This is a genomic window from Streptomyces xylophagus (genome assembly GCF_000716435.1).
Classification (GTDB): Bacteria; Actinomycetota; Actinomycetes; order Streptomycetales; family Streptomycetaceae; genus Streptomyces; species Streptomyces xylophagus.
Map to the genome: position 1 here is coordinate 1 of NZ_JNWO01000013.1, position 226503 is coordinate 226503.

The following is a 226503-nucleotide window of genomic DNA, read 5'->3' on the forward strand; positions in this document are numbered from 1 at the left end:
GGACAACGTGGCGTTGCCGGATGTGCTGTTTCCGGCGGTGCGGCGGATTGAGGTGGGGGAGGGGGCGGGGTTGGGGGTGGCGGTGGACGGTGCTTCGGGGGCGGAGTCGGGGGCGTGGTGGCCGGGGGGTGCGTCGGGGGTGTCGGCCGTACTGCCTGCGTTCAGTCCGTATCAGACGCGGCCGCAGCAGTTCGTCGAGATGTTCAACCGGGGGCGTACGGCGTTCGAGTATCGGATCGAGACGTCGGTGCCGTGGTTGGTGGTGGACCGGCCGCGGGGGCGGGTCGAGCGGCAGGTGCGGGTGGAGGTGGGGGTGAACTGGGCGCGGGTGCCGGGGGGTTCTGGGGCGCGGGGGTCGTTGACGGTGCACGGTGCGGGGGAGTCGGTCACCGTCTCGTGCGTGGCTGAGTCGCCGTCGGGGCGGGGGTTGCGGGGGTTCGTGGAGGCGGGCGGTTACGTGGCGATCGACGCGGAGCACTACGACCGGGCGGTCGGCGGGTGGCGTCGTATCGACGGCATCGGGCGTACCGGCGCGGGGGTGACGCCGTGGCCGGTGACGCTGCCCAGGCAGACGCCGGGTGGGGCGGGTTCGCCGCGACTGGAGTACGAGGTGAGTCTGTTGGCGCCGGTTCCCGGGGGTGAGGTGACGGTGTGGGCGTACCTGTCCCCTCGTAACCCTGCGTTGCCGACGGGCGGGCTGCGCTACGGCGTCTCGCTCGACGCCGGGCCGATCGAGACCGTCGACATCAACGCCGGTGCTGATGACGGGCTGTTGAACGGGGTGTGGGCGCGCCACACCTCCGACAACGTCAACGCGACGGCGACGAAACACTCCGTGACGAAGGCCGGGGTCCATCGGTTGAAGTTCTGGATGGTGGACCCGACGGTGGTGCTGCAGCGGCTCGTGATCGACACGGGGGGTCTGCCGGCGCTGTACCTGGGGCCGTTGGAGAGCCGGCGGGTGTAGCGAGGGGACTTCAGTGGGCGTGCCGAGTGTGTCGAGCGTGCTGGGCGTATCGGGTGTGCTGGGCGTATCGGGTGTGCCGAGCGAGTTGGGCGTTTCGGCACCGAGCTCGGCACCGGGGAAGCTGGCGTCCTCGCCGGCGGAGAAACGGGCAGCGGCGAGGGCGATCGAGGAGCACATCCGGCCCGACACGCTCGTGGCGGGGCGCTGGGCCGACGAGGAAATGGGCGCCGCCGTACGGGAGTTCGCGGCGAAGGACGGGGACGGGTGGCTCACCTCGGCCGCTCTCAAGAAGGCGCACGGGGCGTGGGCGGACCAGGTGAAGAACCTGATGGACCGGCTCGGCGCGGAGACAGATGCGCTGCGGAGCGGGAACGCGGTGCTGACCAGTACGGATCTGGCGGTGGGGTCGACGTTGCGACAGCAGTCCTCGCTGGACACGTACTGAGGTCAGCTGGATACGTGTTGGGTCATCGGGACTATTGGGGCGACTGGGCGCATGCCGACGTATCACGAGATCATGACCACCGACCTGGCCAGGCTGAACATGGCGGCCGAGCGCTGGGACGGGATGGCGGGCGAGTTCGAGAAGCAGGAGACGGCGTACCGGCGGGATGTGCACGGCATCTCCATGAGCACGTCGTGGACCGGCCTCAGCGCCGACGCGGCGAACGCCCGCTTCGACACCACGCTCAAGGAGTTCCAGTACGCGCAGAAGGAGGCCAAGGCCGTCGCGGCGCTGTTGCGGGACGCGCACGACCGGTTCGTGGAGCTGCGGGGCGGGGTGGTGGCGGCACGGTGGGACGCGGTCCGGGCGGGCATGACCGTCTCGGAGCAGGGGGTGGTGAGCCCGGGCCCGGACCAGCCGGACACCCCCGGCGATTCCAAGGTCGTCCAGTCGTGGCAGGACCACATCGCCAAGGCGGTACGCGATGTGACGGACGCGGACACGGGCGTCCGGATCGCCCTGGCGGGAGTCGTCGTCGACTCGGAACTGCTGGCCGGCGGCCGGGGCTTCAACGGCAGGGCGATGGGCGACGTCGAACAGTACGAGGCGGAGAAGGCGGACGGGTACCTGGAGAAACTGGCGAAGGGCGACCATCTGACGGAAGCCCAACTGGCCGAACTGGAACGGTCCTTCCGCGACAACAGCGGCGACGAGGCGTTCTCGCAGCTGCTCCTGGACGACCTGGGCCCCACCGGCACGATCAAGCTCACGAACGAACTGAACGACCGCATCCACGTCCAGGGCGGCGCCGGGTCGGGCACCTACTCGACGATCGAGACAGGCCTGGCGAACACCCTCGCTACGGCGACGAGACACCCGAAGTCCGACTGGTACCGGAAGTGGCGCACCGGCATGCGGCACGCGGGCATCGCGCACTACGCCACCGACGCCCAGGGCCTCCACCTGGACAAGGCCGTCGGCTACCAGTCGCTCGTCTCCCTGATGCAGAAAGGCCACGGGTACGCCCCCGGGATGGTCGAGGACCTCACCGGCGACATGATCGCCGCGGAGAAGAAGAACCCCGGGATCTGGCGAGTTAAGGGCGGCTACAGCGGCTCACGTGACGGCTGGTTCGCCAACGACCCGGTCGACGGCATGCTCGGCATCATGAGCCGCGACCCCGCCGAGGCCGCGCGTTACCTCCACTCCGAGGCCCACATGAAATACCTCATGAAAGACCGCGACTGGAATGTCTCCCTCAATGACGACGGGGTTTCGAAGGGCGGCCACTACGTGCCCGGGCTGGACGGGGACGATCGGGCAGGGTTCGGGGCGGCGCTGCAGGCGGGGGCCACGGGGATCGATCCTGCGGATCGGTATGGGCATCAGGTGGGGGATCGGGGGACGAACGATGCGGTGTTCAAGTCGGCGTTGAAGTATTTGTCCGAGAGCGGTGACGATTTCCCGCCGTCGTTGCGAAAGCCGATGGCGAATGTGCTTGTCAATCATGGGGATTCGGTGCATGCGGCTATGAGCGAGGTTGATGTTCGCAAGTCGCCCTTGGATCAGCATCAGCTTTTTGAGGTTGCGAAGCAGGTGTCCAAGGACGAGGGGGCGTACGGCACGCTGAACGGCGGGATGAACCAAGCATTGGTTTCGGATATCCATCACGATCACTCGAGCTCGGGCGCTTCCCTGACCAGGGCTGGCCGGACCGTCGGGTTCCTGGAGGAGGCTCGAGTGCAGGCTGCGGGGGACCCGAAGGTCGCGGAGTTCGAGACCAAGCCGCTCTTCGACAAGGCGATCAGTTATATCCCGGTGGTTAGTGGCGATGTGCAGACGGGGTTTGACTACGTGACGGATCAGTGGCTGGCTGATGAGCAGCGGCGGCTGGATGAAAAGCAGGCGAACGACAATGTCCGGACGTACACCAAGAGAAACGGCCAACTGATGGCACTCGCAGAAGAGTGGGAGAAGGCTCATCATACGGACGGCGATTCGTACTTCGACCCCAAGGTTGAGGCCAATAAATCTGCCAGAGAGGGGATTGCGCAGGCAACCGGGATGTCCGGAGAGCAACCTAGGTGAACGTCCGCCAGATTCTGACCGCGGTGACGTTGTCTCTTCTCGCGGTATCCTGCGACTCCTCCGCTGATCGCGAGCTCCCGAGGGCTATTTGCGGTACGCCCATCGATCCCACTGTCACTCGTCCGCTGATGACGTCCACGGACGACCTGCACGAGTTCACTCGAGTCGATCGTTCCGAGGAAATCACCGCACCCTGCGTGCTGCTCTCCGGGCGTGATCCTGTTCTTGAATTCAGCTTCTCCTGGGATAACACGGCAAGGGATCTCATGTACCTGGCGACGGATACCGGTTCGACGTCGGGAATCAGACAACCGCGCGGGATCGACTTCACCTACAAGACAATCGTCGGCACCGACGGAGCCATCTCGATCGCCCCCTGCAAGACCAAGCGAGGCAACTACTTCACCCTCACCCTCCAAGCCCCCCAAATGCCCCTCACGGACCAAACCCACCGCAAGGACATCGAGAGGTTCATGCGGGCCTACTTCCCGGCGACCCTCAAGACCTTGGGGTGCAGGTGAGAGGTGGTGCCGGATATCGCATCCGGCACCACCCACCTGTGTGCACGACTTACGAAGCCACGAGGTAGCTGATGCTCTCGCCGGGTTGTGTCTTGAACTCCAGGCGGAAGCGGGTGTTGTCCCGCACGTTGGTGGACAACGTTGCCCATCCCGGATACGGCAGCAGTTTCCAACGGCTACAGCTGATCGTCGCACCGTTGGCCCGCTCCAGGCAGGAGCGGGCGTCCGTCTGGTATCGGACGTACGTGAGCCGCACGTTGATGTCCATGCAGCGGTTGGTCGTGTAGTAGGGCCCCACCGCGTTGAAGCCGTACGGCAGCCTGATGGTCGCCGACCGTGCGCCGCCGTAGCAGCTCGTTGCGGCGGAACTGACTCCTGCGCTCGGTCCCGACATACCCCCCAAGGCCATGGCTGCCACAAGAGCGATCTTCGCCCACTTGCGCATACACACCTCCATCGACAGACCGGATTATTCGGTCGATGAGCAGATTAACTGCTCCATTACATATTTTTGGAGGTGATGATAATTAATGACACCAAAAGGCCATTCGGGGTGATGCCTTGGGTGTTGGTGTTCGGCGCGGTAAGTCTTGTTGTCCAGTACTCCGGGTTCAGTGGCCGGCCCCGAGGAGATTCATCGCTCGGTCGAACGCCGAGTCCTGCCCCTTGTCGAACTCCTCCTTCGTGAACACCGGCACCGTCACCTGTGGCGGAATCCCCGTGCCGTCGAAGGTCCGGCCCGAGTCGGTCAGGTACTCCTCGTTCGGGAGCCAGGCGGTCATTCCGTTGGGGAGTTCGCGTTCCATGACGTCGGAGAAGACACCCTGGGTGGGCTGGCCGATGCGGATCGTGCGGCCGGGGCGGTCGATCAGGGCCTGGGTGAAGGTCTCGCCCGCGCTCACCGTCGAGCCGCCGGTCAGGACAGCGATGGGGCCCGTATAGCGGGGTGCCGAGGCCGGGATCACCGGGATCGGCTCGGGGCGGGTGTGGCGGCTCGGGTCCGTCGGGTCGTTGCGGGCGCGCTTGGCGTAGGCGACGTAGGGGGTGCCGGTCAGGCGTTCCGCGATGTGGATGCCGAGGGCGTCGGAGCCGCCGCCGTTGATGCGCAGGTCGATGATCAGGCCGTGCAGGTGACGTGCCCGTTCCGGCGTGAGGACGGTGTTCAACGCCCGGTCCAGCTCGGCCAGTTGGGCCGCGTACGACGCCTCCTCGTCGGGCAGGTAGCCGTCGAAGCCGGAGATACGGAGGTAGCCGAGACGCCCGCCGCCCGCCAGGTCCGCGTACGTGATCCGGCCGTTGGCGAAGTCCCGGCGGTATGGAGCGTTCGCCAGATCCCGCGTCTTGATGAACTTCTTGACCTTCGCGTCCAGTTCCTCGCTTGGCACCTCGGTGCCAGGGCGGCCCTCGGCGAACACGCGGTCGCCGTCCTGGACCGCGACGTGGGCGTCGTAGAGCGGACGCACCATCCTGCTGAAGATGTCGAACAGTGCCGCCCTGGTCGTGTCCTTGTGCACCTGCGGGCGGTACTCGTCCCGTACCGCGTGCCAGTCGATGCCCTTGGCCGCGAAGAACGGGTAGTTCTCCTCGTAGGACTGCCAGAAGACGTCGAAGGAGGTCAGCGGGTCTTTCGGGGTCGGGTGGGTGCAGGCGGCGGGCAGGGTCGAGATGCGGACCAGCTTGCGGTGACCCACCGCGCTGGCTGCGCCGAGTGTGGCGTGGTCGCCGTCCCGGCCCAGCCGTACGGTCAGAACGTCGCCGCCCACCGTGTACGTCCCCGGTCCCGTCCGCCGTGCGGTGTCGCCCTTGAGGCAGCTCACGGCGGTGGTCTGGTACTCCTGGTACGTCCTGTGACCGAGGGCGAGGACCGTGCCGTAGCCGTCCATCCGCCAGAGGCCGTTGACGGTGTGATTGGTACCGGAGGCGGACGCGGCCGGCGCGGCGATGCCTGCGGCGAGGGTCAGGGCGATGACGGTGGCGGTGGCGGTACGCACGTGGTGTTCTCCCAGTGGTGCGGTGGTCCGAGCTGTATGGCACGCATGACCTGTATGTCCCATAACCCTGACCGACCGGCCGCCGCCCGGGCCATCCGGCACACCCGAACATCGAAGTGAGGGAAACCCCCGGGACCCCGGCCGCGCATCAGGAAGTTTTTTGACCTGCGCGCTCCTCGTCGATCTCCGCCGCCTGTTCTGCCAGATACGCCCGTGCCGCCGCCTCCTGGTTCACGCGTTCGTCGAGGGAGAGGCGCTCGTACCCGCGGAAGCCCTGAACCATGCGATCGCCCAGTGCCTCCGCGTACGAGGGGACCCGGGCGGCCTCGCGCAGGCCCGTCCGGCCGCTGAGGACCTCGCGGGCCATCTCGCGCAGCGGATCGTCGGGGGCACGGTCGTCGGCGAGTTTCTGAAGGGCCTTGCGAAGTGACCGGGCGCGGGCCTGGTCACCGCCGGTGAGGTTCATCAAGTCCGCGTCGCCGATGCGTAGTTCGTCGGGCATGCGCGTCCTCCTTGTGGCGTGAGGGAGGTCCGTCGGGTGCTGGATGCCGTATCAGATCGACGGGCTCGGGTGGTCGTACTCGCCGATCTTCGTGAACTCGGAGATCGTTCCGTAGAGGGTCGCGCCGATGGTCTCCACCGCACCGACGGTGCCGTTCACGATGCCCTGGACGTTGCCGATGGCCTCGGTTGCCTGGCCCCAGAGGCGGAGCATGTTGGCGATCTCCAGTGCCGCGAGGCCGTAGCCCAGCGCCGCGCCGGCGCCGGTCCACGACAGTGCGGTTCCGGCCGCAAGCTCGACGGCTGTGATTAACAGGCTGTCGATGATGCCGCTCAGACAGCCGTTGATGGCCTCGGCCGTGGAATAGGCCGAGTGGGCCAGGTGGTCGTACTCGGTCCTCAGCTTGCCGAACTCGTCCCTGATCTCTTCGAGTTTCGCCGCACAGGTGTGGAAATAGGTGTATGCCGCATCGGCGGCACGCCCGTTCCACGTGGAGTCGAGGGTCTTGTTGCCGGACCTGACGTTGCCGGAGACCGCTTCGACGGCTCTGCCCAACTGGTCCCAGATATCACCGCACTTGGCGAACGACTCCCAGTCGCCGGCGAACCACTGGATCACTTCGTCCAGCGGATTGAAGCCGAAGACCGTGTTGCACGCCTCCATCACCCAGTACGTCGGGCTCGCCAGGTCGCCACAGTTGTTGAAGACGTCGAGGATCGATCCCTGGGAGTAGTCGCTCGGTGCGGCCGGAGCCCTGAGCAGACTCGTTGGTTCGGTAACGTCGATGAAGTCGGACACGGAGTTACTCGACCGGGCGCTTCACGAGGGGATAGGTCGCGTCGACGCGCGCTGCTACAGCCAGGTCTGTGTGCGTGTAGTACTTCTTGTTGCGCTCCAGTTCCGAGCTCGCCGCTCTCAGGACCTCTTGCAGTCTGTCCATTGCCCCGTTGACCGTCTCGACCGTCGACGTGTGCGTGGACAGGAAGAGGCTCAGCACGCCCTGGTCCGAGACGCCGATACCGGTGTACCGGGTGCAGTGGCTCTTGAAGTCCGCCGCGTCGTGCGCCGCGCGGCTGATCTGCCTCGCATATCCGCTGAGGTCCCAGGGATTGACTCGGAGATTCACTTCGTGCCTTCCGTGCTCATGGCCGGTTTGCCTGCACTGCCAACTCCCGCGTGGGTGCATACGTTTCGCGATTCGCCGGAAGTAATGAGCGAACAGGGCTGTCAATCCCGGTAGGGTGCACGCCGTGATGAACCGCGAGAACGGGGCAAACCCCGACGAAGGAGTCCACCTCGGCGACGGCACAGATGCGCTGGCCGCGGTCGACGACCGAGTTCGGAGTCTGTTCACCGGCCTCACCTGCATCTTCGTGACACTGCTCGCCGTAGGCCTGCTGGCGGTGCTCCGCCGGTCCGCGACAGGCCAGGGGGAGGCGCCCGGCGGTCTTCAGGTGATCGCGGCCGTCATGGGGCTCGCGGTGGTTGCGGTCGCGGTGTGGTTGGTCGTCCGGGCCCGGCGCGCCCAGAGGTGGCTGCCGCTGCTGATCGCATGCGGGGGCTGTGTCGGCTGGATGGCCGTCATGGCCCTCGTGGGGCGGATCTAGCCAGGAGGTTCCTGCGCCGGCGGGGGCCGATCAAGAGCACCGGTTGGGTTTCCCGGGTTACGGGACCGCTCCGTATGGATTCAATGGATTCATACGGGTCCTCTTCCACGCCACCTCAAGACTCCGTGCTGCCGGGAGGTGGGGTGGGGTGGGGCTTGGTGGTGGTTTTCACCGTCGTGGTTCTTGGGAAAGAGCGCCCCTCGCACCGGAGCACGAGGACCCGTGCTCCGGTTCCGGTACGAGGTCCAGTTCCACCCAGATCGTCTTGCGCGGGCGCGGTCCCGGGCGACGCCCCAGCAGTCGGCGAGCGCCTCGACGAGGAGGAGCCCCCGGCCGGATTCGGCTTCCGCAGACGGGTGTTGGGGGCGGGTTAGGCGGTCGCCGCAGGGGTCGGTGACCTCGATGCGCAGGGTGCCGCCGACGACGTAGAGCGTGAGTCTGAAGTCCCGGCCCGGGACGCGGCTGCGTGTGGCTGCGTTGGCCGTTGGCTCGGCCACGACATGCTGCGCGGGGTGCGGACGGCAGGAGTGCGCTGAAGTTGCGGGCGGTGTTGGGGAGTTGGGCCTCGGACTCGGCGGTTTCTTGATTCATGTCACTCAGCGTGGCCGACCGTGCTTGCCTTGACGTGCGATGACGCCTGTACGTATCCGCCCTGTCCCGTCGTTGTCTCGCGTTGTCTCGGCTGTCTCCGACGACGTACGGGTACGGGTACGGGTGCCCGTTGGAGGTGGGTGGCCATGAGTGACGAAAGCGTGAGCAACGAGAACGAGAACGAGAAGGAGAACGAGAACGAGGGCGTGGACGAGGCTGGCTGGGACCTCGAACCCGGCGACGAGAGCGCGCCGTTGGTGGAGGCAGTGGGGCGACTCGTCAGGTTCTGCCGGGAGCAGGCCGGGATGCGGGTGGCCGACTTCGCCCAAGTCCATGGGGTACGGCGAGGACATGATCCGCAAGATCGAGCACGGGGTGCGGATTCCCAGGGTGGAGTTCCTGGACCGGGCCGACGACGTCCTGAACGCGGGTGGGCATCTGCGGGCGTTCAGGGAGGACGTGGAGAAGGCCCGGTACCCGAAGAAGGCGCGCGAACTGAAGGAGTTGGAGGACCGGGCGGTTGAGGTCCTGCTGTACAGCAATCACAACATCCAGGGGTTGCTTCAGACGCCGGAGTACGCGCGGGCACTCTTCCAGGTGGCACAGCCCGCGTACTCGCCGGACGAGGTGGAGCGGGGGATCGCCGCGCGCACGGCACGGAAGTCGATCTTCGAGCGGAGCCTGCCCCGACGCTCAGTTTCATCCAGGAGCAGGTGACCCTTGAGCGTCCCCTCGGTGGGAAGATGGTGCTGCGCAGGCAGCTCGAAACGGCCCCGGGCGCAGGCTCTCCCGCCGAGGGAGTCACGGGTCTTCATCGAGCGAGCGCTGGGAGCACTATGAACACCCCCCAACTCCACTGGTTCAAGAGCAGTTACAGCGACAGCAGCAACGGCAATGACTGCGTAGAGGTTGCCCTCGACTGGTTCAAGAGCAGCTACAGCGACAGCAGCGATATCAACGACTGCGTCGAGATAGCCACCACCCCCCACACCATCCACATCCGCGACTCCAAGAACACCCAGGGCCCCCGCCTCGCCCTCGCCCCCACCGCCTGGACCGACTTCGTCGCGTACGCCGCCGAGTAGCGCCAAGTCGGCCGGTCCAGGCAGTCAGTCGGAGGGGGCCGTCCCTTACGGGCTCACCACCTTGCCGCCGAACGTCACCGCGAGGGTGCCGCCCGAGGTGAAGGACCAGCCCAGGCTCCCGGAATAGGACGCGCACCGCGCCCCGTTCGCCCCGGTCCAGAACTGGTTCGAACCGTCCGCGTCGCCCACCGTCTTGTCGTTCGAGCCGCTGACCGCGAACCGGCACGACGTGTTCGTACGGAACACCGACGTGCCCGTGTCGAAGGAGAAGTTGCGTTCCGCGTTGTCGATGCCGACGTTGTTCGAGATCGTCATCGTGCCCGGGTTGCTGTTGTAGGTGAACCCGTGATGGCCGTTGCCGTAGGCGATGTCGTGCCGGACGACGTGGTTGACGGCGATGTCGTCGCCGCCGAGCTTGTAGCCGTTGCGGTCGCCGTCGCCGCTCTGGCTGCCGTCGGTGAGGGTCCCGTTGCCGTAGGAGAGGCTGTACTCGATGGTCACCGGGCCGATCGCGCCCGTGTCGGTCTTGGTGTACAGGTCCCAGCCGTCGTCGATGTTGTTGTGGGAGACGTCGTAGCGGAAGACGTTCCCGGTACCGGTCGTCAGCTTCGCCGCGAAGCCGTCCGCGTCCTCGCCGTCCGAGTCCGCGTTGTCGTGCGACTCCGAGCTCACGATCAGGTTGTTCGAGGGCCAGGACGAGCTCGGTGTGCTGGAGGAGATGCGGCCCAGTTGGAGGCCCGTGTCGCGGTTGTACGACGTCACCGTGCGCTCGATGACGTTGTTGCTGCCTCCGACGTAGATCCCGTTGTCGCCCGCGTGCGACACGGTGAGGCCGTACAGATGCCAGTAGTTGGCGTACAGCTGCAGCCCGCGGTTCGACGAACTCTCGCTCTGGGAGGAGAAGTTGAGGACCGGGGTCTCGCCGTTGTAGGCGGAGAGCGTGGTGCGGGCGGCCGACGTGCCGTCCGCGCCCGCCGGGATCGTGATCGTCGAGGCGTATGCGTACGTCCCGCCGCGCAAGTAGATCGTGCCGCCCGACGCGATACGGCTGATCGCCGTGGCGAGGGTGGTGGGGGCGGCCAGGGTGCCCGCCGCGCTCGTGGTGCCGGTCGGTGACACGTACTGGGTGGCGCTCGCGGCCTGTGCCGGGGTGCCGGAGAGTGCTACGAGCGTGCCGGCCACCAGGCCGACACACGCCATGACTGGTCTCACTTGCATCGTTCTGCCTCCAGGGTCGTCCCATGACCAGGAATCCAGGGTTCCGTGCAGGTGCTCCTTGCGGGAGAAAGCGCTTTCCCGTGTCTCGTCAGGGAACGTAAGCGCTTGCTATGGGCGCGTCAAGGTGCGCGTACTTGATTCTCGTTCACAGGGGTGAATGCGATCCGGAGGCTCGTCGCGCGCGTGTGTTTGACCTGCGTCACTCCGGGGGTAATCTCTACGCCCCGATTGGCCAGCCCCCTGCCCCATATGGCAGACTGTCGGAGTTGCTCGGTCGAGTGTTGATGCTGCGCGTCTCCCGTCGGGAGAACCGGAAGCGAGTCCCACAGTACTCGTCGCCCCAACTGCCTTACGGCAGCGCTGAGGCGGACGTACGGGAATCTTTCGGGAAGTGTCAGTGCAGCGCCGGCCAGGCACCCGGTGGGCTTCTTCGCCCTCGGCTTGCGGTTCCGGAAGGGCCGTGCTTTCCCAGTAGGGAAGTTCCGAACCTTGGGACTTCTGTGTCGGTGAGAGCGCGACACACCCGACCGCGTGGGTCGGAGGAATCGAAGCGAGCAGAAGGGCTCAACCGGGGTGCAGAGCGTTACTAGAGACAGGACTACTGAGTAGCCATGGCGGGACAGAAGATCCGCATCCGGCTCAAGGCCTACGACCACGAGGTCATCGACAGCTCGGCGAAGAAGATCGTCGAGACGGTGACCCGCACTGGTGCGTCGGTCGCGGGCCCGGTGCCGCTGCCCACTGAGAAGAACGTGTACTGCGTCATCAAGTCGCCGCACAAGTACAAGGACTCTCGCGAGCACTTCGAGATGCGCACGCACAAGCGCCTGATCGACATCCTCGACCCCACCCCCAAGACCGTTGACTCTCTGATGCGACTCGACCTGCCGGCCGGTGTCGACATCGAGATCAAGCTCTAGGGGTCGGTGAGCTGAAGATGGCAAAGCAGATCAAGGGCATCCTGGGCGAGAAGCTCGGCATGACGCAGGTGTGGGACGAGAACAACCGTGTTGTTCCGGTCACCGTCGTCAAGGCCAGCCCCAACGTCGTGACCCAGGTCCGTACGAACGACAGTGACGGCTACGAGTCGGTCCAGATCGCCTTCGGCGAGATCGACCCGCGCAAGGTGAACAAGCCCCTCAAGGGTCACTTCGCCAAGGCCGATGTCACGCCGCGTCGCCACCTCGTCGAGATCCGCACCGCGGACGCCTCCGAGTACACGCTCGGCCAGGAGATCACCGCTGAGGTGTTCGAGGCCGGCGTCAAGGTCGACGTGACCGGCAAGAGCAAGGGCAAGGGCTTCGCCGGTGTCATGAAGCGCCACAACTTCCGTGGCCTCGGCGCCGGTCACGGTGTCCAGCGCAAGCACCGCTCTCCCGGCTCCATCGGTGGCTGTGCCACCCCGGGCCGTGTGTTCAAGGGCGTCCGCATGGCGGGCCGCATGGGCAACGAGCGGGTCACCACCCAGAACCTGACCGTTCACGCCGTTGACGCGGAGAAGGGACTGCTCCTCATCAAGGGAGCCATCCCGGGTCCGAACGGCGGCCTCGTCCTGGTCCGCACCGCGGCCAAGGGGGCCTGAGGACACTATGAGCACCATTGACATTCTGTCGCCCTCCGGCGACACCGCCGGGACCGTAGAGCTCCCGGCCGAGATCTTCGACGTAGAGAAGATCAGCATTCCGCTGCTTCACCAGGTCGTCGTCGCACAGCTGGCCGCCGCCCGTCAGGGCACGCACAAGGTCAAGCGTCGTGGCGAGGTCCGCGGTGGCGGTAAGAAGCCGTACCGCCAGAAGGGCACCGGCCGCGCCCGTCAGGGTTCGACCCGCGCCCCGCAGTTCGCCGGCGGTGGCGTCGTCCACGGCCCCACGCCGCGCGACTACTCGCAGCGGACCCCGAAGAAGATGAAGGCCGCGGCCCTGCGCCACGCCCTCACCGACCGGGCCCGCAACGCTCGCATCCACGTCATCACCGGCGTGATCGAGGGCGAGACCCCCTCCACCAAGGCCGCCAAGAGCTTCCTCGGCAAGGTCAGCGAGCGCAAGAACGTGCTCCTGGTCATCGAGCGCTCGGACGAGGCCGCGCTGCTTTCCGCGCGCAACCTGCCCCAGGTCCACATCCTGGAGCCGGGCCAGCTGAACACGTACGACGTTCTCGTCTCGGACGACGTGGTCTTCACCCAGGCCGCTTTCGAGTCCTTCGTGTCTGGCCCCCAGGCCGCTGACACCGAAGGGAGCGAAGCCTGATGGCTACGCGTCACCCGAGCATCGCCTCGAAGGCCGCCAAGGCCAAGAAGGTCGCGCGCATCGCCAAGGCGAAGCGCCACGAGACCGAGGGCAAGAACACCGTCGAGACGCCGATCAGCAAGTCGTTCACGGACCACCGTGACGTGCTGCTGAAGCCGGTCGTCTCCGAGAAGAGCTACGCCCTTCTCGACGGCGGCAAGTACACGTTCATCGTCGCCCCGGGCGCCAACAAGACCCAGATCAAGCAGGCCGTCCAGGCGGTCTTCTCGGTCAAGGTCACCGGGGTCAACACGATCAACCGCCAGGGCAAGCGCAAGCGCACGAAGACCGGCTTCGGTCAGCGTGCCAGCACCAAGCGCGCGATCGTGACCCTCGCTGAGGGCGACCGTATCGACATCTTCGGCGGTCCGACCGCGTAAGCGGGTCGGATCGTCCGATATCGGACGAGGACTGAGAAATGGGAATCCGCAAGTACAAGCCGACTACGCCGGGCCGTCGTGGCTCCAGCGTCGCCGACTTCGTCGAGGTCACGCGGTCCACGCCGGAGAAGTCGCTGGTTCGCCCCCTGCACAGCAAGGGCGGCCGTAACAATTCCGGTCGTGTGACCGTTCGCCACCAGGGTGGCGGACACAAGCGCGCCTACCGCGTCATCGACTTCCGTCGCCATGACAAGGACGGCGTGCCGGCGAAGGTCGCGCACATCGAGTACGACCCCAACCGCACCGCGCGCATCGCGCTGCTGCACTACGCGGACGGCGAGAAGCGTTACATCCTCGCCCCCCGCAACCTGTCGCAGGGCGACCGCGTCGAGAACGGTCCCGGGGCCGACATCAAGCCGGGCAACAACCTGGCGCTCCGCAACATCCCGGTCGGTACCACGATCCACGCGATCGAGCTCCGTCCGGGTGGCGGCGCCAAGTTCGCCCGCTCCGCCGGCGCCTCGGTGCAGCTGCTCGCGAAGGAGGGCACCATGGCCCACCTCCGCATGCCCTCCGGTGAGATCCGCCTGGTCGACCAGCGCTGCCGCGCCACGGTCGGCGAGGTCGGCAACGCCGAGCAGAGCAACATCAACTGGGGCAAGGCCGGTCGTAAGCGCTGGCTGGGCGTTCGCCCGTCCGTCCGCGGTGTTGCGATGAACCCGGTCGACCACCCGCACGGTGGTGGTGAGGGAAAGACCTCCGGTGGTCGCCACCCGGTCTCCCCGTGGGGTCAGAAGGAGGGTCGTACTCGCTCGCCGAAGAAGGCTTCGAGCAAGTACATCGTCCGCCGCCGCAAGTCGAACAAGAAGCGCTAGGAGCGGGTTTAGATGCCGCGCAGTCTCAAGAAGGGGCCCTTCGTCGACGGACACCTCATCAAGAAGGTGGACGTACAGAACGAGGCCGGCTCCAAGAACGTCATCAAGACCTGGTCCCGCCGCTCGATGATCGTCCCGGCCATGCTCGGCCACACGATCGCGGTGCACAACGGCAAGACCCACATCCCGGTGTTTGTCACCGAGTCGATGGTCGGCCACAAGCTCGGCGAGTTCTCGCCGACGCGCACCTTCCGGGGTCACGTCAAGGACGACCGGAAGTCGAAGCGCCGCTAGCGCGGGGCGACCGACCATGACAAACACTGAAGGGACAACCATGGAAGCCAGGGCCCAGGCGCGGTACATCCGCGTCACGCCCATGAAGGCCCGCCGCGTGGTGGACCTCATCCGTGGCATGGACGCCACGGAGGCTCAGGCGGTCCTGCGTTTCGCCCCGCAGGCCGCGAGCGTGCCGGTCGGCAAGGTGCTTGACAGCGCCATTGCCAACGCCGCACACAACTACGACCACACCGACGCCGGCAGCCTCGTCATTTCCGAGGCGTACGTCGACGAGGGTCCGACCCTGAAGCGGTTCCGGCCGCGTGCCCAGGGCCGCGCCTACCGGATCCGCAAGCGGACCAGCCACATCACCGTGGTCGTCAGCAGCAAGGAAGGAACCCGGTAATGGGCCAGAAGGTTAACCCGCACGGGTTCCGGCTCGGCATCACCACGGACTTCAAGTCCCGGTGGTACGCCGACAAGCTGTACAAGGACTACGTCAAGGAAGACGTCGCCATCCGTCGGATGATGACGTCCGGCATGGAGCGCGCCGGCATCTCGAAGGTGGAGATCGAGCGCACCCGTGACCGCGTGCGTGTGGACATCCACACCGCTCGTCCGGGCATCGTCATCGGCCGCCGTGGCGCCGAGGCCGACCGCATCCGCGGTGACCTCGAGAAGCTCACGGGCAAGCAGGTCCAGCTGAACATCCTCGAGGTCAAGAACCCCGAGACGGATGCCCAGCTGGTCGCGCAGGCCGTCGCCGAGCAGCTCTCCTCCCGCGTCTCCTTCCGCCGCGCCATGCGTAAGAGCATGCAGTCGGCGATGAAGGCCGGCGCCAAGGGCATCAAGATCCAGTGCGGCGGTCGCCTCGGCGGCGCCGAGATGTCCCGCTCGGAGTTCTACCGCGAGGGCCGCGTGCCCCTGCACACGCTCCGCGCGAACGTGGACTACGGCTTCTTCGAGGCCAAGACGACCTTCGGCCGCATCGGTGTGAAGGTCTGGATCTACAAGGGCGACGTCAAGAACATCGCCGAGGTCCGCGCCGAGAACGCCGCTGCCCGTGCGGGTAACCGCCCGGCTCGCGGTGGCGGCCCGGGCGGCGACCGCCCGGCCCGTGGCGGTGGCCGCGGTGGCGAGCGTGGCGGCCGCGGCCGCAAGCCGCAGCAGCAGTCCGCGCCGGCTGCCGAGGCCCCCAAGGCCGAGGCTCCCGCCGCCGCTGCCGCTCCGGCTGAGAGCACCGGAACGGAGGCCTGACCGACATGCTGATCCCCCGTAGGGTCAAGCACCGCAAGCAGCACCACCCCAAGCGCCGTGGTCAGGCCAAGGGCGGTACGCAGGTTTCGTTCGGCGAGTACGGCATTCAGGCCCTCACGCCGGCGTACGTGACGAACCGCCAGATCGAGGCCGCTCGTATCGCGATGACCCGCCACATCAAGCGTGGCGGCAAGGTCTGGATCAACATCTACCCGGACCGCCCGCTCACGAAGAAGCCTGCCGAGACCCGCATGGGTTCCGGTAAGGGTTCTCCCGAGTGGTGGATCGCGAACGTGCACCCGGGACGGGTCATGTTCGAACTGTCCTACCCCAACGAGAAGATCGCCCGTGAGGCCCTCACTCGCGCAGCCCACAAGCTGCCGATGAAGTGCCGGATCGTCAAGCGCGAGGCAGGTGAAGCGTGATGTCGGCCGGTACCAAGGCGTCCGAGCTGCGCGAACTGGGTGACGAGGAGCTTCTCGCGAAGCTCGTCGAAGCCAAGGAAGAGCTGTTCAACCTCCGCTTCCAGGCGGCGACCGGTCAGCTCGAGAACCACGGTCGGCTCAAGGCCGTCCGGAAGGACATCGCGCGGATCTACACCCTGATGCGTGAGCGCGAGCTGGGCATCGAGACGGTGGAGAGCGCCTGATGAGTGAGAGCAACGTGACCGAGACCGCTGAAGCTCGCGGCTTCCGCAAGACCCGTGAGGGTCTCGTCGTCAGCGACAAGATGGACAAGACCGTCGTCGTCGCCGTCGAGGACCGCGTGAAGCACGCGCTGTACGGCAAGGTCATCCGCCGTACGAACAAGCTCAAGGCCCACGACGAGCAGAACGCTGCGGGCGTCGGCGACCGTGTCCTCCTCATGGAGACGCGTCCGCTGTCCTCGACGAAGCGCTGGCGCATCGTCGAGATCCTCGAGAAGGCCAAGTAATTCATTCCTGCGGGCAACCTCGCAGGACAGTTCCGCCAGGCTCCAAGGGCCGTTCACTGAACGGCCCTTGGGGAACCGGCAGACGATCAGGAGATAGACGTGATCCAGCAGGAGTCGCGACTGCGCGTCGCCGACAACACTGGTGCGAAGGAAATCCTTTGCATCCGTGTGCTCGGTGGCTCCGGTCGCCGCTACGCGGGCATCGGTGACGTCATCGTCGCCACCGTCAAGGACGCGATCCCCGGTGGCAACGTGAAGAAGGGTGACGTCGTCAAGGCCGTCATCGTTCGCACCGTCAAGGAGCGCCGCCGTCCGGACGGCTCGTACATCCGCTTCGACGAGAACGCCGCCGTCATTCTGAAGAACGACGGCGACCCTCGCGGCACCCGCATCTTCGGCCCGGTCGGGCGCGAGCTGCGCGAGAAGAAGTTCATGAAGATCATCTCGCTGGCTCCGGAGGTGCTGTAAGCATGAAGATCAAGAAGGGTGACACGGTTCAGGTCATCACCGGCAAGGACAAGGGCAAGCAGGGCAAGGTCATTGCCGCTTACCCGCGCGACGAGCGCGTCCTGGTCGAGGGTGTCAACCGGGTCAAGAAGCACACCAAGGCCGGCCCCACCGCCAAGGGCTCGCAGGCCGGTGGCATCGTCACGACCGAGGCGCCGATCCACGTCTCCAACGTCCAGCTGGTCGTTGAGAAGGACGGCAACAAGGTCGTCACGCGTGTCGGCTACCGCTTCGACGACGAGGGCAACAAGGTTCGCGTTGCCAAGCGGACGGGTGAGGACATCTGATGACTACCACCACCACTCCGCGTCTCAAGACGAAGTACCGCGAGGAGATCGCGGGCAAGCTGCGTGAGGAGTTCTCCTACGAGAACGTCATGCAGATCCCCGGCCTCGTCAAGATCGTGGTGAACATGGGTGTCGGCGACGCCGCCCGTGACTCCAAGCTCATGGACGGTGCCGTCCGTGACCTGACCACGATCACCGGTCAGAAGCCGGCCATCACCAAGGCCCGCAAGTCCATCGCGCAGTTCAAGCTGCGCGAGGGTCAGCCGATCGGTGCCCACGTCACGCTCCGTGGCGACCGCATGTGGGAGTTCCTGGACCGCACCCTGTCGCTCGCGCTTCCGCGCATCCGCGACTTCCGTGGTCTGTCTCCCAAGCAGTTCGACGGTCGTGGCAACTACACCTTCGGTCTCACCGAGCAGGTCATGTTCCACGAGATCGACCAGGACAAGATCGACCGCGTCCGGGGTATGGACATCACCGTGGTGACCACGGCGACCAACGACGCCGAAGGCCGTGCCCTTCTCCGTCACCTCGGCTTCCCCTTCAAGGAGGCGTAAGCGAGATGGCGAAGAAGGCTCTGATTGCCAAGGCTGCTCGTAAGCCCAAGTTCGGTGTGCGCGGCTACACCCGCTGCCAGCGCTGCGGCCGCCCGCACTCCGTGTACCGCAAGTTCGGCCTCTGCCGCGTGTGCCTTCGTGAGATGGCTCACCGTGGCGAGCTGCCGGGCGTGACCAAGAGCTCCTGGTAATCCCTGTAATCAGGGGTTCCGAAGCTCTCGGTAAGTAAAGGGTCCGGTCAGGTGCCCACCTCTCCATGGCTTAGGCTAGGAGGGTTGGGCGCCTGACGCCCAAACGACTTACTACGCCGTAGGTCCACCGCACCGCACCCGCCTCGTCTCGGATCGAGGAGAGGGATGGGCACCTGGAAACCCCGGCGAGAGAGGCCGAAGGCCAATTCATGACCATGACTGATCCGATCGCAGACATGCTTACGCGTCTGCGGAACGCGAACTCGGCATACCACGACTCAGTGACGATGCCGGCATCGAAGATCAAGTCGCACATCGCGGAGATCCTCCAGCAGGAGGGCTTCATCACGGGCTGGAAGGTCGAGGACGCCGAGGTCGGCAAGAACCTCGTTCTCGAGCTGAAGTTCGGCCCGAACCGTGAGCGCTCCATCGCGGGCATCAAGCGGATCTCCAAGCCCGGTCTCCGGGTTTACGCGAAGTCCACCTCCCTGCCCAAGGTGCTCGGTGGCCTCGGCGTGGCGATCATCTCCACGTCGCACGGTCTCCTCACCGACAAGCAGGCCGGCAAGAAGGGCGTAGGCGGAGAAGTTCTCGCCTACGTCTGGTAGCGGAAAGGAATCGGAAGAAGCTATGTCGCGTATTGGCAAGCTCCCCATCACGGTTCCCGCCGGCGTGGACGTCACCATCGACGGCCGTACGGTCTCGGTCAAGGGCCCCAAGGGCTCGCTGACCCACACCGTTGCATCGCCGATCGACATCGCCAAGGGTGAGGACGGCGTTCTCAACGTCACCCGCCCCAACGACGAGCGTCAGAACAAGGCCCTGCACGGCCTGTCCCGCACGCTGGTGGCGAACATGATCACCGGCGTGACCGAGGGTTACGTGAAGAAGCTCGAGATCAGCGGTGTCGGTTACCGCGTTGCGGCCAAGGGATCGAACCTCGAGTTCGCGCTCGGCTACAGCCACTCGATCACCGTCGAGGCGCCCGAGGGCATCTCGTTCAAGGTCGAGAACCCGACGCACTTCTCGGTCGAGGGCATCGACAAGCAGAAGGTCGGCGAGGTTGCGGCCAACATCCGCAAGCTGCGCAAGCCCGACCCGTACAAGGCCAAGGGCGTCAAGTACGAGGGCGAAGTCATCCGGCGCAAGGTCGGAAAGGCGGGTAAGTAAGCCATGGCATACGGTACGAAGATCGCTAAGGGCGACGCTTACAAGCGTGCTGCCATCAAGCGTCGTCACATCCGCATCCGGAAGCACATTTCCGGTACGGCTGAGCGTCCGCGCCTGGTCGTGACCCGCTCCAACCGCCACATCGTGGCCCAGGTCATCGACGACATCAAGGGTCACACCCTGGCGTCGGCGTCGACCCTGGACACCTCGATCCGCGGCGGCGAGAGCGACAAGTCCGCGCAGGCCAAGTCGGTCGGCGCCCTGGTCGCCGAGCGCGCCAAGGCCGCCGGTGTCGAGGCTGTCGTATTCGACCGCGGTGGCAATCAGTACGCGGGGCGCATCGCCGCCCTGGCGGACGCCGCCCGCGAAGCCGGACTGAAGTTCTAGTCGCTTCCGTAGCTAGCGGAAAGAGAGAGGTAATCCAATGGCTGGACCCCAGCGCCGTGGAAGCGGTGCCGGTGGCGGCGAGCGGCGGGACCGGAAGGGCCGTGACGGCGGCGCTGCTGCCGCCGAGAAGACCGCGTACGTTGAGCGCGTAGTCGCGATCAACCGCGTCGCCAAGGTTGTCAAGGGTGGTCGTCGCTTCAGCTTCACCGCGCTCGTCGTGGTGGGCGATGGTGACGGCACCGTCGGTGTCGGTTACGGCAAGGCCAAGGAGGTGCCGGCCGCGATCGCCAAGGGTGTTGAAGAGGCCAAGAAGCACTTCTTCAAGGTCCCCCGTATCCAGGGCACCATCCCGCACCCGATCACGGGCGAGAAGGCCGCGGGCGTCGTCCTGCTCAAGCCTGCTTCCCCCGGTACCGGCGTTATCGCCGGTGGCCCGGTGCGAGCTGTCCTGGAGTGCGCCGGCGTTCACGACATCCTGTCGAAGTCGCTCGGCTCGTCCAACGCGATCAACATCGTGCACGCGACCGTGGCGGCCCTCAAGGGCCTGCAGCGTCCCGAGGAGATCGCGGCCCGCCGCGGTCTGCCCCTCGAGGACGTCGCCCCCGCGGCTCTCCTTCGTGCACGTGCCGGGGCGGGTGCGTAATGGCTCGCCTCAAGGTCACGCAGACGAAGTCGTACATCGGCAGCAAGCAGAACCACCGTGACACGCTGCGGTCGCTTGGTCTCAAGGGGATCAACACCGTGGTCGTCAAGGAGGACCGCCCCGAGTTCCGCGGAATGGTGCACACCGTCCGCCACCTCGTGACGGTTGAGGAGGTCGACTGATCATGGCGGAGAACAACCCGCTCAAGATCCACAACCTCCGTCCCGCCCCGGGCGCCAAGACCGCCAAGACCCGTGTGGGTCGTGGTGAGGCGTCGAAGGGTAAGACGGCCGGTCGTGGAACCAAGGGTACGAAGGCCCGTTACCAGGTTCCGGAGCGCTTCGAGGGTGGCCAGATGCCCCTCCACATGCGTCTTCCGAAGCTCAAGGGCTTCCGCAACCCGTTCAAGACCGAGTACCAGGTCGTGAACCTCGACAAGCTGGCGTCCCTGTACCCGGAAGGTGGCGAGGTCACCGTAGAGGGTCTCGTCGCCAACGGTGCGGTGCGCAAGAACAGCCTCGTCAAGGTCCTCGGCCAGGGCGAGATCTCCGTGGCGCTGCAGGTGACGGTGGACGCCGTCTCCGGTTCCGCCAAGGAGAAGATCACCGCCGCGGGCGGTACCGTCACCGAGCTCGTCTGAGCCCGATGACATAAGCGATCCCGACCGGGGATACCCCATAACGGGGTATCCCCGGTTGGTCGTTCCACGGGGGCAGAGTCGCCGGTAAGGTGGCCTGCACTGTTCAGTTTTATCCGTCGAACCTCAAGACCGTCACCCTTGACGCACGCGCGCGGGGGTCGCAGGAGGCACCGTGCTCACCGCGTTCGCCCGGGCGTTCAGGACGCCCGACCTGCGCAAGAAGCTGCTCTTCACGCTCGGCATCATCGTGGTCTACCGGGTCGGTACCCACGTTCCGATCCCCGGCGTCAACTACACGGCCGTACAGCAGTGTGTGACCGAGGCCTCCGGCAACCAGGGCCTCTTCGGTCTCGTCAACATGTTCTCCGGCGGTGCGCTGCTGCAGATCACGGTCTTTGCGCTCGGCATCATGCCGTACATCACGGCAAGCATCATTCTGCAGCTGCTGACCGTGGTGATCCCGCGTCTGGAAGCCCTCAAGAAGGAGGGCCAGGCCGGTACGGCGAAGATCACGCAGTACACGCGCTATCTGACCGTGGCGCTCGCCATCCTGCAGGGCACCGGCCTGGTGGCCACCGCCCGCAGCGGCGCCCTCTTCTCCGGCTGCACGGTCGCGACGAGCATCGTCCCCGACCGTGCCATCTTCACGACGATCACCATGGTCGTCACCATGACCGCCGGCACCGGCGTCGTGATGTGGCTCGGCGAGCTCATCACCGACCGCGGCATCGGCAACGGCATGTCGATCCTGATGTTCATCTCGATCGCGGCCACCTTCCCGTCCGCGCTGTGGACCATCAAGAAGCAGGGCACGCTGGCCGGCGGCTGGATCGAGTTCGGCACCGTCATCCTCGTCGGCCTGGTCATGGTCGGCCTGGTGGTCTTCGTCGAACAGGCCCAGCGCCGCATTCCCGTGCAGTACGCGAAGCGCATGATCGGCCGCCGTTCCTACGGCGGTACGTCGACCTACATCCCGCTGAAGGTCAATCAGGCGGGTGTGATTCCCGTCATCTTCGCGTCGTCGCTGCTCTACATCCCGGCTCTGGTCGCGCAGTTCTCCAGCGGCGACGCCGCCTGGAAGACCTGGGTGACACAGAACCTGACCAAGGGTGACCACCCGATCTACATCGCTTCGTACTTCCTCCTGATCGTTTTCTTCGCGTTCTTCTACGTGGCGATCTCGTTCAACCCCGAGGAAGTCGCGGACAACATGAAGAAGTATGGTGGCTTCATCCCGGGCATCCGGGCTGGCCGACCGACCGCTGAGTACCTGAGTTACGTACTCAACCGGATCACCTGGCCGGGTTCGCTGTATCTGGGTCTGATCGCTCTCGTCCCGACGATGGCGTTGGTTGGCTTCGGGGCAAGCCAGAACTTCCCGTTCGGTGGCACCAGCATCCTGATCATCGTGGGTGTCGGTCTGGAGACGGTGAAGCAGATCGAGAGCCAGCTCCAGCAGCGCAATTACGAAGGGTTCCTCCGCTGATGCGAATCGTCCTCGTCGGGCCGCCGGGTGCCGGTAAGGGAACGCAGGCTGTGCGACTGGCCAAGACGCTGCACATCCCGCACATCTCCACCGGCGATCTCTTCCGTGCCAACATCAGTCAGGCCACGGAACTCGGCAAACTGGCGAAGTCCTACATGGACGCGGGCAACCTGGTCCCGGACGAGGTCACCATCGCGATGGCCAAGGACCGCATGGAGCAGCCGGACGCTGTCAACGGCTTTCTCCTGGACGGGTTTCCGCGCAATGTGTCGCAGGCCGAGGCGCTGGACGAGCTGCTGAAGACCGAGGGCATCAAGCTGGACGCGGTGCTGGACCTGGAGGTCTCCGAGGAAGAGGTGGTCAAGCGCATCGCCGGCCGCCGCATCTGCCGGAAGGACTCCAGCCACGTCTTCCACGTGACGTACAGCCCGCCGAAGCAGGACGGTGTCTGTGACACCTGCGGCGGCGAGCTGTACCAGCGGGACGACGACTCCGAGGACACGGTCCGCACCCGCCTGGAGGTCTACCACACGCAGACCGAGCCGATCATCGACTACTACAAGCTCCAGGGCCTGGTGGTCACGATCTCGTCGCTCGGTCCCGTGGAGGAGATCACGCAGCGGGCGCTGGACGCGCTGAAGCGCGAGGACGAGGGCGACAGCAAGTAGTCGTCAGGCAGATCCGGCCGCGGTGCCCGCAGGGGTGCCGCGGCCGTACTGTTGTGTACAGCCATTTCCTATGTCAGCCATTCCTTGTGTCACGCGGAAGACGGAGAGCGCAGGCCCCCATGGTGCAGATCAAGACCCCCGAGCAGATCGCCAAGATGCGCGAGGCGGGACTGGTCGTCGCCGCCATCCACGCGGCGACCCGTGAGGCAGCCGTGCCCGGCGCCAGCACGAAGGATCTGGACGAGGTCGCCCGCAAGGTCCTCGCGGACCACAACGCGAAGCCGAACTTCCTCGGCTACGGCGGTTTCCCCGCGACGATCTGCACCTCGGTGAACGAGGTCGTCGTCCACGGCATCCCCTCCGACGAGGTCGTCCTCAAGGACGGCGACATCATCTCCATCGACTGCGGCGCGATCATCGACGGCTGGCACGGCGACGCGGCGTACACCGCGTTCGTCGGCTCCGGCCACGCCCCGGAACTCATCGAACTCTCCCGGGTGACCGAGGAGTCGATGTGGGCCGGCATCGCGGCGATGAAGGTGGGCAACCGCCTCGTCGACATCTCCCGTGCCATCGAGACGTACATCCGCCGCCAGCCGAAGCCGGGCGGTGGCAAGTACGGGATCATCGAGGACTACGGCGGTCACGGCATCGGTACCGAGATGCACATGGATCCGCATCTGCTGAACTACGTGGAGAAGCGGCGGGGGAAGGGGCCGAAGCTGGTCCCTGGTTTCTGCCTGGCCATCGAGCCGATGGTGTCTCTTGGGACCCCGAAGACCGAGGTGCTCTCCGACGACTGGACGGTCATCACGACCGACGGGACGTGGTCTTCGCACTGGGAGCACTCGATCGCTTTGACCGAGGAGGGGCCCCTTGTGCTGACGGCTCCTGACGGCGGCAAGGCGAAGCTCGCGGAGCACGGGATCACGGCTGCGCCGGATCCCCTTGCTTAACGATCATGCAGATGGGGCATCCTTCCTCGATTCGTCTTTCCGAGGGCCCTGACGTAGACTGACTCGTCGGCTCTCGTGCACCCGCATGTCCGCATGCACCCCGCAAGGGGAACGCACCGAGTCGATCAAGGTAGTCGATTCGAAGGGCGAAGCGTGGCCAAGAAGCAAGGTGCCATCGAGATCGAGGGCACTGTCGTCGAGTCTCTTCCGAACGCCATGTTCAAGGTCGAGCTCCAGAACGGCCACCAGGTCCTGGCACACATCAGCGGCAAGATGCGTATGCACTACATCCGTATCCTCCCTGACGACCGGGTCGTGGTGGAGTTGTCTCCGTACGACCTCACGCGTGGCCGGATCGTCTACCGCTACAAGTAGATCTTGCCCAGGTTCCGCGCAAGCGGCGCCGAAGGCAACTGACCCGGAGAACCTCACCAATGAAGGTCAAGCCGAGCGTCAAGAAGATCTGCGACAAGTGCAGGGTGATCCGCCGTCACGGTCGGGTCATGGTCATTTGCGAGAACCCGCGCCACAAGCAGCGCCAGGGCTGACGCAGGACCTTCCCTCTGCATCGATTCGCAGAGATTCGCGCGACGCGAGCAATACATGTTCATACGCAGGACCCGGGCGTAGTAGGCGTCCGACACCCCCGGCTCGGAGGCTGGGGACCCACGCCGTACCAAATCTTCGACAGAAGAGGCCGGCGGCTGGGATCCGGTTCTGCGGAAGACCTCCGAAGATCAACTGGAGCCATTGAATGGCACGCGTTTCCGGTGTCGACATCCCGCGCGAAAAGCGCGTGGAGGTCGCCCTCACCTACGTGTTCGGCATTGGTCGGACCCTTTCCCAGCTGACGCTGGCCGAGACCGGCATCGACCCCAACACCCGCGTTCGCGACCTCTCGGAAGAGCAGCTCGTCGCGATTCGTGAGTACGTCGACGCCAACATCAAGACCGAGGGTGACCTCCGTCGCGAGATCCAGGCCGACATCCGCCGCAAGGTGGAGATCGGTTGCTACCAGGGTCTCCGTCACCGTCGTGGTCTGCCCGTACGCGGTCAGCGCACCAGCACGAACGCTCGTACCCGCAAGGGTCCGCGTCGCGCCATCGCCGGCAAGAAGAAGCCGGGCAAGAAGTAGTCCGCAGCGGACAACGCTTCACCAGCGGTCTTCGCTGTAGGACCGACCACCTCCCCGTAGGAGTAATAGATGCCCCCCAAGGGTCGTCAGGGCGCTGCCAAGAAGGTGCGCCGCAAGGAAAAGAAGAACGTCGCTCACGGCCACGCGCACATCAAGAGCACGTTCAACAACACCATCGTCTCGATCACGGACCCCTCGGGCAACGTGATCTCCTGGGCCTCCGCCGGCCACGTCGGCTTCAAGGGCTCGCGCAAGTCCACCCCCTTCGCCGCGCAGATGGCCGCCGAGTCGGCCGCCCGTCGCGCGCAGGAGCACGGCATGCGCAAGGTTGACGTCTTCGTGAAGGGCCCGGGCTCCGGTCGCGAGACCGCGATCCGCTCCCTCCAGGCCACTGGCCTCGAGGTCGGCTCCATCCAGGACGTCACCCCCACCCCGCACAACGGCTGCCGTCCGCCGAAGCGCCGCCGCGTCTGACGCACGGCCGGTAGTTCCGGGCTTCGGGCGATACGACTCTTCGGAGACGTATCGCCCGTACCCTTGCAGTAACAGCAGGACATCAAATAGTGGGTGTCCATGACTGAAGGAATCGCAGCATGCTGATTGCTCAGCGCCCGTCTCTGACCGAAGAGGTCGTTGACGAATTCCGCTCCCGGTTCGTGATCGAGCCGCTGGAGCCGGGCTTCGGCTACACCCTCGGCAACTCCCTCCGTCGTACGCTCCTCTCCTCGATCCCCGGCGCTGCTGTCACCAGCATCCGGATCGACGGCGTTCTGCACGAGTTCACCACCGTGCCGGGCGTCAAGGAGGACGTCACCGACCTGATCCTCAACATCAAGCAGCTGGTCGTCTCCTCGGAGCACGACGAGCCCGTCGTGATGTACCTGCGCAAGCAGGGTCCGGGTCTGGTCACCGCCGCCGACATCGCGCCCCCGGCCGGTGTCGAGGTGCACAACCCCGACCTCGTCCTCGCCACGCTGAACGGCAAGGGCAAGCTGGAGATGGAGCTCACGGTCGAGCGTGGCCGTGGTTATGTCTCGGCTGTTCAGAACAAGCAGGTGGGTCAGGAGATCGGGCGTATCCCGGTCGACTCGATCTACTCGCCGGTGCTGAAGGTCACGTACAAGGTCGAGGCCACGCGTGTCGAGCAGCGGACCGACTTCGACAAGCTGATCGTCGACGTCGAGACGAAGCAGGCCATGCGGCCGCGTGACGCCATGGCGTCGGCCGGTAAGACCCTGGTCGAGCTGTTCGGTCTCGCTCGCGAGCTGAACATCGACGCCGAGGGCATCGACATGGGCCCGTCCCCGACGGACGCCGCCCTTGCCGCCGACCTGGCGTTGCCGATCGAGGAGCTGGAGCTCACGGTCCGCTCCTACAACTGCCTCAAGCGCGAGGGCATCCACTCCGTGGGTGAGCTCGTGGCTCGTTCCGAGGCCGACCTCCTGGACATCCGCAACTTCGGTGCGAAGTCCATCGACGAGGTCAAGGCGAAGCTGGCCGGCATGGGCCTGGCCCTGAAGGACAGCCCGCCCGGATTCGACCCGACCGCTGCCGCCGACGCCTTTGGCGCCGACGACGACGTGGACGCGGGTTTCGTGGAGACCGAGCAGTACTGATCGGTTGTTGCCGGTGAGCATCCGCTCGCCGGGTCCTGACCCCGGTACCTGATACGGCCGGGGCAGATACCAAGGAGAAAGAAATGCCGAAGCCCTCCAAGGGTGCCCGTCTGGGCGGCAGTGCCGCGCACGAGAAGCTGCTTCTCGCGAACCTCGCGAAGTCGCTCTTCGAGCACGGCCGTATCACCACCACCGAGGCGAAGGCCCGCAAGCTGCGGCCGTACGCCGAGCGTCTGATCACCAAGGGCAAGAAGGGCGACCTTCACAACCGCCGTCAGGTGCTTCAGGTGATCACGGACAAGAGCGTCGTCCACACGCTCTTCACCGAGATCGGCCCGCGCTACGAGAACCGTCCCGGTGGCTACACCCGTATCACCAAGATCGGTAACCGTCGTGGCGACAACGCGCCCATGGCTGTCATCGAGCTCGTTGAGGCGCTCACCGTTGCGCAGGCTGCTACGGGTGAGGCCGAGGCCGCGACCAAGCGTGCCGCGAAGGACGCCGAGGCTGTTGTCGAGGCTCCGGTTGAGGTCGTTGAGGACGCGAAGCCGGCTGAGGTTGAGGCCGACGAAGAGTCCAAGGACGCGTAACACCGTTTTTGGCTGACCCGCCGTCGTGGCTGGTCGCGCAGTTCCCCGCGCCCCTAAAGACGGGCGTGTTGGCGGGTCCGTTCCTTTCCAGGGACGGGCCCGCTTTTGTGTTCCTGAGAGGATCTCGGTGTGAGTGACGAAGTAGAGGCCGGGTTTGTTCGTGTCCGTCTCGATCTCTCCTACGACGGGACCGCGTTCTCCGGGTGGGCCAAGCAGGCCGGGGGGCGGCGGACCGTGCAGGGGGAGATCGAGGACGCGTTGCGGACGGTGACTCGGTCGGGGGAGGCGATGTACGAGTTGACCGTTGCCGGGCGGACCGATGCCGGGGTGCATGCGCGGGGGCAGGTGGCGCATGTCGATCTGCCCGTGTCCATCTGGGCCGAGCACCAGGAGAAGTTGCTGAAGCGGCTTGCCGGGCGGTTGCCGAAGGATGTGCGGGTGTGGCGCGTCGCGGAGGCTCCCGAGGGGTTCAACGCGCGGTTCGCGGCGCTCTGGCGGCGCTACGTCTATCGGGTCGGCGACCGGCCCGGGGGAGTGGACCCGCTGCTGCGGAATCATGTGCTGTGGCACGACTGGGAGTTGGACGTCGACGTGATGGATGCCGCCGCCAAGTCCCTTGTGGGGGAGCATGACTTCGCCGCCTACGCCAAGAAGCGTGAGGGGGCGACGACGATCCGGGAGATTCTCGACTTCGGGGTGCGGCGGCGGGGCGATGGTGTCGTCGAGATCGAGGTCCGTGCCGATGCCTTCTGTCACAACCAAGTGCGGTCCATGGTCGGCGCGTTGGTGTTCGTCGGCGACGGACACCGAGGCGCGGAGTGGCCGCGGAAGGTGCTGGACGCGGGGGTGCGGGACAGCGCCGTGCATGTCGTACGGCCGCACGGGCTGACGTTGGAAGAGGTCGCGTACCCGGCGGACGAGTTGCTGGGCGCGCGGAGCAAGGAGGCGCGGAATCGCCGGTCTCTGCCATCCGGGGGCGGGTCCTGAACCGGCTGCCGGCGGAGGACCGGAAGCCCCGCCCTGGGCCGCTGGCCGAGGGCGGGGCTGTTTGTCAGCCGGTCGTGGTCGTGCTCACTGCCTGACGGTGAAGTACTGCCAGGCGCCCCAGGTGCTGAGGCTGGTGGTGTCCCTGCTGCTGTGGACGTACTCCGCGGCGATGCGGAATTTGCTTCCCACGGAGTTGGTCAGGGACATCTTGTGGCGGCCGGTGCTGGTGGAACTCAGGGCCGCGCAGGGAGTGGTGGTCTGTGTGTGCCAGGCGCCGCTGTAGTAGCGCTGCACACGGAAGAGGATGCACTGGCCGGCCTTGTTGGGTGTGACGGTGACGTCCAGTTGCTCCTTGGCGGTGTGGTGGTACACCCGGTAGAGAGTGCTGCCGTAGTGCGTGCTCGTGTAGTAGCCGGACAGCGTCTCCGAGATCCGCACATAGGAGTGCACACTTCGGGCGACGGTCTTCGGGGCGTACCGGTAGTCGCCGGCGAACACCGCGCTGAAGGTGGTGTTGCGGGCGAGCTTGTAGGACCCCGTCAGATTGCCGTGGGAGTCCACCGTGCCCGATTTCACCAGGACCGATGTGCCGCCGTACGGCTTGGCGTAGATCGCCACCGTGCGCTTGTTGTAGGTCGTGCCGAGGTGCGCGGTGATCTTCGCGGACTGGCCGTAGTTGTACGTCGCGTGGTCGGTGGTGATGGTCAGCGAGGTCGCCGCCCGGGACACCTGGACGGTCGCGCTGCGGTTGGCCGGCTTGTGCGAGGTGTCGCCGCCGTAGGTCACCTTGTAGGTGTTGGCGCCGCCGATCTGCGGGGTGTCCGAGAACGTGAACGAGCCGTTCGCGGCGACCTTCGCGTCGGCGAGTGCGACGCCGGACGGGTGTGAGAGGTCGGTCTTCGTCACCTTGACGACCCCACCGGTGGCGAAGGGCGAGCCGGAGAGCGTGCCGGACACGGTCAGCTTGTGTGTGCGGGTGGCCGTGGCCGGGGTCGTCAGCGTGACCGTGGTGGCCAGCTTGGACACCTGGACGAGGCTTGTCGTGCTCGTCGCCTCGTGTGTCGCGTCCCCCGCATAGCTCGCGGCGTAGGTGTAGGTGCCCTCTGCCGGCGGGGTGTCGCTGAAGGTGAAGGAGCCGTCCGCCGCCGTCGTCGCGTCGGGCAGTGCTGTCCCGTTCCGCGTGATGTGCGCGACCTGACCTGAGGGAAGCGCCGCGGACGAGGTCAACGTGCCGGTGACGGTCACCTTCCGACCCGGCACACCCGTGCTCGGGGCGGTGAGATGGAGCGAGGTCGCCGCCTTCGGCTCCGTCGCCGGGGGCGCCGCCTCGCTGACGACCGGGCCGCTGACCGTCTGCACGTCGGAGCTGTCGCCGGTGGCACCGGAGAAGGCGAGGAGCGCGGTGGACGTCAGCGTCGGTGTCGCGTCCATCACCTGCGTCCCGTCGATCCAGACGTACAGATGGCCGGTGGCCACCTGGATGTCGACCTGGTGCGTGCCCTGGCGCAGGGAGGTACTGAGGGGGACCGACGACTGGTAGTCGATCGCCGACGAGCCGGCCGAACTGCGGCCGACGCCCACGAAGTTCTGCGCCTTGAGTGTGTCGTTCCAGCCGGTGCCGAGCGCGATCACCGTGCCCGGCCGCCCCGCGATGCCGAGGCTGTCACCGGTCCCGCCCAGTGCCGAGGCGGAGTTCTGGTCCGGGTCGAGCAGGGTGAGCGTCATGCCCTTCCCGCCGGTGCCGGGGCCGAACTTCGCGGTGAAGGTGGCCCGCAGGCCCTCAGTGCGCAGCGGCTCGGTGTACACCGCCGTGCCCGCCTGGTTGCTGGTGGCCGGGGTCAGCTGGACTCCGCCGCCGTCGGCCGGCACCGCCGAGCCGTTGGTCTGCCACTTCCCGTCGGCGGCCGAGGTGGTCGTGACGGTGCCGGTGCCGGTGCCCTTGATCGGCACGTACATGGCGCCCTGGCTGGTGCCGCTCTCGTCGGTCCCGGTGCCGGTGACCTCGTAGAAGGCGCTCAGATCCGCAGCCGAGCGCGGAGTGAACGTCACGCTCTGCACCGCGGTCTGTTCAGGACCGATGATCAGGCCCTCCGACAGCTGCACCGGGCTGTTGAAGTCACCCGTCGGCGCCTTGGCCTTGGTCACCGTCACCGGGATGTTGCCCGTGTTGGTGATGGTGAACGACAGCGACTTGGAGCTGCCGATCGGGACCTGGCCGAAGTCCAGGGAGCTCGTGGAGAACTCCAGGTGCCCCTGCCCCGTGATGGCCGTCGCGCTGACCGGCACGCTCAGCGTGTGCGTGGCGCCGCCGCCGCTGCTGCTGACCACGAACGCGTCGCTGTCGGCCTGGTCGGCGGTCGGTGTGTAGGTGACCGAGAGCACGAACGAGCCACCGGCCGGTACGACCGTCCCCGCGCTCGGCAGCCCCGAGGCGGAGAAGACGCCGCCGGGCGAGTCGACCGAGTCGATGGTCTCCGGTTCGGTACCGGTGTTGGTGACCTGGAGGTTCAGCGTCGAGGTGCTGCCGGTGGGCACTTCCCCGAAGTCCAGGGCGGCGGGTGCCGCCCCTAGGCCGGGCCTGGTGCCGACGCCGTGGAGGGCGAAGACCAGCTTCTGGCCGTCCGACAGGTTCGCGGTCAGTGTGCCGTTGATGCCCCCGGTGGTGGTGGGGGCGAAGCTGATCGGTACGTCCAGGGTGGCATCCGCCGCCAGCGCCGTGGCCTGCTCGGCGGCGGGTACGGCGGACGGGTCGACCGAGAACGCGCCGGAGGCCTTGAGCCCGGTGATGCTGACGTCCTGCGTGGCGGTCAGCTTCATGTCCGCCGAACCGCTGCTGCCCACGCCGACCTGGCCGAAGTCCAGCGAGGCCGCGGTCAGCGCCGTCCTGGCCGGGCTGCCGAAGCCGTAGAGCACACCGTCCCGGGTGCCGACGTAGACCTTGCCGCCCTGGGCGGTCGGCGTGCTGAACTTCGTCGCGGTGCCGATCGGCGCGGACCACAGCAGCTGGAGCAGGCCGTTGCCGTCGGGAGTGGGGCTGTAGGCGCGCAGGGTGCCGTCGGCCCCGGAGGCGTTGCTCGCGGAGGTCATCCACACCAGGGCACTGGACTCGTCCGTGCCGTCGGACGTGACCAGGGGAGAGCCGCTGGTGTAGCCGAAGGTGTCCTGGCTCTGGCCGGTGAGGGTGAGCGCGGGCGTACCGCCGTTGCGCACGCCGTACTTGAGGGCGCGCAGCGGACCCTGGTTGCCGACGATGTAGACATAGCCTCCGTCGCCGCCCCAGAACGCGGGGTGCCCCCACATGCCCTGGTAGGGGCCGGACACGCTCACCGCGGCGTCGCCGCCCTGGGCCCCCTGGCCCATGCCGCCGAGGTTGTCGCGGTCGAGCAGGAACACCCGCCCGTCCTTGCCCTGCTCGACCAGCAGGTGGGGGTGCTCGCTCGTACCGAAGCCGTCCGGCAGCGCCATCGGGGCGCCCGAGGAGATGTCCTGGTCGTTGAGGTCCAGGGTGGAGGCGTCGCTCGGACTGAAGAAGTCGGCCGTACTGAGGCTGTTGTCCGCGCCGACCTGGAGGCGTACGACGGACTCGGCCAGGGTTCCCTGCACGGTCTTGCCCGGCCCGGGCGCCGGGCTGATGCCGTTCCCGGTGCTGAAGAAGATCCGGCCGGACCCGTCCGAGACCAGTCCGCCGCCCGACTGCCAGATGCCGGAGCCGCCGGTGCCGGTACCGGTCACCGCCGCCCACATCGAGGTGATGCTGTGCCCGGTGGTGCTCACCCCGACCACATAGCCGCGGTACGGCCATGCGTCGCAGTGGGCGCCGAAGCCCGCGTAGACGACGCCGTTCATCAGCAGCAGGCCGGGGCGCTGCTGTTCGTAGTAGGCGTCGAAGGTGGCGCTCGGGTCGTTGACGGGGTTTCCGGCAATGGTGACCGGCCACCCGGAGCGCTCGGTTCCGGAGGCCGGGTCCACCGCGTGCATCAGCCAGGTCGGGTGACGGTGTGTGGCGGTGCCGTCGTCGACCTTGGTGGTGAAGTAGAGGGAGTCGGTGGCGGAGTCGTAGACGGGGGTCGCGGTCGCGCCCACGTTGGGCACCAGGTCACCGCAGCCGATCGCCGAGGCCGGCCACGCCGATCCGTAGTTCTTGCTCCACTCGATCGCACCGGTGGTGCGGTCGAGGCCGTAGACGGTGTTGCTCTCGGTGACCGCGATCACCTGGTCGCCCAGCACCAGCGGCTGGGCGTATATCTGCCCGTCCAGTTTGGTGGCGAAGAGCTGCCCGAAGGAGGACGACTGGACGGCCGCCGGGGAGAGCCCGGACTCGTTCTGGTCCCAGTTGGTGCGCAAGTTGTCGACGCCCTGGGTGGTCTGGTCGGCCTGGGCCGAGGACGCCACCAGGCTGATCGTCGTGCCGATCAGTGCCGCAGCGGCCACGGCCGCTGTGGCGAAAACCCATCTGCGCCGCCGGTTGCGGTGGCGGCCACCGCGCGCGGGCATGGAAAACCCGGACAAATCGGGACCTCCCCCTACTGTTCGCGCCCGGAATCGTCACAGGCGCGACGCAAACGTGAAGACTGAGTGGTTGTTCTTACCATCAGTTGACCTTTTTGCGTACTGCGGGGGGCGTGCTTTGCCGCTGTGCGGCCCCATTGGTACCCCTGTGACCCGTGATGAAACCCGCACTTAACAAGGTTGTTGAGTCATACCGGGAAAACCCCGGTTATGCTTTCGCGGTCCGGCTGAAAGTTCGATTTATGGGGCAGCCGGGCTCAGGGTGGGTTCACAGGGCCGTTCGAGGTCCTGGGGGGGTTTCATGAGTAGTTCAGTCAGTGCTGAGGCGCGCCCTGAGCGCCCTCGGAGGCGCAGGCGCGAGCCGGAGAGCCATGGGCTCCTGCCGCAGCCGCCGGACAACGCCGAGAAGTATTCGTACACGCGCCGTCACCTGTGGGTCCTCACGCTGGGCTCGCTGATCAGCTTCGTCTGTCTCGCGGTGAGCCAGTTCCTGTTCACGGCGTCCAGCCCGTGGTTCTGGCTGACGATGCCGCTGCTCGCCTTCGTGGTCGCGGACTACCTGATCTCGCTGTACCTGGACGGGCTCAGCAAGGACTTCGACATCAAGGCGCACAAGCAGCTGGTACGGGACTGGCGGCCCGCCGTCCACCCGAGCGTGGACGTGTTCCTGCCGGTGTGCGGTGAGCCGCTCGAGGTGCTGCACAACACCTGGGTCAACGTGAACCGGCTCAAGGGCACCTACCGGGGCGTGGTCAAGGTGTACGTGCTGGACGACGCCGACGACTCCGAGGTCGGCGCCATGGCGCGGGACTTCGGCTTCCACTACGTGGTGCGGCCCAACCGCGGCTGGTTCAAGAAGGCCGGCAACCTCCACCACGCCTTCGGGATCACCGACGGCGACCACATCCTCATCCTCGACGCCGACTTCGCGCCGCGCGCCGACCTGCTCGACGAGCTGCTGCCGCACATGGACGCCGACGAGCGGATCGGGATCGTGCAGTCGCCGCAGTTCTTCCGGATCACCGACCGGCAGAACTGGATCGAGCGCGGCGCGGGAGCGGTGCAGGAGCAGTTCTACCGGTCCGTGCAGACCTCCCGCGAGGACAAGGACGGATCGATCTGCGTCGGCTCGTGCGCGGTGTACCGGCGCGCGGCCCTCGCCCAGATCGGCGGCATCACGCTGATCGAGCACTCCGAGGACATGTACACCGGTTTCGACCTGCGGGCGCTCGGCTGGAAGCTGCGCTACGTGCCCGTCGCGCTGTCGGCCGGTGTGTGCCCGGACACCGCCGGTGCCTTCCACAACCAGCAGTACCGCTGGTGCATGGGCTCGCTGGAGCTGCTCACCAGCAAGCGCTTCTGGGAGCTGGACCTGAGGTTCCAGACCCGCCTGTGCTACATCTCGGGTTTCCTCTACTACCTGCAGACCGCCCTGGCGACCTTCCTCATGCCGGTCATCCCGCTGTCGCTGATGATCCTGCGCCCCGATCTGCTGCGCGCCGAGGCGGCGATGTGGGTGCTGCCCAGTGTGGCGTACGTGACGCTGGTGCTGCCCTTCTGGCACCACGCGCCGTACCGGCTGGAGGCGTGGGCGGTGCGGGTGATGTACGGCTGGTCGCACGTCTTCGCGGTGTGGGACGTGTTGCGTGGCCGTCCCATGGGCTGGAAGCCGACCGGATCGCAGGGCGCCAAGAAGAACGGCATGCGCCGCTGGTGGGTCGGCATGGTCGGGTGGACCGGCGGCACCGCGGTGCTGTGGGTGGTCGTCGCCGCCTGGCGGATGCTCACCGAGTACCCGCCGGACTTCGCCCTGATGCTGTCCGCAGGCCTCTTCTACGCGATCGTCGTCGGTCGCGCCCTCGTCCAGCCGCGCGCACGCGCAGTGCAGGAAGCGACCGCATGACTTTCCCCCCACGCACCGCACGAGCGCTTCGGCCCGTGCGGATGATCGCCGCCGTGCTGCTCGCAAGCGCTCTCTTGGCGGGCTGTACGACGTTCTCCGGCAAGGGGCGTGACGAGTACGACCGCGCCCAGGGCGAGCAGCCGGGTACCGAGAGCCCGGGCGAGGCCTCCGAGTCCGCGAAGCCCGAACCGCCGTACGACGTACGGCCGCTGTTGCAGCCCGCCAAGAAGTACCTGGGTGTGGCCGCCGACGGTGCCCCCGCCAAGATGACCTCCGTCGAGGACTTCGCGAAGCGGGGTGGCAAGAAGCCCAACCTGATCGAGTTCTACTCGGCCTGGGGCGACCAGTACGAGGCGGGGCTGGTGCAGAAGACCTGGGACTACGGTGCCCTGGCCTTCATCGCCTGGGAGCCCTTCGACGCCTCCCTCAAGGACATCGCCTCCGGCAAGCAGGACGAGTACATCCGCTCCTACGCCAAGTCCGTCAAGGCGCTGAACCTGCCGGTGGCGATCAGCTTCGCGCACGAGATGAACGGCTTCTGGTACCCCTGGGGCACCAAGAAGGCCACGGCGGCGCAGTTCACCGCGGCCTACAAGCACATCCACGACCTCTTCGACGACGAGGGCGCCACCCAGGTCATCTGGGTGTGGAGCCCGAACGTCGTCAACCCGATGCCCAAGGTGCAGCTCAAGGCGTACTGGCCGGGCGACGACTACGCGGACTGGATCGGCGTCATCGGCTACTACGCGGCCACCGGGCCGTCGACGTACAAGACGCTCTACGGGCCGACGATGAGCCAGATCCGGTCCTTCACGAAGAAACCATTCATCATCGCGGAGACGGCGGCGCAGGCCGGCGAGCGCAAGCCCGCCGACATCAAGGACCTCTTCGAGGGGACCGCGAAGCGCGACGACGTCGTCGGGCTGGTCTGGTTCAACTTCGACAAGGAGACCGACTGGCGCGTCAACAGCGGGCCGCTGTCCCAGAAGGCCTTCCGGGAGCAGGCCGCGGACCCGAGCTTCGGATTCGATGTGACCAAGCCATGACCGACCGGCACACGCCCGTCTGGGCGGACGACCCCGGTCTGCGGAACGACGCGCACGACCCGTCGTACGGGCAGGGTCAGCAGGGGCAGGGTCAGCAGGGGCAGTGGCCCGGCGAACAGTCCCAGGACCCGTCGTGGTCGTACGAGCAGCAGTACGCCCACCAGGCGTACCCCGCGGCACAGCAGCGCGAGGTGACCGACAGCGGCAGCTGGCGCTTCGACGGCCGCACCTCCTCCTACACCGACCAGCGGACCTACGACACCTTCGCGCCCTACGACCCGTACGCCACGTACACCGAGACCGAGCCGGCCCCGACCCCGGCGCCGGTGGTGCCCGAGCCGGAGCCCGAGAGGCCCGGCTACGTTCTGCCGCCGATCCAGGAGTCCTCCTGGGCCGTGGACACCGGGCGCAGTCGGCTGCTCGGGCGGCTGGTGCTGCTGTGCGTCCTGCTCATCCAGGCCGGGCTGTCGCTGCGGTTGAGCGGCACCGCGTTCGAGGACGAGGCGCTGTACGTCCTCGCGGGCCACTACGAGATCGGCAACATCCTGCACGGCACCCCCGTGCCGGGCGACTTCGAGGGCTACTTCTCCGGCTATCCGAAGCTGTACCCGGTGCTCGCCGCGATGGTCGACAGCGTGGCCGGGCTCGCCGGGGTGCGCATCGTCAGCCTGATGTTCATGCTCGGCGCGACGAGCCTGCTGTACGCGATGACCCGCCGGATGTTCGATGCCCGGGCGGCGATCGGCGCGGCGGCCCTCTTCTCGGTCGTCCAGTCCACCGTGTTCCTCGGCAACTTCGCCACCTTCGACGCGGCGGCGGTCTTCTTCCTGGCGCTGTCCGCGTGGATCGTGGTGCGCACCGGCCGTGCGCCGATCGTGGCGGTGGTGCTCGCGGCGCCTCCGGCGATCCTCGCCTTCGCCATCAAGTACGCGGCGGGCCTGTACCTGCCCACCCTGGTGGTCCTGGCGGTACTGACCGCCTACCGGCACCGCGGGCTGCGCGCGCCGGCGCGAGGAGTGCTGCTCGGCGGGGCGATGGGTGCCTTGCTGGGGGCCGGGTATCTCTTCGCCGGATCGCTCGGCGGCATCAGCCAGACCACCACCAACCGTGCCAAGGGGGCCGACACCGCGGCGCAGCTCCTGCAGCACAGCGCCGAGTGGGGCGGGCTGATGTTCCTCACGGCGGTGGGCGGCTCCCTCGCCTACGCGATCCGTCCGCACATGGGTGAGATGCCCTGGCTCGAACAGGTGGGCCCCGGCCGGTTCCGCCGTATCGCACTCGGTGTCCTGCTCTGCGGTACCGCGCTGCTCGCCCCGGCCTACCAGATCCACCTGCAGACCGAGGTCTCGCTCTTCAAGCACGTGGGCTTCGGCCTGCTCTTCGCCGGACCGATGGCGGGCCTGGGCATCTCACGCCTCGTCGGCCCGCACTTCCGGCACCCGCAGCTCGGGATCATGCTGTACGTCCTGACGCTCGTGTTCGGCATGGTGCAGGCGCAGCAGAACTACAGCTTCCCGGACTCCCGCGAGATGACGGCCGTCCTGCGTCCCATGGTCGACCGCAAGGGCACCTATCTGGCCGAGGAGCACGAGGTCCCCGCCTACTACCTGCGGGACGTCACCGGGTACGCGCAGTGGCAGGGCACGTTCGGCATGGACTACATGGACAAGAAGGGCAAAAGGTACTCGGGCCCCGAGGCCTACGGTGCCGCCGTCAAGGACGCGAAGTTCGACGTCATCGTGTTGCGCGGGACGGTCACGCCCGACGTCGACACGGCCGTGACGGACGCGCTGCGCGGCAACGCTCACTACCGCCTGGCCGCCGTCACGCGATTCACCACCAGCAAGGGCGACGGCGCGTACCGGATTTGGGTGAAGAGATGAGTTTCGACGCCTCCGCCCGGTACGACGGCGGGTATGCCGAGGGTCCCGGGGGCCACGATCCGTATCCGGGTCAGGACGCCTATGCCGGACAGTGGGCGCAAGCCGGTCAGGACGTCTACACGGTTCCGGAGCAGGGCGCCCACGCGGGCCCCGGGACCTACGCGGAATCCGGGTCCGTCCCCGGGCCGGCGCGGTACGCGGACGCCGACCGGTATGCCGGCACGGGGACTGCTCCCACGTCGGCGGCCGTCACCGAGCCCGAGGCTCCGCAGGCCGCCGCGGTCGAGCCCGGCGAGGAGGCGCCCGAGGACGCGAAGGGCGGGCGGCTCGCGGCCGTCGTCACGTTCCTGCTGCCCACCGCGCTGGCCTTCGCCCTGATCCTGCGCCACTTCGGCGACCGCGAGCTGTGGCGGGACGAACACGCCACGTGGTGGGCGGCCAGCCTGTCGTTCCACGACCTGAGCATGCTGATCCGCTCGGTCGACGTGGTGTTCACGCCGTACTACGTGTTCATGCACGGCTGGCTCGCGGTGGCCGGTGACTCCCCGACCGCGATGCGGGTCCCGGGCGCGGTGGCCATGGCGGCGTCGGCCGGTCTGCTCGCGCTGCTCGGCAGGCGGCTGTTCACGACGCAGGTGGGTGTCCTCGCCGGGCTGGCCCTGGCCGTCCTGCCGCTGACCACACGGTACGGGCAGGAGATCCGGCCGTACCCCTTCGCGGTCGCCGCGGTGCTCCTGTCGACGCTGTTGCTCGCGCGGGCGCTGGACCGGCCGTCGTTCAAGGTGTGGGTCGCCTACACACTGTCGGTGCCGCTGATCGGCTGGAGCCATCTGGCCTCGCTCGCGGTGCTCGGCGCCCACCTGGTGATGGTCGTGCAGAAGCGGCGCGCCGGCGACAAGATCGTCGGCTGGGCCTACACCGCGGCGCTGATCCTCGGCATCTGCTTCGTGATGCCGATGGCGGTGTCCGGCTCGGGGCAGAGCGCTCAGATCGCGTGGAACAACCCGGGGTTCCAGGACCTGGTGGACTTCCCCAAGAACCTCTTCGGTTCCTGGGCGGTGGCCGTCCCCGTGATGTCGCTCGGCCTGATCGGTCTGTGTTTCGCGGGCCGGACGGCACTGCCACTGGCCGTGTGGATCGTGCTGCCGCCGGTGGCGACCTATCTGACCGCGGCCCAGCTGCACCTCTTCCTGCCGCGCTATCTGCTGTTCACCGCGCCCGCATGGGTGCTGCTCACAGCCGTCGCGGTGGGACGCCTGGCCGGTCCGGTGGCCGGGGCCAAGGCCGGCTCAGGCGCCGCGGCCCGGCACGGGTTCGGCTGGGTGCTGGTGGCCGCCGCGGTCGCGGGACTCGCCTTCCAGTCGCTGCCGGGTATCCGCGAGGCCCGGCACAACGCGCTGGGCGAGCCGGACTTCCGCGGTGCCGCGCAGATCATCGAGGCCCAGCAGCGCAAGGGCGACGGCATCGTCTTCAGCGGCGTGCTGACGGAACGCCGGGCCATGGCCTACGAACTCCGCGACGACGCCGGCCGCCCACGGGACGCGCTGATGTACCGCACTCCGCAGCAGCGGGGCTCGTTCGACGCGGCCGAGTGTCCGCAGCCGGCGAGCTGTCTGGCCAAGAGCGAGCGGCTCTGGCTGGTGTCCACGACGCTCGACGGACAGCCGTTCAGCGGAATGCCGAAGACCACCGCGACCGTGATCCAGAAGGACTTCCGTGTCGTGAAGACCCGGAAGTTCGACTACCTCCAGCTGGTGCTCCTCGAAAGGGCGCGAGCGGCGACGGACGGGACGTCCCACGACGACGCCGCCAATCGCAAGGTGCATCTCTGAGCTGGATTCTTTGTCCCGCCGGAAGAACCTCTTCCGGCGGGAGCAGTCACCTTTGGGGAGGGAAAAGAAATGACGTATGACCTGGGGGGTGCTCGCGTCACCGTGGTGATGCCCACCTACAACGAGGCGGCGAACCTGCCGCGGATGGCCGAGGCCGTGCTGTCGCTCGGGCTGCCCGGGCTCCACCTGAAGATCGTCGACGACTCCAGCCCGGACGGCACCGGGCGGATCGCCGAGGAGCTGGCGGAGAAGTACAACGCCGACGGCGTGCGCCGGATGAGCGTGCTGCACCGCACCGAGAAGGACGGCCTCGGGCGCGCGTACGTCGCGGGCATGAGCGCCGCGCTCGCCGAGGGCGCCGAGTACGTCGTCCAGATGGACGCCGACGGCAGCCATCCCGTCGAGGCGGTCCCGCGGATGCTCGGCACCGCCGTGGCCTCGGGCGTGGGCCTGGTCGTCGGCAGCCGGTACGTCGAGGGCGGCTCGCTGGACGAGGAGTGGGGCAGGCACCGCGTCCTGCTGTCCCGCTTCGCCAACCGGTACGCGCGGACCGTGCTCGGCACCAAGATCCGGGACATCACGGCGGGCTTCAACCTGTGGTCGGCCGCCGCCCTGCGCGACGTCGACCTCACGACCCTCGACAGCGCCGGCTACAGCTTCCAGGTCGAGCTGAAGTTCAAGGCCGTCCGGGCCGGGCACAGCGCCGTCGAGATCCCGATCCGCTTCGAGGAGCGCACCGAGGGTGTCTCCAAGATGAACCTCACCACGCAGATCGAGTCGGCGGTGATGCCGGTGCGGCTACGGCTGCGCAACCGGCGGGGCTGAGCCGGACATGGGCGGACGGCACTCGCTTCCCCCGCGGTCGGGGAAGCTCTCTCGCGAGATCGCGAAGTTCGGCCTGGTGGGGGCCTCGGGATTCATCGTCAATCTCGGGGTCTTCAACCTCGTCAGAGCCACGACGGAGTGGCAGCCCGTCCGGGCGAGCGTCCTGGCGACGGCCGTGGCGATCATGACCAACTATCTCGGCCTGCGGTACTTCACCTACCGGGACCAAGCCCAGGACGACCGGGGCGGCCGGCGGAAGGAGCTGGGGCTCTTCCTCTTCTTCAGCGCGGTCGGCCTGGTCATCGAGAACGGGGTCCTCTACCTGACCACCTACGGACTCGGCTGGGACGGCACGCTCGCCAACAACGGCAGCAAGTTCCTCGGCATCGGCATCGCGACCCTGTTCCGTTTCTGGTCCTACCGGACGTGGGTCTTCAAGACGGCCGGCGGTGGACAGGAACGCACCGTGGCGGACTCGCGTGGCGGACTCCCTCCGTACCGGGAAGCACCGGTCCTGGCGGAGGCCCGTGACCGGCGCTGATCACCGGCCCGGGGAGGGGCGCACGCTCGGTGTCGGCCGGGCGGCTATCCGGCCGCCGCTGCCGCCGAAGCCTGCGCCTCGCCCCGCCTGCCGATCTGGCGGAACGCGAACTCGGCCAGGTCGTCGCCGGTGGTGAAGACCTTGGTGTCCTTGGTCGTCACGTCCTTGCCGTCGGTGAAGCCGGCGATCGTGAAGTAGGCGTAGCGGCCGTAGGAGTTGGTGGTCGTGCGGCACACCGCGCCGTTGCAGAACGGCTTGACGCCCTTGCCGGACAGGGACCTGATGATGCTCTTCGTGTCCGCCTGGCCCTTGACCTTCGTGGCCTGGGCCTCGGTGTCGAAGACGGCGACGCCGACCGTCACCGCGACGTTGTCCTTGGTGTAGGTGACGCGCATCAGGCGGGTGCAGTCGTTCGCCGTGAGGACCTTGGGGAGGGTCGCCTGGGCGGCCGAGGCGCAGTTCGTGGTGTCGGCCGTCGCGCCCTTCTTGTACACGGTCGAGCCCATGGTCAACTGCGTGCCCGGGAACAGCAGTTCCGCGCTGAGCGGTGCTGTGTCCTTCGCCTTGCTGGAGATGAAGTCCTTCGGGTCCAGCGGCGGGGGCGCGCTGGTCGGCGCGAACGACGGCGTGATGTCGCCGGTGCCGCTCGGCAGGGACCCGCTCGCGGGCAGGTTCGTCGGTTGGCCCGACGCGTTGTCGTCGCCGTTCGCCGACATGACGGCCATGGCCACGGCCGTCCCGACGCCCACCGTCGCCAGCGCGCCGCCGACTATGAGCAGCAGTCTCTTGCGCCTGTTGCGCGTCTCCGCCCGGTCGGCGAGCGCGGCCCAGTCCGGGGACTCGTCGTCGACGTTGCCGCCCCACGGCTGCTGCGATTGCGGTTTCCAGGGATCCCACTGGGACTGGGGTCCCCCCTGCCCGAAGCTCATGGGTCGCATCTTAGACGGGGCAACGGGTGTGCAGGTGCGTCTCAATAAGCCCTGGAGCAACAGACGTTGGGGCTGTCACGGTGCGTGTCCGATCCCTCGCTGTGTGCTGCCGTCCGGGGTGCTCGGCCCGCAGGTCCCACACCGTTTTGACCCGTCAGGGGCGGCGCGGGTAGTGTTGCAGTTTGTTATGCGTATCGGCTTGGTCGCTCTCAGGCGAGAGGCCCTTGCGTAGGTTCCCTGGAGCAGTTACCAGTGGGCGGCATACGGGCATCGTCCCCGGCCATTGTCGTCCCCAGCTGCACGATCGCTTCAGTGATGCCATGTGTCAGCACCCATCCACTGAAGAAGAAGGCTGCGAAGTGCGTACGTACAGCCCCAAGCCCGGCGATGTGACTCGCCAGTGGCACGTCATCGACGCCCAGGACATCGTCCTCGGCCGTCTGGCTACCACTGCTGCGAACCTCCTCCGCGGCAAGCACAAGCCGACCTATGCCCCGCACATGGACATGGGCGACTTCGTCATCATCATCAACGCCGACAAGGTTCACCTGTCCGGCAACAAGAAGACCCAGAAGCTGGCGTACCGCCACTCCGGCTACCCGGGTGGTCTGCGCTCCGTCCGCTACGACGAGCTGCTGGCGAAGAACCCCGAGAAGGCCGTCGAGAAGGCCATCAAGGGCATGATCCCCAAGAACACCCTGGGCCGTCAGATGATCTCGAAGCTGAAGGTCTACTCGGGCGACCAGCACCCGCACGCTGCCCAGCAGCCGGTGCCGTTCGAGATCACCCAGGTCGCGCAGTAGTTCCGGCCACACCCCTAAACAGAAAAGATCTGAGGAGAACCGTGGCCGAGACCACTGTTGAGCAGCCGGTCGAAGAGACCGAGACCGAGCTCGTCGACATCGAGAGCTACACCACCGAGTCCGAGGTGCCCGTCGAGGGCGAGTACACCTCGGAGTCGCTCGCCGGCCGCTTCGGCGACCCGCAGCCGGCCGCCGGCCTGGGCCGCCGTAAGAACGCCATCGCGCGCGTTCGCATCGTGCCCGGCACCGGCAAGTGGAAGGTCAACGGGCGCACGCTCGAGGACTACTTCCCGAACAAGGTCCACCAGCAGGAAGTCAATGAGCCCTTCAAGGTGCTCGAGCTCGACGGCCGCTACGACGTCATCGCCCGCATCTCGGGTGGCGGCGTCTCCGGTCAGGCCGGTGCCCTGCGCCTCGGCGTGGCCCGCGCGCTGAACGAGGCCGACGTGGACAACAACCGCGCCGCCCTGAAGAAGGCCGGTTACCTCCGTCGCGACGACCGCGCGGTCGAGCGCAAGAAGGCCGGTCTCAAGAAGGCCCGCAAGGCCCCGCAGTACAGCAAGCGCTAAATCTCGCCTGCTGCTCTGTACTCCGAACGCCCCGGCGGCACGCCACTCGTGCCGCCGGGGCGTTCGTTTATCACAGCCTGGGGCGTATAACGGCACAAGGCGCTCAAAGGCTTGTGTGATCGGATGATCAGGCATCGTATGCCTGGAATGCAGGACCTTCGTCTTGCAGTACTTTCGCCTTCCTCAGGAGGACAAGTGGGACGACTCTTCGGCACGGACGGCGTGCGCGGTGTCGCCAACGCGGATCTGACGGCCGAGATGGCTCTCGGCCTCTCCGTCGCGGCGGCGCATGTGCTGGCCGAGGCGGGCACCTTCGAAGGCCACCGGGCGACGGCCGTGGTCGGGCGGGACCCGCGCGCGTCCGGGGAGTTCCTGGAGGCCGCCGTGGTGGCCGGCCTGGCCAGCTCGGGAGTGGACGTACTGCTCGTCGGTGTGCTGCCCACCCCAGCGGTGGCGTATCTCACCGGTGTGCTGGGCGCCGACCTCGGGGTGATGCTCTCCGCGAGCCACAACGCCATGCCCGACAACGGACTCAAGTTCCTCGCGCGCGGCGGGCACAAGCTCGACGACGAGCTGGAGGAGCGGATCGAGAAGATCTACGAGGAGCACCGCACCGGCGCCCCCTGGGACCGCCCGACCGGCTCCGGCGTCGGCCGGGTCCGGCACTACAACGAAGGCTTCGACCAGTACGTCGCCCACCTCATCGGCGTGCTCCCGAACCGGCTCGACGGGCTGAAGATCGTCCTCGACGAGGCGCACGGCGCCGCCTCCCGGGTCTCCCCGGAGGCCTTCTCGCGGGCCGGCGCCGAGGTCATCACCATCGGCGCGGACCCCGACGGCCTCAACATCAACGACGGCTGCGGCTCCACCCACCTGGGTCTGCTGCAGGCCGCAGTCGTCGCACACGGCGCCGACCTCGGCATCGCGCACGACGGTGACGCCGACCGCTGCCTGGCCGTGGACCACACCGGTGAAGAGGTCGACGGGGACCAGATCATGGCCGTGATCGCGCTGGCGATGCGGGAGCGTTCCGCACTGCGCTCCGACACCGTCGTCGCGACCGTCATGTCGAACCTCGGCTTCAAACTGGCCATGGAGCGCGAGGGCCTGACGCTCGTTCAGACCGCGGTCGGTGACCGCTACGTCCTGGAGGAGATGAAGGAGCACGGCTACGCGCTGGGCGGCGAGCAGTCCGGGCACGTCATCATCCTGGACCACGCGACCACCGGCGACGGCACGCTGACCGGCCTGATGCTGGCGGCGAGGGTCGCTGACACCGGCCGTACGCTCAAGGACCTCGCGTCCGTGATGACCCGCCTGCCGCAGGTCCTCATCAACGTGCCCGACGTGGACCGCACCCGTGTGGGCAGCTCCGCCGACCTGGCGGCCGCGGTCACCGAGGCGGAGCGTGAACTCGGTTCCACCGGGCGGGTGTTGCTGCGCCCGTCGGGCACCGAGCCGCTGGTACGGGTGATGGTGGAGGCCGCCGACATCGACCAGGCGCGGTCGGTGGCGGGCCGGTTGGCGGACGCGGTGAAGTCGGCGCTCGGCTGAGTGAGTTGACCTGCTAGGTGAGTTGAGCGGTGGTGCGCTCGCGCTGCCAGGCCCAGAAGGTTTTCTGTGCCAGCAGCGTGAGCGTGCCCGCCACGACGATCCCGCCGAGGTTGGCGAGCAGCTGCCAAGTGGAGCCCCACGTCTGGGAGTAGTCCCGGTAACTGAAGGCCACGGCGGCGTTCGCGGCGGCCGGGACGGTCGTCACCGAGATCGCGACGCCGATCAGGGCACCGGACTTGGCGGACGTCAGGGACAGGGTGCCCGCGATGCCCGCCAGGAAGGCCACGACGAAGGACATCCAGTCGGGCTTCCAGATGAAGGCGGTGTTGGGGCGTGGGGCCTCCACCATGGACCTCTCGAAGAGTCCGAGGGCGTCCAGCAGCCAACTGAAGCCCACCGTAAGGACCATGGCCGCCGCGAACCCGGCGAGCAGCGCCCACAGCGACCGCCACACCAGCTGCGGAGCCTTCCGCACCAACGCCGTGGAGATCCCCGCGAGCGGCCCGAACTCCGGTCCTACGGCCATCGCGCCCACGATCAGGATCGCGTTGTCCAGCATCACACCGCAGGCCGCGAGCATCGTGGCGACCGTCAGGAACGCGACGTAGGTGACGGTGAGCGTCGACTCCTCGTGCGTCGCGTCCGCGAGGTGCTCCCACAGCACGGCGTCGGCGCCCTCGCCGGGCGCGTCGTCCTGAGCCTGTTCGGCCCGCTCCGACAGCGACAGACCGATGTTGTCGACGGCGATGGAACCGATCCGGTCGAGCTCCAACTCCCGTAGCGCGCCGATGAGTTCGTCACCGGCCTCGCGGGCGACATCGCACATGACGACGTCGCCGGTCGGGTTGCGGGCGGCGCCGGTCAGGACGACGAGGTGCGTGGTGCCGACGGTCGTCTCGATCAGCCGGACCACCTCGTCGGTCCGGTCGGCGGGGGTGATCAGGCGCAGGTGCAGCATGCGGGCAGGGTAGCCGTCACAGTTTGCGCAGGCTGAGCCGCTGCACCTTGTGGTCGGTTCCCTTGCGGACGACGAGGGTGGCGCGGCCCCGGGTGGGGGCGATGTTCTCCACCAGGTTCGGCTTGTTGATGGTCCGCCAGAGGGTGCGGGCGTACTCGACGGCCTTGTCCTCGGAGACCTGGGTGTACTTGCGGAAGTACGAGTCGGGGTTCTGGAACGCGGTGGCGCGCAGCTTGCGGAACCGGTTCAGATACCAGCGCTCGATGTCCTCGGCGCTCGCGTCGACGTACACACTGAAGTCGAAGTAGTCGGCGAGACCGACCCGCGTACGGCCGTCCTTGCCGGGGAGGGCGGGCTGCAGCACGTTCAGCCCCTCCACGATCAGGATGTCGGGCCGCCGGACCGTGAGCCGCTGATCAGGGATGATGTCGTAGATGAGATGCGAATAGACAGGCGCGGTGACCTCGTCCTTGCCCGCCTTGATGTCGGCGACGAAACGGGTCAGCGCCCGCCGGTCGTACGACTCCGGGAACCCCTTCCGCGACATCAGCCCGCGCGCCTCCAACTCCCGTGTGGGCAGCAGGAACCCGTCAGTGGTCACGAGCTCGACGCGCGGATGCTCGGGCCAACGGGAGAGCAGCGCCTGCAGCAGCCGGGCGACGGTCGACTTTCCTACGGCCACCGACCCCGCGACGCCTATGACGAACGGGGTGCCGGACTGGGAGCCCTGTTCGCCCAGGAAGGTGTTCAGGGCGCTTCTGAGGCCGTCCGTGGCGCCGACGTAGAGGTTGAGAAGTCTGGACAGCGGGAGGTAGATGTCACGCACCTCGTCGAGGTCGATGACATCACCGAGGCCACGCAGCTTCTCGACCTCCGCGGCGGTGAGCGGCAGCGGCGTCTTGTCGCGCAGCGCGCTCCACTCGGCTCGGGTGAGGTCGACGTAGGGAGTCGCCTCCGGCTTGTGCCGGTGGGCGCTCCGGGGCATCGGGGAGACCGGAGAGATCACAGTCCATTGTTAACGGAGTTTGAACGGGGTGGTGGGTGGGGTGCGTCACGTGGGCGGATCCAGGTTCCGCCGGCACTCGGCGAGTGCGAACTCTCCGTAGCTGTCGGCGATCTTTTCGACGAGCCCGCCGTCGAGAACTCCCGGGTTCCACGTGAGGACGGGGTACTCGCCGTCCTGGTCGGGACGGGAGGTGTCGAGGACGGCGAACGTCCACACGTCGTCGAGCAGGACCACCATCAGCTCCGGCGGCAGTCCGATGGCCCGGGCGGCGACGGTCTGGGCCGCGGAGCCCCACAGCCTGTCCCCACCGAGCTTGGTCCGGTACACGCCGAGGAACTCGGCGGGCGGGACCTCCCAGGAGCCGAACTCCTCGATCAGGAGGCGGTACGACGGCGGGAACACGAGGCCCATCTCGCGCTCGGCACGGGCGATGAGCTCGGGGGCGCAGCCGTCCAGGTGCCGTGCGTTGTCCTGGTCGGCCCGGACCAGGGCGATGACCTGGCGGCTCGCTTCGAGAGGCGTCATCGGCCCGTCACCAGGACCATGGATCCGGAACTGACTCGCCAGGCCGCCGTCCGGCGCTCCTCGACGATCTCCGGTGCGGCTTCCGGGGGCGGGGCGAATCCGGGGTGGGTCATGGACTCTCCATGGGCGGGCCGATTGTGCCGGGGCGGCGGGCGACGGGTGCTGCCCGGTTGTCGGCGGATTGGTCAGGATCCGATCAAGCCCGCGCCACTCTAGGCAGGCGCCGAGCGGCTTGCGCAAGGGCGTCGATCGTTTTCGATCATGGCCGGAATTTCCGAAATCGGGCACGAAGTGCCGTGTTCGGGCGGGCCTCGGCGCCTAGGCTGCGGCGCATGTGCGGAATCGTGGGATACGTGGGGTCGCAGTCGGCGCTTGATGTGGTGATGGCCGGACTGAAGCGGCTGGAGTACCGGGGTTACGACTCGTCGGGCGTCGCCGTGCTCGCGGACGGCGGGCTGGCGGCGGCCAAGAAGGCCGGGAAACTCGTCAATCTGGAGAAGGAACTGGTCGACCGGCCGCTGCCGGCGGGCTCGACGGGCATCGGGCACACCCGTTGGGCCACACACGGCGGCCCGACGGACGCCAACGCCCACCCGCACCTCGACAACGCGGGGCGTGTGGCCGTCGTCCACAACGGCATCATCGAGAACTTCGCCTGCCTGCGGGCCGAGTTGGCGGAGCGCGGGCACGATCTCGCCTCCGACACGGACACCGAGGTGGTCGCGCATCTGCTGGCCGAGGAGTTCTCGGGGTGCGCGGACCTCGCGGAGGCGATGCGGCAGGTGTGCCGGCGGCTGGAGGGCGCGTTCACGCTGGTCGCCGTGCACGCGGACGAACCGGACGTGGTCGTCGGCGCCCGCCGCAACTCGCCGCTCGTCGTCGGTGTCGGCGAGGGCGAGGCCTTCCTCGCCTCCGACGTGGCCGCGTTCATCGCCCACACCCGGTCGGCGATCGAACTGGGCCAGGACCAGGTGGTCGAGCTGCGCCGCGACGGCGTGACGGTCACCGGTTTCGACGGCGCCCCGGCCGAGGTCCGCTCGTACCACGTCGACTGGGACGCCTCCGCCGCGGAGAAGGGCGGCTACGACTACTTCATGCTCAAGGAGATCGCCGAGCAGCCGAAGGCGGTCGCCGACACGCTGCTGGGGCGCATCGACGTGGCGGGCCTGTTGACCCTGGACGAGGTCCGCATCCCCGTCCATGAGCTGCGGGAGATCGACAAGGTCGTCATCGTCGCGTGCGGTACGGCCTTCCACGCGGGCCTGATCGCCAAGTACGCCATCGAGCACTGGACCCGGATTCCGTGCGAGGTGGAACTGGCGAGCGAGTTCCGGTACCGGGACCCGATCCTGGGCGCGAGGTCCCTGGTCATCGCGATCTCCCAGTCCGGCGAGACGATGGACACACTGATGGCGCTACGGCACGCGAGGGAGCAGGGCTCAAAAGTCCTGGCGATCTGCAACACCAACGGGTCGACGATTCCCCGTGAGTCGGACGCGGTGCTGTACACGCATGCCGGGCCGGAGGTCGCCGTAGCGTCGACGAAGGCGTTTCTGACACAGCTGGTGGCGTGTTATCTGGTCGCGCTGTATCTCGGTCAGGTGCGGGGCACCAAGTGGGGCGACGAGATCCAGGCCGTCATCCGGGACCTGTCGCAGATCTCCGGCGAGGTCGAGCGGGTGCTGGAAACCATGGAGCCGGTACGGGAGTTGGCGCGGTCGGTGGCCGCCAAGAACACCGTGCTCTTCCTGGGACGGCACGTCGGCTACCCGGTCGCTCTCGAAGGCGCCCTGAAACTCAAGGAGTTGGCGTACATGCACGCCGAGGGCTTCGCGGCGGGGGAGTTGAAGCACGGGCCGATCGCCTTGATCGAGGAGGGCATGCCCGTGGTGGTGGTCGTGCCGTCACCTCGTGGGCGTTCCGTACTCCACGACAAGATCGTGTCCAACATCCAGGAGATCCGCGCGCGGGGTGCGATGACCATCGTGATCGCGGAGGAGGGGGACGAGACGGTCGTCCCGTACGCGGACCATCTGATCCGGATCCCGGCGACACCGACGTTGCTCCAACCGCTGGTGGCGACCGTGCCGTTGCAGGTGTTCGCCTGTGAGCTGGCCACGGCTCGGGGCAACGAGGTGGACCAGCCGCGGAACCTGGCGAAGTCGGTGACGGTGGAGTAGCGACGGCGGAGCAGTTCGGCGCACCGTCGAGGAACGCTGCGAAGGCTCCGGTCGGGAGGGCGAGGACTGCCCTGGCCGGGGCCTTCGCGTCGTGGACCGCAGCGTCACCTGCCTCATCCTGATGCTGCGGGCCGGCTGGGCGCCGGAGCGACCTTGTCGAGGCGTCGTCGGGTCTCGTCCGCGTCGAGGGGCCCGCCATGGCCGGGGAGCAGGCGCTGCGGACGGCGGTCGAGTTCGGTCGTGAGTGCCCTGCGCACTCCGGCGGCGTCCTCGGTGAAGAAATGGCGCTTCGGGCTCTTGGGGCGCAGCACGCCACCGCGGACCAGGTCGCCGACGAGTGTGTCGTCGCCGACGCGGACGACGAGCGAGCCCGGGGTGTGGCCGCCGAACCGCTCGGCGTGCGCGTCGACGCCGTAGGGACTCAGGTCGAACCTGTCCTCCACCAGGATGCCGGCTTCGACCGGCTGAGCCTTCGCGCGCAGGACCATGGGCCTCAACAGAGCACCGGCCGGATGGCTGATCGGGAGTACGTCGATGCGTCCGGTACGCAGGAGTTGTTCGTCACCCAGGCCGACCGCTATCGGAACGCCGGCATCCGCGAACGACGCCGCCGTGCCGCTGTGGTCGTTGTGGCCGTGGGTCAGGAGGACCAGGGCGATGTCGCGAGGCTGAAGGCCCTGCGCGGACAGCGCGTCGCGCAGACGGTCGCCGTCCTCCGGTCCGCCCGTGTCCACGAGGACCGCCTGCTCGCCCCGCAGGAGGTAGGCGTTGCTGTTTGCCATGGAAAGAGGGGTGACGGTCGTGGCGCTCATGCGGTCCACCGCCTGTGGACGGTGAGTATTCGAACGAAAACGTCCATGTCATCTTCCTTCACGCTACCCACGTAACCTTACGGCCGTAAGTAGAGCATGAGAACTTACGGCCGTAAAGTCATCGTCATGGCTCCAGCACCAGCACGGAGACGCAATCCCCGAGGTCAGGGAGCGCAACTCCGCGACGAGATCGTGACCGCGGCCCGCGAGCTGCTGGTCGAGACCGGAACGGACAGCGCGGTGACCCTGCGGGCGATCGCCCGCAAGGTCGGCATCGCGCCACCGTCGATCTACGCGCACTTCGACACACCCGACCAGATCGTGGAGGCCGTGGTCACCGAGACCCGCTCCCTGCTGGTGCGTCATCTCGAGACCGCCCGGGCGGGAGCGGAAGGCGCGCGTGAACGGCTTCTGGCCGACTGCCACGCCTATCTCGTCTTCGGTGCCGAGCAGCCCGAGCTCTACGCCCTGCTGTTCTCCCGGCCGCGGCCCAAGGGCACCAGCACCACAGAGGAACGCGTCGACCAGGCGGTACGCCGGCTCGCGCCCATTGTCGGCGAGACCGTCGCGAGTCAGCTCGCTCCCGCCGAAGCGTTCTCGATACTTCTGCGTGATGTCGCCGACGCGATGCACGACGGCACGTCCCGGGCACAGGATGCTCTCGTCACGGCGACCGCTCTGTGGGCGGCCCTGCACGGCCTCATCCTGCTCCGCGCTCGCATTCCCCGATTCCCGTGGCCGCCCCCCGGTCCGCTGGAGGAGGAGATCATCAGCCGGCTCGCGTTCCCGTACGGTCCCGCACCCGGATGACCGCTCGGCCGGCGCGACGCGCAGGTCGTGCGTGCCTCAAGGGCAGTTCAGTTGGTTGTCTCGGGTGTCCGTGCCGCCGCGTACGGCGCCGTCTCGCAACCTCCGCGGCACCGTCCTCGTCGCCCTCGAAGCGGGCACCCGGACCGACGAGAACCGGATCAGCCGGATCAGGCCGGGCCGGTCGTCACCGTCGCCGCATGCGATGCACCAGGTACAGCCTCCGGAGGAGCATGACCGGTGGGACCTCGATGAGGGCGACGGCGAGAGCGCCGCCCAAGTCTCCGTCGGGCCCGATGATCTGGCGGACGATCGTGAATCCGCCGAGCAGGACCCATGCGGCCGCCACCACGGCGAGCAGCCGGCCGCCGACGGTACGGAGCCACGTCGGGACCCACGTCGCCGGGCCGGAGTCCTTGGACCGTTGGGACTGCGCTGCCCCCTCCCGCGGCCGCGGGACGTGCTCCGGAGCACGGGCCGGCAGCCGTACCACCGCCGCCTCCGGTACCGCCGCGTCGATCCGCGCGATCCGGTCCGGTGTCACGTCGAGGTACAACGTCGGTTCCACGGTGACCGCGAAGCCGTCGGGGCCCGTGAGTCCGCGCGCTCCGTCGGGGCGGGTGGTCATCGCCACGCAGGTGTCGTAGAGGACGGTCACCACGCCGCGCGGGGTCGTGACGCTCACGCCCTCGTCGCCGATGACGAGCGTGACGTCCTCGCTCTCCAGGGACCGGTGGCTGCTTCCCGTGACCCCCGTGGTCCCGGAGTACTGCGGGGCCAGGGTCAGGCCCGCCCAGTCGACGCCCCGGTGGCCCGGGACCTGGAGCAGGGTGGACGCCCATGCCTCGCGGGCCACCTCGTGCAGGTCCGCGACCGTGACCGCGGCCAACTCGGCCCGGTGCTCGGCGGGGGAGAGGATGCGGTGGCCGAGGAGGAGGTCCAGGGCGTACCCGGGGAGGGAGGCGGCGGCGAAGTCCGGGACGTCGTACATCTTGAGCTTCTTGCCGCGGACGGAGTCCAGTTCGGACTGTGCGATGGTGCCGTTGCGCAGCCGGGCGAGGGTGTCGACGAAGCCGCCGACCACCGCGTCCTGCTTCTGCGGCAGCGCGTCGGCGTACGCGGTGAGCGTGGCGAAGTCCGCGTCGCGCGGGGTGTAGTCGGCCTCCGCCGCGTAGGAGTAACCGCCCTCCTGGCGCAGGTCCTGGAAGAGCGCCCGGCCCAGCACGTCCGCGAAGACCGCCGCCGCCGTGGAACGCCGTACGACCGAGGTCAGGACCACGTGCCCGTCCTCGCCGCAGATGTACGCGGGGGTCGTCCGGAGGGCGCTGGTGGCCGCCGGGGCCGGGCGGCGGGTGCCCGTCGGCAGGGTGAGGTCCAGGCCCTCCGGGACGGACTCGCTCGTGATCCACAGGACCGCGTTCTCACGGGTGAAACGGGTCCGCGCCCAGTCGCCGACCTGGTCCGGCGTCACGCTCCAGGTGCCCAACTCGTCGTAGCTGGACAGTCCGTAGCCCTGAGCGCCGTAACGCCACAGCGGTAGTGGGGAGTTGGAGCCGCTCCTGCCGCCCGCGGCCTCCGTGCGCAGGATCTCCCGCTCGGTGTCCAGCCGGGCCAGCGGCAGTTCGCGCAGGGCCGCGCAGACACTGTTGAGATGCGCTACGACCTCGTCCTCGTCGCCGGTCGCGTGGAAGAGGGTGTACGTGTTCGCCGTCGCGCCGTTGTGGTGCAGGTCGGCCAACTGCAGCCGGTGCAGGGCCAGATGCTCGACGAGATGGGTGAGTCCGGCCGTCGCCAGGGTCTCGTCGGCGCGGCCCACCCGGAAGAAGAGACCGGCCGTGACCTGGCCGCCCCGGCGCGGGGCGTAGAGAGTGGGGATGCCCTGGGTGGTCGTGCAGCCGATCAGGCCGGAGAGGGCCTCCGGCGCGAACTCGGTGGTCGTCATCGTCGGCTCCCCCTAGAGCGTCGCGAGCGCGGACTTGCGGTACTTCACGAACGCGGCCTTCCAGCCGGGCAAGTACTGCCACTGGTACTCGGTCACCCGGTCTTCGAGAGAGACGAAGTGCGCGGCCGCGTCCGCGAAGTGGCCGCCGATCGAGAAAGCCAGGGCGAACGCGCTGTCCGCCGTGATCCAGCTCCAGCCGGGGGCGTAGTCCGGGTGCAGCACGGACTCCCGTGCGGCGGCCCGCAGTTCGTCACGGACGGAGACACTCCGCATATACGTGCGCTGCTCCACGCCGTCCAGATCCGCCCAGTGCTCGATGTGCGCCTCGGCGACCACCACCCCGGCGTGCGCGCCGGCGGGGGCCGCGGCCACACACTCCTGCGCGAAGGCGTGCGCGGCCTCCCAGGAACCACTCCACTTGGGGCACATCTGCTGGAGCAGCTGGGACTGCGCGCGGAAGTGGTGGGGGTGGTGGGCGGAGAGGCGGTCGTAGCGGCGGCGGGCCTCGGTCTGTCCGAGTTGCAGGCCGCGGGCGGTGAGCAGACGGGCGGTCCAGGCGGCGGGGTTGTCGGGCTGCTCGGCGCACACGTCGATCAGCAGCCGCTCGGCCCGCCGCAGCCAGTCGTGGAACTGCTCGAACTGGTCGCGCGAGACGTGCTCCGCGCGGTAGCGGCTGCGGATGGCCCAGCCGATGCGGATGTAGCGCTCGGCGAGCAGGGTGCGGGGGAGGGGGTCGGCGGGGTGTTCGGCCGCCGCCCGCTCCAGGTAGGTCTCCACGCCGTCCAGGCCTGCGAGTTGGGCCGAGGCGAAGGACACCTTCTCCGCGGAGTTCTCGACCGGGTTCTCGACCGGGTTCTCGGTTGAGGCGAGGGCCGTGAAGAAGGCCTGCGTCGCCGGCCAGTCGCCGGCTCGGGCAGCGTCCCGCAGCGGCGTGAGGTCCGGCAGCGTGGTGAACGGGTCGTCGACCGGTTCCGACAGCGCTACGGGTCTCTCGTCGTCGTCGGTCGTCGTGCCGGTGGTGGTCATGCTCCGCCCCCTGGCGAATCCAGAGCCCACGGTGCGCCTACTGGCCCCCCAGGGCGCGCGAACGTGAGTGGTGTCATGCGTGAGTGGTGTCGTGCGTGTGATGCGAGTTGCCGCAGGCTAGCAGCCGTCTGTGACAGGCGGGACGGGGGTGGACGCGGTCGTAGGGTGCTCGGCATGAGCATCATCGGGGTTGGTATCGATGTGGCCGAGATCGACCGGTTCGCGGCGTCGCTGGCGCGTACGCCGGGGATGGCTCGGCGGCTGTTCCTGGACAGTGAGTTGCTGTTGCCGAGTGGGGAGCGGCGGGGGGCGGCGTCTCTTGCGGCGCGGTTCGCGGCGAAGGAGGCGGTGGCGAAGGCGCTCGGTGCGCCGGCCGGGCTGCACTGGACGGACGCGGAGGTGTACGTCGAGGACAGTGGGCGGCCTCGGTTGCGGGTCACCGGGACGGTTGCGGCGCGCGCGGCTGAGCTGGGGGTGCGGTCCTGGCATGTTTCGTTGAGCCATGACGCGGGGGTGGCTTCTGCGGTGGTGATCGCGGAGGGGTGAGGGTGGGCGGGGACTGTACGGCCTCGGCTGCGCCTTCGGCCTTTTTGTTTCCCACCCGCACCGCCCGTGCGGATTTCGTTGTCGGGTGCGGGTGGCCCCTGTGGGGCGATATCGCCGTTGGCGGCCGCGGGTTTGCGGTCCGAGGGGCTTGGGTTTGAGTGCCCGGGTGCAGGTTGCGGGGCTTACGGGGCAGACTCGAACGTATGCGTACTGCGTACAGCGTCGAGACGGTAAGGGCAGCCGAGCGGGAACTGATGGCGCGACTTCCGGAAGGCGCGCTCATGCAGCGTGCCGCCGCCGGACTGGCCGTCGCCTGCGCCCAGTTGGTGGGGCGGGTCTACGGCAGCCGGGTCGTGCTGCTGGTGGGGAGCGGGGACAACGGGGGCGATGCCCTGTACGCCGGCGCTCGGCTCGCCCGGCGGGGCGCTGCCGTCACCGCTGTGCTCCTCGCGCCCGAGCGCACCCACTCCGGCGGGCTCGCCGCGCTGCTTCGCGCCGGTGGTCGTACCGTCGCGCCGAGTGACGCCGAGGAGTTGATTCTCGGTGCCGATCTCGTCCTCGACGGGATCGTCGGGATCGGGGGGAAGGGCGGGTTGCGGCCCGATGCCGCGAGGCTTGCGGGCTTTGCGGCGGGCTCCCGTGGTGTTGTCGTCGCCGTTGATCTGCCCAGTGGGGTCGAGGCGGACAGCGGTGAGGTGCGGGGAGCTGCCGTGCGCGCCGATCTCACCGTCACCTTCGGGGCTCATAAGCCCGGGTTGCTGATCGATCCTGCTCGGGAGTACGCCGGGTCCGTGCGGCTCGTCGACATCGGGCTGGGGGCCGAGCTGCCTGACGAGCCTGAGCTGGAGGCACTGCAACATGCGGACGTGGCGCGGTTGTTGCCCGTGCCGGGGGCCGAGAGCGACAAGTACCGGCGTGGGGTCGTGGGGATCGCCGCCGGGTCCGGGCGGTATCCGGGGGCGGCTGTGCTTGCCGTCGCGGGGGCGTTGCGGGGTGGGGCGGGGGCCGTGCGGTATGTCGGGCCGGCCTCGGACGCGGTGATCGCCCGTTTTCCTGAGGTGCTGGTGTCGGAGGGCGGGCCGCTCAAGGCGGGGCGCGTGCAGGCGTGGGTCGTCGGGCCGGGGGCGGGTGACGATGCCTCGACCGTGGCGGATGTGGTGACCGCTGATGTGCCTGTGCTCATCGACGCGGACGGGTTGCGGTTGGTCGATCCGGGTGCCGTGCGGGGGCGTGTCGCGCCGACGCTCATGACTCCGCATGCGGGGGAGGCCGCCGCGTTGCTCGGGGTGGCTCGGGAGGTCGTCGAGGGGGCTCGGCTGGATTCCGTGCGGGAGTTGGCGGGGCGGTATGGGGCGACTGTGCTGCTGAAGGGGTCGACCACGCTTGTCGCCGACTCGGGGGGTGGGGCGGTGCGGGTGAATGCGACGGGGACCGGGTGGCTGGCTACGGCGGGGAGCGGGGACGTGTTGTCGGGGCTCTCGGGGTCGTTGTTGGCGGCGGGGTTGTCGGCGTTCGATGCGGGGAGTGTGGGGGCGTATCTGCATGGGCTGGCGGGGAGGTTGGCTGCGGAGGGGGCGCCTGTGGGGGCGCATGATGTGGCGGAGGGGATTCGGATTGCCTGGCGGGATGTGCGGGGCTGATTTTTCTCGCCCCCGCCGCCCCTACCCGTCCCATCCCCAGGGGCTCCGCCCCTTCCGCCCCGCCTGGGGGCTGCGCCCCCAGACCCCCATCGGCCCTGAAGGGGCCTCGTCCTCAAACGCCGGACGGGCTGATACCAAACGCTCGTCAATAAGGGTGATCCCTCCGCGCGGCAGCCGTTTCCCGTCGCACCGTCGCGTTTCTCTGATCGCATGATCAGTACACGAATCGCGCACAGAAGCATCGCGGTGCTGCTCACCGCGGTGATCGCCCTCCCCGTCGGGGCCGGGACCGCCGCTGCCGACGGGCCGGTGCCGCCGGCGGCCGGGCCCGGTGAGACCGAACTGGTGCCGGGTGTGCCGCCGGGGCCGTATCAGCCGTGGCAGATCGACACGCCCGATCAGGCGCTCGCGCCGAAGGTCTATACGCCCACCGCTGAAGAGGACAGGGTCGAGCCTCGGGACGCTGCCGTGGGGACGTACGCGCTCGTCGAGTACGTGCCGATCGGGGACGCCGTCGCGAAGGTGACGTGCAGCAAGCAGACCGGGCCGTATCAGCGGGGCGTGGAGCGGTGGCTGAAGCTGAAGGTGGACGGCAAGCAGTCGGGTGCCGACTGCAAGGCCATCCGGGCCTTTCAGAAGAAGCAGGGGATCAAGCCGGCGATCGGGTTCGCGGGGCCTGTGACCTGGGCGCGGATGCAACTGATCGCCGCGAGGAAGAATCCGAACGCCGCGCGGAAGTGCCCGGTCCGTTCGTACCGCGTCGCCTGTGTCGATCTCGACCGGCAGCTGACCTGGGTGCAGAAGGGCAAGAAGGTCGTCTTCGGGCCGGTGCCGATGCGCAGTGGGCGCACCGGGCATGTGACCCGGGGGGGCTGGCACAAGATCTATTGGAAGCACAAGAATCATTGGTCGACGCTCTACAACAGCCCTATGCCGTATGCCCAGTTCTTCGACGGCGGCATCGCCTTCCACGCCGTCTACGGCAGCATCTACACCACCGTCGGCTCTTGGGGCTGCGTCAACCTCCGGCTGGCCGACGCCCGCAAGCTGTGGAACGTCCTCAAGAAGGGCGACCGTGTCTACGTGTGGGGGCACCGGCCCTGAAACCAGGCGGGCCTGCGGGCTTGTCGGTCCCCTCTGAGAGACTGGGGGCGTCATGAATGAGACAGCGACACAGCCCACCGCACCGCTGCGCGCCCGCGCCGAGATCGATCTGGGCGCCCTGCGGGCCAATGTGCGGGCCCTGCGCGCCCTCGCACCGGGCGCCGCCCTCATGGCCGTCGTGAAGTCCGACGCGTACGGCCACGGGGCGGTGCCGTGTGCCCGGGCGGCCGTCGAGGCGGGGGCCACCTGGCTCGGTACCGCCACGCCCGAGGAGGCCCTCGAACTGCGGGCCCGCGCCGGGCTGCCGGACGGGGTGCGGATCATGTGCTGGCTGTGGACCCCGGGTGGGCCCTGGCGGGAAGCGATCCGAGCTGATCTTGATGTGTCGCTGAGTGGGATGTGGGCCCTGCGGGAGGTCGTGGCCGCCGCCCGCGAAGTCGGTGTGCCCGCGCGCGTGCAGCTCAAGGCCGACACCGGGCTCGGGCGCAACGGGTGTCAGCCGGGGGACGACTGGGCCGAACTCGTCGGCGCTGCCCTGCGCGCGGAGGCCGAGGGGCTCGTCCGTGTCACCGGACTCTGGTCGCACTTCGCCTGCGCCGACGAGCCCGGGCATCCCTCCGTCGACGCCCAACTCGCCCTCTTCCGCGAGATGGTCGCGTACGCGGAGGAGCGCGGTGTGCGGGCCGAGGTGCGGCACATCGCCAACTCGCCTGCCACGCTCACCCGGCCCGACTCCCACTTCGACCTCGTCCGTACCGGCATCGCCGTCTACGGCATCTCGCCCAGCCCGGAGGTGGGGTCCCCGGCCGACTTCGGACTGCGGCCGGTGATGACGCTGAAGGCGTCCGTCGCCCTGGTGAAACAGGTGCCGGGCGGGCACGGCGTCAGTTACGGGCATCACTACGTCACTCCGGGCACCACCACCCTCGGCCTCGTCCCCGTCGGTTACGCGGACGGCATCCCGCGGCACGCATCCGGCACCGGTCCTGTGCTGGTCGGCGGCAAGTGGCGGACGGTCGCGGGGCGGATCGCCATGGACCAGTTCGTCGTAGACCTGGGAGGGGACGAGCCGGAGGCCGGTGCGGAGGCGATTCTCTTCGGGGCCGGCGACCGCGGTGAGCCCACCGCCGAGGACTGGGCACAGGCCGCGGGCACCATCGCGTACGAGATCGTGACCCGCATCGGAACACGCGTTCCCCGCGTCTACGTCAATGAGGTCGTCGTTCCCGAGATCGTTCCCGAAGTCGTCCCTGAGGTCGTCCCCGGGTATGAGGAAGGCGACGTAGCGCAGGGTCCTGACGTGAAGAGGAGCGGCACGTGAGTGAGAGCAGTGCGGAGGCGGTCGCCGCGGTCGCCTCCGCCGCCACGGGGGTGGCCGGCAACTGGCGCAAGGCGACCGGCATCGCGGGCGCCGCGATAGGTGTGATCGCAGCCGGTGCCGCGGCCGGTGTCGCCATAGAGCGGATGACCGTCGGGCGCGGGATGCGCGAGAGGGCACGGCTGGCGCTCGACTCCACCGGGCCGTACGGCTCGTTGCGCGGCACGCCCGGTACGGCGCGGGCCGACGACGGCACCGAGCTGTACTACGAGGTCGACGACATCGAGCCGGAGGTCGCCGTCACGCCCAAGCGGCGGCGGCTCTTCGGGCGCAAGGCGCCCGCTCCCGTCACCGTCGTCTTCAGCCACGGGTACTGCCTCAACCAGGACTCCTGGCACTTCCAGCGGGCGGCCCTGCGCGGGGTCGTGCGGACCGTGCACTGGGACCAGCGCAGCCATGGGCGTTCCGCGCGCGGGGTGGCGCAGCTGGAAGACGGCATGCCGCTCACCATCGACCAGTTGGGCCGCGACCTGAAGGCCGTGATCGACGCGGCCGTGCCCGAGGGGCCGATCGTGCTCGTCGGGCACTCCATGGGCGGCATGACGGTGATGGCGCTCGCCGACCAGTACCCCGAGCTGATCCGCGACCGGGTCGTCGCCACCGCCTTCGTCGGTACGTCCTCCGGGCGGCTCGGCGAGGTCAACTTCGGGCTGCCCGTCGCCGGGGTCAACGCGGTGCGGCGGGTGCTGCCCGGGGTGCTGAAGGCGCTCGGACAGCAGGCGGCGCTGGTGGAGCGGGGGCGGCGGGCCACCGCCGATCTGTTCGCCGGGATCATCAAGCGGTACTCGTTCGCGTCGCGGGACGTCGACCCGGCGGTCGCGCGGTTCGCCGAGCGGATGATCGAGGGCACGCCCATCGACGTGGTCGCCGAGTTCTATCCGGCGTTCACCGACCACGACAAGACCGCGGCCCTCACCCACTTCAAGGACATGCCGGTGCTCGTGCTGGCCGGGATCGGCGATCTCGTCACGCCCAGTGAGCACAGCGAGGCCATCGCCGACCTGCTGCCGGACGCCGAGCTGGTGCTCGTGCCGGACGCCGGGCACCTGGTCATGCTGGAGCACCCGGAGGTGGTCACCGACCGCCTCGCCGACCTGCTCACCCGCGCGGGTGCGGTGCCGGCAGGGGCTACCGTAAGTGGCTATGGAAGCACCAGCAGCACCGCACGACGCGGCTGAGCCCCTGTCCGTCTCCCTCACCGTCAACTCCCCCGAGCAGATGCGGGAGTTGGGGCGCCGCCTCGCCAAACTGCTGCGCGCGGGCGACCTCGTGATGCTCACGGGTGAGCTCGGCGCCGGCAAGACGACACTGACCCGGGGACTGGGGGAGGGGCTCGGGGTCCGGGGGGCGGTGACCTCGCCGACGTTCGTGATCGCCCGGGTGCATCCCTCCCTGGGGGGCGGGCCGCCGCTCGTCCATGTCGACGCGTATCGCCTCGGCGGCGGGCTCGACGAGATGGAGGACCTCGATCTCGACGTCTCGCTGCCCGAGTCCGTGATCGTCGTGGAGTGGGGTGAGGGCAAGGTCGAGGAGTTGACGGACGACCGGCTGTCGCTCGTGATCCACCGGGCCGTCGGGGACACCACGGATGAGGTACGGCATGTCACCGTCACCGGGCTCGGTGCGCGGTGGGCCGCGGTCGATCTGGGCGTGCTCGGCGCCTGACCGGTCGTGCGGGGCGTGTGGGTTCCGACAAGGTGTCGGCAAGATGTTGCGTTCGGGGTCTCGCGCGTGGTCACATGGTATCCAGTATGTAGTTAGGTCTACCTAACTACGTCTGCCCCAGGGCTAGGAGGCGTCCATGTCGGCTTCGTCGGCTTCAGAGGATCAGGACCGTCCGCAGCCGCGTGTGTTCGCCGGGGTGTCGATGCGGGAGTTGTTGGCGGCGGGGGTTGCGGCTCAGGTGATTTCTACGCCGCCGCGGGCGCCGGAGGCTCCGCCGGTTGAGCCGCGTAAAGCCGCGTAGTCGTTCGGCTGCGGGCGCGTCGTGGCTGGGCGCGCAGTTCCCCGCGCCCCTGGGGAGTTGCGCTGCCCCCAATTGAATTGCTCAGCGGATTACGACGATGTTCTGGCCGATCGTCGCGAACTGCCACATCGCCGCCCCGTCCTCGATCGACTCGCGGATGCCGCCCGACTTCACTGTGGGGTCCGGTTCCTCCGTCGCGCCGCTCACCGCCGCGCTGAAGCCGATCGCGATGCCGTTCGTGTTGGTGAAGCGGACGACGTGCTGGATGGGGGTGCCGTCGGTGCCGGTGATCGCGTTCGAGCGGGACGTGACGAAGTAGGACCCCGTGGCCGGATCGACCGTGCCGGGGGTGACCTTGAACGTGCGGTTGACCTTGTTGTTCTCGGCCACCAGCCACACCCGGTCGTCGTCCACCGAGTACACGACCCGCTCGCCCTTGCCGGAGGCGGGGGGCAGCGCGTTGGGGTTCTTCTTGTCGCGGGGTGCCTTCGAGGTGGCGATCGCGGGTGAGGCGCTCGCACGGGCCGCGTCCCCCAGGCTCGCGGGGACGCTCGCCGACGCCTGATAGGCGAGGAAACCGACCGTGGCGACCGCCGCCACGGTGAGCCCGGCCACGATTCCCGAGCTGCTGCCGGCCATCGGCGCCCACCTCCGTGTCTCGTATGTCCTGTAAGTGTGGTGACCCTAGGTGACGGTAGCAGTCTGTGGCGGGCCCACCGGGGCGGCCGTGCCCGGGGCGCCGGAGCCGTAGGCTGTTTGCGTGCTCTTGCTCGCTCTGGATACCGCCACCCCCGCCGTCACCGTCGCCCTGCACGACGGCGAGGCCGTCATCGCCTCGTCGAGTCAGGTGGACGCGCGCCGCCACGGTGAGCTGCTGCTCCCGGCCGTCGACCGTGTGCTCGTCGAGGCCGGGCTCCGGCTCGACGCCGTCACGGGAATCGTCGTCGGCATCGGCCCCGGCCCCTACACCGGGCTGCGCGTCGGGCTGATGACCGCCGACACCTTCGGGCTCGCGCTCGGCGTGCCCGTGCACGGTGTGTGCACGCTGGACGGCCTCGCCTACGCCGCCGACCTCGACGGCCCGTTCGTCGTGGCCACCGACGCGCGGCGCAAGGAGGTGTACTGGGCGCGCTACGCCGACTCCCGGACCCGGGTCACCGACCCGGCGGTGGACCGGCCCGCCGACATCGCCGACGAGGTGGCGGGGCTGCCCGCCGTCGGCGCCGGCGCACTGCTCTACCCCGACACGTTCCCCGGCGCGCACGAACCGGAGCACGTGTCCGCCGCCGCGCTCGCCTCGCTGGCCGCCGAGCGACTCGCGGCGGGCGTCGAACTCCCCGAGCCCCGGCCGCTGTACCTGCGCCGCCCCGACGCCCAGGTGCCCAAGAACTACAAGGTGGTCACCCCCAAGTGACCGAATCCGTGAGCCCTCGACTGCGCGAGATGCGCTGGTGGGACATCGATCCCGTGCTGGAGCTGGAGAAGGACCTCTTCCCCGAGGACGCCTGGTCCCGGGGCATGTTCTGGTCCGAACTGGCGCATGCGCGGGGGGCGGCGGCGACCCGCCGGTACCTGGTGGCGGAGGTGACCGGTGCGGAGACCGAGAGCGGCGTCCGGGTCATCGGATACGCGGGCCTCGCCACCACCGGCGAGCAGGCCGACATCCAGACCATCGCCGTCGCCCGCGACCACTGGGGCACCGGCCTCGGCTCCACCCTCCTCACCGAACTCCTCAGCGCGGCAAGCGAGTTCGAGTGCGCCGAGGTCATGCTCGAATGCCGTGTCGACAACGTTCGCGCGCAGAAGCTGTACGAGCGTTTCGGCTTCGCCCCCATCGGGTTCCGGCGCGGCTACTACCAGCCGGGCAACGTCGACGCCCTGGTGATGCGGCTGACCGACCCATCAACTTCCGTACAAGGAACCGAGATCAATGGCTGACGAACCTCTCGTCCTCGGCATCGAGACCTCCTGCGACGAGACCGGCGTCGGCATCGTCCGCGGCACCACCCTGCTGGCGGACGCGGTCGCGTCCAGCGTCGACGAACACGCCCGCTTCGGCGGGGTCGTACCGGAGGTGGCGTCCCGCGCCCATCTGGAGGCGATGGTCCCGACGATCCAGCGCGCCCTGAAGGACGCGGGCGTGAGCGCCCGTGACCTGGACGGCATCGCGGTCACGGCCGGCCCCGGGCTCGCGGGCGCCCTGCTCGTCGGCGTCAGCGCAGCCAAGGCGTACGCGTACGCGCTCGGCAAGCCGCTCTACGGCGTGAACCACCTCGCCTCCCACATCTGCGTCGACCAGCTGGAACACGGCCCGCTGCCCGAGCCGACGATGGCGCTGCTGGTGTCCGGCGGTCACTCCTCCCTCCTCCTCTCCTCCGACATCACCTCGGACGTACGGCCGCTGGGCGCGACGATCGACGACGCGGCGGGCGAGGCCTTCGACAAGATCGCGCGCGTGCTGAACCTCGGCTTCCCGGGCGGGCCGGTCATCGACCGGTACGCGAAGGAGGGCGACCCGAAGGCGATCACGTTCCCGCGCGGGCTGACCGGGCCGCGCGACCCGGCGTACGACTTCTCCTTCTCCGGGCTGAAGACGTCCGTGGCCCGCTGGATCGAGGCGAAGCGGGCGGCGGGGGAGGAGGTGCCGGTGCGCGATGTGTCGGCGTCCTTCCAGGAGGCGGTCGTCGACGTACTGACCCGCAAGGCCGTACGGGCCTGCAAGGACGAGGGCGTCGACCACCTGATGATCGGCGGCGGCGTCGCCGCGAACTCGCGGCTGCGGGCGCTGGCGGCGGAGCGCTGCGAGGCCGCCGGCATCCGGCTGCGCGTCCCGCGCCCGAAGCTGTGCACGGACAACGGCGCGATGGTCGCCGCGCTCGGCGCGGAGATGGTGGCGCGGAACCGGGTCCCTTCGGACTGGGACCTGTCGGCGGACTCGTCCTTGCCGGTGACGGACCCGCATGTGCCCGGCCACTCGCATGACCACGATCACGTGCACGAGGTCAGCAAGGAGAACCTGTACTCGTGACGACGGTCGCGTTGATGTGGGAGGCACGGGCGGTCCCCGGGCGGGGGGCTGACCTGCTCGCCTGGGCGCGGCAGCAGAAGCTCCCGGCCGAGCCGCTGCGCCGGGAGTTCCTGCGGGCTCCTCAGGACCGCGTCCTCGTCATCACGTGGTGGGACGCGGAGTACGACGCCGAGCTGCCGGAACTCCCCGAGCCGGAGGGGGAGTTGGTCATGCGGGCGGTGCATCGGTGGCGGTTCGAGTCGGTGGGCGAATGACAACGGTTTTTTCCAGGTAGGGCCACGGGTACTTCTCCTGTGCCCGGCGAAGGCCCCGCCCGCCCGGTGTCCCTGTCGCTCCGTGCAGACAAGCGAGGCATGTTCATGAATGCCGAAGCTCTTGTCCAGCGTCAGTTGGAGCGGGACCGACTCCGCGAACTCATCAAGGACGCGGAGGGTGAGCACGGTCCGGTCGACCAGGCCGCTGTCGAGGCCAAGCGAGCCCTCCTGCGCGGTGGCACGGCCGGCCCGACGGACGCCACGTGAGGGGCACGCCCTTCCCTGACGGCGAGGGTCCACCCAGGCTCGTACGCCGCACGTCAGTGCTCACGGCGTGGTTCGTCGAGGCCCGCGACCCCAGGACCCAGCAGGCCCGCTTCGGCCACGCCGTCTCGCGTGTCAACGTCGTCCAGCCCAGCGAAGCAATCGCCCGCCAAGCGAGCAAGCTCCTCGCTTCGGCCGGTCTGCACGGGCACAAGTACGCTCTCGATGCGATCGTCGCCGCGACGGCGCTCGCCTCGCCCGCACCCGTCACGGTGCTGACCTCGGACCCTGAGGACCTTCGGGATCTCTGCGGTGCCGGAGTTCACGTGGTCAAGGTCTGCACTGCGCCGACCTGCCCGAACTCCCTAGGCCGGAGGGGGAGTTGGTCATGCGGGCGGTGCATCGGTGGCGGTTCGAGTCGGTGGCGGCGGACTGATGGGGGAGTACGACAGCCTCATCGGCTCCTCCCTGTTCTGACCCAGCCACAGCAGCCGCCCGTTCCCGCGCTCCCAGCGGGCGCCGACCGCGGCCTTGGCCAGCCAGTCCAGCGCCATCGCCAGGGGAACCAGGAGCACCCAGGTGAACCCGAGCACGCCCACGACCAGGTTCGGCAGCAGGAACAGGAGGAGTCTGCCGAGGCCGAAGGGGCGTTGGGCCGGTGCGGCGCTCGGCAGCGGGAGCGCGGCCTCGAAGTTCGCCACCTCGCCGACCCACTTGAGCCGTGTTCCCCGCACCAACGTCACGAGCGTGAGGAACACGACCGCGAAGATGGCCGCCCTCCCCACCGAGCCGGCCCGCAGCACCGAGCTGTCGTGCACGCCGACCGCCACCGCCGCTCCCATCCCGGTGCCGGCCAACAGCGCCAGGGCGGCCGTCAGTTCACTGTGTACGTACCTGACCATCGCATCCCCCGTGTCCTTGGCGCGGGGGTCGCTCACCCCACCCCCGACACCTCCGTCTCGCACCGCAGCCGACGATCGGCGCCGAGCACCCTCACTGGTCCGGTGAGGCTCAGCCGTGCGGTACGCCTTATGTCCGCGCTGGACGCCGCCAAACGTAGTTCCAGCGCGCCCGGTTCGACCACCCGGCGCCCCGAACGGTCCGTGAACGCCGACAGGTCCGCGTGGAAGTGGAAGGTCACGCGGGACGCCTCGCCCGGGCCCAACTCCAGTCGCCGGTAACCGATCAGGCGGACGTCCGGGCGGGTGACGGAGGCCACCGGGTCGTGCAGGTACAGCTGGACGATCTCCGCGCCCGCCCGGCCACCGGTGTTGGTGACGGTGACGGTCAGGTCGTAGAAGCCGTCCGTGTCGATCTCCGGTTCCGCCGACGGCTCCGCCGCCTCCCACGCGAACGTCGTGTACGAGCGGCCGTGGCCGAAGGCGTACAGCGGGGTCGGGTCGAGGCTGCTGACCTCGTCGGCGAGGCCCAACGGGGGCTGCAGATACGTCCAGGGCTGGCCGCCCGGCAAATGCGGGACGCTCACCGGGAGGCGGCCCGACGGGTTGACGCGGCCCGACAGCACTCCCGCCACCGCCGGGCCGCCCTCCTCCCCAGGGAAGAACGCCTGGACCACCGCGCCCAGACGTCCGTGCCAACGGCCGAGCGCGTAGGGGCGGCCGGTGAGCAGGACCAGGACCACCGGGACGCCCGTCGATACGAGAGCGTCCAGCAAGTCCGCCTGGACGCCGGGTAGTTGGAGGTCGGCGACATCGCAGCCCTCGCCCGACGTACCGCGTCCGAACAGTCCCGCACGGTCGCCCAGCACCGCCACGCACACGTCCGCCTCCGCCGCCCGCGCCACCGCCTCCTCGAAACCGGAGGTGTCCGGGTCGGAGACATCGCATCCCTCCGCGAACGTCACCTTGGCGTCCGGGAGTTCGGCCCGCAGCGACTCCAGCACTGTGGGGATGTCGATGCCCATCGGTACCTCGGGGTGGTGGACGCCCACATGGGACGGGAAGGAGTAGCAGCCCAGCATGGCCAACGCGTCCGCCGCCCTCGGGCCCACCACCGCGATCCGCGCCTCCGGAGGCAACGGCAGCAGTCCGTCCGGGTTGTCCAGCAACACCACCGACTCTTCCGCGAGTTGGCGGGCCAGGGCGCGGTTCGCCGCCGAGTCGAGGTCGATCCGCCCGCTCGGCTCCGGCGACCAGTCCTCGTCCAGCAGCCCCAACTCGGCCTTCTGCAACAGCACTCGACGCGCCGCCCGGTCCACCAACGCCTCCGGGATCTCACCCGCCCGCACCGCCTCCACCAACGGCTTCCCGTAGCACTTCAACGTCGGCAGCTCCACGTCGATCCCCGCCGCCAGCGCCGCGTGCGCGGCCTGCGCCGGGCTGCCCGCCACCCGGTGCAGCGTCTCCAGGAAACCGATGCCGAAGTAGTCGGCGACCACCGTGCCGGTGAACTCCCAGTCGTCGCGGAGGAGTTCGGTCAGCAGGCGCGGATCCGCCGACGCCGGGACACCGTCCGTCTCGTTGTACGCCGCCATCACCGAGCGCGCCCCGCCCTCCCGCAGCGCCATCTCGAACGGCGGCAGCACCACGTCCGCGAACTCCCGCGTCCCGGCCCGCACCGGCGCCAGATTCCGCGCCCCCACCGAGGACGCGTACCCGGCGAAGTGCTTCAGCGTCGCGACGATCCCGGCCGACTCCAGCCCCCGCACATACGCGGCACCGACGGTCCCCACCAGGTACGGGTCCTCACCGATCGTCTCCTCCACCCGCCCCCAGCGCGGATCCCGTACGACGTCCAGGACCGGGGCGAGGCCCTGGTGGACGCCGGCCGCGCGCAGGTCGGCGCCGATGTGCCGGGCCATCTCCTCGACCAGCGGCGGATCGAAACTCGCGCCCCAGGCCAGCGGCACCGGGTACGCCGTCGCACCCCAGGCGGTGAACCCCGCCAGGCACTCCTCATGGGCGACCGCCGGAATGCCGAAGCGCCCCGCCGCCGCGATCCTGCGCTGCGCGCGGGCCAGCGCCTGCGCGCCCAACTCCGGGTCCACCGGGGCCGTACCGAAGGAACGGGTGAGCTGGCCCAGCCCCAGGGTGATCAGCTCGTCCCAGTCGTAGTCCGAGGTCATCTCCCGCTGGAGCGGCGCGACTCCCTCGCCGTCCGTGTCGGCGCCCACCCACACGCCGTACAACTGGGCGGTCTTCTCCTCCAGGGTCATCCGGGCGAGCAGGTCGTCGACGCGGGCGGCGGCGGGCAGGGCGCGGTCGCGCCAGGGGGCGGTGGTCATGAAACTCCTGTCAGAGAAAGGGGGTTCGGCTGCCGGGGTCCGCCGGGATCATTTGCCGCCTACGCCCATCAGGCCGCCGATCAGGGCGCGCCGGGCCACCAGGTAGACGGCGAAGATCGGGATGCCGGAGAGGACGACCGAGGCGAGCAGGGCCGGGATGTTCACGCCGAACTGGCTGACGTAGTTGAAGAGTCCGAGGGTGAGGACGCGGGGGCCGTCGGACTGGGTGAAGATCAGCGGGAAGAGGAAGCCGTTCCAGGCCTGGAGCGCCGCGTAGATGACGACGGTGCTGATGCCGCCCTTGGTCAGCGGGATGACCAGTTGGAACAGCATCCGGGTCGCCGAGGCGCCGTCGAGCGCCATTGCCTCGTACAGATCCTCCGAGATGTCCCGCAGCGTGCCGGTCAGGATCAGCACGGAGACGGGCATCGCGAAGGCCGCGGTGGGGAGGACGACCGCCAACAGGCTGTCGTAGAGGTCGAGTTTGGCGATCATCAGGTACAGGGGGACCACGACGGCCTGCGCCGGTATCGCCACTCCCAGCAGGAACAGCCGGAAGGCCGCGCCCGACCAGACCGACCTCGTGCGCACGGCCACGTAGGCGAGCGGCACGCACAGCACGAGCACGATGCCTACGACCGCTGCCGCGACCAGTGCGGTGTTGGCGAGGAAGTGGCCGAACCCGTTGTGCAGGACGGTGTTGTAGTTGGCGAAGGTCGGATCGGTGGGCGGCTTCAGGGCGTTGTTGCCCAGGGCCTTGTCCTGGCGGGTGAGAGAGGCCGAGATCATCGCGTAGATCGGGACGATGACGACGGCGAGCCAGAGGAGCGAGCCGAGGCCGGCGACGGGGTTGGGACGCCTGCTCCAGTGCCGGCGCCTGCGGGTAGGTCGCTCGGCCACGGGTTCCTCCGCCGTCTTCACCGGACGCGGCAACGTGTCGTGTGACACTCCGTCACATCCCTTCGCGGGTACTGCGCATGGCGCCGAAACCGGTGAGCCTGACCAGGACGAGGGAGAGCGCGGTGGCGATGACGACCAGGAAGGTCGCGATCGCGCTCGCGTAGCCGAAGTCGTAACTCTTGAAGCCGGCCTCGTACATCAGGTACGGCAGGATCGCCGTGTCCGTGCCGGGGCCGCCCTGCGTGAGGATCAGGACGGTCTCGAAGTAGGTGAGCGACCCGACGATCATCAGCACGCTGGAGGTCGTGGCCGTGTTGCGGAGTTGGGGCAGTGTGATCGAGAAGAACTGGCGATAGCGCCCGGCGCCGTCAATTGCCGCCGCCTGGTAGAGGACTTCGGGGATCTGCCGGGCCCCGCCCTGATAGATCAGCGTGTGGAAGGGGATGAACTGCCACCCCCCGACAAACACGATCGCGAGAAACGCACCGCTGGTCGAGCCGAGCGTGTCCTGGTGAATGACGCCGAAGTTCGGGTCGAGCAGGGCGTAGAAGAGCAGCGCGATCGCGGTCGAGGACAGCAGGAACGGCACGAAGAAGATCGCGGAGAGGATCGCCCGGTTGCGCTGCCGCCCCGCTGCCCAGACACCGAGGAGGAGAGACACGACGGTTTGGAAAGCCCAGCTGGTCACCGTCAACAGCACGGTGACGCTGAGGGATTGGGTGAGGCGGGAGTCGTGCAGCAACTTCTGCCAGTTGGCGAGCCCGACGGGTTTCGGATCCCCGAGCCCATTCCAGGTGGTGAAGGACAGGTAGACGGCCAGCACCATGGGCGCAACGGCGAAGAACACGAAGAACAAAACCCCGGGCGCGGCCCAAGCCGCGTGAGGCACAGCGCCCCGATAGGGGCGCGGGGAACTGCGCGACCAGCCACGACGCACCTGCACCCGACGAACAACCCCACCCGCGGAGCGCTCGCTCACTTCAACCCCTTGAGCGCCGACACGAACTGCTCCGGCGAACTCTTCCCCACGAACAGCTTGTTGATCTCGGTGAGCATCGGCGTAGACACATCCGGATCCACCGCCTGATCCCAGCTCAACGTGAACGCCGGTGCCTGCTGGACCATTTGGTACTGGAACTTCGCGAACTCGGGGTTGGGCGAGGAGTCCAGCAACTTCTCCGCGTTGGCGGTGGTCGGAATGTCCCCGTTGGCGACAAGGTCCTTCGCATACGCCTCCGACGCACAGTCCCGCAGAAACGCAATCGCCGCGTCCTTGTTCCCCGTACGCGCGTTCACAGACCAGTAGTTGGTGGGATTCCCGACCACGTTACGGATATCGCCCGCCCCACCCTCGTACTTCGGAAAGGCGAACCACCCCAGATTGCTCTTGGCGAAGTCGGGAAACTTCCCGAGCTGAGTGGAGTACTCCCACGACCCCATCAGATGCATCGCCGCCTTCCCCTTGGCGAAGACCGCGGGCGCGCCCCCGTTGACGTACGACACAGAGCTGAACCCCTTGCCGAACGCCCCGTCGTCGATGAGCTCCTTCACCGTCTCGGCGGCCTTGAGGACAGCGGGGTCGCCCCACCCGGACGCATCCCCATTCTTGATCTTGTCGAAGACCCCGGGCCCGCCGATCCGATCGACCAGGTACTCAAGCCACATCAACTCGGGCCAGATATCCGCACCGCCGAGCGCGAACGGGGTGATGCCCGCGGCCTTGAGCTTCTTGTTGATGTCGAGCAACTCGGCCCAGGTGGTGGGCGGTTGGAGCTTGTGCGCGGCGAAGACGGTCTTGTTGTAGAAGAGGATCACGGGCTGCATGCCACGCATCGGTATGCCGTAGTTCTTGCCCTTGAGCGCGCCCGCCGCGAGCACCGACGGCAGGAAGCCGCCGCTGAGGACCGGGTCGGACTTGATGGTGTCGGTGAGGTCGACCAGTTGGTTCGCCTCCTGGTACGCCTTGATCGAGCCGCCGCCCCAGTTGAAGAAGACGTCCGGCGCGTTCGGGGAGCCCATCGCCGTGCGCAGCTTGGCCGGGTAGTCGGTGCCGGGCACCTTCTCCAGCTTGATCTTGCCCTTGGCCTTCTTCGCCGCCGCCGACGCGTTGAACCGGGTGACGGCCTTGACCTGCACCTTCGTCGCGTCGTCGCCGTAGACGAACGCGGTGACCGTGCCGCTGCTGCCGGTGCTGTCACTGGAGCCGCAGGCCGTGAGGCCGGTGGTGAGCAGGGTGGTGGCACCGGCGCCGAGCACCCAGCGCCTGCTGAACGTACGCCCGCCGTTGGACGTGTTGGGCTCCATGGACAGCACCTCTCGTGCGAATGTTTCGAGCCGTTCTACGAATGTTCCGGGAACGTAAGGCGCGCGAAAGGGTTCGTCAAGGGGTCGCGCAGGGATACGATCCACGCCATGACAGCCCCGGAATCCGCCGAAACCCAGACGGCACGTCGGCCGACCCAGACCGCGACCCTCGCCGAGATCGCCCGCGAGGCCGGAGTCTCGGCTCCGACTGTTTCGAAGGTCCTCAACGGCCGTGCCGACGTCGCCCCCGCCACCCGCACCCGCGTCGAGGACCTGCTGCGCGCCTACGGCTACCGGCGCCGCCGCGCCGAGGCGACCCGCTCGCCGCTGATCGACCTGGTCTTCCACGAGTTGGAGAGCGCCTGGGCGCTGGAGGTCATCCGGGGCGTGGAGAACGTGGCGCGCGACGCCGGGCTGAGCGTGGTGCTGAGCGAGAGCGCGGGACGGCTGGTCCCCGGCCGGACCTGGGCCGACCAGGTCGCCGCCCGCCGCCCGCACGGCGTGATCCTGGTCCTCTCCGGGCTCGACGAGTCGCAGCGCGCGCTGCTGACCAGCCGTTCCATCCCGTTCGTGGTGATGGACCCGGCCGGCGACCCGGGCGCCGACGTGCCGTCGATCGGTGCCACCAACTGGCAGGGCGGGCTCGCCGCCACCCGGCACCTCGTCGAACTGGGCCACACCCGGATCGGCGCGATCAGCGGACCCTCCCGGATGATGTGCAGCCGCGCCCGCGTGGATGGATACCGGGCCGCCCTTGAGACGGCCGGACTGCCGGTCGACGGCTCGCTGATCACCACCGGCGACTTCCACCACGAGGCCGGCTACCGGCTCGGCCTCGATCTGCTGCGCCGCCCGGACCGGCCCACCGCCGTCTTCGCCGGCAACGACCTCCAGGCCCTCGGTCTGTACGAGGCCGCGCGCGAACTCGGGCTGCGCATCCCGGAGGACCTGAGCGTGGTCGGCTTCGACGACCTCCCGGTCGCCCGCTGGGTGGGCCCGCCGCTGACGACCGTACGACAGCCGCTCCTGGAGATGGCCGAGGCGGCGGCGAAGCTGGTGCTCGACCTCGGGCGCGAGGAGGGGTCCTCGGCGGCGCGGCGGGTGGAGCTGGCGACGAGCCTGGTGGTGCGGAGCAGTACGGCGCCGCCGACACCAGCGTCGGCAGAGTGACGTGCGTGGCCGGAAGATGACCTATTGACGAGTGGGGTGAGTCGCCCCACACTCCTCCGAAGCCAATCGGTTGCACAACCGAAACTTTCGGAGGCACCCGCATGAGATCTCTGAGAACCGGCTTGTCCCTGGCGGCCCTGTTCACCGGCGCCGTCATGCTGTTCGCGGCACCCGCCGCGCACGCCGCCGACACCCCGCTGCGCGACCTCGCCGCCGCGAAGGGCAAAGTCATCGGCACCGCGGTCACCGGCTCCAAGCTCACCGGCACGTACGGCGACATCGCGGGCAGCCAGTTCAGCTCGCTCACCCCCGGCAACGCCATGAAGTGGGAGACGGTCGAGCCGACGCAGGGCAGCTTCAACTGGTCGGAGGCGGACCAGATCGTGGCCTTCGCGCAGGCCCACAACCAGCAGGTGCGCGGCCACACCCTGGTCTGGCACAGCCAGAACCCGAGCTGGCTGACGAACGGCACCTGGACGTCGGCCCAGCTCAGCAGCCTGCTGCAGAACCACATCAGTACCGAAGTCGGCCGCTACAAGGGCGAGATCACCGCCTGGGACGTGGTCAACGAGCCGTTCAACGAGGACGGCAGCTACCGCTCGACGCTCTGGTACAACGGCCTCGGCGCCAACTACATCGCCCAGGCGCTGACTTGGGCCCACGCGGCCGACCCGGCGGCCAAGCTGTACATCAACGACTACAACGTCGAGGGCGTCAACGCGAAGTCCACCGCCCTCTACAACCTGGTCAAGTCCCTGAAGGCGGCGGGCGTTCCGATCGACGGCGTCGGTATCCAGGCCCACCTCGTCCTCGGCCAGGTCCCGGCCACCCTCCAGCAGAACATCCAGCGCTTCGCCGACCTGGGCGTCGACGTGGCGATCACCGAACTCGACGTACGGATGGCACTCCCGGCCGACAGCACGAAACTCGCCCAGCAGAAGGCCGACTTCAAGAGCGTGGTCGCCGCCTGCGCGGCCGTCACCCGCTGCGTGAACGTCACCGTGTGGGGCTTCACCGACGCCGACTCCTGGGTGCCGGGCACCTTCCCGGGCTACGGGGCGGCGACGCCGTACGACGAGAACTACGCGCCGAAACCGGCGTACTACGGCATCGCCGAGGCGCTCGGCGGTACCCAGTCCACGACCGGCTGCGCGGCGACATACAGCGTGACCAGCCAGTGGAACACCGGATTCACCGGGCAGGTGACCATCGCCTGCTCCGGGACCGCGCTGTCGTCCTGGAGAGCGAGCTGGACGTACGGCGCAGGCCAGCAGCTCACCCAGGCCTGGAACGCCACCTGCACCCAGTCGGGTACGGCCGTGACCTGCACGAACGCGACCTACAACGGCACTGTCCCGGACGGCGGTTCGGTGAGTTTCGGGTTCAACGCGTCCTGGACCGGCAGCAACCCGGTACCGGTGGTGACCTTGGGATGAGGGAGACGAGGGGAGGTCAGGGGAGTGAAGCGGGGCTGAGAACCGTGAGATTTTCCGCAGAAAACCGTCTCGGGACCCCTCCCCTAACTTTCTCCTAATAATTCGGACTTACGTTCCTCCCCGTGACGGACACAGAGAACGCCGACGACGACAGACGAGTGGGCCGGCGATCCAGAGTGCTGAAGATCGCCGGCCTCACTCTGGCGGGTGCCCTCGTCCTGGGCGTCGCCACGGCGGGCTGGGCCTACTGGCACCTCAACAACAACATCAAGAGCGTCGACATCGACAGCGCGCTCGGCGCCAACCGCCCCGCGAAGGCGGTGACCACACCGTCCGCCTCCGCCTCGGCGTCCGCCTCCCCCGTGCCGACCGGCTCCGTGAACATCCTGGTCCTCGGCTCGGACTCGCGCAGCGGCAAGGAGAACAAGGCGCTCGGCGGCGGCGACAGCTCCGGCGCCCGCTCGGACACGGCGATGGTCGTGCACCTCGACGCGGGCCGTAAGAAGGCCACGATCGTCAGCATCCCGCGCGACACGCTCGTGACCCGCCCGTCCTGCCCGCTGTCGTCCGGGGGTTCGACGTCGGTGGCGTACAACGCGATGTTCAACAGCGCCTATTCGGTGGGCGGTCCGGTCTGTGCGGTGAAGACCGTCGAGTCGATCACCGACGTCCGCATGGACCACTACATAGAGATCGACTTCGCGGGCTTCGCGAAACTGGTCAACGCGCTGGGCGGTGTCACCGTGACGACCACGGAGGACATCGATGACGACGACAGCCACCTGCACCTCAAGAAGGGCACCCACCACCTCAACGGCAAGCAGGCCCTGGCGCTCGCCCGCACCCGGCACGGCATAGGCGACGGCAGCGACCTCGGCCGCATAGGCCTCCAACAGATGCTGGTGAAGGCCCTGTTGGAACAGATCGCCTCCCACGACCTCCTCACCGACCCCACCAAGCTCTACGAGGTCACCGACGCGATCACCGACAGCCTCACCACCGACACCGGCCTCGACTCCCTGAGCGAACTGATCAGCCTCGGCGAGAGTCTGAAGGGCCTGTCGGCGGACGCGGTGAAGACGGTGACGATGCCGGTCGTCACGGCACCGTCGAACCCCAACCGGGTGGTCGCGAAGGAACCGGCGGCGAGTGACTTGTGGGAATCGTTGCGCTGACCTGCGGAAACGGGTAGCGGGAAAAAATCTTCGGGGAATTCCGGCGAGTGTGTCGATCCGGCCGACCCTCGTTCGACGCATGGTTGAAAGGCCGGGAAGGACCCGGCCGCCGCCCCACCCGAGGAGTCACCATGCCCCGCTACCTCTCCCTCGTGCAGATCGACGAGAAGACCGCCCCCGCCGAGGGCCCCAGCCCCGAACTGATGCAGCGCATGGGCGAGCTGATCGAGGAGATCACCAAGGCCGGAGTGATGCTCGACACCGCCGGCCTCACCCCGACCGCGCAGGGCGCCCGCGTCCACTGGGAGGGCGGCAAGATCTCCGTGACGGACGGCCCGTTCACCGAGTCCAAGGAGGTCGTCGGCGGCTACGCGCTCATGCAGTGCAAGGACATGGCCGAGGCGATCGAGTGGACGAAGCGGTTCCTGAAGGTGCACGAGGAGTTCTGGACGGTGACGTGCGAGGTGCGGGAGATCGCGGAGGGCTGAGGGTTCCTGGGTTTTCCTTCGTCTGAGGTCACGCAAGGTGTTGCATGGTGGGCTTTGAAACCTCCCCCGCCTCAGGCGGGGAATTCCTGGCTCAGGCCGCCTCCTGGAGCAGCGCTCCAGGAGGTCTTGCGCCCTCAGCACCAGCCGGGTTGAGACCAGCCCGGACGAGCATCACGCGGGCGGAGTTCTTGTCCCTGGAGGACACGGCTGCGCACGCGGTGCAGGTGTAGGTACGTTCCGAGAGTGGAAGTGCGTGCTTGGTTCTCGCTCCGCACTGCGCGCAGTCCATGGTGGTGTGCGCGGGGTGTACGAGACGGACGTCCCGTTTGTGCTTGCGGCCCATCTCCAACAAGGCCGCTTTGGTGGTGCCGATCGCCGCGTCGGCGGCTTTGCGGGCCATGCTGGTTCTGGCGAGGAACTTCGGCCGGAAGTCCTCGACCGCTATCACGTCGTGGTCGCGCACGATCTTCTTGGCCCATTTGCGAGCGGTGTCCTGCCGCTGACGGGCCACATTCTTGTGTGCCTTCGCCCGCAGCTTCTTCGCTTCGCGGTAGCCCTTCGAGCTGGGCCGGCCTTTCTTGGGCCTCCTGCGGGCCATCATCCGGTCGTACCGCGACAGCTTCGCCTGAGCCTTTTGGCCGTGCTGGGGGTGGGGCAGGTCGTGCGCATCGGATGTGGTGGTCGCGGTCTCCTTGACGCCCCAGTCGATGCCGATCACCGCACCAGTCTCGGGCAGAGGTTCGGCTTGCGCAGGGACGACGAAGGACGCGTACCAGTGGCCGAGGCTGTCCTGGTAGATCCGTACCGAGGACGGGCTGGCGGGCAGGTCCCGCGACCACACCACGGTCAGCACGATCCCGCTCGCCAGGTACAGGCGCCCGTCCTTCAGCCGGAAGCCACGTTGGGTGTAGTTCAGGCTCGGGAGGGCCTCGCGCTTCTTCTTGCACTTCAGCATCCCGGCCCGCCGCGTCTGCGGCAGGCGGTCCTTGATGTCCTTCTGCGCCTTCGCGCGGGACTTGCCGAAGTCCCGGATGATCTGCTGTTGCGGCACCGAGCTGCCTTCTCGAAGCCACGGCGTCGCCTTCCGGGCTGCGGTCAGCATCCTGTCGAGCTGGGCCGGACCGCAGGTCGCCTTTTCACCGGTGGCCTTGTTTCGTGCGTGCACGGCCTTGGACTTGGCCACGCACTCGTTCCACACCCACCGGCACCGACCCCATTCCGCATACAGCTGCGTGCGGGCGGTCGGCGACACGCGCAGCCGGAAGGTCCACCGGGCGTGCCCGGCGTCTTTGGCCGCGTGTGATGCCGTCATGGCTGCACGTTAGCTATAGAATGGCTACATGGTCAACTTCAACGTCCGATTCCCCGAAGACCTGCATGCCCGTGTGCGCGCTCAGGCGGCTACGGACCGGCGGTCCATCAACTCTGAGATCCTGTACCTGATCGAGGTCGGCCTCACCGCCGTCTCGACAGACGCCGGATCACCCGGCAGCGATCCGGCCAACCCTGCTCCGCGACGCGGGAATCCGGACTCTTCCCCGGCCTGAAGGCCGGGGCGTCCTACGGTTTTCAGGTGAACTCCGAATCGCAGCCCACCGTCGACTCGCACAGCACCATCGAGACCGTCTTCCGCATCGAGTCCCCGCGCATCATCGCCGCCGTCGCCCGCACGGTCCGCGACGTGGGCATCGCCGAGGAACTGGCGCAGGACGCGCTGGTCGCCGCCCTCGAGCAGTGGCCGAGGGACGGCGTGCCCGACAACCCGGGCGCCTGGCTCATGGCCACCGCCAGGCACCGCGCCGTCGACCTGATCCGTCGCCGGGAGAACTACGCCCGCAAGCTCCAGGAGATCGGCCGCACCCTGGAGACGATCGCCCCGCCCGAGGAACCCTCCGCCCCCGACGACATCGACGACGACCTCCTGCGCCTGGTCTTCACGACCTGCCACCCGGTCCTGTCCCCGGAGGCCCGTACCGCCCTCACCCTGCGCCTCCTCGGCGGCCTGACCACCCCCGAGATCGCCCGCGCGTTCCTCGCCCCCGAACCGACGATCGCCCAGCGCATCGTCCGCGCGAAGCGCACACTGGCCACGAAGAACGTGGCCTTCGAGGTCCCCTACGGCCCCGACCGCGAGGCCCGCCTCGGCTCCGTCCTCGACGTCATCTACCTCATCTTCAACGAGGGTTACGCGGCGACGGCGGGCGACGACTGGCTCCGCCCGGGCCTCTGCGAGGACGCGCTGCGCCTGGCCCGACTCCTCTCCGGCCTGATGCCGAAGGAACCTGAAGTGCACGCCCTGGCCGCCCTGTTGGAGTTCCAGGCCTCCCGCTCGGCCACCCGCACCGCCCCGAACGGCGACCCCGTCCTCCTCAAGGACCAGAACCGCCGCCGCTGGAACCGCCTCCTCATCGCCCGAGGCATCACCGCCCTCGGCCGCGCCGACGCGGTGTCCACCGGCGCCCCCGGCCCCTACGCCCTCCAGGCCGCCATCGCCGCCTGCCACGCCCACGCGTACACCTACGCCGAGACCGACTGGCCGACGATCGCGACCCTGTACGGCCTCCTCGCCACCCGATCCCCGTCCCCGGTGGTCGAGTTGAACCGAGCGGTGGCCGTCTCGATGGCGGAGGGTCCGGCCCCGGCACTGGAGATCCTCGACACCCTCGCCGACGAACCCGCCCTACGGGACTACCACTTGCTGCCGAGCGTCCGTGGCGACCTGCTCCTCCGGCTGGGCCGTACGGCGGAGGCAAGGGCGGAGTTCACCCGAGCCGCCGCACTCGCTCGTAACGAACGTGAACGCCAACTCCTGCTGCGCAGGGCGGCCGAGGCGTCGTAGGGCGTCGAGGGTTTCGCGGAGGCGCGCCCCGGCGCCGGAATTCGACGGGTCGTCATATGCGCTGCAGGCGGCGGAGGTTGAGTCGACTCGGCGGGCATCCTCGGCATGTCCCGCGCCCCCGCCGCGTCCTCCCCGACCACACCCTCCGCAGCCGTCGTCAGGCAGGCCGCCCGATCAGCATCGTCGGCGCCCCCGCCACCCGAGTCAGAAACACCGTCGCCGAGTTGGGCCCTTGAGGCTTGACCTTCCGCCGCAGTTCCTCCGGCTCGACGGCCGAACCCCGCTTCTTCACGGTGAGGACGCCCACCTCCCGCTCCCGCAGCAGCGCCTTCAACTTCTTCACGCCGAACGGGAGTTGATCGGTGATCTCATAGGCGGAGGCGTACGGAGTCGGCCGTAGCTCATCCGCTGTCACATACGCGATGGTTTCGTCGACGAGCCCACCGCCGACCTCCTCGGCGACCTCGGCGACGAGATGCGCGCGGATGACGGCGCCGTCGGGCTCGTACAAGTACCGCCCCACGGAACGGACTTCAGGGTCGGGCAGGCCGCGCCCGTGCAGAACTCGGGGGCCGGGCAGCAGAGTTGCCCGTACCGCTCCCGGTCGCGCCCCGGTGCCGAACCACAGCACCGCCTCCTTCACGTCGCCGCCGTCCGAGATCCACTCGGCCTCGGCCGCCGCGGGGATCGCCTCGTGGGGCACCCCGGGTGCGATCTTCAGCGCGGCGAGCCTGGCCGTCGTAGCGGCGCCCACGGCCCAGGACAACGGGGGCGAGTACGCCTCGGGATCGAAGATGCGCCCGCGACCGCCCCGCCGCGCGGGATCGACGAACACGGCGTCGTACGCGGACGTATCCACCTCCGTGACATCCGCCTTCCGTACCTCGATCAGGTCGGCCAGGCCCAGCGCCGAAGCGTTCGCCTGGGCCACCGCGGCCGTCAGCGGGTCCCGGTCGACGGCAAGAACCCGCACCCCCGCCCGCGCCAGCGCGATCGCGTCGCCGCCGATTCCGCAGCAGAGGTCGGCGACGGAGGTCACGCCCATGGCCAGCAGCCGGCCGGCGCGATACGTGGCGACGCTCGCCCGGGTCGACTGTTCGAAGCCGTTCGGGGTGAAGAACATGCGTGAGGCGTCCTCAGGGGCGAACTTCGCCGCTGCCGCCCGTTGCCGCAGCCGCTCCTGCCCGAGCGCCGCCGAGACGAGGTCGGCGGGGTGTTCGCGGCGCAGGCGGGTCGCGACGGCGAGTTCCTTGGCCGGGTCGGTGCCGCGGATCTCGTCGAGGAGGGCGCGGCCCTCGGGGGTGAGCAGGGCGGCGAAGGCGAGTACGGGGTCGTTCACCGGGTCATTGTGGGCCAGTCGGTGGACGGTGTGCCTCCGGTGGCGGTGTCTTCGCGGTGTCGGCGCGGGATCGTGGCCGGGGCCTGAAAGGATCCGACCCCATGCGAGTAGTCGTACAAAATGACATCAATCGGGCGCACGGGGGCCGGGGGAACAAGGGGCGGAGGACGGGCGTCCGTGGCGCGCTCGCCGCCCTCACGCTCGCCGCCGTCGTCTCCGGCTGTACTCAGCCCGGCGCCGAGAAGGCCGTTCCCCCGGCCCACGGCGCGCAGCCCCTGCACGCGCCCCCGGCCCGCGCGCTGGACTCCTACGCCACCAAGCTGCGTGCCGCCTACGCGGCCCGGGTCGCCGCCGCCAAGCGCTGGGGGCTGGCGAAGGTGCCCCTCCAGGCGCCGCCGGCCCCGGCGCACAAGCCGGAGATCACCGCGCGCAAGGGCTTCGAGGTGGACGACCAGGAGGAGCTCAACCTCCCGCCGGTCTTCACCACGATCCCCACCAAGCAGAAGATCGTGTTCCTCACCATCGACGACGGCGAGGAGAAGGACCCCGCGTTCCTGCGGATGATGAGCGACCTGAAGATCCCGTACACGGCCTTCCTCAGCAACTACCTGGTGAAGGACGACTACGGCTACTTCAGGAAGATGCAGGCCGAGGGCCACACGGTCAACAACCACAGCCTCACGCACCCGTATCTGCCGGGCCTGTCCTACGCCGAGCAGAAGCGCGAGATCTGCGGCATGCAGGACATCATGAAGAAGCAGTTCGGCAAGGCTCCGACGGTCTTCCGGCCGCCTTACGGCAACTACAACCACGACACCCTCGTCGCCGCCAAGTCCTGCGGCATCAAGTACGCCCCGATCTGGGACGAGGAGGTGTACGTCGACCACTGGGAGTACCGCGAGGACGACCAGGAACTGCACCCCGGGGACATCGTCCTGACCCACTTCCGGGGCCGTGCGGACTGGAAGGGAACGATGGTCGACGACATGCGCCGCTTCCTGGGCAAGGTCACTGCCGAGGGCTACGCGGTGGCCCGCCTAGAGGACTACCTGTGAGGCTCGCGAACCTGCGGACACCGGTGGCCGTCGTCCTGGCGGCCACCCTCCTCACCGGCTGCGCCCAGTCCGTCGACCCCATCGAACGGCTGGGCAAGAAGGCCGCCCAACGCGTCCACCCGCACGGCCCGTCCCGCGAACAGCCGTACCGCCACTGGGGTTTGACCGCCCCACTGGCCCCCGCCCCGAAACCCTCCCGCCTCCCCGCCCCCCGCTCGGCGGGCCCGGGCCTCCCACCCGTCGTGGACCACGTCCGCACCCACGACAAGGTCGTCTTCCTGACCTACGACCACGACGCTGGCGCGCGCCCGGACCCGAGGTTCGCCGACATGGTCCGCGAACTGCGCCTGCCCGTCACGGTGTTCGGCACGACACCGGAGCGCCACCACTTCGCCGGCCTCCCGTACGCCGCCCAGCGCACCGAGATCTGCGGCCGGCATCCCCGCCCCGACTCCCGGCTGCTGAGGCCCCCTTACGGCACGTACGACACGACGACCCTCCGCGCCGCGGCCGACTGCGGCATCTCCGCCCTGGTCCTGTGGCGGGCCTCCACGACCACCGGCACCCTGACCTACACCAAGGGCGCCCACTGCCTCGCCCCCGGCGACATCGTCCGGCTCGGCCCGGCAGACAGCACGGCACGACTGCTGCACGGCATCCAGGAGCGGGGGCTGACGGTGGGCCGCCTGGAGGACTACCTCTAGCCTGCCGCGCACGACGAACAGCGGTGAGCGGAAAGGGGCTTGCGATGGGTGGTGACCAGTGGACCTCGACGGGGCCGTATCAGAAGGATCTCGAGTCGGCGTTCCGGCAGGCGCAGGAACGGGAACTGGCCGAGGACGACCACGGGTTCCCGGGGCGGGACATCGTCGATCTGTGGGAGGACGACCACTGGAGGGAGTACATCCTGACGGGCGGCACGTCCTCCGTGCTCGACTTCTACGACCTCGTCGACGCCGCGTCCGGGGACGACTTCGCCATGATGCGCCCACTGACCGAGGACGAGGTGCGCGACTGGGCACCGGAGGGCAGACCCACCCGCGTGCGCTGGACCGCAGCGCTCCGCAGCGGCGCCGCGTCCTTCCCGGGCCGTGGGACCGGCCGCTGCACGATCCTCTACTGCGACGGCGAGCCGGCAGAGATCGGCTACTGGGGATGCACGGCGGACTAGCACCGGAACTGCCCAACACCGGTCGGCACCATCAGCCTGTCCGGCGTTTGAGGACGAGGCCGTCCAGGCCGAAGCGGGGGTCTGGGGGCGCAGCGGGGGTCTGGGGGCGCAGCCCCCAGGGAGGGCACCACCAAGACAGGCCCGCCACAGAGCCCAGGGCAACACCAAAATTCTGCTCCGGCGCCGCGGGCATTGGCACTCCGCTTGACCGAGTGCTAATCGCAGTCATAGTCTCAGGTCTGGCACTCCCCCCTGGAGAGTGCCAATAGCGACGGGCAGGTCCGGCACCCGCGACGACGGATCCACCTGGTCGCCACCTCAGACAGTTAACCCCGTGAGATCTCCGAAGGGGGAGGTCGGATCGTGACGACCACCAGCTCCAAGGTTGCCATCAAGCCGCTTGAGGACCGCATTGTGGTCCAGCCGCTCGACGCCGAGCAGACCACGGCCTCTGGCCTGGTCATCCCGGACACGGCCAAGGAGAAGCCCCAGGAGGGCGTCGTCCTGGCCGTTGGCCCGGGCCGCTTCGAGAACGGCGAGCGTCTTCCGCTCGACGTGAAGACCGGCGACATCGTGCTGTACAGCAAGTACGGCGGCACCGAAGTGAAGTACAGCGGCGAGGAGTACCTCGTCCTCTCGGCCCGCGACGTGCTCGCGATCATCGAGAAGTAATTCGCTTCACGCACATTCTGTATGTGAGCTACGCCCCTGGCCCCCGCGACCTTATGAAGCCGGGCGTCAGGGGCGTAGTTCGTTTCACCCACGTTTTCCGAGAGGGCTGAACCGCTCCCATGGCGAAGATCCTGAAGTTCGACGAGGACGCCCGTCGCGCCCTCGAGCGCGGCGTCAACAAGCTTGCCGACACGGTCAAGGTGACGATCGGCCCCAAGGGCCGCAACGTCGTCATCGACAAGAAGTTCGGCGCCCCCACCATCACCAACGACGGTGTCACCATCGCCCGCGAGGTCGAGCTCGACGACCCGTACGAGAACCTCGGTGCCCAGCTGGTGAAGGAGGTGGCGACCAAGACCAACGACATCGCGGGTGACGGCACCACCACCGCCACCGTGCTCGCCCAGGCGCTCGTCCGCGAAGGCCTGCGCAACGTCGCCGCCGGCGCCTCCCCGGCCTCCCTGAAGAAGGGCATCGACGCCGCCGTCAAGGCCATCTCCGACGAGCTGCTCGCCACCGCGCGGCCGATCGACGACAAGGCCGACATCGCTGCCGTCGCCGGTCTGTCCGCGCAGGACAGCCAGGTCGGCGAGCTCATCGCCGAGGCGATGGACAAGGTCGGCAAGGACGGTGTCATCACCGTCGAGGAGTCCAACACCTTCGGTCTGGAGCTGGACTTCACCGAGGGCATGGCCTTCGACAAGGGCTACCTGTCGCCGTACTTCGTGACGGACCAGGAGCGGATGGAAGCGGTCCTCGAGGACCCGTACATCCTCATCCACCAGGGCAAGATCAGCTCCATCCAGGACCTGCTGCCGCTGCTGGAGAAGGTCATCCAGGCCAACGCCTCCAAGCCGCTGCTGATCATCGCCGAGGACGTCGAGGGCGAGGCCCTGTCGACCCTGGTCGTGAACAAGATCCGCGGCACGTTCAACGCGGTCGCGGTCAAGGCCCCCGGCTTCGGCGACCGCCGCAAGGCGATGCTCGGCGACCTCGCCACCCTCACCGGCGGTCAGGTCATCGCCGAGGAGGTCGGCCTCAAGCTCGACCAGGTCGGCCTGGACGTGCTGGGCTCCGCCCGCCGCGTGACGGTCACCAAGGACGACACGACCGTCGTCGACGGTGCCGGCGACTCCTCCGAGGTCGCGGGCCGCGTCAACCAGATCAAGGCCGAGATCGAGAACACCGACTCCGATTGGGACCGCGAGAAGCTCCAGGAGCGCCTCGCGAAGCTGGCCGGCGGCGTGTGCGTGATCAAGGTCGGCGCCGCCACCGAGGTGGAGCTGAAGGAGAAGAAGCACCGTCTGGAGGACGCCATCTCCGCGACCCGCGCCGCGGTCGAGGAGGGCATCGTCTCCGGTGGTGGCTCCGCTCTGGTGCACGCCGCCAAGGTCCTCGAGGGCAACCTCGGCAAGACCGGCGACGAGGCCACCGGTGTCGCGGTCGTGCGCCGCGCGGTCGTCGAGCCGCTGCGCTGGATCGCCGAGAACGCCGGCCTCGAGGGCTACGTCATCACCGCCAAGGTCGCCGAGCTGGAGCCGGGTCAGGGCTTCAACGCCGCGACCGGCGAGTACGGCGACCTGGTCAAGGCCGGCGTCATCGACCCGGTCAAGGTCACCCGCTCCGCCCTGGAGAACGCCGCCTCCATCGCCTCCCTGCTCCTCACGACCGAGACCCTGGTCGTCGAGAAGAAGGAAGAGGAGGAGCCGGCCGCCGCTGGTCACAGCCACGGCCACTCCCACTGACGCGAGTCGGTGAACCCGTAGTACGTGTACGTCGAAGGCCCGGCACCCCTCTGGGGGTGCCGGGCCTTCGCGTTCTGCCGTCACCTTCGTCACCGAGGCCGCCGTCATCGAGGCGGCTGCCGTCACTGCGGCCCGTACTTCCGCCCGGTCTTCGACGTGATCCCGCCCAGCACCGCCTGCGGAGTGATCTTCACCAGCCCCATCAGCGCCTTGTAGCGCGGGTCCGGGATCGACAGCGACTTGCCGCGCGCCAGATCCGCGAGCGCCGCCGCGACCAGCTTGTCCGCGTCCAGCCACATCCAGTTCGGGATGTTGTCCGTGCCCATCCCGGCCCGCTCGTGGAACTCGGTCCGCACGAAGCCGGGCGCCAACGCCATCAGCCGTACGCCCGTGCCGGCCAGGTCCTTCGCCGCGCCCTGCGTGAACTGCACCACCCACGCCTTCGAGGCGCCGTACGTCCCGCGCGGTACGAAGGCCGCCACCGACGCCACGTTCACGACACCGCCGCGCCCGCGCTCCCGCATCGCCTCGGTCGCCGCGCTGGTCAGCCGCAGCACCGCCTCGCAGTGCACCTTGAGCATCTTCAGCTCGTCGGCCATCGGTACGTCGAGATAGCGGCCCTTGTTGCCGAAGCCCGCGTTGTTGACCAGCAGGTCGACGGGGTTCTTGCGGTCGGCGAGGCGGGCGGCCACCGTCTCGATGCCCTTGTCCGTGGCCAGGTCGGCGGTGAGCACCTCCGCCTCGATGCCGTGCCGGTCGTGCAGTTCGGTCGCCTGCTCCCCGAGCCGCTGGGTGTTCCGCGCCACCAGCACGAGGTTGTGCCCGTCCGCCGCGAGCCGCCGCGCGAACGCGGCACCGATCCCCGCGGTCGATCCCGTAATCAATGCCGTTGTCATGGCGCAAGGTTAGTGACCCGGAGCGAGCGGGCCCGATCTCTGCACAGGCCCTCCCGATCCGTGACGAACACGTGTCGAACAACGTGTCGAACGGGTCGTGCCAGCAGGTCAGCCCGTGTACTCCGCGACATACTTCCGGGCCTGCGCCAGCGACTCCGGATGCAGCGCCTCGCCCGCCGGAAGCAACTGCGGCAGCAGCTCCCGCTCGGTCGTCACGGCCCGGAACTGCAGAGCCACCGTCACGTCGTGGGCGGGCCGGTGCACGATCTCGATCGCGTCCCCCGCGCGGATCTCACCGGGCTCGATCACGCGCAGATACGCCCCCGGCGCCCCCTTCGCGGTGAACCGCTTCACCCACCCCCGCTCGCCCAGATGGTCCTGGAACGTACGGCACGGAATCCGCCCGCAGGTGACCTCCAGCACCACCTCGGAACCGATCCGCCAGCGCTCTCCGATCCGCGCGCCGGACACGTCGAGCCCCTGGGTCGTCAGGTTCTCCCCGAAGGAGCCGCTGGCCAGCGGTCGCCCCAACTCCCGCTCCCAGTCGTCGAGATCCTCGCGCGCGACCGCGTACACCGCCTGGTCGTCGCCGCCGTGGTGCCGCCGGTGACACACCGCGTCCCCGGCGAGCCCGCTCCCGGCGACCCCCTTCGGCCCGGGCGCGTTCACCCGCACGGCGGCGTCGGTCGGCCGCTTGTCGATGCCGGTCACACCCTCCGGCTGGTCCGTGTACGGCACGGCCGTGGCCCGACCCAGATTCAGCGAGAGAAGCTTCATGGAGGCACGGTAGGCGATATGGCCTCAAAGGTGCGACGCAATATCAATCGCCGCACCCAAGCAACGCTTATGCTCGGCACATGATCGAGGCCCGTCATCTCCGTGTGCTGCGCGCCGTCGCCGCCACCGGCTCCTTCTCGGCGGCCGGGCGTGAACTGGGCTGCACCCAGCCCGCCGTGAGCCAGCAGATGAAGGCCCTGGAGACCTCGGTCGGCACCCCGCTCCTGATCCGCACCGGCCGCGAGATGCGCCTGACCCAGGCGGGCGAGGCCCTGGTCCGGCACGGGGCCGGCATCCTCGCCGGCCTGACGGCGGCCGAGGAGGAGGTCGCCGCGATCGCCGGCCTGCGGGCGGGCCGGGTCCGCCTGGTCTCCTTCCCCAGCGGCAGCTCGACGCTCGTCCCCACCGCACTGGCCGCCCTGCGCACCGCGCACCCCGGCACCCGCGTCTCCCTGGAGGAGGCCGAGCCGCCGAACTCCGTCGAACTGCTCCGAGAGGGCGACTGCGACGTGGCACTCGCCTTCCGCTACGAGACCGCGACGGGCGCCGACGACTGGTCCGACCTGGTGACACGCCCCCTGCTCAGCGACCGCCTGGTCGCCCTGGTCCCGGAAAAACACCGCCTCGCGCGCGCGGAGACGGTCGCCATCGCCGACCTCGCCCGCGAACCCTGGATCGCCGGCTGCCCGCGCTGCCGCGGTCAGTTGGTCGAGGTGTGCGAGAGCGCCGGCTTCACCCCGCGCATCGACTTCGCGACCGACGACTATCCGGCGGTCGTCGGCCTGGTGAGCGCGGGCCTGGGCGTCGCCGTACTGCCCCAGCTCGCCATCGAGTCCGTACGACCCCGGGGCGCGCGGACGGTGACGCTGGAACCGGCGGTGCGGCGGGAGATCGTCGCGCTGACCCTGCCCGACCTGGCGCAGGTGCCCGCCGTGGCGGCGACGCTGGACCAGCTGGCGCGGGCGGCCCGCGAAAAATAGCGGGGCACGCGTGCGCGTGCCCCTGGTGGAGAACTTGGTGGAGACCTTGTCGTAGAACCTGCTGGAGAAACGTTCCTTCAGTTGTTCGAAGCCATGTCCCCGGCGGCCGAAGCCGACACCAGCCGGTTGCGGGCGCGCCCCATGAGCTCCTCGCGCTCGTCCTCGGTGAGGCCGCCCCAGACGCCGTACGGCTCGCGCACCGCCAGGGCGTGCGCCGCGCACTGTGCGCGGACCGGGCACCTCATGCAGACCTCTTTGGCCGAGTTCTCACGAGCGCTTCGTGCCGCACCGCGCTCGCCCTCGGGATGAAAGAAGAGCGAGCTGTCGACCCCTCGGCAGGCAGCCAGGAGCTGCCAGTCCCACAGGTCCGCGTTCGGTCCGGGAAGGCGGGAGAAATCTGCCATTGCGTGACCCCTTGTAGCCGTTATGGGCGGATACGGTGTCCACGACCGTACAACTACGATCTAAGGAGATGAAAATATGACTCATTGCGAATCTAGCCTCAGACACCAGTAAAAGGGAAGAAATAGGGCTGAATGGGGCACCGGTTGTGATGAAAGCTTGAGGGTCGGCCCCGCATGCCTCCACCGTGTCCGCACCCTCACGTAGAGTGCCGAAGAGGACACACGGCCCCGTAACTCTTTCGAGTGACCGTCGTTGAGAGTGCGAGGCGGTTGAGAACAACAAGAGCTCGGGCAGGCGTCCGAGACGGTCGACCGCACAGGTGACGATTTCGTACCAGCCTGGAGGCTCAAGGTGACGCGCATCAGCTGCGGAGGGCGGCCATGACATCCGTCCTCGTCTGTGACGACTCCCCGCTTGCCCGAGAGGCGCTCCGCCGCGCGGTCGCGACCGTGCCCGGTGTCGAGCGCGTGACGACGGCGGCCAACGGCGAGGAAGTTCTCCGCCGCTGGGGTGCCGACCGCTCGGACCTCATTCTGATGGACGTACGCATGCCCGGACTGGGCGGTGTCGAGACCGTGCGGCGGCTGCTGTCCGCCGACCCGGGCGCACGCATCATCATGCTCACCGTCGCCGAAGACCTGGACGGCGTGGCCCTCGCGGTCGCGGCCGGCGCCCGCGGCTATCTGCACAAGGACGCCTCGCGCGCCGAACTGCGGGCCACGGTCACCCAGGCCCTCGCCGACCCGACCTGGCGGCTGGCCCCGCGCCGGCTGCGGTCCGCCGAGATGGGCGCCGCACCGACGCTCACCGCGCGCGAGATCCAGGTCCTGGAGGGCATGAGCCACGGCCGCTCGAACGCGGAGATCGGCCGTGAGCTCTTCCTCTCCGAGGACACCGTCAAGACACACGCCCGGCGGCTCTTCAAGAAACTCGGCGCCTCGGACCGGGCGCACGCCGTGGCGCTCGGTTTCCGGTGGGGCCTCGTCCGTTAGGACCAGGTCAGTGGGTTGCAGCGGGGGTACGACAATCCCCGCCTACCTCATGGTGGGCGGGGGCGGCAAAAGGGCCCACCGGGTGCCCGCTGCTCGTTTCGCCGCGGATGCCGCATCCTTGAGGTGTGGAGTTCCTCGGGGACGAGTCGGTCGAGCGGGAGGGGAGGGCGCAGGAAATGAGTTCCGGCGCACCTGCTCATAACGCTTCGGTGCACAACAACGGACGCGGTGCCACGGACCCTTCGGCCGCAAGGCACCATGGACCGATGCGTGACGACGAGGGGGCCAGGGCCCAAGGGGCGATTGGTGGACTCGTCCTTCGCGCGGTCGACGGAGACGAGCAGGCCACCCACGATCTGCTCGCCCACGTACACCCACTGGCACTGCGCTACTGCCGCACCCGTCTGTCCCGACTCCCGGGCGACGCACGGCATTTCGTGGAGGACCTGGCCCAGGAGGTCTGCGTCGCCGTCCTCCTCGCACTCCCGCGCTACAAGGACACCGGCCGCCCCTTCGAGGCGTTCGTCTTCGCCATCGCCGCCCACAAGGTCGCAGATCTCCAGCGGGCCGCGATGCGCCACCCCGGTTCCACGGCGGTCCCCTCCGACGAGATGCCGGAGCGTCCGGACGACTCCCTCGGCCCCGAGGAGCGCGCCCTCCTCAGCAGCGACGCCGAATGGGCCAAGAAACTCCTGGCCAACCTCCCGGAGAACCAGCGCGAACTGCTTCTGCTGCGCATCGCCGTGGGCCTCACGGCGGAGGAGACCGGCCAGATGTTGGGAATGTCACCCGGCGCGGTCCGGGTCGCCCAGCATCGAGCACTGAGCCGACTTCGGGCACTGGCCGAGCAGTAACGCCCGTGCGGGCGCTGTCTTGAGCGGCAGTGCCTTGAGTGGCGGCGCCTTTCTTGAACAGTCGGCCGACGGCATCCGTACGAACATACGAAGCCCGGAGCGAGCCGTAGCCGTGGAATCGTGGAATTCGCGACCCCTGCTTCCCGTTAGCATGGACATCCGCACCGATCAAGGCCATTTGGGGAAGGTGTCATGACTGCCAACGTCGACGGAGTGCCCGCCAAATTCGCGACACTAGGGCTGACCTACGACGACGTGCTGCTGCTGCCGGGCGCGTCCGACGTGCTTCCGAACGCGGTCGACACCTCGTCCCGCATCTCGCGCAACGTCCGGGTCAACATCCCGCTGCTCTCCGCGGCGATGGACAAGGTGACCGAGTCCCGGATGGCGATCGCGATGGCCCGCCAGGGCGGCGTCGGTGTGCTGCACCGCAACCTGTCCGTCGAGGACCAGGTCAACCAGGTCGACCTCGTGAAGCGCTCCGAGTCCGGCATGGTCACCGACCCGATCACCGTGCACCCGGACGCCACGCTCGGCGAGGCCGACGCGCTGTGCGCCAAGTTCCGCATCAGCGGCGTCCCGGTGACCGACGGCAACGGCAAGCTCCTCGGCATCGTCACCAACCGCGACATGGCCTTCGAGACCGACCGCTCCCGGCAGGTGCGCGAGGTCATGACCCCGATGCCCCTGGTCACCGGCAAGGTCGGCATCACCGGCGCAGACGCCATGCAGCTGCTGCGCCGCCACAAGATCGAGAAGCTGCCCCTCGTCGACGAGGCCGGCATCCTCAAGGGCCTCATCACGGTCAAGGACTTCGTCAAGGCCGAGCAGTACCCGCACGCCGCCAAGGACGCCGAGGGCCGTCTCATCGTCGGTGCCGCCGTGGGCGCCAGCCCCGAGGCACTCGAGCGCGCCCAGGCCCTCGCCGAGGCCGGTGTGGACTTCCTGGTCGTCGACACCTCGCACGGCCACAACAGCAACGCCCTCAACTGGATGGCGAAGATCAAGTCCAGCGTCGGCGTCGACGTGATCGGCGGCAACGTCGCCACGCGCGACGGCGCCCAGGCATTGATCGACGCCGGTGTCGACGGCATCAAGGTCGGCGTCGGCCCCGGCTCGATCTGTACGACCCGTGTCGTCGCCGGCATCGGTGTCCCGCAGGTCACCGCGATCTACGAAGCGTCCCTCGCCGCCCGCGCGGCCGGCGTCCCGCTGATCGGCGACGGCGGCCTGCAGTACTCCGGCGACATCGGCAAGGCGCTCGCCGCCGGCGCCGACACGGTGATGCTCGGCAGCCTGCTCGCGGGCTGCGAGGAGTCGCCGGGCGAGCTGCAGTTCATCAACGGCAAGCAGTTCAAGTCGTACCGCGGCATGGGCTCGCTCGGCGCGATGCAGTCCCGCGGCCAGGGCCGGTCGTACTCCAAGGACCGTTACTTCCAGGCCGAGGTCGCCTCCGACGACAAGCTCGTGCCCGAGGGCATCGAGGGCCAGGTGCCCTACCGCGGCCCGCTGGCCAACGTGCTGCACCAGCTCGTCGGCGGTCTGCGCCAGACTATGGGCTATGTGGGCGCGGCCACCATCGAGGAGATGGAGACCAAGGGCCGCTTCGTCCGGATCACGTCCGCGGGCCTCAAGGAGAGCCACCCGCACGACATCCAGATGACGGTCGAGGCACCGAACTACAGCCGCAGCAAGTAGTCGGCCAGTAGTCGCCAGGCTTCCCGAGGGCGGCTCCGGAGCATCCGGGGCCGCCCTTGTCGTGCCCGTCGGCGATACTGGAAGACGCTGAGACGCAGAAGGAAAGGCCACACACGTGACTGAGATCGAGATCGGGCGCGGCAAGCGCGGCCGCCGGGCGTACGCCTTCGACGACATCGCCGTCGTCCCCAGCCGCCGTACGCGGGACCCGAAGGAGGTCTCGATCGCCTGGCAGATCGACGCCTACCGCTTCGAACTGCCGTTCCTGGCCGCCCCCATGGACTCGGTCGTCTCCCCGGCCACCGCGATCCGCATCGGCGAGCTCGGCGGCCTCGGCGTGCTGAACCTCGAAGGCCTCTGGACGCGGTACGAGGACCCGCAGCCGCTCCTCGACGAGATCACCGGCCTGGACGTGGACGCCGCGACCCGCCGCCTCCAGGAGATCTACGCGGCTCCCATCAAGGAGGAGCTGATCGGGCAGCGCATCAAGGAGGTGCGCGACTCGGGCGTGGTCACCGCCGCCGCGCTCTCCCCGCAGCGCACGGCCCAGTTCTCCAAGGCCGTCGTCGACGCGGGCGTGGACATCTTCGTCATCCGCGGTACGACGGTCTCGGCGGAGCACGTGTCGGGTTCGCACGAGCCGCTGAACCTGAAGCAGTTCATCTACGAGCTGGACGTCCCGGTGATCGTCGGCGGCTGCGCCACGTACACGGCGGCCCTGCACCTGATGCGCACGGGCGCGGCCGGCGTCCTCGTCGGCTTCGGCGGCGGCGCCGCGCACACCACACGCAACGTCCTGGGCATCCAGGTCCCGATGGCCACGGCCGTCGCGGACGTGGCGGCGGCCCGCCGCGACTACATGGACGAGTCCGGCGGCCGGTACGTGCACGTCATCGCCGACGGCGGTGTCGGCTGGTCCGGCGACCTCCCCAAGGCGATCGCCTGCGGCGCCGACGCGGTCATGATGGGCTCCCCGCTGGCCCGCGCCACGGACGGCCCCGGCAAGGGCCACCACTGGGGCATGGAAGCGGTCAACGAGGAACTCCCGCGCGGCAAGAAGGTCGACCTCGGCACGGTCGGCACGATCGAGGAGATCCTCACCGGCCCGTCCCACGTCCCCGACGGCTCGATGAACATCTTCGGGGCGCTGCGGCGGGCGATGGCGACGACGGGTTACAGCGAGCTGAAGGAGTTCCAGCGCGTCGAGGTGACGGTGGCGGACTCGCAGCACAAGCGGTAGGCATACGACGCTCTTAAGGGCCCGGACCTGAGTGGTCCGGGCTCTTTCGTGTGCCCAAGTGGGGTTGGTGGGGCGCGTGTTGGGACTGAGGGGGCGCGCGGTTGCGTTCGGGGTGATTACCCGCGGTATGGCCGTGTCGGGCGGCTAGTGTCCTTGATCGGCGCCCCAGTTCTCTGGGTCGCCCCCTTCCAGGGACATGGTTCCGGACCCGGGCTCTCGGGGCCCGGCCCGAGTTCCGACGAGCCGCCTACCGGGCCAATGGGTGGCGTCGCGGAAGGGGGCGCACCCATGGGTCGTCACCGCAAGCCCACCCGATGGGACCGAACTTGGCTTCGGCTGGTGAAGTTCCGGAGGAGGTGCATCTTGTGGATCTATGGAGGAAAGTGAGCGGCCACCCCCAAGAGACGTAGGGGTGGACACTTCGTTCACTTTTCAGGAGCCTGCCGCAGTGCCCACTGCGGTGGGCTCCACCTTTTACGGTACCGGATCCGTCGTGACGCGGCAGGATCGCGAGCGGCCGCCCCTATATGAACTAGGGGCGGACACCCGTCGCGTAGTCCGTCGCCGGGCCGACGAACCCTGCATTCGTACGCTAGTGATCCAGAGAAGCTTTGCGCCAGCAGCCCCAGATGCACGGTCATCCCCACGCGCCCCCCTGCACTCCCTGCGCGCCGGTCAGAGCGCAGCCTTCTTGGCCCCCGAGAACGCGGCGAACGCGGCGATGGCGAAGAAGATGAAGGTGAGCGGGTCGGCGTCGGCCTTCCAGGCGTCCTGGACGACGTCGAAGTGGTCGAAGAAGACCTTGCTGAAGTTCACGCCCAGCTCGTCCGCGCCGATCATCGCCTCGCCGACCAGCTGGCCGAGGTAGACCGCGCCGAGGGCCAGGACGGCGCTGACCACGGGAAGCACGGGGTTGCGCCCACCGAGCTTGCCCGCAGCCAGGCCGATCACGAAGCCGACGCCGACCGCCGCCCAGCCGATCTCGTGCTTGGTGGTGCCGATGACGACGCCGTAGATGCCGGCGGCGACCAGCGCCGCGACGACGGCGGTCACCAGGCCCAGCGCGATGTTGTTCTTCGGGGGAGTAGGCGGGGCGTACGGCGCGCTCGGTGCCGGAGACGGCGGTACGGCGCCGGGCTGCTGGGCGTACGGGTTGCCGTCGACCGGCTGCGGCTGGGCCTGGGCCTGCGCCTCGGGCTGCGGCTGTGGCTGCTGTGGTGGCGTGGCTGACTGGCTCATGACAGAAATCCCCCCACGGGATGCGAAGACAGGAAAGGCGAAGCAGAGATGCGTGCGCACGGATATGCGACAACTGTGCGACGAGTGTGGGGAGATTAGCAGGTCGACGTGACCCTGTGACCAGTCGTTTTCGTGCTCAGAGCCGGTGTGCGGCCCCGGTCGGTGTGGCTCCCCGCGTGTCCAGCAGCAACTGAGCCTTCACCGACAGGCCTTGGAGGTCGTACGTCCGGTGCTGCTGGAGCAGGATCGTCAGGTCGGCGTCGGCCGCCGCCTCGTAGAGGGAGTCCGCGCGGGGGACAGGGCGGTCGAGGACGCTCCAGGAGGGGATGTGGGGGTCGTGGTAGCTGACGGAGGCGCCGAGTTCCATCAGGCGGATCGCGATCTCCTGGGCGGGGGTGGCCTGTTGGTCGGCGAGGTCGGCCTTGTAGGTGACGCCGAGCAGCAACACCCGTGCTCCGCGCGCGGACTTGCCGTGCTCGTTGAGGAGTGTGGCGGCGCGCTGGATGACGTAGCGGGGCATGTGGTTGTTGACCTGCTGGGCGAGTTCGACCATGCGGAGGGGGCGGCCGCCGGGGCCTGTCAGGTCCTGGGGGACGGCGTGGCCGCCGACGCCGGGGCCGGGGCGGAAGGCCTGGAAGCCGAACGGCTTGGTCTCCGCGCAGCGGATGACGTCCCACAGGTCGACGCCCAAGTCGTGGCACAGGACGGCCATTTCGTTGACGAGGGCGATGTTGACGTGCCGGAAGTTGGTCTCCAGTAGCTGCACGGTCTCCGCTTCGCGCAGGCCACGCGCGCGTACCACCTTGTCGGTGAGGCGGCCGTAGAAGGCGGCGGCCGACTCGGTGCAGGCGGGGGTGAGGCCGCCGATCACCTTGGGGGTGTTGGCCGGGGTGAAGTCGCGGTTGCCGGGGTCGACGCGGCTGGGGGAGTAGGCGAGGTGGAAGTCGCGTCCCGCGCGGAGGCCCGATCCCTCTTCGAGGAGGGGGCGGAGGAAGTTCTCGGTGGTGCCGGGGTGCACCGGTGACTCCAGGATCACCGTGGTGTGCGGGCGCAGGTGGGCGGCGAGGGCGCGGGCGGCCGTCTCCACCTGGCTGAGGTCGAGGCCGCCGTCCGCGTCCGGGGGTGTCGGCGCGCAGATCACCGCGGTGCGTACGCGGCCGAGCTCGGCGGGGTTGGTGGCCGGCCGGAAGCCCCCCGAGAGCATCCGGCGCAGTTCGGCGGGGCTGAGGGAGCCGACCTCGGGGCCGGTCTTGAAGCCGGTCGTGGCGATGCCGGCGGCGACAGCGGCCTGGGCCAGGGGCAGGCCGAGAGGACCGAGTCCGATGACGGCGAGATCTGCGGGCATGGCGTGGGCCGTCCTTCCCAGTAACCGAAGCGGGACAGGTGCGCAAGCCCTGTGGACAGAACGAGCGAGCGCAATGTCAGACTAGGAGTAAATATGACCGTTATGCGGGATTGGACGGCTGTGTTTTTCGGCAGTCCTGTGATTGTTGTCCACAGGCTGGGGGCGAGTGGTGGCTGAAGTCGGGCATCCCGGTCAGAATTTGGGCAGGAGGGATACGAACCGGGCTTCGCCGAACGGGTGCGGCCGGCGCTACCGATAGCGGGAGGCAGCGGTGAGGACAGCGACACTGGGTCCGGCGCAGCGGGCCGAGGCACTGGCGGGAATGGCCGAGCGCGAACTGGACGTGCTCGTGGTGGGCGGAGGTGTGGTCGGCGCGGGCACCGCCCTGGACGCCGTGACCCGCGGCCTGTCCACGGGACTGGTCGAGGCGCGCGACTGGGCGTCCGGCACATCGAGCAGGTCGAGCAAGCTGATCCACGGAGGTCTGCGCTATCTGGAGATGCTCGACTTCGCGCTCGTCCGCGAGGCACTCAAGGAACGCGGCCTGCTCCTGGAGCGGCTCGCCCCGCACCTGGTGAAGCCCGTGGCGTTCCTGTACCCGCTCCAGCACAAGGGCTGGGAGCGCCTGTACGCCGGCTCGGGCGTCGCGCTCTACGACGCGATGTCCATGGCCCGCGCGCATGGTCGCGGCCTGCCGACGCACCGCCACCTGAGCCGCCGTCACGCCCTGCGCGTGGCACCCGCGTTGAAGAAGGACGCCCTGGTCGGCGCCCTGCAGTACTACGACGCGCAGATGGACGACGCCCGCTATGTGGCCACCCTGGTGCGCACGGCGTCGTCGTACGGCGCGAAGGTCGCCAACGGCGCGCGCGTGACCGGGTTCCTGCGCGAGGGCGAGCGAGTGGTCGGTGCCCGGGTGCGGGACGTCGAGGCGGGCGGCGAGTACGAGATCCGCGCGAAGCAGATCGTGAACGCCACGGGCGTGTGGACCGACGACACCCAGGCGATGGTCGGGGAGCGTGGGCAGTTCCACGTCAGGGCCTCCAAGGGCATCCACCTCGTCGTGCCCAAGGACCGCATCAACTCCACCAGCGGGCTGATCCTGCGCACCGAGAAGTCCGTGCTGTTCGTCATCCCGTGGGGCCGGCACTGGATCGTCGGGACCACCGACACCGACTGGGACCTCGACAAGGCCCATCCGGCCGCGTCCAGCGCCGACATCGACTATCTGCTGGAGCACGTGAACTCGGTGCTCGCGGTGCCGCTGACCAGAGACGACGTACAGGGTGTCTACGCGGGACTGCGGCCGCTGCTGGCCGGTGAGTCCGACGCCACCAGCAAGCTGTCGCGCGAGCACACCGTGGCGCATCCGGTGCCGGGGCTCGTCGTCGTGGCGGGCGGCAAGTACACGACGTACCGGGTGATGGCCAAGGACGCCGTCGACGAGGCGGTGCACGGGCTCGACATGCGGGTCGCCGAGTGCGTCACCGAGGATGTGCCGCTGATCGGCGCGGAGGGCTATCGGGCGCTGTGGAACGCGCGAGCGCGGATCGCCGCACAGACCGGCATCCATGTGGTCCGCGTGGAGCACCTGCTGAACCGTTTCGGTTCGATGGCGGAGGAGGTCCTCGACCTCATCGCCAAGGACCCCGCGCTCGGCGAACCCCTCCAGTTCGCCGACGACTATCTGCGCGCCGAGGTCGTCTACGCCGCCTCGCACGAGGGCGCACGGCACCTGGACGACGTCCTCACCCGCCGCACCCGCATCTCGATCGAGACCTTCGACCGGGGCACGCGCAGCGCCCGTGAGGCCGCCGAGTTGATGGCGCCGGTGCTCGGCTGGGACAAGGACCAGATCGAGCGCGAGGTCGAGTACTACGAGAAGCGGGTGGAGGCCGAGCGGGAGTCCCAGCGCCAGCCCGACGACCTGACGGCGGACGCGGCGCGGTTGGGGGCGCCGGACATCGCGCCGTTGTAGCCCAGTTGCGGAACAGCCGACTTCACTCGAACGAGTGTCGTGAGCTGGGATCTTTGTGCGGAACCCGGCCGTTCTACGAGGTGCGGGGGCAGAACTCGGCGGCGAGCAGGGCCGGTTCGAGGTCGGGGTCTGCGATCGCGGTCGTGTTCACACGGAAGGTGAGGACATGACGGCCGTCGACGGTGGCTGCGGTGCGCACGTAGCTGCCCGAGATACGGCCGTTGTGCCCCCACACCGTGATGCCGCACGGGAGTTTCACCGGGAACAGCCCCATGCCGTACGAGCCGTGTGCGGTGCGGGTGTTGAGCATCTCGCGCAGCCAGTGCGGGGGCAGGAGTTCGCCGCCGAGCAGGGCCGAGTAGAAGCGGTCCAGATCGGCGAGCGTGGTCACCAGCTCGCCCGCGGCGCCGGCCACCCGCGGGTCGAGGTCGGTGACGTCGGAGCCGTCGGTGGCGTAGGCGCGGCCGTGCGGCGGGGGAAGAGTGGTGCGGGAGCCCGGGAAGGAGGTGCCCGTCAGACGCAGCGGAGCGATGATGCGGCGCTCGGCCTCGGTGGCGTACGAGTGGCCGGTGACCTGCCGGATGACAAGGCCGAGCAGCACGTAGTTGGTGTTCGAGTAGGAGAAGCGGCCGCGATCGGCCGGAGGGTGGGTGAGGGCGATACGGACGGCCTGAAGGGGAGAGACGGGGACCGTGCCCCCGGTGACCGCGGTGAAGTCGTACAGGCCGCTGGTGTGGGTGAGCAGGGAACGGAGGGTCAGCGCGCGCCCGTCGTTGCCCGCTCCGCGCACCAGGCCCGGCAGGTGTTGCTCGACTGTGTCGGACAGGGACAGCCGGTGTTCGGCGGCCAGTTGGAGGACCACCGTCGCGATGAAGGTCTTCGTGATGCTGCCGGCGCGGAAGTGGTCGGCGGGGCTGATGCCTGTTCCGGCCTGTGCGTAGTCCGTCCTGCCGGATGCGTAGTCCGTCTCGGCCCGCGTGTAGTCCGTCCCGGTCGGCGCGTGGTCCGTTCCGGTCGGTGTGCTGCCGGAGTCCGTCCCGTCGTGGGCCAGTAGCGCCGCGGCGGGGGCTCTGCCCCGGATGACCAGCAGTCGGACCAGGGCATTTGTGGCCGGCGTCGGGCCTGCATGCGAGGCGGCGGTGGACAGGCAGAGGAGGGCCAGGGACACCGGAATGGCCAGCAGTGTCCGAGGTGTGGGCATCGTGATCCTCCGTTCTCGCGGGTCATCCTGCCGGACTTGGCTGTGTGACCTGCGGCGGATATGCGAGGGGAGGTGACTTCGGTGCGCGGGGAGAGGCCCCCTGGGCGTTGGGCACTTGTTCGGTGGGGGACAATGGAGGCTCTGTCAGGGCGGGTTGCATGAGGGGACGCATGTCGGAGGCGGAGCGGGCGGGGACATCCCGTCAGGACACTCGTCGGGACAAGAACGAGCGTCTTCTCGCCGGGCGGTACCGGTTGGGAGAAGTGCTCGGCCGCGGAGGCATGGGCACGGTGTGGCGTGCCGAGGACGAAACCCTGGGCCGGACGGTGGCCGTCAAGGAGTTGCGGTTCCCGTCCAGCATCGACGAGGACGAGAAACGCCGGCTGATCACGCGGACGTTGCGCGAGGCCAAGGCCATCGCGCGGATCCGCAACACCAGCGCGGTGACGGTCTACGACGTGGTCGACGAGGACGACCGGCCGTGGATCGTCATGGAGTTGGTCGAGGGCAAGTCGCTCGCCGAGGCCATCCGGGAAGACGGCCTGCTCGAACCGCGCCGTGCGGCGGAGGTCGGGCTCGCGATACTCGACGTCCTGCGGTCCGCGCACCGCGAGGGCATCCTGCACCGCGACGTGAAGCCGTCGAACGTGCTGATCGCCGAGGACGGCCGGGTCGTGCTCACCGACTTCGGCATCGCACAGGTCGAGGGCGACCCGTCGATCACCTCCACCGGCATGCTCGTCGGCGCGCCCTCGTACATCTCCCCGGAGCGGGCCCGCGGGCACAAGCCCGGTCCGGCGGCCGACCTGTGGTCGCTGGGCGGCCTGTTGTACGCGGCGGTCGAGGGCGCACCGCCGTACGACAAGGGTTCCGCGATCGCCACGCTCACCGCGGTGATGACCGAGCCGCTGGAGGAGCCGAAGAACGCCGGGCCGTTGCGGGACGTCATCTACGGCCTGCTGAACAAGGACCCGGCTCAGCGCCTCGACGACGCGGGTGCCCGGGCGATGCTCAACGCGGTGATCCACGCGCCCGAGCCCAAGGCGGTCGAGTCCGAGCCGCCGGCTGACGCCACCCGGGTGGTGCCGTTGCCCGCGCAGCCGGGGCCTGCGGAGCCCGGCGGCAAGAAGAGCGGTGGCGGGAGCGGGAGTTCGGGTCCTTCGGCGGGGGCCGAGCGGTTGCGCGGGGCGTTGCGGTCCATGCGGAAGGCCGCGGGGGGCTCGGCGGGGGCCGGGGCGGCCACTTCGGCGGCTGCGGGTTCAGGTGCCGCTGCGGGTTCGGTCAAGAGTCCCGGTTCGGATTCTGGCGCGGCTTCAACTCCCGTTGCCGGTATGCCTGGTGGTTCGGGTGCGGGTGCCGGCGCGGCTGCCGCCGGGACCGGTACGGCCGGCGTGGCCGGTGCGTCGGGCAAGAGTGGCTCCGGTACTTCGGGGGCCGGTGGCTCCGGTGGTGCGAAGGGCGCGGAGGCTGCCGGTGCTGGTTCCGGGACCGCTGCCGCCGGGCCTCGGACGCCTGCGGTGCCTTCGGCCCGGTCGGGAGGTGCTTCCGGTTCGGCGACGCGTTCCGGGACGTCGGCCGGTGCGGGAGCCGTCGCCGGTTCGGGAGCGAAGGCCGGTGCGTCGGACCCGGGTACACGTGACCTGGGTGCGCAGGCGTCGGGTGCGCGGGAGTCGAGTCTGCGGGACTCCGGCATCAAGGACACGACCACGCACGAGGTGGGTGCGCGGGGGGCCAACTCGGCTTCCGGTGGGCGGAGTTCCGGATGGCCCGTGATGACGCCGCCGGATCTGCCGCCGCGGCACGTGCCGAGGGCGCCGATCACCGACGTGGTGCCGAAGCGGACGCTGGTGATCATCGCGGTCGTCATCGTGCTCGCGGTGCTCGGTGTCGTGCTGGCGTTCACGCTCGGTGACGGTGACGACAGCGGCTCGAAGGGGTCGAAGCACAACAGCGGTGCCAAGACGGGCAGTAGCGCCAGCGCGAGCGCGAGTGAGAGCGCCGACACCACCAAGAAGGACAGCGGCGACAGCGAGAGCACGGGCGGCGCGCAGGCCGACTCCTCGGTGACGGCACCGGCCGCGGGAAATACGGCGAGTTCGGGTACGAGCGCGACCGGCGGGACCAGCGGCGGGGCGATCGGTACCTCGGGCGGCGCCGCGGTGGTGAAGACGTACAAGGGGAGCCAGGGGTTCTCCATAGGCCTGCCCGCCGGGTGGTCGTACCAGTCGACCGACTCGGCGGGGGTCCGGTTCACCGGGCCGGACGGGCAGAAGCTGCTGATCGCCTGGACCAGTACGCCGAAGGGCGATCCGGTGGCGGACTGGAAGAACCAGGAGCAGTACATGACGCGCTCCGGGTACACGCGGATCCGAATAGAGGAGGTGGACTACCGGAGCTGGAACACAGCCGACTGGGAGTTCACCTATGAGGACGGTGGGACGAAGTACCGCACGATCGACCGCGGGTTCGTCGTCAACGGTCATCTCGGATATGCGCTCATGTACACCGCGAAAGCCGCCAATTGGGGTACTGAACTGCGTAAGGACACCTGGACGACGCTGACGAAGACGTTCGAACCGAAGTCGTGAGGCGGGTGGGTCCGGGTTTGGCGCGCCAGATACGTCAACCCCTCTTTGCGGGTTGCCTCCGGCACGTATCGTGAGTGGTTGCGGACCGTACGCATCCAGGTATGTATGCGGAACGGGGCGCAAGGCGAACGGAATTGACCAACCGGGCGGCCGGGGGAGGCAACGTGGACGACTATGCGGGTCGGGTGCTCGCCGACCGCTACCGCCTGCCGCTGCCGCCTTCTGACGAGTACGAACTCACCGAGACCCGCGCCTTCGACACGTACAGCGGGCAGGAAGTCCTGGTACGCCAGGTGCCGTTGCCCGAGGTCGTCGAGGCGGAGGTGCTCGGCGAGGACGGGCTGCCCGACGGGTTCACCGCGCGCGACCGCGGGGCGCGACGGCCGGCCGCGGCGCGGACCGCCACCCGGCGGCCGAGCGATCCGGCGGTACGGCGTGCGGTCGAGGCCGCGCAGGCCGCGGCGCGGATCCCCGACCATCCCCGGCTGGACCAGGTCTTCGACGTGTTCGCCGAGGGCGGTTCGCTGTGGATAGTCAGCGAACTGGTGTCCGCCCAGACCCTCGCCACGCTGCTCGTCGAGAAGCCGTTGTCGCCGTACCGGGCGGCCGAGGTCGCCGCCGATGTCCTGATGGCGCTGCGGGTGCTGCACGCGCACGGCTGGGTGCACCGCAACATCACCGCGCGCACGGTGCTCGTCTGCGACGACGGCCGGGTGATGCTGACCGGGCTCGCGGTGGGCGCGGCGGAGGAGGCACTGTGCGGCTACGACCCGGTGCCGGTCCAGGACGGCGAGGACGGGGGTCCGCCGCGCGGACAGCACGGCGGCGGGGCTGCGGTCCCCGCGGTTTCCGCGGCACGGGCCGGCTCTGTGACTCACGGCGGCTCTACGGCTCCTGCGGTCCCCGGTGACTCCCGGACCGGTGGCGGTGCGATCGGCTTCGGCGGCGCGGGCGGCGGACCCGGCGCCGGTGCTGCCGCCGCTGCCGTAAGCCCCGTCGAAGCGGACCCCGAGGCCGCTCGGCGGGCCGCGATCGAGGCGCGGGCCGCCCGAGGGCTGCCCGGAGTCGGTGCGGAGGGCGGTGGCGGGGGCGGTTCCTCCGCCGCGCTGGCCCGCAGGGAAGCGGACGGCGTCGGTGACATCCGGGCCGCGCGGGCCGGGGCGATCGCCGCGTACCGCGCTGGCGCGCGAGCCGCTGCCCGGGTGCAGGAGGCCCAGCAGACGGGGCGCCCCGCGCTGCCCGGCGCCCGGCCCGCCCCGGCCGGCGAGCACGGCACCTCTTCGCAGCCGGGCGGCGCGGCCCCACTGCCGTACTCCGCCGGCAACGGTGTGGAGCACCCGTCCGGCACAACGCCCCCGGGCCAGATAGCCGACCCCTACGGCGTCCGCAACACCGCCTGGCACGGCGCCGCACCACGCCCCGGCACCGGCGGCACGGCCCCGGCAGCACAGGGCGACCGCGCGTTCCCCCCACCGACGGGCGGCCCCGGCACACCGTCCCCGGGCGGAACAGGCACGTTCCCCGGCCCGGACGCCTCGGGCCCGCTCGGCGGGGACACTTCCGGGCACCGTGCGGGTGCGGGTGCGGGTGCGGGTGCTCCGGCTCAGGGTGGGGATGCCTCGGGTTATCGCGCGGGCGCCCCGGGCTACGGCGGGGATGCGTCGGCCTACGCAGGGGACGACCAGGCTCACGGCGGGGACACTTCGGGTTACCGCACGGGTGCTCCGACCCACGGCGCGGAGGCCTCGGGCTATCGCGCGGGTACCTCGGCCTATGTCGGAGACGACGGCGCGGGCCCCTCGGGATACCGTGCGGATGTCCCGGCCCCGTTCGGCGGGGACACTTCGGGTCACCGTACGGGTGCCCCGGTCCAGGGTGGAGACACCTCGGGCTACCGCGCGGGCGACTCGACTTATGGCAGGGATGCCTCGGCCTACGCCCGAGACAACGCCCCCAACCGCGGTACGGACGCCTCGGGTTACCGCGCAGGCGCCCCAGCCCACGGCACGAACACCCCGCCCCACGGCGCCGACCCCACCCGCTACAGCGCACTCACCGCTGCCGGTCAGCCCGGCGTGGCCGCGCCCGGTAACCCTCGCCTCCCCGGCCTCGACGGTCCCGTCCCGCCCGCCCCCGGTGCCGGTAACTCCCCCCAACCTCCCTCCCGCTGGGACGAGTTGGCCGCAGCCGGAGCTCCCGCTCGTCGTGGGCCCGCCACCGCGTTGGCGGCTGAGCGGGCTCGGCAGGTGCGGATGACGGTCGTGGGGCCGGTGACCGAGCGGTGGGCGCCGGAGCAGGCCGTGCCGGTGCATGAGAACTGGCAGTTGGCCGCGCCGATCGGGCCGGCCACCGACCTGTGGGCGCTCGGGGCGCTGCTCTTCAGGGCCGTGCAGGGGCATGCGCCCTATCCGGAGGAGTCGACCGCCGAGCTGGTGCAGCTCGTGTGTGCGGAGCCGCCCGCGTTCGCGGAGGAGTGCGGGCCGCTGCGGCCGGTCGTGGAGTCGTTGCTGCGGCAGGATCCGACCGAGCGGCTCGACTTCGAGGAACTGCGGGGCTGGCTGCGGTCGTTGGTGCGCTCGGCGCCCGAGCCCGAGGCCGGTACCCATGTCGTCGCCACCCCGCCGACCGACCCGAGGCGGCTGCCGATCGTGCGGCGGCGCGGCGAGTTGGTGCGCAGGCGGCGGGCCGGGCTGCCCGCGACCAGTCCGCACGGGCGGCACAAGCGGGCCAAGGAGGAGGTCGTAGGGTCGCCTCGGCGACTGGGCCGGACCCTGCTCATTCTCATCTTCCTTCTGCTGGCCGGCGCGGTCGCGTACGCCATGCTCTTTTTGCCCAAGTCCGGGGAGAACTCCGGCGCCGGGCAGGGGGACAAGACCGGGACCGCGGGGGACGCGAGTCCCGCGCCCTCCCAGTCGTCGGCCGAGGCCAGCAGTCAGCCGCAGCCCGACCAGACCTCACCGGCGGCGAGTAACAGCCCGTCCACGTCCGCGAGTTCGAGCCCGACGCAGACCGACCCGAATGTCGCCGCCGGCTTCGTGCTGCGCAAGGACTCCGTCGGGTTCCAGGTCGCCGTCGCCAAGGGGTGGACCCGTACGCCGAAGAACGGGAGCGGCCAAGTCGTCTACTCCCACGGCGACTTCGAGCTGATCGTCGTGGCCGGACGGGACAGCGCCACGAAGTACGGCAGTGATCCGATGGTGTACCAGCGGGACAGCGAGAGCGAGTTGCAGCCGTACCGCAACTCCAGTTGGGCCACGGCCACCGGGCTGCGGACCATCACGGTCGGCGGAAAGACCATGGCCGAGGGGCAGTTCACCTGGACGGACAGCCAGGGCGGCGACCTGTTCGTACGCAACATGGCGTTCCTCATCGACGGCAGGTACCACATCGTGCAGGTACGCGGCCCGGAGGCCCAACGGGACGAGGTGACACGGCTGTACGAGCAGGCGTCGTCGACCTATCAGTACACCGGGTGACCCGCGGAAGCGGCGCGCCGAGGCCCGGTGGTTCCCGTTCGGGCGCAGAAGCGACAACCGTCACAGTGCGGTCTCCGTGGTACCCCGCTGGTTCCCTGGACAAGGGCCTGTCCTTACGCTGAGCCTGTCAAGAGCATTGCGGGGAAACGTGAATCAGATGCAGGGCCTGCTCCTCGCGGGGCGCTATCGGCTGGCCGAGTCGATCGGCAGCGGTGGCATGGGCCGGGTGTGGCGTGCGCACGACGAGGTACTGCACCGGGCCGTCGCCATCAAGGAGTTGACGGCCGCGCTCTATGTGTCCGAGAGCGACCAGCCGCGGCTGCTGGCGCGCACCCGCGCCGAGGCGCGCGCCGCCGCGCGGATCAACCACGCCGCCGTCGTCACCGTGCACGACGTACTCGAGCACGACGGCCGCCCCTGGATCGTCATGGAGCTGGTCGAGGGCAACTCCCTTGCCGACGAGGTCAAGGAGCAGGGCCGGATCGAGCCGGCCGAGGCCGCGCGCATCGGCCTGTGGGTGCTGCGCGCCCTGCGTGCCGCGCATGCCGCGGGTGTCCTGCACCGTGACGTGAAGCCCGGCAATGTGCTGCTCGGGCAGGACGGGCGGGTGCTGCTCACCGACTTCGGCATCGCGCAGATCGAGGGCGACTCGACCATCACGCGCACGGGAGAGGTCGTAGGCTCCGTCGACTACCTCGCCCCCGAGCGCGTCCGCGGCGCCGACCCCGGACCGTCCTCCGACCTGTGGGCGCTGGGCGCCACGCTCTTCACGGCGGTCGAGGGCCGTTCGCCGTTCCGCCGCACCTCGCCGTTGTCCACCATGCAGGCCGTCGTCGAGGAGGAGGCCGGCGAGCCGCGGTACGCCGGTGCGCTCGCGCCCGTCATCGCCGCGCTGCTGAACAAGGACCCCGCGCTACGGCCCGACGCCGACCAGGCCGAGCAGATGCTCGCGGAGGCGGCCGAGGGGCGGCGGCCGCGGGCGGCGGAGGAGTGGCTGCCGACGCAGCAAGTGGGCTCGCGCCAGGCGGGGTTCGCGCAGGACTTCAGTTCGGGTTCGGGTGCGACGCCGTACCAGTCGGCGACCGGGGGCGCGACGCCGTACCCGCCGGTGACCGGGCCGACCCACCACACGCCTGTCGTCCCCCTCACGTCCCACGCGCCCGCTCCGACGAAGCGCCGCCGGGTCCGCTCGGTCGTCCTGGTCGTTGTCCTCGCCGCACTCGTCGGCGGAGGTGCCGCGGTCGCGCTGCAGCACTTCGGCACGGACCGCGCCGGCGACTCCGCCTCGGCCCCGTCGACTCCGAGCGCCGGTACGAGTGCCAGTGCCAGTGCCACGCCGAGCGACGGGAGTGGTTCGGGGGCGGTTCCCGACGGTTGGGAGCGGCGCGCGGACCCGGTGGGCTTCAGCATCTCCCTGCCCAAGGGGTGGAAGCGGTCCGTCTCCATCGACCAGGACGGCCTCCAGCAGGTCGACTTCACGCCCGACAAGGGCAAGCACCTCGTGCGGGTCGCGGTCGACACCGCGCCGGACTTCAGCACCTCGTACGCGCACATGGAGGACTTGGACCAGCGGGTCTCGGCGCGGCTGGTGGACTACAAGCGGCTGAGCCTCAAGGAGGAGCTCTTCCGCGACCAGCCGGGCGTCCGCTGGGAGTACACCTGGAACGCGCTGGCCAAGGACGCGCCGCACTACTTCCCCGGGCCCTACCGCGCGATCGACGTCGGGTACATGGACAACGAGGGCACCGAGTACGCCATCTACTCGGCCTCGCCGGCCGCTGACTGGGCCACTACCAGCAAGCAGTACGACGTGATCCTGCGGAGTTTCCAGGAGGGGTGACCGGCGCGGCCTCGTGCTCCCTTCGAGGACCGCCACCTGGGCGTCGATGTGTTTCCCGTGAGGGAACCCGTCATGGCTGAAAACGATCACCCCTGAAGGTCGGCGTACTTGGCTGGTCGCCGCTCCGGTAAGGGGTCCGTCCGGTGGGGCATCATGGGGCGTATGGGGACTCCGGGAGACAACTTCCGTGTCGTAGCGGGCCGTTACCGCCTGGAGGCCAGGCTCGGGCGCGGTGGCATGGGCATCGTGTGGCGGGCGACCGACCAGTTGCTGGGGCGGCAGGTCGCCGTCAAGGAGATCGCCCAGGACGACTCCCTCTCCGAGGAGGAGGCCCGGCGCCAGCGCGACCGTACGCTGCGCGAGGCGCGGGCGGTCGCGCAGCTCAGGCATCCGCACATCATCGTCGTGCACGATGTGGTCGAGCAGGACGAACAGCCGTACATCGTCATGGAGTTGCTCGACGGCGGCTCGCTCGCCGACCGGATCTCCACGCGCGGTCCCGTCGACGCCGCCGAGGCCGCGCGGATCGGGGTCGCCCTGCTCGGCGCGCTGCGTACGGCGCATGCGGCGGGCGTCCTGCACCGGGACATCAAACCGGCCAACGTGCTGCTGGGGACGGCCTCCGACGAGGCCGACTCCGAGCGGGTCGTCCTGACCGACTTCGGTATCGCGCAGGTCGTGGGCGCCACGACGCTCACCGAGAGCGGCGCGTTCGTGGGCTCGCCGGAGTACACCGCGCCGGAGCGGATGTCGGGCCTGGGGACCGGTCCCGCGTCCGACCTGTGGTCGCTGGGCGCGCTGCTGTGCACGATCCTCAGCGGTGAATCGCCGTTCCGGCGCGACTCGTTGGGCGGCATCCTGCACGCGGTCGTCTTCGACGAGATCCGCCCGCCCGACGAGGCCAGGCCGCTGCTTCCCGTCGTACGGGGGCTGCTCGAACGCGATCCGGAACGGCGGCTGGAGGCGGCCGAGGCGGAGCGGATGCTGCGGGCTTTCCTGGACACCGGGCGCACGCCGGCAAGGGCATCGGCGTCGACATCGGCGTCGGGGCGTACGCCGAAGCTGACGTCCCGCCGTACGGCCAAGCCGGCGCCTGGGTACACGCCGACCCAACGGGACGTTCCCCGGGGGCAGTCGGTGCCCTCGCCCTCGACCCCCGTGCCGTCGCCTACGCCCGCTGCCACGGCGGAGCAGCCCCCTCGGCGTTCGACGCGCGGTGTGCTCGTGGCCGCGTTGCTGGTCGCGGCGATGGCGGGGGCGGGGGTGTCGGCGGCGGCGCTGTTGTTGCGGGGGGACGGGGACGGCGGTGTCGCGAAGGGTGCCTCGCCGGTGAGTTCGGCGCCGTTGACGTCCACGAGTGCCGGTACGTCACCCTCGCCGTCCCGCACACCGTCCGCCACACCTTCGGCGACGGCCAGGACGCCCAACACCCCCACCGCGCCCTCCGGTTACCGCCTCGCCCACGACCCCGACGGCTTCTCGCTCGCCGTACCGGAGGACTTCGTGCGCGTGCCGCAGGGCGAGCGCATCTTCTACATGTCGCCGGGGGAGACCTTCCGCCTCGGCATCAAGATGTCCGACCCCGAAACGGGCGGCCCGCTCGCGGTGATGAAGAGCGCGGCGGCCAAGGGTGCGGACACGAACCCCGGTTACCACGACGGCAAGGTCACCGACACCACGCACTACGGACACCCCGCCGCGCTCTGGGAGTTCAGCTGGAACGGCTTCAGCACGGCGGAGGGGCCCCGGCACACGTACGACATGTGCTGGGAGGAGGGCGGCCGGATGTACGACGTGTGGGTGTCGGCGCCGGTCGGGAAGGTGCGGGAGGCGAAGGAGTACTTCGATGTCGCGCTGGACACGTTCGCACGGGCATGAACACGACATATAGGGCATCTCGCGTCACGGCTCTGTGACCGGAAAGGTCCAGAGCTGGATGCGGTGGCGTCCGGCGCGATATGGATGGACGTATGAGCAGCAACGGGGGAGCCGGACGCGGGGCCGACGAGCCCACGAGTTTCGCTCTGCAGCCGCCGAACCCGCGGATGGCCGTGCCCACGCCGGTGCCGCACCCGAACAACCCGTACGCGACTCCCGCCCCGGCTCCCGACCCGTCGCCGGAACCCGGCACCGGACGCCTGATAGCCGGTCGTTACCGGCTCCTCGGCAAGCTGGGCCACGGCGGCATGGGCACGGTGTGGCGCGCCAAGGACGAGACGGTGGACCGCGAGGTCGCCGTGAAGGAACCCCGCGTCCCGGACAACCTTCCCGAACGCGAACGAGAGAACGCCTTCGAGCGAATGCGTCGCGAGGCACGGGCGGCGGCCCGGCTCGACCACCCGGCTGTCGTGAACGTGCACGATGTGGCCGTCGTCGACGGTCAGCCGTGGATCGTGATGGAGCTGGTGACCGGCCGCTCGCTGGGCGACGCGTTGCAGGAGGGCACCCTCGACGCGCGCGACGCGGCCCGTATCGGCCTCCAGGTGCTCGGCGCCCTCGAGGCCGCGCACGCGGCGGGCGTCCTGCACCGTGACGTCAAGCCGGACAACGTCCTGCTCGGCCGCCACGACCGGGTCGTCCTGACCGACTTCGGCATCGCCCACATAGAGGGCGAGACGAATCTGACCGACACCGGCGGTTTCGTCGGTTCGCCCGAATACATCGCTCCGGAACGGGTGTTGGGCCAGCGCCCCGGCCCCGCCTCCGACCTGTGGTCCCTCGGCGTGGTCCTGTACGCGGCCACGGAGGGCGTCTCCCCGTTCCGCCGCAGCAACACCCCCGCCACCCTCCAGTCGGTCCTCAACGCCGCGCCCGCACCGCCGACTTCGGCGCCGGGCCCGCTCGCCGACCTCATCACCGGCCTGCTGGCCAAGGACCCGGCGAGCCGCCCGAACGCGGCCCAGGTGCGTGCCGTACTGGAATCGGTGGCCAACCCGCCGACGCCGGTGCAGACCCAGGAGGTGCGGTACGTCGAACGCCCCGCAGGCGGGCGCCGGTTGGGCCGCAAGGTGTGGTTCGGGCTCGGTGGCGTGTTCGTCGCGGCGGCGGTGGCGGCGTACCTGGTGATCGGGAACCCGTTCGCCGGGCAGCCGACGCTCCCGCACGACTGGGAGAAGCACTACGAGGCCGATGTGGCCGCGACGCTCGCCGTCCCGGCCGCGTACAAGCGATCCACCCCCGACCGTAAGTCGGACAAGGGGCACTGGGTCACGTACACCGACCCGAGCGGCAGCCTCTGGATCTTCCTCAGCCTCGACAAGAAGTCCGAGGACGCCAACGGCTACATCAAGGACTCGGCGGCGGCCGAGATGTACCAGGACAACGGCGACCTGGTGGACAACGGCAGCATCGACCTCGACATCGGGGAGGCCACGAAGACCGTGCCGGAGCCGACCGGCACGTACCAGGGCAGGCCGTCCGCCGAGAACACGATCACGGCCCCGTCCTACGACAGCCAGGACCCCCTTCCCCGCGAGCTGAAGCTCCTCTACTACAGGACCTCCGCCGGGGACATGTACAAGCTCATGATCAGCTACCCGGGCAAGGGCGACTTCACGGCCCGCGGCCGCGAGGTGGCGAAGGCGGCGATCGCCAACCTGGACGTCGACACGCTGTGAGCCGCGGTACGGCCGCCGACCTCGCGGCCCTGAGCGTGCGGGTGCTCGGCGACCGCGGTCTGCCGGGCGACGTGATCGACGTGTACGCCGCCTGCCGTCACTACTCGGTGATCGAGCTGGAGCAACTCGCGGCCGACGGCGGGGACTTCGACCTCTTCGGGCTGCGGGACCGGCTGGAGGGTGTGGTCTGGGTGAGCGACGAGGAGTTCGCGGCGCACGGACTCTGCACGCGGGAGATCGCGGAACTGCGGCAGTGGGCCCTGGAGTGGGAGTCCGACCTCGGGCTGCGGCTCGCGGAGGAGTACGACGAGCCCGACGGCGACTAGGCAGGGGTGTCTTCCCGCACGGTCCCCCGATACCTCCCCGGCGTCACCCCGAACTCCCGGCTGAACGCGTGCGACAGCGCGTACGGACTGCCGTACCCCGCCTCCCGGGCCACCGTCGCCAGCGGGGCGTCCGTGTCCCGCAGCCGGGTCGCCGCCAACGTCAGCCGCCACCACGTCAGATACGCCATCGGCGCCCGCCCCACCAGCGCGGTGAACCGGCGGGCCAGCGTCGCCCGGGACACGCCCGCCGCCGCGGCCAGCCGGTCGTTGGTCCAGGGCGCGGCCGGGTCGGAGTGCAGGGCCCGTAGCGCGGCGGTGGTCACGGGGTCGTTCAGCACCGACGGCCAACTGCCGGTCTCCGCCTCGGACATCCACGCCCGCACCATGTAGATCAGCAACAGGTCGAGCAGGCTCGGCAGCGCGAGGCAGGCTCCCGGCCGCCGTTCGTCCAGCTCGTTCGCCAACAGGTCCACGGCCGACCGGAGTTCGGGGTGGTGACCGACCCGGTTCGGCAGATGGACCACCTCCGGCAGCTCCGCCATCAGCGGATGCGTCCGGCTCCGGTCGAGCCGGTACTTCCCGCACAGCAACTCGACCGCACGCCCGCCCCCGCCCCCGGCCGGCCGGCGCATCTCCTCGAACGGCACCGCCCGCGCGATGTCTCCGGGCGAGTCCGCCAGCACGTGTCCCGCTCCGTGCGGCAGCAGTACGACGTCCCCCGCGCCCAGCGTCACCGGCTCACCGTCCCCGTCGGGCATCAACCAGCAGCTGCCCCCGAGCACGACATGGAACCCCGCGCCCTCGTACGGCGCCAGCCGCGTGCACCAACTTCCGCCCACCAGCAGCCGGTTGGAGGAGGGCCGCCCGGTCCGTACGGCGGAGATCGCGTCGCTCACCACGTCCATGCGGCCACGCTACGCCAGCGGGGCACCGGTGAGGTGTATGCGTATCCGACCGAGTCATTCACGCATTGAGACACTCACCACGGGCTCCCTAGGCTCATTTCCATGACCGAGGACAACGCACAGACCATGATGATCGGTGATGTCGAAGTCGTCCGTGTCGTCGAGTGGCACCGGCCCTTCGCCCCCGCCCGCACCCTCGTCCCGGACCTGCCGCCCGAGGTGTGGCAGGACAACCGCGAGACGCTCGCCCCCGACCACTGGGACCCCGACACCGACCGCGCGGTCGTGGCACTCCAGACGTGGGTGCTGCGCAGCGCCGGGCGGACCGTGCTCGTGGACACCGGGGTCGGCAACGGGCGGGAGCGGCCCGGCAATCCGCTGTTCCACATGAGCCAGGGCGACCTGCCGGGACGGCTGGCGCGGGCCGGCGTACGACCCGAGGAAGTCGATGTCGTCGTCAACACCCACATCCACGGCGACCACGTCGGCTGGAACACCCATGACGTGGACGGGAGTTGGGAGTCGCTGTTCCCCAACGCGAGCTACCTCCTCCCCGCCGCCGACGACTTCCACTTCGGGCCCGACAACGACTACGGCGGGGCGGTACGACCCGACGACCGCCTGACCTACGAGGACAGCATCGCGCCCGTGCACCGCGCCGGGTTGGCCACCCTGTGGGACGGCATGCACCGCGTCGACGAGCACCTGACGTTGGAGTCCGCGCCCGGGCACACCCCCGGTTCGTCCGTCCTCCGGGTCGCCTCCGGCGGTGAACGGGCCGTGTTCGTGGGGGACTTGCTGCACAGCCCCGTCCAGATCGCCCATCCTGAGTGCAGCAGCTGCTTCTGCCTCGCTCCCCGGCAGGCCGCGGACAGTCGGCGGCGCGTGCTCGAACGGGCGGCGGACGAAGGTGAGTTGGTGATTCCGGCGCACTTCGGCGGTACCGGTGTCGCGCGGGTGCGGCGGGCGGGCGACACGCTGGTGCTCGGGAAGTAGGACGCGCGTCGACAAGGCCGTATCCGGCACGGTACTGATGGGGCATGAGCGAAGTCGGCGAACAGGTGCGCGACGGACGGCTGGTCGGCGGTCGCTACCGGTTGCTCGAACGGATCGGTTCCGGCGGCATGGGCACCGTATGGCGGGCGTTCGACGAACTCGTGGACCGTGAAGTCGCCGTCAAGCAGCCGCGGTTGCCCGGCGATCCGGAGGACGAGGAGTTCCAGCGGGCCGCCCACCGGCTCTACCGCGAGGCCCGCGCCGCCGCCCGGGTCGACCACCCCTCCGCCGTCGCCATCCACGATGTCGTCATAGAAGCTGAACAGGGCGAACTCCCGTGGATCGTCATGGAGTTGGTGCGCGGCGAGTCCCTCCATGAACTGCTCAGGCGCGGCCCCCTCGCTCCCGCAGACGCCGCCCGCATCGGCCGCGCCGTCCTCGGCGCCCTGTCCGCCGCCCACGCCGTGGGCATCGTGCACCGTGACGTGAAACCCGCCAACGTCCTCCTCGGCCCGCACGACCGCGTCGTCCTCACCGACTTCGGCATCGCGCACATCCAGGGCGAGGAATCCCTCACCGCGAGTGGGGAGTTCGTGGGCTCGCTCGAATTCATCGCCCCCGAGCGCATGTCGGGCACCGGCGCAGGCCCGGCCTCCGACCTGTGGTCCCTGGGCGTCCTCCTGTACGCGGCCGTCGAAGGAGCGTCCCCCTTCCGCCGTACGACCGTGGAGTCCACCCTCGGCGCGATCCTCGCCGGCGACCCGCCCGAGCCGACCCGGGCGGGTCCCCTCGGACCGCTGATCCTGCGGCTGTTGGCACGGGACCCGGAGGCGCGGCCGGGAGCGGAGGAGGTCGGCGCGGTACTGGAGGCGGTGGCCCAGGGGAGGGACGTACGGGAGCCGCCGATCACCGTCCAGGACGCGCCGCCCGACGAGGAACCGGACGAGGGGCCTGAGGATGCCACCGTCGTACCGGAGCCCGAACCTGAAGCCGACCCCAAGCCCAAGCCCAAGTCCCGCCCCCGTCGCGCCCTTCTCCTCACCCTCGGCGTACTCCTCCTGGCGGGTCTGGTCTTCGGCACCGTCGTCGACAGCCTCCTGGCCCGGGACAACGCCAAGAGCGCCCCTTGGACCGCACACCCGGAGAAGGAGATGTCCGCCGTCCTCTCCCTCCCGTCCCAGTCCAAGCGGCTGGACGCGCAGGCGGGATCCGGCAGACGTACCGTCACCTACGGCACCGGCACCCTCCGTGTCCGCCTCACCGAGTGGGACGCGGCCACCGGCTCACCGCTCGCCGAGGCGCACTCACTGGGCACGGGCACCTCCCACCCGCAGTACACCCGCACCAGCTTCCGGGGAAACAAGGACGCCGTCCTCGCCGACACCGTCTACGACCAGTCCGGCATTCCGACCCGCGTCATGGCCCTGATCATCCGCACCGCCGACCACCGCATGTACGAGCTGCGCGTGGACATGCCCAAGGGCACCCCGGACGAGAAGAAGGGCACCGCGCTCTTCAAGGGCGCCCGTGACCGGCTGGCCCTCACGGAAAAGTGATCCGGAGGCGATCCGAGGGTGATCATTCCCGCACAACGCCCTGATCAGCAGGTTCGCTGCCAGTGATCACTGGCGCTATGTGCGCACTCGGTGAATCCCGATTACCGACGGGTACCCAAACCTCCCGTCGCGGCATACCCTGCCGCACATGACGGACTCGCAGGCCCCGGAAAAGACCGGTACGGAAACGACGACCGGCACGAACCCCCTCGCTCCGGCCCCCACAGGCGCCCGTACCGCCGCCGATGTGGTCACCCCGGAGCTGGTCGCCCAGCTCACGAGGGGTGTGGTCGGCTCCGGCCGGACCGCCAACCACACGCCGTTCACCGGTGAGAAGCTCGCCGACCTGCCCGAGTCCACCCCCGAGGACGTGGCGAAGGCCTTCGACGCGGCCCGCGCCGCGCAGGCCCTGTGGGAACAGACTCCGGTACGGCAGCGGGCGGCCGTCCTGCTCCGCTTCCACGACCTGGTGCTCGCCCGCCAGGCCGAGGTCCTCGACCTGATCCAGCTGGAGACCGGCAAGGCGCGGCTGCACGCGCACGAGGAGGTGCAGGCCGTCGCCGTCGCGGCCCGCCACTACGGCCGCAAGGCCCCCGCCTACCTCCGCCCCAAGCGGCACACCGGCGCCGTCCCGACCCTCACCAAGGTCACCGAACTGCGCCACCCGCGCGGGGTGGTCGGCCAGATCGCCCCCTGGAACTACCCCCTCGAACTCTCCGTAGGCGACGCGCTCCCGGCATTCGTCGCGGGCAACGCGGTGGTCATGAAGCCCGACACCGAGACCTGCCTGACCGCCCTCTGGGCCCGCGACCTCCTCATCGAGGCCGGTCTGCCCGCCGACGTCTTCCAGGTCGTCCTCGGCGAGGGCCCGGTCGTCGGCCCCGAGGTCGTCAAGCACGCCGACTACGTCTCCTTCACCGGCTCCACCCGCACCGGCCGCGAGGTCGCGCAGGGCGCGGCGGCCCGGCTGATCGGCGTCTCCCTCGAACTCGGCGGCAAGAACGCCATGGTGGTCCTGGAGGACGCCGACATAGAGAAGGCGGCGGCGGGCGCGGTCCGCGCCTGCTTCTCCTCCGCCGGCCAACTCTGCATCTCCATCGAGCGGTTGTACGTCCACGAGTCGATCGCCGACACCTTCCTGGACCGCTTCGCCGCCCGCACCAAGGCGATGCGCCTCGGCACGTCCCTCGCGTACGGCGCCGACATGGGATCGCTGGTGGGGGAGCGGCAGTTGGAGACGGTCACCCGCCACGTGGAGGAGGCCGTCGCGAAGGGCGCGAAGGTCGTCGCCGGCGGCGTCGCCCGCCCGGACATCGGCCCCTACTTCTTCGAGCCGACCATCCTCGACGGCGTGGAGGCCCCCATGTCGGTCTGCGCCGAGGAGACCTTCGGCCCGGTCGTCTCCATCTACCGCTTCAAGACCGAGGACGAGGCGGTGGAGCAGGCCAACTCCACGCCGTACGGCCTGAATTCCTCGGTCTGGACGAAGGACGGCCGCCGCGGCCGCGCGGTCGCCGCCCGCCTCCGCACCGGCACGGTCAACGTCAACGAGGGCTACGCCCCCGCTTACGGCAGCGTCCAGTCCCCCATGGGCGGCATGAAGGACTCCGGCCTAGGCCGCCGCCACGGCTCCGAGGGCATCCTCAAGTACACCGAGGCCCAAACGGTCGCCCAGCAACGGTTGTTGCCGATGGCTCCCTCGCTGGGGATGGACGACGAGGCGTACGCGAAGTTCATGAGCACCAGCCTCCGGGTGATGAAGGCATTCAGGCTCAGGTAGGGCCTTTGTCTTTTAGGGGCGCGGGGAACTGCGCGAGCAACCACAGACGGCCTGCACGCGAAACTCAAAGAGGAGAACCCGTGCCCCAGGACACCTACGACTACGACGTAATAGTCGTCGGCTCAGGCTTCGGCGGCTCGGTAACCGCCCTCCGCCTGACCGAAAAGGGCTACACCGTAGGCGTGTTGGAAGCAGGCCGCCGCTTCACCCCGTCCACGCTCCCCAAAAACTCCTGGGACCTCAAGAACTACCTCTGGGCCCCCAAACTCAACCTGTTCGGCATCCAACGCATCCACCTGCTCGGCAACGTCATGGTCCTCGCCGGCGCAGGCGTAGGCGGCGGCTCGCTCAACTACGCCAACACCCTGTACGTTCCGCCGAAGCCGTTCTTCGAAGACCCCCAGTGGCGCGAAATCACCGACTGGCAGGAGGAGTTGAGCCCGTACTACGACCAGGCCCGCCGCATGCTCGGCGTACGCCTCAACCCGACGATGACCCCGTCCGACGTCCACCTGAAGGCCGCCGCGCAGCGGATGGGCGTAGGAGACACCTTCCACATGGCCCCGGTCGGCGTCTTCTTCGGCGACGGCGAGGACGCCGAGGGCACCACGAAGGCCAGGCCGGGCGAGCAGGTGGCGGACCCGTACTTCGGCGGCGCGGGCCCGGACCGCAAGGCGTGCACCGAGTGCGGCGAGTGCATGACGGGCTGCCGGCACGGCGCCAAGAACACCCTCAACGAGAACTACCTCTACCTCGCCGAGAAGGCGGGCGCGGTGGTCCACCCGATGACGACGGTCGTGTCGATCACCGACGACTCGCAGGGCGGCTACGCGATCGCCACGCTGCCGACCGACGCGCGCCGCAAGTCGGAGGGGAAGACCTTCAAGGCCCGCCGAGTAGTCCTCGCCGCCGGCACCTACGGCACCCAGACCCTCCTGCACCGCATGAAGGCGGGCGGCCAACTGCCGTACCTCTCCGAGAAGTTGGGCGAACTTACCCGCACCAACTCCGAGGCGCTGGTCGGCGCCCAGACGAACAACCGCCGTTACCGCAAGGCGACGGGCGAGCGACAGGTCGACTTCACGCGCGGAGTCGCCATCACGTCCTCGATCCACCCCGACGAGAACACCCACATCGAACCGGTCCGCTACGGCAAGGGCTCCAACTCGATGGGCGGCCTCTCCATCCTCCAAGTCCCGTACGCGGAGGGCTCGTCGAGGGCACTGGCCTGGCTGGCGAACGCGGCCCGGCACCCTCTCCTGGTCCTGCGTTCGCTCTCCAACCGCCGCTGGTCGGAGCGGACCATCATCGGCCTGGTGATGCAGTCGCTGGACAACTCCCTGACGACGTACCTGAAACCGGACGGCGTGGGGAAGGGGCTGTTGACGGCCCGTCAGGGACACGGCGCCCCCAACCCCAAGCAGATCAGGGCGGCTTCGGAGGGCGCGGCGGCGATCGCCGCCGAGATCAACGGCTTCGCGGGCTCGAACGTCGGCGAACTGATGGGCACCCCGCTCACCGCCCACTTCCTCGGCGGCTGCCCCATCGGCGCCTCCCGCGAGACGGGCGTGATCGACCCGTACCACCGCCTCTACGGCCACGCCGGCATCTCGGTCGTCGACGGCTCGGCGGTCTCCGCGAACCTCGGCGTCAACCCGTCCCTCACCATCACGGCGCAGGCCGAGCGCGCGATGTCGTACTGGCCCAACAAGGGCGAGCCCGACCCGCGCCCGGAGCAGGGGCTGGCGTACGCACGCCTGAAGCCGGTGGAACCGCGTCAACCGGCGGTCCCCGAGGGCGCGTTCGGCGCGCTGAGGCTGCCGTTCCTGGGGATGCCGACGGTGCCGCCGAAGTCGTAGGAAACAGGCGGTACTTGCAGTACATGACTTGCAGTACATGACTTGCAGTACATGCAGACATGCAGAAGGACCTGCGCCCCCCTCCGAGCGCAGGTCCTTCTTCGTCGAGCGAGCTACGTGTTACGCGCCCTCTCCGGTCTTGCGCCGACGCACCATGACCACCGCGCCGACACCCGCGACGACCGCGGCGCCGCCCACGAGGCCGATCACCGGCAGCGCGGAACTGGAGCCGGTCGAGGCGAGGTTGCCGGTCGGCAGGTCGGAGACCTCGCCCTGCGGCTTCTTCACCGAGGTGTCCTTGCCGCCGTCGCCCGGGGTGGCGGTGCCCGGGTCGGTGTTCGAGGAGCCCGCCTTCAGGACCTCGAAGTCGTACTCGGCCCAGCCCTCGGCGATGCAGTCCTGGCCCTTGACGTTGTCGAGGTAGGCGCCGGAGCCGAAGGAGTAGGCGTCGCCGGCCGGGGCCTTCGCGCTGATGCTGACGCGCAGGTCGACGGTCTTGCTCTTGCCGGACTTCAGGGCGTCGACGTAGAAGAAGTAGTCACCGGCCCACTCGTCGTCGCCGATGCGGTCCCAGGAGCCGGACTCGGGGTTCTTGAACTCCAGGTCCACGTACGGGCTGAGGTACTTCGACTCGTCGAGCTCGTAGTTCTCGACCTCGGCGTAGAAGGCGACGCCGTCGACTGTGGTCTTCGAGTCGTTGGTGACGGTCAGCTCGAAGCCGTGGAAGCCGTCGCCCGCGACGATCTTGCCCGGCAGGCCCTTGATGTCGGCGGATACCTTGGCGTCGGAGAAGTCCTCGTCCAGGTCCTCGCAGAACGGCACGTCCGGGTCCGTCGGCTCATCGCTCGGCTCGGCCGAGGTGGTGGGCGTCGCGGACGTGGACGAACTGTCGCTCGCCGAGGGCGTGCCCGAGTCGCTCGGCAGCGTGCTGCCGGTCGGCGAGCCGGTGTCGGACGGCGTCGGCGAGGCCGTGTCCGACGGCGACCCGGACGGCGACCCGGTCACGCTGTCGGTCGGTGTCGGCGACGAAGACTCCTCCGCGAACGCGGCCGGCGCCGACAGCAGAGCGAGCGGAGCGATGACGGCCGTCGCGGCGGCCGCGGCCATGGCACGGCGAAGCTTCATGAAGTCCTCAAGGAGTCCGATGTGCTGCGACGGTGCAGCGCACTGGGTGGAGGGCTCCGCGTGTGGGGCGCGGCTGTGGCCCTTGGTTATGCAGGTGAGACCCGGGAAGGCTGTGAACGGTTGTGCCCACTCTCACCGAATCCTTATGTGGGCTGTGTCACACCCAGGTTCTTCTTGTGAACACGCTTTCGGGCGCCTACAACTACCTGGTGTCTGACAAACCGTCCGAGGAACCGTCCTCGACCCCGGAGATCCCCGACGACGTCTGGGACAAGTTCGCCCGTGACACGGAACGCGACATCCGGGCCTCCGCCCAGAAGGAACCGTCCGCGCGCGCCCGCCAGGTGACCGAGCGGCTGAAGAAGAGCGAGCAGCCCGAGGGCTGGCGCACCGGTCCTGCCTGGCAGGAGATGAACGGACAGGCCCGGCGCAGGCGTCGCCTCTGGGCCGTCCTCGGTGTCCCGCTCGCCATAGCCGTCGCCGTGGTCGCGATGAAACCCTCGCTGCTGCCCGGCGACCCCTTCGGCGGCAAGGCTGAATCGGACCCCGCCGCTTCGTCCCCGCTCCCTCCGGAGACCGCCGCCCCGACCGCCGCACCCTCCGCCGTCGACCCCCAAACCCCCACCCTGGACCGGCCGTTCGCCGGTTCGCCCGCCCTGAACTGGGCGGACGGCGCGGCCGGCATCGTCCTGCCGAAGGCGAAAGCCGTCGGATCGATATCGAGGGACCGGGTCGAACTGGCCCTCCAGCAGACGAAGATCCTGCTCGCCGCCGCCAACCTCGACCCGAAGACGATCGGCGGCGCCCGCCCGTCCGCCGCGCTCGCGGTGCTCGACCCGAAACAGCCCAAACTTCTCGACGACCTGAACGCGTCCCTCACCGCCCCGAGCAGGACGCAGGACCCCACGATGCTCTTCAGCCGCTTCGACCCCAAGGACGTACGGCTGGTCGGCAAGGTCGTGAAGACACGAGGACGCATCACCTTCGCGAAGGACGCCCGCGGCGGCGTCACCGTGCACACCGACTACACCTTCGTCTACCCGCTGGTCCGCACCGACGGCTCCACCGAGGTCGCCCGCACCATCGTCCGCCGTGTGATCGACGTCCAGATCCTCGACCCGTCCCGCTACCAGGTCACCCCCGGCCTGCTGTCCCTCAGCTCCTACAACGCGGAGTTCGGCAACTCGGCCTGCGACGTCTACGACGGCTATCTGCACCCGGAGTTCCACTCCGACGCCGCGTCCCCCACGGGCCCGTCGCCCTCGGGCCCGACGACGGACCCGTACGACCGGAGCAAGGCCATCGGCGAGGGCGCGACCGGGACCTGCGGGACGGTGAGCAGGACCTGAGGTCTGCGGCTCGGACCTCAGGCCTGAGGCTCGGACCTGAGGTCTGCGGCTTGGACCTGTGGTGAACGGAAGCGAAGGGCCCCGCGGGACGGAGCCGCGGGGCCCTTCTCCGTCAGCACCGACGTCAGGGCGGCGCCGGTGCCTGGGAAGCGGCGCCGGGGGGTTGCGCCGCTGGTCTCAAGTTGTCTGAAGTGCCCCGGGTCGGCGCCCCGGCGCACGCGGGGCGCACGCTTGGTCTCGACCTTTGGCAGTGGGACGGTGCACCGCAATGCCGTTGTCTGCGCTGGGACTTGGGGCTCGGAAGGGCGCCCGGGGACTCTCTACGCATCGTGCTGGATGGACGCGGCCTTCGCAACCGTTCGATCCGGCTTTGTGCATTTTTGCAGTTTCCGCCGGGCGGCCCCGGGCGTCCCCGGAGCCGACCGTTCTCTTGGGTGACCGGGCTGCTGTCCCCTGCCGTCCGGTCACGACCCTGGAGCGAGGTCCCACGACGTACGGCACGATCCGTACGTCTCATCGCCCCAGCGAGCCACGCGTGGTTCTTTCGGGCCCGCCCCTGGCTGGCACGGACACCCCCACCAACGAAGGGGTGCGCGGGGCGGTCACGCGCCGTACGGGTGAGACGGGGCTCGAACTCAGATCCGCCCCCGGGACAGTTCGAGCAGCGTCATCGCGAGGGCCGTGCCCGGCTTGCCCAGCGCGTCCCTGTAGTGGCTGAGGATCTCGTTCTCGCGCGACAGGTGCACGCGCCGGCCGCCGGAGGCGATCCGCGTCTGTTGCACGACGGCGGACACGGCGACGCGTTCCTGGATCAGACCGATGATCCGGTCGTCGAGGGCGTCGATGCGCTCACGGGCGTCGGCGATGGTCTGCTCGGGGGTAGTGGCGGTCATACGGGGCTCCTTGTGGACGGAGCGCCCCCGGTCGACAGATCCGGGAAAACACCAGGCGCCCCGGACCTGTCGGCCCGGGGCGCCTGGGAAGTCGCTTGTCAGTAACTCAAGCAGCACGACCATGGCAGCCGGCGGGCCGGTTGCCATAGGTAAAGAGGAAGGTCGGGTGCGTGAGCATGGGGGGAGTATGGCACAGGGGGTTGTGAGGGTGCGGGGCGGATGGCGGGGGTGCGTCATTGGCCCAGCGAGTCGACCGGTGACGGTGCCCTTTCAGCCCACCGAGTCGGGCGGTGGGTGGGCATAGGCGCCGGGGGTCCGGGGGCGGAGCCCCCGGGACGACCAGGTGTCCCACGCCGACCCCGTTAGAATCGGTACCCAAGACCCCCGCCCCACCGCCGGAAGGCCCCCGTGTCAGCAGCGACCCCCGCCCCCGACACCGTCCTGGTCGTCGACTTCGGCGCGCAGTACGCCCAGCTCATCGCCCGCCGCGTCCGCGAGGCCCGGGTCTACAGCGAGATCGTGCCGAGCACCATGCCGGTCGCGGAGATGCTCGCCAAGAACCCGGCCGCGATCATCCTCTCCGGCGGCCCGTCCTCGGTGTACGCGGAGGGCGCCCCCCGCCTGGACCGCGCCCTCTTCGACGCCGGCGTCCCCGTCTTCGGCATGTGCTACGGCTTCCAGCTGATGGCCACCACCCTCGGCGGCACGGTCGACAACACCGGCGCCCGCGAGTACGGCCGTACGGAACTGCATGTCTCCAGGTCGTCCTCCACCCTCTTCGAGGGCACCCCGGACGAGCAGTCGGTGTGGATGTCGCACGGCGACGCCTGCTCCGCCGCCCCCGAGGGCTTCACGGTCACCGCGTCCACGGACGTCGTCCCGGTCGCCGCCTTCGAGAACGACGAGAAGAAGCTCTACGGCGTCCAGTACCACCCCGAGGTCATGCACTCCACGCACGGCCAGCAGGTCCTGGAGCACTTCCTGTACCGGGGCGCGGGCCTCACCCCGAACTGGACGACCGGCAACGTCATCGACGAGCAGGTCGCCGCGATCCGCGAGCAGGTCGGCGACAAGCGCGCCATCTGCGGTCTGTCCGGCGGTGTCGACTCCGCCGTAGCGGCCGCGCTCGTCGCACGCGCCATCGGCGACCAGCTGACCTGCGTCTACGTCGACCACGGTCTGATGCGCAAGGGCGAGACCGAGCAGGTCGAGAAGGACTTCGTGGCCGCGACCGGCGTCAAGCTCGTCGTCGTGGACGCGGAGGAGCGCTTCCTCACCGCGCTCGCCGGGGTCTCCGACCCCGAGCAGAAGCGGAAGATCATCGGCCGCGAGTTCATCCGCGTCTTCGAGCAGGCACAGGCCGAGATCATCGCGGACGAGGGCCCCGAGGTCGCGTTCCTGGTGCAGGGCACGCTCTACCCGGACGTAGTCGAGTCGGGCGGCGGCACCGGCACGGCCAACATCAAGTCCCACCACAACGTGGGCGGCCTCCCCGAAGACCTGGAATTCCAGCTCGTCGAACCGCTGCGCAAGCTGTTCAAGGACGAGGTCCGGATGGTCGGCCAGGAGCTGGGCCTCCCGGACGAGATCGTCCAGCGCCAGCCCTTCCCCGGCCCCGGCCTCGGCATCCGCATCGTCGGCGAGGTCACCAAGGCCCGCCTCGACCTCCTCCGCGACGCCGACGCCATCGCCCGCGAGGAACTGACCGCGGCCGGCCTCGACCGCGACATCTGGCAGTGCCCGGTGGTCCTCCTCGCGGACGTCCGCAGCGTCGGCGTCCAGGGCGACGGCCGCACCTACGGCCACCCGATCGTCCTGCGCCCGGTCTCCTCCGAGGACGCCATGACGGCCGACTGGTCACGCCTGCCGTACGACGTCCTCGCGAAGATCTCGACCCGCATCACGAACGAGGTCGCCGACGTCAACCGAGTCGTCCTCGACATCACCTCGAAGCCCCCGGGCACCATCGAGTGGGAGTAACCCTCATGTACGCCTGACGGTGCGCACCGCCGCTCCAGGCTTCCAGACCTGCACGACCAGGTACTTCTCGTCCTCGACGTAGGTCCGCACGACCTCCGTCAGCTCGGTGCGGAAGAGGTGGAACGGCTCCGGCGGTTCCACCTCTTTGCTGTACGCCCCCTTCGCCCCGGCATCGGTGACCTCCACCGCCCGCCCGGCGATCCGCACATCCCCGCCGCCCATCTCCGTACCCGCCCCCGGATTCGCCTGCAGCGCGAACCGCGGATCGCGCCGCAGATCCAGCGCCTTGAGCGAGTCGGGCATCATCCCGAGCCACAACTCACCGTCCAGGAACCGCACTTCGAGCCCGGTGGTACGCGGCGACCCGTCCTTGCGCAGGGTCGCGAGGACATGGTGAGTGAAGGAACCGAAGCGCCCCTCGACAATCGCGGCAAGGTCAGGTTCGGCGGCGGAGAAGGTGGCCCAGTTCGCAGTCATACGGCGAGTGTTCCGCCGATAACAGACATCCTCTGTCCTCTTTACAGACCGGCACTGCCCTTTTCGACCGACCGGCGGTAACTTCTCGCCCTTACAACAAACCCAGTGCTGGAGGACCGATGCACGGGCCGACGCCGCCCTCCCCCCTGCCCACCGACCGGCTGCAGTTCGCCATGCCGCCGATGCACGAGTCGGTCGAGGACGAACGCCGGCACCGCAAGGAGCGGCTTGCGGGCGCCCTGCGCCTGTTCGGCCGGCTCGGCTTCGAGGACGGGGTCTCGGGGCACATCACGGCCCGCGACCCCGAGTTCACCGACTGCTTCTGGGTCAACCCCTTCGGGATGCCCTTCCGGCACGTCACCGTCAGCGATCTGGTGCTGGCCAACTCCGAGGGCCAGGTGCTCCAGGGCGGCCACCATGTCAACCAGGCCGCCTTCACCGTGCACTCCCAGGTCCACGCCGCCCGCCCGGACGTCGTCGCGGTCGCCCACTGCCACTCCGTGCATGGCCGCGCGCTCTCCGCCCTCGGCGACTTCCTCGACCCGATCAGTCAGGAGAGCTGCGCCTTCTACGAGGACCACGCGCTCTACGACGCCTTCAGCGGTGTCTCCGTCGACGCCGAGGAGGGCAAACGCATCGCCGCCGGGCTCGGCTCGCGCAAGGCGCTGGTGCTCCGCAACCACGGACTGCTGACTGTCGGCGACTCGGTGGACGCGGCGGCCTGGTGGTTCCTGTCCATGGAACGCTCCTGCCAGGTCCAGCTCCTCGCCAAAGCGGCCGGCAGACCCCTCCTCATCGATCACAAACTCGCCGTCGCCACCCGCGAACAGACCGGCGGCGACCTCGTCGCGTGGATCAACTACCAGCCCCTGTGGCAGGACATCAGCCGCAGCGAACCCGACCTCCTCAGCTGAGGCCCCCTGTCCGAACTCCTTATCTGAAACCGCGGAGCACCGCCGCCTTGGTCATCGTGAACTCCTCGTCCGTGAGCACCCCGTCCCGGTGCAGCTCGCCCAACTCCCGCAATCTGCGCAGGAGTACGTCGTGATGGTCGGCCGGCGGCGGGACACTGGCCGCGCGCCGAGGACGATCCGCGAACTCGCCGTTGTCGCGTTCGTGTTCACGGGTCGACGGGTGCGGCAGCCGCGCGGTCACCGCCGTCGCCACCAGCGCGGTGAGCAGATCCCGGCGGGTGCTGCCCCACAGATCGAGGGCGTACGGGTCCTTCTCCGGCGGCAGCTTGGAGAACACCGTCTCGCGGGTCACGAACCGCATGAACCCGTCTTCGTAGCCGGAGTTGGGCAACCACTCCACTTGGACGAGGTCGCCCACGGCGACTATCCGCGGCCCGGTGGCCCGCTTGACGCGCTCCGAGGTGTCCGCCCAGTCGATGCGCACCTGGGCGCCGTCGAAGGACACCGTGCCGTCGGAGGAGCGGACGGAGACCGGGACCGGCGGGCCGGGGAGGAGATAGGCCTTCGTGGGTTCCTTGGGGATCTGGTCGAGGAGCAGCGCGTGCCGGATCTCCTCCGCCACGTACTCGGCGACCCCGGACCGGTCGATGTCCACGATCAGCCGGTACGGATCCGCCGGGTCCGGCAGCCGACCGCCGGTCGCCTGGAGCAGGGGGTCGGCGCCCTCGCGCAGTCTCAGGCGCAGTCGGCCACGCTTGCGTTCGGGTTCGTAGACGACGCCCGCGACGGCTTCGAGGGGCACCGCGATCTCGCCGTACGTCTGCCGGAACAGTGGCACGGAGCGGTGAAGTCCCGGCGTGATACGGACCGTTGTGCCGTCGAAGGCCCAGGTCCCGTCGCGCTGGATGATCTCGGCCATACGCAAATTCTCGCAGCCGGGTCAACACGGCGGCCGCCACTTCACCCGCGCTGACCAGACCTGCCGGACGCGGGCCGTGTCCCGTAGGGCACAATCCGCTGTTGTCGTGCGGGAGTTGCAAGGCGGTGGCCAAAGGCTTCGGAGCCGGCCGCCGAACGTGAGGGCCCGGGGTCGAGGGCCGAGGTCCATGAGGGTCATGGGGAAGGCAGGCGTCGGGCGTGGCGGTGCAGGAGGCGAGACAGGGCGGCGAGCAGCTCGGTGCCCACGGAGGCGGCTGCACCTGCGGGGACTGCCCGCACGGAGCACGCGAGGGGCATCGGCGCGCGGTCGCCGCGTTCCTCGTCAAACGGGACGGCTTCGCGGCCGGGGAGGGGCTGCCGGCGGCGGTGGCGCACTCGGCGTCCGCCTCCCGGCAGTGGGTGTCGGACGAACTGACCCAGTCCGCCGACGCCGTCGCCGAACGCGGCCGTGCCGAGGGCGGCGCCTGGCTGGCGCGCCTGTGGCACCGCACGGCCTTCGCGGTGTGGGGTGCCTTCGTCGTCCTGCTCCTGGTGCAGTCGCTCACCGCGATCGGCGCGGGCTGGACGGCGGCACGCACGGCCGGACTGCTGGCCGCGCTCGTGGTCGCCGGCGCGCTGACGGCCGCCTCCTGGTTCCACCGGGCGCGCGGCGGAGCGCTGGCACCGGTCATCGGTGAGGACAACCGGCTGTCGACCTCCCGCGCGGTGGCCGTCTCCTGGGTGCTGTTCGTGGCGTACGCGGTGCTGGTCCTGGCCGGCCGCCTCGCCGCCGCCTCCGACCACGCCGAACGCGACACCCTCATCTCCGGCCTCGAACTCGCCCGCGGCGCCGGAGTGGTGACCGTCCTCGCCGTCGTCTGCGCGATCGCCGTACTCGTCCGCCGGGTCGTCGGCCTGCGCGTGCTGGGCCAGCGCCTCCAGAAGATCCCCGCCGACCGCCCCCGCGCGGCCGACCTCCTCACCGACGACGCGGGCCGCGGCACCTTCGCCGACATCCAGTACGTCGCGATCAGCGCCGTCGCCCTCGTCTTCGTCGCCGTACGCCTCGCCCGCCGCCCCGACCAACTGCCCGACCTGCCCTGGGGCTTGGCGGTCGTCGTCCTCATCTCCGCCGCGACATACCTGGCCGGCAAGTACGCGGAGGGCGGCCGTCCGGTCATCCTCTCGGTGGTGCGTTCCCGCGAGGCGGGCGACCTCGACGCCCCCATCCGCACCGGCGACGACATCGAGATCCGCGGCGCCGGCTTCGTACCCCCCGGCGCCCAGACCGCCGACCGACTCTCCCGCATGGTCGTCCGCATCGGCCCGGTCAACGTCCACGTCCCCCTGGTCCCGGTCACCGGCGGCTTCTCCAACCCCACGGACACCCTCCTCACCGTCCCCGTCCCGGTAGACGTGGAACCCGGCCGCGTGGAGGTACAGGTCGTGACCGCGGCGGGCGTGGAGACGAACGCCTGCGTGGTCGAGGTGACGGACTGATCGGACTCCTGTACGAGAAGATTCCTGCCGGAGTCGGAAAAACTGGCTGAACCATGGTTGAGCGGGTCCCCCTTTTCGTACGTATGGTCTGTTGAGGGGTCAACGGCGGGCGAGAGGCGGCTAAGGGCGATGACTCACGGCACTCGGATGGATACGCAAACCCCCTACCTCGACGGCGATCGGAACTGGCGGGACACCGCCACCCGATACGCCCTGCTTCCACTGCGCGTCTTCCTCGGCGTCACCTTCATCTACGCCGGCCTGGACAAACTCACCGACAGCGCCTTCATGAAGTCCTCCGGCGCCGGTTCGGTCGGCGAGACGATGCGTGCGGTCCGTGACTCCTCGGCGATCCCGGCCCTGGTCGACCTGTCCCTGAAGAACCCCGTCGGCTTCGGCTACGCCATCGCCTTCGGTGAACTCGCCGTCGGTATCGGCACGTTGATCGGCCTGCTGGCCCGCCTCGCCGCAGTCGGCGGTGCGCTGATCTCGCTCAGCCTGTGGCTGACCGTGAGCTGGCAGTCCGACCCGTACTACTACGGCAACGACCTCGCCTACCTGATGGCCTGGCTGCCCCTCGTCCTCGCGGGCGCCTCCGTGTTCTCCCTGGACGCGGCAATCCGCGGAAGGCGAAGGCAGCGGGCGGGAGGCTACCGGTAGAGCCCCGGCCCGTAGACGATCGTCAGCCGGATATCTCAGGACCAGGGTCGGCCGTGTTCCTACGGCCGGCCCCTCGGCGTCTGCGGATCGCTCCGTTGATGCCCGCCACCACGCCGGCCAGCACCAGGCCGACCGTGACCAGCGGGATCACCGCGAACCACTCGGTCACCCACAGCCCGCCCGCGTCCCCGGCGTAGAGCACGCCCGCGGCGACGAGGAAGAGACCGGCGACCAGCTTCCCGGGCTGGAACTCATGACGCAGCACGGCTGACCTCCGCCTGTCCGACGCCGACGTGGAGGTCCAGATCCAGCGTGCCGGTGCTCTTGACGCCCGTCGCCGGGGTCAGGGTGACCTGCTTGTGCTTGCCCGGCTCCACGTCCACGTCCTTCTTGTCGTCGCCGGGCAACTGGATGTCCCCGACGTTCACGTCCACACTCAGCTTCACCGTCACGTCCGACGGCACGATCACCTTCAACTGCCCGACACCCACCTCGGCGTCCGTCGCGACCGTCTGCCCCTTGGTCAGCCGCAGCCGGGTCAGGTCGAGCGTGCCCACGCCGTTCCCCAGGTCGTACTTCTGCCGCACGTCTGCCACCGCCGCGGGCTGCCAGGTGAGGCGTTCCCAATGGGTGGTGAGGTCCTTGGGCAGCGCCGCCGACGCGGCCAGCAGACCGGCCGTGACGATCGCGAGGAACACCGAGCCCGCTCCCGTACGCCCCAGGAACGCGCTGACCGCGATCCCCAGGCCGAACACGACGAGCGCACAGGCCAGACCCGTCTGCAGGCTGGTGCCGAGCTTCTGGTCGTGCCAGTTCGCGGCGGTGCCGAGGCCACCCGCGAGCAGGGCGAGGAGGAACACCCAGCCGCCGATCCAGCGCGGACCGCGCGTCTTCGGGGCCGTCGGGCGCGGGGTGCGCTGGTCCTCGCGCCAGTGCGGGTACGACGGGCCGAGGCGGATGTCGACCACGTCCGTGATGTCACGGTCGCGGGAGTCGCCGGGGCCCCACAGATAACCGGTGCCACCGACATGTGTGCCGTCCTTGACGATCGGATCGCGCCACCAGGAGGGGTAGGCGGCGGGCACCGGCGGCGCCTGGGCCTCCGGCGGGGCGTCGGCGACGGCCTGCGCGGCCAGCGGGTCGGGGTCGGGGGCGCCGCGCTGCTGCGACCAGTACCCCGCGCCGGCCAGCAGCAGGGAGAGGACGACGGCGAAGGTGAGCACGCTGGCATTGCTCAGCATCGACAGGAACACACCGCAGCCGACCAGCGCGAACAGCACGGCCGCCAGGGCCTGGCCGTCGACGCGGCCGGTGAAGAGCTTGCGGACCTCGTTCTCCTCCTCGTCGTCGTACGGGACGAAGAGCCAGGCGAAGCCGTAGAAGATGAGGCCGATGCCGCCCGTCGCCGAGAGCACCGCGAGGGTGATCCGGAAGATCACCGGGTCCATGTCGCACTGCCGCCCGAGCCCCGCGCACACCCCCGCGAGCACCTTGAACCGCCGGTCCCGCCGGAACCGGTGCGGTGCCGCGACCGCGGTGGCGCCGTCGGGCGCGGTGCCCGGCGCCGACCCGGCACCCGCGCCGGGCACGGCGTCCCGCGGCCCGCCGCCCGCTTGCGGGCCCGGGCCGGAGCCGGGTCCCGGACCCGTCGCGGCGTGCTCGTGATCTGTCATGCGTCCATGCTGCCCGCCGCGAGCCGCCGATGGCAGTCGGGACGACCCTGGCCGAACCCTGAAATCGGCCCCGACCCGGACCGGGGGAGTGTTCGACGACGACCCCGACACCGCGAAAGGCCCCCGCGGCGCGCCGTATTCGAAGATCAGGGGAGTCTCGGGGGTCCACCCTGATGCCCGGAACGGCGGGGCGTGTGAACATCGGTGGCATGCCGGACGCCGCAGCATTGCCAGTCGAGGACCCGCGGCCGCCGCGCAAGCTCTACCGCAGCAGTGACGGACGCTGGCTCGGTGGTGTGGCGCGGGGGCTCGCCGGGCATCTCGGGCTGCCGGTGATCTGGGTGCGGCTGGTGTTCGTGGGGCTGTTCCTCGCGGACGGACTCGGCGCGTTGTTGTACGCCTCGTTCTGGTTCTTCGTGCCGCTCGGCGTCGGCGGGGTCGCCGGGCAGCGGCCCCCGTCCCTCGTCTCCACCGAGACCTCGCCCGACGGCCGCCGCAGACTCGTCGCCCGCAAGCCGGACAAGGGCCAGATCGTCGCCCTGCTCCTCATGGTCGTCGTGGCGCTGGTCTTCGTCGGCAATGTGAATCTGGGCAGCGGCGCCAAGGCCTACCTCTTCCCGGTCGTTCTCGTCGGCGCGGGCGTCGCCCTCGTCTGGCGCCAGGCGGACAACGCCCGCCGCGCCCGCTGGGCAGAGGTCGGCAGCCGCCGCCGTACGCTCAGCCTGCTGCGCGCCGGCGGCGGGGTCCTGCTGGTCACCGCCGGTGCCACCGCGATCTTCGTGCTGCAGGGCTCCGCCGACCACCTCGGCTCGGTCCTCCAGGCGGCCCTCGCGGTCCTCGTCGGCATCACCCTGCTCGCCGGCCCGTATCTCGTGCGGATGACCCAGGACCTGTCCGAGGAGCGCCTGATGCGCATCCGCGCCCAGGAGCGCGCCGAGGTCGCCGCCCATGTCCACGACTCCGTGTTGCACACCCTGACCCTGATCCAGCGCAACGCGGAGAGCCCGAACGAGGTGCGCCGCCTGGCCCGCGCCCAGGAGCGCGACCTTCGCGCCTGGCTCTACAAACCGGAGGGCACCGGCAAGGACGAGGCCGACGAACCCGACACCCTCGCCGAGGCCGTGCGGCGCAGTGCGGCGGAGGTCGAGGACAAGCACGGCGTCCCCATCGAGGTCGTCGTCGTCGGCGACTGCCCACTCGACGACGGAATCGGCGCCCAGATGCAGGCCGCGCGCGAAGCGATGGTGAACGCGGCCAAGTACGGTGGCGAGGGCGGCGCCGTGCAGGTCTACGCCGAGGTGGAGGGGAAGAAGGTCTTCGTGTCCGTCCGTGACCGCGGACCGGGCTTCGACCTCGACTCGATACCCGCCGACCGCATGGGCGTCAGAGAATCGATCATCGGCCGTATGGAGCGCCACGGCGGCACGGCACGCCTGCGCGCGGTGCCGGACGGCGGTACCGAGGTCGAGCTGGAGATGGAGAGGGCGGAGAAGACGTCATGAGCGACGCGACCGAGACGAACGAACCGGCGGAACCGACCGGCGGGAGCGCGGGCGGGCGTCACGTGCGCGTGGTCCTCGTCGACGACCACCGCATGTTCCGCACGGGAGTCCAGGCCGAGATCGGCCGCACCGAGGAGACCGGCGTCGAGGTGGTCGGCGAGGCCGCGGACGTCGACCAGGCGGTCACGGTCATCACCGCGACCCGCCCCGAGGTGGTCCTCCTCGACGTCCACCTCCCGGGCGGCGGCGGGGTCGAAGTCCTGCGCCGCTGCGCCCCGTTGATGAGCGACGCCGAGCAGCCCGTCCGCTTCCTCGCGCTGTCCGTGTCGGACGCGGCGGAGGACGTGATCGGGGTGATCCGCGGGGGTGCGCGCGGCTACGTCACCAAGACGATCACCGGCACGGACCTCGTCAACTCCGTCTTCCGGGTCCAGGAGGGCGACGCCGTCTTCTCCCCGCGCCTGGCCGGCTTCGTCCTCGACGCGTTCGCGTCGACCGACGCCCCGCCGGTCGACGAGGATCTCGACCGCCTCACCCAGCGCGAGCGCGAGGTGCTGCGCCTCATCGCGCGGGGCTACGCCTACAAGGAGATCGCCAAGCAGCTGTTCATCTCGGTGAAGACGGTCGAGTCCCATGTCTCGGCGGTGCTGAGGAAGCTCCAGCTGTCGAACCGGCACGAGCTGACCCGGTGGGCGACGGCACGCCGACTGGTATGACCCGTAAGGGAGTTCACCTGAGCCCCGGGGAGGTCCCCTGGGGACTCACACCACCCGGGTCGCCCCCGCGAAGGGCATCTCGTCGATCGGCGCCAGTCGCACCGGAGCCGTCGGGTTCGGGGCGTGGATCATCTGGCCGTCGCCGACGTAGATGCCGACGTGGCTGATGCCCGAGTAGAAGAACACCAGGTCGCCGGGGCGCAGTTCGGACCGGGAGACGCGCTGGCCGGCGTTGATCTGGGCGTAGGTCGTGCGGGGGAGGGAGACCCCGGCGGAGCTGTAGGCGGCCTGGACGAGGCCCGAGCAGTCGAAGGCGTTGGGGCCCGTCGCGCCCCAGACGTAGGGGCTGCCGAGCTTCTGGTAGGCGTAGGAAACGGCCGCCGCGGCACGGGAGTTGGGGGCGTCGGCCGCGGCGGCCGAGGAACCGGGCGCGGCCAGGGCGCCCCGTGCCGTGGTCGACGACCGTGACGCGCGGCCGGAGCCACTCGCCTCGCCGACCTGGGCCCGCTGCTGCGGAGGCAGCGTCGACAGCAGGCGGCGGGCCTGGTCCAGCTTGCCGTTGATGGTCTTCTTCTGCCTGCCGAGTTCGGCCTGCCGTGACTTCAGCGAGGTCAGCTCGATGTGGGCGGCGCCGCGCAACTGCTCGATCTCGCGCAGCTGTTGCCGTACGAGGGCGACGGCCGCCGTCTGCCGGTGGCCCACCCGGTCGGCGAACTCGGCGCCGTCCAGATACTGTTCGGGGTCGTCGGAGAGCATGAGCTGCACCGCGGGGTCGATCCCGCCGCTGCGGTACTGCGCCGCGGCGACGTAACCCAGGGCCTCCCGTGCCGAGTTGAGCTTCTCAGTCTTCCGTGCCGCCTCGTCCCGCAGGGTGCCCAGCTTCTTCTCGGCCGCGTCCGCCTTCTCCTTCGCGCCGTCGTACTTCTCGGTCGCGACCTCCGCCTCCTGGTACAGCTTGTCCACCTTGGCCTTGACCTGCGTCGGTGTCAGCTGCGGCTCGGCGTGCGAGGTTCCGTCGAAACCCGTCGCCGTCGCCGCGCCCGCCAGGGCGATCGTGGCCGCCGTCCGGGCTGTATTGCCGCTGAGCGAGCGCTGTCGGGGCTTGCGGTGCGCTGCCACGTGGACTGCACGTCCTTTCGTACGACCGCCGGGGGAGCGGGCGGTTGCGCGTCCGGCGGCGGCCCGCACAGGGGGAGCGGGCCGCCGCCGGACCTTCTCGGCGGTGGTGTCCGACTGCCGCCCCTGGTCCGGGCGGCGGTGGGGAGCCGGTCACCTGGTGGAGGACGCTAAACCTGACGATGACGGCCCGGTAACGCATGTACGGAACTGACGTCAGGTGATCGAGAATTGACCATGAGTGACTGTGATCCCGGTCCGGGGTCGCCGACTTGACGCGGTGCGCTGACCGATGAGGCGGTTCCGGCGCGGCGGGGACGACGCGATGCTATGGGCGCATATATGCAAGGGCGAGGAAGTCGCTACGGTCGACGAAGCCGCTACGGCTGAGGAAGCCGCTACAGAGGGGCGGTGTCGGTCGGCCCCCGAGCCCCTGACTAGGCTCCGGCCCCATGGACGTACTCATCCATCTCTTCGTCGGCCTGCACATCATCGGCATCGCGGCGCTGCTCGGCGGTTTCCTCACCCAGATGAAGGCGATGGGCCAGGGCACGGCCCGCTTCGTCCCCGGCATGCTGCACGGCGCGCTGACCATGCTGGTCACCGGCGCGATCCTGGTCGGCCTCAACCAGGCCGACGATCAGCACGTCAACAACATCAAGATCGGCATCAAGCTCGCGCTGCTGATCGTGATCCTCGGGCTCGTCTACGTGAAGCGGGACGAGGAGACGGTCGACAAGAGCCAGTTCGCGCTGGTGGGCGGGCTCACCATGGTGAACATCTTCATCGCGGTCCTGTGGACGTGACCCCGGACGTGGCGGCGAGGTAGAACCGGACCGTCCCCGCGGCGACCACCAGCCAGGCCGCCACCGCGATCCACAGCACCACCTCTCCGGGCGTCCGCAGCCACGACACGTCCACGGCGGTACCCACGGACAGCATGGTCGCCGCCGTCATCCCCAGCGGGAACACCGTCGACCAGCGGCGCACGTCGAAACGGAGTCGCGGCCGGGCGACCTCGGCGGCGATCAGGACCACGCACCAGGCCACGTCGATCACCAGCAGCGCCACGGTCACGGCCCGCAGGACGCCCCGGTCGTCGGAGTTCCACAGGTACAGGCGCGCGCTGTCGGCGGCGATCAGCTTCGAACCGGCAAGCGCCGAGACGGCGAGCGCGCCGCCCACGATCCAGTGGTCACCGGTTCCCGTGATCAGCTGCCGCCACTCGAACCGGGCCAGGGCGAACCCGTAGAGGACCAGCCCGAACCAGAACAGCACCAGCGCCGTGTGCGCGAGCCAGGCCACCGCCTCGGCGCCGGCGATCGTGGCCCCCAGCACCGCGAGCGACTGGGTGGCAACACACCCGAGGAACACGGTCCCCGGCATCCGCCCCTGCCAGTTCCGGACGACCCGCACGAGCAGCCCCGGCCACAACACCGTGGCCAGTGCGAGCAGGGCCTCGGCGACGGTCTGCCAGCCTCCTACGGAGAACCGGGTCCCGAGTACGGCGGTCGCGGCCACGGCGGTCAGCGCGCCGGGTGTCCCGGCCTCCGTGAGCCACCGCTGCCGGTCCCGCAGCAGCCGTACGACGAAGTCGCCGGCCAGTCCCAGCCAGAAGGCGCAGGCCACCGCGAAGGCGATACGGGACAGCACCTCGTAGCCCGTGAGATGGAGGCCGACCGACATGATCGCAGTCGCCATCACGACGGCTCCGGCCGCCGGCGGACGCTGCGCCCACCAGGCGCGGAAACGGGAGGTACCGGTACCGGACATGGCCCGATGCTAGGGAGCCGTCCCGGTGCCGACGGCGGGCCACGCGCGCGTGGAGTTCAAAAACACCTGCACGCGTGCGTGCCCCCCGGGGGGACTCGGCTCAGGCCGGCCGCACCACGCTGTGGATGATCGCCGCGCCGTCGTAGTGGATCGACTCCTCGCGGACGTAGGCGCCGGGCTTCGGGGCGTGGATCATCATGTCGTTGCCCACGTGGACGCCGACGTGGCTGATGTCGTCGTGGAAGAAGACCAGGTCACCGGGTTGGGCGTCGGCCAGGGACACCGTCGTTCCGGCGTTCACCTGGTCGGTGATGGCGCGCGGGAGGGTGACGCAGGCGGCCCTCCAGGCGGCCTGGGTGAGGCCTGAGCAGTCGTACGAGTCGGGGCCGGCGGCGCCCCAGACGTACGGCTTGCCGACCTGGGCGCGGGCGAAGGCGACGGCCTTGGCGGCCTTGGTGGCGTACGAGGAGTCGGAAGGGGCGTTCTGCGCGGTCAGCCGCGCCAGCAACTCGCGCGCGGTGGAGAGCTTCTTCTGGACGGTGGCCTTGGCCGTCCTCAGGTCACTCTGCGGGTCCTCCGGGGTCCGGAGACTCTCGGCCGTCTCTTGACGAACCGCGTCCGTCTCTTGATGGACCGTGTCCTTCCGGCGGTTGGTCAGCCGGCTCATCACCTGGGCCTGGTCGAAGTAGCCCTGCGGGGTGTCCGGGAGCTGGAAGGTCGAGGCGTCCGGGGCGGAGGCGCCGGTGCGGTACTGCGCGGCGACGAACGAACCCAGCCGTTCCCGCGCGGAGTTGAGCTTCCGCGCGAGCTCGGTCGCGTCGTCCGGGCGGGAGTCGACGCGCTTGCGCTGCTTCGACGCCCTCTCCTGGGCCGTGTTGTGTTTCTCGGTCGCCGACTCCGCCCGCCGGTAGAGGTCGTCGACCTTCTTCTCGACCTCTCCGAGGGCCTGGTTGCCGTCGTCGGCGGCGGGGGTCCATATGCCTGCGATGCGCTTGCCCGCGGAACGCGGTTTGCGGTGCGACGACGCCAAAGGAGGCGACTCCATCTCATGTCGGAGGGGTCGTGGAACTTGATCGAACGCTAACCAACTCGTGTGGTTCGTGTGAAGGTTGGTGTTCGATATGCCCGACATGTTTCCGTGACCTCCGTCATGAGGGAGACCGGTCGTCGCTGATCGTGACGAGACGGTTCTGGACCGTGAAATGTGCCGAGTTCTCGGGGTGGCGGTCGGTTGTCAGTGGGGCGCTCTAAACTCGGAGGGCGATGAGCAGCCTCTTTGACGACAGCTTCCTGGCGGATCTTCAGGCCCCTCGGGCCCATGACGAAGAGCCTCCGCCACCGCCCGAGGACGAGCACGTACCGGAGCCGGTTCCGGACGACCTGTTCGGCGGCAAGTTCGACGTGCCCGCGAGCAGAGACGCCTACTACCGCGACGGCGCCCCACGCCCCGCGGTCGACCCGGCCGCGCTCCTGGACGGGCTGAACGAGAACCAGCGCGCGGCCGTCGTGCACTCCGACACCCCGCTGCTCATCGTGGCCGGCGCCGGTTCCGGCAAGACCCGCGTGCTCACCCACCGCATCGCCTACCTCCTCGGCGAGCGCAATGTGCACCCGGGCCAGATCCTCGCGATCACCTTCACCAACAAGGCCGCGGGCGAGATGAAGGAGCGCGTCGAACAGCTCGTCGGCCCGCGCGCCAACGCGATGTGGGTGATGACCTTCCACAGCGCGTGCGTGCGCATCCTGCGCCGCGAGTCGAAGAAGCTCGGCTTCACGTCCTCGTTCTCGATCTACGACGCCGCCGACTCCAAGCGCCTCATGGCCCTGGTCTGCCGCGACCTGGACCTCGACCCGAAGCGCTTCCCGCCGAAGTCCTTCAGCGCCAAGATCAGCAATCTGAAGAACGAGCTGATCGACGAGGAGGACTTCGCCGCCCAGGCCACCGACGGCTTCGAGAAGACCGTCGCCCAGGCCTACGCGATGTACCAGTCGCGGCTGCGCGAGGCCAACGCCCTCGACTTCGACGACCTGATCATGACCACGGTCAACCTGCTGCGTGCCTTCCCGGACGTCGCCGAGCACTACCGCCGCCGCTTCCGCCACGTCATGGTCGACGAGTACCAGGACACCAACCACGCGCAGTACGCGCTGGTGCGTGAGCTGGTCGGTACCGGCGCGCACGACGAGGACGTACCGCCCGCCGAACACGACCTGCCGCCCGCCGAGTTGTGCGTCGTGGGTGACGCCGACCAGTCGATCTACGCCTTCCGGGGTGCGACGATCCGCAACATCCTCCAGTTCGAGGAGGACTACCCGAACGCGACGACGATCCTCCTGGAGCAGAACTACCGCTCCACACAGACGATCCTCTCCGCCGCCAACGCGGTCATCGAGCGCAACGAGTCCCGCCGCCCCAAGAACCTGTGGACCAACGCGGGCGCGGGCGCGCAGATCACCGGCTATGTCGCGGACACGGAGCACGACGAGGCGCAGTTCGTCGCCGAGGAGATAGACCGTCTCACCGACGCGGGCCAGGCGAAGGCCTCGGACGTCGCCGTCTTCTACCGGACGAACGCCCAGTCCCGCGTCTTCGAGGAGATCTTCATCCGCGTAGGCCTGCCCTACAAGGTCGTCGGCGGTGTCCGCTTCTACGAGCGCAAGGAGGTCCGGGACGTCCTGGCCTACCTCCGCGTGCTGGCCAACCCGGAGGACGCGGTCCCGCTGCGCCGCATCCTCAACGTCCCCAAGCGCGGCATCGGCGAGCGCGCCGAGGCGATGATCGACGCCCTCTCCCAGCGCGAGAAGATCAGCTTCCCGCAGGCGTTGAAGCGCGTCGACGAGGCGTACGGCATGGCCGCGCGGTCGACGAACGCGGTCAAGAAGTTCAACACGCTGATGGAGGACCTCCGTACGATCGTCGAGTCCGGCGCGGGCCCGGCGACGGTCCTGGAGGCGATCCTCGAACGCACCGGCTATCTCGCCGAGTTGCAGGCCTCCACCGACCCGCAGGACGAGACCCGCATCGAGAACCTCCAGGAACTCGCCGCCGTGGCCCTGGAGTTCGAGCAGGAGAACAGTTCAGGCGACGGCGAGAGCGAGACGCCCGTCGGGCTCGCCGCTTTCCTGGAGCGGGTCGCGCTGGTCGCCGACTCCGACCAGATCCCCGACGAGGACGAGGACGGCTCCGGAGTCATCACCCTCATGACTCTGCACACGGCCAAGGGACTCGAGTTCCCGGTCGTCTTCCTCACCGGCATGGAGGACGGCGTCTTCCCGCACATGCGCGCCCTCGGCCAGGCCAAGGAGCTGGAGGAGGAGCGACGCCTCGCCTATGTGGGCATCACGCGCGCGCGTGAACGCCTGTATCTGACGCGGTCGTCGCTGCGCAGCGCCTGGGGCCAGCCGTCGTACAACCCGCCCTCCCGCTTCCTGGAGGAGATCCCGGCGGCGCACGTGGAGTGGAAGCGGACCGGCGCCATGGCGGCTCCGCCGTCCACGGGTCCGGCCTCGGGCATCGCGGCCTCGCTGTCCTCGTCCCGTTCGCGTTCCTCGGCGTCGGGTGCGTCGGGCTTCGCCACGCGCAGGACCTCGGAGAAGCCGGTCGTGTCCCTGGCCGTCGGTGACCGGGTCACGCACGACCAGTTCGGCCTCGGCACGGTCGTCGGTGTGAACGGCACGGGGGCGAACGCGGAGGCGACGGTCGACTTCGGGGAGCCGAAGCCGAAGCGCCTGCTGCTGCGGTACGCGCCGGTGGAAAAGCTGTAGTTCTGAAGGGAGTTGGGGCGCTTACGTCGGGTCGAGCCCGTGGCTGCGAAGCCACGGGAGCGGGTCGATCGCCGCGCCGCCCGCAGGGCGCACCTCGAAGTGCAGGTGCGGTCCGGTGGAGTTGCCGGAGTTCCCGGAGTACGCGATCGGGTCGCCGGCCTTGACCGTCGTACCGGAAGCGACCCGGTAGCTGGAGAGGTGGCAGTACCAGGTCTGCGTGCCGTCCTTCTCCGTGAGGATCAGCATGTTGCCGTAGGCGCTGTTCCACTTCGTACTGACGACGCCGTCCGTCGCGGCCATCACCGTCGTGCCGTACGAGACAGGGAAGTCGATGCCCGTGTGCACGGACATCCAGTTGACGCCGGCCTGGCCGAAGTAGGCGCTGAGGCCCTTCTGCGTGACCGGCAGCACGTACTTGGGGCGCAGCCGCTCCTTGCGGGCGGCCTCCGCAGCGGCCTTCTTCTTCTCGGCCTCCTGCTGGGCCTTGAGGTCGATACGTTCCTGCGTCCGGCTGGCCCGGTCGGCGAAGTCGTCGGCACCGGCCGACAGGCTCTTGATCTGGGCGTCCAGCTTGTTGTTCGCGGTGGACGGCTTCACCGAGGTCGTGTCGGACGCGGAGGCCGTCGTGTCACTGCCACCGGTCAGCGTGCCGACGGACGCGGCGGCGATACCGGCGACACCCATCACACACGCGGACGGTACGGCGATGGTCATCAACGCGGAGCGCTTCGGGGGCGTACGACGCCGGGACCGGCTCCCGTTGCGGGACGCGGCCCGCGAGGCGGCGGCCGGGGCCGGGGTGAACTCCTCCTGGTCCTCGAGGAGTTCGGGGTGGGTCTGGGGCCCGTCCGGTTCCGGCTCGGCCTCGTCGAGGGCGGGCATCTCGCCGGTGGCCGTCAACTCGCCGTCTTCCGGGGCGGGTTCGTCGTACGTGCCCTCGTGCGTCACGTCGTACGACGCCTGCTCGAAGGTCGTGGTCGCCTCGGCGGGGCTGCCGTCGGCGTTCCACTGCGTGGCGTCGTAGGCGCCCGTGTCGAAGGCCTGCGTGCCCCATTGCCAGTGCTGGGTCTGGTCGGCGGGGGCGGAACCGGTGGACTGGTCCGGCTGGAGCCAGGCGTTCGCGTCCCACTGGCCGCTGATGTCGGGGGCGGCGGTCTGCGGCGGGATGGCGGACAGCTGCTGGTAGTCGGCCGACCAGGCGGTGGTCTCGTAGGCGCCCGTGTCGTAGGCGGCGTGGTGCTGGGCCGCGTACGGGTCGTAGTTCAGGGTGTGTTGGGCACCTGAGGACCAGGCCGAGGAGTCGTAGGCGCCGGTGACCTGCGAACCGGTGTCGTGGCCGTGGCCCGACATGTCGCCGAAGAGGGGGTCGGTGGCGAAGCTCGCGGTGGCCTGGCCGCCGTCCGCGCCCGGATGAAAACCCGTGGCGGTGTGGTCGCCGTACGTGGTGAAGTCACCGTACTGGGCGTCCTGGCCGCCGTACGACGCGTAGTGCGCCGAGGTGGCATCGGAAGCCGGGGCCGGGGTGGTCATGGTCCCCGACGGGTGACGGTCGTTCACCAACTTCTCTTTCGCCTCGACAACAGGGGCTGGCAGAGCAGTGCGGTGGACTGTACCCGGCAGTATGCGGGCGCGACAATCTTCGTCAGGTTTCCTGCCTGCCGGAAACGGGCATTCGGCCGTGTTTCGGGGGACGGCGGGCACGGGTTTGGCCTTGCGTTCGAATAGCGTGCGATATCCAGGGGGCTGTGCGCCCGCTGTCGGTGCCCGGTCAGGCCACTGTCAGGCCGCCGGTGCGGGTGGCGGGGTGGGCGGCCGCATGTGCTTCCGTCCGCGGAGTGTCGAGGGCCTGGCGGATGCCGGTCGCGACGGCGGGGTGGACCGGTAGAGCGAGATGGCCGATGCCGCTGACCTGCACGTTCTGTGCGATCAGGTCGGGGTGGTCGATGCAGGCCGTCTCCAGCGGCTCCATCAGGTGGTCCAGATCGCTCCAGAAACTGACGAAGTGCGTACGGCAGCCGGGGGCCGGGCGGGTCAGCTCCTCGATCACCGCCGAGCCGGGCCGCATCTGGCGGACGATCGGGTGGGCGTTGGCCAGCGGGGCGACGGCGGTCCCGGAGTGCGGGGTGCCGAGCGTCACGAGCGTGCGGACCCGCAGGTCGCCGCCGAGCCGCTGCACGTAGTACCGCGCGATCAGCCCGCCGAGGCTGTGCCCGACGATGTCCACCTCCTTGCTGCCCGTGCGCTCGCAGATCTCCTCGATGTGCCGGCCCAGCAGCTCCGCCGCCGTGCGGATGTCGCAGGTCAGCGGCGAGTAGTTGAGCGACTCGACCTGCCGGCGGCCGTGCTCGGCCAGGGAACGGCGCAGCAGCACGAAGACCGAGCGGTTGTCGATGAACCCGTGCAGCAGCACCACCGGAGGCTTCGCCTCGGTCGGCAGCGGCGCCGCGTCCTCCGGGGAGGGGGCCGGAGGAAGCGGCGCCCGGCGTTCCTGGGCGATGCCGGAGGGATAGAGGAGAAGGTGGCCCGCGAGGATCGCGATCTCCAGGGCGGTCGCTTTCAGGAGGGTCAGGGAGAGGCCCGCCAGCCTGCTGGGCAGCAGGCGCTGGCAGAGGGGGAGAAAGGGCAGCGCAGCCCCGGTGACCTTCATGGCCGACCTCCTGTCGGCACACGGAACGACAGCTCCGTCCCCCGTGTGCCCTCGTGGGAGGCCACGGCGAGGGTCACCGACGGTGCGCGAGGGGTACGCGGGGCGTGCCCTTCGTGCGTGTGCCGATGCGCCGCACCTCCACGTCGCGCGGCCTGCGGCGCGGTGGTGCGGCGACCTCGTTGCGGCTCCCGTTGCGCTTGTTCCCGCTGGAACGCTGCGCGGCGAACGTGTCCCATCGTGTGATTTCCCCCTCGGTATCCGCCGCGAAACTGCCGGTTGCGGGATGCTGGAGATAACGTTCGTTCACTTCCCGCACTGGCGCGGGTACCGCGGTACCCGTCGGTAGGGATGGACGCAGTCGCTTCATGGAGGCAGTGATGGGTGTGGCAGCCGGTCCGATCCGCGTGGTGGTGGCCAAGCCGGGGCTCGACGGCCACGATCGCGGGGCCAAGGTGATCGCGCGGGCGCTGCGCGACGCCGGTATGGAGGTCATCTACACCGGCCTCCACCAGACCCCCGAGCAGATCGTCGACACCGCGATCCAGGAGGACGCCGACGCGATCGGCCTCTCCATTCTCTCCGGCGCCCACAACACCCTCTTCGCCGCGGTGATCGACCTCCTCAAGCAGCGCGAGGCGGAGGACATCCTGGTCTTCGGCGGCGGAATCATCCCCGAGGCGGACATCGCCCCCCTGAAGGAGAAGGGCGTCGCGGAGATCTTCACCCCCGGGGCGACGACGCAGGCGATCGTGGACTGGGTGCGGGAGAACGTGCGACAGCCGGCCGGGGCGTAGGTTCACTTTCCAGCGGGGGTGATTGTCCAGCCCGTCCGGCGTTTGAGGACGAGGCCGTTCAGGCCGAAGGGGGGTTTGGGGGCGCAGCCCCCAAGCTTCTACGGCGCCTCCAACCCCGCCGCTTCTACGGCGCCCCCAACTCCTCCGCCATCGCCGCGCGCAACCGCAACGTAGTAACCAGCCGCTGAAACGCCTCCGCCCAATAGCCTCCGGCTCCCGGCGCCGCGTCCTCCGACTCGTCCGGCACCGCCAGCAACCCGTCGAGCCGGCTCGCCTCGCCCGGATCGAGACACCGCTCGGCCAGCCCCATCACCCCACTGAAACTCCATGGATAACTCCCCGCGTCCCGCGCGATGTTGAGCGCGTCCACGACAGCCCGCCCAAGCGGCGCAGCCCACGGCACGGCACACACCCCGAGCAGCTGAAACGCCTCGGACAGCCCCTGCGCCGCGATGAACCCGGCCACCCACTCGGCCCGTTCACCCCCGCCGAGCGTCCCCAGCAGCTTGGCGCGCTCGGCCAGGGACACCGCCCCCGGCCCACCCGCCTCGGGCGCGGACGGCGTCCCCAGCAGTACTCGCGCCCACTCGGCGTTCCGCTGCCGCACAGCCGCCCGGCACCACGCGGCGTGCAACTCGCTCCGCCAGTCGTCCGCCACCGGAAGCGCCACGATCTCCCCGGGCGTACGCCCGCCCAGCCGCCGCTCCCAGGTCCCGAGCGGAGTCGCCTCCACCAACTGGCCGAACCACCACGAGCGTTCACCCCGTCCCGCCGGAGCCTTGGCGACCACTCCGTCCCGCTCCATGCCCGAATCGCACTCGTGCGGCGCCTCGACGACCAGCCCCGGTTCCTCCCGCGTGCGGTCGACGGCCACGCAGGCAGCTGCCCGGACCGCCATCCGCGCGGCGAGCGCCGAGTCGGGGAGCGCCGACAGCAACTCCGCCGCCGTGGCACGTACGTTGCGGCTCCGGTCGGCCAACGCCTGTTCCAGGAACGGCTCGTCCTCGGCCGTGAGACCCATCCGCAGCGAGTCCAGGAACATGAGTCTGTCCTCCGCCCGCTCCGTCGCCCAGGTCGTGACGAGCAACTCGCGTGCGGCCGCGGGCCGGTGTGCGCGTATCGCCGCGAGCAGGGCGACGCGTTCGGCGAACAGCCCCTCCTGCCACAGCTGTTGGACCCTGTCCGGGTCGTCGAGGTCCGGCAGCGCTGTGCCGCCGCCCGGTGTCGCGCGCAGGGCGAACCGCCAGTCCGGGTTCAGCCGGGCCAGCCACAGCGCGCGCGGGCCCGCGAACTCCAGCGCCGCCGGCCGCAGATCCGTACGCCCCCGGGCCGCGTCCAGCAGCGCGGGCAGCGCCTGGACGGGTGCCGCGAACCCACGCGCGTTCGCCGCCGTGAGCCACTGGGGCAGCAACTCCATGAGATCCGGCGAGGTGCCCCTACGGCCCCCGCCGCCGGTACCGGGACGGTCGGTCAGGAGCATCGCCAGTCTGCGGGCCGCCGCCGTGGGCAGCGCCGGACGCCCGTCGGGCGCGGCCGGCTCCGGACGCTCGGCCGCCCGCGCCGCACACAGCCCCGCCCGCCGCCGTACGGTCTCCACGGCCGCCGCGTCCAGCAGTGCCACGGGTGCGTCCGGGCCCGGCACGTACCCCGGAGGCGTACGGCGGTCCGTGCCGAGCAGTGCTGTGGTGACGAGTTCCTCCCAGTCGCCCGCAGTGGGCGCCGGAGCGGAGATGCTGTTCATACGGTGCCTTCCGTCGAGTTGGTGAGGGAGCTCAGCACAGGGACACCGGCTCTCCCGGCCCCTCCGGCCAGGCCGTCAGCGGGGTGAAGCCGCGGTGGCCCAGTTCGCCGAAGACCTTGACCGGGGCGCCGCCGGAGAGCGCGACGAGCCGCCACAGACCGGGGCGGGAACGGGCGGCCGGGGTGAGGGGGAGCGCCAAGTCCGCGTCGGCGTCCGCCAGTTGCCAGGAGTCGCCGTCGGGAGTCGGTACGACCCGCTCCAGCGTCACGGGGACCGCGTCCAGCCATGGGTCGTGCCGCAGCGCTTCCCCGTAGCGGGCGGCGGCCTGCGCCGTCGTCACGCCTCGCGGTCGGGCCGTCGTAGGAGAGGGCGGTGCGAACTGCTCGCCCAGGGCCGCCCGGAGCTGCCCGGCGCCCGGGAACGCGGACACCTCCGCCTCCAGGGTCAGCCCCATCGGCAGCGCCAACTCGGGGGCGCGGCCGGCGGCGCCGTAGGCGAGGAGCAGGCTGGTGCGGCCGGAGTCCGTGCCGTGGAGCCATATTCTTCGGGTCGTCAGTTTCGGGTCCGTCGTGTCGTACTGGGCGAGGACCAGCCAGTGGTCGCGGAGCGGTGGGCCGCCGGCCGAGCCGGGCAGGCCGATGCGGGAACGGACCGTCGCCGCCAGGTCGTCGGGCAGTCGCTCGCGGCGCAGCCAGGCCTGGTCGAGGAGGTGGAGCAGCGCGCACTCCTCCAGCAGCCGTACGGGCCAACCGGGTCCCGAGGACGGGATCGCCCCCAACTCCCTTGCGCGTGCGGCCAGTCCGGGGGCCTGCGCGTCGACCATGCGGGCCGCGGTCTCCTCCCACAGTCCGTACCCCGCCTGCTCCGCCGAGGCGAGGCCGGTGCGCAGCAGGTCCGTCAGCCGCTGCTCCAACTCCGCCGCGCCCGCGGTGATCCGCTCGGCCCGGCGCTCCGCCCTGCGCCGCGCCGCCTCCGGATCAGCGGCGGCCGGGGAACCGGACGCGTCCGCCGCCCGTTTCTCCGCCGTCCGCTTCCGCCGTCCCGCCAGCCACTGCTCGGCCCAGTCCGGCGCCTGCCCCGACGGCACCGCACCGTCCCCGCCCGCCCACAACAGCAGCAGTCCCAGCGCGTGTTTGCACGGGAACTTGCGGCTCGGACAACTGCACTTGTACGCCGGTCCCGCCGTGTCCGCGATGTCGATGACCGTCTGATACGGCTTGCTGCCACTGCCCTTGCACAGCCCCCACACCGTCCCCTCGCCAGAACTGCCCGCCTCGGACCACGGCCCCGCCGCCCCGAGCTTGCTTCCCGCTTTGCGTGACGCTGCGTCAGGCGCCAGTGCCAGCACCTGGTCAGCCGTCCAGCGCACCCCCTGCTGAGTCATGTCATCGAAGGTAGATCCCGGCACTGACAATCGGTCCGCGAGTGGGTGGCGGGCGAGGTGGCGGGGCGGTGGTGGGGGGTTCGGGGTGATCCTGCGGCGGGTGGGGTGCGGCCGGTTGGTGCGGGCGGTGCCGCGATCTGCTGTGTGCTCGGCTGTGCGACGGCCCCGCGATCGGGTCGGCGACTAGGTTCGCGATCGGTCCGCGAGCGCGTTTCCGCAGGTCGGAACGGATTGTCAGTGGCGTGGTGCACGGTGGACACCAGATCCGAACCGGCCGAGTTGGAGGGGGCCTCAGCCATGACTGTGTCCGTAGAACCCACACCGTCCACATCCGCGGTGGCGAGTGAGAAGCCGTCGAGCGAGGCGTTGCGGCCGCACGCCGAGGACGCCTTCGCCGACGAACTCGCCGCGCTGGCCGCGCAGGACGACCGGCCGCGCCCGGTCCGCTGGAAGATGTCGCCATGGGCGGTCGCCACCTATCTGCTCGGCGGCACGCTGCCGGACGGCACGGTGATCACACCGAAGTACGTCGGCCCGCGCCGCATCGTCGAGGTCGCCGTCACCACCCTCGCCACCGACCGCGCCCTGCTCCTGCTCGGCGTGCCCGGCACCGCGAAGACCTGGGTGTCCGAACACCTCGCGGCGGCGGTCAGCGGCGACTCGACCCTGCTCGTGCAGGGCACCGCCGGCACCCCGGAGGAGGCGATCCGCTACGGCTGGAACTACGCGCAGCTGCTCGCCAACGGCCCGAGCCGCGACGCCCTCGTGCCCAGTCCCGTCATGCGGGCCATGGCGGAGGGGATGACGGCGCGGGTCGAGGAGCTGACCCGTGTCCCGGCCGACGTGCAGGACTCGCTGATCACGATCCTGTCCGAGAAGACGCTGCCGATACCGGAGTTGGGGCAGGAGGTGCAGGCGGTCCGCGGCTTCAACCTGATCGCCACGGCCAACGACCGCGACCGCGGGGTCAACGACCTCTCCAGCGCTCTGCGCCGCCGTTTCAACACGGTGGTGCTGCCGCTGCCGGAGAGCGCGGACGCCGAGGTCGAGATCGTCGCGCGCCGCGTCGACCAGATCGGGCGTTCCCTGGACCTGCCGGCGGTGCCCGAGGGCGTCGACGAGATCCGCCGGGTGGTGACCGTCTTCCGCGAACTGCGCGACGGGATCACGGCGGACGGGCGCACGAAGCTGAAGTCGCCCAGCGGCACGCTGTCGACGGCCGAGGCGATCTCCGTCGTCACCAACGGGCTTGCCCTGGCGGCCCACTTCGGCGACGGACTGCTGCGGCCGAGCGATGTCGCCGCGGGCATTCTCGGCGCCGTGGTCCGCGACCCGGCGGCCGACCGGGTCATCTGGCAGGAGTACCTGGAGGCGGTCGTCCGCGAGCGCGACGGCTGGAAGGACTTCTACCGCGCGTGCCGGGAGGTGAGCGCGTGAGCGACTCCAGGGGGCTGGTCGACGACGACTCCACTTGGAGTTGGCACGGGAGTGGGCACGGGAGTCGGATCCGGAGGGGAGGGGGACGAAGTGACAGGAACTGAGGGCGGCCGGGGCGCCGGTCCGCTGCTGCTAGGGGTGCGGCATCACGGGCCCGGTTCGGCACGGGCCGTGCGGGCGGCGCTGGCGGCGGCCCGGCCACGGGTCGTACTGATCGAGGGGCCGCCGGAGGCCGACGCGCTGATCCCGCTCGCCGCCGACGAGGACATGCGGCCGCCGGTCGCGCTCCTCGCCCACGCCGTGGACGAGCCCGGCCGCTCCGCCTTCTGGCCGCTGGCCGAGTTCTCCCCGGAATGGGTTGCGATCCGCTGGGCCCTGGAGCACGAGGTCCCGGCCCGCTTCATCGACCTCCCGGCCACGCACACGCTGGCGTGGGGGAGGGACACGGAGGGCGAGGACGAGCCCGCTGGCGAGGAGCAGCAGGCGGACCCTGACAGTCCCTCCTCTCCGGACCTCCGCGTCGATCCTCTCGCCGTGCTCGCCGAGGCCGCGGGGTACGACGATCCCGAGCGCTGGTGGGAGGACGTCGTCGAGCACCGGGGTGCGGGGGAGCGGGACGCGTTCGCGCCGTTCACCGCGCTGGAGGAGGCGATGGGGGCGCTGCGGGAGACGTACGGGGTCGGCGGGCACGAACGGGATCTCGTGCGGGAGGCGTACATGCGGCTCCAAGTGCGGGCGGCACAGCGGGAGTTCGAGGACGACGTGGCCGTGGTGTGCGGGGCCTGGCACGTGCCCGCGCTGCGGCAGCGGACGGCAGTCGCGGCGGACCGTGCGCTGCTGAAGGGGCTGCCCAAGGTCAAGGCCGATCTGACGTGGGTGCCGTGGACACACCGCCGGCTGTCCCGGGCCAGCGGGTACGGCGCGGGCATCGACTCGCCGGGCTGGTACGGCCACCTCTTCGGGGCGCCGGACCGGCCGGTCGAGCGGTGGATGACCAAGGTCGCGGGACTGTTCCGGGAGGAGGACCGGATCGTCTCCCCGGCCCATGTCATCGAGGCCGTACGACTGGCGGAGACGCTCGCGGTGATGCGGGGTCGGCCGTTGGCGGGGCTCGGGGAGACCACCGACGCGGTGCGCGCGGTGATGTGCGAGGGCTCGGACGTGCCGTTGTCGCTGGTGCACGACCGGCTCGTCGTCGGAGATGTGCTGGGCGAGGTGCCGCCGGGCGCGCCCGCCGTGCCGCTGCAGCGCGACCTCGACCGGTCGCAGCGCAGGCTGCGGCTCAAACCGGAGGCGCTGGAGCGGGAGTTGGAGCTCGACCTGCGCAAGGAGACCGACGCCGGGCGCAGCAGGCTGCTGCACCGGCTGAGGCTGCTCGGTGTCGAATGGGGCGAGCCGGCCGTCTCGCGGGGGAGCACGGGGACGTTCCGGGAGACGTGGCGGCTGCGCTGGGAACCGGAGTTGGCGGTCCGGGTCGCCGAGGCCGGGGTGTGGGGCACCACCGTGCTCGCGGCGGCGACCGCCAAGGCAGAGGCGGACGCGATCGGGGCGCAGAGCCTCGCCGACGTCACCGCGCTCGCCGAGCGCTGCCTGCTGGCCGAACTGCCGGACGCGCTCCCGGTGGTGATGAAGGTCCTCGCCGACCGCGCCGCCCTCGATACGGACGTGGGCCATCTTGCCCAGGCACTGCCCGCGTTGGTCCGTTCGCTGCGCTACGGCGACGTGCGCGGAACCGACACCGGCGCGCTGACGGAGGTCGCGGCCGGCCTCGCCGAGCGCGTCTTCGTCGGCCTGCCTCCGGCCTGCGCGGCCCTCGACGCGGACGCCGCGGAGGAGATGCGGCGGCATGTGGACGCGGTGCACGGGGCGGTGGCGCTACTGGGCGATGCGTCGGGGGCCGGGCGCGGTCATGGTGACCTGCGTGACCGGTGGCGGGCCGTACTGCGGACCCTCTCCGCGCGGGACACCGTGCCGGGTGTCATCCGGGGACGTGCCGTGCGACTCCTGTTGGACGAAGGGGAGTTGGGGCCGGACGAGGCGGCCAGGTTGATGGGGCTGGTGCTCTCGCCCGGGACGCCGCCGGCGGACGCGGCGGCGTGGATCGAGGGGTTCGTCGGTGGCGGGGGCGGGTTGCTCCTTGTGCACGACGAGCGGCTGCTCGCGCTGGTGGACGAGTGGCTGACCGGGGTGCCGGCGGAGGCGTTCACCGACGTACTGCCGTTGCTGCGGCGCACGTTCTCGGCGTACGAGCCGGGGGTGCGCAGAACGCTCGGGGAGTTGGTGCGGCGCGGGCCGGGGAAGCAGGTGGGCGCTGCGGCGACGGCGGCCGGGATACCCGGGTTCGGGACGGAGCTGGACGCCGGGCGGGCGGACGCGGTGGTGCCCGTGCTGCGGCTGCTGTTGGGGCTGGACGACGTGGTGAACGACGGGGACAACGAGCTTGTGGGGGTGGCCGGATGAAGAGCGACGGCAGGCAGGGCATCAGGAAGTCGGGGGAGAGGGCTCAACTGGCCGGGGGTGCCGGTGGGGGCGCGGGGCGGCCGGCGACGGTCGTGCGGGTCGTGCCGCTGTGGGAAGGGCTGAGTAAAGGGGTGCGCGGATGACGGCCGAGGCGGTCGGTGTCGGCGGGGTCGCGGACCCGGGGCAGGAGCGGTTGCGGCGGTGGCGGCTGGTGCTCGGGGGTGACGCGGCCGACGGCACCGGGTGCGAGCTGTCCGGGCGGGACGTCGCGATGGACGGGGCGCTCGCCGCGCTGTACGGCAGGGGGGACAAGGGGCGGGCGGCGAAGGACCGTTCGGCGGGGCTCGGGGCGTCGGCGCCGTCCGTCGCGCGCTGGCTCGGGGACATCCGGACGTACTTCCCGTCCTCCGTCGTCCAGGTCATGCAGCGCGACGCCATCGACCGGCTCGGGCTGTCCGCGCTGCTCCTCGAACCGGAGATGCTGGAGGCGGTGGAGGCCGACGTGCACCTCGTCGGCACGCTGCTCTCCCTCAACAAGGCGATGCCGGAGACCACGAAGGAGACGGCGCGGGCAGTGGTGCGCAAGGTGGTCCAGGACCTGGAGAAGCGGCTCGCCACCCGCACCCGGGCCACCCTCACCGGCGCCCTCGACCGCAGCGCCCGTATCAACCGGCCGCGCCATCACGACATCGACTGGAACCGCACGATCGCGGCCAACCTCAAGAACTACCTGCCCGAGTACCGGACGATCGTGCCGGAGCGGCTGATCGGATACGGGCGCGCTTCCCAGTCCGTGAAGAAGGAAGTGATCCTCTGCATCGACCAGTCCGGGTCGATGGCGGCGTCCGTCGTCTACGCCTCCGTGTTCGGAGCGGTACTGGCGTCCATGCGGTCGATCAACACCCGGCTCGTCGTCTTCGACACGGCGGTCGTCGACCTCACCGACCAGCTCGACGACCCGGTGGACGTGCTCTTCGGGACACAGCTCGGCGGCGGTACGGACATCAACAGGGCGCTCGCGTACTGCCAGTCGCAGATCACCCGGCCCGCCGAGACGGTGGTCGTGCTGATCAGCGACCTCTACGAAGGGGGGATACGGAACGAGATGCTCAAGCGGGTCGCGGCGATGAAGGCGTCGGGGGTGCAGTTCGTGACCCTGCTCGCGCTGTCCGACGAGGGCGCGCCCGCCTACGACCGCGAACACGCCGCCGCGCTGGCCGCGTTGGGGGCGCCGGCGTTCGCGTGCACGCCCGACCTGTTCCCGGAGGTGATGGCGGCGGCGATCGAGAAGCGGCCGTTGCCGATACCGGACACCGCGTGACGAACGGGCACTGGCGGTGATGAACGGGCTTGAGGGACAGGGGGGTTGTGTGTCCCCGAGCCGCCCGTGCAAGGATCGGCGCTCATGACCTGGCCAGCTGCCGCGATACCCGGTGCCGCCCTGCGCGTGATGCGTACGGCGGTTGGGCGGCGTGCTCTTCAACTGGCCGTGCTGGTAGGTGGGTTGTTCGCGCTCGGGTTGCTGTGCGGGGGACAGGCGCAGGCGGCCGATGGGGTTCTGGGCAAGCCGGTGAGTCTCGGCAGGCCGGGGATTCCGGTGGTGAGACCGGTTCCGGTTCCGGTTCGGGTTCCTGTTCTCGCTCAGGGGCTGGCTCCGGGGCTGGCTCCGGGGCTGGCTCCGGTCTCGGATGCCGTGGAGCGGGTCGTGCGGCCCGTGAGTGACGTGGTGGCGAAGACGGTGACCGAGGTGGTGGCCAAGGCGCCTTCGTTGCCCTCGCTGCCCATCGTGCCCTCGGTCCCCGTAGTGCCGAGTCAGCCCGTGTCTCCAGTGCAGGCGCCTCCAGCCCACAGGGCTCCGGCATCGGCGCAGCCTTCGAGCGCTGGGCATCGTACGGATGCGAGGCCTGCCGAGATGACGGTAGGCGCAGGTGTGGGCGTCCCGTACGGACCGCGCTTCGTCGCCCCTGCCGATGAGGTCCGCGCCGTAGGACACGCAGCCGTACGTCATGCCCCGACCGTCAGGACCGCTCCCGCCCACCGGGCGCCCGACGGCGTTCCGGATGGCGCTCCGCGCGATCAGCAGGCCGTGGACAGTGGCAGCTCGCGGCACTGTGACGTGCAGGCCGTGACATTGGGCGACAGGGTGCCCGTGCGCTTCGTGCCCGGTGTTGCCGTGTGTGCCGATGTCGCCGAGATCCGGGACAGGTACCGGGACGTTCTCGTTTTCCCAGGCTAGGCAGGCCCTTCCGGCAGTTGACCTGCCCGGAATGTCGCTATGTCTCCATTTCCGTGACCGACTCCGTGAGGCAGTGACCCCGGACGGCCGAATGCCGTCGGTCTGTCCGGAGCGCACCTCGCGGTATGGGGCCTCGCCGGGCCAACCCCAACCCGGTGGGGCCCCGCCCGAACGGCCATCCCGAATGAGCCGCCCGGACGACCTGCCCGTACGCCCCATCCACGGCACTCCGTGTCACGAAATCCGGCATCATGTGACAGGTATCACCGCTCAGGTGTGACCCTCGATTTAGGGGCCCCCTGCAAGCAGCGATAACCTGCGAGACGGACATGCCGCGCGCTCGGTCACCGTGTGCGCCTCCCTTGTGACAGCGGACGTCACGTTGCCCTTCGCGGCACGCCCACGCATCCAACGAACCGCGATATCACTGAGGACGGAAGCGCGTGGACCTGTTCGAGTATCAGGCGAGGGACCTCTTCGCCAAGCACGATGTACCGGTGCTGGCCGGTGAAGTCATCGACACGCCTGAGGCGGCCCGCGCAGCCACCGAGCGGCTCGGTGGCAAGTCCGTCGTCAAGGCCCAGGTGAAGGTCGGCGGCCGCGGCAAGGCCGGTGGCGTGAAGCTCGCCGCCACCCCGGACGAGGCCGTCGCGCGCGCGACGGACATCCTCGGCATGGACATCAAGGGCCACACGGTCCACAAGGTGATGATCGCCGAGACCGCGCCCGAGATCGTCGAGGAGTACTACGTCTCGTACCTCCTCGACCGCACCAACCGCACCTTCCTCGCCATGGCGTCCGTCCAGGGCGGCGTGGAGATCGAGGTCGTCGCGGAGGAGAACCCCGAGGCCCTCGCGAAGGTCCCGGTCAACGCCAACGAAGGCGTCTCCATCGAGAAGGCCCGTGAGATCGTCGCGCAGGCGAAGTTCCCGGCCGACGTCGCCGAGCAGGTCGCCGAGATCCTGGTGACGCTGTGGGACACCTTCGTCAAGGAGGACGCCCTCCTCGTCGAGGTCAACCCCCTCGCGAAGGTCGCCGACGGCCGTGTCATCGCGCTCGACGGCAAGGTCTCGCTGGACGAGAACGCCGAGTTCCGCCAGCCGGAGCACGAGGCGCTGATCGACCACGACTCCGCCAACCCGCTCGAGGCCGCCGCCAAGGCGAAGAACCTCAACTACGTCAAGCTCGACGGCGAGGTCGGCATCATCGGCAACGGCGCGGGTCTCGTCATGAGCACCCTGGACGTCGTCGCGTACGCCGGTGAGAACCACGGCGGCGTGAAGCCGGCCAACTTCCTCGACATCGGCGGCGGCGCGTCCGCGGCCGTGATGGCGAACGGCCTGGAGATCATCCTGGGCGACCCCGACGTCAAGTCGGTCTTCGTCAACGTCTTCGGCGGCATCACCGCGTGCGACGAGGTCGCCAACGGCATCGTGCAGGCGCTGCAGCTGCTCGCGGACAAGGGCGAGGAAGTCACCAAGCCCCTCGTCGTCCGCCTCGACGGCAACAACGCCGAGCTGGGTCGCAAGATCCTCTCCGACGCCAACCACCCGCTGGTCCAGCGCGTGGACACCATGGACGGCGCGGCCGACAAGGCCGCCGAGCTCGCGGCTGCGAAGTAAGGGACGAGGGACAAAACAGCCATGGCTATCTTCCTCACCAAGGACAGCAAGGTCATCGTCCAGGGCATGACCGGCTCCACGGGCATGAAGCACACCAAGCTCATGCTGGCCGACGGCACCAACATCGTCGGTGGCGTCAACCCCCGTAAGGCCGGCACGTCCGTCGACGTCGACGGCACCGAGATCCCGGTCTTCGGCACGGTCGCCGAGGCGATCGAGAAGACGGGCGCGAACGTATCCGTCCTCTTCGTACCGCCGGCCTTCTCCAAGGCCGCCGTCGTCGAGGCGATCGACGCCGAGATCCCGCTCGCGGTCGTCATCACCGAGGGCATCGCCGTCCACGACTCGGCCGCGTTCTACGCGTACGCGGTCGCGAAGGGCAACAAGACGCGCATCATCGGTCCGAACTGCCCGGGTCTGATCACCCCCGGTCAGTCGAACGCCGGCATCATCCCGGGCGACATCACGAAGCCGGGCCGTATCGGTCTGGTCTCGAAGTCCGGCACGCTGACGTACCAGATGATGTACGAGCTGCGTGACCTCGGCTTCTCGTCCGCCGTCGGCATCGGTGGCGACCCCGTCATCGGCACCACGCACATCGACGCGCTCGCCGCGTTCGAGGCCGACCCCGACACCGACCTGATCGTGATGATCGGTGAGATCGGTGGCGACGCGGAGGAGCGTGCCGCGGACTTCATCGCGAAGAACGTGACGAAGCCGGTCGTCGGTTACGTCGCGGGCTTCACCGCGCCCGAGGGCAAGACCATGGGCCACGCCGGTGCCATCGTCTCCGGTTCCTCCGGTACGGCTGCCGCGAAGAAGGAGGCCCTCGAGGCCGCCGGCGTCAAGGTCGGCAAGACGCCGACCGAGACGGCGAAGCTGGCGCGGGAGATCCTCGCCGGCTGACCGGTACCTAGCTGAACGTTGGTGGGCTCGCTCCGTGGGTTGGAGCGGGCCCACCGATGCGTTGTCGGTCGGGTGCGGGTGCGTCGTGGCTGGTCGCGCAGTTCCCCGCGCCCCTAAAACCCACCTGCGTTTCAGGGGCGCGGGGAACTGCGCGACCAGCCCCCACCGGCCCGCAGCCGACAACTCACCGACTGATCGGCACCATCCGTTCCGGCCCGCTCGTCATCCCGCTCCGCAAACGGTCCCGTAGGGCGACCTCCTCCTCGGACAAAGAACCCTGCACCACCCGCGTCGGCACCCCCTCCACCCGTTCCCCCAACGGCACCGGCGGCTCGTAATGCGTGGGCGCAACCCGCAGCGTGAACGTCGTCGCCCCGATGATCGCCACCGTGAACGCGATCGCCGCCCGGGTCCAGAACACGGTCCGGCGTTCACCCACGAAACGAACCACCGGCGGCTTGGCCGCGTGCAGCCGCCCCGTGGAGGCCAGTTCGGTCATCCGCCGGTGCAACTCGCCCGGGTCCGACAGCTCCGGCAACTGCGCGGCGACGGCCTCGCGTGCGTGCAGCAGCCGGTTCGCCGCGGCCGGCGTGCTCGCCTCCGTCTCCGCCGCGGTCTCCGCGAGACCGAGCCCGACCCCGTCGTAGAGGAGAAGCGTGCGGCGGTACGACGGCGGGAGTTTGAGGAGTGCCGTCAGCAGGGCGCGGTCGGCGGAGTCCGGGGGTGGGGGTTCCGGGTGGCGGTATCTGGGGCGGAAACGGTGCCAGGGGGAGAGGGCGTGTTCGTAGGCCACGGAGCGGACCCAGCCGGCCGGGTCGCGGTCGACCGCCACCTCGGGCCAGCGCTGCCAGGCGACCTGGAAGGCCCGCTCCACGGACTCCCGCGCCAGTTCGCGCCGCCCGGTCAGCAGATAGGCCTGCCGTACGAGGGCGGGTGCGCAGAACGCGTAGAGCGCGTCGAAGGCCTGAGCGGGCGTCAGGGGTACGCGGGGCGGTTCCTCGATCGGTACGGGCACCAGTACCGGTTCGCTCGCCGGTACCGCCTCGGGTTCTGGGGTGTCGACGACGGTGGCCTGCGGCTCCTCCTGAGGTTCCGTCACGGTCTCTTCTTCGCTCAGGCTGTTGAGCAATGTCGCGTACGCCTCCCGTTTCCGGCCACGTGGTGTCGTACGGCCGGTCTCCCACGCACGCACCGTCGCGCGGCTGACGCCCATCCGCTCGGCGACCTGAGCCTGCGTCAGCGAGCCTGTCTCGCGCAGGCGTCGGCGTTCCTTGGGAGGAGGGAGCGGGGTTGCGGGGTTCTGCGTCACCGGACGCCCCTTCGTACGGAAAAGTACATAAACGTATATTGAGCGACACTTCGGAGGATCGCCTGTTACGACGAGAAAGCGCGTGTCGTTGGGAGCATGGCGGTCGTGATGCCGATGACCCACCGCCGACCGTCGTTGTCGCCCCTCCTCACCCGGATGCGCGACCGATCCCCCGGACTGGCCGCCAGCCTCTTGGGTGGTGCGGTCGCGGCGGGGCTCGGGCTCGGGTCGTTCGCCGTGCTGGTGATGGTGCTGTGGATCAGTTCGCCGTACCCCGACAGCGGGCCCGACGGCGCCCTGCACACCGCCGCCGCCCTGTGGCTCCTCGCGCACGGCGTCGAACTGGTCCGCACCGACACCCTCTCCGGAGTCCCCGCCCCCGTGGGCGTCACCCCGCTGCTCCTCCTCGTGCTGCCGGTGTGGCTGCTGCACCGCGCGGCGCGGGACGCGGTGCTGGGCGGGGCGGACGAGGACACCGACATTCCGCCGGTGCCGGCCCGTACGGCCTGGACCGGCGTAGCCCTCGGCTACCTCGGCGTCGGTACGGCCGCCGCCCTCTACGCCTCCGGTGGTGACCTCGCCCCCTCCTGGAGCTGGACGGCGGTCTGTCTGCCGCTGCTCGCCGCGGGCGCCGCCGGCTCCGGTGTGTGGACGGCGTACGGGCGCCCCCGTGAACCCGTGCTGAGCGTGCTGATCCTGCTGCCGGCCGGGCTACGGCGGCTCGTCCTCGGCCCGGAGGCCCGCGAGTCCCGGGCCCGGATCGGCACCGCCGCGCGTGCCGCGGGACTGGGTACGGCGGTGCTCGTCGGAGGCGGTGCCCTGCTGCTCGGCGCGTCCCTGGCCTGGCACGGCGGGGTCGCCCGGACGTCCTTCCTCCAGCTGACGGAGGGGCTGTCGGGCCGGTTCGCCGTCCTGTTGCTCTGCCTCGCGCTGATCCCGAACGCGGCGGTGTGGTCCGCGTCCTACAGCCTCGGCCCCGGCTTCGCCCTCGGCGTCAGCCACACCGTCGCCCCGCTCTCCTCGGCACCGGCCCCTCTCCTCCCGCCGTTCCCGTTGCTCGCGGCGGTCCCGGACGCGGGCGCCGGAACGCCGCTGAACTGGCTGGCGGGGCTGATCCCCGTGGCGGCCGGGGTGACGGCGGGATGGTTCGTGGCGAGGGTCGCGGTGGGCCAACGGGCCGATGGTGGGGGCGAGTTGGCGGAGGAGAGGAAGCGGAAGGCGGTCGGTGCCGGACTCCGTCAACAGTCGACGGCGGCCCCCTGGGCGCCAGGCCGTACCGCCGCCACCGCGCTGCTCGCCGCCGCCCTGTGTGCCGTAGCGCTGGCTCTGCTCGCGGAGTTGTCCGGCGGGCCGCTCGGAGGTGCCGCGCTCGCGCGGTTCGGGCCGGTGTGGTGGCAGACCGGGGGAGCGGCGCTGGCCTGGCTCGCGGCGGTGGCGGTGCCCACGGCGCTGGGGCTACGGGCGTGGCGGCTGCGGGCACCCCGGGTGCCGACGCCGACTACCGGGACCTCGACTACCGAGACCTCGACTATCGGGAAGCCGCGAGTGGGTGGGGTCGAGGTCGCACCGGTGCCAGACGCTCCGAAGGGGCGCCGCTTCCGGATGTCGTTCACGGTCGGCCGGAGTTGGTTCACCCGCAAGCCGAAAGCGGCGCAGCCGGTCGTCCCGGTCCCGCCGCCCGTCGAGGAGCCGTACATCGCCTACGACCACGACTCCACGTTCGACCCGTACGACTTCCTGCCCGTCGACGTGCCGTCGGAGCCCATGCCCAGTTCCACCCCCTGGTACGACAACGCCCCCCGCGAGGCCCGCTGGGCGGCCTTGAAGGAGGCGTCCACTCCGCCGGAGCCGGAGGAATCCCCGGAACGGCAGGAATCCGAGGACCCACAACAATTCCTGGACCGACCGGAGTCGAACTGACCGGCGTTGTCCGTCAGTTGGCGGTGCCCAGCAGTCCCCGCAGATCCTTCGGCAGCAGCTGGTTGCAGGACTGCTTGGCCTCGTTGGTGAGGGCGTCGTTGGCGCAGGTGTAGTAGTCGCTGTAGGCCAGCTGCGCGGCGAACATCGCGGCGACCAGGGCGATGGCGAGGGACGCGGTGACCAGGCCGCTCACCGCCGCCGTCGTCTGGGGGCGGGCCTGCGCCTCGGGCACGGCCGGGGTGTCCGGGTCAGCCGGGCGGGACTTGGCGCGCAGGGCGCTGCCGCCCCAGTAGATGGCGAGCGCGCCGAGCAGCAGGGCCACGTACGGCCAGCTGAAGAGGGCGAAGAAGAAGGCCCACATGCCGCTCAGCAGGGAGTAGCGGGCGCGGCGCTGGGCCGGGTCCGTCGGGTCCCAGCGCATGCCGCCCTGGCCGGGACCGCCGCCGGGACCCTCGGGACCGCCCTGTCCGCTCGGGCCGCCGGGTCGGTCGCCGAAGTTGCCGGAGGAACGTCCCGGTTGCTGGTCGCTCCAGTGACTGCCCCACGGCGAACGACCGCCGTCACCGGACGAGCCGTCGGACCCCTTGCCGCCCTCGGGACGCCGCGGCTGCCACGGCTGGTCCGGCGTGCCCTCGGGCGGCGGCGCGAACGGATTGTCGTCCTGCCCCGCACCGCTCTTTCCCTCCGAGGGTGCGTCGGGCGGCGACGAGGGCCGCTCCCGGAGCAGCACGGACTGCGGCGGGAACGTGAGAAGTCGCAGACTGCGGTCCGGCATCAAATGAGCGTCTTCCCCTTGTGGATGTGCTTGGTGGATACGTCTCTCCGACATGAGCCGGTAGTACGTGAACGCCTCGCACGACAACGGCGTTCCCGAACCCGCTCTCCCCAGACGCTACCTTCCGGCCACGCCCCCGTCCCGTGGGGGCTGTCCGGTGTGCCGGTATCGTTGCTGACGGTCGGCCGCTTCGTAGACTTCCCCGTATCCCGGGGCGCGAAGCATTCGTATGAACGCACGAGCGGACGTACGAGTGGACACACGAGTCGACCTGACGACCCGCCCCCCCGAGAAAGGGCCCCGCCGTGGCCGCCAAGCCCGTGGCCAAGCGCCTCGTCGTGCTGGTCTCCGGATCCGGTACGAATCTGCAGGCGCTCCTCGACGCCATCGAGACCGTCGGCAGCGAGGCGTACGGAGCCGAGATCGTGGCCGTGGGCGCGGACCGCGAGGGCATCGAGGGCCTGGCCCGCGCCGAGCGCGCCGGACTGCCCACCTACGTGTGCAAGGTGAGGGACTTCGCGACCCGCGAGGAGTGGGACGCGGCCCTGGCCGCGGCGACCGCCGCGTACGAGCCCGACCTGATCGTGTCGGCCGGGTTCATGAAGATCGTGGGCAAGGAGTTCCTCGCCCTCTTCGGCGGCCGGGTCGTGAACACGCACCCCGCCCTGCTGCCCAGTTTTCCGGGAGCCCACGGCGTACGGGACGCGCTCGCGTACGGCGCCAGGGTCACCGGCTGCACCGTCCACTTCGTCGACGACGGCGTCGACACCGGACCGATCATCGCTCAGGGCGTGGTGGAGATCCGGGACGAGGACGACGAGAGCGCTCTGCACGAGCGCATCAAGGAAGTCGAGCGAACGCTGCTCGTCGATGTCGTGGGGCGGCTGGCCCGCAACGGCTATCGCATCGAGGGACGAAAGGTAGTTATCCAGTGACCGCCGAGAGCAACAAGCGAGCCATCCGTCGCGCGCTGGTCAGTGTCTACGACAAGACCGGCCTGGAGGAGCTGGCGCGCGGCCTGCACGAGGCCGGCGTGGAGCTGGTCTCCACCGGGTCCACGGCCGCGAGGATCGCCGCCGCCGGTGTCCCCGTCACCAAGGTCGAGGAGCTGACCGGCTTCCCCGAGTGCCTGGACGGCCGGGTCAAGACCCTGCACCCCAAGGTGCACGCCGGCATCCTCGCCGACCTGCGCCTGGAGAGCCACCGGCAGCAGCTCGACGAGCTGGGTGTGGCCCCCTTCGACCTGGTGGTCGTCAACCTCTACCCGTTCCGGGAGACGGTCGCCTCGGGCGCGTCCCCCGACGAGTGCGTCGAGCAGATCGACATCGGCGGCCCGTCGATGGTCCGCGCCGCCGCCAAGAACCACCCGTCGGTCGCCGTGGTCACCAGCCCGGCCCGCTACGCCGACGTCCTGAACGCCGTACAGACCGGCGGTTTCGACCTCAGCACGCGCAAGCGGCTCGCGGCCGAGGCCTTCCAGCACACGGCGTCGTACGACGTGGCGGTGGCGAGCTGGTTCGCGAGCGAGTACGCGCCCGTGGACGACTCTCAGTTCCCCGACTTCCTAGGCGGCACCTGGGAGCGGGAGAACACCCTTCGCTACGGCGAGAACCCGCACCAGCCGGCCGCGCTCTACGTGAACGGCAGCGGCGGTGGCCTGGCCCAGGCCGAGCAGTTGCACGGCAAGGAGATGTCGTACAACAACTACACGGACACGGATGCCGCGCGCCGGGCCGCGTACGACTACGCCGAGCCCTGTGTCGCGATCATCAAGCACGCCAACCCCTGTGGTATCGCGGTCGGTTCGGATGTCGCCGAGGCGCACCGCAAGGCCCACGCGTGTGACCCGCTGTCGGCGTTCGGCGGGGTGATCGCGGTCAACCGGCCGGTGACGAAGGAGTTGGCCGAGCAGGTCGCCCCGATCTTCACCGAGGTCATCGTCGCGCCCGACTACGAGGAGGGCGCGCTGGAGATCCTCGCCAAGCGGAAGAACCTCCGCGTGCTCAAGACCCCGGGCGGCCCGTCGAACACGGTCGAGCTGAAGCCGATCGACGGTGGCGTGCTGCTCCAGGTCGCCGACCGCCTCCAGGCCGACGGCGACGACCCGGCCAACTGGACGCTGGCGACGGGCGAGGCGCTCTCCGGGTCCGACCTGGCCGACCTGGCGTTCGCCTGGAAGGCCTGCCGCGCGGTGAAGTCCAACGCGATCCTGCTCGCCAAGGACGGCGCGTCGGTCGGCGTCGGCATGGGACAGGTCAACCGGGTGGACTCGGCACGGCTGGCCGTCGAGCGGGCGGGCGAGGAGCGGGCGCGGGGTTCGTTCGCGGCGTCGGACGCGTTCTTCCCGTTCCCGGACGGTCTGGAGATCCTCACCGAGGCGGGCGTCAAGGCCGTGGTGCAGCCGGGTGGTTCACTCCGTGACGAACTCGTCGTGGAGGCCGCGAAGAAGGCGGGCGTCACGATGTACTTCACGGGGACGCGGCACTTCTTCCACTGACCTTGGATGGATCAGGGGCCGGGGCAGGTTCGGACGGCGGTGGCAGTTCGCACCACACCGTCTTGCCCTCCGGCCCCTGTTCCACGCCCCAGCGCACCGCGAGTGCGTCGAGCAGCAGCAGACCGCGGCCGTGCTCGTCGTCCGTCCCGGCCGCGCGCACGACGAGCCAGGCGTACGGCTCCGGGTCCGTGACGGCGATTCGGGTACGGCCGCCCTCGCATGTCACCCGGAGGGTCACCGGGGTGCCCTCGCCGAGGTGCCGGATGACGTTGGTCAGTAACTCGCTGACACAGAGCTGGACTTCGGGACACGGGACGCCGAGGTGTTCACGTACGGCACGGCGGGCCTCCGGCACGGCCTTGGGGACGGCGAGGAGTTCCAGGGCGAGCGGAGTCACCGGCCGGCCGCCTTGCGGAGGGCGGCGGTGAGGGCGCGGGCGGTGTCGAGGTTGCAGTTGCCGAGTTCGACGAGCGGGGGGCCGTAACTCTGGACGACCGAGGGAAGGTCGAGGTTGAGGGACGGCAAGGTGATTCCGTTCGCCGCCAACGCGGCCTGGAGTTCGGCCACTTCGCTGTTGGCCTCGTGGGAGTAGGGACTGATCATTGCCGTACGCCTCTCTCTGTGACGAATTGCTCACACAGTGGCGCGGAATCTCGTACCGTGACAGTGCTTTGGGTTGCACCCGGGAACTGGCAAAAGGCGGTGGTGAGTTGTGCCCCCACGCAAGGACACCGACGCGTCGGCGAATGTCCCTTCCTTCTATGGCGCCGAGTTGCGCTTCAAAAGGGAACAAGCCGGCCTCACGCTCGAACAGTTGGCGGAGGGAAGCTATCGCGGCGTCCCGTTTCTGAGCCTCATCGAGCGGGGTGAACGGCGGATGCCCTTGGATCTCGCCCAGCACGTCGACAAGAAGCTCGGCACGGACGGCTTTTTCGAGCGGCGTTGTGAAGACGCGAGGAAGGCGAAGCAGTCGGGGCATGCGGAGTACTTCGCGGATGTCGCCGAGATGGAGAAGCATGCGGCAACGATCGAGGAATGGGCGCCGATGCTGGTGCCTGGACTCCTTCAAACGGCGCCGTATGCGCGGGCGATCGTTCGCGCGGCAATGCCCCGGGCCTTCGACGCGGAGGTCGAGGAGTTGGTGTCCGCCCGGATGAAACGGGCGGAGTTGTTCGACTCGGAGGCCCCGCCGAAGTTCTGGGCGATCGTCGACGAGTCGCTGATCCACCGCCGGGTGCTGCCCAACGAACAGATGGCAGAACTGCTCGACCACATCGCGCAGATGGTCAGGGAGACGCGCTCCATTTTGCAGCTCGTTCCGGAAACCGCCTCCGCCCACGCGTTCATGATGGGCATGGCCAAGTTCATGACGTTCGTGGACGCGCCTCCACTCGTGTACGTCGAGAGCCTTCACAGCGGCCAGTTGATCGACTATCCGGCGCTCGTGATGGACTACCGGGAGTCGTACGATCTGCTCAGGGCCGTCGCACTGTCGCCTGAGGCGTCCCTGTCGATGATCGAGACTGCGGCAGAGGACTATCGAAATGGCAAGCCACGAGATTGACTTGAGCTCCGCGCTCTGGCGCAAGAGCAGCTACAGCAATGGCACTGGCGGTGACTGCGTCGAGGTCCGCGACGACCTCCCCGGCGTCGTCCCCGTCCGGGACTCCAAGGTCCCGCACGGTCCTGCGCTGCTCATCCCCGCTCTCGCCTGGGCGCCGTTCGTCCACTGGATCGGCTAACTGAAGCCAGGAGCCGCAGCCGCCTCGGGGACCCGGACGTGCTGCGTGAGAAACAGCGCCGCACGTTCCAGCGCCCGGTCCGCCTCGTCGAGGACCCCCGCGAACGACTGGAACACGTGCGGCACATCTGCGGTGATGTCCAGGATGACGTCCACTCCCGCTGCCGCCGCCCGCGCAGCCAGCCGCGTGGAGTCGTCCAGGAGGATCTCGTTGGTGCCCACCTGGATGAGCATCGGGGGGAAGCCGGCCAGGTCGGCGAGGACGGCCGGGCTGAGCAGGGGCTGGCGTGGGTCCTGCCCCGCGAGGTACATCGCTCCGGTGTGTTCCATGGACTCGCGGGTGAGGATCGGGTCGATGCCTTTCTTGGTGTCCATGCTCCTGCCCGTGCGGGTGGCGTCGAGGCCCGGGGAGAACGTCACGACGGCCGCGGGCAGCGGGAGGCCCGCGTCGCGGGCGGCCAGGCAGGTCGTGATGGCGAGGCCGCCGCCGGCCGAGTCCCCGGCGAACACGATGGCCGTAGGGTCCTGACCGCTGTCGAGGAGGGCACGGTAGGCGCTCAGCGTGTCCTCGATCGCGGCCGGGAACGGGTGCTCGGGAGCAAGCCGGTAGTCCACCGAGTACGCCCCGAAGCCGGTCTTGGCGACGAGGTGTCCCGTCAGCGTCAGCGCGCTCTCGGGGGAGCCGTACACCCAGCCGCCACCGTGGAAGTAAAGGATCGTCCCGGCGCGTGGCCCGCTGCCGGGCGGCCCGTTGTCCGGCTCGACACGCAGTGCGGGGCGATCGCCGAGCGTTGTCCGCTCGGTGCGGATGCCGTCGGGCACGATCATCTGTGCCATCAGCGCCTCGAATCCAGCGCGGATCTCGTCGACCGACCGGGGGCCTTCGGGACGCGGCCGGCGCAGCAGCGCGTCGATCTGGGCTCGCTGGTCCTTGCTCATCCTCGTTCTCCTGCCGTAAGTAACTTCCGCAGCACTATATGCCTTGGCATGTAAGTAGACTGTATGCCGTGACATCCAAAGCGAGCGGTGCGACGGTCGACCTCCCGGGCTTCTTCTCCGACCTGGTCCGATGCGAGACGCGGCTGTACAACGCCCTCAACGACCGGCTCCGTGAGCGGCACGGGATCGTCACCTCGCAGTACGAGGCCCTGCGCTACCTGCGCGACCACCCTGGGTCCCGCGTGGCGGACCTCGCCGCCGAATTCGCGATCGGCATCGGGGCGACCAGCAAGACCGTCGACCGTCTGGAAAAGCAGGGCTGGGCCCTCCGGCAGCCGAATCCGTCCGATCGCCGGTCCTCGCTGCTGGCCCTGACCGACGACGGCCGGCAGTTGGTCGACGCGGCAGAAGTGACCTTTGCCCAGAGGTTGGCCGAGCTGACCGCGGACGCGCTCAAGGCGTCCCAAATGACGGCCGCCGCGCAGGCCCTCTCGGAGCTGCGTTCCGCCCTGGAGCGCGACCAGATCGGCACGCCCACGGGCTGACGTCCACGGGCCGACGCCTCTTCGGGGTCCCGCAACCGGGTGCCGTAGGCCGGGAATCGGCGGGACTTCAGGGCTGGGAAACGCCCCGGGGCCGTGTCACCACGTGGTGACACGGCCCCGGGGAAAGTCCTGCTGCGGTCCTGGTTACTGCGTGCGGATCACGATCGAACCGCAGATCTTGTCGGCGAACGTCTGACGCTTCGCGTCCCACGCCGGCCACAGCCAGCCGAGGTAGCACGCGAGGCTGTCGAGGAAGTGGGCGAGGCGGCGGACAAACGCCATGCCGACGCCGAGGGGCTGGCCGTCGCTCTCGCGGACCAGGCGGATGCCCAGCGCCTTCTTGCCGACGGTCTGGCCGGTGCGGCCCTCGTTGATCAGCTGCCAGATGGCGAGGCCTATGAGAACGATGGCGCCGATGGCCAGCAGCACACCCTTGCCCTGGCTGACGATGACCAGGATGTACGGCACCAGGAAGACGAGTCCGTCGACCAGCGTGCCGAGGAAGCGCTGACCCCAGTTCGCGTACGGCGGGGTCGCGCCGTAACCGGCCTGCGGGTAACCGGGGTAGCCGGGCTGCTGCGGGTAGCCGTAGCCCTGCTGCGGCGGGACGCCCTGGGGGGCGCCCTGCGGGTAGCCGTAACCGGGCTGGCCCTGGGGCTGGCCGTAGCCCTGCTGGGGGTTCTGCGGCTGCCCGTACGGGTTGTTCGGGTCGTAACTCATGCGGGATTTCCTCCGTCGGCAATGCGGGGACGATGCGGATTGCGCGGAGGTACGTCACAACATGAGCGGTTTGCCCCCCAACACCTACCGCAGTACTGCGGCGTTCATCGTTCTAGCCGCGGCTGGTTTTTGTCCAGCGGCATTCCATAGGTGTTGTGTAAGTGCAACATCAGTGATCATGGCGATACACCCGAGGTGTACCCGGATTGGAACCATGAGGGCGTCATCCGCGAGGATGGGTCCATGACCGCCCAGATTCTCGATGGCAAGGCCACCGCAGCCGCGATCAAGTCCGATCTGACCGCCCGCGTGGCGGCGCTGAAGGAGAAGGGCGTCACGCCCGGCCTCGGCACGATCCTGGTCGGGGACGACCCCGGCAGCCAGAAGTACGTCGCGGGCAAGCACCGGGACTGCGCCCAGGTGGGCATCGCGTCCATCCAGCGCGAACTGCCCGCCACCGCCTCGCAGGAGGAGATCGAGGCGGTCGTACGCGAACTCAACGAGGACCCGGCCTGCACCGGTTACATCGTCCAACTGCCGCTCCCCAAGGGCATCGACGAGAACCGCATCCTGGAGCTGATGGACCCGGACAAGGACGCGGACGGGCTGCACCCGATGAACCTCGGCCGGCTCGTCCTCAACGAGCCCGCCCCGCTGCCCTGCACCCCGAACGGCGTCCTCACCCTCCTCCGTCGCTACGGCGTGGAGATCAAGGGCGCCGAGGTCGTGGTCGTCGGCCGAGGTGTCACCATCGGCCGCCCGATGCCGCTCCTCCTCACCCGGCGCAGCGAGAACGCGACCGTGACCCAGTGCCACACGGGCACCCGCGACCTCTCCTCGCACCTCAAGCGCGCGGACATCATCGTCGCCGCCGCCGGTTCCGCCCACCTGATCCGGCCCGAGGACGTGAAGCCCGGCGCCGCCGTCCTCGACGTCGGTGTCTCGCGGAACGCCGACGGCAAGATCGTGGGCGACGTCCACCCGGGCGTCGCCGAGGTCGCCGGCTGGATCTCCCCGAACCCCGGCGGAGTCGGCCCGATGACCCGCGCCCAGCTGCTCGTCAACGTGGTCGAGGCGGCGGAGCGCAGTGTCGCCTGACAACAACCCCGGTAAGACCGAGGACACGGACGACATCGAGGTCACGGACCCCGTCAGCGCCCCCGACGCCGACGGCACCCCGCGCCGCACCACCCGCCGCTTCCCCCTCTTCACCCGGGACACCGCCCGCCCCGAGGGCGGCGGCCGGGCCGCGTCCGGCGCCGCCCCGGCCCCGGCCCGCCAGTGGCCGATCCTCGCCGTCCTGGGCACGGTCGGCCTCGGCCTCCTCCTGACCGCCTTCGACGTCTTCCGCTACGGCACCCTGCTCATCGGCGCCGCCCTGCTGGCCGGAGCGGTGCTGCGCTGGGTGGTCCCGGACGTCGGCATGCTCGCCGTCCGCTCCCGCTTCACCGACATCGTCACCTACGCCGTCCTCGGCCTCGCGATCGTCCTGCTGGCGATGATGGCCCAGCCGAAGCCATGGCTGACGATCCCGTACCTCAAGGACACGCTGCACTACACGGTCAACAGCAACTAGCGCCGCACCAGGCAACGTTCGCCCTGCATGGCGTGACGGGCCGCCCGGGTCCCGGTCCTGGGCGGCTCACGGCCGGCAGGCTGTCATCGTTCCGGGAGGGGGCTCCTGGTGAGCGAACACCATGCTCCGTGGCAGTTGCTGATCCAAGTTGTAGTAGCCCCGCACCATACGGCCGACCGCGCCGCAGCGGTGAACGTCGTCCGGTGCCGAACCGGCTTTCCGTGCCCCGCAGTTCGTGACGCACGACGGCGGCCCGTCCTCTCCCCCGAGCAAGGACGCGCCGCCGTCTGTATTCAGGCTGCCGTGCTGTGCGGGTGCTGTTCAACGGCTGTCGGTGCGCTGTGGCAGGGAGGTGACCGTTTCGCTACGGGGCGCGCACCACATCACGATGACGGAACCGTTCCCCTTCCGGTGTCGTCATTTCGCTCGGAACGGGCAAGTGGGGCGGGCGAGTGAGTAGGCGGGCGGTGGAGGAGCGATGGGCGGCTGGCAGCCGCTGCCGGACGATCTGCCGGCGGAGGTACGGCACTTCGTGGAGCACCTGCGTCTCCTCAAGGACCGCACCGGACTGAGCCTGGTCGCCCTCGGCGCGCGCACCGCGTACAGCAAGTCCTCCTGGCACCGCTATCTCAACGCCACCCAGCCCCCGCCCCGGCAGGCCGTCGTGGCCCTGTGCCGGGTCGCCGGTGTCGACCCCGAACGCATCGGTGTCCGCTGGGAGTTGGCGGTCCAGGCCTGGCCCCGCCCGGCGACGGTCCCGGAACGGGTGGACGGCGGGGAGGGCGGGGAGGAGTACCGGGACGATCCGACCCTGCCGTGGTGGGACACGCCGCCCGAGAAGGAGCAGGGGTCCGGGCCCGGTGGACGGCTGCTCCGGTACGCGTTGGTGCTGTTGCTTTTCCTGCTTCTCACGGCTGTCGTGGGAGTCGTGGCTCTTGCGGCGATGTATTGACAAGTTTGCGGATATGCAACGAAGACGACCAACAGCAGCGTTAGCGTGGGCAATTCAGGGCACAGGGCATCAAGGGTACGAGCGATGTGAGCGTGGGGGAGCAGTCAGTACGCAGCAGGGGGAATGAGGGGGGAAGCAATGCCTCGTTGGAGGGCCTTGCCGGATGAACTCGATCCGCAGGTCAGGGAGTTCGCCAGCCAGCTGCGCAGGCTGGTGGACCGCAGCGGCCTGAGCATCGCGGCGGTGGCCGACCGCACGGGCTACAGCAAGACGTCCTGGGACCGTTATCTCAACGGCCGGCTCCTCGCACCGAAGGGCGCCATCGTCGCCCTGGCCGAGGTCACCGGCACCAATCCCGTTCATCTGACCACGATGTGGGAGCTCGCCGAGCGCGCCTGGAGCCGCTCGGAGATGCGCCACGACATGACCATGGAGGCGATCCGGATCTCCCAGGCGCGTGCCGCGCTAGGGGAGTTCGGGGCGCCCCCGGCGAGCGCACCCGGCAGCGGAAAGGCGCAGACCGGCAAGACTGCTCGCAAGGGCGGCAGTGTCACCGCGACCCCGGGGATCGCCGGTCCGGCGGGCGTGTCCCCGACGGTGCCGCCGCAGCCGACGGCGCCCGACAGCGACGTACACGAAGGTGTCTCCAAGGTCGGCAACTCGTGGGGGATGGCCGGGTATGCGGGCCCCGCGCAGTCCGGCGGCGGGGGCGGTTCCGCGGCGGTGTCGTCCGGGTCCGCGTCGGTCGGGGCCGGGCCGGAGTCGGCGCAGTCCGGCCGGCCGGGTCGTATACCGGAGGCGTCCGGCTCGTCCGGCTCGTCTGTGGCAGCCGGGTCCTTCGGTCCGTCCGGGTCGTTCGGGGAACCGCCGTCGGCGCCCCGAGCCGGGTCGCCCGGCGGTGGCGGTGGCGGTGCCAAGCGGCGGGTGCTGATGTTCGGTGCCGGGGTCGTCGGGGTGCTGGTGGTGATCGCGGCCGTGTTCCTGTTCACCCGCCCGGGCGGCGGGGACAAGAAGACCGGCGCCACGCACACCTCGGCCTCGCCGTCCATCAGCACGAACCCCGACCTGCCGGCCGGAGTGAAGTGCGTCGGCGCGGGCTGCACCGGCAAGGACGCCGAGGCCATGGGCTGCACCACGGACGCGGGCGCGGTGACGACGGCCAAGACGGCCACCGTCGGCACGACCGTCGTCGAGGTCCGTTACAGCAAGACCTGCGGCGCCGCCTGGGGCCGTATCACCGCGGGGGTGCAGGGGGACTCCGTCCAGGTGAGCGCGGGCACGGTGAAAGAGGCCGACAGCATCACGGCGACCGGCGACAACATCGCGTACACCCCGATGGTGGCCGTGAAGGACGCGGGCGAGGCGAAGGCCTGCGTGACGCTGGCGTCGGGGCAGAAGGGGTGCACGACCTAGGCCGTGCATGTGGGGATTCGGTGAACGGGGGAATGCCCGCTCCGGACCGGGGCAGGCGAAGCTCACCCCCACGGGAGTCCGGCTGACCCGGTACCCCCACGGCGGCCGTCCGGTGTTCCTCTCCCGAGCCGGACGGCCGCCTTTTCCGTGCCCCGGTCCTGACGCTGTGGGGTGGGCCACACGGACCCGGGAACCCGGGATCGCGGATGCGCGATAGCCTGACCGGTGGATCTCTTGACGCCAAGAGATCGATCATTTGTACGTCTCGCACCCCGGGGCAGTGCCGCCCCACCGCCAGCTGTCATAACGGAGAACGCCATGACCCGCACTCCCGTGAACGTCACCGTCACCGGCGCGGCCGGCCAGATCGGTTACGCCCTGCTCTTCCGCATCGCCTCCGGCCAGCTGCTCGGCGCGGACGTGCCGGTCAAGCTGCGTCTCCTGGAGATCACCCCGGCGCTCAAGGCCGCCGAGGGCACGGCGATGGAGCTCGACGACTGCGCCTTCCCGCTCCTTCAGGGCATCGACATCACGGACGACCCGAACGTCGCCTTCGCCGGCACGAACGTCGCCCTTCTCGTCGGCGCCCGCCCCCGCACCAAGGGCATGGAGCGCGGCGACCTGCTCTCCGCGAACGGCGGCATCTTCAAGCCGCAGGGCAAGGCCATCAACGACAACGCCGCGGACGACATCAAGGTCCTCGTCGTCGGCAACCCGGCCAACACGAACGCGCTCATCGCGCAGGCCGCCGCACCGGACGTACCGGCCGACCGCTTCACCGCGATGACCCGCCTCGACCACAACCGCGCGCTGACCCAGCTCGCGAAGAAGACGGGCACCACGGTCGCCGACATCAAGCGCCTGACCATCTGGGGCAACCACTCCGCCACCCAGTACCCCGACATCTTCCACGCCACGGTCGCCGGCAAGAACGCCGCCGAGACCGTGAACGACGAGAAGTGGCTGGCCGAGGAGTTCATCCCGACCGTCGCCAAGCGCGGTGCCGCGATCATCGAGGCCCGCGGCGCGTCCTCGGCGGCCTCCGCCGCGAACGCCGCCATCGACCACGTCCACACCTGGGTCAACGGCACGGCGGACGGCGACTGGACCTCCATGGGCATCCCCTCGGACGGCTCCTACGGCGTCCCGGAGGGCCTCATCTCCTCCTTCCCGGTCACCACGAAGGACGGCGTCTACGAGATCGTCCAGGGCCTGGACATCAACGAGTTCTCCCGCGCCCGCATCGACGCGTCGGTGAAGGAGCTGGAGGAGGAGCGCGAAGCGGTCCGCTCCCTCGGCCTCATCTGAGCACCTCCTACGGGTAGTTGAGGGCTCGGTCACGAGCTTTCACGGGCCTCGCTCCGGTTTTCCTGCCGGAGCGGGGCCTAATCCATGCCCCGCCTCCCCGGCGCCCAGAACGGCTTGGTCAGGACGGACCGCCGTTCCCACCCCAACTCCCCTACGAGGACCTGCCGGACCTGCTGCACGGTGCGCGCCTCCCCGGCGACGTACGCGATGCCGCCCGCAGCCGGCGCGAGCTGCCGAACCGCGTCCGGGAGCGAAGTCCCGCCCCTGGTCAGCCAGTTGAGGCGGTCGGAGTGGGCCACCGGGAGTCGGTCCTCGTCCTTCTCCGTCTCCACGCAACCGGAGATCCGCGCCCCCTCGGGCAGCGCGCCCAGCATCGCGCCGAAGGCGACGGACGCCGTCTCCTCGCCGACGAAGACGTGGTGGGCGGCGTCGGGTCGGAGCGTGAAGGCGCCCTCGGGCTTGCGCAGCCGCACCTGGTCGCCGACGCCGACGCTCTTCCCCCACTGCGCCCCGGGTCCCCCCTCGGAGTGGTCCAGCACGCACAACTCGACGGCACCGGACGGATCGTGGCGCCACACGGAGTACGTCCGCAGGGTCAGGCCGCTCACCAGCACGCGTACCTGCTGACCGGGTCGGACGTCGAGTCCGGCGAGGCCGTCGCCCTCGATGCGCAGCCGGCGCATACGGGCGGTGATCGGTTCGGCGGCGGTGACGACGGCGCGGAGTGTCACGAGGTCGAGGACGGGATTCAGGAGGGCGGTGGGCACGGGTGGCTCCTCAACTGGGGTGCATGCGTGGGGAGTTGATGCTCAGGGGTGAGATGGACGCGATAGTACGCGTTCTTCGCCGGACGCGATAGTACGTGTGGCGGTGCGGTCGAGGTGTCAGCGGGCGCCGGTCAGTCGCTTCTCGAACCAGTGGGACGCGTAGACGTGGTCGACGTAGGCCGGGATCTCCGCGTACCCGCACGCCCGGTACATCGCCTGCGCCTCCGTGAGCACCGCGTGCGTGTCCAGTCGTACGACGGTGAAGTCGTGTGCCACGGCGGCCCGTTCCAGTTCCGTGAGGATGCGGCGGGCGAGGCCGAGGCGGCGGGCGGCGGGGTGCACCCAGACGTGCCGGATCTCGCCGACGCCCGGCTCCAGGGTCCGTAGCGCCCCGCAGGCCATCGGCCGCCCCTCCTCGTACGCGACGAAGAACGCGCCCGCGTCCCCGGTGACCTCCTCCGGCCGTACGAGATCCGTCTTGTCGAAGCCCTCCGGGAAGCGGGTGTCGATGTCGGCGGCGTAGGCGTCCAGGCAGGCGCGGGCGTCCTCGGCGGCGCCGTCGACCAGGGCGATCGTGATGCCGGCCAGGCGGAGCAGGCGCTGGGTGGTCGCCAACGCCCTGGTCAGTTCGGTGCGTTGGGGTGGGGTGAGGGTGGTGAGGAGGCCGGCCGCGAGGGCGTCGGCGCGGCGGTTCTGCTCCTTCAGTTCGACGCGGCCTGCCCGGGTCAGTTCGATCAGGCGCAGCCGGGTGTCGTGCGGGGGCACGGTCAGCCGGACCAGGCCCTGCGCCTCCAGGGACTTCGCCATCCGGCTCAGGTAACCCGCGTCCAGGGCGAGCCGTCCGCGCAGCTCCCGCAGCGAGACGCCGTCACCGATCTCGAACAGCAGCCGGGCCTCACCGAGGGGGCGGTCCTGGCCGAGGTAGTGGTCGTCGAGCGCGCCGATGCGGCGGGTGAAGTAGCGGTTGAAGCGGCGGAAGGCCGAGACGTCCTCGTCCGTGACTGGCTCCATATTTCTTTGACCTTAGTCAAAGGAGTCGAAGGCGTCCATGGCAGTGCAGGGAAACCCTGGCCCCTCTATGCTGATTCTTTGTCAATTAGCCGCTGGGACCACGTTGTTCAGCGGAGTCAGTCCACGCATCGGGGGAGTCGCGTGAGTACCGCTTACGTGCCGCAACAGCCACAGCCGGCCACCACCACAGGGGTCCCACCGGGACCGCCGCCCACCCCGCCGCACGCCAGCGAAGCCACTCGGCTGCTGTGCGCGGGGACGTATCTGGACTCCGGGTACCGCGACCGGGTCATCGACGAACTGCACCTCAACGAACAGCGGATCGTGGCCCCTTCGCTCGGTTTCGACGCGGCCCGCGTCCTCGCCCACGCGCTGCGGGCCCGCCGCCAGGAGCTGCAGTGGGCCGGGGCGATCCTGGGCCTGTGGGTGGTGGGCTCGGCGCTCGGCGGCGGTCTGCCGGTCCTGTTCCTGGTCCCCGGGCTCTACCTCGCGATCGGCGGCTGGATCAGGGGCCGGGCCGCGCACCCGCCGCTGTACCGGCTGGTACCCGCCTTCCTGTTCCGCTGGTGGGGCCGCTTCATGTTCGCGTTCCTGCTGGTCATCACCGTGATCGCGGCCTTCGGCGGCGGCGACGACACGCCCACGTACAGCTCGTCCTACGACTCCTACGGCTCGTCCGGTGTCTACGGCGACAGCGCCTCCGGTTCGTCCAGCCCCTCCGACCTGCTGGTGCCGAGCCTCGATGGCCTCGCGAGCACGATCAGGCCCTGGCAGGCCTGGCTCACCCTCGTCCTGTTCGCGCTGATCGCGCTCTGCCTGGTTGCCCAACGCGACCGGTTCGCCCGGGCGTTGGCCGCCGAACTGTCTCCGCAGCGCTTCCCGGACGCCGCGAGCGACCCCGCCGAGCAGAGCGAGGGGCAGCGCTTCCGGCGGCTCAGGGACCGGGTCCGGATCGAACAGCACGCGCCGCTGGTCATGTACCACGAGGCCCGTCCGTTCTGCGGGGCCGGCGTGCCCGAGGAGACCTGGGTGCTCGCGGTCGAACTCCGGCCCGATCCCGAGAAGGAACAGCGGCCGATCAGCAACCGCACGGTCCTGGAGACGATCCGCCCCCTGCTGGCCCAACTGCGGTTCCCCGCGGACCACTCCGCGCACCTGGGGCGCGACCGGCTGCGCTGGCTGGAGATCGACGAGTGCGTGTTCCTGCCCGCGGAGGGGCTGCTGCGGCGCGAGGAGGCGCCGTACTACCCGCAGGCCTTCGAGGACCACCGGGCGCGCGCGGTCGAGGAGGGCGCCGAGAAGCGGCGGCACTTCCTGCGCGTCCGCGTCGGTGGCTGGGAGGAGGAGCTGGTCGTCACGGTGTTCGTGCGCATCCACACCCAGGGCCGCATGCTCACCCTGGAGATCGCCCCGCACGTCCTGCTGCCGGTCCGCGAGGACTTCAAGAACGCGGACCGTACGGCCCACCGCTTCCGCCACAACAACGCGCTCGGCAAGGCCGCTTGGGGGCTCGCCCGGGTGCCCGGCTCCCTGGTCGGCTCCGTCGTCGTCCTCGGCCGGAGCGTGCTCTACGGCTGGCGGCTGCTCACCGGCGGGTACGCGGGCGCGCTGCCCGACGGACCGGCCCTGTCCGTACGGGAGTTGGGGTCGGCGCCGGCCGGGTCCACGTTCCAGGAGATGGACGTCGAGCGGTATCTGCGCAACGTGCAGGACCGGGTCGCCAACGGGGTGCGGAACGCGCTCGCCGAAGCCGGCTATCTGACGGGCGAGTTCGTCCAGAAGATCACGAACATCAGCAACAACACCGTCCACGCGGACAAGGTGGAGGGCAGCACCTTCGTGGTCGGCGATCACGGGTCCGCCGCCTCCACCCACACCACGACCTCGACTTCGAGCACGACTTCGACGAAGGGACCCGCCACCGATGGCAACGGATGAGCCGAACGTCAACTTCGGGAACGTCTCCCACAGCACCTTCGCCGTCGGCAGCCACGCGCAGGCCGTCAGCCACCACGGCACGGCACCGCAGCGCGACGAGGCGGCCGAGGAGCTGCTGAAAGCCGTACGCGAACTGCGTGCCGATCTCGCCCGGGTGCGCGGGACGGACCAGACGGCGGCGCTGGACGCGGCGCTCGCCGACACGGAGGACGAGATCACCCGCACCGGACAGGCGGCCCCGACGCGCCGCGAGCGCCTGCGGGAACTGCTCGCCGACTCACAGGCCCTGCTGACCGTGCTCGCGTCGGCCGGAGCGGTGGCCGGGCTGGTGGGACTGTGAGCGGGTCGGGGAGAGGGACGCGATGAGCGGGGGACCGGGGCCGCGCTACTGGAACGAGGAGACCCAGCGCTGGGAGGACGGCGAGGGGGCGGGCGGTACGGGAGGTGCGGGAGGTGCGGGGAGCACGGGGAGCATGGGTGCGGTGAGCCCGGTGAGCCCGGTGGCTCCGACGGCCCCTGTGACGCCTCCGCCTACGCCTCCACCCACGCCCACGCCTCCGCCCCCGTCGCTCCCGGACTCCGTACCGGAGTGGACCGCTGTGGACGTGCCGGACGACACCGGTACGGCGCCTCCCACGCTGCCTCCGACCCCGCCGCCGGGACCGGTGCCCTGGCCCGCCGAGGCGAGCACGTGGCCCGGCTTGAGCGGCACCGGTGCTGACACCTGGCACGCGTCGAGCGGCACCGGCGCCGACACGGGGACCGGTGTCTGGCCCTCGCCGGAGCCGTTGATCAGCACCGGTGTGCCCGCCGCGCCGCCTCGCCCCGGGTTCAGCAGGCGGGTCGTCTGGTCCGTGGTCGTCGGTGCGGCGGTGGTCGGGGTGGTCGTGAGCCTGGTGCTCACCCGGGTGGTGGACTCGGGGGACGGCGACGGCAAGGGGGGTCACACGGCCGCCGCCGGTTCGACGTCGCCGGGGCCCACGGATGTGTCACCGTCCCCGTCCCCGTCGGTCGGCACCGAGACCGCGTCCCCGTCTCCGTCCGCCTCCGCCCCCGTACTTCCCGCCGGCTATCAGGCGCACGAGGACCCCGAGCGCTTCCGGATCGCCTACCCGGACGGCTGGACCCGCTCCACGGCGCCATCGTCGTACGGCATGGCGGTGGTCAACTACCGCAGCGCGGACTCCACGCACCGTTTGCAGGTGTACCAGGTCTCGGAGTCGTCCCCGGAGGCCTCGTTCGAGCTGTTCCTGTCGGACAGCACGGCGAAGGCGCCGGGTTTCCGGAAGATCGCCCTGGAGAACCTGGACGACGGCACCCTCACCGCCTCCCGCCTGGAGTACACCGCCGACTCCCTGAGGGGCGAGCCCGACATCGGCACCTGGCACGTCTACGACGAGCGGTTCGTGGCCTCCGACGGGAAGAACTACGCCATCGCCGTCTACGGCCCCGACGCGGACGGCACGGCCGACGAGCTGGAGGTGCTCAGCACGGCCCTGGGCTGGTTCTGCCCGCCCGATGCCGGGTGTTCCGTTTAGTCGCCTTTTGTTCCCATGTTCAGTGACCCGGCCCACTTTCGGCCATGGATCGCGCATGCATACGGACGTCTCGGGCAGGCGCTCGCAGTCCCCGAGAGCGACAGTTAGGTGACGCTGGGGCGCTGAACAGGAACGGAAGGCAATGCCGATCATGGCGGACAGTACGGAACAGCAGGCGCGGAAGACCATTCACGCGGGCGGCGAGTGGCTGGAAGCGGTCTCCGGGGCCACCCGCGAGATCATCGACCCCGCGGACGCGCTGCCGTTCGCCGTGGTGGCGGAGGGCGACGAGAAGGACACGGACATAGCCGTCGCCGCCGCCCGCGCCGCCTTCGACGGCGGTGAGGGCGGCGCGGGTGAGGGGGTTTGGCCGCGCACGCCCGTCACCGAGCGGGCCGCCCTGCTGCGCCGCGTCGCCGACCTGCTCGTGCGCGACCGCGAGCAGCTCGGCCTGCTGGAGAGCCGGGACGCGGGCAAGACCGTCGAAGAGGGCCGGATCGACATCGACTGTGTCGCCGACGCCTTCCGCTACTTCGCCGACCTCGTCGCCGCCGAGGCCCCCGGCCGGGTCGTCGACGCGGGCACACCCGACGTCCACAGCGTCGTCGTCCACGAACCCGTCGGCGTCTGCGCGCTGATCACCCCCTGGAACTACCCGCTGCTCCAGGCGAGTTGGAAGATCGCGCCCGCTCTCGCGGCGGGCAACACCTTCGTCGTCAAGCCCAGCGAGATCACCCCGCTGACGACGATCGCCCTGATCGACCTGCTCGTCGAGGCGGGACTGCCGAGTGGGGTGGCCAACATCGTCACGGGCCCCGGACACACGGTCGGCGCCCGGCTCGCCGAGCACCCCGACGTCGACCTCGTCTCCTTCACCGGCGGCCTGACCAGCGGCACGAAGGTGGCGCAGGCCGCCGCCGTGACCGTGAAGAAGGTCGCCCTCGAACTCGGCGGCAAGAACCCCAATGTCGTCTTCGCCGACGCCTGCGCCACCGAGGAGGGCTTCGACACCGCCGTCGACCAGGCCCTCAACGCCGCCTTCATCCACAGCGGCCAGGTCTGCTCGGCGGGCTCCCGGCTCATCGTCGAGGAGACCGTCCGCGAACGCTTCGTGGCCGAACTCGCCCGCCGCGCCGCCAAGATCAGGCTCGGCCGCGGCACCGAGGACGGCGTCGAGTGCGGCCCGCTCGTCTCCGAGCAGCAGCGCGCCAAGACCGAGGCGTACGTCGCCGGCGCCCTCGCCGAGGGCGCGGTGCTGCGCTCCGGCGGCAGGCGCCCCGACCCCTCCGCCGAACGCCCCGCCACCGGCTACTTCTACGAGCCGACCGTCCTCGACCAGTGTCACCGCGAGATGACCGTCGTACGTGAGGAGGTCTTCGGACCGGTCCTCACCGTCGAGACCTTCCGCACCGAGGACGAGGCGGTCGCGCTCGCCAACGACACCGAGTACGGCCTCGCGGGCGCCGTCTGGACCGCCGACGCGGGCCGCGCGCGCCGCGTCGCCGGACGACTGCGGCACGGCACCGTCTGGATCAACGACTTCCACCCCTACCTCCCGCAGGCGGAGTGGGGCGGTTTCGGAAAAAGCGGCGTGGGCCGGGAGCTCGGCCCCTCCGGACTCGCCGAGTACCGCGAGGCCAAGCACGTCTACCAGAACTTGGCACCGGGACCGGTGCGCTGGTTCGCGGGCTGATCCCGGCGACTTACTGACCCCGCCAACCTGAGCCCACCTAGGGGCGCGGGGCTGTGCCGATATGCGGCTCCGCCGCGTGGGCGCGACCAGCCACAACGCACCCGCACCCGAAGACACCACCCCCACCCCGGAGTTGCTCCTCATGCCTGAGACCCCCCACGTATACGACTACGTCGTCATCGGCGGCGGCACGGCCGGCTCAGTCATCGCCTCCCGCCTCACCGAGAACCCCGACGTCACCGTCGCCGTCATCGAGGGCGGCCCCACCGACGTCGACCGCGAGGACGTACTGACCCTGCGCCGCTGGACGGGCCTCCTCGGCGGCGACCTGGACTACGACTACCCGACCACCGAACAGCCGCGCGGCAACTCCCACATCCGGCACAGCCGCGCCCGCGTGCTCGGCGGCTGCTCCTCGCACAACACCCTCATCGCCTTCAAGCCGCTGCCGTCCGACTGGGACGAGTGGGAGGCGGCGGGCGCGAAGGGCTGGGGCGCGATCTCGATGGAGGCGTACTACGCCCGCCTCCTCAACAACATCGTCCCCGTAGACGAGAGGGACCGGAACGCCATCGCCCGCGACTTCGTCGACGCGGCCCAGGAGGCGCTAGGCGTCCCGCGCGTCGAGGGCTTCAACAAGGCGCCCTTCACGGACGGCGTCGGCTTTTTCGACCTCGCCTACCACCCGGAGAACAACAAGCGCTCTTCGGCTTCGGTCGCGTATCTGCACCCGGTGATGGACGAACGCCCCAGCTTGACGATCCTCCTGGAGACTTGGGCCCACCGGCTGGAGCTGAACGGCACCCGCGCCGAGGGTGTGCACGTCCGCACCAAGGACGGCGAGGAACTCCTCGTCCGGGCCCGCCGCGAGGTCGTCCTGTGCGCCGGTGCCGTCGACTCCCCGCGCCTGCTCCTGCACTCGGGCATCGGCCCCCGCAAGGACCTCGAAGCGCTCGGCATCCCCGTCGCGCTCGACCTGCCGGGCGTCGGCGAGAACCTCCTCGACCACCCCGAGTCGGTGATCGTCTGGGAGACGAACGGACCGATCCCGGAGAACTCCGCGATGGACTCCGACGCGGGCCTGTTCGTACGCCGCGATCCCCAACTCCCGGGCCCCGACCTGATGTTCCACTTCTACCAGGTCCCCTTCACCGACAATCCGGAGCGCCTCGGCTACGAACGCCCCGAGTTCGGCGTCTCCATGACCCCGAACATCCCCAAGCCGAAGAGCCGCGGCCGGTTGTTCCTGACCAGCGCCGACCCGTCGGTCAAACCCGCCCTGGACTTCCGCTACTTCACCGACGAGGACGACTACGACGGCCGCACCCTGGTCGACGGCATCCGCATCGCCCGCGAGATCGCGAAGACCGAGCCACTGGCCGGCTGGTTGAAGCGGGAAGTGTGTCCCGGCCCGGAGATCCTCGGCGACGAGGAGCTGAGCGAGTACGCCCGCAAGGTCGCCCACACTGTGTACCACCCGGCGGGCACCTGCCGCATGGGCGCCGACACCGACGAACTGGCCGTAGTGGACCCCGAGTTGCGCATCCGCGGCCTGGACGGCATCCGCATCGCCGACGCCTCCGTCTTCCCGACCATGCCCGCCGTGAACCCGATGATCGGGGTGCTCATGGTCGGTGAACGGGCCGTGGACCTGATCGGGGGTGGTGCGTGATGAGTACCTCCGTTACCCCGACCAGCCCTGTCTTTTCCGTCGAGGGCCTCTGGAAGGTCTTCGGCCCCAAGGCCGACCGGGTCCCGGCCGACCCCGAACTCACCGCCCTGGACGCCGCAGGCCTGCGCACCCGCACCGGCTGCACCGCCGCCGTCCGTGACGTCTCCTTCGACGTGCGCAAGGGCGAGGTCTTCGTGGTGATGGGCCTGTCCGGCTCCGGCAAGTCCACCTTGGTCCGCTGCCTCACCCGCCTGATCGAACCGACCGCCGGCACCATCGCCATCGACGGCGAGGACGTCCGCGCGATGGACAAGTCCCGGCTGCGCGAACTCCGCCGCCACCGCGCCGCGATGGTCTTCCAGCACTTCGGTCTCCTCCCGCACCGCACGGTCCTCGACAACGTCGCCTACGGCCTGGAGATCCAGGGCATCGGCAAGGCCGAGCGCCGCCGTAGGGCCGCCGAGGTCGCCACCAAGGTCGGCCTGGAGGGCATGGAGCAGCGGCGCCCCGCCCAGCTGTCCGGCGGCCAGCGTCAACGCGTGGGCCTGGCCCGGGCGTTGGCGGTGGACCCCCAAGTCCTCCTGTTCGACGAGCCGTTCAGCGCGCTCGACCCGCTGATCCGGCGCGACATGCAGGAGGAGGTCGTCCGGCTGCACCGCGAGGAGGGCCGCACGATGGTCTTCATCACCCACGACCTGAACGAGGCGCTGAAACTCGGCGACCGCATCGCCCTGATGCGCGACGGCCGCATCGTCCAACTCGGCACCCCCGAGGAGATCGTGGGCTCCCCGGCCGACGACTACGTACGCGAGTTCGTACGGGACGTACCGCGCGCGGAGGTCATGACGGTCCGTACGGCGATGCGTGCCGCGTCCGCGGAGGAGGCCGGCGGGGTCGGCGGCGCGGGCAGCGGTCCCGCCGTCGCGCCCGACGCCACAGTCTCCGAAGCCATCGAGGCGGTCGCGCGCGCCGGGGTCCCGGCGAGGGTCGTCGACCAGGGCCGCTGTGTCGGGATGGTGGATTCGGACGTGCTGCTCGGCGTGGTCGCGGGCACGGGGGACAGCGGTAGCGCAGGGGGCGGTGGCGGCGCAGGTGTCGGCACCGCGACCGGCACCGGCGGCGACAGCACCGGCGTTCGCATGGCTGCCGGTGACGGCCCTGGCCCCGGCGTCCGCGAGGAGCCCGCCGATATCGGCAAGGAGGCGGTCTGATGGCCACGGTCACCGCACCCGCCCCGCGCCTCGCCCTCCCCGGCGTCCTCCGCCACCGGGCCGCGCACAAACTTCTCCTGCTCGCGCTCGCCGCAGCGATCCTCGTACCGCTCGCCAACGCGCACTGGTCCAGCGGGAGTTGGCCGGGCGCCCTCACCGTCGACCTGTCCGGTCCGCTGGGCCGGGCCAACGACTGGATCATCGACAACCGGGACAGCCACCCACTGTTCCTCTACTTCTTCGGCTACATCAGCAACGCCGTCGTCCTGTCGGTACGCGCCGTGTACCTGGTGCTGCTCGCCGCGGGCTGGGCCGGCGTCACCGCGTTCGGCGCGCTCGTCGCCTGGCGGGTCGCGGGCGTACGCCTCGCGATCGGGACCGGCGTCGCCTTCCTCGCCTGCGGGCTGCTCGGCATGTGGGTGCCCACCATGCAGACCCTCGCACTCATGGTGGTCGCGGTGCTCACGTCGGTCGTCGTGGGCGCCCTGCTCGGCCTGGCCGGCGGCCTCTCCGCGCGGGCCGACCGCGCGCTGCGCCCGGTCCTGGACACCATGCAGGTGCTCCCGGCCTTCGCCTACCTCCTCCCCGTCGTCCTCGTCTTCGGCATCGGCGTCCCCGCCGCCGTCCTCGCCACCGTCGTCTACGCCGCCCCGCCCATGGCCCGCCTCACCGCGCTCGGCCTGCGCGACGCCGACCCGGAGGTCCTGGAGGCCGTCGAGTCCCTGGGCGCCACCGGACGCCAACGCCTGTTGACCGCCCGTGTCCCGCTGGCCCGCAAGCAGCTCCTCCTCGGCCTCAACCAGACGATCATGATGGCCCTGTCCATGGCGGTCATCGCGTCCGTCATCGGCGCCGGAGGCCTCGGCGACCGCGTCTACCAGGCCCTCGCGTCCGTGGACGTGGGCGCGGCCCTGGCCGCCGGCATCCCGATCGTGCTGCTGGCCGTCGTACTGGACCGGGTCACGGCAGCGGCGGGCGAGCGCGCGGGGGAGCAGGGAGCGGGTCTCCGCCCGTGGCTGTACGCGCTCGGCGCCACCGTCGCCGTAGCGGTGGCGGTCCGGCTGGCCGGCGCCCTCGACTGGCCCTCCGGCTGGACCCTCGGCATCGCCGAGCCGGTGAACCGCGTCGTCGACTGGATGACCGCCCACCTCTACTCCGGCGTCCCCTACCTCGGCGGCACCGCCGACTGGGCGGGTCACTTCACCACCTGGGTCCTGGACCCCGTACGCGACGGCCTGCAGTGGCTGCCCTGGTGGGCGCTGCTCCTGATCGTCGCCGCCCTCGCCTGGGTCATCGGCACCTGGCGCACCGCGCTCACCGCCGTCCTCGCCATGGCCGCGATCGGTGTCCTCGGCGTGTGGAAGCCGTCGCTGGACACGCTGTCGCAGGTGCTGGCCGCCGTGGCCGTCACCCTCGTCCTCGGCTTCGCGACCGGCATCGCCGCCGCCCGCAGCGACCGCTTCGAACGTGCCCTGCGCCTCGTCCTCGACGTCTGCCAGACGATGCCGCAGTTCGTGTACCTGATCCCGGTCGTCGCGCTCTTCGGCGTAGGCCGCGCCCCCGCCGTGGCGGCGGCCGTCGTCTACGCCCTCCCCGCCGTCGTCCGCATCACCACACAGGGCCTGCGCCAGGTCGACCCGGCCGCCCTGGAATCGGCCCGCTCGCTGGGCGCGACCAGCACCCAACAACTGCGCCAGATCCAACTCCCGCTCGCCCGCCCGGCGTTGCTCCTCGCCGTCAACCAAGGTGTGGTGCTCGTCCTCGCCGTCGTCATCATCGGCGGCCTGGTCGGCGGCGGCGCGCTCGGCTACGACGCCGTATTCGGCCTCGCCCAGGGCGACTTGGCGACCGGACTGGTGGCGGGCGCCGCGATCGTCTGCCTCGGCCTGATGCTCGACCGGGTGACCCAGCCGACGGAACGCCGCACCAAGAAGGGAGCGTGACATGCGAGTTCGTACGCTTTATTCGGTGGCCGCGGTGACGTCCCTCGCCCTGCTCTCGGGCTGCGGCGCCGCCGACATGACCAAGCAGGCCTCGCCCTTCGCCAACGCGCAGGGCGCCAAGACCGTGACCCTCTCCGTCCAGTCCTGGGTGGGCGCGCAGGCCAACGTGGCTGTCGCGCAGTACCTGTTGGAGCACAAGCTCGGCTACCGCGTCGACACCGTCCAGGTCGACGAAGTCCCCGCGTGGGACGCGCTCAGCCAGGGCCGGGTCGACGCGATCCTGGAGGACTGGGGCCACCCCGACCAGGAGAAGCGCTACGTCGACGACAAGAAGACGATCACGCGCGCGGGCGGCCTCGGAGTCACCGGGCACATCGGCTGGTACGTCCCGACGTACCTCGTCAAGCAGCACCCGGACATCACGAACTGGAAGAACCTCAACAAGTACTCCTCGCTGTTCCGCACCGCCGAGAGCGGCAACAAGGGCCAGTTGATGGACGGTTCGCCCTCCTACGTCACCAACGACAAGGCGCTGGTGACGAACCTGAAGCTCAACTACCAAGTGGTGTTCGCCGGTTCGGAGGCCGCGCAGATCACCCAGATGAAACAGTTCGCCAAGGAGAAGAAGCCCTTCCTGACCTACTGGTACGCACCCCAGTGGCTCTTCAAGAAGGTCCCGATGACCGAGGTCGAACTCCCTGCCTACAAGGAGGGTTGTGACGCCGACGCGGCCAAGGTCGCCTGCGCCTACCCCCACACCCCGCTGCAGAAGTACCTCAACACGGACTTCGCGCAGCGCGGCGGCAAGGCGGCGGCCTTCCTGAAGAAGTTCAAGTGGACGACCGAGGACCAGAACGAGGTCTCCCTGATGATCGCCGACCAGAAACTCTCCCCGGCCGACGCGGCGAAGAAGTGGGTGGACAACCACCCCGCCACCTGGAAGGCCTGGCTGTCCTGACCCGGCTCACCGCTTCTGCAACTCCCCGGCCATCCCTCCCAGCGCACCTGCCGCCCAACGCTGAAGCCCCGGCCCGAACGTGACGCGAGTGGCCCCGAGTTCACCGAGTTCGGTGGGCGAGGGGCCCTCGCCGTCCAGCCGACAGAACACGTTCACGGGCCCTTGGATACCGGACCGCAGCAACGGCAGCACATCAGCGGGCGCTGCGATCGGATACACGCAGTCGGCACCGGCGGCGACGTACAACGCGGCCCGCTCGATGGCCCGTTCGGGATTCCCGTCGCCGTGCAGGAAGACGTCGACCCGCGCGTTGACGAACAGCTGGTCCGCAGCCACGGACCGCACCTCGCCGAGCCAATCGGCATGCTGCCGTGGGTCCTTGAGAACACCCCCGTTGGAGTCCTCAAGGTTGCACCCCACGGCCCCCGCCTCCAGAAGCCGTTCCACCAGCTCCTTCGGCGCGAGCCCGTACCCACCCTCGACATCCGCCGACACCGGCACATCCACGGCCCGCACGATCCGCGCGACCGCCGCGAACATCTCGTCCGCCGGGGTCGCCCCGTCCTCGTACCCCAACGAGGCGGCGACCCCGGCACTGGGCGTGGCGAGCGCGGGAAACCCGGCGTCCACGAACACCCGCGCACTGACCGCGTCCCAGGGCCCGGGCAGCACGAGCGGATCCCCGGGAAGCCGCCCCCGATGCAGCCTCCGAAACACCTCCACGCCACTCATGGCCGACAACCCCCGAACACCCATGTCCGCAAGGTCACTTGTGCTGTCCCGCCTTGTAGTGCCCCGGCACCATCCGTGTGCTCACGCCGAACCGGTTCCACGCGTTGATGACGGTGATCGCGGCGATCAGCTGTGTCAGCTCGGCCTCCTCGAAGTGTGCGGCGGCCCGGTCGTACACGTCGTCCGGCACGAAGCCGTCCGTGAGAACCGTGACTGCCTCGGTCAGCTCGATCGCGGCCAGTTCCTTCTCGGTGTAGAAGTGCCGGGACTCCTCCCACGCGCCGAGCTGAATGATCCGCTCGACACTCTCGCCCGCCGCGAGCGCGTCCTTGGTGTGCATGTCGAGGCAGAACGCGCAGTGGTTGAGCTGCGAGGCGCGGATCTTCACCAGCTCCAGCAGCGTCGGGTCGAGACCCCGACGGGCCGCCGCGTCGAGGCGGACCATCGCTTTGTAGACCTCGGGGGCGTGCTCGGCCCAGTTCAGACGGGGGCTGTGTTCGGGGGCGTAAGGAGCTTCTTGTGCTGTGGTCATGTCTCGACCCTAGAAGCCAGGCAGCCCAGGAGTATGGTCCATTTCCATGGCGAAATCCTGGGCCACTTTGGGCGTCGACCTGCACCTCGAACCGACCGTCACCGGCACGGGTGCCCACAGCGGCACCGGCGTCCGCCGAGGCCTGACGGACGCGCTCCGCGACGCCGTCCGCACCGGCCGCCTCGCCCCCGGCACCCGCCTGCCCTCCTCCCGCTCCCTCGCCGCCGACCTGGGCATCGCCCGCAACACGGTCGCCGACGCCTACGCCGACCTCGTCGCCGAGGGTTGGCTCACCGCCCGCCAGGGCTCCGGCACCCGCGTAGCCGAGCGCGCAGTCGTCCCGCCCACGGAAACGACCCCACCCCGCCGCCTCCACACCCGCCCCGCCTACGACCTCGTCCCCGGCACCCCCGACCTCGCCGCCTTCCCTCGCACCGAGTGGCTCAAGGCCGCCCGCCGCGCCCTCACCGCCGCCCCGTACCAGGCCCTCGGCTACGGCGACCCCCGCGGCCATGTCGAACTGCGCACCGCCCTCGCCGCCTACCTCGCCCGAGCCCGAGGCGTCCGCGCCGACCCCGAGCACATCCTGATCAGCGCGGGCATCTCGAACGGCCTCCGCCTGATCGGCACGGCACTACGGGCCCGCGGCGCCCACAAGATCGCGGTGGAGTCCTACGGCCTGACCGCGCACTGGCAGATCCTCGCCGCGACCGGTCTGCGCACCCGCCCGCTCCCCTTCGACGAACTCGGCACGAACCCGGCCCAGTTGACGGACGAGCCGGCCGTCCTGCTCACCCCCGCCCACCAGTTCCCCATGGGCGTCCCCCTCCACCACGACCGCCGCTCGGCCGTCGTCGACTGGGCCCGGCGCACCGGCGGCCTCGTCCTGGAGGACGACTACGACGGCGAGTTCCGCTACGACCGCCAGCCGATCGGCGCCCTCCAGGGCCTGGACCCGGACCACGTCGTCTACCTGGGCACCGCCAGCAAGTCCCTCGCCCCCGGTCTCCGCCTTGCCTGGATGGTCCTGCCCCCGTCACTCGCGGAGGAGGTCACGCAGACGAAGGGCGCCGTCGACACCTGCGGCGCCCTGGACCAACTGACCCTCGCCGAGTTCATCACCTCCGGCGCCTACGACCGCCACGTCCGCGCCGCCCGCCTGCGCTACCGCCGCCGCCGCGACACCCTGGTCGACGCCTTGGCCCAGCACGCCCCCGACGTCCACGCCACCGGCATCGCGGCCGGCTTCCACGCCGTCCTCAGCCTTCCCCCGGGCACCGAACACTCAGTGGTCCAAGCCGCCGCCTGGCAGGGCCTCGCCCTCCACTCCCTGTCCTTCTACCGCCACGAACAGGCGGTAGCCGACCCCTTGGACGCCCTGGTGGTGGGTTACGGCACACCGCCGGACCACGCGTGGGCGGGGGCGGTGGAGGCACTGTGCAGGGTGCTGCCGTGAGGGTGGGACAAAGGGTGTTCTATGCGTGCAGGCCAGCAATTTTCAGCCCGTCCGGCGTTTGAGGACGAGGCCCCTTCAGGGCCGAAGCGGGGTCTGGGGGCGCAGCCCCCAGGGACGGTCACCCCAACTCACCCGCACCATCAACCGCTCCACCGCCGGAGGCCGGCGCCTCACCGAACCGTGCCAACGCCAACGCCCCCACCACCGCCACCACAAACCCCAACACCGCCAGCCACTCCAACCCGCCCCGCGTCCGGTCCCCGAGCCACACCACCCCCACCACCGCAGGCCCGATCGTCTCCCCGATCACCAACCCCGCCGTGGCCGTCGTCACAGACCCCCGCTGCAACGCCGTAGTCAGCAACAAGAACGCCGCACCCCCACCCACGAGCAGCGCATACGTCGCCGGATTGGCAACCAGCGTCGAGGGCGAGAGCGAGTCGATCAGCCGCACCGCCACCTCGACAACCCCGAACCCGAACCCCGCCCCCAACCCCAGCGTCAACGCCCGCCCCCGCTCCGGCAGTCGCCCACCCACCAGCCCGAGCAGCAGCACAGCCCCCGCCGTCCCCAACATCGCCCACTTCAAGGCCGTAGACCCGGCCCGGTCCCCCTCCGCGCCCGACGCCAGCCCCAGCATCGCCAGCCCCGCGCACACCACCCCGACGGCCCCCCACTCCGTCCCGCTGAGCCGAACTCCCAGCAGCCGCGCGGCCACCACCGCCGTCACCGCGAGGCTAGACGCGAGCGCCGCCCCGACCGCGTAGATGGGAAGCGACCGCAGCGCAGCGATCTGGAACACGAACCCCAGCCCGTCCAGCCCAAGACCCGCCAGATACCGCCACTGCCGCAGCGCCCGCAGCAACAGCGCCGCGTCCCCGCCCCCACCCACCTTGGCCGCCCGCGCGGCGACCGCCTGAAGCACCGTCGCCGTACCGAAGCAGACCGCCGCGCCGAGCGCGCACACCATTCCAAAGAGCACGAAGTGACTGTAGGGGAGGGGAGATCGCCACGGCCTCCCGCGCGGGGACTCTCACCGAACTCCAGATGCTGGACGCACGAGCCGCCCCGTCCGGTCCGCCCGGTAGGCTGACCGGCGGGCCGTGACTGGCGCGCTGGGATGGGACCGACCATCGGGGAGCGGCCCGAGCTGGAATGTGTGCCGTGCGCCTGGGCCGTACCGTGAACGCCGAACGCCACGTCCGGAGGTCCCCATGCCCGACAATTCCGCGCCCCTTTCCCCCGAGTCCACCGCCTTCCGCGCCGCCCTCGACGTGATCCGCGCCGTCGAGCCGCGCGTCGCCGACGCCATCGGCCGGGAAGTCGCCGACCAGCGCGAGATGCTCAAGCTGATCGCCTCCGAGAACTACGCCTCCCCGGCGACGCTGCTCGCGATGGGCAATTGGTTCAGCGACAAGTACGCCGAGGGCACCATCGGCCGCCGCTTCTACGCCGGCTGTCGCAACGTCGACACCGTCGAGTCCCTCGCGGCAGAGCACGCCAAGGCACTCTTCGGCGCCCGCCACGCCTACGTCCAGCCGCACTCCGGCATCGACGCCAACCTCGTCGCCTTCTGGTCGATCCTCGCCGACCGCGTCGAGGTCCCGGCCCTCGCGAAGGCCGGCGTCCGCCAGGTCAACGACCTCTCCGACGCCGACTGGGCCGAACTCCGCCACGCCTTCGGCAACCAGCGCATGCTCGGCATGTCCCTGGACGCCGGCGGCCACCTCACCCACGGCTTCCGCCCGAACATCTCCGGCAAGATGTTCGACCAGCGCTCGTACGGCACCGACCCGGCGACGGGCCTGATCGACTACGACGCCCTGCGCGCCTCGGCCCGCGACTTCAAGCCGCTGATCATCGTCGCCGGCTACTCCGCCTACCCCCGCCTGGTGAACTTCCGCCTGATGCGCGAGATCGCCGACGAGGTCGGCGCGACCCTCATGGTCGACATGGCGCACTTCGCGGGCCTGGTCGCGGGCAAGGTCCTCACCGGCGACTTCGACCCGGTCCCGCACGCACAGATCGTCACCACCACCACCCACAAGTCCCTGCGCGGCCCGCGCGGCGGCATGGTCCTGTGCGACGACTCCCTCAAGGACCAGGTCGACCGAGGCTGCCCGATGGTCCTCGGCGGCCCCCTCCCGCACGTCATGGCCGCCAAGGCCGTAGCCCTCGCCGAGGCCCGCCAGCCCTCCTTCCAGGACTACGCCCAGCGCATCGTCGACAACTCCCGCGCGCTGGCCGACGGCCTGATGCGCCGCGGCGCCACCCTCGTCACCGGCGGCACCGACAACCACCTCAACCTGATCGACGTGGAGACGTCCTACGGCCTCACCGGCCGCCAGGCAGAGACGGCCCTCCTGGACTCCGGCATCGTCACCAACCGCAACGCCATCCCCGCCGACCCGAACGGCGCCTGGTACACCTCCGGCATCCGCATCGGCACCCCCGCCCTGACCACCCGCGGCCTGGGCACGGCGGAGATGGACGAGGTCGCGTCCCTGATCGACCGAGTCCTCACCAGCACCGAGCCGGGCACGACGAAGTCGGGCGCCCCGAGCAAGGCCTCGCACGTCCTGGACGACAAGATCTCCGACGAGATCTCCCGCAGGGCTACGGACCTGGTCGCGGGCTTCCCCCTGTACCCGGAGATCGACCTCGGCTGACATACGCCCTCTGTCGAGTTGTCAAAGATCGGCGACTCTCACAGATCGATGAGTTCCTGTCGTGGTTCCTCCCGCGGCGGTCCGGCTCCACGCCGGGCCGCCGCGTGGCGTATCAGCAGCGTGCCGCCGGCCCCGACGGCCACCCCCGCCGCCGCCCACCAGGCAGGCCCGGCCAGGTCTGCGGATTCGGATCCGCCGGCAACTGCCCTGCCATCGGTACCGGCCCGACCGAGCAGTCCCGCTCGCTCCAACTGCGCGAAGACCGAGCGCGGCGCCCGATGCCAGCGGATGTCGTCGTCCGCCACCTCCGGAGCCGGATCCGTCCGCACCCACGGTGTGCCGTCCGCGGCCACGAACAACTGGTCCTCCCGCTCCACCGCCACATCACCACCCGGAGCCCGACTTGTCCGAGGCCAGCCGCCGACCCCGGTCAGTCCCCACACCACCGTGATCCGCACTGCCGGATACCGGCCTGCCTCCCACTCCTGCGACACCCGCTCCGTCCCCGCGTACGTCGGCTGCAACAACGTCCACAGGCGTGCGAACGACGAGTCCCCGGAGTGCCATGCCTCGGCCCGGCCCGTGTCACCGGTCACGACCAGCGCCAGATCAGGGATGTCCCGGTGCGGGCCCCGAGCCTGTGCCTGATCCATCCCGGTGGCCTGGACCTCAGCCGTCCCGGCCAGAGCCGTCAACGCCGACCCCGCAACGAGACACACGCCCCACAGCCTCGCGCGTCCCCTCCCGCGTTCCACATCCGTCCCCCTCCGTCGCTCCTGGTCTCCCGCCGCTCCTCACACGTCCTGCAACTCCTGCCTGGGGCCCGGCTCCCGCCCCTTCCGCCACCGATCCAGCGGCAGCCGCGCGGCGAACGGCCGCAGAACGAGGGCCAGTACCATTCCGGCCGCCACGCCCGGTACCGCCCACCACCAGTCGGTGCCACGGCCCTTGTCCTGCAGGGAGACCTGCACCGTGGTGGTTCCCGTGTCGGTGTCAGGTGTGGCGGTCGCCTGATCCGGCTCGGCCGACTGCCACGGCGCCGGGAGGATGCCGGAGTACCCGCCACCGGTGGCCTTGCCCGTCACGCCCAGCTTCTCCAAGAGGGCGCGCAACTCGGCGGCTTGCTCGGCGCGGTGCCAATAGCCGTTCAGATTCGCGTTCTCCGACACGTCGGCCGCCGTGTGGATCCACACCGCCCGCGGCCGGGACTCGACCGGAAAGACCCGGTCGATCCGCCAGGGCGATATGTCGTGCGCCAGCCAGGTGACGTTGATCTGGCGGGCGTGGGTCAGATCGGCCTCGGGCGGCTTGTCGCGGGTCCCCTTGCCCTCCGGCCCGAGCAACCGCTGGAGCGTTCCGTACTGTTCGTCCGAGTAATACAGCGCCGTGGCCTGGCCGCTCTCGGGCGAGGTCACGAGCACGCTGGTCGGCCCTCCCGCCGCCGCGTGCGACGCACCCCACACCATCAGTGCCAGCACCATGGCCAACGCCCAGCTCAGAGCCGTCAGTTCACGAATCCTGCCCGCACTTCCGCCTCCGGACATCCGAACCCCCAACCAGCCGATCCCCGTACGGCCCGCCCGCGAGCCGCCTGTCACTTCTGGTACACCGCCCGACCCGCCGGGGTTCCCACTCCGCCCGCACCACTCGCCCTACTCGCGCCGGTCGAGCGACTTCGCGATCTCCACGGCCCGCCGCTTCGACGCCACCCCTTCCAGCCGGAACGTCAGGTCACCGCCCGGAACTCCGCCGACCGCATGCGTCCACAGCAGCGTCGGACCGGCAGTCCGCTCCGCACGCGTATAGCGGTCCCCGTCCGCGTCCACCAGCCAGAAGCTCAGTAGATGCGGGCGCGCGAACCACAACGCCGGGTCCTGTATGCCGTCCGACGAGACGGTCCCGCCCAGCGACAGCCACTCCGGCGGCTCGCGCACCGTCTTGGCGAAACCGATGTCCAGCCGCGCCGGATACTCGTCGACCCGGACCGTGTGCCCGCCCTCCCGCCAGCACAGGCTCACCAGAAAGCGCCCCTGCGGCTCGCCGGTCACCGTCACCGCGTCCGGAACGCCCAGCGCGTCCGGCACCAGCGGCTCGAACCCCGCCCGGTCGCGGGCCTGCGTCAGGGTCACCGACCGGCCGCACCCTGGCACCACGACACCGGCCGAGGGCACCGCGGACGGGTCGTACCGCACCTCGACCCCGCCGAAGCCGAACCAGTCGAAGACCGCCGCACGCACCGGAGGCGTGAGCACGAGCACCGTCAGCAGACCGCACAGGGCCGCCGCCAGCGCGCGCCGGCGCATCCGCGTCCAGCGTCGGACGGCGTGCAGCCGAGCCCGCACCCCGGTCGTCCCGGCCTCCTGGACGGGAACCGGGATCTGCTCGGCCAGTATCTGCGCCAGCACCCGCTCGACCATCGACTCGGAGCCGACGGCCCCGCCACCGCCCCGCGCGTCCAGCGAGCGCCCCAGCGCCCGCAGCTCCTCCGGCAACCGAGAGGCAGCGCCGGCGCCCTCACCCTCGTACGACGCCCGTCCGTCACTCATGCTCATCACCTCCTTCCCTAGGCCGGAAATCCGGCAGCAACCGCCCGAGCTTCTTCAGCGCGCGGTTCAGCCGGGACTTCACCGTCCCGCGTGGCCAGCCCAGGGCCTGGGCCGTCTCCGGCTCGTCCATCTCCAGGAGATAGCGGTAGGTAACGACCAGGCGGTGCTCCTCGCTCAGCTGGTCCAGGGCGGACAGCAGGGCCCCGCGGCGCTCCGTCTCCAGCGTGGCGACCGCCGGGTCCGCCGATTCCGGTATCAGCGGCTCGGCCTCCACGAACGCCGCCTCCCGGCCGGCGAGCGTGCGCTGGCGCGCCGCCGTACGCACTGTGTTCCTGGTCTCATTGGCGACGATCGACAGCAGCCACGGCTTGAAGGCCGCGCCGTCCCGGAACCTGCCCAGCGCGCAGTACGCCTTGACGAAGGCCTGCTGCACCACGTCCTCCGCGTCCGCTCCCGCCCCGAGTGCCGCGGCCGCCCTGAGCGCGATGCCCGTGTGGGCTCGCACCAGCTCCGCGTACGCCTCCGCCTCTCCGGCGCGTACGCGTGCGATCACCGCGGCCTCATCGACGATGCGGCCCCCCTCCCGCGTCTTCACACATTTGGTACACCGCCCGAGGCGGATCGGTTCCCACCCGCGTCACATCTGCTCCGAACCAGTTCCGCACCAGTTCCGGACCGGCCCCCAAGACCTGAGAGAATGGTGAACATGGCCTCAGACCGACCCCGCGTGCTCTCCGGAATCCAGCCCACCGCAGGCTCGTTCCACCTAGGCAACTACCTCGGCGCAGTCCGCCAGTGGGTAGCCCTCCAGGAGTCCCACGACGCGTTCTACATGGTCGTGGACCTGCACGCGATCACGGTCCCGCAGGACCCCGCGGACCTGCGCGCCAACACCCGCCTCGCCACAGCCCAGCTGCTGGCCGCAGGCCTGGACCCGGACCGCTGCACGCTCTTCGTCCAGAGCCACGTCCCCGAGCACGCCCAGCTCGCCTGGGTGATGAACTGCCTCACCGGCTTCGGCGAGGCCAGCCGGATGACCCAGTTCAAGGACAAGGCGGCCAAGCAGGGCGCGGACCGCGCGTCCGTCGGCCTGTTCACGTACCCGATCCTCCAGGTCGCCGACATCCTGCTGTACCAGGCGCACGAGGTCCCGGTCGGCGAGGACCAGCGCCAGCACGTCGAGCTGACCCGCGACCTCGCCGAGCGCTTCAACGGCCGCTTCGGCGAGACCTTCACGATCCCGAAGCCGTACATCCTCAGGGAGACGGCGAAGATCTACGACCTTCAGGACCCGTCGATCAAGATGAGCAAGTCGGCGTCGACACCGAAGGGCCTCATCAACCTCCTCGACGACCCCAAGGCGACGGCGAAGAAGGTCAAGAGCGCGGTCACCGACACCGACACGGTGATCCGCTACGACGCCGAGCACAAGCCGGGCGTCAGCAACCTCCTCACCATCTACTCCACCCTCACCGGCAGGACGATCGCCGAGCTGGAGAAGGAGTACGAGGGCAAGATGTACGGCGCGCTCAAGACGGACCTCGCCGAGGTCATGGTCGAGTTCGCGACGCCGTTCCGGGAGCGCACCCAGCAGTACCTGGACGACTCGGAGACGCTGGACTCGATCCTGGCCAAGGGCGCGGAGAAGGCGCGCGCCGTCGCCGCCGAGACCCTCGCGCAGGCGTACGACAGGGTCGGCTTCCTGCCCGCCAAGCACTGAGGCGCACGACCGCACACACGTACCACTGGACAGAGCGCTGCACATCACTACGGATGCGCCTGCCCACAACTCAGGTGTGGCCGTACAGTCGATAGCCGGGTGGCCGCGCGCGTGGCCACCCCGCTCACCACCAGGACCACCGGCACCATTACCACCACCGACAGGACGACAGGAGACGACGTGGGGACCGTAACGATCGGTGTGTCGATCGCGGTCCCGGAGCCTCACGGCAGCCTGCTCCAGGAGCGGCGCGCGGGCTTCGGCGACGCCGCGGCTCACGGTATCCCCACGCACGTCACGCTGTTGCCGCCGACCGAGGTGGACTCCTCGCAACTGCCCGCGATCGAGGACCATCTCGTCGAGGTCGCCGCGGCCGGCCGCCCCTTCCCGATGCGGCTGTCCGGCACCGGCACGTTCCGGCCGCTGTCCCCGGTCGTCTACGTCCAGGTCGTCGAGGGCGCCGAGGCCTGCACCTGGCTGCAGAAGCAGGTCCGTGACGCCTCCGGACCGATGGCACGCGAGCTGAACTTCCCGTACCACCCGCACGTCACCGTCGCGCACGGCATCGACGACGAGCTGCTCGACCGCGCCTTCGAGGCGCTCGCCGACTACTGCGCCGAGTGGCCCTGCACCGGCTTCGCGCTCTACGAACAGGGCGCCGACGGCGTCTGGCGCAAGCTGCGCGAGTTCGCCTTCGGCAGCGCGGTCGTACCGCCCCAGGCGGCCCGCACCGAGCGCGGCACGATTCCCAGTCACTGATTCCCGTCACCAACTCCCTTCGCCGCGAGGCGGTGGACAGGGCGGGACAGGGCAGAATCGGATCATGGACTGGCTGAAGAAGCTCCCCTTCATCGGGCCGCTGTGGGTGCGCCTGACGGCCACGCACGTGTGGCGGTCGTACGAGCGCCTCGACCGGGTGAAGTGGTCGCAGCTGTCCGCCGCCATGACGTTCATCAGCTTCATCGCGCTGTTCCCGCTGCTGACCGTGGCCGCCGCGATCGCCGCCGCCACCCTCAGCACCGACCAGCAGCACGAACTCCAGGACAAGATCGCCGAGCAGGTCCCCGGCATCTCCGACCAGCTCGACATCGGTTCCCTGGTGAACAACGCGGGCACCATCGGTCTCATCGCCGGTGCCGTCCTGCTGTTCACCGGCATCGGCTGGGTCGGCTCGATGCGGGAGTGCCTGCGCGCGGTGTGGGAGCTGCCCGACCGCGACGAGAACCCCCTGCTGCGCAAGCTCATGGACACCGGTGTGCTGGTCGGCTTCGGCGGCGCCGTCCTCGCGACGATCGCCATCTCGACCGTCGCCTCCGCCCTGGTCGACTGGATCAGCCGCGAACTGGGCCTGGTGGCGGGCGGCTGGGGCGGCATCCTGTTGCGGATCGCCGCGTTCGGCGTCGCCGTACTCGCCGACTTCCTGCTCCTGCTGTACGTCCTGACCCTGCTGCCCGGCGTCGAGCCCTCGCGCCGCCGCCTCTTCGTGGCCGCGCTGATCGGCGCGGTCGGCTTCGAACTGCTGAAGCTGCTGCTCAGCGGCTACATCCAGGGCGTGGCCGCGAAGAGCATGTACGGCGCGTTCGGCGTCCCCGTCGCCCTGCTGCTGTGGATGAACTTCACCTCGAAGCTGGTCCTGTTCTGCGCCGCCTGGACGGCGACGCCGAGCAGGCCGGAGGACGACGACGAGTACGTCCCGGAAGGCGACGCCGACAACCCGAAGGTCAGGGACGAGGGCGACGACGGACCAGATCCGGCAGCGGCCAGCGCCGGTTGACGAGGAACACAGCACCGGCGAGCAGCACCAGCAGCCCGCCGACGATCGCGAGCGCGATCCCGACCCCGCTCGAACCGTCCTCCTCCTCGGAGGCAGAGGCCGAGGAACTCGCGGCCGGCTTCGCGGCCGTGTCGCCGCCCGCCTCCCCGCTGGCCGTGGCACCCGGCTGTGCGCTCGCCTGCGCCGCGTTCTTCGGCGCGACCAGCTCACCCACCGGCTGCACCTTGCCGTCCGCCTGGAAGCCCCAGTCGAGGATCTTCGCGGCCTCTTTGTAGACCTCGTTGTGCTCGTCCTTCTCCGGGTTCATGACCGTCACCAGCAGCACCTTGCCGTTGCGTTCGGCGACGCCGGTGAACGTGGCGCCCGCGTTGGTGGTGTTGCCGTTCTTGACGCCCGCGATGCCCGGGTACACCGAGACGTCCGAGTCGCCGCTCAGCAGCCGGTTGGTGTTCTTGATCTCGAAGGTCCCGCGGACCGACTTGCCCTTCTTCTTCGTCGTCTCGCCCGGGAACTTCGCGCTCACTGTCGAGCAGTACTCCCGGAAGTCCTTCTTCTGCAGGCCGGAGCGCGCGAACAGCGTCAGGTCGTACGCCGACGAGACCTGCCCCGGCTCGTCGTAGCCGTCCGGCGTCACCACGTGCGTGTCCAGCGCCTGGAGATCCTGGGCGTGCGCGTTCATGTCGGCGACGGTCTGGTCGACGCCGCCGTTCATGTGGGCCAGGACGTGCACCGCGTCGTTGCCGGAGCGCAGGAAGACCCCGAGCCACAGATCGTGGACCGTGTAGCTCTCGCCCTGCTTTATCGGCACCACACTGGAACCGGCGCCCATGCCGGCCAGGTCGGACGCGACCACCTTGTGCTCGGTCGTCCTCGGGAACTTGGGCAGCACGGTGTCCGCGAACAGCATCTTCAGGGTGCTCGCCGGAGGCAGCCGCCAGTGCGCGTTGTGCGAGGCGAGCACCGCGCCCGACTCGGCGTCGCTCACGATCCACGACCGCGCGGTCACGTCCTTCGGCAGCACCGGCACGCCGGACGTCAGATTGACCTGCGTCCCCGCCTGGCCGAGCCGGGTACCGCCCACCGACGACATGTCCGCCGGGGGAGTGGCCGTAGGACTCGCCGACGTACTCGAACTCGGACTCGGCGTCGAACTCGGCGTCGGTGTCGGACTCGGGGCCGCGAGGGCGACGGGCGCGGTGAGCGCGAGGGACGACAGGGCGGCGGAAAGCACCAGCAGGGATCGCCTGATGGTCTGCTGTGGAGCGGGCACGCACGAGAACGTACATGCCCAGGGACCCGAAGTCCCGTCACCGGCCCCACCCCGGACACGGGCCCCCGGGGACGACGGCGATACTGGACTCATGAAGCTCAGCCGCCCCGTCTCCTGGTTCCTGCTCGCCTTCGGGGTGTGGAGCTGGGTCATCTGGGTCACTTTCGTCAAAAACCTGGTCGCGGACAGCAGCGGGCTCGCCTTCGACGACGGCCGTCCGACGGCGTACTTCTGGGTGCATCTGACCCTCGCCATCGTCTCCTTCGTATTGGGGACGGTCATCGGGGGCCTCGGGTTGCGTGGACTGCGCGCACTGCGCCGGACGTCATAGAGAAGTGGCCATCCTCGTCATCGCGCTCGTCGCCCTGGTCGCCGTCGCCGTCCTCGGCGGGGTCCACTGGTACCTCTGGCGCCGCCTCGTCCGCGACACCACGCGCGCGTGGGGCCCCGCCCGCGTCACCGGCACGGCCGTCCTGACCGCCGGCCCGGTGCTGATGATCGCGGCCCTCGCCACCGAGCGCGGCGGCGCGCCCTTCTGGCTCCAACGCGTCCTGGGCTGGCCCGGCTTCCTGTGGATGGCCGTGCTGATCTACCTGCTGCTGGCCGTCCTCGCGGGTGAGGTCCTACGGCCGCTGCTGCGCCGGTTCCTGGACCGGCGCGGGCGAGCCGAGACGGCCGTGGAAGAGACGGACCCCCCAGCTCCCGAAGCGGCCCCCTCCCGTCGGCTCTTCGTCTCGCGGGTCGTCGGGGGCGTGGCTGCCGCTGCCGCCGTCGGGACCGTCGGGTACGGGACCTACGGCGTGCTGCGCGGGCCGAGTGTCAAGCGGGTCACCGTGCCGTTGGCCAAGCTGCCGCGGTCCGCGCACGGGTTCAGGATCGCGGTCGTCAGTGACATCCACCTGGGGCCGGTCCTGGGGCGGGGTTTCGCGCAGAAGGTCGTCGACACGATCAACTCGACGCAGCCCGATCTGATCGCGGTCGTAGGTGACCTGGTCGACGGGAGTGTGAAGAACCTGGGGCCTGCGGCGGCACCGTTGGCTCAACTGCGGGCGCGGCACGGGTCGTTCTTCGTCACCGGCAACCACGAGTACTTCTCCGGCGCCCAACAGTGGCTGGAAGAGGTCCGCACGCTCGGGATCCACACCCTGGAGAACGCCCGTACGGAACTGCCCTGGTTCGACCTCGCCGGAGTCAACGACCTCCAGGGTGAGAGCGAGGGACAGGGCCCCGACTTCGGGAAGGCGCTCGGCGATCGTGACACCACGCGCGCGTGCGTGCTCCTCGCGCATCAGCCGGTGCAGATCCAGGAGGCCGTGAAGCACGGCGTCGACCTCCAGCTCTCCGGGCACACCCACGGCGGCCAGTTGTGGCCCGGCAACTTCATCGCGGCGGCGGCCAATCCGACGGTCGCGGGACTCGAGCGCTACGGCGACACCGAGTTGTACGTCAGCAGGGGCGCGGGGGCGTGGGGACCGCCGACGCGGGTGGGGGCGCCGTCGGACATCACGGTCGTCGAACTGGCTTCGAAACAGGCCTAGTTGGTGGTCTGCGGGCAGGTCCGCGAAGTGGCTGAGAGTCGCCTGTGAAACGGGCAATTAACACCCGTCGGTAAGTTCTTTCTCATCTCGGCAGAACCCTCTTCCCCCGGATGAAACTCCTGTGGTTAGGTGATCCGCGCCACTAGGGGAGTGGCATATGCGCAGGGGCCCGGGAGGGTCCTGGGGAGGGCTCACCGATGCGGTCGGTTCGCATACGGATTCTCGCGACGCTGCTGGTCCTGGCGGCCGTGGGAGTGGGCGGCTGGCAGTTGCTGCCGTCGAACGGGAACAAGGACAAGATGATCACGGTGGGGACGACGGACGCCGTCACGTCGCTCGACCCGGCCGCCGCGTACGACGCCGGTTCCTGGGCGCTGTACAGCAACGTCTTCCAGTCACTGATGACGTTCGACTCGGGCGGCGCCGCACCCGTGCCGGACGCGGCCAAGAGCTGCGCGTTCGAGGGCGGCGGGCTGAAGACGTACCGCTGTGTGGTGCGCGACGGGCTCACCTTCCCGAGCGGGCGCAAGATGACCGCCGCGGACGTGAAGTACTCCTTCGACCGGGTCAAGAAGATCAACTCGGATGTCGGCCCGTCGGCGTTGCTCTCCACGCTCGGCTCGGTCACCGCCTCCGGGATGACGGTCACCTTCCATCTGTCGTCGCCGGACGCCACGTTCCCGTTCAAGGTGGCCACCGGCGCCGGTGCGATCGTCGACAGCACCAAGTACCCGAAGGACGCCCCGCGCAACGGCTTCCGGGTCGACGGCACCGGGCCGTACACCCTGTCGACGTATACGAAGGACAAGAAGGCCGTCCTCGAGCCCAACAGCCACTACAAGGGCGCGGTCAAGAACACCGGAAGCCCGATCGAGCTGCGCTACTACGCCGACTCGGACGCGCTGCAGAAGGCGTACAAGGCGAAGCAGGTCGAGGTGGCCACCCGCCAGCTGCCGCCCAAGATGCTCTCCGGGCTCTCCGCGAGCGACCCGAATCAGCGGGTGTCGGAGGCCGACAGCTCCGAGACCCGCAACCTGTACCTCAACACCCGCAAGGGCACGCCCCTGCACGACGTGCTCGTCCGGCAGGCCATGGCCTGGCTGATCAACCGCGAACAGCTGGCCGCCACGGTGTACGACGACACCGTCGACCCGCTGTACTCGCTGATCCCCACCGGCATCCTCGGCCACACGACGTCCTTCTTCGACGCCTATCCCACACAGAGCGCCAAGAAGGCCAAGGCACTCCTCGAAGAGGCCGATGTCTCCCTCCCGGTCCACTTCACCTACGGCTACGGCATCGGGCACGGCTCCGGCGCCGAGGAGGCCGCCGAGCTGAAGAAGCAGCTGGAGGCGAGCGGGCTGTTCAAGGTGGACGTCAAGGGCTACGAGTGGACCGACTTCCAGAAGCGCTGGGCCACCGGCAAGCTGGACGCGTACGCGGTCGGCTGGGTCGCCGACTATCCCGACCCGGACACCTTCGGCTCCCCGCTCGTCGGCACCGGCTCCACCATGAACACCGGCTACAGCAACAAGCTCGTCGACCAACTGATCCTCAACAGCCAGCAGTTCGCCGACCGCACCCGCGTCGACGAGGACTTCCGCGATCTGCAGGTGGACGTGGCCCAGGACGTGCCGCTGATCCCGCTGTGGCAGCGCAAGGAGTACGTCGTGAGCAGTGAGGACGTCGGCGGTATCTCCTATCTGTCGGACGGCACCGGTGTGTTCCGGCTGTGGGCGCTGGACTGGATCTGACCCGTTTCGCCCGGCCGTTCCTCGTCCGAGTGACACCGGGCGGCCCGCGCACGCAGCACCATGTGACGGAGGCGTGCGCGGGGTGAGGAGTCGACGTGGTCAGACGCAACTCCTTCCGGCTGCCCCGGCACCCGGCTTCGGTGGGTCTCGCCCGCCGCCGGGTCCGGGACCATCTGGCCGACTGGGGGCACGGGAGCGACGATCCGGCGCTCCAGGACGCGGTGCTGCTCGTGTCCGAGCTGGCGACCAACGTCGTACGCCACGGGCCGCTCCTGGAACGGGAGTTCGAGGTCGCGGTGACGGCTCTCGCGGACGGCTCCTGCCTCATCGAGGTGTCGGACGAGGGCCGGGTCGAACCCCGGCTGCGGATCGTGACGGACGTCGAGGAGGCCGGCCGCGGACTCCACCTAGTGGAGGGCATCGCGGCCGCCTGGGGCGTGTGGAGCCGCGGGGTGCACGGCAAGACGGTGTGGGCACTCGTCCTGCCCGACACGCCGTAAAAACCCGGGTGTTCTACGTCGGCACGGGCGTCCGTGTCGGCAGGGTCACCGTCACCGCGAGCCCCTCGCCCGGCGCCGTCCGCACCGCCACGTCGCCGCCGTGCGCCTGGACGACGCCCTGCACGATGGCCAGCCCCAGACCGCTGCCCGCACCGCCGCCCGCCCGGAAGAACCGGTCGAAGATGCGCGCCGCGTCGTCCTGACAGAGCCCGGGACCCTGGTCCGCGACACACAGCCGTACGACCCCGTCCTCGCGTTCCAGACCGAGCCGCACCGGCACGTCGGCGGGGGTGTGCGTGCGCACGTTGGTCACCAGGTTGCCGAGTATCTGGCGCAGGCCCGACTCGTCGGCGCGGACCAGGAGGGAGCCGTCGGCGCCGACCGTGACGGGCCGCTCCGGCTGCTGCACCCGCAGGTCCTCGGCGGCGTCGCGCACCAGGCGGCTCAGATCGACGTTCCGGAACCGCAGTTCGGGCTGCTGGTCGAGGCGGGCCAGCGTGAGCAGTTCGTCGACGAGGCGGCCCATGCGGTCCGCCTCCGCGTTCATCCGGTCCCAGGCCCGCCTGCGCTCCTCGGGCTCGGTCAGCATGCCCTTGTCGTACAGCTGGAGGTAGCCGCGTATCGCCGACAGCGGGGTGCGCAGCTCGTGCGAGGCGTCGGCGACGAAGCGGCGCAGCTGGGCCGCCGTACGCTCGCGCGTGCGGTACGCCGACTCCACCTGGTGGAGCATGGAGTTGAGGGCGACCCGCAGCTGCTCGACCTCCTGCGTCGGATGGTGGCTGGAGGGCACGCGCCGGGTGAGATCGCCCTCGGCGATCGCCGTCGAGGTCTCCACCATGTCCTCCAGGGGCCGCAGCCGCCGCCGCACGCTCATCATCGTGAGCGTGGCGAGCAGCACCAGCAGCAGGCTGCCGAAGGCGAGGTCCAGCTTGAGGGCCTTGGCCATGCCGTGGTGGAAGCCGCCGGTGGAGGCGGCGATCAGGATGTACGTGCCGTCGGCGAGCCGGGTCCCGGTGGCGCGGTACGGGTCGCCGCGCAGTGTGATGTCGCGCGGTGTCCCGTCGGCGGCCAGCGAGGCCGGGTCCTGGAAGGCGTCGGCGAGTGCCCGCTGGGCGGCGGTCGGTTCGAAGCCGGCGACGGTGAGGACCCGGCCCTGCTTGCCGACGGCCGCGAACACGGTGTCCGGGTTCGGCGAGTCGCCCATCTGCTTCGGGATCAGGTGGTCGCCGATGCCTGCCAGGGTGCTCAGCGTGTTGATCTGCTGCATGGTGAGCTGCGAACCGCCCAGCGAGTCACGGGACTTGGTCAGCTCGGTGTCGACCTGGGCGAGCAGATAGTGCCGCATGCCCATCAGGCTGACGGCGGTGGCCATGACGATGCCGAGCGCCAGCAGCGCCACGTTCGCCAGGGTCAGCTTGGCGCGCAGGGAGTGGACCCCGCGCTCGCAGTTCGGGAGGTGGAGCTTCCTCATGCGAGCCCGTATCCGACACCCCGCCGGGTGGTGATCACCGGCGCTCCCAGGGCGTCCAGCTTGCGCCGCAGATAGCTGATGTAGGTCTCGACGACGGTCGACTCCGGCGGGGTGTGCTCGTACTGCCAGACGTGGCGCAGGAGTTGCTCCTTGGGCACGATCCGGCCGCCGTTGCGCACCAGGAAGCGCAGCAGGGCGTACTCGGTGGGGGTCAGCTCGACCGAGCGGCCCGCGCGGTGCACCGAGTACGTCGTCTCGTCCAGCTCCAGGTCGCCGTAGCGCAGCGGCGGGCGCTGCGGGAGGACGTCGTCCGGGCGGGTGCGGCGCAGGACCGCCGTGATCCGGGCGACGACCACGTCGATGTCGAACGGCTTGGTGATGTAGTCGTCGCCGAAGCCGAGGGCGCCGACGATCTCGGCCGGCGCGTCCCGCGCGGTGAGGAAGACGAGCGCCAGATCCGGTCTGCGGGCGCGCAGTTCCTGCCCCAGGGCGCGGCCGTCGCCGTCCGGGAGCATCACGTCCAGCAGCGCGCAGTCGGGGCGGGTGCGCTCGGCGAGGGCGAGTGCCTCGCGCACGGTGCCCGCGGTCATCACCTCGAAGCGGTGGTAGCGCAGCGCGATGGCGAGGACGTCCGCGATGCTCGGTTCGTCCTCGACCACCAGCACGGTTCCTGGAGCCGTCATGTCCCCAGTATCTGCCGGGGCACTGACAGCGGGGCCGGTTCGGTCTTTGGAGTTCCTTGAGAGTCATGGCCGATACGTGTCCACGCGTGCGTGCCGCCCCCAATTCTGTAGCCCAGGACCTGGGGGACCTACCGACCGACAGACCGAGTCAACTCGGTTTCGAATAAGGAGCGTTGAGCGTGGCGGCATTGGCACGGTGGTGCTATCGGCACCGGCTGGTGGTCCTGTTGCTGTGGGTGGGGGCACTGTTCGGCCTGGGATTCTCGGCGACGACGGCGGGGACGGACTACGCGAACGTCTTCTCCCTCCCGGACACGGACTCCAAGAGCGCGTACGACCTGATGCAGAAGGCGTTCCCGAACAGCTCGGGCGACACCGACACGGTCGTGTGGAAGGTCGACTCGGGCTCGGTGAAGGACCAGTCCGTACAGACCCGCATCCAGCCCGCGCTGGACAAGATCGCGGACATGAAGGGCGTCGGCGGGGTCACCGGCCCCTACTCCGGTGCCCGGGGCGCGACCCAGATCAGCTCCGACGGAACGATCGCGTACGCGCAGATCACCTTCGCCGAGCAGGCCAACGCCGTCCCCAAGGACCTCGTCCAGAAGGTCGTCGACACCGCGCAGGCCGCCGAGCGCGACGGCCTCCACGTCGAACTGGGCGGCCAGGCTGTCCAGCGCGTGGAGGAACCGCCGGGCGGCATAGCCGAGGGCGTCGGCATCCTCGCGGCGGCCGTCGTCCTGTTCCTGGCCTTCGGTTCGTTCTACGCGGCCCTGCTCCCGATCGGCATCGCGATCTTCGGCGTCGGCACGGGCCTGTTCTCCACCCAACTGCTCAGCCACGCCACCGACATCCCCGACCTGGCGCCCCTGCTGGCCACCCTGATCGGCCTCGGCGTCGGCATCGACTACGCCCTGTTCATCGTCACCCGGCACCGACGCGGCCTGCAACGCGGCCTCGATCCCGAGGAGTCGGCGGTCATCGCTCTCAACACCTCGGGCCGCGCGGTGCTGTTCGCGGGCGGCACGGTGTGCATCGCGCTCGCCGGCATGCTGGTGACGAACCTGCGCTTCCTGGACGGTGTGGTCGTCGGCACCTCGCTCACGGTCGTCCTGAGCGTCCTCGCGGCCACGACCCTGCTGCCCGCCCTGCTCGGCTTCCTGGGCCCGCGCGTGCTCAGCCGCAAGCAGCGCCGCAAGCTCGAGAACGGGCCCGAGCCGGAGCGCACCGACAACCTCGCGGTCCGCTGGTCGGCCGCCGTGCAGAAGCGGCCGCGCCGGATCGCCGCCTTCGCCCTCGTCGTCATGGCCGTCCTCGCCTTCCCCGTCCTGTCGTTGCGCCTCGGCGCCACCGACCAGGGCAACGACAACACGTCGACGACCACCAGGAAGGCGTACGACCTCCTGGCCGACGGTTTCGGCCCCGGCTTCAACGGCCCTCTCCAGGTGGTCACTTCGAGCGGTGACACGACCACCCTGGTCAAGGACATCCAGGGGACGAAGGACGTGGCCCAGGTCGCCGCGCTGCCGCCCAAGGACGGCGTGACGGTGATCCAGGTCGTCCCGAAGACCTCACCGCAGTCCGTGGAGACGGACGACCTGATCGACACCCTGCGGGACAAGGTGATCCCCGGGGCCGACGCGACCGGTCACGTCGGCGGGGTGACAGCGATCTCTAAGGACTTCGCGTCCGTCACGGGCGACCGCCTCCCGCTCTTCGTCGCGACGATCATCGGCCTGAGCTTCCTGCTCCTGCTGCTCGCGTTCCGTTCCCTGGTGGTGCCGTTGACGGCCGCCCTGATGAACCTCATCGCGGCGGCGGCCTCCTTCGGTGTCCTGGTGGCGATCTTCCAGTGGGGCTGGGGCCTGAGCCTGCTGGGCCTCGGCAAGGAGGGCCCGATCAACGCCTTCCTGCCGGTCATCATGCTGTCCCTGCTGTTCGGCCTCTCCATGGACTACCAGGTGTTCCTGGTCAGCCGGATGCACGAGGAGTGGGTCCACACCAAGGACAACGCCCGCGCGGTCCGCGTCGGCCTCGCGGAGACCAGCCGCGTCATCAACTCCGCGGCCCTGATCATGGTCTGCGTCTTCCTGGCCTTCGTCCTGAGCGGCAACTCCGGCGCGGCGACGGCGGGCGTCGGCCTGGCCGCCGCGGTGGCCCTCGACGCCTTCATCCTGCGTACGGCCCTGGTACCGGCCGCGATGCACCTGCTCGGCAACTCCAACTGGTGGCTCCCGGCCTGGCTCGACAAGAGCCTGCCGCACCTCGCCGTAGAACCCGCGGAGGAGCCCGCACCGGCCGTCGAGGAGGGCCCGGCCTCGGCCGTCCACGGCTTCGTCCGTACGACCGAGGGCGAGCCCGTGGAGGGCGCGTCCGTCACGCTGCGGACGACCGGCGGACGCGAACTGGACCGCGTCGAGGCCCTGGCGGACGGCTCGTACATCGTCTCGGTACCGGGCCCGGGGACCTACCTCCTGGCGACGACCGCGCCGTCGTACGGCTCGACCGCCCGCCAGGTGACCGTGACGGACAGCCCGCTGGTCTACGACGTCGAGCTCGCGGAGGGCGAGGTGGACGTCGTCAACTGACCTGATCGCTCAGGGGCGTTCGTCGTCGGCGTTTCCGGCGGCGGACGCCCCGCGCTCGTCCTTCCCCTTCTCCTTCCCCTTGTCCTTCTTCGCCGGGTCGGGCAGCGCGTGGGTCATGCCCGGCAGGAAGTCCGTGAACAGCTCGTGCACCTCCAGGACGAGGGGCCGCAGCACCCGGAAGCGCGCGAGGGACACACCGCGCGCGGTGAGCCGGGCACCGCGCTCCGCGAGCCGGTAACTCCGCTCGCGCCCTTCCGTCCGGTCGAACACCCAGTACAGGACGAGCCCCATCTGGGAGAGCCACATCAACTCCGGGAGCACGTCCCGCAGTTCGGGCGCCACCTTGGTCTTCGCCCCGAACAGCACCTCCTTGTGGACGCTGATGGCCTGCACGCGCGCGTGCTCGCTCTCCGGGGAGAACGGGCTGAGCGGGCTGTCCGGGTCGGCGGCGTTCTTGAAGAACTGCACCGCGAACTCGTGGTAGGGCTTCGCGATGTCCAGCCACACCCGCAGCACGCCCGCGAGCCGCGCCTCCAGATCGGTCTCCCGGTCCAGCACCTCGCGGACCGCGAGCCGGTGCTCCTCGGCGATCCGGTCGTAGAAGCCCTGGATCAGGTGCTCCTTGCCGGCGAAGTAGTAGTACGCGTTGCCGACCGAGACGCCCGCCTCCTTGGCGATCGCCCGCATCGTCGTCTTGTCGTAGCCGTGCTCCTGGAACAGCCGCATGGCCGTCTCCAGGATCAGCGCGCGGGTCTGCTCGGACTTGCTGGGGGTGGCGCCGTCGTCGGGGCCGTCGTTGTTCGCGGGCACGGAACCAGAGCCTAACCAGTGGCACAGGTGCCGCTGTCGCAGCCCGGCGCGGTGTAGGTCCACCCCTGGTGCGGGTCGTACGACCACCCGTCGCCCCGCCGGTACACCCGCCCGCCCCACTGCCGGGCGTTCGCCTGTCCGGCGCCCCACTGCGCCCCGCGCCACCTCGCGGCGGCGAGCACGGCGCCCCTGGCGATCCTGGCCCCGGCCGGGGTGCTCAACCGGTGGGCCAGCGGCCGGTGTTCGCGCAGGGCCCACAGGGTGACGATCCAGGCGGCGGCGCCCTGGTAGACCTGCCCCGAGTCGCCGACGACGGTGATCTCGTCGAGGGTGGCGCGATGGTCGAGCGCGGGGAAGCGCTGCCGCGCCTCTTCGGAGGACGCCGGTACGAACTCCAGCGGCACCAACTGCGACTGCCGTACGAGCCAGTCGCGCAGGAAGGTGCACAGGGAGCAGTCGGCGTCGTACAGGACGGTGAGCCGGCGGACCGGGGTGGCCCGGTCCGCCGGGACGGCTGCCACCGTGCTCACGCCCCGACCCAGTCCTGCGGCGCCACGGGCGGCACCTGCTCCCGCTCCATGACACCCCGCCGCCGGATCTTGTTGAGCACGTACACGTTGCCCAGGTGCATGACCCCGAGCACCAGCAGCACCACACCCACCTTGGTGGACAGGGCCTCGAAGATCCCCCGGGTGTCGTCGATGGTTCCGTCCCCGCTGAGGTAGAGCGCGACGAACCCGAGGTTCACGAGGTAGAACCCCACCACCAGCAGGTGGTTCACGGCCTCGGCGAGCTTCTCGTTCCCCCGCAGCACGTCCGCGAGGAAGATCCGCCCGTTGCGGCTGAGTGTCCGTGCCACCCAGATGGTGAGCCCGATGCTGACGATCAGGTAGATGACGTAGGCGACGACCGTGAGGTCCATGCGCCTCCCCCTTCTTGAACGCGTTCAAAAACGCTGACAGGGAAAACTGTAGGGCTGTTTTTGAACGCGTTCAACTCGCCTGTGCTGGGACCTGCGTCACACCCGTCGCGCCAGCTCCGGCCGCTTCGAGTAGTCCGTGAACCCGATGACGTTCCCCCAGGGATCGGCGATCTCGACGGTCCACCCGGTGGCCACGGAGAAGGGCGCGTCGAGCAGCGCGATTCCGGCGGCCCCGAGTCGCTGCGCGGCCTTCCGCGCGTCCGGGACCTCCAACCACACGCGCGGCGAGGGCCACGGCGGCGGCCGGTGCCCGAGTCCCTCCTCCTGTCGCAGCAGCACCCCGGGCGTCTCGCCGCCGACCTTGAGGATCGCGATCCCGGCCTCGTCGAGCCGGAACCCGACGGTGAATCCGGCACGTTCGTAGAAGGGGACGGCCTCGGCGAGGTCTCCGACGGGGAGGAGGACGTTGTCGAAGCCGAGCAGTTCGTACGACTCTTCATCTGACATACCGTCAGGTTAGGGCGATGATAGGCGCGGGCCCGGGATTGTTGCGCACAGGCGCGTTCGCATAATCTCGCGGACATGTCAGATGCAGAGGTGTTCGCGGGAGTCCGACTGCTCGGCCCGCCGGAGGCCGACGGCGAGTACATCGCGCTGAGCGACGACGAGACGGTGCACCTGCACGAGTACACCCGGATCTACGCCGTCCCCGGCCTCTACGAACACGTCGTCCAGGACCTGCTGCGGTGCACCTCACCGGAGGTCGCCGCCGCGGGCTTCCTGCGCGCGGCCGAGCGCCTCGGCCTGGACCCGGCCTCGCTGACCGTCCTCGACGTCGGCTCCGGCACGGGCCTGGTCGGCGAACTGGTGCGCGGCGGTGGCGTCGCCCGGGTCGTCGGGGTCGACGCGCTGCCGGCGGCGCGCGCGGCGGCCCTGCGCGACCGGCCGGGCGTCTACGCCGACTACGTGGTCGGCGACTTCCTGCGCGACGACGACGCACTCCGGGAGGCGCTGCGCCCGTACCCGCTCGGGGGACTGGTGTCGGCCGGGGCGTTCGGCGGCACGCACGCCACACCGCGAGCGCTCGAGAACGCGCTCGCGCTGCTGCCGCCCGGCGCGCCCGTCGCCTTCACGATCGACGAGCGGTGGATGGACGTGTCGGATCCGGAGGGGTTCGGGGCGGCGGTCGAGCGGTTGGTGACCGACGGGGACCTCGTGGTGCTGGAACGCACACGGTTCCAGCACCGGGTGACGACGTCGGGGGAGCCGATCTTCTATCAGCTGGTCGTGGGCCGGACCGGGTGAGGTGCCGGGGATGCCGGCAGTTTGTCCAGAAGGCCCATGCGTGAGGTGATCCCCAGCTTGGTGTAGGCGTGGCTGAGATGGAACTCGACCGTCTTGACGCTGAGCACCAGGTGGCGGGCGATCTGGCGGTTGGTCAGTCCGGACGTGGCCAGGCGGGCGATCGCCAGTTCCTGCGGGGTGAGAGGGGAGTCGGGCACGATCGCCCCGACGCTGGCGGCCAGTTCACGCTCGCAGTGGGCCGCGCTGGGAGCGGCGCCCAGCTCGGTGAAGACGCGCAGGGCCCGGCGCAGCTGCCCGGCGGCGTCGGTCCGCCTGCCCGCGCGGCGCAGGAACGCACCGTAGGCGAGGTGGACACGGGCCCGGCCGAAGGGGTCCGGCACCTGTTCCGCGTGGCCGAGTGCCGTGCGGAACGACCACTCCGCCTCGGTCGGCGACCGGCGCGCCGCCAGCAGGGTGCCGCGCGCCCGGGCCGCCGCCGCCAGCCGGGAATGCCGGCCCCGGTGGGCGGCGGGTGCGTCCAGGCCGTCCAGGATCCGCTCGGCCTGCCGGTGTTCCCCGAGCGCGGTCAGTGCGTCCACCAGCAGATCACGCCAGGGCGCCACGGGCGTCTCCGCCACCGACTCCCGCTCCAGCAGGGGCAGCAGCGCACTCGCCACCTCGTCCTGCGCCCCCCGGGCCACGGCCAACTGGGCCTGAGCCCTGGCCACATGGGCGAAGCTCGACGCACCGCGACCGTGGCCGAGGCTGTCCCGGGCCCTCGCGAGGTACTCGGCGGCGCGCTCGGTCAGCCCCCGCAGAGCGAACGCCCCCGCGGCGTCCGCGTGAGCGATCGGCTCCAGCCAGGCGAGACCGCCGGCGGCAGCGGTCTGTGCCGCCGATTCGAGTTCCCGCAGGGCCACGTCCCAGTTCCCGAGGCGGAGTTCGGTCTCGCCCAGGAGGAGCTGGGCCGTCGCGCGCAGGGGCACCGGACCGCTCCGGCACAGCGGTGCCGCCGAGCGCAGATCCACCCGGCTGCCCTCCAGGTCGTCGGAGCCGAGTCGCAGCGCACTCCGGCCGAGCAGCAGGTCCACGTCGCAGGACTGGACGAGTACGGACTCCGGCAGCCCCGCCGCCTGTGCGATACCCTCCTCGGCGGCACCCGTCAGGCCCAGCGCGGCCAGGTGCGCGTAGCGCAGCATTCCGCAGGTGAACGGCACGGGCGGCAGGTTCGCGGCCCGCTCCGCCCAGCGCACGGCGGCCACCGCCTCGCCCTGCAGGAGACAGACGTGGGCGAGCCGTTCCGTGATGCGCCGGGCCAGCGCCGGGTCCAGGACCGGGTCGCAGTGCAGCCACGCGTCGTCGAGGAGCAGCCGGGCGCTGGGTGTCTCGCCCCGGGCGAACGCCAGCCGGCCGTGGGCGTAGCGATGGACCGCCCGCGCGGTGTCGCCCGGCAGCGAACGCACCAGGACGACGGCCTCCTCCACCCGTCCGTCGCACAGCAGCGCGTCCGCCGCTTCCACGGTCAGCCGTTCCCGCTCGGGCCGGGTGGCCGCCATCCGGGAGGCGTACGCGGCCATCGACGCCGCTCTGGACCAGTGGCCGGCGGCGGCCTGCCGGCGGGCGCCCGAGGCGAGGTCGGCGACCAGGGCCGGATCCGGGCTGCGTCCCGCGAGCACCTGGTGCCACGTCCGGCTGGCGGTGTCCTTGCTGGCCTGCACCGCCCTGGTGTGCAGCGCGGCCCGGCGGGCCGGCCCCAACTGGTGGTAGACGGCGGCCCGGACCAACGGCTGCGGGAAGGCCAGCTCGGGCGGCCCGCCCGCCGGGCACTCCTGCAACAGCCCCTGTCCTACGGCCTGTTCGACGGCCGGCAGCGGGTTCTCCAGACCGGCGAGCTGTGCCACCCGGTGCAGCGGCGCGCACAGCCCGAGCACACTGACGGCGGCGACGAGGTCCCGGGCCGGAGGGTCGCAGCGCGCGAGGCGGTCCCGTACCAGCGACTGGTACGAACGCGGGGCGGGCAGCGGCGAGTCGGACGAGACCAGGACGTCCGGCGGCACCTCGCGGAGCAGCGCGCGCAGGTGCAGTGGATTGCCCCGGGTGTGGGCGTGCAGTCTGCCGACCGCGTGCGGCGGCAGGCCCGCGGGCAGCAGCCGACCGCACAGCGCGCCGGTCTGCTCGGCGGTCAGTCCGTCGAGAGTGAGGCGGAGGGTGTCGTCGTCCGCCAGCAACTTCCCCAACCCCTTGGGAAGTTGGGCCTCGGCGGGCCCGGGGACGGCCAGCACGGTGAGGACCGGCTCGGCCTGCAGACGGCGCAGGACGAAGGTGAGGGCGTCCAGCGACGGGACGTCCGCCCAGTGGGCGTCGTCGATGACGAGCACGACGGCGGTGTCCGCGGGGATGCGGCAGGCGAGGGACAGCAGCCGCGCCCCGGTCGGGCCGGGCTCGTCCTGCGGCTCCGGTACGTACTCGCCCACCCTTGTCTGGCTGAGGAGTTGGGTGAGTACGCCGTAGGCGAGTGCCGTCTCGTTCTCCGCTCCGCTGGCCTCCAGGACGTGTACCCGGTCCGCCGTGCGCAGGAAGCGGCGGACCAGGGCGGTCTTCCCGATGCCGGGCGGACCCTCGACGACCACCAGCCGCGAAGCGCCGGCGCGGGCCTCGCGCAGCCGGTTCTCCATCGCTCTGAGCTGCGGCCCCCGGCCGTGGAACGACAGTTCCCCGGCATCGGCGGATTGGTGCGCGTGGTACGGCAGTGCGTTCACCGGCATGTCGACGTCTACCCCCGTGGTGTCGTCGGTGTTCCCAGGGCCATGCTGGCCGCCCTGTCACGGGGGTTCAACGCGTGTGCCGTTGAGCGGTCCGGCCCGCCGGGGTGGAGGGGGCTCACCCCGGCAGGCCTCACCCCGCGAGGACCCGCACCGCGGGGACGGGCAGCGAGGCGAGCCTGCGCTGCACGAAGAAGGTGTTCTTGTTCTGGTTGAGACCCGCCACCGGGCCGATCCACTGCCATCCCATCCCGGCGGCGTACTGCTCGGTGAAGCGCCGCCACTCGTCGGGGTTCGGGTACCTGCGGTTCGCGTCGTGGAAATAGACGTACGTGGAGCCGAACTCCGTGGCGTTGCCGACCGGGTTCGGGATCGCCCCGCCGAGCGCCCGTACGGCCACCGACCGCGCCGCGGCGGGCAGTTGGGCCCACGGCCGCTTCTGGAGGTCCAGGTAGGCGCGGCGCTGGCCGCGCGGGATGCCGGGCGGGGCGGGCGGTCCGAAGGTGCCGCCCGTGCGGACGAAGTCGGGCCGGTCCATGTTCCGTCTGCTCGCACCCCAGCTCTTGAGGACCGGTTGCAGCGGGGTCGAGTAGGCCCGCAGAAAGGCGTTGAACGTGCGGTAGTAGGGGCGGGTGAGCAGCGCGTACCGGTTGAACATCGCCCAGATGACCGCATGGCTGTCGGCGTCGTCCCGGCCGCCCGACTCCCCGATGACGAAGCGCGCGGTCCACTCGACGTCCTCGTCGGTGAACCGGTAGGGCGCCTTGCCCTGGGCGCTCAGTACGCCGAAGCGCTCCGCTGGAAGCACGGCGACTACCCCGCGGGCCGGTGGGGGCTGGTCGCGCAGTTCCCCGCGCCCCTTACGGGGCGTGGTACCGCCCGGGACTTCCAGGACCGGGCCGGAACTCCGGCGGGCGGCAGCGGACGCCGCCGGCGGTGACGGGGGCGGTGGCGCGAAGCGCACGTGGAGATGGTCGTCGTGGTTCTTCAGAGGGCGTACGCCGCGCACCTCCGGGTCGTTGAAGAAGATCGCGTGGACCGGCAGCACGCCGTTGCTCCGCAGCAGGTCGACGAGTTCCTGCGTGAGCGCCCGGGAGTAGGAGGGGTGACGCCAGGTCGTCGGTCCCGGACGGCGGTCGGCCTTCACCGGGCGGATGTCCACGTCGAGCCCGAGCCGGTGCGAGACATGCCCGGGCAACGGGCCGCCGCCGTTGCGGCCGATGTCCCGGATGTCGAGCACGGGCCCCTGGGGATGCGCCCGGTGCCAGGCCGCCCCGACGGCCAGCAGGGCACGGGCGGTCTCCGGCCGCCCGAACCGGTACGCGGGCCGGCCCGTCGCCCGGACACCGAGTCCGTGCTCGGGGAGCTGATAGGCGATCGCGGGGTCCCTGGCCACTCCCGCGGCGGTGCGCAGCAGCGCCCAGGTGGCGGGCCCGACGATGCCGTCCGCCGGGGAAACGCCGTGCGCCGTCTGCCACTTCAAGGTCTCGGTGCCGAGCGCGGCCCAGTCCCAGTCCCTGCGGTGCCGGGTGAGTGCCCGCCGGACGGCCGGGAGGTGGGCCTCCCAGCCGAGCGAACGGGCGTAGGCGCGGTTGCGTGCGGTGGTGGTGCCCACGCGCCCGGTCCGGGCGACGGGCGTGAGCCCGGTCCCGTTCCGTCGGGCGGTCGGGGTCGTCGGCATGACCTCACTCCCCTTCCGGCCGGCCGCGCCGCGCCGCACCCGATCGGCCCGGCGGCAGCCCGGCGGGCCGCCGCTCGGGCTGCCTGCCGCGCGACAGCTCCCGCGGTGCCCGGGCGGCCCGGGGCAGTTGCGCCCTGGACTCCGCCGGGTCCAGCCGACGGGTGTCCCGCTGCTGGGAGCCCGAGCCGACGGAGTGCCGGTCCTGCTGCTCCAGCAGCCTGCGCCGCAGATGGACGGCCGGCATGGTGGCGTCGATACGCGAGTCCGTACGGTCCAGACCGAGGTCCACCCCGGTCACCGAACGGTACGAGTGCAGGTACCCCTGGATCTCCGAGCGCCAGTAGCGGGCCCAGTTCGCCGCCTGCGTACGGTCGTTGACCGCGTTCCAGTTGCCGTAGCGGACCGACAGGAGCAGCTGCTCGCCGAACCGGCCGAGGTCGCGGAAGTGGATGACGGTGTCCGGGGTCCAGCCCTGGAGCCGCTTCATGGTGTCGACGCGGTCCATCCACTGCTCGGGGTAGGCGACCATCGTGCGGCCGGGCAGGAACTCCCGCATCTCCGGGCGGGCCATGATCCATTCCTCCATCAGCATCTCCTGACGGGCCGTCCAGGGCAGGTCGCCGTACTGGTTGTGCTGCCCCTCGGTCAGCAGCAGATGGACGTCCTTGAGCGCGTTGAGCACAGGGAAACCGTCCGCGATGATCGTGGTGTCGTCGTCGTCGCGGAAGAACACGGACGTCAGACTCAGCAGGGTGTGGAAGGCCTCCAGGAAACGGGGACGGCTGTCCACCGGTCGCAACGGCGGTCCGCCGGGCGCCAGTTGGGTGATCCCGTACTGGTGGTCGTACTCGTAGGCCCGGCGCAGCGGCGACAGCCGGTTCTGCTCGTCCTGCACATAGCCCCACATCAGCTGGTTGAGGGCGCGCAGCGGATCGATGTCGACGTGGGCCAGCGGGTCGTAGTCGCCGGGGCCGTGCAGGTTCTGGAAGCGCGCGGCGATCGCCTCCGTGGACTGGCCCAGCATGCCCTCCTCGTGCCAGTACGACCAGATCAGTTCGAGGAAGCAGGGGAAGGTCAGCTTGTCGCGCAGGATGCCGAAGGCCTCCACACCGAACTTGTCCGCCTCCGTGATCGCCAGCTCGCCCAGCTTCAGCCGGATCACCCCGAGGTAGGGCAGCAGCGCCAAGTCCTGCTCGTCCGGGCGGCGTTCACCCGAGGAGCGGGCCGAGATGTAGCGCAGCCAGCGCTGCTGGATGGCCCGCGCGAAGGCGTCGCCGTCCACGTCGCCCGACTCGCCGTAGCGGCGCCGCTCCTCCTCCAGGTCGACCCCGTCGAACGGGGACGTCAGGTCGGCGCTGTCTACGTGGACCCCGCAGCGCACGAGGAGAAACACCTCGGTGGCGACCTTCAGCAGCCGGTACGCGTCCACGCCCGGGAACGGCAGGGCGCGCGGCCCGATCTTCTTGCGCGGCTCGCTGGGGTCGGGCAGTCCGGTGCCGTTCATGAGCGGGTCGATGAACGCGGTGTACTCGTTGAACGAGATCCGGTCGGTGGAGCGGCGGATCGCCGTCCACAGGGCCTGGTCGTCCGTCGGGTCCGAACCCGCCCTGCGCAGCTGGACGTTGATGCTGTCGCCGGCGGCGAACGGCCGCGCCTGGACGGTGAGGTCGGCCGTGCCCACGTCGTTCGCCGCGTTCTGGTTCTGGTGGTGGAACGTCACCCGGGCGGTGTAGGCGCCGGGCTGCTGGTCGTCCGACACGTCCCAGAGGGCGCGGGCGGGGTCGTGCGGGTCGCTCGGCAGCGGGCCGAAGCCGAGGACTTCCCAGCTGATGGTGGTCCCTTCCGGGGCCGGCTGGTCGGGTTTGGCGAACAGGGAGACGCGTCCGCCCTGTTGGATCTGTTGGGGCCGTACTTCGATCGTGGCCATCACGGCCTCCTCAACGGCTGTCTGGAGCGGAGAGCTCCGTGGGGTGTGCGATGTTGTCTGCGGGTGCGTCGTGGCTGGTCGCGCAGTTCCCCGCGCCCCTTTGGGGCGCGACTGTGGCCGCGCTCAAGGCCTCTAGCGTGTTGGAGAGTGCCCAGTGGGTGATCAACTCCCCTAGTAGGCGGCTCTCCTCCTCGGGAGTGATCAGGGACGCGGCTCTGGCCTGGCCCAGGACCGCCAGGACGAGCGTGGGCGGTGCGGTGCGCAGCAGCTCGGGCTGTCGTGTCCAGCGCCGGTGGCGGGCCAGGAGCAGTGCGGGGGTACGGCTGGACCGGGGCATCAGGTCGGCCAGCCGGGCACCGCTCAGCGACGGCGGACGATGGTTCGTCAGCAGCCGGACGAAGCGGGGCACGGACCGTTCGAGGAGCGCGGTCAGCTCGCGCAGTTCCCGCGGGGCGCGGTGCGGTGGATAGAGCGCGGCCCACAGCGCGCTGAGCTCCCGCCACTGGGGATGCGGGTACAGGGCGTCGCCCATGGCGCAGCTGAGCCGGACCCTGATGTACGGGAACGGATGGGGGTCGTCGAGGGCCGGGGCGAGCACCAGCCGGCGCGGCAGACTCACCACGGCCATCAGACCCAGGGTGCCGCCGATGCCGAGCTTCCCCACGGCGAAGAGATCCGCGAGCACCTCGGAGAGGGTCAGCCCCCAGTAGCGGAACGCCGTCCGCTCGGCCGCCGTACGGGCGTGCCGCTCGATGTCGTACAGCACGGGCCGCAGTGAGCCGAGGAGCCCGAGCTGGGCGACCGCCTGATGCCCGACCTCGTGCACCAGCGAGGAGCCGATGCCGTATCCCACCATGCGTTCGCGGGGGATCCGGATCAGTGAGACCGGGCTGCGGCCGCCGCCGGGGATGCGGGTGTGCACCCGGCGGATCGCGCCGCCCGGGCCGCGGGCGAGGTAGCAGACGATGGGCGGCGGGTCGGCGAGCGGGGTGCCCGGGGTGGTGAGCGCGTCGACCGCCGCGACGTCGAGCCCGGCGAGCTGCACCCCGACCTCGTGCTCGCTGCGCTGCGTGACCGCTTCCGAGAAGAGGTCGAAGTGGGTCAGTACGGAGTTGAACTCCCAGCGCAGCAACGAGAACTGGTGCTGCTGCCACTCGGGTTCCCGGTCGCCGCCCGGCCCGTTCAGCCACTCCAGATACGCGCCGACCCGTCCCCGAAGCCTGCTCCGCCCCTCCATGAGGAAGCGCTCGATCGCGCTCTGGGCGGCGGCGGACGGTGCGGCGGCAGGCACCATGGTCTCGTGCAGTGCGAACGGCTTGACCCGGTTCAGGCGGGTCAGCAGTGCGCGGGCCTCGCCTTCGAGCAGCGCGGTGGCTGCCGGCCGCAGGTCCATGGCGGTCAGGCCCCCATGATGACGATCTTGCGGCCCTGTCGGACCCAACGACCCGACCGGGCATGGCCGTTGAGGTGGCTGTTGTGGTGGCCCTCGTGGTGACCGTTGTGGTGGGCCCCCTCGGCGTGCCCCCAGCCCTCTTCCCGGGCGCGCTTCTCCTCCTCGGCGCGCCCCCACTCCTCCTCTTCCTCCGTTTCCTCCTCCTCGGAGCGCCCCCAGCCACGCTCCTCACCGAACTCGCGCTGCTCCTCGCGGTGTCCCCACTCCTCGCGACGACCCTCTTCGCGGCGGCCTTCCTCGCGGTGACGCTCCTCGTGGCGGCCTTCTTCGTGGCGGCCCTCTTCGCGGTGACGCTCCTCGTACCGTTCCTCGCCGCTCGGCCACTCCGCGAACTCCCGGGATTCGCCCCACTCCTCCTTGGCGGCGGGGGCGTCCGGTGCCGGTGCCGCTGTCGCGGCCGGCTCCTCGACGAAGGCGGGCACGGGCGCCGGCCAGTACCAGGGTGCCGGGACGGCGAAGGCCCTGAAGCGTCGGGCCACTCCCGGCGCGTAGCGGCGTGCGGCGGAGTGGACGGCCTGCTGGGCCAGGGCCCGCGGGGCCGCCCGGCGCGAGCCGAACGCCGCGTTCCGTGCGGCGGCACCGCTCAGGGCGACGAAGCGCCGGGCGGTCTCGAACTCGTACTCCTCGTGGTCGACGCCCTCGCCCTCGACCTCGAACAGATTGCTCGCCCAGCTGCCCGCTTTGGAGCCGACCACGGTGCCGAGGCCGGGGCCGCCGATCGCCGTCCCGATGGCGCCCCCGATGGCCGGCAGCGCCTGTTTGGCGACGTTCTTGAGGATGCCGCCGAGCTGCTGGCCGACCGGGGAACGCAGGAAGCCCCCGGCCTTCTTCGCCGCGGCCCTCAGCCAGTTCCCCAGGAACTGCTCCAGCTCCTCCTCGGAGGTGACCCCCAACAGCTCGGTGGCCAGCTGGACTTCCTCCTCCTCGCTGAAGGGACTCTCCAACGACTCGGCCACCCGCTCCTCACGGTGCCTCTCGGCGCCGAACTCCTCCTCCTCTTCCTCCCGGTAACGCCTTCCGAATTCCTCTTCGTACGGCTGCATAGTGATCAGCCCCTCCCGGCCGTGAGCCGACGCGACCTGTCCGAACCCCTGAACCAGGGCCTGGAACGGCAACGTTGGCAGCGCACCGGGTACGGCGTCGCCAGGGGCGGGCCTGGGGGAGACCCTGGGAACGGGTGCTGCCAGGGTCCCTGGGGTGGCGGACAACGCAGGGCCTCGCCAAGGCTGTTGGACGAGCGGCTCGGACCGCCGGCAGTGCCGCTCCCCTTGCCGCCGGGGAAGGGGCCATACTGATCAGCGTTCACGAGCGCATGGGGGAGGCGAGTGCGTGCGAAGGGTGCTGGCGGTACACTTCGTGCCGTGTGCGCTCTTTGTCGGCTGCCTGTACGGATTGGTCCGGGCGGGGAGCTTCTCGGGGCGTAGCGACTGGAGCGCCGTCCTGCCGTCGAGTCCGGCTTCCGCCGCCGGGGCTCTTCTTCTGGTCGGGGCCTGCGCTGCCGTACTCGGAATGCTGTTGCAGCCTTTCCAAGTGCGGGCGGTACGGGTGTTGGAGGGGTACTGGGACCGGTGGCCGGTCACGGCCGGATTCGCCGGGGTGTTGATGGAGTTGCAGCGCCGCCGTGGACAGGCGCTCGCAGATCGGGCCGACGCCGAGGCCGACGCCGGTCCTGACACCCGGCGGGTCGCGGCCGATGCCTCCAGACGTCTGACCACCTTGCCGGACGCCGCTCTTCTGCCCACCGCGCTCGGCAACGCTCTCAGGTCGGGTGAGCTCAGCGCGGGAGAGCGCTACGGACTCACCACCCTTTCATCGTGGCCTCGCATCTATCCGCAGGTGTCCGCCCCCCTTGCCCGGGCGCTGAGTTCGGCCCGGGACACGCTGGACACAGCGGTCAACCTCTGCCATGCCTTCCTCGCCTGCACCGTTCTCCTGCTGGCCGCCCTCTACGACGAACCAGGCGGATGGTGGCTGATCGCGCTCGCGCTGGGTGCGGCCGCGGTGGCGTACAAGGGAGCGGTGATCGGGGCCCAGACGTATGCGGGGCTCATGCATGTGGTGTACGACCTGCACCGTTTCGACCTGGTCGACGCCCTGCACCACCCACTGCCGGACCGTGACGGGGAGTGGGCGCTCTTCCAGCGCCTCTCCGACCGGCTCGCGGGGCGCCGGGTGAACCTGCCCTACGCGCACGGGAGTTCACGCCCGGACGAGACTGAAGGCCCCGGCCAGCCCTAGCAGGTGCAGACCGACCTCGCGAGCCGTGTCGGCATCGGTGCCCGCCCGCGGACCCGTGTCGCTGACGCGGGTGAGGACAGTGCCGGCGGTACGGACCGTGACGGGCCAGTCCCTGGGCACGGTCAGATGGACATGCCCGGCCACCGCCGTGACCTGGACCGTCAGACTGCCGTCGAGAAACGAGTCGGTCAGATCGGCACGCAACTCACCGGCTATGGCACGGAGTACCACCTGCGACGTGTCCGTACGGCTGCCGAGCCCGTCCGCGGTACGGACCCGGCCGGTCGCCAGTACCCGCGTCCACTGGTGGGACTCCGTCTCGTGGGAGGACAGCACCAGCGCCAGACCTACGACGATCAGAGCGGCCGGTGCGACGAAGTCGGCCAGGTTGCGGGCACTGATGCCGTGCGCCGCCGCCAACCCGCCCAGGGCCAAGGCGGCGAGCAGGCCGGGTGCGATGAGCGAGCCGGGCGTGATGGCCGAACGCAGCAGATTCAGCAGGGCGAGGGCGAGCAGCAGCCAGGGCCACCAGGACGAGAGCCAGTCCGCGGCGGCCCGGACCCGGTGCGTGCTGTCGCCGAGGGCGAAACTGCCGACGATCAGGACGGCCAGGCCGAGCCACAGACGGGAGCGTTGACCACCCCGGCCCCCGGTCCGACCCCCTGCGCCCGCCACGGGGGCCATCGTAGTGGGGTGATCGCAGGGGCTTCTGGGGCGGGGCGGCTACCGATTGAATTCGAAGCGCGCCCTGTTCGCCAGCTCGCTCTCGGCTTGCAGAGTTTCGTAGGACTCTTTGCACGCCACGTGGATGGACGGAGGCAGGTAGCGGAACGCGCAGCTCGCCCCGTGCTTGTGCGCGAACTGGGCGTTGTATGTGGCGAGATAGATGTCCATCGCCTCGGCGCCGCCTTTCAGCGTGGCGTGCCAGGCGGCGATTGTGTCGCCTCGGAGTGCGGGGCCGACCACTGTAAAGCAGCGGTGGCCCCGGCAATCTGTGGTTCCTGGTTCAGCGACCCTGCCTTCGCCCGGCAAGGTCATGGCATGGGATGTCATGCGTTCTCCCTCGGTTTGGCGATCGCGCTCAGCACGGACCCACGCTCTCGGCGCAGTTGCGTGGTCTTGCGGTAGATGGCGAGCGTCCATGCCACCTCCACGACGGTGCACAGCAGCACCAGCCCGGCGGCCGCCCATCGACAGGGGGCTTGTTGGCCGCCGTCCGGTGGGATCAGGACGGTGACGACACCCAGGCCCAGCAGGACGGTTCCCGCGTTGAAGCAGTGGACTGCCCGGTCGTTGTTGCGCGCCCACTTGCCGTAGTCGTCCCCCTGCCATGCGTACAGCTGGGTCAGCAGCGCCTCGTCTGCGGGGCTGTCGTCGAGGTCGTGCCAGTCGTGGATGTCCTGGCGCGAGTAGGAGAACTGCCGTGAGTAGTGGTGCAGTTGGATGCTGGCCAGCAGGGCCATCGAGGTGGCCACGAGCATCAGCAGGCTCACGCCGGGCCAGTAGAAGATCTTCTTGTCCTTGTCCGCTGCGGCGACGACCCCGGCCAGGGCCAGCGCGGCCCCGGTGAGCAGTGGGGCGGCAATGGAATGGGCTTCTTTCGATGCGTGCCCGTATCCCAGTGGTACGGGTGCTCTCAGCAGCGCCATGTTCCCCCTCCCGGGCCGACTGGCCTCAGGTGAGGAGTGTGACGGCGGAACGGGTTCGTCGGCAGGAGCGCAAACCGGCCAAAAACACCAGAGGGCCCTGTTCCCGAAGTGACGGAAACAGGGCCCTGATGCAGTGCTGGGAAGGTCAGAAGCGCCGGGTGATCAGCGCCCGCTTCACTTCCTGGATCGCCTTCGTGACCTCGATGCCTCGCGGGCACGCGTCCGTGCAGTTGAACGTGGTCCGGCAACGCCACACGCCGTCACGGTCGTTGAGGATCTCCAGGCGTTGTTCGCCCGCCTCGTCACGGCTGTCGAAGATGAAGCGGTGGGCGTTGACGATGGCGGCCGGGCCGAAGTACTGGCCGTCGTTCCAGAAGACCGGGCAGGAGCTCGTGCAGGCCGCGCACAGGATGCACTTCGTGGTGTCGTCGAAGCGCTCGCGGTCCTCGGCCGACTGCAGGCGCTCGCGCGTGGGCTCGTTCGTGTCCTTCGTGATGAGGAAGGGCATGACGTCGCGGTACGCCTGGAAGAACGGGTCCATGTCGACGACCAGGTCCTTCAGGACCGTCAGACCCTTGATCGGCTCGACCGTGATCGGCTTCTCGGGGTTGAGGTCCTTGATCAGGGTCTTGCAGGCGAGACGGTTCTTGCCGTTGATCCGCATCGCGTCCGAGCCGCAGATGCCGTGGGCGCACGAGCGGCGGAAGGTCAGCGTGCCGTCGATGTCCCACTTGATCTTGTGGAGGCCGTCGAGGACGCGCTCCTTGGGGTCGATCTCCAGCTGGAAGTCTTCCCAGACCGCTTCCGCCGAGACCTCGGAGTTGAAGCGGCGGACCCGGAAGGTGACCGTGATGTACGGGGAGTCGGCGAAGCCGGGCTCGGGCTGGCCGGCCGCTTCCGCCTTGTCCAGAACAGGGGTAGCCATCAGTACTTACGCTCCATCGGCTGGTAGCGGGTCTGGACGACCGGCTTGTAGTCGAGACGGATGGACTCGGTGCCGTCGTCGCCGACCTCGCGGTACGCCATGGTGTGGCGCATGAAGTTGACGTCGTCGCGGTTCGGGTAGTCCTCGCGGTAGTGACCGCCGCGGGACTCCTTGCGGGCGAGCGCGGAGACCGCCATGACCTCGGCGAGGTCGAGCAGGTTGCCCAGCTCGATGGCCTCGAGGAGGTCCGTGTTGAAACGGCGGCCCTTGTCCTGGATCGAGACGTTCCGGTAGCGCTCGCGCAGCTCCGCGATCTTCTCGACCGCCGTCTTGATCGTCTGCTCGGTGCGGAACACCATGACGTTCGCGTCCATGGTCTCCTGCAGCTCGCGCCGGATGACCGCCACGCGCTCGGTGCCCGTGGAGTTGCGCAGGTGCTCGACCTGGTCGATCACCTGCTGCGCCGGGTCCTCCGGCAGCTCGACGTACGACGCCTTCTGGCTGTACTCCGCCGCCGCGATGCCCGCCCGGCGCCCGAACACGTTGATGTCCAGGAGGGAGTTGGTGCCCAGGCGGTTCGCGCCGTGCACCGACACGCAGGCGACCTCGCCGGCCGCGTACAGGCCCGGGACCACCGTGGTGTTGTCCGTGAGGACCTCACCCTGGACGTTCGTCGGGATGCCGCCCATCGCGTAGTGCGCGGTGGGCTGGATCGGGATCGGGTCCGTGTACGGCTCGATACCGAGGTACGTGCGCGCGAACTCCGTGATGTCCGGGAGCTTCGCGTCCAGCTGCTCCGGCGGGAGGTGCGTGAGGTCGAGGTAGACGTGGTCGCCCTCGGGACCGCAGCCGCGGCCCTCACGGATCTCCGTGTAGATCGAGCGGGACACGACGTCTCGCGACGCCAGGTCCTTCATCACCGGCGCGTACTTCTCCATGAAGCGCTCGCCGTCCTTGTTGCGGAGGATGCCGCCCTCACCGCGGGCGCCCTCCGTCAGCAGGATGCCCATGCGCCAGATGCCGGTCGGGTGGAACTGGAAGAACTCCATGTCCTCCAGCGGGAGGCCACGGCGGTAGACCGCCGCCTGGCCGTCGCCCGTCAGCGTGTGCGCGTTCGACGTCACCTTGAAGAACTTGCCGCAGCCGCCGGACGCGTAGATCACGGCCTTCGCCTGGAAGACGTGGATCTCGCCGGTCGCCAGCTCGTACGCGACCACGCCCACGGACGTCTTCACGCCGTCGACATCGGCGATCAGCTGGTCGAGGACGTAGAACTCGTTGAAGAACTCCACGCCCTCCTTCACGCAGTTCTGGTACAGCGTCTGGAGGATCATGTGGCCGGTGCGGTCGGCCGCGTAGCAGGACCGGCGGACGGGCGCTTCACCGTGGTTGCGGGAGTGGCCGCCAAAACGCCGCTGGTCGATCGTGCCGTTCGGCGTGCGGTTGAACGGCAGGCCCATCTTCTCCAGGTCGAGGACCGAGTCGATGGCCTCCTTCGCCAGGATCTCGGCGGCGTCCTGGTCGACCAGGTAGTCACCGCCCTTGATCGTGTCGAAGGTGTGCCACTCCCAGTTGTCCTCCTCCACGTTGGCGAGCGCGGCGGCCATACCGCCCTGCGCGGCGCCCGTGTGGGAGCGGGTGGGGTAGAGCTTCGTCAGGACCGCGGTGCGGCTGCGCTTCGTCGACTCGATCGCGGCGCGCATACCGGCGCCGCCGGCGCCGACGATGACGGTGTCGTATTTGTGGATCTTCATCAGAATTCCTCAGTCCCTCAGCCCGATGGCCTAGCGGATGTTCGGGTCGAAGGTGAAGATCACCAGCGTGCCCAGCAGGATGGTGAACACCGTGGCGGTGTAGAGCAGGCCCTTGAGCCACAGCCGGGTGTTCGCGCGCTCCGCGTAGTCGTTGATGACCGTGCGCAGGCCGTTGGCGCCGTGCAGCATCGCCAGCCAGAGCATCAGCAGGTCCCAGACCTGCCAGAACGGCGAGGCCCAGCGGCCGGCCACGAAGGCGAAGCCGATCTTGGAGACGCCGCCGTCGAGGACGAGCTGGATCAGCAGGTGCCCGAGGACCAGGACGACCAGCACGACGCCGGACAGGCGCATGAAGAGCCAGCCGTACATCTCGAAATTGCCCCGGGTCGACTTCGGGGTCTTCTTGGTGCGCTTGCGGGGGGCCTCGATGAGGGGCGCGGGGTTGTCTACGGTGTAGACGGCCGCGCTCTCCACCGGGCCGATGCCCGACGCTGCGGTTTCAGTCGTGGACATGTGGCGTCAGCTCCCGAAGAGAACACGAGCGGCGTGGCCGAGCACGGGGTAGATCGCCCCGAGCATGAGCACGATCCACAGGCCGACGACGGACCAGAGCATCTGCTTCTGGTAGCGCGGGCCCTTCGACCAGAAGTCGACGGCGATGACGCGCAGGCCGTTGAGGGCGTGGAAGAGGATCGCGGCGACGAGGCCGTACTCCAGCAGTGCCACGATCGGCGTCTTGTAGGTGGCTACGACCTTGTCGTAGTCCTCAGGGGAGACACGCACAAGAGCGGTGTCCAGCACGTGTACGAACAGGAAGAAGAAGATGAGGACGCCGGTGACTCGATGAGCCACCCAGGACCACATTCCTTCCCGGCCGCGGTACAGCGTTCCAGCCGGCACGGAAGCCCTCCGGGAGCGGGGATGTAGGGCCGCGCCGGCTTCTCTGTCGGTCGGGCCCGGCCGGGTACGGTCCTCCGGCCCTCAGCATCGTAGCGAGGCGCTGACGCGGGTCTTACGGCGGGCCTGCCTGTGTGATCAAACTGGCACCCAAAGCTGCACGTACGGGCTAGTTTCGGGCGGCTAATGGGGTGGGGGGTTCTGTTGAATGCCGGGTGCGGCGCCGTTGTGGCTGGTCGCGCAGTTCCCCGCGCCCCTAAAAAACCTTCGCCAGCCGCCCTCTTGCAAGGCGCCGCAACTCTTCCGCAACGACCACCCGTTCCTCCTCCGGATCGTTTGTCAAACGTGACCGGATGGCTGCCAGTACGTGGTCCAGGACCTCGGCCGGTGCAATCCCGTCCGGGCAGATCACGAACACGTGGCCGAACCTCGCCTCGTACGCGGCGTGGGCCGCGTCCAACGCCATGTGGGCGGCCTCGTACGTGTCGTCGGGGAGGACCGGGAGTGACTCGCCCGCCAGCGCCTCCGCCAGGTCTCCCGCCGTGAGGTCGTACGCCGCCTCGTCGGACGCGGCGAGCAGGGAGTCCAGGTCGGGGTAGGGGCGGTGGTCGGTGAGGCGGCGGGACCAGCGGAGGCTGTGGAGGCAGGTGAGGAGGGTGTGCCGGGCGTCGTCGGTGGGCGCGGTGTTGAACGCGTCCAGGGTTTTCGGGGACGGTGAGGTGCGGGACTGCTCGGGCAGCGCCGGTATGGCCACTCGGCCGGGGAGGTGGGGAAGGCGGTGCGCAGGCAGTGTGGATCCTCGCGTCACGGACGGTGCGGCAGGGGATGCGGTGCTGAAGAGTGAGAGGTGCGTCACCACGTTATCGGGAGTGGTCAGGACGTGTCCGAGAGATGCCCGAATTTCACCCGGACGGGAGAGTTTCGGAACGTGTGGTGGACACCTGCGGTCCGCCGGGGGCCGTAGGTTGGCGCCGTGAGCCAGCACAGGCGCCGCTCGTCGGCGAAGCAGGTGAAGCAGCGCAAGCAGCGGCGGGGGTTGATCGCCGTCGCCGCGGCCACCGTGGTGGTCGGGGCCGGAGTGGGCCTCGGGCTGTGGTCGGCGTCCGGGGACGGCGGGAGTCCGGTGGGTGCGGCGCTGAGCCCCGCCGACGGCACCTCCTCGTCCTCGCGGGCGTCGGCCTCACGCACTCCCACCCCCACTCCGAGCCCGACCCGCGTCTATCCGCTGTCGCAGACGCCCCGCACCATTCCCGCCGTGCGCGCCCACACCCCCGCGCGCGGTTCCGGATGGCGGCCCGCCAAGGGGTACCGGGTCGTGGTGGACGACGCCGACCTCGTCGACGAAGGGCGGCTGATCGCCGGGGAGTTGGGGCTCACGTACGCCGGCGAGGCGGGTGACGTGCGCGCCGGGGACGTACGACTGGCGCTGAACGACGACGAGGGTGCGGACCCGGAGTCGTACGCGATGACCGTGCGGGGCGGGCGGGTCAGTATCAGCGGGCCTTCGGACGCGGGTGTTTTCTACGGCACCCGGACGCTCAAGCAGGAAGTGCACGGCGGCGGTACGGCGCCGGAGGGCGTCGTGCACGACCGACCGGCCAAGCCGCGGCGCGGGTTCATGCTGGACATCGCGCGCAAGCCGTTCACTGCGTCCTGGATCGAGGACCGGGTACGGGAGTTGGGCGACCTGAAGTTCAATGAACTCGGGCTGCACTTCTCCGACGACCAGGGGTTCAGGATCGCGTCCACGACCCATCCCGAGGTCGTGTCGAAGAACCACCTGACCAAGGCGCAGGTGAAGCAGATCGTCGATCTCGCCGCCGCCCGGCACATCGCCGTCGTGCCCGAGATCGACTCGCCGGGGCACCTGGGCGCGGTGCTCGCCGCCCACCCGGATCTGCAACTGCGGAACGTGTCGGGTGTCGCCCGGCGTGGGGCCATCGACATCTCCAAGGACGCGTCCGCCGCGATCGTCGACGAACTCCTCGACGAATACGCCGGGTTGTTCCCCGGCGACCAGTGGCACCTCGGCGGCGACGAGTACCAGGCGCTGACGGTCGCCAACCCCCAGGCGTCCTTCCCGCAGTTGGCGGCCGCGGCCACGAAGGCCTACGGCTCCGGCGGCACCGTCGCCGATCTCACCACCGGCTGGCTCAACGACCGCGCCGACACGGTCCGCAACCACGACCGGACGATGCGGGTGTGGAACGACGGCTTCCTCAAGGGGACTTCGGTGGCGGCGGCCAAGGATCTCCAAGTCGCGTACTGGACGGGCAAGGAGATCGGCGCCCGGCAGCCCGTCGCGTATCTGAGCGCGGGGCGCAAGATCCTCAACTACAACGACGAGTACCTGTACTACGTCCTCGGCGAGCCGCAGACCTTCGTCTATCCGACCGGGCAGCGGATCTACGAGCAGTGGACCCCGCGGGTGCTGCGCGGGACGCAGGCCGTACCGGTGAAGTACGACGCCCAGATCCTCGGCGGCTCCTTCGCGGTGTGGTGCGACCTGGCCAACTCGCAGACGCAGGACCAGGTCGCGGCCGGCATCCGGATGCCGCTGCGGGCCACCGTCCAGAAACTGTGGGATCCGGGGAAACCGGCGCTGACCTGGGCGCAGTTCAAGTCCCTTGCGGGCAAGGTGGGTTGAGCGGGGCGGTTGGCGCGGCTGGACTTGCGGGGCCGGTGGATCGTATGTTCCCCCTTCTGTTCTTACTCGGGGGGTTGCTTCATCGTGTCCGTTCCCATGCCCACACCCATGACCAGGCCAGGGTCCTACCTGCGCTCGCCGATCGGACTCGGCCGGACCGCCGCCGCGTTGCTCGGGCTGGTCATCGCCGCCGATCTGTTCGCCGTCTACGCCGATCTCGCGCTGTACGACGTGACGGGCGACCTCATGGACGGCGCGTCCGGCACCGCGGTCACCCGGAGGCTGGACGACGCGAACTCGCTCAACACGGTGGCCGGCGGCGTCCAGGCGGGCTCGCTGGTGATGTGCGTCATCGTGTACCTGTGCTGGTTCGTGCGGGTGCGGGCCAATGCCGGGGTGTTCGATCCGTCCACGCAGAGCATGAAGCCCGGGTGGGCGGTCGGCGGGTGGTTCGTGCCGTTCGTGAACCTCTGGTACCCGCGCCGGATCACCCGTGACATCTGGGACGCCAGCAGCCCCGCGGGCGCCCGCAGGTCGTATCTGCTGGTCAACGCCTGGTGGACGCTGTGGATCGTGTCGCTCCTCGCGGACCGGGTGGGCTCCGCGCAGTCCGGGGACGCCGACACCGTGGACGGGACCCACGCCGGCGCCTACGCGATGATGATCTCCGACGCCCTCGACATCGCGGCGGCGGCGCTGGCGATCGCGCTGGTGCTGCGGCTGACCCGGATGCAGCACGCCAAGGCGCTGGCGGGACCGGGAGTTCCGGTCGGGGTCTGAGTGGGGTCGATCGCGTCTCCTGCTCGTTGGCCGAAAACCTCTTCTTCCCTGTTCTCTGCCTGCTCGGGGGCGTCCCGTGTGACACTCCCGGGGTGGAGCACGCAGTCAGGGGAAACGTGCGCTCCATAGGGGAGGGGCCCCGAAGAGGGAGGTCTGGATGACTCTGGTGGAACTGATCGCGCAGGCCGACGAACGCGCACTGGCCGCCGGTGGACTGGCTTGTTTGGATCGGTGCGTGCCGTTGCTCGGCGGCGACGACGAGGTGCTGCGGCCCCTGTGGGCCGGCCTCGCGGACGGGGCTGAGGGGGAGACGTGGGGCGAGTGTCTGGAGCAGGCGCGCGCCAAGCTGCCCGCCCCCTTCGAGGAATCCGGTGAGGAAGCAAGCGGGGTATCCGGCGAGGACCGGGCCGTACAGCTCGCCCGCACGATGCTCGCGACCGCACCGGCCGTTCCAGCGGGTACTCCGGTACGGGAGTGGGCGGATGCCTGCTCGCTCGCCTCGCTGCGGATCCACCGGCTCCTGGAGGTCGTGACCCCCGCTGGAGACGCGGACGCGGACTCGGTCGACTCGCGCCGTGAAGGTCGTACGGACGGCATGTCGCCCCTCGTCGCCGCCGAACTGCGGCGCCAGATCGCCGTTCTCGAACTCCTCGCCGGGACCGGCCAGGGCGGACTGCGCCAGGTGCTGGCGGTGTCGACGGAGGGGCGCCGGGTGCTGCGCGCGGTGGTGTCGCGGCGGGCGCGCGGGCGGGGTTGAGCGCGGGGTCTGTGTCCGGCCTGTGGGGGAGGTGGGGCGGTCCTGCGCCGGTCCGGGGAAATGCCCGGATCGTGGTGACGGAACACCCCGCCACCGGGGTTCTCTCGGTGCGATGACACATGTGATGACAGCCCAGGAGTACCGGCCCTCCGCCGCCGCGCGGCCCGTCCGGTGGGCGGCGGACGCCGTGGCGACGATGCGTGAAGGGGCCCGGGTGCGGCTCGACTACTCGCCGCGGAGTCTGTGGCGCGTCGACCGGATGATCGAGGAGATACGGCGGGAGGGCGCGCCGTACGCCGCGATGGAGAGCGAGTTGCGCGGTTTCGGGGCGTACGCCGGTGAGGTGATCGTGCGGCAGACCGGCGCCGAGTGGTGGGCGACCGGCGGTGAGCACTGGCTGCGTACTCCGGAGGGGCGGCTGTGGGACCCCATCGACGAGGCGCGGCGGTGTTTCGGCGGGCACGGGTCGCTGCGGCTGCTGTGCCGGGACGCGGTGAACGGCGTACGCGAGTAACGGAGTTCGGTGGCGCGGCGCACGGCAAAATCGCCGTAATAAGAGACGGCGGCGTTCCCAAGGGGTGGGCTGCGGGAGGACGATGAGGGCGGCCGCCGGACCCGGGGAGGAACCATGGCCGACAACCGTCGTTGGTGGGCGCTGGTCGTCATCGCGCTCGCGCAGTTGATGGTCGTCCTCGACATGACCATCGTCAACATCGCCCTGCCCTCCGCCCAGACCGACCTCGGTATGTCGGACGGAAACCGGCAGTGGGTCATCACCGCCTACACGCTCGCCTTCGGCGGACTGCTGCTGCTCGGTGGCCGGATCGCCGACCTCGCGGGGCGCAAGAACACGTTCATGATCGGGCTGATCGGCTTCGCCGCCGCGTCCGCGCTCGGCGGTGCCGCCGCCAACCAGGGGATGCTGTTCGGCGCCCGAGCGCTGCAAGGAGTCTTCGCCGCGCTACTGGCCCCCTCCGCGCTGTCGCTGCTCACGACGACGTTCACCGACCCCAAGGACCGCAGCAAGGCCTTCGGCGTGTTCGGAGCAATCGTCGGCGCGGGCGCGGCAGTTGGTCTCCTTGCCGGCGGCTTCCTCACCCAGTACCTGGACTGGCGCTGGTGCCTCTACGTCAACGTGCCCATCGCGCTGGTCGCGTTCGCCGGTGCCTGGGTCCTGCTCAGCGACAGCTCCCGGCACCCGGACGCCCATCTCGACATCCCCGGCGCACTGCTCGGCTCCCTCGGCATGCTCACCCTGGTGTACGGCTTCTCCGAGGCGGAGTCCCGGAGTTGGGGCGACGGCCTGGTGCTGACGCTGCTCGCAGGCGGTGTCGTGCTGCTGGTCGCCTTCGGGTTCTGGCAGACCCGGGCACGCGTTCCGCTGCTGCCGATGGCGGTGGTGAAGGACCGTCAGCGCATCGGGGCGTTCCTCACCATCCTGTTCGTCACCATCGGCATGTTCGGTGTGTTCCTCTTCCTCACCTACTACATGCAGCGCGTCCTCGGCTATTCGCCGGTCAAGACGGGCGTCGCCTATCTCCCCATCACCGTCGGCATGATCACCGGCTCCACGCAGATCGCGGCCCGGTTCCTCAACCGGGTTCCGCCGCGCACCCTGATGGTCCCGGGCCTGCTGATCGCGGCGGGCGCGCTCGCGCTGATCGCCCAGGTCGGGGTGGAACCCGCGTACGCCACGTACATCCTGCCCGGCATGCTGATGCTCGGCCTCGGCATGGGTACGGCGATGATGACCTCGGTGTCCCTGGCCACCGGAGGCGTCGCCCCGCGCGACTCCGGCGCGGCCTCCGCCACCTTCAACACCGCCCAGCAGGTGGGCGGTTCGATCGGTACGGCCCTGCTGAACACCATCGCCGCCACGGTCACCACGCGCTACGCCACCGCCCACGCGGGCCCCGGCGTGAACAAGCAACTGCTGGAGGCGAAGGCCGCGGTGCACGGCTTCAACGTCGCCACCTGGTGGGCGATGGGCTCGATCCTGCTGGCCGCCCTCAT

The 226503-nt window shown here is 70.0% G+C and carries 213 protein-coding genes, 6 pseudogenes and 1 riboswitch (1 of these 220 only partly in view); of the genes and pseudogenes, 139 read left to right on the forward strand and 80 right to left on the reverse strand.

Annotated features, from left to right (window positions below; translation table 11 throughout):
• The 4 genes and pseudogenes from OO70_RS27290 to OO70_RS27305 all read left to right on the forward strand — a co-directional run.
• Positions 1 to 967, forward strand: a pseudogene (locus OO70_RS27290) (glycosyl hydrolase 115 family protein); the annotation flags it as partial.
• 13 nt (positions 968 to 980) lie between these two features.
• Positions 981 to 1412, forward strand: a complete 432-nt coding sequence (locus tag OO70_RS27295; RefSeq protein ID WP_407702830.1) for a hypothetical protein — start codon at positions 981 to 983, stop codon at positions 1410 to 1412.
• A 72-nt stretch (positions 1413 to 1484) separates the two neighbouring features.
• Positions 1485 to 3500, forward strand: a complete 2016-nt coding sequence (locus OO70_RS27300; RefSeq protein ID WP_234336930.1) for a hypothetical protein — start codon at positions 1485 to 1487, stop codon at positions 3498 to 3500.
• Positions 3497 to 4021, forward strand: coding sequence for a hypothetical protein (locus tag OO70_RS27305; protein WP_043676803.1), 525 nt, complete (start codon positions 3497 to 3499; stop codon positions 4019 to 4021). Before OO70_RS27300 ends, OO70_RS27305 begins: the two co-directional genes overlap by 4 nt.
• 49 nt (positions 4022 to 4070) lie before the next feature.
• On the opposite strand, the gene OO70_RS51340 is transcribed toward OO70_RS27305, so the two are convergent.
• The 5 genes from OO70_RS51340 to OO70_RS27330 all read right to left on the reverse strand — a co-directional run bounded on the left by OO70_RS51340 (position 4071) and on the right by OO70_RS27330 (position 7640).
• Positions 4071 to 4466, reverse strand: a complete 396-nt coding sequence (locus OO70_RS51340; RefSeq protein ID WP_051741651.1) for a hypothetical protein — start codon at positions 4464 to 4466, stop codon at positions 4071 to 4073.
• A gap of 166 nt (positions 4467 to 4632) precedes the next feature.
• Positions 4633 to 6012, reverse strand: coding sequence for a S41 family peptidase (locus OO70_RS27315; protein WP_043676805.1), 1380 nt, complete (start codon positions 6010 to 6012; stop codon positions 4633 to 4635).
• A gap of 148 nt (positions 6013 to 6160) precedes the next feature.
• The gene (locus tag OO70_RS27320) at positions 6161 to 6514 is read right to left on the reverse strand and encodes a hypothetical protein (RefSeq protein ID WP_051741653.1); all 354 of its coding nucleotides are present in this window, start codon (positions 6512 to 6514) and stop codon (positions 6161 to 6163) included.
• A gap of 51 nt (positions 6515 to 6565) precedes the next feature.
• Positions 6566 to 7312: a WXG100-like domain-containing protein gene (locus OO70_RS27325; protein ID WP_043676807.1), complete on the reverse strand. Its 747-nt coding sequence runs from the start codon at positions 7310 to 7312 to the stop codon at positions 6566 to 6568.
• Positions 7313 to 7316: 4 nt separating this feature from the next.
• Positions 7317 to 7640 (reverse strand): hypothetical protein, encoded by a 324-nt coding sequence (locus tag OO70_RS27330; protein ID WP_043676809.1) that lies wholly within the window; start codon positions 7638 to 7640, stop codon positions 7317 to 7319.
• A gap of 127 nt (positions 7641 to 7767) precedes the next feature.
• Between OO70_RS27330 and OO70_RS27335 the strand changes: the two genes are divergently transcribed.
• On the forward strand, positions 7768 to 8121 hold the full coding sequence (locus OO70_RS27335; RefSeq protein ID WP_043677211.1) for a hypothetical protein: 354 nt from the start codon (positions 7768 to 7770) through the stop codon (positions 8119 to 8121).
• A 168-nt stretch (positions 8122 to 8289) separates the two neighbouring features.
• On the opposite strand, the pseudogene OO70_RS56165 reads toward OO70_RS27335, so the two are convergent.
• Positions 8290 to 8633, reverse strand: a pseudogene (locus OO70_RS56165) (ATP-binding protein); the annotation flags it as partial.
• Positions 8634 to 8858: 225 nt separating this feature from the next.
• Between OO70_RS56165 and OO70_RS57090 the strand changes: the two are divergent.
• Both OO70_RS57090 and OO70_RS27345 read left to right on the forward strand, forming a co-directional pair.
• A pseudogene (locus tag OO70_RS57090) lies at positions 8859 to 9479 on the forward strand (Scr1 family TA system antitoxin-like transcriptional regulator); the annotation flags it as partial.
• A gap of 69 nt (positions 9480 to 9548) precedes the next feature.
• The gene (locus OO70_RS27345) at positions 9549 to 9797 is read left to right on the forward strand and encodes a DUF397 domain-containing protein (RefSeq protein ID WP_043677214.1); all 249 of its coding nucleotides are present in this window, start codon (positions 9549 to 9551) and stop codon (positions 9795 to 9797) included.
• 45 nt (positions 9798 to 9842) lie between these two features.
• Here the strand turns inward: OO70_RS27345 and OO70_RS27350 are convergent, their stop codons facing one another.
• On the reverse strand, positions 9843 to 10997 hold the full coding sequence (locus OO70_RS27350; RefSeq protein WP_051741655.1) for a right-handed parallel beta-helix repeat-containing protein: 1155 nt from the start codon (positions 10995 to 10997) through the stop codon (positions 9843 to 9845).
• Between the two features lie 629 nt (positions 10998 to 11626).
• Here OO70_RS27350 and rpsJ point away from each other — a divergent pair.
• From rpsJ to truA, 31 genes are all read left to right on the forward strand, one after another.
• Entirely contained in the window at positions 11627 to 11935 is a 309-nt protein-coding gene (gene rpsJ / locus OO70_RS27355; protein ID WP_003948644.1) for a 30S ribosomal protein S10, read from the forward strand.
• A 17-nt stretch (positions 11936 to 11952) separates the two neighbouring features.
• Positions 11953 to 12597, forward strand: coding sequence for a 50S ribosomal protein L3 (gene rplC, locus OO70_RS27360; RefSeq protein WP_043676814.1), 645 nt, complete (start codon positions 11953 to 11955; stop codon positions 12595 to 12597).
• Between the two features lie 7 nt (positions 12598 to 12604).
• The gene (gene rplD, locus OO70_RS27365; protein ID WP_037747970.1) at positions 12605 to 13261 is read left to right on the forward strand and encodes a 50S ribosomal protein L4; all 657 of its coding nucleotides are present in this window, start codon (positions 12605 to 12607) and stop codon (positions 13259 to 13261) included.
• Positions 13261 to 13680, forward strand: a complete 420-nt coding sequence (rplW, locus tag OO70_RS27370; protein WP_043676817.1) for a 50S ribosomal protein L23 — start codon at positions 13261 to 13263, stop codon at positions 13678 to 13680. Before rplD ends, rplW begins: the two co-directional genes overlap by 1 nt.
• 38 nt (positions 13681 to 13718) lie before the next feature.
• A complete protein-coding gene (gene rplB, locus OO70_RS27375; protein ID WP_043676819.1) occupies positions 13719 to 14555 on the forward strand; it encodes a 50S ribosomal protein L2 in 837 nt (278 codons plus the stop codon).
• Between the two features lie 12 nt (positions 14556 to 14567).
• Positions 14568 to 14849 (forward strand): 30S ribosomal protein S19, encoded by a 282-nt coding sequence (rpsS, locus tag OO70_RS27380; protein WP_019055518.1) that lies wholly within the window; start codon positions 14568 to 14570, stop codon positions 14847 to 14849.
• 40 nt (positions 14850 to 14889) lie between these two features.
• Positions 14890 to 15237, forward strand: a complete 348-nt coding sequence (gene rplV / locus OO70_RS27385) for a 50S ribosomal protein L22 (RefSeq protein ID WP_006604878.1) — start codon at positions 14890 to 14892, stop codon at positions 15235 to 15237.
• Positions 15237 to 16088, forward strand: coding sequence for a 30S ribosomal protein S3 (gene rpsC / locus OO70_RS27390; RefSeq protein WP_019072283.1), 852 nt, complete (start codon positions 15237 to 15239; stop codon positions 16086 to 16088). Before rplV ends, rpsC begins: the two co-directional genes overlap by 1 nt.
• Before the next feature lie 5 nt (positions 16089 to 16093).
• Entirely contained in the window at positions 16094 to 16513 is a 420-nt protein-coding gene (gene rplP, locus OO70_RS27395) for a 50S ribosomal protein L16 (RefSeq protein ID WP_010986348.1), read from the forward strand.
• The gene (rpmC, locus tag OO70_RS27400; protein WP_043676824.1) at positions 16513 to 16737 is read left to right on the forward strand and encodes a 50S ribosomal protein L29; all 225 of its coding nucleotides are present in this window, start codon (positions 16513 to 16515) and stop codon (positions 16735 to 16737) included. The genes rplP and rpmC overlap by 1 nt, the downstream gene beginning before the upstream one ends.
• Positions 16737 to 17021, forward strand: a complete 285-nt coding sequence (rpsQ, locus tag OO70_RS27405) for a 30S ribosomal protein S17 (protein WP_043676826.1) — start codon at positions 16737 to 16739, stop codon at positions 17019 to 17021. Before rpmC ends, rpsQ begins: the two co-directional genes overlap by 1 nt.
• Before the next feature lie 99 nt (positions 17022 to 17120).
• Positions 17121 to 17489 (forward strand): 50S ribosomal protein L14, encoded by a 369-nt coding sequence (gene rplN / locus OO70_RS27410; RefSeq protein WP_003998823.1) that lies wholly within the window; start codon positions 17121 to 17123, stop codon positions 17487 to 17489.
• A 2-nt stretch (positions 17490 to 17491) separates the two neighbouring features.
• Entirely contained in the window at positions 17492 to 17815 is a 324-nt protein-coding gene (gene rplX / locus OO70_RS27415) for a 50S ribosomal protein L24 (protein ID WP_019072281.1), read from the forward strand.
• Positions 17815 to 18372 (forward strand): 50S ribosomal protein L5, encoded by a 558-nt coding sequence (gene rplE / locus OO70_RS27420; RefSeq protein ID WP_019072280.1) that lies wholly within the window; start codon positions 17815 to 17817, stop codon positions 18370 to 18372. The genes rplX and rplE overlap by 1 nt, the downstream gene beginning before the upstream one ends.
• 5 nt (positions 18373 to 18377) lie before the next feature.
• The gene (locus tag OO70_RS27425; RefSeq protein ID WP_003948630.1) at positions 18378 to 18563 is read left to right on the forward strand and encodes a type Z 30S ribosomal protein S14; all 186 of its coding nucleotides are present in this window, start codon (positions 18378 to 18380) and stop codon (positions 18561 to 18563) included.
• Positions 18564 to 18772: 209 nt separating this feature from the next.
• The gene (gene rpsH, locus OO70_RS27430) at positions 18773 to 19171 is read left to right on the forward strand and encodes a 30S ribosomal protein S8 (RefSeq protein WP_013001411.1); all 399 of its coding nucleotides are present in this window, start codon (positions 18773 to 18775) and stop codon (positions 19169 to 19171) included.
• A gap of 22 nt (positions 19172 to 19193) precedes the next feature.
• Positions 19194 to 19733, forward strand: a complete 540-nt coding sequence (rplF, locus tag OO70_RS27435) for a 50S ribosomal protein L6 (RefSeq protein ID WP_043676830.1) — start codon at positions 19194 to 19196, stop codon at positions 19731 to 19733.
• 3 nt (positions 19734 to 19736) lie between these two features.
• Positions 19737 to 20120, forward strand: coding sequence for a 50S ribosomal protein L18 (gene rplR, locus OO70_RS27440; RefSeq protein ID WP_019055526.1), 384 nt, complete (start codon positions 19737 to 19739; stop codon positions 20118 to 20120).
• A gap of 37 nt (positions 20121 to 20157) precedes the next feature.
• Complete coding sequence (gene rpsE, locus OO70_RS27445; protein ID WP_006376045.1) at positions 20158 to 20763, forward strand: 30S ribosomal protein S5; 606 nt, start codon at positions 20158 to 20160, stop codon at positions 20761 to 20763.
• Positions 20763 to 20945, forward strand: coding sequence for a 50S ribosomal protein L30 (gene rpmD, locus OO70_RS27450; protein ID WP_006376032.1), 183 nt, complete (start codon positions 20763 to 20765; stop codon positions 20943 to 20945). Before rpsE ends, rpmD begins: the two co-directional genes overlap by 1 nt.
• 2 nt (positions 20946 to 20947) lie before the next feature.
• Complete coding sequence (gene rplO, locus OO70_RS27455; RefSeq protein ID WP_043676833.1) at positions 20948 to 21403, forward strand: 50S ribosomal protein L15; 456 nt, start codon at positions 20948 to 20950, stop codon at positions 21401 to 21403.
• A gap of 172 nt (positions 21404 to 21575) precedes the next feature.
• Complete coding sequence (gene secY / locus OO70_RS27460) at positions 21576 to 22889, forward strand: preprotein translocase subunit SecY (protein WP_043676835.1); 1314 nt, start codon at positions 21576 to 21578, stop codon at positions 22887 to 22889.
• The gene (locus OO70_RS27465) at positions 22889 to 23557 is read left to right on the forward strand and encodes an adenylate kinase (RefSeq protein ID WP_043676837.1); all 669 of its coding nucleotides are present in this window, start codon (positions 22889 to 22891) and stop codon (positions 23555 to 23557) included. The genes secY and OO70_RS27465 overlap by 1 nt, the downstream gene beginning before the upstream one ends.
• A 119-nt stretch (positions 23558 to 23676) precedes the next feature.
• Entirely contained in the window at positions 23677 to 24513 is an 837-nt protein-coding gene (gene map / locus OO70_RS27470; protein WP_043676839.1) for a type I methionyl aminopeptidase, read from the forward strand.
• Positions 24514 to 24666: 153 nt separating this feature from the next.
• Complete coding sequence (gene infA, locus OO70_RS27475) at positions 24667 to 24888, forward strand: translation initiation factor IF-1 (RefSeq protein ID WP_003948620.1); 222 nt, start codon at positions 24667 to 24669, stop codon at positions 24886 to 24888.
• Positions 24889 to 24947: 59 nt separating this feature from the next.
• Positions 24948 to 25061, forward strand: a complete 114-nt coding sequence (rpmJ, locus tag OO70_RS27480; RefSeq protein ID WP_003998809.1) for a 50S ribosomal protein L36 — start codon at positions 24948 to 24950, stop codon at positions 25059 to 25061.
• A 206-nt stretch (positions 25062 to 25267) separates the two neighbouring features.
• Positions 25268 to 25648 carry a 30S ribosomal protein S13 gene (gene rpsM / locus OO70_RS27485; RefSeq protein WP_019055531.1) on the forward strand — a complete coding sequence of 127 codons (381 nt, stop codon included), beginning with the start codon at positions 25268 to 25270 and terminating at the stop codon, positions 25646 to 25648.
• A gap of 69 nt (positions 25649 to 25717) precedes the next feature.
• Positions 25718 to 26122, forward strand: a complete 405-nt coding sequence (gene rpsK / locus OO70_RS27490) for a 30S ribosomal protein S11 (protein WP_003956432.1) — start codon at positions 25718 to 25720, stop codon at positions 26120 to 26122.
• Positions 26123 to 26241: 119 nt separating this feature from the next.
• Positions 26242 to 27264, forward strand: a complete 1023-nt coding sequence (locus OO70_RS27495) for a DNA-directed RNA polymerase subunit alpha (protein ID WP_019055532.1) — start codon at positions 26242 to 26244, stop codon at positions 27262 to 27264.
• A gap of 83 nt (positions 27265 to 27347) precedes the next feature.
• On the forward strand, positions 27348 to 27854 hold the full coding sequence (gene rplQ, locus OO70_RS27500; RefSeq protein ID WP_043676842.1) for a 50S ribosomal protein L17: 507 nt from the start codon (positions 27348 to 27350) through the stop codon (positions 27852 to 27854).
• Between the two features lie 129 nt (positions 27855 to 27983).
• Positions 27984 to 28841 (forward strand): tRNA pseudouridine(38-40) synthase TruA, encoded by an 858-nt coding sequence (truA, locus tag OO70_RS27505; protein WP_043676844.1) that lies wholly within the window; start codon positions 27984 to 27986, stop codon positions 28839 to 28841.
• 84 nt (positions 28842 to 28925) lie between these two features.
• Here truA and OO70_RS27510 read toward each other — a convergent pair whose 3' ends face one another.
• Positions 28926 to 33272 (reverse strand): Ig-like domain-containing protein, encoded by a 4347-nt coding sequence (locus OO70_RS27510; RefSeq protein ID WP_234336932.1) that lies wholly within the window; start codon positions 33270 to 33272, stop codon positions 28926 to 28928.
• A 379-nt stretch (positions 33273 to 33651) separates the two neighbouring features.
• Between OO70_RS27510 and OO70_RS27515 the strand changes: the two genes are divergently transcribed.
• The 6 genes from OO70_RS27515 to OO70_RS27540 all read left to right on the forward strand — a co-directional run bounded on the left by OO70_RS27515 (position 33652) and on the right by OO70_RS27540 (position 41380).
• The gene (locus OO70_RS27515; protein WP_051741657.1) at positions 33652 to 35253 is read left to right on the forward strand and encodes a glycosyltransferase family 2 protein; all 1602 of its coding nucleotides are present in this window, start codon (positions 33652 to 33654) and stop codon (positions 35251 to 35253) included.
• The gene (locus tag OO70_RS27520; RefSeq protein WP_043676850.1) at positions 35250 to 36299 is read left to right on the forward strand and encodes a glycoside hydrolase family 26 protein; all 1050 of its coding nucleotides are present in this window, start codon (positions 35250 to 35252) and stop codon (positions 36297 to 36299) included. Before OO70_RS27515 ends, OO70_RS27520 begins: the two co-directional genes overlap by 4 nt.
• A complete protein-coding gene (locus OO70_RS27525) occupies positions 36296 to 38182 on the forward strand; it encodes an ArnT family glycosyltransferase (protein WP_078651573.1) in 1887 nt (628 codons plus the stop codon). The genes OO70_RS27520 and OO70_RS27525 overlap by 4 nt, the downstream gene beginning before the upstream one ends.
• Positions 38179 to 40014, forward strand: a complete 1836-nt coding sequence (locus OO70_RS27530; RefSeq protein ID WP_043676853.1) for a glycosyltransferase family 39 protein — start codon at positions 38179 to 38181, stop codon at positions 40012 to 40014. The genes OO70_RS27525 and OO70_RS27530 overlap by 4 nt, the downstream gene beginning before the upstream one ends.
• 69 nt (positions 40015 to 40083) lie before the next feature.
• Complete coding sequence (locus tag OO70_RS27535; protein ID WP_043676856.1) at positions 40084 to 40839, forward strand: polyprenol monophosphomannose synthase; 756 nt, start codon at positions 40084 to 40086, stop codon at positions 40837 to 40839.
• Positions 40840 to 40846: 7 nt separating this feature from the next.
• Positions 40847 to 41380: a GtrA family protein gene (locus OO70_RS27540; protein WP_043676859.1), complete on the forward strand. Its 534-nt coding sequence runs from the start codon at positions 40847 to 40849 to the stop codon at positions 41378 to 41380.
• A gap of 44 nt (positions 41381 to 41424) precedes the next feature.
• Here OO70_RS27540 and OO70_RS27545 read toward each other — a convergent pair whose 3' ends face one another.
• A complete protein-coding gene (locus OO70_RS27545; protein ID WP_043677218.1) occupies positions 41425 to 42309 on the reverse strand; it encodes a hypothetical protein in 885 nt (294 codons plus the stop codon).
• 359 nt (positions 42310 to 42668) lie between these two features.
• Here OO70_RS27545 and rplM point away from each other — a divergent pair, with 359 nt between their 5' ends.
• The 3 genes from rplM (at position 42669) to glmM (ending at position 45235) form a co-directional block, all read left to right on the forward strand.
• Positions 42669 to 43112, forward strand: a complete 444-nt coding sequence (gene rplM, locus OO70_RS27550; RefSeq protein WP_013001400.1) for a 50S ribosomal protein L13 — start codon at positions 42669 to 42671, stop codon at positions 43110 to 43112.
• Positions 43113 to 43153: 41 nt separating this feature from the next.
• Positions 43154 to 43681, forward strand: a complete 528-nt coding sequence (gene rpsI / locus OO70_RS27555) for a 30S ribosomal protein S9 (protein ID WP_043676862.1) — start codon at positions 43154 to 43156, stop codon at positions 43679 to 43681.
• Positions 43682 to 43876: 195 nt separating this feature from the next.
• Positions 43877 to 45235 (forward strand): phosphoglucosamine mutase, encoded by a 1359-nt coding sequence (gene glmM / locus OO70_RS27560; RefSeq protein WP_043676864.1) that lies wholly within the window; start codon positions 43877 to 43879, stop codon positions 45233 to 45235.
• Between the two features lie 13 nt (positions 45236 to 45248).
• Here the strand turns inward: glmM and OO70_RS27565 are convergent, their stop codons facing one another.
• From OO70_RS27565 to OO70_RS27575, 3 genes are all read right to left on the reverse strand, one after another.
• Positions 45249 to 46193, reverse strand: coding sequence for a DUF389 domain-containing protein (locus tag OO70_RS27565; protein ID WP_043676867.1), 945 nt, complete (start codon positions 46191 to 46193; stop codon positions 45249 to 45251).
• Between the two features lie 16 nt (positions 46194 to 46209).
• A complete protein-coding gene (coaA, locus tag OO70_RS27570) occupies positions 46210 to 47178 on the reverse strand; it encodes a type I pantothenate kinase (protein WP_199827416.1) in 969 nt (322 codons plus the stop codon).
• Positions 47179 to 47244: 66 nt separating this feature from the next.
• A complete protein-coding gene (locus OO70_RS27575) occupies positions 47245 to 47724 on the reverse strand; it encodes an SMI1/KNR4 family protein (protein ID WP_043676873.1) in 480 nt (159 codons plus the stop codon).
• Between the two features lie 332 nt (positions 47725 to 48056).
• Here OO70_RS27575 and glmS point away from each other — a divergent pair, with 332 nt between their 5' ends.
• The gene (gene glmS / locus OO70_RS27580) at positions 48057 to 49904 is read left to right on the forward strand and encodes a glutamine--fructose-6-phosphate transaminase (isomerizing) (RefSeq protein ID WP_078651574.1); all 1848 of its coding nucleotides are present in this window, start codon (positions 48057 to 48059) and stop codon (positions 49902 to 49904) included.
• 113 nt (positions 49905 to 50017) lie between these two features.
• On the opposite strand, the gene OO70_RS27585 is transcribed toward glmS, so the two are convergent.
• Positions 50018 to 50716, reverse strand: coding sequence for an MBL fold metallo-hydrolase (locus OO70_RS27585; protein WP_158711522.1), 699 nt, complete (start codon positions 50714 to 50716; stop codon positions 50018 to 50020).
• Between the two features lie 126 nt (positions 50717 to 50842).
• On the opposite strand from OO70_RS27585, the gene OO70_RS27590 reads away from it, so the two are divergent.
• Positions 50843 to 51526, forward strand: coding sequence for a TetR/AcrR family transcriptional regulator (locus tag OO70_RS27590; protein ID WP_043676880.1), 684 nt, complete (start codon positions 50843 to 50845; stop codon positions 51524 to 51526).
• Positions 51527 to 51710: 184 nt separating this feature from the next.
• Here the strand turns inward: OO70_RS27590 and OO70_RS27595 are convergent, their stop codons facing one another.
• Complete coding sequence (locus OO70_RS27595; RefSeq protein ID WP_106971773.1) at positions 51711 to 53465, reverse strand: insulinase family protein; 1755 nt, start codon at positions 53463 to 53465, stop codon at positions 51711 to 51713.
• A 12-nt stretch (positions 53466 to 53477) separates the two neighbouring features.
• On the reverse strand, positions 53478 to 54491 hold the full coding sequence (locus OO70_RS27600; RefSeq protein WP_051741664.1) for a hypothetical protein: 1014 nt from the start codon (positions 54489 to 54491) through the stop codon (positions 53478 to 53480).
• A 174-nt stretch (positions 54492 to 54665) separates the two neighbouring features.
• Between OO70_RS27600 and OO70_RS27605 the strand changes: the two genes are divergently transcribed.
• From OO70_RS27605 to tsaE, 6 genes are all read left to right on the forward strand, one after another.
• Positions 54666 to 55037, forward strand: coding sequence for a holo-ACP synthase (locus OO70_RS27605; RefSeq protein ID WP_043676883.1), 372 nt, complete (start codon positions 54666 to 54668; stop codon positions 55035 to 55037).
• 203 nt (positions 55038 to 55240) lie between these two features.
• On the forward strand, positions 55241 to 56677 hold the full coding sequence (locus tag OO70_RS27610) for an NAD(P)H-hydrate dehydratase (protein ID WP_199827417.1): 1437 nt from the start codon (positions 55241 to 55243) through the stop codon (positions 56675 to 56677).
• Between the two features lie 210 nt (positions 56678 to 56887).
• Positions 56888 to 57781, forward strand: coding sequence for a L,D-transpeptidase family protein (locus tag OO70_RS27615; RefSeq protein ID WP_043676886.1), 894 nt, complete (start codon positions 56888 to 56890; stop codon positions 57779 to 57781).
• 52 nt (positions 57782 to 57833) lie between these two features.
• Positions 57834 to 59102: an alanine racemase gene (gene alr, locus OO70_RS27620; RefSeq protein ID WP_043676888.1), complete on the forward strand. Its 1269-nt coding sequence runs from the start codon at positions 57834 to 57836 to the stop codon at positions 59100 to 59102.
• Positions 59099 to 60337, forward strand: a complete 1239-nt coding sequence (locus OO70_RS27625; RefSeq protein WP_043676890.1) for an alpha/beta fold hydrolase — start codon at positions 59099 to 59101, stop codon at positions 60335 to 60337. The genes alr and OO70_RS27625 overlap by 4 nt, the downstream gene beginning before the upstream one ends.
• On the forward strand, positions 60303 to 60824 hold the full coding sequence (gene tsaE / locus OO70_RS27630; RefSeq protein ID WP_043676892.1) for a tRNA (adenosine(37)-N6)-threonylcarbamoyltransferase complex ATPase subunit type 1 TsaE: 522 nt from the start codon (positions 60303 to 60305) through the stop codon (positions 60822 to 60824). Before OO70_RS27625 ends, tsaE begins: the two co-directional genes overlap by 35 nt.
• A 382-nt stretch (positions 60825 to 61206) precedes the next feature.
• On the opposite strand, the gene OO70_RS27635 is transcribed toward tsaE, so the two are convergent.
• Complete coding sequence (locus OO70_RS27635) at positions 61207 to 61764, reverse strand: L,D-transpeptidase (RefSeq protein ID WP_043676894.1); 558 nt, start codon at positions 61762 to 61764, stop codon at positions 61207 to 61209.
• A 121-nt stretch (positions 61765 to 61885) separates the two neighbouring features.
• On the opposite strand from OO70_RS27635, the gene tsaB reads away from it, so the two are divergent.
• The 6 genes and pseudogenes from tsaB to OO70_RS56175 all read left to right on the forward strand — a co-directional run.
• On the forward strand, positions 61886 to 62539 hold the full coding sequence (gene tsaB, locus OO70_RS27640; protein WP_043676897.1) for a tRNA (adenosine(37)-N6)-threonylcarbamoyltransferase complex dimerization subunit type 1 TsaB: 654 nt from the start codon (positions 61886 to 61888) through the stop codon (positions 62537 to 62539).
• Positions 62536 to 63063, forward strand: a complete 528-nt coding sequence (gene rimI, locus OO70_RS27645; RefSeq protein WP_043676899.1) for a ribosomal protein S18-alanine N-acetyltransferase — start codon at positions 62536 to 62538, stop codon at positions 63061 to 63063. The genes tsaB and rimI overlap by 4 nt, the downstream gene beginning before the upstream one ends.
• Positions 63056 to 64153 (forward strand): tRNA (adenosine(37)-N6)-threonylcarbamoyltransferase complex transferase subunit TsaD, encoded by a 1098-nt coding sequence (gene tsaD / locus OO70_RS27650; protein ID WP_043676901.1) that lies wholly within the window; start codon positions 63056 to 63058, stop codon positions 64151 to 64153. The genes rimI and tsaD overlap by 8 nt, the downstream gene beginning before the upstream one ends.
• Before the next feature lie 14 nt (positions 64154 to 64167).
• On the forward strand, positions 64168 to 64407 hold the full coding sequence (locus OO70_RS27655) for a hypothetical protein (protein WP_043677230.1): 240 nt from the start codon (positions 64168 to 64170) through the stop codon (positions 64405 to 64407).
• 105 nt (positions 64408 to 64512) lie between these two features.
• Complete coding sequence (locus OO70_RS55460; RefSeq protein WP_407702831.1) at positions 64513 to 64674, forward strand: hypothetical protein; 162 nt, start codon at positions 64513 to 64515, stop codon at positions 64672 to 64674.
• Positions 64671 to 65009, forward strand: a pseudogene (locus OO70_RS56175) (type II toxin-antitoxin system VapC family toxin); the annotation flags it as partial. The gene OO70_RS55460 and the pseudogene OO70_RS56175, both read left to right, overlap by 4 nt.
• A 48-nt stretch (positions 65010 to 65057) precedes the next feature.
• Here OO70_RS56175 and OO70_RS54735 read toward each other — a convergent pair.
• The 5 genes from OO70_RS54735 to OO70_RS27680 all read right to left on the reverse strand — a co-directional run bounded on the left by OO70_RS54735 (position 65058) and on the right by OO70_RS27680 (position 71119).
• A complete protein-coding gene (locus OO70_RS54735; protein ID WP_043676905.1) occupies positions 65058 to 65609 on the reverse strand; it encodes a hypothetical protein in 552 nt (183 codons plus the stop codon).
• Complete coding sequence (locus OO70_RS27665; RefSeq protein ID WP_043676909.1) at positions 65606 to 67915, reverse strand: beta-xylosidase/alpha-l-arabinosidase; 2310 nt, start codon at positions 67913 to 67915, stop codon at positions 65606 to 65608. Before OO70_RS27665 ends, OO70_RS54735 begins: the two co-directional genes overlap by 4 nt.
• Positions 67916 to 67963: 48 nt before the next feature.
• A complete protein-coding gene (locus OO70_RS27670) occupies positions 67964 to 68863 on the reverse strand; it encodes a carbohydrate ABC transporter permease (protein ID WP_043676912.1) in 900 nt (299 codons plus the stop codon).
• 4 nt (positions 68864 to 68867) lie between these two features.
• Positions 68868 to 69641 carry a carbohydrate ABC transporter permease gene (locus OO70_RS27675; protein ID WP_043677233.1) on the reverse strand — a complete coding sequence of 258 codons (774 nt, stop codon included), beginning with the start codon at positions 69639 to 69641 and terminating at the stop codon, positions 68868 to 68870.
• 149 nt (positions 69642 to 69790) lie between these two features.
• The gene (locus OO70_RS27680) at positions 69791 to 71119 is read right to left on the reverse strand and encodes an ABC transporter substrate-binding protein (RefSeq protein ID WP_043676914.1); all 1329 of its coding nucleotides are present in this window, start codon (positions 71117 to 71119) and stop codon (positions 69791 to 69793) included.
• 108 nt (positions 71120 to 71227) lie between these two features.
• On the opposite strand from OO70_RS27680, the gene OO70_RS27685 reads away from it, so the two are divergent.
• From OO70_RS27685 to OO70_RS27700, 4 genes are all read left to right on the forward strand, one after another.
• A complete protein-coding gene (locus OO70_RS27685; RefSeq protein ID WP_043676917.1) occupies positions 71228 to 72289 on the forward strand; it encodes a LacI family DNA-binding transcriptional regulator in 1062 nt (353 codons plus the stop codon).
• A gap of 101 nt (positions 72290 to 72390) precedes the next feature.
• A complete protein-coding gene (locus OO70_RS27690) occupies positions 72391 to 73725 on the forward strand; it encodes an endo-1,4-beta-xylanase (RefSeq protein WP_199827419.1) in 1335 nt (444 codons plus the stop codon).
• 122 nt (positions 73726 to 73847) lie between these two features.
• Entirely contained in the window at positions 73848 to 74900 is a 1053-nt protein-coding gene (locus OO70_RS27695) for an LCP family protein (RefSeq protein WP_078651577.1), read from the forward strand.
• A gap of 131 nt (positions 74901 to 75031) precedes the next feature.
• Positions 75032 to 75388, forward strand: a complete 357-nt coding sequence (locus OO70_RS27700) for a YciI family protein (RefSeq protein WP_043676922.1) — start codon at positions 75032 to 75034, stop codon at positions 75386 to 75388.
• Between the two features lie 91 nt (positions 75389 to 75479).
• Here the strand turns inward: OO70_RS27700 and OO70_RS27705 are convergent, their stop codons facing one another.
• Positions 75480 to 76700 carry an RNA-guided endonuclease InsQ/TnpB family protein gene (locus OO70_RS27705; RefSeq protein WP_043676924.1) on the reverse strand — a complete coding sequence of 407 codons (1221 nt, stop codon included), beginning with the start codon at positions 76698 to 76700 and terminating at the stop codon, positions 75480 to 75482.
• Between the two features lie 28 nt (positions 76701 to 76728).
• Here OO70_RS27705 and OO70_RS27710 point away from each other — a divergent pair, with 28 nt between their 5' ends.
• Positions 76729 to 76935 carry an Arc family DNA-binding protein gene (locus tag OO70_RS27710; protein WP_051741672.1) on the forward strand — a complete coding sequence of 69 codons (207 nt, stop codon included), beginning with the start codon at positions 76729 to 76731 and terminating at the stop codon, positions 76933 to 76935.
• A 26-nt stretch (positions 76936 to 76961) separates the two neighbouring features.
• Entirely contained in the window at positions 76962 to 78227 is a 1266-nt protein-coding gene (locus tag OO70_RS27715) for an RNA polymerase sigma factor (RefSeq protein ID WP_043676926.1), read from the forward strand.
• A 157-nt stretch (positions 78228 to 78384) separates the two neighbouring features.
• On the opposite strand, the gene OO70_RS27720 is transcribed toward OO70_RS27715, so the two are convergent.
• Positions 78385 to 79566: a THUMP-like domain-containing protein gene (locus OO70_RS27720; protein WP_043676928.1), complete on the reverse strand. Its 1182-nt coding sequence runs from the start codon at positions 79564 to 79566 to the stop codon at positions 78385 to 78387.
• A 101-nt stretch (positions 79567 to 79667) separates the two neighbouring features.
• On the opposite strand from OO70_RS27720, the gene OO70_RS27725 reads away from it, so the two are divergent.
• The 5 genes from OO70_RS27725 to groL all read left to right on the forward strand — a co-directional run bounded on the left by OO70_RS27725 (position 79668) and on the right by groL (position 84209).
• Positions 79668 to 80621, forward strand: a complete 954-nt coding sequence (locus tag OO70_RS27725; protein WP_043676930.1) for a polysaccharide deacetylase family protein — start codon at positions 79668 to 79670, stop codon at positions 80619 to 80621.
• Positions 80618 to 81325: a polysaccharide deacetylase family protein gene (locus OO70_RS27730; RefSeq protein ID WP_106971774.1), complete on the forward strand. Its 708-nt coding sequence runs from the start codon at positions 80618 to 80620 to the stop codon at positions 81323 to 81325. Before OO70_RS27725 ends, OO70_RS27730 begins: the two co-directional genes overlap by 4 nt.
• Before the next feature lie 44 nt (positions 81326 to 81369).
• On the forward strand, positions 81370 to 81792 hold the full coding sequence (locus OO70_RS27735; protein WP_043676933.1) for a hypothetical protein: 423 nt from the start codon (positions 81370 to 81372) through the stop codon (positions 81790 to 81792).
• Positions 81793 to 82155: 363 nt separating this feature from the next.
• A complete protein-coding gene (groES, locus tag OO70_RS27740) occupies positions 82156 to 82464 on the forward strand; it encodes a co-chaperone GroES (RefSeq protein ID WP_019066754.1) in 309 nt (102 codons plus the stop codon).
• A 119-nt stretch (positions 82465 to 82583) separates the two neighbouring features.
• Complete coding sequence (groL, locus tag OO70_RS27745) at positions 82584 to 84209, forward strand: chaperonin GroEL (RefSeq protein ID WP_043676936.1); 1626 nt, start codon at positions 82584 to 82586, stop codon at positions 84207 to 84209.
• Between the two features lie 122 nt (positions 84210 to 84331).
• Here the strand turns inward: groL and OO70_RS27750 are convergent, their stop codons facing one another.
• On the reverse strand, positions 84332 to 85105 hold the full coding sequence (locus OO70_RS27750) for an SDR family NAD(P)-dependent oxidoreductase (RefSeq protein ID WP_043676938.1): 774 nt from the start codon (positions 85103 to 85105) through the stop codon (positions 84332 to 84334).
• Positions 85106 to 85213: 108 nt separating this feature from the next.
• Positions 85214 to 85882: an MOSC domain-containing protein gene (locus tag OO70_RS27755; RefSeq protein ID WP_043676941.1), complete on the reverse strand. Its 669-nt coding sequence runs from the start codon at positions 85880 to 85882 to the stop codon at positions 85214 to 85216.
• 80 nt (positions 85883 to 85962) lie between these two features.
• Between OO70_RS27755 and OO70_RS27760 the strand changes: the two genes are divergently transcribed.
• Complete coding sequence (locus OO70_RS27760; RefSeq protein WP_043676944.1) at positions 85963 to 86862, forward strand: LysR family transcriptional regulator; 900 nt, start codon at positions 85963 to 85965, stop codon at positions 86860 to 86862.
• Positions 86863 to 86939: 77 nt separating this feature from the next.
• Here the strand turns inward: OO70_RS27760 and OO70_RS27765 are convergent, their stop codons facing one another.
• Positions 86940 to 87266, reverse strand: coding sequence for a WhiB family transcriptional regulator (locus OO70_RS27765; RefSeq protein ID WP_019055584.1), 327 nt, complete (start codon positions 87264 to 87266; stop codon positions 86940 to 86942).
• Positions 87267 to 87647: 381 nt separating this feature from the next.
• On the opposite strand from OO70_RS27765, the gene OO70_RS27770 reads away from it, so the two are divergent.
• From OO70_RS27770 to OO70_RS27785, 4 genes are all read left to right on the forward strand, one after another.
• Positions 87648 to 88259: a response regulator transcription factor gene (locus OO70_RS27770; RefSeq protein WP_003948568.1), complete on the forward strand. Its 612-nt coding sequence runs from the start codon at positions 87648 to 87650 to the stop codon at positions 88257 to 88259.
• A gap of 266 nt (positions 88260 to 88525) precedes the next feature.
• Complete coding sequence (locus OO70_RS27775) at positions 88526 to 89113, forward strand: sigma-70 family RNA polymerase sigma factor (protein WP_043676948.1); 588 nt, start codon at positions 88526 to 88528, stop codon at positions 89111 to 89113.
• Positions 89114 to 89305: 192 nt separating this feature from the next.
• A complete protein-coding gene (gene guaB / locus OO70_RS27780) occupies positions 89306 to 90811 on the forward strand; it encodes an IMP dehydrogenase (protein ID WP_043676950.1) in 1506 nt (501 codons plus the stop codon).
• Between the two features lie 115 nt (positions 90812 to 90926).
• Positions 90927 to 92051, forward strand: coding sequence for a GuaB3 family IMP dehydrogenase-related protein (locus tag OO70_RS27785; RefSeq protein ID WP_043676952.1), 1125 nt, complete (start codon positions 90927 to 90929; stop codon positions 92049 to 92051).
• A 675-nt stretch (positions 92052 to 92726) separates the two neighbouring features.
• On the opposite strand, the gene OO70_RS27790 is transcribed toward OO70_RS27785, so the two are convergent.
• Together OO70_RS27790 and OO70_RS27795 are read right to left on the reverse strand one after the other, a co-directional pair.
• A complete protein-coding gene (locus tag OO70_RS27790) occupies positions 92727 to 93290 on the reverse strand; it encodes a hypothetical protein (protein WP_043676953.1) in 564 nt (187 codons plus the stop codon).
• A 136-nt stretch (positions 93291 to 93426) separates the two neighbouring features.
• Positions 93427 to 94635, reverse strand: a complete 1209-nt coding sequence (locus OO70_RS27795) for a nucleotide sugar dehydrogenase (protein WP_043676955.1) — start codon at positions 94633 to 94635, stop codon at positions 93427 to 93429.
• A gap of 271 nt (positions 94636 to 94906) precedes the next feature.
• On the opposite strand from OO70_RS27795, the gene OO70_RS27800 reads away from it, so the two are divergent.
• Complete coding sequence (locus tag OO70_RS27800; RefSeq protein ID WP_043676957.1) at positions 94907 to 96613, forward strand: glycerol-3-phosphate dehydrogenase/oxidase; 1707 nt, start codon at positions 94907 to 94909, stop codon at positions 96611 to 96613.
• A gap of 73 nt (positions 96614 to 96686) precedes the next feature.
• Here the strand turns inward: OO70_RS27800 and OO70_RS27805 are convergent, their stop codons facing one another.
• Positions 96687 to 97814 carry a serine hydrolase domain-containing protein gene (locus OO70_RS27805; RefSeq protein ID WP_043676960.1) on the reverse strand — a complete coding sequence of 376 codons (1128 nt, stop codon included), beginning with the start codon at positions 97812 to 97814 and terminating at the stop codon, positions 96687 to 96689.
• A 170-nt stretch (positions 97815 to 97984) separates the two neighbouring features.
• Here OO70_RS27805 and OO70_RS27810 point away from each other — a divergent pair, with 170 nt between their 5' ends.
• From OO70_RS27810 to OO70_RS27835, 6 genes are all read left to right on the forward strand, one after another.
• Positions 97985 to 100402 (forward strand): serine/threonine-protein kinase, encoded by a 2418-nt coding sequence (locus OO70_RS27810; protein WP_043676962.1) that lies wholly within the window; start codon positions 97985 to 97987, stop codon positions 100400 to 100402.
• A gap of 164 nt (positions 100403 to 100566) precedes the next feature.
• Positions 100567 to 103878 carry a protein kinase domain-containing protein gene (locus OO70_RS27815; RefSeq protein WP_043677242.1) on the forward strand — a complete coding sequence of 1104 codons (3312 nt, stop codon included), beginning with the start codon at positions 100567 to 100569 and terminating at the stop codon, positions 103876 to 103878.
• Between the two features lie 157 nt (positions 103879 to 104035).
• A complete protein-coding gene (locus OO70_RS27820) occupies positions 104036 to 105718 on the forward strand; it encodes a serine/threonine-protein kinase (RefSeq protein WP_043676965.1) in 1683 nt (560 codons plus the stop codon).
• A 162-nt stretch (positions 105719 to 105880) separates the two neighbouring features.
• On the forward strand, positions 105881 to 107596 hold the full coding sequence (locus tag OO70_RS27825) for a serine/threonine-protein kinase (RefSeq protein WP_043676968.1): 1716 nt from the start codon (positions 105881 to 105883) through the stop codon (positions 107594 to 107596).
• A gap of 92 nt (positions 107597 to 107688) precedes the next feature.
• Positions 107689 to 109335: a serine/threonine-protein kinase gene (locus OO70_RS27830; protein ID WP_043676970.1), complete on the forward strand. Its 1647-nt coding sequence runs from the start codon at positions 107689 to 107691 to the stop codon at positions 109333 to 109335.
• Complete coding sequence (locus OO70_RS27835) at positions 109332 to 109661, forward strand: hypothetical protein (RefSeq protein WP_043676973.1); 330 nt, start codon at positions 109332 to 109334, stop codon at positions 109659 to 109661. The genes OO70_RS27830 and OO70_RS27835 overlap by 4 nt, the downstream gene beginning before the upstream one ends.
• On the opposite strand, the gene OO70_RS27840 is transcribed toward OO70_RS27835, so the two are convergent.
• Positions 109658 to 110566, reverse strand: a complete 909-nt coding sequence (locus OO70_RS27840; protein ID WP_043676976.1) for an AraC family transcriptional regulator — start codon at positions 110564 to 110566, stop codon at positions 109658 to 109660. The genes OO70_RS27835 and OO70_RS27840 overlap by 4 nt on opposite strands.
• Before the next feature lie 102 nt (positions 110567 to 110668).
• On the opposite strand from OO70_RS27840, the gene OO70_RS27845 reads away from it, so the two are divergent.
• From OO70_RS27845 to OO70_RS27860, 4 genes are all read left to right on the forward strand, one after another.
• Entirely contained in the window at positions 110669 to 111562 is an 894-nt protein-coding gene (locus tag OO70_RS27845) for an MBL fold metallo-hydrolase (protein WP_043676978.1), read from the forward strand.
• Between the two features lie 44 nt (positions 111563 to 111606).
• On the forward strand, positions 111607 to 113118 hold the full coding sequence (locus tag OO70_RS27850; protein WP_043676979.1) for a serine/threonine-protein kinase: 1512 nt from the start codon (positions 111607 to 111609) through the stop codon (positions 113116 to 113118).
• A gap of 148 nt (positions 113119 to 113266) precedes the next feature.
• Entirely contained in the window at positions 113267 to 114898 is a 1632-nt protein-coding gene (locus tag OO70_RS27855) for a succinic semialdehyde dehydrogenase (protein WP_043676982.1), read from the forward strand.
• An 80-nt stretch (positions 114899 to 114978) separates the two neighbouring features.
• A complete protein-coding gene (locus OO70_RS27860) occupies positions 114979 to 116757 on the forward strand; it encodes a GMC oxidoreductase (RefSeq protein WP_043676984.1) in 1779 nt (592 codons plus the stop codon).
• A 120-nt stretch (positions 116758 to 116877) separates the two neighbouring features.
• On the opposite strand, the gene OO70_RS27865 is transcribed toward OO70_RS27860, so the two are convergent.
• Positions 116878 to 117882: a hypothetical protein gene (locus OO70_RS27865; protein WP_043676990.1), complete on the reverse strand. Its 1005-nt coding sequence runs from the start codon at positions 117880 to 117882 to the stop codon at positions 116878 to 116880.
• 209 nt (positions 117883 to 118091) lie between these two features.
• On the opposite strand from OO70_RS27865, the gene OO70_RS27870 reads away from it, so the two are divergent.
• Positions 118092 to 119231 (forward strand): hypothetical protein, encoded by a 1140-nt coding sequence (locus tag OO70_RS27870; RefSeq protein ID WP_043677245.1) that lies wholly within the window; start codon positions 118092 to 118094, stop codon positions 119229 to 119231.
• A gap of 635 nt (positions 119232 to 119866) precedes the next feature.
• On the opposite strand, the pseudogene OO70_RS27875 reads toward OO70_RS27870, so the two are convergent.
• Positions 119867 to 120127: pseudogene (locus OO70_RS27875) on the reverse strand (chorismate mutase); the annotation flags it as partial.
• Between the two features lie 405 nt (positions 120128 to 120532).
• Between OO70_RS27875 and guaA the strand changes: the two are divergent.
• A complete protein-coding gene (gene guaA / locus OO70_RS27880) occupies positions 120533 to 122104 on the forward strand; it encodes a glutamine-hydrolyzing GMP synthase (RefSeq protein WP_043676996.1) in 1572 nt (523 codons plus the stop codon).
• Between the two features lie 3 nt (positions 122105 to 122107).
• Here the strand turns inward: guaA and OO70_RS27885 are convergent, their stop codons facing one another.
• Positions 122108 to 122581: a pyridoxamine 5'-phosphate oxidase family protein gene (locus OO70_RS27885; RefSeq protein ID WP_043676998.1), complete on the reverse strand. Its 474-nt coding sequence runs from the start codon at positions 122579 to 122581 to the stop codon at positions 122108 to 122110.
• 119 nt (positions 122582 to 122700) lie between these two features.
• On the opposite strand from OO70_RS27885, the gene OO70_RS27890 reads away from it, so the two are divergent.
• On the forward strand, positions 122701 to 123495 hold the full coding sequence (locus OO70_RS27890) for a class II aldolase/adducin family protein (protein WP_043677000.1): 795 nt from the start codon (positions 122701 to 122703) through the stop codon (positions 123493 to 123495).
• A gap of 19 nt (positions 123496 to 123514) precedes the next feature.
• On the opposite strand, the gene OO70_RS27895 is transcribed toward OO70_RS27890, so the two are convergent.
• Complete coding sequence (locus OO70_RS27895) at positions 123515 to 124414, reverse strand: DUF4429 domain-containing protein (RefSeq protein ID WP_043677002.1); 900 nt, start codon at positions 124412 to 124414, stop codon at positions 123515 to 123517.
• A gap of 218 nt (positions 124415 to 124632) precedes the next feature.
• Between OO70_RS27895 and OO70_RS27900 the strand changes: the two genes are divergently transcribed.
• Positions 124633 to 125913 carry a hypothetical protein gene (locus OO70_RS27900; protein ID WP_043677004.1) on the forward strand — a complete coding sequence of 427 codons (1281 nt, stop codon included), beginning with the start codon at positions 124633 to 124635 and terminating at the stop codon, positions 125911 to 125913.
• A 129-nt stretch (positions 125914 to 126042) separates the two neighbouring features.
• Entirely contained in the window at positions 126043 to 126573 is a 531-nt protein-coding gene (locus tag OO70_RS27905) for a DoxX family protein (protein WP_043677006.1), read from the forward strand.
• Between the two features lie 22 nt (positions 126574 to 126595).
• Here the strand turns inward: OO70_RS27905 and OO70_RS27910 are convergent, their stop codons facing one another.
• Both OO70_RS27910 and OO70_RS27915 read right to left on the reverse strand, forming a co-directional pair.
• Positions 126596 to 126838 (reverse strand): hypothetical protein, encoded by a 243-nt coding sequence (locus OO70_RS27910; RefSeq protein WP_043677008.1) that lies wholly within the window; start codon positions 126836 to 126838, stop codon positions 126596 to 126598.
• Entirely contained in the window at positions 126825 to 128246 is a 1422-nt protein-coding gene (locus tag OO70_RS27915; protein WP_043677010.1) for a PspC domain-containing protein, read from the reverse strand. The genes OO70_RS27910 and OO70_RS27915 overlap by 14 nt, the downstream gene beginning before the upstream one ends.
• 209 nt (positions 128247 to 128455) lie before the next feature.
• Here OO70_RS27915 and OO70_RS27920 point away from each other — a divergent pair, with 209 nt between their 5' ends.
• Together OO70_RS27920 and OO70_RS27925 are read left to right on the forward strand one after the other, a co-directional pair.
• Positions 128456 to 129748 (forward strand): ATP-binding protein, encoded by a 1293-nt coding sequence (locus OO70_RS27920; RefSeq protein ID WP_043677247.1) that lies wholly within the window; start codon positions 128456 to 128458, stop codon positions 129746 to 129748.
• Positions 129745 to 130464 (forward strand): LuxR C-terminal-related transcriptional regulator, encoded by a 720-nt coding sequence (locus OO70_RS27925; RefSeq protein ID WP_019055616.1) that lies wholly within the window; start codon positions 129745 to 129747, stop codon positions 130462 to 130464. Before OO70_RS27920 ends, OO70_RS27925 begins: the two co-directional genes overlap by 4 nt.
• Before the next feature lie 45 nt (positions 130465 to 130509).
• Here the strand turns inward: OO70_RS27925 and OO70_RS27930 are convergent, their stop codons facing one another.
• Entirely contained in the window at positions 130510 to 131583 is a 1074-nt protein-coding gene (locus OO70_RS27930; RefSeq protein WP_043677013.1) for a C40 family peptidase, read from the reverse strand.
• Positions 131584 to 132032: 449 nt separating this feature from the next.
• Between OO70_RS27930 and OO70_RS27935 the strand changes: the two genes are divergently transcribed.
• Positions 132033 to 132386 carry a hypothetical protein gene (locus OO70_RS27935; protein ID WP_019055618.1) on the forward strand — a complete coding sequence of 118 codons (354 nt, stop codon included), beginning with the start codon at positions 132033 to 132035 and terminating at the stop codon, positions 132384 to 132386.
• Here OO70_RS27935 and OO70_RS27940 read toward each other — a convergent pair.
• Together OO70_RS27940 and OO70_RS27945 are read right to left on the reverse strand one after the other, a co-directional pair.
• Positions 132364 to 133353, reverse strand: coding sequence for a tellurite resistance/C4-dicarboxylate transporter family protein (locus OO70_RS27940; RefSeq protein ID WP_043677014.1), 990 nt, complete (start codon positions 133351 to 133353; stop codon positions 132364 to 132366). The genes OO70_RS27935 and OO70_RS27940 overlap by 23 nt on opposite strands.
• A gap of 100 nt (positions 133354 to 133453) precedes the next feature.
• Complete coding sequence (locus OO70_RS27945) at positions 133454 to 134383, reverse strand: C40 family peptidase (RefSeq protein WP_234336934.1); 930 nt, start codon at positions 134381 to 134383, stop codon at positions 133454 to 133456.
• 233 nt (positions 134384 to 134616) lie between these two features.
• Between OO70_RS27945 and pcrA the strand changes: the two genes are divergently transcribed.
• Entirely contained in the window at positions 134617 to 137118 is a 2502-nt protein-coding gene (pcrA, locus tag OO70_RS27950; protein WP_043677020.1) for a DNA helicase PcrA, read from the forward strand.
• 21 nt (positions 137119 to 137139) lie between these two features.
• Here the strand turns inward: pcrA and OO70_RS27955 are convergent, their stop codons facing one another.
• Positions 137140 to 138648, reverse strand: coding sequence for a M23 family metallopeptidase (locus tag OO70_RS27955; protein ID WP_051741675.1), 1509 nt, complete (start codon positions 138646 to 138648; stop codon positions 137140 to 137142).
• 238 nt (positions 138649 to 138886) lie between these two features.
• Positions 138887 to 139765 (reverse strand): esterase/lipase family protein, encoded by an 879-nt coding sequence (locus tag OO70_RS27960; protein WP_043677027.1) that lies wholly within the window; start codon positions 139763 to 139765, stop codon positions 138887 to 138889.
• Positions 139766 to 140142: 377 nt separating this feature from the next.
• Here OO70_RS27960 and OO70_RS27970 point away from each other — a divergent pair, with 377 nt between their 5' ends.
• Entirely contained in the window at positions 140143 to 140559 is a 417-nt protein-coding gene (locus tag OO70_RS27970; protein WP_033280095.1) for a cobalamin B12-binding domain-containing protein, read from the forward strand.
• 124 nt (positions 140560 to 140683) lie between these two features.
• On the opposite strand, the gene OO70_RS27975 is transcribed toward OO70_RS27970, so the two are convergent.
• Together OO70_RS27975 and OO70_RS27980 are read right to left on the reverse strand one after the other, a co-directional pair.
• Positions 140684 to 142300 (reverse strand): DUF5691 domain-containing protein, encoded by a 1617-nt coding sequence (locus OO70_RS27975; protein ID WP_043677034.1) that lies wholly within the window; start codon positions 142298 to 142300, stop codon positions 140684 to 140686.
• Between the two features lie 31 nt (positions 142301 to 142331).
• Positions 142332 to 143684 (reverse strand): SWIM zinc finger family protein, encoded by a 1353-nt coding sequence (locus OO70_RS27980; RefSeq protein WP_043677036.1) that lies wholly within the window; start codon positions 143682 to 143684, stop codon positions 142332 to 142334.
• A gap of 297 nt (positions 143685 to 143981) precedes the next feature.
• On the opposite strand from OO70_RS27980, the gene OO70_RS27985 reads away from it, so the two are divergent.
• The 3 genes from OO70_RS27985 (at position 143982) to OO70_RS27995 (ending at position 148902) form a co-directional block, all read left to right on the forward strand.
• Complete coding sequence (locus tag OO70_RS27985) at positions 143982 to 145121, forward strand: ATP-binding protein (RefSeq protein WP_043677038.1); 1140 nt, start codon at positions 143982 to 143984, stop codon at positions 145119 to 145121.
• 90 nt (positions 145122 to 145211) lie between these two features.
• A complete protein-coding gene (locus tag OO70_RS27990) occupies positions 145212 to 147581 on the forward strand; it encodes a DUF5682 family protein (protein WP_043677040.1) in 2370 nt (789 codons plus the stop codon).
• A 139-nt stretch (positions 147582 to 147720) separates the two neighbouring features.
• Complete coding sequence (locus tag OO70_RS27995; protein ID WP_043677041.1) at positions 147721 to 148902, forward strand: VWA domain-containing protein; 1182 nt, start codon at positions 147721 to 147723, stop codon at positions 148900 to 148902.
• A 320-nt stretch (positions 148903 to 149222) separates the two neighbouring features.
• Here the strand turns inward: OO70_RS27995 and OO70_RS54740 are convergent, their stop codons facing one another.
• Positions 149223 to 149366 carry a hypothetical protein gene (locus tag OO70_RS54740; protein WP_158711523.1) on the reverse strand — a complete coding sequence of 48 codons (144 nt, stop codon included), beginning with the start codon at positions 149364 to 149366 and terminating at the stop codon, positions 149223 to 149225.
• 894 nt (positions 149367 to 150260) lie between these two features.
• Here OO70_RS54740 and sucC point away from each other — a divergent pair.
• Both sucC and sucD read left to right on the forward strand, forming a co-directional pair.
• Positions 150261 to 151439 (forward strand): ADP-forming succinate--CoA ligase subunit beta, encoded by a 1179-nt coding sequence (gene sucC, locus OO70_RS28000; RefSeq protein WP_043677044.1) that lies wholly within the window; start codon positions 150261 to 150263, stop codon positions 151437 to 151439.
• A 21-nt stretch (positions 151440 to 151460) separates the two neighbouring features.
• Complete coding sequence (sucD, locus tag OO70_RS28005) at positions 151461 to 152345, forward strand: succinate--CoA ligase subunit alpha (RefSeq protein WP_019055633.1); 885 nt, start codon at positions 151461 to 151463, stop codon at positions 152343 to 152345.
• Between the two features lie 184 nt (positions 152346 to 152529).
• Here the strand turns inward: sucD and OO70_RS28010 are convergent, their stop codons facing one another.
• Positions 152530 to 153654, reverse strand: coding sequence for a helix-turn-helix domain-containing protein (locus OO70_RS28010; protein WP_043677048.1), 1125 nt, complete (start codon positions 153652 to 153654; stop codon positions 152530 to 152532).
• 96 nt (positions 153655 to 153750) lie between these two features.
• Between OO70_RS28010 and OO70_RS28015 the strand changes: the two genes are divergently transcribed.
• Positions 153751 to 155574: a cell division protein PerM gene (locus tag OO70_RS28015; RefSeq protein ID WP_051741677.1), complete on the forward strand. Its 1824-nt coding sequence runs from the start codon at positions 153751 to 153753 to the stop codon at positions 155572 to 155574.
• A gap of 13 nt (positions 155575 to 155587) precedes the next feature.
• On the opposite strand, the gene OO70_RS28020 is transcribed toward OO70_RS28015, so the two are convergent.
• Positions 155588 to 156349, reverse strand: a complete 762-nt coding sequence (locus tag OO70_RS28020) for a hypothetical protein (protein ID WP_043677050.1) — start codon at positions 156347 to 156349, stop codon at positions 155588 to 155590.
• Between the two features lie 305 nt (positions 156350 to 156654).
• Between OO70_RS28020 and purN the strand changes: the two genes are divergently transcribed.
• Together purN and purH are read left to right on the forward strand one after the other, a co-directional pair.
• On the forward strand, positions 156655 to 157284 hold the full coding sequence (purN, locus tag OO70_RS28025) for a phosphoribosylglycinamide formyltransferase (protein WP_043677052.1): 630 nt from the start codon (positions 156655 to 156657) through the stop codon (positions 157282 to 157284).
• The gene (purH, locus tag OO70_RS28030) at positions 157281 to 158846 is read left to right on the forward strand and encodes a bifunctional phosphoribosylaminoimidazolecarboxamide formyltransferase/IMP cyclohydrolase (RefSeq protein ID WP_043677053.1); all 1566 of its coding nucleotides are present in this window, start codon (positions 157281 to 157283) and stop codon (positions 158844 to 158846) included. Before purN ends, purH begins: the two co-directional genes overlap by 4 nt.
• On the opposite strand, the gene OO70_RS28035 is transcribed toward purH, so the two are convergent.
• A complete protein-coding gene (locus OO70_RS28035) occupies positions 158818 to 159243 on the reverse strand; it encodes an ATP-binding protein (protein WP_043677055.1) in 426 nt (141 codons plus the stop codon). The two genes, purH and OO70_RS28035, sit on opposite strands and share 29 nt — an antisense overlap.
• Complete coding sequence (locus OO70_RS28040) at positions 159240 to 159449, reverse strand: hypothetical protein (RefSeq protein ID WP_043677056.1); 210 nt, start codon at positions 159447 to 159449, stop codon at positions 159240 to 159242. Before OO70_RS28040 ends, OO70_RS28035 begins: the two co-directional genes overlap by 4 nt.
• Before the next feature lie 109 nt (positions 159450 to 159558).
• On the opposite strand from OO70_RS28040, the gene OO70_RS28045 reads away from it, so the two are divergent.
• Complete coding sequence (locus tag OO70_RS28045; protein WP_043677058.1) at positions 159559 to 160410, forward strand: helix-turn-helix domain-containing protein; 852 nt, start codon at positions 159559 to 159561, stop codon at positions 160408 to 160410.
• Complete coding sequence (locus OO70_RS28050; RefSeq protein ID WP_043677060.1) at positions 160391 to 160588, forward strand: DUF397 domain-containing protein; 198 nt, start codon at positions 160391 to 160393, stop codon at positions 160586 to 160588. The genes OO70_RS28045 and OO70_RS28050 overlap by 20 nt, the downstream gene beginning before the upstream one ends.
• On the opposite strand, the gene OO70_RS28055 is transcribed toward OO70_RS28050, so the two are convergent.
• Positions 160585 to 161526, reverse strand: coding sequence for an alpha/beta hydrolase (locus tag OO70_RS28055; protein WP_043677062.1), 942 nt, complete (start codon positions 161524 to 161526; stop codon positions 160585 to 160587). The two genes, OO70_RS28050 and OO70_RS28055, sit on opposite strands and share 4 nt — an antisense overlap.
• A gap of 68 nt (positions 161527 to 161594) precedes the next feature.
• On the opposite strand from OO70_RS28055, the gene OO70_RS28060 reads away from it, so the two are divergent.
• A complete protein-coding gene (locus tag OO70_RS28060; RefSeq protein ID WP_043677063.1) occupies positions 161595 to 162071 on the forward strand; it encodes a MarR family winged helix-turn-helix transcriptional regulator in 477 nt (158 codons plus the stop codon).
• A gap of 144 nt (positions 162072 to 162215) precedes the next feature.
• On the opposite strand, the gene OO70_RS28065 is transcribed toward OO70_RS28060, so the two are convergent.
• Positions 162216 to 162791 carry an RDD family protein gene (locus tag OO70_RS28065; protein WP_043677066.1) on the reverse strand — a complete coding sequence of 192 codons (576 nt, stop codon included), beginning with the start codon at positions 162789 to 162791 and terminating at the stop codon, positions 162216 to 162218.
• A gap of 243 nt (positions 162792 to 163034) precedes the next feature.
• Here OO70_RS28065 and OO70_RS28070 point away from each other — a divergent pair, with 243 nt between their 5' ends.
• The 5 genes from OO70_RS28070 to OO70_RS28090 all read left to right on the forward strand — a co-directional run bounded on the left by OO70_RS28070 (position 163035) and on the right by OO70_RS28090 (position 168040).
• Positions 163035 to 163889, forward strand: a complete 855-nt coding sequence (locus tag OO70_RS28070) for a bifunctional methylenetetrahydrofolate dehydrogenase/methenyltetrahydrofolate cyclohydrolase (RefSeq protein WP_043677068.1) — start codon at positions 163035 to 163037, stop codon at positions 163887 to 163889.
• Positions 163879 to 164367 carry a DUF3017 domain-containing protein gene (locus tag OO70_RS28075; RefSeq protein WP_051741678.1) on the forward strand — a complete coding sequence of 163 codons (489 nt, stop codon included), beginning with the start codon at positions 163879 to 163881 and terminating at the stop codon, positions 164365 to 164367. The genes OO70_RS28070 and OO70_RS28075 overlap by 11 nt, the downstream gene beginning before the upstream one ends.
• 478 nt (positions 164368 to 164845) lie before the next feature.
• On the forward strand, positions 164846 to 165319 hold the full coding sequence (locus OO70_RS28080; protein ID WP_043677072.1) for a helix-turn-helix domain-containing protein: 474 nt from the start codon (positions 164846 to 164848) through the stop codon (positions 165317 to 165319).
• Positions 165320 to 165475: 156 nt separating this feature from the next.
• Entirely contained in the window at positions 165476 to 166732 is a 1257-nt protein-coding gene (locus OO70_RS28085) for a helix-turn-helix domain-containing protein (RefSeq protein WP_043677074.1), read from the forward strand.
• A gap of 318 nt (positions 166733 to 167050) precedes the next feature.
• A complete protein-coding gene (locus tag OO70_RS28090; RefSeq protein ID WP_019055650.1) occupies positions 167051 to 168040 on the forward strand; it encodes a malate dehydrogenase in 990 nt (329 codons plus the stop codon).
• A gap of 77 nt (positions 168041 to 168117) precedes the next feature.
• Here the strand turns inward: OO70_RS28090 and OO70_RS28095 are convergent, their stop codons facing one another.
• Together OO70_RS28095 and OO70_RS28100 are read right to left on the reverse strand one after the other, a co-directional pair.
• On the reverse strand, positions 168118 to 168807 hold the full coding sequence (locus tag OO70_RS28095; protein ID WP_043677077.1) for a siderophore-interacting protein: 690 nt from the start codon (positions 168805 to 168807) through the stop codon (positions 168118 to 168120).
• Between the two features lie 117 nt (positions 168808 to 168924).
• Positions 168925 to 169818, reverse strand: coding sequence for a bifunctional helix-turn-helix transcriptional regulator/GNAT family N-acetyltransferase (locus OO70_RS28100; protein WP_043677080.1), 894 nt, complete (start codon positions 169816 to 169818; stop codon positions 168925 to 168927).
• A gap of 141 nt (positions 169819 to 169959) precedes the next feature.
• Here OO70_RS28100 and OO70_RS28105 point away from each other — a divergent pair, with 141 nt between their 5' ends.
• Both OO70_RS28105 and OO70_RS28110 read left to right on the forward strand, forming a co-directional pair.
• Positions 169960 to 171756, forward strand: coding sequence for a hypothetical protein (locus OO70_RS28105; protein ID WP_043677083.1), 1797 nt, complete (start codon positions 169960 to 169962; stop codon positions 171754 to 171756).
• Positions 171743 to 172096, forward strand: coding sequence for a hypothetical protein (locus OO70_RS28110; protein ID WP_043677085.1), 354 nt, complete (start codon positions 171743 to 171745; stop codon positions 172094 to 172096). Before OO70_RS28105 ends, OO70_RS28110 begins: the two co-directional genes overlap by 14 nt.
• A 45-nt stretch (positions 172097 to 172141) precedes the next feature.
• On the opposite strand, the gene OO70_RS54745 is transcribed toward OO70_RS28110, so the two are convergent.
• Positions 172142 to 172660 carry a hypothetical protein gene (locus tag OO70_RS54745; protein WP_158711524.1) on the reverse strand — a complete coding sequence of 173 codons (519 nt, stop codon included), beginning with the start codon at positions 172658 to 172660 and terminating at the stop codon, positions 172142 to 172144.
• On the opposite strand from OO70_RS54745, the gene OO70_RS28115 reads away from it, so the two are divergent.
• From OO70_RS28115 to OO70_RS28140, 6 genes are all read left to right on the forward strand, one after another.
• Positions 172644 to 173294, forward strand: coding sequence for a hypothetical protein (locus OO70_RS28115; RefSeq protein WP_043677254.1), 651 nt, complete (start codon positions 172644 to 172646; stop codon positions 173292 to 173294). The two genes, OO70_RS54745 and OO70_RS28115, sit on opposite strands and share 17 nt — an antisense overlap.
• A gap of 151 nt (positions 173295 to 173445) precedes the next feature.
• Positions 173446 to 174987, forward strand: coding sequence for an aldehyde dehydrogenase family protein (locus tag OO70_RS28120; protein WP_043677257.1), 1542 nt, complete (start codon positions 173446 to 173448; stop codon positions 174985 to 174987).
• A gap of 142 nt (positions 174988 to 175129) precedes the next feature.
• Positions 175130 to 176659 carry a GMC family oxidoreductase gene (locus OO70_RS28125; RefSeq protein ID WP_043677259.1) on the forward strand — a complete coding sequence of 510 codons (1530 nt, stop codon included), beginning with the start codon at positions 175130 to 175132 and terminating at the stop codon, positions 176657 to 176659.
• Positions 176659 to 177870, forward strand: a complete 1212-nt coding sequence (locus tag OO70_RS28130; RefSeq protein ID WP_234336935.1) for a quaternary amine ABC transporter ATP-binding protein — start codon at positions 176659 to 176661, stop codon at positions 177868 to 177870. The genes OO70_RS28125 and OO70_RS28130 overlap by 1 nt, the downstream gene beginning before the upstream one ends.
• On the forward strand, positions 177870 to 179813 hold the full coding sequence (locus OO70_RS28135; protein ID WP_043677087.1) for an ABC transporter permease: 1944 nt from the start codon (positions 177870 to 177872) through the stop codon (positions 179811 to 179813). Before OO70_RS28130 ends, OO70_RS28135 begins: the two co-directional genes overlap by 1 nt.
• 1 nt (position 179814) lies before the next feature.
• On the forward strand, positions 179815 to 180771 hold the full coding sequence (locus OO70_RS28140; protein WP_043677089.1) for an ABC transporter substrate-binding protein: 957 nt from the start codon (positions 179815 to 179817) through the stop codon (positions 180769 to 180771).
• Positions 180772 to 180777: 6 nt separating this feature from the next.
• On the opposite strand, the gene OO70_RS28145 is transcribed toward OO70_RS28140, so the two are convergent.
• The gene (locus OO70_RS28145; protein WP_043677264.1) at positions 180778 to 181503 is read right to left on the reverse strand and encodes an isocitrate lyase/PEP mutase family protein; all 726 of its coding nucleotides are present in this window, start codon (positions 181501 to 181503) and stop codon (positions 180778 to 180780) included.
• Between the two features lie 34 nt (positions 181504 to 181537).
• Positions 181538 to 182035 (reverse strand): carboxymuconolactone decarboxylase family protein, encoded by a 498-nt coding sequence (locus OO70_RS28150; protein WP_043677091.1) that lies wholly within the window; start codon positions 182033 to 182035, stop codon positions 181538 to 181540.
• Positions 182036 to 182081: 46 nt separating this feature from the next.
• On the opposite strand from OO70_RS28150, the gene pdxR reads away from it, so the two are divergent.
• On the forward strand, positions 182082 to 183491 hold the full coding sequence (pdxR, locus tag OO70_RS28155; RefSeq protein WP_043677093.1) for a MocR-like pyridoxine biosynthesis transcription factor PdxR: 1410 nt from the start codon (positions 182082 to 182084) through the stop codon (positions 183489 to 183491).
• 118 nt (positions 183492 to 183609) lie between these two features.
• Here the strand turns inward: pdxR and OO70_RS28160 are convergent, their stop codons facing one another.
• Positions 183610 to 184461, reverse strand: coding sequence for a DMT family protein (locus tag OO70_RS28160; protein ID WP_043677266.1), 852 nt, complete (start codon positions 184459 to 184461; stop codon positions 183610 to 183612).
• A 123-nt stretch (positions 184462 to 184584) separates the two neighbouring features.
• Positions 184585 to 184674, forward strand: a riboswitch (ZMP/ZTP riboswitch).
• A gap of 31 nt (positions 184675 to 184705) precedes the next feature.
• Between OO70_RS28160 and OO70_RS28165 the strand changes: the two genes are divergently transcribed.
• Positions 184706 to 186160 carry a glycine hydroxymethyltransferase gene (locus tag OO70_RS28165; protein WP_043677095.1) on the forward strand — a complete coding sequence of 485 codons (1455 nt, stop codon included), beginning with the start codon at positions 184706 to 184708 and terminating at the stop codon, positions 186158 to 186160.
• Between the two features lie 38 nt (positions 186161 to 186198).
• Here OO70_RS28165 and OO70_RS28170 read toward each other — a convergent pair whose 3' ends face one another.
• The 4 genes from OO70_RS28170 to OO70_RS28185 all read right to left on the reverse strand — a co-directional run bounded on the left by OO70_RS28170 (position 186199) and on the right by OO70_RS28185 (position 189301).
• Complete coding sequence (locus tag OO70_RS28170; RefSeq protein WP_234336947.1) at positions 186199 to 186813, reverse strand: hypothetical protein; 615 nt, start codon at positions 186811 to 186813, stop codon at positions 186199 to 186201.
• A gap of 141 nt (positions 186814 to 186954) precedes the next feature.
• Positions 186955 to 187704 (reverse strand): hypothetical protein, encoded by a 750-nt coding sequence (locus tag OO70_RS28175; protein WP_234336937.1) that lies wholly within the window; start codon positions 187702 to 187704, stop codon positions 186955 to 186957.
• Positions 187705 to 187812: 108 nt separating this feature from the next.
• On the reverse strand, positions 187813 to 188712 hold the full coding sequence (locus OO70_RS28180) for a hypothetical protein (RefSeq protein WP_407702833.1): 900 nt from the start codon (positions 188710 to 188712) through the stop codon (positions 187813 to 187815).
• Positions 188699 to 189301, reverse strand: a complete 603-nt coding sequence (locus OO70_RS28185) for an RNA polymerase sigma factor (RefSeq protein ID WP_199827421.1) — start codon at positions 189299 to 189301, stop codon at positions 188699 to 188701. The genes OO70_RS28180 and OO70_RS28185 overlap by 14 nt, the downstream gene beginning before the upstream one ends.
• Positions 189302 to 189412: 111 nt before the next feature.
• On the opposite strand from OO70_RS28185, the gene trpS reads away from it, so the two are divergent.
• From trpS to OO70_RS28200, 3 genes are all read left to right on the forward strand, one after another.
• Positions 189413 to 190426: a tryptophan--tRNA ligase gene (gene trpS / locus OO70_RS28190; protein ID WP_043677268.1), complete on the forward strand. Its 1014-nt coding sequence runs from the start codon at positions 189413 to 189415 to the stop codon at positions 190424 to 190426.
• 180 nt (positions 190427 to 190606) lie between these two features.
• Positions 190607 to 191185 carry a 2'-5' RNA ligase family protein gene (locus OO70_RS28195; protein ID WP_043677270.1) on the forward strand — a complete coding sequence of 193 codons (579 nt, stop codon included), beginning with the start codon at positions 190607 to 190609 and terminating at the stop codon, positions 191183 to 191185.
• 64 nt (positions 191186 to 191249) lie between these two features.
• On the forward strand, positions 191250 to 192200 hold the full coding sequence (locus OO70_RS28200; protein WP_043677101.1) for a YihY/virulence factor BrkB family protein: 951 nt from the start codon (positions 191250 to 191252) through the stop codon (positions 192198 to 192200).
• On the opposite strand, the gene OO70_RS28205 is transcribed toward OO70_RS28200, so the two are convergent.
• Complete coding sequence (locus OO70_RS28205; RefSeq protein ID WP_324604877.1) at positions 192148 to 193470, reverse strand: D-alanyl-D-alanine carboxypeptidase family protein; 1323 nt, start codon at positions 193468 to 193470, stop codon at positions 192148 to 192150. The genes OO70_RS28200 and OO70_RS28205 overlap by 53 nt on opposite strands.
• A gap of 91 nt (positions 193471 to 193561) precedes the next feature.
• On the opposite strand from OO70_RS28205, the gene OO70_RS28210 reads away from it, so the two are divergent.
• The 4 genes from OO70_RS28210 to OO70_RS28225 all read left to right on the forward strand — a co-directional run bounded on the left by OO70_RS28210 (position 193562) and on the right by OO70_RS28225 (position 197262).
• Positions 193562 to 193801: an SCO4848 family membrane protein gene (locus OO70_RS28210; RefSeq protein ID WP_043677271.1), complete on the forward strand. Its 240-nt coding sequence runs from the start codon at positions 193562 to 193564 to the stop codon at positions 193799 to 193801.
• 4 nt (positions 193802 to 193805) lie between these two features.
• A complete protein-coding gene (locus OO70_RS28215; protein WP_043677104.1) occupies positions 193806 to 195008 on the forward strand; it encodes a metallophosphoesterase in 1203 nt (400 codons plus the stop codon).
• A 197-nt stretch (positions 195009 to 195205) separates the two neighbouring features.
• On the forward strand, positions 195206 to 196762 hold the full coding sequence (locus tag OO70_RS28220; RefSeq protein ID WP_043677106.1) for an ABC transporter substrate-binding protein: 1557 nt from the start codon (positions 195206 to 195208) through the stop codon (positions 196760 to 196762).
• 95 nt (positions 196763 to 196857) lie between these two features.
• Entirely contained in the window at positions 196858 to 197262 is a 405-nt protein-coding gene (locus OO70_RS28225) for an ATP-binding protein (RefSeq protein ID WP_043677108.1), read from the forward strand.
• Between the two features lie 13 nt (positions 197263 to 197275).
• On the opposite strand, the gene OO70_RS28230 is transcribed toward OO70_RS28225, so the two are convergent.
• Together OO70_RS28230 and OO70_RS28235 are read right to left on the reverse strand one after the other, a co-directional pair.
• A complete protein-coding gene (locus tag OO70_RS28230; RefSeq protein ID WP_043677110.1) occupies positions 197276 to 198733 on the reverse strand; it encodes a sensor histidine kinase in 1458 nt (485 codons plus the stop codon).
• Positions 198730 to 199416: a response regulator transcription factor gene (locus tag OO70_RS28235; protein ID WP_043677113.1), complete on the reverse strand. Its 687-nt coding sequence runs from the start codon at positions 199414 to 199416 to the stop codon at positions 198730 to 198732. Before OO70_RS28235 ends, OO70_RS28230 begins: the two co-directional genes overlap by 4 nt.
• Positions 199417 to 199604: 188 nt before the next feature.
• On the opposite strand from OO70_RS28235, the gene OO70_RS28240 reads away from it, so the two are divergent.
• Positions 199605 to 202004: an MMPL family transporter gene (locus OO70_RS28240; RefSeq protein ID WP_043677116.1), complete on the forward strand. Its 2400-nt coding sequence runs from the start codon at positions 199605 to 199607 to the stop codon at positions 202002 to 202004.
• Positions 202005 to 202013: 9 nt separating this feature from the next.
• Here OO70_RS28240 and OO70_RS28245 read toward each other — a convergent pair whose 3' ends face one another.
• The 4 genes from OO70_RS28245 to OO70_RS28260 all read right to left on the reverse strand — a co-directional run bounded on the left by OO70_RS28245 (position 202014) and on the right by OO70_RS28260 (position 204243).
• The gene (locus OO70_RS28245; RefSeq protein WP_043677118.1) at positions 202014 to 202814 is read right to left on the reverse strand and encodes a TetR family transcriptional regulator; all 801 of its coding nucleotides are present in this window, start codon (positions 202812 to 202814) and stop codon (positions 202014 to 202016) included.
• Positions 202815 to 202825: 11 nt separating this feature from the next.
• Positions 202826 to 203344, reverse strand: a complete 519-nt coding sequence (locus OO70_RS28250; RefSeq protein WP_051741680.1) for a thiol-disulfide oxidoreductase DCC family protein — start codon at positions 203342 to 203344, stop codon at positions 202826 to 202828.
• Positions 203341 to 203736 (reverse strand): hypothetical protein, encoded by a 396-nt coding sequence (locus tag OO70_RS28255; RefSeq protein ID WP_043677120.1) that lies wholly within the window; start codon positions 203734 to 203736, stop codon positions 203341 to 203343. Before OO70_RS28255 ends, OO70_RS28250 begins: the two co-directional genes overlap by 4 nt.
• Before the next feature lie 96 nt (positions 203737 to 203832).
• Positions 203833 to 204243 (reverse strand): VOC family protein, encoded by a 411-nt coding sequence (locus OO70_RS28260; protein ID WP_043677122.1) that lies wholly within the window; start codon positions 204241 to 204243, stop codon positions 203833 to 203835.
• A 75-nt stretch (positions 204244 to 204318) separates the two neighbouring features.
• On the opposite strand from OO70_RS28260, the gene OO70_RS28265 reads away from it, so the two are divergent.
• Positions 204319 to 205041 (forward strand): class I SAM-dependent methyltransferase, encoded by a 723-nt coding sequence (locus tag OO70_RS28265; protein ID WP_234336938.1) that lies wholly within the window; start codon positions 204319 to 204321, stop codon positions 205039 to 205041.
• Here the strand turns inward: OO70_RS28265 and OO70_RS28270 are convergent.
• The 5 genes from OO70_RS28270 to OO70_RS51350 all read right to left on the reverse strand — a co-directional run bounded on the left by OO70_RS28270 (position 205014) and on the right by OO70_RS51350 (position 213886).
• The gene (locus tag OO70_RS28270; protein WP_051741682.1) at positions 205014 to 207785 is read right to left on the reverse strand and encodes a helix-turn-helix transcriptional regulator; all 2772 of its coding nucleotides are present in this window, start codon (positions 207783 to 207785) and stop codon (positions 205014 to 205016) included. The genes OO70_RS28265 and OO70_RS28270 overlap by 28 nt on opposite strands.
• A gap of 130 nt (positions 207786 to 207915) precedes the next feature.
• Positions 207916 to 209463 carry a penicillin-insensitive murein endopeptidase gene (locus tag OO70_RS28275; RefSeq protein ID WP_158711525.1) on the reverse strand — a complete coding sequence of 516 codons (1548 nt, stop codon included), beginning with the start codon at positions 209461 to 209463 and terminating at the stop codon, positions 207916 to 207918.
• A gap of 4 nt (positions 209464 to 209467) precedes the next feature.
• Positions 209468 to 211390 carry a hypothetical protein gene (locus OO70_RS51345; RefSeq protein ID WP_051741684.1) on the reverse strand — a complete coding sequence of 641 codons (1923 nt, stop codon included), beginning with the start codon at positions 211388 to 211390 and terminating at the stop codon, positions 209468 to 209470.
• A gap of 10 nt (positions 211391 to 211400) precedes the next feature.
• Positions 211401 to 212783: a hypothetical protein gene (locus tag OO70_RS28285; protein ID WP_051741686.1), complete on the reverse strand. Its 1383-nt coding sequence runs from the start codon at positions 212781 to 212783 to the stop codon at positions 211401 to 211403.
• Positions 212784 to 212788: 5 nt separating this feature from the next.
• Positions 212789 to 213886, reverse strand: a complete 1098-nt coding sequence (locus tag OO70_RS51350; protein WP_051741687.1) for a hypothetical protein — start codon at positions 213884 to 213886, stop codon at positions 212789 to 212791.
• 466 nt (positions 213887 to 214352) lie between these two features.
• Here OO70_RS51350 and OO70_RS28295 point away from each other — a divergent pair, with 466 nt between their 5' ends.
• On the forward strand, positions 214353 to 215081 hold the full coding sequence (locus OO70_RS28295; RefSeq protein ID WP_234336939.1) for a hypothetical protein: 729 nt from the start codon (positions 214353 to 214355) through the stop codon (positions 215079 to 215081).
• On the opposite strand, the gene OO70_RS28300 is transcribed toward OO70_RS28295, so the two are convergent.
• From OO70_RS28300 to OO70_RS28335, 8 genes and pseudogenes are all read right to left on the reverse strand, one after another.
• Entirely contained in the window at positions 215043 to 215756 is a 714-nt protein-coding gene (locus OO70_RS28300) for a LiaF transmembrane domain-containing protein (RefSeq protein WP_043677135.1), read from the reverse strand. The two genes, OO70_RS28295 and OO70_RS28300, sit on opposite strands and share 39 nt — an antisense overlap.
• 48 nt (positions 215757 to 215804) lie before the next feature.
• Complete coding sequence (locus OO70_RS28305; RefSeq protein ID WP_158711526.1) at positions 215805 to 216134, reverse strand: hypothetical protein; 330 nt, start codon at positions 216132 to 216134, stop codon at positions 215805 to 215807.
• On the reverse strand, positions 216131 to 216730 hold the full coding sequence (locus tag OO70_RS28310; RefSeq protein ID WP_063749744.1) for a hypothetical protein: 600 nt from the start codon (positions 216728 to 216730) through the stop codon (positions 216131 to 216133). The genes OO70_RS28305 and OO70_RS28310 overlap by 4 nt, the downstream gene beginning before the upstream one ends.
• A 145-nt stretch (positions 216731 to 216875) precedes the next feature.
• Positions 216876 to 217655, reverse strand: a complete 780-nt coding sequence (locus OO70_RS28315) for a succinate dehydrogenase iron-sulfur subunit (RefSeq protein WP_043677140.1) — start codon at positions 217653 to 217655, stop codon at positions 216876 to 216878.
• The gene (sdhA, locus tag OO70_RS28320) at positions 217655 to 219409 is read right to left on the reverse strand and encodes a succinate dehydrogenase flavoprotein subunit (RefSeq protein ID WP_043677143.1); all 1755 of its coding nucleotides are present in this window, start codon (positions 219407 to 219409) and stop codon (positions 217655 to 217657) included. Before sdhA ends, OO70_RS28315 begins: the two co-directional genes overlap by 1 nt.
• A gap of 30 nt (positions 219410 to 219439) precedes the next feature.
• Positions 219440 to 219922 carry a succinate dehydrogenase hydrophobic membrane anchor subunit gene (locus OO70_RS28325; protein WP_019066876.1) on the reverse strand — a complete coding sequence of 161 codons (483 nt, stop codon included), beginning with the start codon at positions 219920 to 219922 and terminating at the stop codon, positions 219440 to 219442.
• Positions 219923 to 219928: 6 nt separating this feature from the next.
• Positions 219929 to 220315, reverse strand: a pseudogene (gene sdhC / locus OO70_RS28330) (succinate dehydrogenase, cytochrome b556 subunit); the annotation flags it as partial.
• 247 nt (positions 220316 to 220562) lie between these two features.
• Positions 220563 to 221060, reverse strand: a complete 498-nt coding sequence (locus tag OO70_RS28335) for a 2-oxo-4-hydroxy-4-carboxy-5-ureidoimidazoline decarboxylase (protein WP_043677146.1) — start codon at positions 221058 to 221060, stop codon at positions 220563 to 220565.
• A 219-nt stretch (positions 221061 to 221279) separates the two neighbouring features.
• Here OO70_RS28335 and OO70_RS28340 point away from each other — a divergent pair, with 219 nt between their 5' ends.
• The 5 genes from OO70_RS28340 to OO70_RS28360 all read left to right on the forward strand — a co-directional run.
• Positions 221280 to 222953 carry a beta-N-acetylhexosaminidase gene (locus OO70_RS28340; RefSeq protein ID WP_234336940.1) on the forward strand — a complete coding sequence of 558 codons (1674 nt, stop codon included), beginning with the start codon at positions 221280 to 221282 and terminating at the stop codon, positions 222951 to 222953.
• Positions 222954 to 223061: 108 nt separating this feature from the next.
• Positions 223062 to 223733, forward strand: coding sequence for a DUF4328 domain-containing protein (locus OO70_RS28345; RefSeq protein WP_234336941.1), 672 nt, complete (start codon positions 223062 to 223064; stop codon positions 223731 to 223733).
• Between the two features lie 157 nt (positions 223734 to 223890).
• Positions 223891 to 224490: a hypothetical protein gene (locus tag OO70_RS28350; protein ID WP_043677150.1), complete on the forward strand. Its 600-nt coding sequence runs from the start codon at positions 223891 to 223893 to the stop codon at positions 224488 to 224490.
• 112 nt (positions 224491 to 224602) lie between these two features.
• Positions 224603 to 225004, forward strand: a complete 402-nt coding sequence (locus OO70_RS28355; RefSeq protein ID WP_051741689.1) for a hypothetical protein — start codon at positions 224603 to 224605, stop codon at positions 225002 to 225004.
• Positions 225005 to 225118: 114 nt separating this feature from the next.
• Positions 225119 to 226503, forward strand: the 5' portion of a protein-coding gene (locus tag OO70_RS28360) for an MFS transporter (RefSeq protein WP_043677153.1). The gene runs 91 nt beyond the window's last position; 1385 of the gene's 1476 nt are visible here — the first part of the coding sequence; the start codon lies at positions 225119 to 225121; its stop codon lies off the right edge, out of view.

Excerpts from the sequence above, each read along its gene's own strand:
- OO70_RS27300 (WP_234336930.1), top strand. The coding sequence starts at position 1,485 with ATGACCACCGACCTGGCCAGGCTGAACATGGCGGCCGAGCGCTGGGAC.
- OO70_RS51340 (WP_051741651.1), bottom strand. The coding sequence starts at position 4,466 with ATGCGCAAGTGGGCGAAGATCGCTCTTGTGGCAGCCATGGCCTTGGGG.
- OO70_RS27320 (WP_051741653.1), bottom strand. The coding sequence starts at position 6,514 with ATGCCCGACGAACTACGCATCGGCGACGCGGACTTGATGAACCTCACC.
- OO70_RS27335 (WP_043677211.1), top strand. The coding sequence starts at position 7,768 with ATGAACCGCGAGAACGGGGCAAACCCCGACGAAGGAGTCCACCTCGGC.
- OO70_RS27345 (WP_043677214.1), top strand. The coding sequence starts at position 9,549 with ATGAACACCCCCCAACTCCACTGGTTCAAGAGCAGTTACAGCGACAGC.
- OO70_RS27350 (WP_051741655.1), bottom strand. The coding sequence starts at position 10,997 with ATGGCGTGTGTCGGCCTGGTGGCCGGCACGCTCGTAGCACTCTCCGGC.
- rpsJ (WP_003948644.1), top strand. The coding sequence starts at position 11,627 with ATGGCGGGACAGAAGATCCGCATCCGGCTCAAGGCCTACGACCACGAG.
- rplC (WP_043676814.1), top strand. The coding sequence starts at position 11,953 with ATGGCAAAGCAGATCAAGGGCATCCTGGGCGAGAAGCTCGGCATGACG.
- rplD (WP_037747970.1), top strand. The coding sequence starts at position 12,605 with ATGAGCACCATTGACATTCTGTCGCCCTCCGGCGACACCGCCGGGACC.
- rplW (WP_043676817.1), top strand. The coding sequence starts at position 13,261 with ATGGCTACGCGTCACCCGAGCATCGCCTCGAAGGCCGCCAAGGCCAAG.
- rplB (WP_043676819.1), top strand. The coding sequence starts at position 13,719 with ATGGGAATCCGCAAGTACAAGCCGACTACGCCGGGCCGTCGTGGCTCC.
- rpsS (WP_019055518.1), top strand. The coding sequence starts at position 14,568 with ATGCCGCGCAGTCTCAAGAAGGGGCCCTTCGTCGACGGACACCTCATC.
- rplV (WP_006604878.1), top strand. The coding sequence starts at position 14,890 with ATGGAAGCCAGGGCCCAGGCGCGGTACATCCGCGTCACGCCCATGAAG.
- rpsC (WP_019072283.1), top strand. The coding sequence starts at position 15,237 with ATGGGCCAGAAGGTTAACCCGCACGGGTTCCGGCTCGGCATCACCACG.
- rplP (WP_010986348.1), top strand. The coding sequence starts at position 16,094 with ATGCTGATCCCCCGTAGGGTCAAGCACCGCAAGCAGCACCACCCCAAG.
- rpmC (WP_043676824.1), top strand. The coding sequence starts at position 16,513 with ATGTCGGCCGGTACCAAGGCGTCCGAGCTGCGCGAACTGGGTGACGAG.
- rpsQ (WP_043676826.1), top strand. The coding sequence starts at position 16,737 with ATGAGTGAGAGCAACGTGACCGAGACCGCTGAAGCTCGCGGCTTCCGC.
- rplX (WP_019072281.1), top strand. The coding sequence starts at position 17,492 with ATGAAGATCAAGAAGGGTGACACGGTTCAGGTCATCACCGGCAAGGAC.
- rplE (WP_019072280.1), top strand. The coding sequence starts at position 17,815 with ATGACTACCACCACCACTCCGCGTCTCAAGACGAAGTACCGCGAGGAG.
- OO70_RS27425 (WP_003948630.1), top strand. The coding sequence starts at position 18,378 with ATGGCGAAGAAGGCTCTGATTGCCAAGGCTGCTCGTAAGCCCAAGTTC.
- rpsH (WP_013001411.1), top strand. The coding sequence starts at position 18,773 with ATGACCATGACTGATCCGATCGCAGACATGCTTACGCGTCTGCGGAAC.
- rplF (WP_043676830.1), top strand. The coding sequence starts at position 19,194 with ATGTCGCGTATTGGCAAGCTCCCCATCACGGTTCCCGCCGGCGTGGAC.
- rplR (WP_019055526.1), top strand. The coding sequence starts at position 19,737 with ATGGCATACGGTACGAAGATCGCTAAGGGCGACGCTTACAAGCGTGCT.
- rpsE (WP_006376045.1), top strand. The coding sequence starts at position 20,158 with ATGGCTGGACCCCAGCGCCGTGGAAGCGGTGCCGGTGGCGGCGAGCGG.
- rpmD (WP_006376032.1), top strand. The coding sequence starts at position 20,763 with ATGGCTCGCCTCAAGGTCACGCAGACGAAGTCGTACATCGGCAGCAAG.
- rplO (WP_043676833.1), top strand. The coding sequence starts at position 20,948 with ATGGCGGAGAACAACCCGCTCAAGATCCACAACCTCCGTCCCGCCCCG.
- OO70_RS27465 (WP_043676837.1), top strand. The coding sequence starts at position 22,889 with ATGCGAATCGTCCTCGTCGGGCCGCCGGGTGCCGGTAAGGGAACGCAG.
- map (WP_043676839.1), top strand. The coding sequence starts at position 23,677 with ATGGTGCAGATCAAGACCCCCGAGCAGATCGCCAAGATGCGCGAGGCG.
- rpmJ (WP_003998809.1), top strand. The coding sequence starts at position 24,948 with ATGAAGGTCAAGCCGAGCGTCAAGAAGATCTGCGACAAGTGCAGGGTG.
- rpsM (WP_019055531.1), top strand. The coding sequence starts at position 25,268 with ATGGCACGCGTTTCCGGTGTCGACATCCCGCGCGAAAAGCGCGTGGAG.
- rpsK (WP_003956432.1), top strand. The coding sequence starts at position 25,718 with ATGCCCCCCAAGGGTCGTCAGGGCGCTGCCAAGAAGGTGCGCCGCAAG.
- OO70_RS27495 (WP_019055532.1), top strand. The coding sequence starts at position 26,242 with ATGCTGATTGCTCAGCGCCCGTCTCTGACCGAAGAGGTCGTTGACGAA.
- rplQ (WP_043676842.1), top strand. The coding sequence starts at position 27,348 with ATGCCGAAGCCCTCCAAGGGTGCCCGTCTGGGCGGCAGTGCCGCGCAC.
- OO70_RS27515 (WP_051741657.1), top strand. The coding sequence starts at position 33,652 with ATGAGTAGTTCAGTCAGTGCTGAGGCGCGCCCTGAGCGCCCTCGGAGG.
- OO70_RS27520 (WP_043676850.1), top strand. The coding sequence starts at position 35,250 with ATGACTTTCCCCCCACGCACCGCACGAGCGCTTCGGCCCGTGCGGATG.
- OO70_RS27525 (WP_078651573.1), top strand. The coding sequence starts at position 36,296 with ATGACCGACCGGCACACGCCCGTCTGGGCGGACGACCCCGGTCTGCGG.
- OO70_RS27530 (WP_043676853.1), top strand. The coding sequence starts at position 38,179 with ATGAGTTTCGACGCCTCCGCCCGGTACGACGGCGGGTATGCCGAGGGT.
- OO70_RS27535 (WP_043676856.1), top strand. The coding sequence starts at position 40,084 with ATGACGTATGACCTGGGGGGTGCTCGCGTCACCGTGGTGATGCCCACC.
- OO70_RS27540 (WP_043676859.1), top strand. The coding sequence starts at position 40,847 with ATGGGCGGACGGCACTCGCTTCCCCCGCGGTCGGGGAAGCTCTCTCGC.
- OO70_RS27545 (WP_043677218.1), bottom strand. The coding sequence starts at position 42,309 with ATGAGCTTCGGGCAGGGGGGACCCCAGTCCCAGTGGGATCCCTGGAAA.
- OO70_RS27565 (WP_043676867.1), bottom strand. The coding sequence starts at position 46,193 with ATGCTGCACCTGCGCCTGATCACCCCCGCCGACCGGACCGACGAGGTG.
- coaA (WP_199827416.1), bottom strand. The coding sequence starts at position 47,178 with ATGCCCCGGAGCGCCCACCGGCACAAGCCGGAGGCGACTCCCTACGTC.
- OO70_RS27575 (WP_043676873.1), bottom strand. The coding sequence starts at position 47,724 with ATGACGCCTCTCGAAGCGAGCCGCCAGGTCATCGCCCTGGTCCGGGCC.
- glmS (WP_078651574.1), top strand. The coding sequence starts at position 48,057 with ATGTGCGGAATCGTGGGATACGTGGGGTCGCAGTCGGCGCTTGATGTG.
- OO70_RS27585 (WP_158711522.1), bottom strand. The coding sequence starts at position 50,716 with ATGAGCGCCACGACCGTCACCCCTCTTTCCATGGCAAACAGCAACGCC.
- OO70_RS27590 (WP_043676880.1), top strand. The coding sequence starts at position 50,843 with ATGGCTCCAGCACCAGCACGGAGACGCAATCCCCGAGGTCAGGGAGCG.
- OO70_RS27595 (WP_106971773.1), bottom strand. The coding sequence starts at position 53,465 with ATGACGACCACCGAGTTCGCGCCGGAGGCCCTCTCCGGCCTGATCGGC.
- OO70_RS27600 (WP_051741664.1), bottom strand. The coding sequence starts at position 54,491 with ATGACCACCACCGGCACGACGACCGACGACGACGAGAGACCCGTAGCG.
- OO70_RS27605 (WP_043676883.1), top strand. The coding sequence starts at position 54,666 with ATGAGCATCATCGGGGTTGGTATCGATGTGGCCGAGATCGACCGGTTC.
- OO70_RS27610 (WP_199827417.1), top strand. The coding sequence starts at position 55,241 with ATGCGTACTGCGTACAGCGTCGAGACGGTAAGGGCAGCCGAGCGGGAA.
- OO70_RS27615 (WP_043676886.1), top strand. The coding sequence starts at position 56,888 with ATGATCAGTACACGAATCGCGCACAGAAGCATCGCGGTGCTGCTCACC.
- alr (WP_043676888.1), top strand. The coding sequence starts at position 57,834 with ATGAATGAGACAGCGACACAGCCCACCGCACCGCTGCGCGCCCGCGCC.
- tsaE (WP_043676892.1), top strand. The coding sequence starts at position 60,303 with ATGGAAGCACCAGCAGCACCGCACGACGCGGCTGAGCCCCTGTCCGTC.
- OO70_RS27635 (WP_043676894.1), bottom strand. The coding sequence starts at position 61,764 with ATGGCCGGCAGCAGCTCGGGAATCGTGGCCGGGCTCACCGTGGCGGCG.
- tsaD (WP_043676901.1), top strand. The coding sequence starts at position 63,056 with ATGGCTGACGAACCTCTCGTCCTCGGCATCGAGACCTCCTGCGACGAG.
- OO70_RS27655 (WP_043677230.1), top strand. The coding sequence starts at position 64,168 with ATGTGGGAGGCACGGGCGGTCCCCGGGCGGGGGGCTGACCTGCTCGCC.
- OO70_RS55460 (WP_407702831.1), top strand. The coding sequence starts at position 64,513 with ATGAATGCCGAAGCTCTTGTCCAGCGTCAGTTGGAGCGGGACCGACTC.
- OO70_RS27665 (WP_043676909.1), bottom strand. The coding sequence starts at position 67,915 with ATGACCACCGCCCCCTGGCGCGACCGCGCCCTGCCCGCCGCCGCCCGC.
- OO70_RS27675 (WP_043677233.1), bottom strand. The coding sequence starts at position 69,641 with ATGGTGCTGGCCGTCTACCTGTCCTTCACCACCTGGAATGGGCTCGGG.
- OO70_RS27680 (WP_043676914.1), bottom strand. The coding sequence starts at position 71,119 with ATGGAGCCCAACACGTCCAACGGCGGGCGTACGTTCAGCAGGCGCTGG.
- OO70_RS27685 (WP_043676917.1), top strand. The coding sequence starts at position 71,228 with ATGACAGCCCCGGAATCCGCCGAAACCCAGACGGCACGTCGGCCGACC.
- OO70_RS27690 (WP_199827419.1), top strand. The coding sequence starts at position 72,391 with ATGAGATCTCTGAGAACCGGCTTGTCCCTGGCGGCCCTGTTCACCGGC.
- OO70_RS27700 (WP_043676922.1), top strand. The coding sequence starts at position 75,032 with ATGCCCCGCTACCTCTCCCTCGTGCAGATCGACGAGAAGACCGCCCCC.
- OO70_RS27705 (WP_043676924.1), bottom strand. The coding sequence starts at position 76,700 with ATGACGGCATCACACGCGGCCAAAGACGCCGGGCACGCCCGGTGGACC.
- OO70_RS27710 (WP_051741672.1), top strand. The coding sequence starts at position 76,729 with ATGGTCAACTTCAACGTCCGATTCCCCGAAGACCTGCATGCCCGTGTG.
- OO70_RS27725 (WP_043676930.1), top strand. The coding sequence starts at position 79,668 with ATGCGAGTAGTCGTACAAAATGACATCAATCGGGCGCACGGGGGCCGG.
- OO70_RS27735 (WP_043676933.1), top strand. The coding sequence starts at position 81,370 with ATGGGTGGTGACCAGTGGACCTCGACGGGGCCGTATCAGAAGGATCTC.
- groL (WP_043676936.1), top strand. The coding sequence starts at position 82,584 with ATGGCGAAGATCCTGAAGTTCGACGAGGACGCCCGTCGCGCCCTCGAG.
- OO70_RS27750 (WP_043676938.1), bottom strand. The coding sequence starts at position 85,105 with ATGACAACGGCATTGATTACGGGATCGACCGCGGGGATCGGTGCCGCG.
- OO70_RS27755 (WP_043676941.1), bottom strand. The coding sequence starts at position 85,882 with ATGAAGCTTCTCTCGCTGAATCTGGGTCGGGCCACGGCCGTGCCGTAC.
- OO70_RS27760 (WP_043676944.1), top strand. The coding sequence starts at position 85,963 with ATGATCGAGGCCCGTCATCTCCGTGTGCTGCGCGCCGTCGCCGCCACC.
- OO70_RS27765 (WP_019055584.1), bottom strand. The coding sequence starts at position 87,266 with ATGGCAGATTTCTCCCGCCTTCCCGGACCGAACGCGGACCTGTGGGAC.
- OO70_RS27770 (WP_003948568.1), top strand. The coding sequence starts at position 87,648 with ATGACATCCGTCCTCGTCTGTGACGACTCCCCGCTTGCCCGAGAGGCG.
- OO70_RS27775 (WP_043676948.1), top strand. The coding sequence starts at position 88,526 with ATGCGTGACGACGAGGGGGCCAGGGCCCAAGGGGCGATTGGTGGACTC.
- guaB (WP_043676950.1), top strand. The coding sequence starts at position 89,306 with ATGACTGCCAACGTCGACGGAGTGCCCGCCAAATTCGCGACACTAGGG.
- OO70_RS27790 (WP_043676953.1), bottom strand. The coding sequence starts at position 93,290 with ATGAGCCAGTCAGCCACGCCACCACAGCAGCCACAGCCGCAGCCCGAG.
- OO70_RS27795 (WP_043676955.1), bottom strand. The coding sequence starts at position 94,635 with ATGCCCGCAGATCTCGCCGTCATCGGACTCGGTCCTCTCGGCCTGCCC.
- OO70_RS27805 (WP_043676960.1), bottom strand. The coding sequence starts at position 97,814 with ATGCCCACACCTCGGACACTGCTGGCCATTCCGGTGTCCCTGGCCCTC.
- OO70_RS27810 (WP_043676962.1), top strand. The coding sequence starts at position 97,985 with ATGTCGGAGGCGGAGCGGGCGGGGACATCCCGTCAGGACACTCGTCGG.
- OO70_RS27820 (WP_043676965.1), top strand. The coding sequence starts at position 104,036 with ATGCAGGGCCTGCTCCTCGCGGGGCGCTATCGGCTGGCCGAGTCGATC.
- OO70_RS27825 (WP_043676968.1), top strand. The coding sequence starts at position 105,881 with ATGGGGACTCCGGGAGACAACTTCCGTGTCGTAGCGGGCCGTTACCGC.
- OO70_RS27830 (WP_043676970.1), top strand. The coding sequence starts at position 107,689 with ATGAGCAGCAACGGGGGAGCCGGACGCGGGGCCGACGAGCCCACGAGT.
- OO70_RS27840 (WP_043676976.1), bottom strand. The coding sequence starts at position 110,566 with ATGGACGTGGTGAGCGACGCGATCTCCGCCGTACGGACCGGGCGGCCC.
- OO70_RS27845 (WP_043676978.1), top strand. The coding sequence starts at position 110,669 with ATGACCGAGGACAACGCACAGACCATGATGATCGGTGATGTCGAAGTC.
- OO70_RS27850 (WP_043676979.1), top strand. The coding sequence starts at position 111,607 with ATGAGCGAAGTCGGCGAACAGGTGCGCGACGGACGGCTGGTCGGCGGT.
- OO70_RS27855 (WP_043676982.1), top strand. The coding sequence starts at position 113,267 with ATGACGGACTCGCAGGCCCCGGAAAAGACCGGTACGGAAACGACGACC.
- OO70_RS27865 (WP_043676990.1), bottom strand. The coding sequence starts at position 117,882 with ATGAAGCTTCGCCGTGCCATGGCCGCGGCCGCCGCGACGGCCGTCATC.
- OO70_RS27885 (WP_043676998.1), bottom strand. The coding sequence starts at position 122,581 with ATGACTGCGAACTGGGCCACCTTCTCCGCCGCCGAACCTGACCTTGCC.
- OO70_RS27890 (WP_043677000.1), top strand. The coding sequence starts at position 122,701 with ATGCACGGGCCGACGCCGCCCTCCCCCCTGCCCACCGACCGGCTGCAG.
- OO70_RS27895 (WP_043677002.1), bottom strand. The coding sequence starts at position 124,414 with ATGGCCGAGATCATCCAGCGCGACGGGACCTGGGCCTTCGACGGCACA.
- OO70_RS27905 (WP_043677006.1), top strand. The coding sequence starts at position 126,043 with ATGACTCACGGCACTCGGATGGATACGCAAACCCCCTACCTCGACGGC.
- OO70_RS27915 (WP_043677010.1), bottom strand. The coding sequence starts at position 128,246 with ATGACAGATCACGAGCACGCCGCGACGGGTCCGGGACCCGGCTCCGGC.
- OO70_RS27920 (WP_043677247.1), top strand. The coding sequence starts at position 128,456 with ATGCCGGACGCCGCAGCATTGCCAGTCGAGGACCCGCGGCCGCCGCGC.
- OO70_RS27925 (WP_019055616.1), top strand. The coding sequence starts at position 129,745 with ATGAGCGACGCGACCGAGACGAACGAACCGGCGGAACCGACCGGCGGG.
- OO70_RS27935 (WP_019055618.1), top strand. The coding sequence starts at position 132,033 with ATGGACGTACTCATCCATCTCTTCGTCGGCCTGCACATCATCGGCATC.
- OO70_RS27940 (WP_043677014.1), bottom strand. The coding sequence starts at position 133,353 with ATGTCCGGTACCGGTACCTCCCGTTTCCGCGCCTGGTGGGCGCAGCGT.
- pcrA (WP_043677020.1), top strand. The coding sequence starts at position 134,617 with ATGAGCAGCCTCTTTGACGACAGCTTCCTGGCGGATCTTCAGGCCCCT.
- OO70_RS27955 (WP_051741675.1), bottom strand. The coding sequence starts at position 138,648 with ATGACCACCCCGGCCCCGGCTTCCGATGCCACCTCGGCGCACTACGCG.
- OO70_RS27960 (WP_043677027.1), bottom strand. The coding sequence starts at position 139,765 with ATGAAGGTCACCGGGGCTGCGCTGCCCTTTCTCCCCCTCTGCCAGCGC.
- OO70_RS27970 (WP_033280095.1), top strand. The coding sequence starts at position 140,143 with ATGGGTGTGGCAGCCGGTCCGATCCGCGTGGTGGTGGCCAAGCCGGGG.
- OO70_RS27975 (WP_043677034.1), bottom strand. The coding sequence starts at position 142,300 with ATGAACAGCATCTCCGCTCCGGCGCCCACTGCGGGCGACTGGGAGGAA.
- OO70_RS27980 (WP_043677036.1), bottom strand. The coding sequence starts at position 143,684 with ATGACTCAGCAGGGGGTGCGCTGGACGGCTGACCAGGTGCTGGCACTG.
- OO70_RS27985 (WP_043677038.1), top strand. The coding sequence starts at position 143,982 with ATGACTGTGTCCGTAGAACCCACACCGTCCACATCCGCGGTGGCGAGT.
- OO70_RS27995 (WP_043677041.1), top strand. The coding sequence starts at position 147,721 with ATGACGGCCGAGGCGGTCGGTGTCGGCGGGGTCGCGGACCCGGGGCAG.
- OO70_RS54740 (WP_158711523.1), bottom strand. The coding sequence starts at position 149,366 with ATGGGCAGCGAGGGCAACGAAGGCGCCTTGGCCACCACCTCGGTCACC.
- sucD (WP_019055633.1), top strand. The coding sequence starts at position 151,461 with ATGGCTATCTTCCTCACCAAGGACAGCAAGGTCATCGTCCAGGGCATG.
- OO70_RS28015 (WP_051741677.1), top strand. The coding sequence starts at position 153,751 with ATGGCGGTCGTGATGCCGATGACCCACCGCCGACCGTCGTTGTCGCCC.
- OO70_RS28020 (WP_043677050.1), bottom strand. The coding sequence starts at position 156,349 with ATGCCGGACCGCAGTCTGCGACTTCTCACGTTCCCGCCGCAGTCCGTG.
- OO70_RS28040 (WP_043677056.1), bottom strand. The coding sequence starts at position 159,449 with ATGATCAGTCCCTACTCCCACGAGGCCAACAGCGAAGTGGCCGAACTC.
- OO70_RS28050 (WP_043677060.1), top strand. The coding sequence starts at position 160,391 with ATGGCAAGCCACGAGATTGACTTGAGCTCCGCGCTCTGGCGCAAGAGC.
- OO70_RS28055 (WP_043677062.1), bottom strand. The coding sequence starts at position 161,526 with ATGAGCAAGGACCAGCGAGCCCAGATCGACGCGCTGCTGCGCCGGCCG.
- OO70_RS28065 (WP_043677066.1), bottom strand. The coding sequence starts at position 162,791 with ATGAGTTACGACCCGAACAACCCGTACGGGCAGCCGCAGAACCCCCAG.
- OO70_RS28070 (WP_043677068.1), top strand. The coding sequence starts at position 163,035 with ATGACCGCCCAGATTCTCGATGGCAAGGCCACCGCAGCCGCGATCAAG.
- OO70_RS28080 (WP_043677072.1), top strand. The coding sequence starts at position 164,846 with ATGGGCGGCTGGCAGCCGCTGCCGGACGATCTGCCGGCGGAGGTACGG.
- OO70_RS28090 (WP_019055650.1), top strand. The coding sequence starts at position 167,051 with ATGACCCGCACTCCCGTGAACGTCACCGTCACCGGCGCGGCCGGCCAG.
- OO70_RS28100 (WP_043677080.1), bottom strand. The coding sequence starts at position 169,818 with ATGGAGCCAGTCACGGACGAGGACGTCTCGGCCTTCCGCCGCTTCAAC.
- OO70_RS28110 (WP_043677085.1), top strand. The coding sequence starts at position 171,743 with ATGGCAACGGATGAGCCGAACGTCAACTTCGGGAACGTCTCCCACAGC.
- OO70_RS28120 (WP_043677257.1), top strand. The coding sequence starts at position 173,446 with ATGGCGGACAGTACGGAACAGCAGGCGCGGAAGACCATTCACGCGGGC.
- OO70_RS28125 (WP_043677259.1), top strand. The coding sequence starts at position 175,130 with ATGCCTGAGACCCCCCACGTATACGACTACGTCGTCATCGGCGGCGGC.
- OO70_RS28130 (WP_234336935.1), top strand. The coding sequence starts at position 176,659 with ATGAGTACCTCCGTTACCCCGACCAGCCCTGTCTTTTCCGTCGAGGGC.
- OO70_RS28135 (WP_043677087.1), top strand. The coding sequence starts at position 177,870 with ATGGCCACGGTCACCGCACCCGCCCCGCGCCTCGCCCTCCCCGGCGTC.
- OO70_RS28140 (WP_043677089.1), top strand. The coding sequence starts at position 179,815 with ATGCGAGTTCGTACGCTTTATTCGGTGGCCGCGGTGACGTCCCTCGCC.
- OO70_RS28145 (WP_043677264.1), bottom strand. The coding sequence starts at position 181,503 with ATGAGTGGCGTGGAGGTGTTTCGGAGGCTGCATCGGGGGCGGCTTCCC.
- OO70_RS28150 (WP_043677091.1), bottom strand. The coding sequence starts at position 182,035 with ATGACCACAGCACAAGAAGCTCCTTACGCCCCCGAACACAGCCCCCGT.
- pdxR (WP_043677093.1), top strand. The coding sequence starts at position 182,082 with ATGGCGAAATCCTGGGCCACTTTGGGCGTCGACCTGCACCTCGAACCG.
- OO70_RS28160 (WP_043677266.1), bottom strand. The coding sequence starts at position 184,461 with ATGGTGTGCGCGCTCGGCGCGGCGGTCTGCTTCGGTACGGCGACGGTG.
- OO70_RS28165 (WP_043677095.1), top strand. The coding sequence starts at position 184,706 with ATGCCCGACAATTCCGCGCCCCTTTCCCCCGAGTCCACCGCCTTCCGC.
- OO70_RS28170 (WP_234336947.1), bottom strand. The coding sequence starts at position 186,813 with ATGGATCAGGCACAGGCTCGGGGCCCGCACCGGGACATCCCTGATCTG.
- OO70_RS28175 (WP_234336937.1), bottom strand. The coding sequence starts at position 187,704 with ATGTCCGGAGGCGGAAGTGCGGGCAGGATTCGTGAACTGACGGCTCTG.
- OO70_RS28180 (WP_407702833.1), bottom strand. The coding sequence starts at position 188,712 with ATGAGCATGAGTGACGGACGGGCGTCGTACGAGGGTGAGGGCGCCGGC.
- trpS (WP_043677268.1), top strand. The coding sequence starts at position 189,413 with ATGGCCTCAGACCGACCCCGCGTGCTCTCCGGAATCCAGCCCACCGCA.
- OO70_RS28200 (WP_043677101.1), top strand. The coding sequence starts at position 191,250 with ATGGACTGGCTGAAGAAGCTCCCCTTCATCGGGCCGCTGTGGGTGCGC.
- OO70_RS28210 (WP_043677271.1), top strand. The coding sequence starts at position 193,562 with ATGAAGCTCAGCCGCCCCGTCTCCTGGTTCCTGCTCGCCTTCGGGGTG.
- OO70_RS28220 (WP_043677106.1), top strand. The coding sequence starts at position 195,206 with ATGCGGTCGGTTCGCATACGGATTCTCGCGACGCTGCTGGTCCTGGCG.
- OO70_RS28230 (WP_043677110.1), bottom strand. The coding sequence starts at position 198,733 with ATGAGGAAGCTCCACCTCCCGAACTGCGAGCGCGGGGTCCACTCCCTG.
- OO70_RS28235 (WP_043677113.1), bottom strand. The coding sequence starts at position 199,416 with ATGACGGCTCCAGGAACCGTGCTGGTGGTCGAGGACGAACCGAGCATC.
- OO70_RS28255 (WP_043677120.1), bottom strand. The coding sequence starts at position 203,736 with ATGGACCTCACGGTCGTCGCCTACGTCATCTACCTGATCGTCAGCATC.
- OO70_RS28260 (WP_043677122.1), bottom strand. The coding sequence starts at position 204,243 with ATGTCAGATGAAGAGTCGTACGAACTGCTCGGCTTCGACAACGTCCTC.
- OO70_RS28265 (WP_234336938.1), top strand. The coding sequence starts at position 204,319 with ATGTCAGATGCAGAGGTGTTCGCGGGAGTCCGACTGCTCGGCCCGCCG.
- OO70_RS28270 (WP_051741682.1), bottom strand. The coding sequence starts at position 207,785 with ATGCCGGTGAACGCACTGCCGTACCACGCGCACCAATCCGCCGATGCC.
- OO70_RS28275 (WP_158711525.1), bottom strand. The coding sequence starts at position 209,463 with ATGCCGACGACCCCGACCGCCCGACGGAACGGGACCGGGCTCACGCCC.
- OO70_RS51345 (WP_051741684.1), bottom strand. The coding sequence starts at position 211,390 with ATGGCCACGATCGAAGTACGGCCCCAACAGATCCAACAGGGCGGACGC.
- OO70_RS28285 (WP_051741686.1), bottom strand. The coding sequence starts at position 212,783 with ATGGACCTGCGGCCGGCAGCCACCGCGCTGCTCGAAGGCGAGGCCCGC.
- OO70_RS51350 (WP_051741687.1), bottom strand. The coding sequence starts at position 213,886 with ATGCAGCCGTACGAAGAGGAATTCGGAAGGCGTTACCGGGAGGAAGAG.
- OO70_RS28295 (WP_234336939.1), top strand. The coding sequence starts at position 214,353 with ATGCTGTTGCAGCCTTTCCAAGTGCGGGCGGTACGGGTGTTGGAGGGG.
- OO70_RS28305 (WP_158711526.1), bottom strand. The coding sequence starts at position 216,134 with ATGACATCCCATGCCATGACCTTGCCGGGCGAAGGCAGGGTCGCTGAA.
- OO70_RS28310 (WP_063749744.1), bottom strand. The coding sequence starts at position 216,730 with ATGGCGCTGCTGAGAGCACCCGTACCACTGGGATACGGGCACGCATCG.
- OO70_RS28315 (WP_043677140.1), bottom strand. The coding sequence starts at position 217,655 with ATGGCTACCCCTGTTCTGGACAAGGCGGAAGCGGCCGGCCAGCCCGAG.
- sdhA (WP_043677143.1), bottom strand. The coding sequence starts at position 219,409 with ATGAAGATCCACAAATACGACACCGTCATCGTCGGCGCCGGCGGCGCC.
- OO70_RS28325 (WP_019066876.1), bottom strand. The coding sequence starts at position 219,922 with ATGTCCACGACTGAAACCGCAGCGTCGGGCATCGGCCCGGTGGAGAGC.
- OO70_RS28345 (WP_234336941.1), top strand. The coding sequence starts at position 223,062 with ATGACCAGGCCAGGGTCCTACCTGCGCTCGCCGATCGGACTCGGCCGG.
- OO70_RS28350 (WP_043677150.1), top strand. The coding sequence starts at position 223,891 with ATGACTCTGGTGGAACTGATCGCGCAGGCCGACGAACGCGCACTGGCC.
- OO70_RS28355 (WP_051741689.1), top strand. The coding sequence starts at position 224,603 with ATGACACATGTGATGACAGCCCAGGAGTACCGGCCCTCCGCCGCCGCG.